Annotated in this window: 221 protein-coding genes, 3 tRNA genes and 2 pseudogenes (2 of these 226 cut by a window edge); 116 read left to right on the top strand and 110 right to left on the bottom strand. The window is 67.4% G+C overall.

The features are described from left to right. Positions 1 to 346: the 3' portion of a 3D domain-containing protein gene (locus AC3IPP_RS02285; protein ID WP_489150197.1), read on the top strand. 218 nt of this gene lie to the left of the window's left edge; the window shows 346 of its 564 coding nt (coding positions 219–564); its start codon lies off the left edge, out of view; it ends in the stop codon at positions 344 to 346. A gap of 227 nt (positions 347 to 573) precedes the next feature. Here AC3IPP_RS02285 and AC3IPP_RS02280 read toward each other — a convergent pair whose 3' ends face one another. Further along, positions 574 to 894, bottom strand: coding sequence for an Mpo1-like protein (locus AC3IPP_RS02280; RefSeq protein ID WP_087138785.1), 321 nt, complete (start codon positions 892 to 894; stop codon positions 574 to 576). 171 nt (positions 895 to 1,065) lie between these two features. Further along, on the bottom strand, positions 1,066 to 3,063 hold the full coding sequence (locus tag AC3IPP_RS02275; protein WP_489150196.1) for a DEAD/DEAH box helicase: 1,998 nt from the start codon (positions 3,061 to 3,063) through the stop codon (positions 1,066 to 1,068). A 168-nt stretch (positions 3,064 to 3,231) separates the two neighbouring features. Between AC3IPP_RS02275 and AC3IPP_RS02270 the strand changes: the two genes are divergently transcribed. Together AC3IPP_RS02270 and AC3IPP_RS02265 are read left to right on the top strand one after the other, a co-directional pair. Continuing rightward, positions 3,232 to 4,092 carry a restriction endonuclease gene (locus tag AC3IPP_RS02270; RefSeq protein WP_489151026.1) on the top strand — a complete coding sequence of 287 codons (861 nt, stop codon included), beginning with the start codon at positions 3,232 to 3,234 and terminating at the stop codon, positions 4,090 to 4,092. 98 nt (positions 4,093 to 4,190) lie between these two features. Beyond that, positions 4,191 to 4,403 carry a hypothetical protein gene (locus tag AC3IPP_RS02265; RefSeq protein WP_087139951.1) on the top strand — a complete coding sequence of 71 codons (213 nt, stop codon included), beginning with the start codon at positions 4,191 to 4,193 and terminating at the stop codon, positions 4,401 to 4,403. Positions 4,404 to 4,406: 3 nt separating this feature from the next. Here the strand turns inward: AC3IPP_RS02265 and AC3IPP_RS02260 are convergent, their stop codons facing one another. Beyond that, entirely contained in the window at positions 4,407 to 5,096 is a 690-nt protein-coding gene (locus AC3IPP_RS02260) for a winged helix-turn-helix transcriptional regulator (RefSeq protein ID WP_489150195.1), read from the bottom strand. Between the two features lie 93 nt (positions 5,097 to 5,189). Here AC3IPP_RS02260 and AC3IPP_RS02255 point away from each other — a divergent pair, with 93 nt between their 5' ends. The 4 genes from AC3IPP_RS02255 (at position 5,190) to AC3IPP_RS02240 (ending at position 7,090) form a co-directional block, all read left to right on the top strand. Next, positions 5,190 to 5,633 carry a VOC family protein gene (locus AC3IPP_RS02255; protein WP_489150194.1) on the top strand — a complete coding sequence of 148 codons (444 nt, stop codon included), beginning with the start codon at positions 5,190 to 5,192 and terminating at the stop codon, positions 5,631 to 5,633. A gap of 3 nt (positions 5,634 to 5,636) precedes the next feature. Further along, positions 5,637 to 6,113, top strand: coding sequence for an SRPBCC family protein (locus tag AC3IPP_RS02250; RefSeq protein ID WP_489150193.1), 477 nt, complete (start codon positions 5,637 to 5,639; stop codon positions 6,111 to 6,113). Continuing rightward, positions 6,110 to 6,607, top strand: coding sequence for a VOC family protein (locus AC3IPP_RS02245; protein ID WP_489150192.1), 498 nt, complete (start codon positions 6,110 to 6,112; stop codon positions 6,605 to 6,607). The genes AC3IPP_RS02250 and AC3IPP_RS02245 overlap by 4 nt, the downstream gene beginning before the upstream one ends. Before the next feature lie 129 nt (positions 6,608 to 6,736). After that, on the top strand, positions 6,737 to 7,090 hold the full coding sequence (locus AC3IPP_RS02240; RefSeq protein WP_087139946.1) for a DUF1428 domain-containing protein: 354 nt from the start codon (positions 6,737 to 6,739) through the stop codon (positions 7,088 to 7,090). 189 nt (positions 7,091 to 7,279) lie between these two features. Here AC3IPP_RS02240 and rpoD read toward each other — a convergent pair whose 3' ends face one another. Continuing rightward, the gene (rpoD, locus tag AC3IPP_RS02235; protein WP_087139945.1) at positions 7,280 to 9,202 is read right to left on the bottom strand and encodes an RNA polymerase sigma factor RpoD; all 1,923 of its coding nucleotides are present in this window, start codon (positions 9,200 to 9,202) and stop codon (positions 7,280 to 7,282) included. Between the two features lie 75 nt (positions 9,203 to 9,277). Continuing rightward, positions 9,278 to 11,158 carry a DNA primase gene (gene dnaG, locus AC3IPP_RS02230; RefSeq protein ID WP_087139944.1) on the bottom strand — a complete coding sequence of 627 codons (1,881 nt, stop codon included), beginning with the start codon at positions 11,156 to 11,158 and terminating at the stop codon, positions 9,278 to 9,280. 173 nt (positions 11,159 to 11,331) lie between these two features. Here dnaG and AC3IPP_RS02225 point away from each other — a divergent pair, with 173 nt between their 5' ends. Both AC3IPP_RS02225 and AC3IPP_RS02220 read left to right on the top strand, forming a co-directional pair. Further along, complete coding sequence (locus tag AC3IPP_RS02225) at positions 11,332 to 12,504, top strand: patatin-like phospholipase family protein (RefSeq protein WP_489150191.1); 1,173 nt, start codon at positions 11,332 to 11,334, stop codon at positions 12,502 to 12,504. Between the two features lie 186 nt (positions 12,505 to 12,690). After that, positions 12,691 to 12,954, top strand: a complete 264-nt coding sequence (locus AC3IPP_RS02220) for a hypothetical protein (RefSeq protein ID WP_087139942.1) — start codon at positions 12,691 to 12,693, stop codon at positions 12,952 to 12,954. Between the two features lie 6 nt (positions 12,955 to 12,960). Here AC3IPP_RS02220 and AC3IPP_RS02215 read toward each other — a convergent pair whose 3' ends face one another. The 3 genes from AC3IPP_RS02215 to AC3IPP_RS02205 all read right to left on the bottom strand — a co-directional run bounded on the left by AC3IPP_RS02215 (position 12,961) and on the right by AC3IPP_RS02205 (position 16,481). Next, the gene (locus AC3IPP_RS02215; RefSeq protein ID WP_087139941.1) at positions 12,961 to 13,926 is read right to left on the bottom strand and encodes a hypothetical protein; all 966 of its coding nucleotides are present in this window, start codon (positions 13,924 to 13,926) and stop codon (positions 12,961 to 12,963) included. Next, a complete protein-coding gene (gene carA / locus AC3IPP_RS02210) occupies positions 13,927 to 15,087 on the bottom strand; it encodes a glutamine-hydrolyzing carbamoyl-phosphate synthase small subunit (RefSeq protein WP_489150190.1) in 1,161 nt (386 codons plus the stop codon). 86 nt (positions 15,088 to 15,173) lie between these two features. Beyond that, positions 15,174 to 16,481 (bottom strand): amino acid permease, encoded by a 1,308-nt coding sequence (locus AC3IPP_RS02205; protein ID WP_489150189.1) that lies wholly within the window; start codon positions 16,479 to 16,481, stop codon positions 15,174 to 15,176. Positions 16,482 to 16,726: 245 nt separating this feature from the next. Between AC3IPP_RS02205 and AC3IPP_RS02200 the strand changes: the two genes are divergently transcribed. From AC3IPP_RS02200 to AC3IPP_RS02165, 8 genes are all read left to right on the top strand, one after another. After that, on the top strand, positions 16,727 to 17,428 hold the full coding sequence (locus tag AC3IPP_RS02200) for an HAD family hydrolase (protein WP_489150188.1): 702 nt from the start codon (positions 16,727 to 16,729) through the stop codon (positions 17,426 to 17,428). A gap of 145 nt (positions 17,429 to 17,573) precedes the next feature. Beyond that, complete coding sequence (locus AC3IPP_RS02195; protein WP_134582329.1) at positions 17,574 to 17,894, top strand: ribonuclease E inhibitor RraB; 321 nt, start codon at positions 17,574 to 17,576, stop codon at positions 17,892 to 17,894. 11 nt (positions 17,895 to 17,905) lie between these two features. Beyond that, the gene (gene carB / locus AC3IPP_RS02190) at positions 17,906 to 21,205 is read left to right on the top strand and encodes a carbamoyl-phosphate synthase large subunit (protein ID WP_489150187.1); all 3,300 of its coding nucleotides are present in this window, start codon (positions 17,906 to 17,908) and stop codon (positions 21,203 to 21,205) included. Positions 21,206 to 21,410: 205 nt separating this feature from the next. After that, positions 21,411 to 22,739, top strand: a complete 1,329-nt coding sequence (locus tag AC3IPP_RS02185) for an amidohydrolase (protein ID WP_489150186.1) — start codon at positions 21,411 to 21,413, stop codon at positions 22,737 to 22,739. A 73-nt stretch (positions 22,740 to 22,812) separates the two neighbouring features. Continuing rightward, positions 22,813 to 23,028: a cysteine protease gene (locus tag AC3IPP_RS02180; protein ID WP_087139935.1), complete on the top strand. Its 216-nt coding sequence runs from the start codon at positions 22,813 to 22,815 to the stop codon at positions 23,026 to 23,028. Positions 23,029 to 23,082: 54 nt separating this feature from the next. Next, positions 23,083 to 23,295: a hypothetical protein gene (locus AC3IPP_RS02175; protein ID WP_087139934.1), complete on the top strand. Its 213-nt coding sequence runs from the start codon at positions 23,083 to 23,085 to the stop codon at positions 23,293 to 23,295. 178 nt (positions 23,296 to 23,473) lie between these two features. Beyond that, the gene (greA, locus tag AC3IPP_RS02170) at positions 23,474 to 23,947 is read left to right on the top strand and encodes a transcription elongation factor GreA (RefSeq protein WP_087139933.1); all 474 of its coding nucleotides are present in this window, start codon (positions 23,474 to 23,476) and stop codon (positions 23,945 to 23,947) included. Beyond that, positions 23,938 to 24,966, top strand: a complete 1,029-nt coding sequence (locus AC3IPP_RS02165; RefSeq protein ID WP_489150185.1) for a mitochondrial fission ELM1 family protein — start codon at positions 23,938 to 23,940, stop codon at positions 24,964 to 24,966. Before greA ends, AC3IPP_RS02165 begins: the two co-directional genes overlap by 10 nt. Here the strand turns inward: AC3IPP_RS02165 and AC3IPP_RS02160 are convergent. After that, positions 24,963 to 25,229, bottom strand: coding sequence for a glycine zipper domain-containing protein (locus AC3IPP_RS02160; protein WP_489150184.1), 267 nt, complete (start codon positions 25,227 to 25,229; stop codon positions 24,963 to 24,965). The two genes, AC3IPP_RS02165 and AC3IPP_RS02160, sit on opposite strands and share 4 nt — an antisense overlap. A 27-nt stretch (positions 25,230 to 25,256) precedes the next feature. Then, positions 25,257 to 26,762 carry a TIGR00341 family protein gene (locus tag AC3IPP_RS02155; protein WP_489150183.1) on the bottom strand — a complete coding sequence of 502 codons (1,506 nt, stop codon included), beginning with the start codon at positions 26,760 to 26,762 and terminating at the stop codon, positions 25,257 to 25,259. 79 nt (positions 26,763 to 26,841) lie between these two features. Here AC3IPP_RS02155 and trxB point away from each other — a divergent pair, with 79 nt between their 5' ends. Continuing rightward, positions 26,842 to 27,861 carry a thioredoxin-disulfide reductase gene (gene trxB, locus AC3IPP_RS02150; RefSeq protein WP_489150182.1) on the top strand — a complete coding sequence of 340 codons (1,020 nt, stop codon included), beginning with the start codon at positions 26,842 to 26,844 and terminating at the stop codon, positions 27,859 to 27,861. Positions 27,862 to 27,889: 28 nt separating this feature from the next. Continuing rightward, positions 27,890 to 28,672 (top strand): hypothetical protein, encoded by a 783-nt coding sequence (locus AC3IPP_RS02145; protein WP_489150181.1) that lies wholly within the window; start codon positions 27,890 to 27,892, stop codon positions 28,670 to 28,672. Positions 28,673 to 28,678: 6 nt separating this feature from the next. Here AC3IPP_RS02145 and AC3IPP_RS02140 read toward each other — a convergent pair whose 3' ends face one another. Further along, complete coding sequence (locus AC3IPP_RS02140) at positions 28,679 to 29,635, bottom strand: MBL fold metallo-hydrolase (RefSeq protein WP_489150180.1); 957 nt, start codon at positions 29,633 to 29,635, stop codon at positions 28,679 to 28,681. An 81-nt stretch (positions 29,636 to 29,716) separates the two neighbouring features. Here AC3IPP_RS02140 and AC3IPP_RS02135 point away from each other — a divergent pair, with 81 nt between their 5' ends. Together AC3IPP_RS02135 and AC3IPP_RS02130 are read left to right on the top strand one after the other, a co-directional pair. Further along, positions 29,717 to 30,319, top strand: coding sequence for a DUF2975 domain-containing protein (locus AC3IPP_RS02135; RefSeq protein ID WP_489150179.1), 603 nt, complete (start codon positions 29,717 to 29,719; stop codon positions 30,317 to 30,319). After that, positions 30,319 to 30,570, top strand: coding sequence for a helix-turn-helix domain-containing protein (locus AC3IPP_RS02130; RefSeq protein ID WP_087139927.1), 252 nt, complete (start codon positions 30,319 to 30,321; stop codon positions 30,568 to 30,570). Before AC3IPP_RS02135 ends, AC3IPP_RS02130 begins: the two co-directional genes overlap by 1 nt. 11 nt (positions 30,571 to 30,581) lie before the next feature. Here AC3IPP_RS02130 and AC3IPP_RS02125 read toward each other — a convergent pair whose 3' ends face one another. The 4 genes from AC3IPP_RS02125 to AC3IPP_RS02110 all read right to left on the bottom strand — a co-directional run bounded on the left by AC3IPP_RS02125 (position 30,582) and on the right by AC3IPP_RS02110 (position 33,346). Then, positions 30,582 to 31,829: a cell wall hydrolase gene (locus tag AC3IPP_RS02125; RefSeq protein WP_489150178.1), complete on the bottom strand. Its 1,248-nt coding sequence runs from the start codon at positions 31,827 to 31,829 to the stop codon at positions 30,582 to 30,584. 73 nt (positions 31,830 to 31,902) lie between these two features. Then, the gene (locus tag AC3IPP_RS02120; RefSeq protein WP_313577247.1) at positions 31,903 to 32,379 is read right to left on the bottom strand and encodes a Dps family protein; all 477 of its coding nucleotides are present in this window, start codon (positions 32,377 to 32,379) and stop codon (positions 31,903 to 31,905) included. Positions 32,380 to 32,547: 168 nt separating this feature from the next. Continuing rightward, positions 32,548 to 32,910, bottom strand: coding sequence for a DUF6481 family protein (locus AC3IPP_RS02115; RefSeq protein ID WP_087139926.1), 363 nt, complete (start codon positions 32,908 to 32,910; stop codon positions 32,548 to 32,550). A 238-nt stretch (positions 32,911 to 33,148) separates the two neighbouring features. After that, positions 33,149 to 33,346 carry a hypothetical protein gene (locus AC3IPP_RS02110; RefSeq protein WP_125900540.1) on the bottom strand — a complete coding sequence of 66 codons (198 nt, stop codon included), beginning with the start codon at positions 33,344 to 33,346 and terminating at the stop codon, positions 33,149 to 33,151. A 456-nt stretch (positions 33,347 to 33,802) separates the two neighbouring features. Between AC3IPP_RS02110 and AC3IPP_RS02105 the strand changes: the two genes are divergently transcribed. After that, positions 33,803 to 34,891 (top strand): cell wall hydrolase, encoded by a 1,089-nt coding sequence (locus AC3IPP_RS02105; protein WP_087139923.1) that lies wholly within the window; start codon positions 33,803 to 33,805, stop codon positions 34,889 to 34,891. 60 nt (positions 34,892 to 34,951) lie between these two features. Here the strand turns inward: AC3IPP_RS02105 and nadC are convergent, their stop codons facing one another. The 8 genes from nadC to AC3IPP_RS02065 form a co-directional block, all read right to left on the bottom strand. Further along, entirely contained in the window at positions 34,952 to 35,827 is an 876-nt protein-coding gene (gene nadC, locus AC3IPP_RS02100; protein WP_087139921.1) for a carboxylating nicotinate-nucleotide diphosphorylase, read from the bottom strand. Next, positions 35,828 to 37,396, bottom strand: a complete 1,569-nt coding sequence (locus AC3IPP_RS02095; RefSeq protein ID WP_489150176.1) for an L-aspartate oxidase — start codon at positions 37,394 to 37,396, stop codon at positions 35,828 to 35,830. It lies immediately after the preceding gene. Between the two features lie 4 nt (positions 37,397 to 37,400). Then, entirely contained in the window at positions 37,401 to 38,243 is an 843-nt protein-coding gene (locus AC3IPP_RS02090; protein WP_489150175.1) for a metalloprotease, read from the bottom strand. Positions 38,244 to 38,403: 160 nt separating this feature from the next. Further along, a complete protein-coding gene (gene nadA / locus AC3IPP_RS02085) occupies positions 38,404 to 39,483 on the bottom strand; it encodes a quinolinate synthase NadA (protein WP_489150174.1) in 1,080 nt (359 codons plus the stop codon). A gap of 107 nt (positions 39,484 to 39,590) precedes the next feature. Then, positions 39,591 to 39,800 carry a helix-turn-helix transcriptional regulator gene (locus AC3IPP_RS02080; protein ID WP_489150173.1) on the bottom strand — a complete coding sequence of 70 codons (210 nt, stop codon included), beginning with the start codon at positions 39,798 to 39,800 and terminating at the stop codon, positions 39,591 to 39,593. Continuing rightward, a complete protein-coding gene (locus AC3IPP_RS02075) occupies positions 39,793 to 40,194 on the bottom strand; it encodes a hypothetical protein (RefSeq protein WP_489150172.1) in 402 nt (133 codons plus the stop codon). Before AC3IPP_RS02075 ends, AC3IPP_RS02080 begins: the two co-directional genes overlap by 8 nt. Next, positions 40,191 to 40,484 carry a hypothetical protein gene (locus tag AC3IPP_RS02070; RefSeq protein WP_489150171.1) on the bottom strand — a complete coding sequence of 98 codons (294 nt, stop codon included), beginning with the start codon at positions 40,482 to 40,484 and terminating at the stop codon, positions 40,191 to 40,193. The genes AC3IPP_RS02075 and AC3IPP_RS02070 overlap by 4 nt, the downstream gene beginning before the upstream one ends. Before the next feature lie 61 nt (positions 40,485 to 40,545). Then, positions 40,546 to 40,881, bottom strand: coding sequence for a GIY-YIG nuclease family protein (locus tag AC3IPP_RS02065; RefSeq protein ID WP_087139910.1), 336 nt, complete (start codon positions 40,879 to 40,881; stop codon positions 40,546 to 40,548). A 173-nt stretch (positions 40,882 to 41,054) separates the two neighbouring features. Here AC3IPP_RS02065 and ilvA point away from each other — a divergent pair, with 173 nt between their 5' ends. Further along, positions 41,055 to 42,572, top strand: a complete 1,518-nt coding sequence (gene ilvA, locus AC3IPP_RS02060; RefSeq protein WP_489150170.1) for a threonine ammonia-lyase, biosynthetic — start codon at positions 41,055 to 41,057, stop codon at positions 42,570 to 42,572. Here ilvA and AC3IPP_RS02055 read toward each other — a convergent pair. The 7 genes from AC3IPP_RS02055 to AC3IPP_RS02025 form a co-directional block, all read right to left on the bottom strand. Then, a complete protein-coding gene (locus tag AC3IPP_RS02055) occupies positions 42,569 to 42,874 on the bottom strand; it encodes a hypothetical protein (RefSeq protein ID WP_489150169.1) in 306 nt (101 codons plus the stop codon). The genes ilvA and AC3IPP_RS02055 overlap by 4 nt on opposite strands. 52 nt (positions 42,875 to 42,926) lie before the next feature. Beyond that, positions 42,927 to 43,328 carry a host attachment family protein gene (locus tag AC3IPP_RS02050; RefSeq protein WP_489150168.1) on the bottom strand — a complete coding sequence of 134 codons (402 nt, stop codon included), beginning with the start codon at positions 43,326 to 43,328 and terminating at the stop codon, positions 42,927 to 42,929. 40 nt (positions 43,329 to 43,368) lie between these two features. Continuing rightward, complete coding sequence (locus AC3IPP_RS02045) at positions 43,369 to 43,932, bottom strand: methylated-DNA--[protein]-cysteine S-methyltransferase (protein ID WP_489150167.1); 564 nt, start codon at positions 43,930 to 43,932, stop codon at positions 43,369 to 43,371. After that, positions 43,901 to 45,019, bottom strand: a complete 1,119-nt coding sequence (locus AC3IPP_RS02040; RefSeq protein WP_489150166.1) for a bifunctional transcriptional activator/DNA repair enzyme AdaA — start codon at positions 45,017 to 45,019, stop codon at positions 43,901 to 43,903. The genes AC3IPP_RS02045 and AC3IPP_RS02040 overlap by 32 nt, the downstream gene beginning before the upstream one ends. Before the next feature lie 72 nt (positions 45,020 to 45,091). Then, positions 45,092 to 46,219: a hypothetical protein gene (locus tag AC3IPP_RS02035; RefSeq protein ID WP_489150165.1), complete on the bottom strand. Its 1,128-nt coding sequence runs from the start codon at positions 46,217 to 46,219 to the stop codon at positions 45,092 to 45,094. 19 nt (positions 46,220 to 46,238) lie between these two features. Next, positions 46,239 to 46,538: a PadR family transcriptional regulator gene (locus tag AC3IPP_RS02030; RefSeq protein WP_489151025.1), complete on the bottom strand. Its 300-nt coding sequence runs from the start codon at positions 46,536 to 46,538 to the stop codon at positions 46,239 to 46,241. A 176-nt stretch (positions 46,539 to 46,714) separates the two neighbouring features. Then, positions 46,715 to 47,038: an ArsR/SmtB family transcription factor gene (locus AC3IPP_RS02025; RefSeq protein ID WP_489150164.1), complete on the bottom strand. Its 324-nt coding sequence runs from the start codon at positions 47,036 to 47,038 to the stop codon at positions 46,715 to 46,717. A 52-nt stretch (positions 47,039 to 47,090) separates the two neighbouring features. Between AC3IPP_RS02025 and AC3IPP_RS02020 the strand changes: the two genes are divergently transcribed. From AC3IPP_RS02020 to AC3IPP_RS02000, 5 genes are all read left to right on the top strand, one after another. Next, entirely contained in the window at positions 47,091 to 47,576 is a 486-nt protein-coding gene (locus tag AC3IPP_RS02020) for an SRPBCC domain-containing protein (protein WP_489150163.1), read from the top strand. A gap of 8 nt (positions 47,577 to 47,584) precedes the next feature. Next, positions 47,585 to 47,947: a hypothetical protein gene (locus tag AC3IPP_RS02015; RefSeq protein ID WP_489150162.1), complete on the top strand. Its 363-nt coding sequence runs from the start codon at positions 47,585 to 47,587 to the stop codon at positions 47,945 to 47,947. A gap of 234 nt (positions 47,948 to 48,181) precedes the next feature. After that, positions 48,182 to 50,812 carry a M14 family metallopeptidase gene (locus tag AC3IPP_RS02010; protein ID WP_489150161.1) on the top strand — a complete coding sequence of 877 codons (2,631 nt, stop codon included), beginning with the start codon at positions 48,182 to 48,184 and terminating at the stop codon, positions 50,810 to 50,812. A 166-nt stretch (positions 50,813 to 50,978) separates the two neighbouring features. Further along, positions 50,979 to 51,188 (top strand): hypothetical protein, encoded by a 210-nt coding sequence (locus AC3IPP_RS02005; protein ID WP_489150160.1) that lies wholly within the window; start codon positions 50,979 to 50,981, stop codon positions 51,186 to 51,188. Between the two features lie 241 nt (positions 51,189 to 51,429). Beyond that, positions 51,430 to 51,816 carry a hypothetical protein gene (locus AC3IPP_RS02000; protein WP_489150159.1) on the top strand — a complete coding sequence of 129 codons (387 nt, stop codon included), beginning with the start codon at positions 51,430 to 51,432 and terminating at the stop codon, positions 51,814 to 51,816. On the opposite strand, the gene AC3IPP_RS01995 is transcribed toward AC3IPP_RS02000, so the two are convergent. From AC3IPP_RS01995 to AC3IPP_RS01970, 6 genes are all read right to left on the bottom strand, one after another. After that, positions 51,813 to 53,081 carry a dicarboxylate/amino acid:cation symporter gene (locus tag AC3IPP_RS01995; protein ID WP_489150158.1) on the bottom strand — a complete coding sequence of 423 codons (1,269 nt, stop codon included), beginning with the start codon at positions 53,079 to 53,081 and terminating at the stop codon, positions 51,813 to 51,815. The two genes, AC3IPP_RS02000 and AC3IPP_RS01995, sit on opposite strands and share 4 nt — an antisense overlap. A 61-nt stretch (positions 53,082 to 53,142) precedes the next feature. Next, a complete protein-coding gene (locus tag AC3IPP_RS01990) occupies positions 53,143 to 54,072 on the bottom strand; it encodes a DUF6999 family protein (protein WP_489150157.1) in 930 nt (309 codons plus the stop codon). Further along, positions 54,069 to 54,809, bottom strand: a complete 741-nt coding sequence (locus AC3IPP_RS01985; protein WP_489150156.1) for an iron-containing redox enzyme family protein — start codon at positions 54,807 to 54,809, stop codon at positions 54,069 to 54,071. The genes AC3IPP_RS01990 and AC3IPP_RS01985 overlap by 4 nt, the downstream gene beginning before the upstream one ends. After that, positions 54,749 to 55,885 carry a beta-ketoacyl-ACP synthase III gene (locus tag AC3IPP_RS01980; protein WP_489150155.1) on the bottom strand — a complete coding sequence of 379 codons (1,137 nt, stop codon included), beginning with the start codon at positions 55,883 to 55,885 and terminating at the stop codon, positions 54,749 to 54,751. The genes AC3IPP_RS01985 and AC3IPP_RS01980 overlap by 61 nt, the downstream gene beginning before the upstream one ends. A 118-nt stretch (positions 55,886 to 56,003) precedes the next feature. Continuing rightward, positions 56,004 to 57,989, bottom strand: a complete 1,986-nt coding sequence (locus tag AC3IPP_RS01975) for a TonB-dependent receptor (protein ID WP_489150154.1) — start codon at positions 57,987 to 57,989, stop codon at positions 56,004 to 56,006. Further along, positions 57,941 to 59,017: a TonB-dependent receptor plug domain-containing protein gene (locus AC3IPP_RS01970; RefSeq protein WP_489150153.1), complete on the bottom strand. Its 1,077-nt coding sequence runs from the start codon at positions 59,015 to 59,017 to the stop codon at positions 57,941 to 57,943. Before AC3IPP_RS01970 ends, AC3IPP_RS01975 begins: the two co-directional genes overlap by 49 nt. A gap of 397 nt (positions 59,018 to 59,414) precedes the next feature. On the opposite strand from AC3IPP_RS01970, the gene uvrB reads away from it, so the two are divergent. Next, on the top strand, positions 59,415 to 61,730 hold the full coding sequence (gene uvrB / locus AC3IPP_RS01965) for an excinuclease ABC subunit UvrB (protein WP_489150152.1): 2,316 nt from the start codon (positions 59,415 to 59,417) through the stop codon (positions 61,728 to 61,730). A 153-nt stretch (positions 61,731 to 61,883) separates the two neighbouring features. Then, entirely contained in the window at positions 61,884 to 62,210 is a 327-nt protein-coding gene (locus tag AC3IPP_RS01960; RefSeq protein ID WP_087138999.1) for a hypothetical protein, read from the top strand. A 119-nt stretch (positions 62,211 to 62,329) separates the two neighbouring features. On the opposite strand, the gene AC3IPP_RS01955 is transcribed toward AC3IPP_RS01960, so the two are convergent. From AC3IPP_RS01955 to AC3IPP_RS01925, 7 genes are all read right to left on the bottom strand, one after another. Then, positions 62,330 to 62,620, bottom strand: a complete 291-nt coding sequence (locus AC3IPP_RS01955; RefSeq protein ID WP_489150151.1) for a GNAT family N-acetyltransferase — start codon at positions 62,618 to 62,620, stop codon at positions 62,330 to 62,332. A gap of 26 nt (positions 62,621 to 62,646) precedes the next feature. Further along, positions 62,647 to 63,021 (bottom strand): hypothetical protein, encoded by a 375-nt coding sequence (locus AC3IPP_RS01950; protein WP_489150150.1) that lies wholly within the window; start codon positions 63,019 to 63,021, stop codon positions 62,647 to 62,649. Positions 63,022 to 63,034: 13 nt separating this feature from the next. After that, on the bottom strand, positions 63,035 to 63,412 hold the full coding sequence (locus AC3IPP_RS01945) for a serine/threonine protein kinase (RefSeq protein WP_489150149.1): 378 nt from the start codon (positions 63,410 to 63,412) through the stop codon (positions 63,035 to 63,037). A 57-nt stretch (positions 63,413 to 63,469) separates the two neighbouring features. After that, positions 63,470 to 63,859: a dihydroneopterin aldolase gene (gene folB / locus AC3IPP_RS01940; protein ID WP_269298733.1), complete on the bottom strand. Its 390-nt coding sequence runs from the start codon at positions 63,857 to 63,859 to the stop codon at positions 63,470 to 63,472. Further along, on the bottom strand, positions 63,856 to 64,392 hold the full coding sequence (locus AC3IPP_RS01935) for a 6-pyruvoyl trahydropterin synthase family protein (protein WP_489150148.1): 537 nt from the start codon (positions 64,390 to 64,392) through the stop codon (positions 63,856 to 63,858). Before AC3IPP_RS01935 ends, folB begins: the two co-directional genes overlap by 4 nt. A gap of 76 nt (positions 64,393 to 64,468) precedes the next feature. Beyond that, complete coding sequence (locus AC3IPP_RS01930; RefSeq protein ID WP_489150147.1) at positions 64,469 to 65,206, bottom strand: SDR family NAD(P)-dependent oxidoreductase; 738 nt, start codon at positions 65,204 to 65,206, stop codon at positions 64,469 to 64,471. Between the two features lie 31 nt (positions 65,207 to 65,237). Then, positions 65,238 to 65,369 carry a hypothetical protein gene (locus AC3IPP_RS01925; protein ID WP_003166112.1) on the bottom strand — a complete coding sequence of 44 codons (132 nt, stop codon included), beginning with the start codon at positions 65,367 to 65,369 and terminating at the stop codon, positions 65,238 to 65,240. 29 nt (positions 65,370 to 65,398) lie between these two features. Here AC3IPP_RS01925 and AC3IPP_RS01920 point away from each other — a divergent pair, with 29 nt between their 5' ends. The 5 genes from AC3IPP_RS01920 to pgsA all read left to right on the top strand — a co-directional run bounded on the left by AC3IPP_RS01920 (position 65,399) and on the right by pgsA (position 69,624). After that, complete coding sequence (locus AC3IPP_RS01920; protein WP_489150146.1) at positions 65,399 to 65,872, top strand: NUDIX domain-containing protein; 474 nt, start codon at positions 65,399 to 65,401, stop codon at positions 65,870 to 65,872. An 8-nt stretch (positions 65,873 to 65,880) separates the two neighbouring features. After that, positions 65,881 to 66,327, top strand: coding sequence for a DMT family transporter (locus AC3IPP_RS01915; RefSeq protein ID WP_489150145.1), 447 nt, complete (start codon positions 65,881 to 65,883; stop codon positions 66,325 to 66,327). Positions 66,328 to 66,343: 16 nt separating this feature from the next. After that, complete coding sequence (uvrC, locus tag AC3IPP_RS01910; RefSeq protein ID WP_489150144.1) at positions 66,344 to 68,242, top strand: excinuclease ABC subunit UvrC; 1,899 nt, start codon at positions 66,344 to 66,346, stop codon at positions 68,240 to 68,242. A gap of 54 nt (positions 68,243 to 68,296) precedes the next feature. Beyond that, positions 68,297 to 68,911: a carbonic anhydrase gene (locus tag AC3IPP_RS01905; protein ID WP_087138988.1), complete on the top strand. Its 615-nt coding sequence runs from the start codon at positions 68,297 to 68,299 to the stop codon at positions 68,909 to 68,911. 86 nt (positions 68,912 to 68,997) lie between these two features. Further along, positions 68,998 to 69,624 (top strand): CDP-diacylglycerol--glycerol-3-phosphate 3-phosphatidyltransferase, encoded by a 627-nt coding sequence (gene pgsA / locus AC3IPP_RS01900; protein ID WP_489150143.1) that lies wholly within the window; start codon positions 68,998 to 69,000, stop codon positions 69,622 to 69,624. Positions 69,625 to 69,795: 171 nt separating this feature from the next. Here the strand turns inward: pgsA and AC3IPP_RS01895 are convergent, their stop codons facing one another. Both AC3IPP_RS01895 and AC3IPP_RS01890 read right to left on the bottom strand, forming a co-directional pair. Beyond that, positions 69,796 to 70,323, bottom strand: a complete 528-nt coding sequence (locus tag AC3IPP_RS01895; protein WP_489150142.1) for a GNAT family N-acetyltransferase — start codon at positions 70,321 to 70,323, stop codon at positions 69,796 to 69,798. Beyond that, entirely contained in the window at positions 70,320 to 72,416 is a 2,097-nt protein-coding gene (locus AC3IPP_RS01890) for a S46 family peptidase (RefSeq protein WP_489150141.1), read from the bottom strand. The genes AC3IPP_RS01895 and AC3IPP_RS01890 overlap by 4 nt, the downstream gene beginning before the upstream one ends. A gap of 187 nt (positions 72,417 to 72,603) precedes the next feature. Between AC3IPP_RS01890 and AC3IPP_RS01885 the strand changes: the two genes are divergently transcribed. Further along, positions 72,604 to 72,918 (top strand): YdeI/OmpD-associated family protein, encoded by a 315-nt coding sequence (locus AC3IPP_RS01885; protein WP_087138985.1) that lies wholly within the window; start codon positions 72,604 to 72,606, stop codon positions 72,916 to 72,918. A gap of 69 nt (positions 72,919 to 72,987) precedes the next feature. On the opposite strand, the gene AC3IPP_RS01880 is transcribed toward AC3IPP_RS01885, so the two are convergent. Next, a complete protein-coding gene (locus AC3IPP_RS01880) occupies positions 72,988 to 75,081 on the bottom strand; it encodes a S46 family peptidase (RefSeq protein WP_489150140.1) in 2,094 nt (697 codons plus the stop codon). A 183-nt stretch (positions 75,082 to 75,264) separates the two neighbouring features. Here AC3IPP_RS01880 and AC3IPP_RS01875 point away from each other — a divergent pair, with 183 nt between their 5' ends. From AC3IPP_RS01875 to AC3IPP_RS01865, 3 genes are read left to right on the top strand one after another with little or no spacing between them, the layout of a single operon-like run. Next, entirely contained in the window at positions 75,265 to 76,437 is a 1,173-nt protein-coding gene (locus AC3IPP_RS01875; RefSeq protein WP_489150139.1) for an ABC transporter permease, read from the top strand. Continuing rightward, complete coding sequence (locus tag AC3IPP_RS01870; protein ID WP_489150138.1) at positions 76,434 to 77,201, top strand: ABC transporter ATP-binding protein; 768 nt, start codon at positions 76,434 to 76,436, stop codon at positions 77,199 to 77,201. The genes AC3IPP_RS01875 and AC3IPP_RS01870 overlap by 4 nt, the downstream gene beginning before the upstream one ends. 22 nt (positions 77,202 to 77,223) lie before the next feature. Further along, the gene (locus AC3IPP_RS01865) at positions 77,224 to 78,240 is read left to right on the top strand and encodes an HlyD family secretion protein (protein ID WP_489150137.1); all 1,017 of its coding nucleotides are present in this window, start codon (positions 77,224 to 77,226) and stop codon (positions 78,238 to 78,240) included. An 80-nt stretch (positions 78,241 to 78,320) separates the two neighbouring features. Here the strand turns inward: AC3IPP_RS01865 and AC3IPP_RS01860 are convergent, their stop codons facing one another. Further along, a complete protein-coding gene (locus tag AC3IPP_RS01860) occupies positions 78,321 to 79,118 on the bottom strand; it encodes a crotonase/enoyl-CoA hydratase family protein (RefSeq protein ID WP_489150136.1) in 798 nt (265 codons plus the stop codon). A 126-nt stretch (positions 79,119 to 79,244) separates the two neighbouring features. Continuing rightward, on the bottom strand, positions 79,245 to 79,406 hold the full coding sequence (locus AC3IPP_RS01855; protein WP_162938831.1) for a hypothetical protein: 162 nt from the start codon (positions 79,404 to 79,406) through the stop codon (positions 79,245 to 79,247). Positions 79,407 to 79,571: 165 nt separating this feature from the next. On the opposite strand from AC3IPP_RS01855, the gene AC3IPP_RS01850 reads away from it, so the two are divergent. Beyond that, entirely contained in the window at positions 79,572 to 79,790 is a 219-nt protein-coding gene (locus AC3IPP_RS01850; RefSeq protein ID WP_087138979.1) for a DUF1289 domain-containing protein, read from the top strand. 90 nt (positions 79,791 to 79,880) lie between these two features. Next, positions 79,881 to 80,372, top strand: coding sequence for a retropepsin-like aspartic protease family protein (locus AC3IPP_RS01845; RefSeq protein ID WP_003166129.1), 492 nt, complete (start codon positions 79,881 to 79,883; stop codon positions 80,370 to 80,372). Positions 80,373 to 80,379: 7 nt separating this feature from the next. Here AC3IPP_RS01845 and AC3IPP_RS01840 read toward each other — a convergent pair whose 3' ends face one another. Then, positions 80,380 to 81,219: an LD-carboxypeptidase gene (locus AC3IPP_RS01840; protein WP_489150135.1), complete on the bottom strand. Its 840-nt coding sequence runs from the start codon at positions 81,217 to 81,219 to the stop codon at positions 80,380 to 80,382. A gap of 79 nt (positions 81,220 to 81,298) precedes the next feature. Between AC3IPP_RS01840 and AC3IPP_RS01835 the strand changes: the two genes are divergently transcribed. The 5 genes from AC3IPP_RS01835 to AC3IPP_RS01815 all read left to right on the top strand — a co-directional run bounded on the left by AC3IPP_RS01835 (position 81,299) and on the right by AC3IPP_RS01815 (position 86,801). Further along, positions 81,299 to 82,687 carry a UDP-N-acetylmuramate--L-alanine ligase gene (locus AC3IPP_RS01835; protein WP_489150134.1) on the top strand — a complete coding sequence of 463 codons (1,389 nt, stop codon included), beginning with the start codon at positions 81,299 to 81,301 and terminating at the stop codon, positions 82,685 to 82,687. A gap of 116 nt (positions 82,688 to 82,803) precedes the next feature. Continuing rightward, the gene (locus tag AC3IPP_RS01830) at positions 82,804 to 84,405 is read left to right on the top strand and encodes an ATP-binding protein (protein WP_489150133.1); all 1,602 of its coding nucleotides are present in this window, start codon (positions 82,804 to 82,806) and stop codon (positions 84,403 to 84,405) included. A 62-nt stretch (positions 84,406 to 84,467) separates the two neighbouring features. Beyond that, positions 84,468 to 85,139, top strand: coding sequence for a PepSY-associated TM helix domain-containing protein (locus tag AC3IPP_RS01825; protein ID WP_489150132.1), 672 nt, complete (start codon positions 84,468 to 84,470; stop codon positions 85,137 to 85,139). Between the two features lie 11 nt (positions 85,140 to 85,150). After that, positions 85,151 to 85,666, top strand: a complete 516-nt coding sequence (locus AC3IPP_RS01820) for a DUF2271 domain-containing protein (protein ID WP_489150131.1) — start codon at positions 85,151 to 85,153, stop codon at positions 85,664 to 85,666. A 55-nt stretch (positions 85,667 to 85,721) separates the two neighbouring features. Further along, entirely contained in the window at positions 85,722 to 86,801 is a 1,080-nt protein-coding gene (locus AC3IPP_RS01815; RefSeq protein WP_489150130.1) for an FAD:protein FMN transferase, read from the top strand. A gap of 7 nt (positions 86,802 to 86,808) precedes the next feature. On the opposite strand, the gene AC3IPP_RS01810 is transcribed toward AC3IPP_RS01815, so the two are convergent. The 4 genes and pseudogenes from AC3IPP_RS01810 to AC3IPP_RS01795 form a co-directional block, all read right to left on the bottom strand. After that, a complete protein-coding gene (locus AC3IPP_RS01810) occupies positions 86,809 to 87,486 on the bottom strand; it encodes a Fe2+-dependent dioxygenase (protein ID WP_489150129.1) in 678 nt (225 codons plus the stop codon). A gap of 83 nt (positions 87,487 to 87,569) precedes the next feature. Beyond that, complete coding sequence (locus tag AC3IPP_RS01805; RefSeq protein ID WP_489150128.1) at positions 87,570 to 89,855, bottom strand: TonB-dependent receptor; 2,286 nt, start codon at positions 89,853 to 89,855, stop codon at positions 87,570 to 87,572. 113 nt (positions 89,856 to 89,968) lie between these two features. After that, a complete protein-coding gene (locus tag AC3IPP_RS01800) occupies positions 89,969 to 91,183 on the bottom strand; it encodes an NAD(P)/FAD-dependent oxidoreductase (RefSeq protein WP_489150127.1) in 1,215 nt (404 codons plus the stop codon). A gap of 101 nt (positions 91,184 to 91,284) precedes the next feature. Then, a pseudogene (locus tag AC3IPP_RS01795) lies at positions 91,285 to 91,599 on the bottom strand (endonuclease domain-containing protein). Positions 91,600 to 91,734: 135 nt separating this feature from the next. Here AC3IPP_RS01795 and AC3IPP_RS01790 point away from each other — a divergent pair. The 13 genes from AC3IPP_RS01790 to AC3IPP_RS01730 all read left to right on the top strand — a co-directional run bounded on the left by AC3IPP_RS01790 (position 91,735) and on the right by AC3IPP_RS01730 (position 104,568). Further along, positions 91,735 to 92,031: a YerC/YecD family TrpR-related protein gene (locus tag AC3IPP_RS01790; RefSeq protein ID WP_087140463.1), complete on the top strand. Its 297-nt coding sequence runs from the start codon at positions 91,735 to 91,737 to the stop codon at positions 92,029 to 92,031. Between the two features lie 9 nt (positions 92,032 to 92,040). Continuing rightward, positions 92,041 to 92,922 (top strand): ATP phosphoribosyltransferase, encoded by an 882-nt coding sequence (gene hisG / locus AC3IPP_RS01785; protein WP_489150126.1) that lies wholly within the window; start codon positions 92,041 to 92,043, stop codon positions 92,920 to 92,922. Continuing rightward, complete coding sequence (hisD, locus tag AC3IPP_RS01780) at positions 92,922 to 94,229, top strand: histidinol dehydrogenase (protein WP_489150125.1); 1,308 nt, start codon at positions 92,922 to 92,924, stop codon at positions 94,227 to 94,229. The genes hisG and hisD overlap by 1 nt, the downstream gene beginning before the upstream one ends. Positions 94,230 to 94,389: 160 nt before the next feature. Next, positions 94,390 to 95,823 (top strand): imidazoleglycerol-phosphate dehydratase HisB, encoded by a 1,434-nt coding sequence (gene hisB / locus AC3IPP_RS01775; RefSeq protein ID WP_489150124.1) that lies wholly within the window; start codon positions 94,390 to 94,392, stop codon positions 95,821 to 95,823. A 166-nt stretch (positions 95,824 to 95,989) separates the two neighbouring features. Further along, positions 95,990 to 96,607 (top strand): imidazole glycerol phosphate synthase subunit HisH, encoded by a 618-nt coding sequence (gene hisH, locus AC3IPP_RS01770; RefSeq protein WP_489150123.1) that lies wholly within the window; start codon positions 95,990 to 95,992, stop codon positions 96,605 to 96,607. Then, a complete protein-coding gene (gene hisA / locus AC3IPP_RS01765) occupies positions 96,604 to 97,362 on the top strand; it encodes a 1-(5-phosphoribosyl)-5-[(5-phosphoribosylamino)methylideneamino]imidazole-4-carboxamide isomerase (RefSeq protein WP_489150122.1) in 759 nt (252 codons plus the stop codon). The genes hisH and hisA overlap by 4 nt, the downstream gene beginning before the upstream one ends. Beyond that, on the top strand, positions 97,352 to 98,134 hold the full coding sequence (gene hisF / locus AC3IPP_RS01760) for an imidazole glycerol phosphate synthase subunit HisF (protein ID WP_489150121.1): 783 nt from the start codon (positions 97,352 to 97,354) through the stop codon (positions 98,132 to 98,134). Before hisA ends, hisF begins: the two co-directional genes overlap by 11 nt. Before the next feature lie 160 nt (positions 98,135 to 98,294). Further along, entirely contained in the window at positions 98,295 to 98,921 is a 627-nt protein-coding gene (gene hisIE, locus AC3IPP_RS01755; protein WP_489150120.1) for a bifunctional phosphoribosyl-AMP cyclohydrolase/phosphoribosyl-ATP diphosphatase HisIE, read from the top strand. A gap of 46 nt (positions 98,922 to 98,967) precedes the next feature. Next, positions 98,968 to 100,422, top strand: a complete 1,455-nt coding sequence (zwf, locus tag AC3IPP_RS01750) for a glucose-6-phosphate dehydrogenase (protein WP_489150119.1) — start codon at positions 98,968 to 98,970, stop codon at positions 100,420 to 100,422. Between the two features lie 178 nt (positions 100,423 to 100,600). Beyond that, a complete protein-coding gene (pgl, locus tag AC3IPP_RS01745; protein ID WP_489150118.1) occupies positions 100,601 to 101,323 on the top strand; it encodes a 6-phosphogluconolactonase in 723 nt (240 codons plus the stop codon). Beyond that, on the top strand, positions 101,323 to 103,212 hold the full coding sequence (gene edd, locus AC3IPP_RS01740; protein WP_489150117.1) for a phosphogluconate dehydratase: 1,890 nt from the start codon (positions 101,323 to 101,325) through the stop codon (positions 103,210 to 103,212). Before pgl ends, edd begins: the two co-directional genes overlap by 1 nt. Positions 103,213 to 103,223: 11 nt before the next feature. Beyond that, positions 103,224 to 104,192 (top strand): glucokinase, encoded by a 969-nt coding sequence (gene glk, locus AC3IPP_RS01735; RefSeq protein ID WP_489150116.1) that lies wholly within the window; start codon positions 103,224 to 103,226, stop codon positions 104,190 to 104,192. Between the two features lie 73 nt (positions 104,193 to 104,265). After that, positions 104,266 to 104,568 carry a hypothetical protein gene (locus tag AC3IPP_RS01730; RefSeq protein WP_489150115.1) on the top strand — a complete coding sequence of 101 codons (303 nt, stop codon included), beginning with the start codon at positions 104,266 to 104,268 and terminating at the stop codon, positions 104,566 to 104,568. 74 nt (positions 104,569 to 104,642) lie between these two features. Here AC3IPP_RS01730 and hmgA read toward each other — a convergent pair whose 3' ends face one another. From hmgA to AC3IPP_RS01700, 6 genes are all read right to left on the bottom strand, one after another. Next, positions 104,643 to 105,935: a homogentisate 1,2-dioxygenase gene (gene hmgA, locus AC3IPP_RS01725; protein ID WP_489150114.1), complete on the bottom strand. Its 1,293-nt coding sequence runs from the start codon at positions 105,933 to 105,935 to the stop codon at positions 104,643 to 104,645. A 143-nt stretch (positions 105,936 to 106,078) separates the two neighbouring features. Next, positions 106,079 to 106,432, bottom strand: coding sequence for an endonuclease domain-containing protein (locus AC3IPP_RS01720; RefSeq protein ID WP_489150113.1), 354 nt, complete (start codon positions 106,430 to 106,432; stop codon positions 106,079 to 106,081). Between the two features lie 88 nt (positions 106,433 to 106,520). Then, positions 106,521 to 107,639, bottom strand: coding sequence for an acyl-CoA dehydrogenase family protein (locus AC3IPP_RS01715; RefSeq protein WP_489150112.1), 1,119 nt, complete (start codon positions 107,637 to 107,639; stop codon positions 106,521 to 106,523). Positions 107,640 to 107,643: 4 nt separating this feature from the next. After that, a complete protein-coding gene (locus AC3IPP_RS01710) occupies positions 107,644 to 107,910 on the bottom strand; it encodes a hypothetical protein (RefSeq protein ID WP_489177430.1) in 267 nt (88 codons plus the stop codon). Between the two features lie 38 nt (positions 107,911 to 107,948). Beyond that, positions 107,949 to 109,133 (bottom strand): acyl-CoA dehydrogenase family protein, encoded by a 1,185-nt coding sequence (locus AC3IPP_RS01705; protein WP_489150110.1) that lies wholly within the window; start codon positions 109,131 to 109,133, stop codon positions 107,949 to 107,951. A 63-nt stretch (positions 109,134 to 109,196) separates the two neighbouring features. After that, positions 109,197 to 109,454 carry an Lrp/AsnC ligand binding domain-containing protein gene (locus AC3IPP_RS01700; RefSeq protein ID WP_040347054.1) on the bottom strand — a complete coding sequence of 86 codons (258 nt, stop codon included), beginning with the start codon at positions 109,452 to 109,454 and terminating at the stop codon, positions 109,197 to 109,199. Between the two features lie 50 nt (positions 109,455 to 109,504). Between AC3IPP_RS01700 and AC3IPP_RS01695 the strand changes: the two genes are divergently transcribed. Together AC3IPP_RS01695 and AC3IPP_RS01690 are read left to right on the top strand one after the other, a co-directional pair. Next, positions 109,505 to 110,344, top strand: a complete 840-nt coding sequence (locus AC3IPP_RS01695; RefSeq protein WP_087140480.1) for an alpha/beta hydrolase — start codon at positions 109,505 to 109,507, stop codon at positions 110,342 to 110,344. An 89-nt stretch (positions 110,345 to 110,433) separates the two neighbouring features. Beyond that, on the top strand, positions 110,434 to 111,108 hold the full coding sequence (locus tag AC3IPP_RS01690; protein ID WP_489150109.1) for a bifunctional 4-hydroxy-2-oxoglutarate aldolase/2-dehydro-3-deoxy-phosphogluconate aldolase: 675 nt from the start codon (positions 110,434 to 110,436) through the stop codon (positions 111,106 to 111,108). Between the two features lie 224 nt (positions 111,109 to 111,332). Here the strand turns inward: AC3IPP_RS01690 and ppa are convergent, their stop codons facing one another. Beyond that, positions 111,333 to 111,890, bottom strand: coding sequence for an inorganic diphosphatase (ppa, locus tag AC3IPP_RS01685; RefSeq protein WP_087140482.1), 558 nt, complete (start codon positions 111,888 to 111,890; stop codon positions 111,333 to 111,335). Positions 111,891 to 112,015: 125 nt separating this feature from the next. Here ppa and AC3IPP_RS01680 point away from each other — a divergent pair, with 125 nt between their 5' ends. Next, positions 112,016 to 112,702: a DUF599 domain-containing protein gene (locus tag AC3IPP_RS01680; RefSeq protein ID WP_489150108.1), complete on the top strand. Its 687-nt coding sequence runs from the start codon at positions 112,016 to 112,018 to the stop codon at positions 112,700 to 112,702. A 243-nt stretch (positions 112,703 to 112,945) separates the two neighbouring features. Here AC3IPP_RS01680 and AC3IPP_RS01675 read toward each other — a convergent pair whose 3' ends face one another. Next, a complete protein-coding gene (locus tag AC3IPP_RS01675; protein WP_489150107.1) occupies positions 112,946 to 113,842 on the bottom strand; it encodes an N-formylglutamate amidohydrolase in 897 nt (298 codons plus the stop codon). Between the two features lie 61 nt (positions 113,843 to 113,903). Here AC3IPP_RS01675 and cpdR point away from each other — a divergent pair, with 61 nt between their 5' ends. Beyond that, complete coding sequence (cpdR, locus tag AC3IPP_RS01670) at positions 113,904 to 114,260, top strand: cell cycle two-component system response regulator CpdR (RefSeq protein WP_087140485.1); 357 nt, start codon at positions 113,904 to 113,906, stop codon at positions 114,258 to 114,260. 116 nt (positions 114,261 to 114,376) lie between these two features. Next, positions 114,377 to 114,451: transfer RNA gene (locus AC3IPP_RS01665), tRNA-Val, on the top strand. 143 nt (positions 114,452 to 114,594) lie between these two features. On the opposite strand, the gene AC3IPP_RS01660 is transcribed toward AC3IPP_RS01665, so the two are convergent. The 3 genes from AC3IPP_RS01660 to AC3IPP_RS01650 form a co-directional block, all read right to left on the bottom strand. Next, on the bottom strand, positions 114,595 to 116,766 hold the full coding sequence (locus tag AC3IPP_RS01660; protein ID WP_489150106.1) for a prolyl oligopeptidase family serine peptidase: 2,172 nt from the start codon (positions 116,764 to 116,766) through the stop codon (positions 114,595 to 114,597). 13 nt (positions 116,767 to 116,779) lie between these two features. Next, positions 116,780 to 118,579 (bottom strand): DUF885 domain-containing protein, encoded by a 1,800-nt coding sequence (locus AC3IPP_RS01655; RefSeq protein WP_489150105.1) that lies wholly within the window; start codon positions 118,577 to 118,579, stop codon positions 116,780 to 116,782. Between the two features lie 116 nt (positions 118,580 to 118,695). Further along, a complete protein-coding gene (locus AC3IPP_RS01650) occupies positions 118,696 to 121,587 on the bottom strand; it encodes a TonB-dependent receptor plug domain-containing protein (RefSeq protein WP_489150104.1) in 2,892 nt (963 codons plus the stop codon). 301 nt (positions 121,588 to 121,888) lie between these two features. Between AC3IPP_RS01650 and AC3IPP_RS01645 the strand changes: the two genes are divergently transcribed. From AC3IPP_RS01645 to AC3IPP_RS01635, 3 genes are all read left to right on the top strand, one after another. Next, on the top strand, positions 121,889 to 122,506 hold the full coding sequence (locus AC3IPP_RS01645) for a helix-turn-helix domain-containing protein (protein ID WP_087140490.1): 618 nt from the start codon (positions 121,889 to 121,891) through the stop codon (positions 122,504 to 122,506). Between the two features lie 110 nt (positions 122,507 to 122,616). Next, positions 122,617 to 123,408 (top strand): MerR family transcriptional regulator, encoded by a 792-nt coding sequence (locus AC3IPP_RS01640; protein WP_489150103.1) that lies wholly within the window; start codon positions 122,617 to 122,619, stop codon positions 123,406 to 123,408. 3 nt (positions 123,409 to 123,411) lie between these two features. Next, a complete protein-coding gene (locus AC3IPP_RS01635) occupies positions 123,412 to 124,842 on the top strand; it encodes an amidohydrolase family protein (RefSeq protein WP_489150102.1) in 1,431 nt (476 codons plus the stop codon). Positions 124,843 to 124,869: 27 nt separating this feature from the next. Here the strand turns inward: AC3IPP_RS01635 and AC3IPP_RS01630 are convergent. Then, positions 124,870 to 124,946 (bottom strand) — tRNA-Arg (locus AC3IPP_RS01630). Between the two features lie 286 nt (positions 124,947 to 125,232). Between AC3IPP_RS01630 and AC3IPP_RS01625 the strand changes: the two genes are divergently transcribed. After that, positions 125,233 to 127,767, top strand: coding sequence for a helicase-related protein (locus tag AC3IPP_RS01625; RefSeq protein WP_489150101.1), 2,535 nt, complete (start codon positions 125,233 to 125,235; stop codon positions 127,765 to 127,767). Beyond that, positions 127,764 to 128,048 (top strand): RNA-binding S4 domain-containing protein, encoded by a 285-nt coding sequence (locus tag AC3IPP_RS01620; protein WP_489150100.1) that lies wholly within the window; start codon positions 127,764 to 127,766, stop codon positions 128,046 to 128,048. The genes AC3IPP_RS01625 and AC3IPP_RS01620 overlap by 4 nt, the downstream gene beginning before the upstream one ends. Here AC3IPP_RS01620 and AC3IPP_RS01615 read toward each other — a convergent pair. Then, positions 128,045 to 128,695: a YceI family protein gene (locus tag AC3IPP_RS01615; protein ID WP_489150099.1), complete on the bottom strand. Its 651-nt coding sequence runs from the start codon at positions 128,693 to 128,695 to the stop codon at positions 128,045 to 128,047. The genes AC3IPP_RS01620 and AC3IPP_RS01615 overlap by 4 nt on opposite strands. Before the next feature lie 168 nt (positions 128,696 to 128,863). Here AC3IPP_RS01615 and fdxA point away from each other — a divergent pair, with 168 nt between their 5' ends. Together fdxA and AC3IPP_RS01605 are read left to right on the top strand one after the other, a co-directional pair. Then, a complete protein-coding gene (fdxA, locus tag AC3IPP_RS01610) occupies positions 128,864 to 129,205 on the top strand; it encodes a ferredoxin FdxA (RefSeq protein WP_003166185.1) in 342 nt (113 codons plus the stop codon). A 310-nt stretch (positions 129,206 to 129,515) separates the two neighbouring features. Beyond that, positions 129,516 to 130,061: a CarD family transcriptional regulator gene (locus AC3IPP_RS01605; protein ID WP_046652322.1), complete on the top strand. Its 546-nt coding sequence runs from the start codon at positions 129,516 to 129,518 to the stop codon at positions 130,059 to 130,061. A gap of 65 nt (positions 130,062 to 130,126) precedes the next feature. Here the strand turns inward: AC3IPP_RS01605 and AC3IPP_RS01600 are convergent, their stop codons facing one another. Together AC3IPP_RS01600 and AC3IPP_RS01595 are read right to left on the bottom strand one after the other, a co-directional pair. Continuing rightward, the gene (locus AC3IPP_RS01600; RefSeq protein ID WP_489150098.1) at positions 130,127 to 132,943 is read right to left on the bottom strand and encodes an ankyrin repeat domain-containing protein; all 2,817 of its coding nucleotides are present in this window, start codon (positions 132,941 to 132,943) and stop codon (positions 130,127 to 130,129) included. Positions 132,944 to 133,090: 147 nt separating this feature from the next. Then, the gene (locus AC3IPP_RS01595; RefSeq protein ID WP_256968158.1) at positions 133,091 to 133,576 is read right to left on the bottom strand and encodes a DUF3617 domain-containing protein; all 486 of its coding nucleotides are present in this window, start codon (positions 133,574 to 133,576) and stop codon (positions 133,091 to 133,093) included. 228 nt (positions 133,577 to 133,804) lie between these two features. On the opposite strand from AC3IPP_RS01595, the gene rpmB reads away from it, so the two are divergent. Together rpmB and AC3IPP_RS01585 are read left to right on the top strand one after the other, a co-directional pair. Then, entirely contained in the window at positions 133,805 to 134,101 is a 297-nt protein-coding gene (gene rpmB / locus AC3IPP_RS01590; RefSeq protein WP_087140498.1) for a 50S ribosomal protein L28, read from the top strand. 105 nt (positions 134,102 to 134,206) lie between these two features. Beyond that, positions 134,207 to 135,916, top strand: coding sequence for a M1 family metallopeptidase (locus AC3IPP_RS01585; RefSeq protein ID WP_489150097.1), 1,710 nt, complete (start codon positions 134,207 to 134,209; stop codon positions 135,914 to 135,916). A gap of 3 nt (positions 135,917 to 135,919) precedes the next feature. Here the strand turns inward: AC3IPP_RS01585 and hemA are convergent, their stop codons facing one another. Beyond that, the gene (hemA, locus tag AC3IPP_RS01580; protein WP_489150096.1) at positions 135,920 to 137,167 is read right to left on the bottom strand and encodes a 5-aminolevulinate synthase; all 1,248 of its coding nucleotides are present in this window, start codon (positions 137,165 to 137,167) and stop codon (positions 135,920 to 135,922) included. A 115-nt stretch (positions 137,168 to 137,282) separates the two neighbouring features. On the opposite strand from hemA, the gene pdxR (AC3IPP_RS01575) reads away from it, so the two are divergent. From pdxR (AC3IPP_RS01575) to AC3IPP_RS01560, 4 genes are all read left to right on the top strand, one after another. Beyond that, entirely contained in the window at positions 137,283 to 138,773 is a 1,491-nt protein-coding gene (gene pdxR / locus AC3IPP_RS01575) for a MocR-like pyridoxine biosynthesis transcription factor PdxR (RefSeq protein ID WP_489150095.1), read from the top strand. A gap of 116 nt (positions 138,774 to 138,889) precedes the next feature. Next, positions 138,890 to 140,026, top strand: a complete 1,137-nt coding sequence (alr, locus tag AC3IPP_RS01570; protein WP_489150094.1) for an alanine racemase — start codon at positions 138,890 to 138,892, stop codon at positions 140,024 to 140,026. Then, the gene (locus AC3IPP_RS01565) at positions 140,023 to 140,784 is read left to right on the top strand and encodes a YggS family pyridoxal phosphate-dependent enzyme (RefSeq protein ID WP_489150093.1); all 762 of its coding nucleotides are present in this window, start codon (positions 140,023 to 140,025) and stop codon (positions 140,782 to 140,784) included. The genes alr and AC3IPP_RS01565 overlap by 4 nt, the downstream gene beginning before the upstream one ends. 45 nt (positions 140,785 to 140,829) lie before the next feature. Then, positions 140,830 to 141,987 (top strand): DegT/DnrJ/EryC1/StrS family aminotransferase, encoded by a 1,158-nt coding sequence (locus AC3IPP_RS01560; protein WP_489150092.1) that lies wholly within the window; start codon positions 140,830 to 140,832, stop codon positions 141,985 to 141,987. A gap of 3 nt (positions 141,988 to 141,990) precedes the next feature. On the opposite strand, the gene pdxY is transcribed toward AC3IPP_RS01560, so the two are convergent. From pdxY to AC3IPP_RS01545, 3 genes are all read right to left on the bottom strand, one after another. After that, the gene (pdxY, locus tag AC3IPP_RS01555; protein WP_489150091.1) at positions 141,991 to 142,791 is read right to left on the bottom strand and encodes a pyridoxal kinase; all 801 of its coding nucleotides are present in this window, start codon (positions 142,789 to 142,791) and stop codon (positions 141,991 to 141,993) included. Between the two features lie 17 nt (positions 142,792 to 142,808). After that, on the bottom strand, positions 142,809 to 144,077 hold the full coding sequence (gene glyA / locus AC3IPP_RS01550; RefSeq protein ID WP_489150090.1) for a serine hydroxymethyltransferase: 1,269 nt from the start codon (positions 144,075 to 144,077) through the stop codon (positions 142,809 to 142,811). Between the two features lie 107 nt (positions 144,078 to 144,184). Further along, positions 144,185 to 144,421, bottom strand: coding sequence for a thioredoxin domain-containing protein (locus tag AC3IPP_RS01545; RefSeq protein WP_292058750.1), 237 nt, complete (start codon positions 144,419 to 144,421; stop codon positions 144,185 to 144,187). Between the two features lie 118 nt (positions 144,422 to 144,539). Here AC3IPP_RS01545 and pdxR (AC3IPP_RS01540) point away from each other — a divergent pair, with 118 nt between their 5' ends. From pdxR (AC3IPP_RS01540) to truA, 6 genes are all read left to right on the top strand, one after another. Beyond that, positions 144,540 to 145,994 carry a MocR-like pyridoxine biosynthesis transcription factor PdxR gene (gene pdxR, locus AC3IPP_RS01540; RefSeq protein WP_489150089.1) on the top strand — a complete coding sequence of 485 codons (1,455 nt, stop codon included), beginning with the start codon at positions 144,540 to 144,542 and terminating at the stop codon, positions 145,992 to 145,994. A 145-nt stretch (positions 145,995 to 146,139) separates the two neighbouring features. Beyond that, a complete protein-coding gene (locus AC3IPP_RS01535; protein WP_087140508.1) occupies positions 146,140 to 146,547 on the top strand; it encodes an acyl-CoA thioesterase in 408 nt (135 codons plus the stop codon). Between the two features lie 75 nt (positions 146,548 to 146,622). Beyond that, positions 146,623 to 147,195 (top strand): peptide deformylase, encoded by a 573-nt coding sequence (def, locus tag AC3IPP_RS01530; RefSeq protein WP_087140509.1) that lies wholly within the window; start codon positions 146,623 to 146,625, stop codon positions 147,193 to 147,195. Continuing rightward, the gene (locus AC3IPP_RS01525; protein ID WP_003166203.1) at positions 147,195 to 147,410 is read left to right on the top strand and encodes a hypothetical protein; all 216 of its coding nucleotides are present in this window, start codon (positions 147,195 to 147,197) and stop codon (positions 147,408 to 147,410) included. The genes def and AC3IPP_RS01525 overlap by 1 nt, the downstream gene beginning before the upstream one ends. A gap of 27 nt (positions 147,411 to 147,437) precedes the next feature. Continuing rightward, a complete protein-coding gene (gene fmt / locus AC3IPP_RS01520; RefSeq protein WP_489150088.1) occupies positions 147,438 to 148,361 on the top strand; it encodes a methionyl-tRNA formyltransferase in 924 nt (307 codons plus the stop codon). After that, positions 148,361 to 149,110 (top strand): tRNA pseudouridine(38-40) synthase TruA, encoded by a 750-nt coding sequence (gene truA, locus AC3IPP_RS01515; protein ID WP_489150087.1) that lies wholly within the window; start codon positions 148,361 to 148,363, stop codon positions 149,108 to 149,110. The genes fmt and truA overlap by 1 nt, the downstream gene beginning before the upstream one ends. A gap of 9 nt (positions 149,111 to 149,119) precedes the next feature. Here the strand turns inward: truA and AC3IPP_RS01510 are convergent, their stop codons facing one another. Together AC3IPP_RS01510 and AC3IPP_RS01505 are read right to left on the bottom strand one after the other, a co-directional pair. Then, complete coding sequence (locus tag AC3IPP_RS01510; protein ID WP_087140512.1) at positions 149,120 to 149,524, bottom strand: YidB family protein; 405 nt, start codon at positions 149,522 to 149,524, stop codon at positions 149,120 to 149,122. A 97-nt stretch (positions 149,525 to 149,621) separates the two neighbouring features. Then, positions 149,622 to 149,759 carry an entericidin A/B family lipoprotein gene (locus AC3IPP_RS01505; protein ID WP_087140513.1) on the bottom strand — a complete coding sequence of 46 codons (138 nt, stop codon included), beginning with the start codon at positions 149,757 to 149,759 and terminating at the stop codon, positions 149,622 to 149,624. A 96-nt stretch (positions 149,760 to 149,855) separates the two neighbouring features. Here AC3IPP_RS01505 and AC3IPP_RS01500 point away from each other — a divergent pair, with 96 nt between their 5' ends. The 4 genes from AC3IPP_RS01500 to rplS all read left to right on the top strand — a co-directional run bounded on the left by AC3IPP_RS01500 (position 149,856) and on the right by rplS (position 154,629). After that, positions 149,856 to 151,520: a thiamine pyrophosphate-binding protein gene (locus tag AC3IPP_RS01500; protein WP_087140514.1), complete on the top strand. Its 1,665-nt coding sequence runs from the start codon at positions 149,856 to 149,858 to the stop codon at positions 151,518 to 151,520. A gap of 85 nt (positions 151,521 to 151,605) precedes the next feature. Next, positions 151,606 to 153,447: a DUF885 domain-containing protein gene (locus tag AC3IPP_RS01495; RefSeq protein WP_489150086.1), complete on the top strand. Its 1,842-nt coding sequence runs from the start codon at positions 151,606 to 151,608 to the stop codon at positions 153,445 to 153,447. Positions 153,448 to 153,485: 38 nt separating this feature from the next. Further along, positions 153,486 to 154,196, top strand: coding sequence for a tRNA (guanosine(37)-N1)-methyltransferase TrmD (gene trmD, locus AC3IPP_RS01490; RefSeq protein WP_087140516.1), 711 nt, complete (start codon positions 153,486 to 153,488; stop codon positions 154,194 to 154,196). Between the two features lie 16 nt (positions 154,197 to 154,212). After that, positions 154,213 to 154,629, top strand: coding sequence for a 50S ribosomal protein L19 (gene rplS, locus AC3IPP_RS01485; protein WP_489150085.1), 417 nt, complete (start codon positions 154,213 to 154,215; stop codon positions 154,627 to 154,629). A 267-nt stretch (positions 154,630 to 154,896) separates the two neighbouring features. Here rplS and AC3IPP_RS01480 read toward each other — a convergent pair whose 3' ends face one another. From AC3IPP_RS01480 to AC3IPP_RS01460, 5 genes are all read right to left on the bottom strand, one after another. Next, positions 154,897 to 155,346 carry a PA2169 family four-helix-bundle protein gene (locus tag AC3IPP_RS01480; RefSeq protein WP_489150084.1) on the bottom strand — a complete coding sequence of 150 codons (450 nt, stop codon included), beginning with the start codon at positions 155,344 to 155,346 and terminating at the stop codon, positions 154,897 to 154,899. A gap of 58 nt (positions 155,347 to 155,404) precedes the next feature. Then, a complete protein-coding gene (locus tag AC3IPP_RS01475; RefSeq protein ID WP_489150083.1) occupies positions 155,405 to 156,247 on the bottom strand; it encodes a tryptophan 2,3-dioxygenase in 843 nt (280 codons plus the stop codon). A gap of 56 nt (positions 156,248 to 156,303) precedes the next feature. Beyond that, positions 156,304 to 156,834 (bottom strand): CHAP domain-containing protein, encoded by a 531-nt coding sequence (locus AC3IPP_RS01470; RefSeq protein ID WP_087140519.1) that lies wholly within the window; start codon positions 156,832 to 156,834, stop codon positions 156,304 to 156,306. Between the two features lie 32 nt (positions 156,835 to 156,866). After that, a complete protein-coding gene (locus AC3IPP_RS01465) occupies positions 156,867 to 158,000 on the bottom strand; it encodes an acyltransferase family protein (RefSeq protein WP_489150082.1) in 1,134 nt (377 codons plus the stop codon). 82 nt (positions 158,001 to 158,082) lie between these two features. Continuing rightward, positions 158,083 to 158,532: a COG3650 family protein gene (locus tag AC3IPP_RS01460; protein WP_489150081.1), complete on the bottom strand. Its 450-nt coding sequence runs from the start codon at positions 158,530 to 158,532 to the stop codon at positions 158,083 to 158,085. A gap of 97 nt (positions 158,533 to 158,629) precedes the next feature. Between AC3IPP_RS01460 and AC3IPP_RS01455 the strand changes: the two genes are divergently transcribed. Further along, positions 158,630 to 159,778 carry a DNA cytosine methyltransferase gene (locus AC3IPP_RS01455; protein ID WP_489150080.1) on the top strand — a complete coding sequence of 383 codons (1,149 nt, stop codon included), beginning with the start codon at positions 158,630 to 158,632 and terminating at the stop codon, positions 159,776 to 159,778. Between the two features lie 4 nt (positions 159,779 to 159,782). Here AC3IPP_RS01455 and AC3IPP_RS01450 read toward each other — a convergent pair whose 3' ends face one another. The 4 genes from AC3IPP_RS01450 to AC3IPP_RS01435 all read right to left on the bottom strand — a co-directional run bounded on the left by AC3IPP_RS01450 (position 159,783) and on the right by AC3IPP_RS01435 (position 163,882). Then, on the bottom strand, positions 159,783 to 160,091 hold the full coding sequence (locus tag AC3IPP_RS01450; RefSeq protein ID WP_087140523.1) for a hypothetical protein: 309 nt from the start codon (positions 160,089 to 160,091) through the stop codon (positions 159,783 to 159,785). A gap of 8 nt (positions 160,092 to 160,099) precedes the next feature. After that, positions 160,100 to 160,459, bottom strand: a complete 360-nt coding sequence (locus tag AC3IPP_RS01445; RefSeq protein ID WP_489150079.1) for a YdbL family probable chaperone protein — start codon at positions 160,457 to 160,459, stop codon at positions 160,100 to 160,102. Between the two features lie 20 nt (positions 160,460 to 160,479). Next, positions 160,480 to 160,668 carry a YnbE family lipoprotein gene (locus AC3IPP_RS01440; protein ID WP_040346241.1) on the bottom strand — a complete coding sequence of 63 codons (189 nt, stop codon included), beginning with the start codon at positions 160,666 to 160,668 and terminating at the stop codon, positions 160,480 to 160,482. 88 nt (positions 160,669 to 160,756) lie between these two features. Continuing rightward, on the bottom strand, positions 160,757 to 163,882 hold the full coding sequence (locus AC3IPP_RS01435; protein WP_489150078.1) for an intermembrane phospholipid transport protein YdbH family protein: 3,126 nt from the start codon (positions 163,880 to 163,882) through the stop codon (positions 160,757 to 160,759). A gap of 425 nt (positions 163,883 to 164,307) precedes the next feature. Between AC3IPP_RS01435 and AC3IPP_RS01430 the strand changes: the two genes are divergently transcribed. Continuing rightward, entirely contained in the window at positions 164,308 to 165,663 is a 1,356-nt protein-coding gene (locus tag AC3IPP_RS01430; RefSeq protein ID WP_087140525.1) for a M23 family metallopeptidase, read from the top strand. A gap of 22 nt (positions 165,664 to 165,685) precedes the next feature. Here AC3IPP_RS01430 and AC3IPP_RS01425 read toward each other — a convergent pair whose 3' ends face one another. The 10 genes and pseudogenes from AC3IPP_RS01425 to AC3IPP_RS01380 all read right to left on the bottom strand — a co-directional run bounded on the left by AC3IPP_RS01425 (position 165,686) and on the right by AC3IPP_RS01380 (position 175,371). Continuing rightward, a complete protein-coding gene (locus AC3IPP_RS01425; RefSeq protein WP_489150077.1) occupies positions 165,686 to 167,329 on the bottom strand; it encodes a TadG family pilus assembly protein in 1,644 nt (547 codons plus the stop codon). A 1-nt stretch (position 167,330) separates the two neighbouring features. Next, positions 167,331 to 167,750, bottom strand: coding sequence for a TadE/TadG family type IV pilus assembly protein (locus tag AC3IPP_RS01420; RefSeq protein ID WP_489150076.1), 420 nt, complete (start codon positions 167,748 to 167,750; stop codon positions 167,331 to 167,333). Between the two features lie 86 nt (positions 167,751 to 167,836). After that, complete coding sequence (locus tag AC3IPP_RS01415) at positions 167,837 to 168,184, bottom strand: hypothetical protein (protein ID WP_489150075.1); 348 nt, start codon at positions 168,182 to 168,184, stop codon at positions 167,837 to 167,839. Between the two features lie 113 nt (positions 168,185 to 168,297). Continuing rightward, positions 168,298 to 168,654 carry a hypothetical protein gene (locus AC3IPP_RS01410; protein ID WP_087140527.1) on the bottom strand — a complete coding sequence of 119 codons (357 nt, stop codon included), beginning with the start codon at positions 168,652 to 168,654 and terminating at the stop codon, positions 168,298 to 168,300. 99 nt (positions 168,655 to 168,753) lie between these two features. Further along, on the bottom strand, positions 168,754 to 168,978 hold the full coding sequence (locus AC3IPP_RS01405; RefSeq protein WP_489151085.1) for a hypothetical protein: 225 nt from the start codon (positions 168,976 to 168,978) through the stop codon (positions 168,754 to 168,756). Between the two features lie 226 nt (positions 168,979 to 169,204). Beyond that, positions 169,205 to 169,393, bottom strand: a pseudogene (locus AC3IPP_RS01400) (LuxR C-terminal-related transcriptional regulator); the annotation flags it as partial. A gap of 229 nt (positions 169,394 to 169,622) precedes the next feature. After that, positions 169,623 to 171,521, bottom strand: coding sequence for a hypothetical protein (locus tag AC3IPP_RS01395; protein WP_489150074.1), 1,899 nt, complete (start codon positions 171,519 to 171,521; stop codon positions 169,623 to 169,625). After that, positions 171,514 to 172,482: a TniB family NTP-binding protein gene (locus AC3IPP_RS01390; RefSeq protein ID WP_489150073.1), complete on the bottom strand. Its 969-nt coding sequence runs from the start codon at positions 172,480 to 172,482 to the stop codon at positions 171,514 to 171,516. The genes AC3IPP_RS01395 and AC3IPP_RS01390 overlap by 8 nt, the downstream gene beginning before the upstream one ends. Next, positions 172,479 to 174,644 carry a DDE-type integrase/transposase/recombinase gene (locus AC3IPP_RS01385; RefSeq protein WP_489150072.1) on the bottom strand — a complete coding sequence of 722 codons (2,166 nt, stop codon included), beginning with the start codon at positions 174,642 to 174,644 and terminating at the stop codon, positions 172,479 to 172,481. Before AC3IPP_RS01385 ends, AC3IPP_RS01390 begins: the two co-directional genes overlap by 4 nt. Before the next feature lie 4 nt (positions 174,645 to 174,648). Continuing rightward, on the bottom strand, positions 174,649 to 175,371 hold the full coding sequence (locus tag AC3IPP_RS01380) for a TnsA endonuclease N-terminal domain-containing protein (RefSeq protein ID WP_489150071.1): 723 nt from the start codon (positions 175,369 to 175,371) through the stop codon (positions 174,649 to 174,651). Between the two features lie 334 nt (positions 175,372 to 175,705). On the opposite strand from AC3IPP_RS01380, the gene AC3IPP_RS01375 reads away from it, so the two are divergent. Genes AC3IPP_RS01375 through arsH form a run of 5 tightly spaced genes read left to right on the top strand, consistent with a single transcriptional unit; the run spans position 175,706 to position 178,739 of the window. Next, a complete protein-coding gene (locus AC3IPP_RS01375) occupies positions 175,706 to 176,041 on the top strand; it encodes an ArsR/SmtB family transcription factor (protein ID WP_489150070.1) in 336 nt (111 codons plus the stop codon). A 7-nt stretch (positions 176,042 to 176,048) separates the two neighbouring features. Further along, complete coding sequence (gene arsC / locus AC3IPP_RS01370; RefSeq protein WP_489150069.1) at positions 176,049 to 176,471, top strand: arsenate reductase (glutaredoxin); 423 nt, start codon at positions 176,049 to 176,051, stop codon at positions 176,469 to 176,471. Then, entirely contained in the window at positions 176,471 to 177,556 is a 1,086-nt protein-coding gene (gene arsB, locus AC3IPP_RS01365; protein ID WP_489150068.1) for an ACR3 family arsenite efflux transporter, read from the top strand. The genes arsC and arsB overlap by 1 nt, the downstream gene beginning before the upstream one ends. Next, on the top strand, positions 177,556 to 177,996 hold the full coding sequence (arsN2, locus tag AC3IPP_RS01360) for an arsenic resistance N-acetyltransferase ArsN2 (RefSeq protein WP_489150067.1): 441 nt from the start codon (positions 177,556 to 177,558) through the stop codon (positions 177,994 to 177,996). Before arsB ends, arsN2 begins: the two co-directional genes overlap by 1 nt. Further along, positions 177,993 to 178,739, top strand: a complete 747-nt coding sequence (gene arsH / locus AC3IPP_RS01355) for an arsenical resistance protein ArsH (protein WP_489150066.1) — start codon at positions 177,993 to 177,995, stop codon at positions 178,737 to 178,739. Before arsN2 ends, arsH begins: the two co-directional genes overlap by 4 nt. 446 nt (positions 178,740 to 179,185) lie before the next feature. On the opposite strand, the gene AC3IPP_RS01350 is transcribed toward arsH, so the two are convergent. The 4 genes from AC3IPP_RS01350 to AC3IPP_RS01335 all read right to left on the bottom strand — a co-directional run bounded on the left by AC3IPP_RS01350 (position 179,186) and on the right by AC3IPP_RS01335 (position 186,838). Further along, positions 179,186 to 180,700 carry a CRTAC1 family protein gene (locus AC3IPP_RS01350; protein WP_489150065.1) on the bottom strand — a complete coding sequence of 505 codons (1,515 nt, stop codon included), beginning with the start codon at positions 180,698 to 180,700 and terminating at the stop codon, positions 179,186 to 179,188. An 11-nt stretch (positions 180,701 to 180,711) separates the two neighbouring features. Next, positions 180,712 to 182,874 (bottom strand): acylase, encoded by a 2,163-nt coding sequence (locus tag AC3IPP_RS01345; RefSeq protein WP_489150064.1) that lies wholly within the window; start codon positions 182,872 to 182,874, stop codon positions 180,712 to 180,714. A 66-nt stretch (positions 182,875 to 182,940) separates the two neighbouring features. Beyond that, positions 182,941 to 185,451 carry a TonB-dependent receptor plug domain-containing protein gene (locus AC3IPP_RS01340; protein ID WP_489150063.1) on the bottom strand — a complete coding sequence of 837 codons (2,511 nt, stop codon included), beginning with the start codon at positions 185,449 to 185,451 and terminating at the stop codon, positions 182,941 to 182,943. Positions 185,452 to 185,563: 112 nt separating this feature from the next. Beyond that, a complete protein-coding gene (locus AC3IPP_RS01335) occupies positions 185,564 to 186,838 on the bottom strand; it encodes an MFS transporter (RefSeq protein ID WP_489151024.1) in 1,275 nt (424 codons plus the stop codon). Between the two features lie 287 nt (positions 186,839 to 187,125). Between AC3IPP_RS01335 and AC3IPP_RS01330 the strand changes: the two genes are divergently transcribed. Continuing rightward, positions 187,126 to 188,913 (top strand): sensor histidine kinase, encoded by a 1,788-nt coding sequence (locus tag AC3IPP_RS01330; protein ID WP_489177429.1) that lies wholly within the window; start codon positions 187,126 to 187,128, stop codon positions 188,911 to 188,913. Continuing rightward, complete coding sequence (locus AC3IPP_RS01325) at positions 188,910 to 190,244, top strand: sigma-54-dependent transcriptional regulator (protein WP_489150061.1); 1,335 nt, start codon at positions 188,910 to 188,912, stop codon at positions 190,242 to 190,244. The genes AC3IPP_RS01330 and AC3IPP_RS01325 overlap by 4 nt, the downstream gene beginning before the upstream one ends. Before the next feature lie 219 nt (positions 190,245 to 190,463). Here the strand turns inward: AC3IPP_RS01325 and AC3IPP_RS01320 are convergent, their stop codons facing one another. The 3 genes from AC3IPP_RS01320 to AC3IPP_RS01310 all read right to left on the bottom strand — a co-directional run bounded on the left by AC3IPP_RS01320 (position 190,464) and on the right by AC3IPP_RS01310 (position 193,349). Further along, entirely contained in the window at positions 190,464 to 191,252 is a 789-nt protein-coding gene (locus AC3IPP_RS01320) for a hypothetical protein (RefSeq protein ID WP_489150060.1), read from the bottom strand. Then, on the bottom strand, positions 191,249 to 192,868 hold the full coding sequence (locus tag AC3IPP_RS01315) for a YecA family protein (RefSeq protein ID WP_489150059.1): 1,620 nt from the start codon (positions 192,866 to 192,868) through the stop codon (positions 191,249 to 191,251). The genes AC3IPP_RS01320 and AC3IPP_RS01315 overlap by 4 nt, the downstream gene beginning before the upstream one ends. A 196-nt stretch (positions 192,869 to 193,064) precedes the next feature. Then, positions 193,065 to 193,349 carry a helix-turn-helix domain-containing protein gene (locus AC3IPP_RS01310; RefSeq protein ID WP_256968050.1) on the bottom strand — a complete coding sequence of 95 codons (285 nt, stop codon included), beginning with the start codon at positions 193,347 to 193,349 and terminating at the stop codon, positions 193,065 to 193,067. 51 nt (positions 193,350 to 193,400) lie between these two features. On the opposite strand from AC3IPP_RS01310, the gene AC3IPP_RS01305 reads away from it, so the two are divergent. After that, positions 193,401 to 193,919, top strand: coding sequence for a hypothetical protein (locus AC3IPP_RS01305; protein ID WP_087139005.1), 519 nt, complete (start codon positions 193,401 to 193,403; stop codon positions 193,917 to 193,919). A gap of 108 nt (positions 193,920 to 194,027) precedes the next feature. Continuing rightward, the gene (locus AC3IPP_RS01300; RefSeq protein ID WP_489150058.1) at positions 194,028 to 194,777 is read left to right on the top strand and encodes a hypothetical protein; all 750 of its coding nucleotides are present in this window, start codon (positions 194,028 to 194,030) and stop codon (positions 194,775 to 194,777) included. Between the two features lie 74 nt (positions 194,778 to 194,851). Here the strand turns inward: AC3IPP_RS01300 and AC3IPP_RS01295 are convergent. Beyond that, positions 194,852 to 194,928 (bottom strand) — tRNA-Arg (locus AC3IPP_RS01295). A 137-nt stretch (positions 194,929 to 195,065) separates the two neighbouring features. Here AC3IPP_RS01295 and AC3IPP_RS01290 point away from each other — a divergent pair. Continuing rightward, the gene (locus tag AC3IPP_RS01290) at positions 195,066 to 196,352 is read left to right on the top strand and encodes a hypothetical protein (RefSeq protein ID WP_489150057.1); all 1,287 of its coding nucleotides are present in this window, start codon (positions 195,066 to 195,068) and stop codon (positions 196,350 to 196,352) included. A 70-nt stretch (positions 196,353 to 196,422) separates the two neighbouring features. After that, positions 196,423 to 196,728 (top strand): hypothetical protein, encoded by a 306-nt coding sequence (locus AC3IPP_RS01285; protein ID WP_087139008.1) that lies wholly within the window; start codon positions 196,423 to 196,425, stop codon positions 196,726 to 196,728. A 53-nt stretch (positions 196,729 to 196,781) separates the two neighbouring features. Here AC3IPP_RS01285 and AC3IPP_RS01280 read toward each other — a convergent pair whose 3' ends face one another. Further along, entirely contained in the window at positions 196,782 to 197,420 is a 639-nt protein-coding gene (locus tag AC3IPP_RS01280) for a TlpA family protein disulfide reductase (RefSeq protein WP_489150056.1), read from the bottom strand. On the opposite strand from AC3IPP_RS01280, the gene argH reads away from it, so the two are divergent. Genes argH through lysA form a run of 3 tightly spaced genes read left to right on the top strand, consistent with a single transcriptional unit; the run spans position 197,419 to position 200,420 of the window. Then, entirely contained in the window at positions 197,419 to 198,849 is a 1,431-nt protein-coding gene (gene argH / locus AC3IPP_RS01275) for an argininosuccinate lyase (protein ID WP_087139010.1), read from the top strand. The genes AC3IPP_RS01280 and argH overlap by 2 nt on opposite strands. Continuing rightward, positions 198,846 to 199,097, top strand: a complete 252-nt coding sequence (lptM, locus tag AC3IPP_RS01270) for an LPS translocon maturation chaperone LptM (protein ID WP_232464089.1) — start codon at positions 198,846 to 198,848, stop codon at positions 199,095 to 199,097. Before argH ends, lptM begins: the two co-directional genes overlap by 4 nt. Before the next feature lie 36 nt (positions 199,098 to 199,133). After that, positions 199,134 to 200,420, top strand: coding sequence for a diaminopimelate decarboxylase (gene lysA, locus AC3IPP_RS01265; RefSeq protein WP_489150055.1), 1,287 nt, complete (start codon positions 199,134 to 199,136; stop codon positions 200,418 to 200,420). Between the two features lie 3 nt (positions 200,421 to 200,423). Here lysA and AC3IPP_RS01260 read toward each other — a convergent pair whose 3' ends face one another. Together AC3IPP_RS01260 and AC3IPP_RS01255 are read right to left on the bottom strand one after the other, a co-directional pair. Then, positions 200,424 to 200,963 carry a phosphoribosyltransferase gene (locus AC3IPP_RS01260; protein WP_489150054.1) on the bottom strand — a complete coding sequence of 180 codons (540 nt, stop codon included), beginning with the start codon at positions 200,961 to 200,963 and terminating at the stop codon, positions 200,424 to 200,426. A gap of 49 nt (positions 200,964 to 201,012) precedes the next feature. Further along, positions 201,013 to 201,804, bottom strand: a complete 792-nt coding sequence (locus tag AC3IPP_RS01255) for an MJ0042-type zinc finger domain-containing protein (RefSeq protein ID WP_489150053.1) — start codon at positions 201,802 to 201,804, stop codon at positions 201,013 to 201,015. Positions 201,805 to 201,873: 69 nt separating this feature from the next. On the opposite strand from AC3IPP_RS01255, the gene AC3IPP_RS01250 reads away from it, so the two are divergent. Genes AC3IPP_RS01250 through AC3IPP_RS01230 form a run of 5 tightly spaced genes read left to right on the top strand, consistent with a single transcriptional unit; the run spans position 201,874 to position 205,709 of the window. Next, positions 201,874 to 202,617 carry a cell division ATP-binding protein FtsE gene (locus tag AC3IPP_RS01250; RefSeq protein WP_489150052.1) on the top strand — a complete coding sequence of 248 codons (744 nt, stop codon included), beginning with the start codon at positions 201,874 to 201,876 and terminating at the stop codon, positions 202,615 to 202,617. Next, positions 202,614 to 203,495, top strand: a complete 882-nt coding sequence (locus tag AC3IPP_RS01245; RefSeq protein WP_489150051.1) for a cell division protein FtsX — start codon at positions 202,614 to 202,616, stop codon at positions 203,493 to 203,495. Before AC3IPP_RS01250 ends, AC3IPP_RS01245 begins: the two co-directional genes overlap by 4 nt. 10 nt (positions 203,496 to 203,505) lie before the next feature. Then, positions 203,506 to 204,156 carry a YdcF family protein gene (locus AC3IPP_RS01240; RefSeq protein WP_087138855.1) on the top strand — a complete coding sequence of 217 codons (651 nt, stop codon included), beginning with the start codon at positions 203,506 to 203,508 and terminating at the stop codon, positions 204,154 to 204,156. Beyond that, on the top strand, positions 204,153 to 204,866 hold the full coding sequence (locus tag AC3IPP_RS01235) for a lysophospholipid acyltransferase family protein (protein ID WP_489150050.1): 714 nt from the start codon (positions 204,153 to 204,155) through the stop codon (positions 204,864 to 204,866). Before AC3IPP_RS01240 ends, AC3IPP_RS01235 begins: the two co-directional genes overlap by 4 nt. Before the next feature lie 51 nt (positions 204,867 to 204,917). Beyond that, complete coding sequence (locus AC3IPP_RS01230) at positions 204,918 to 205,709, top strand: MipA/OmpV family protein (protein WP_087138860.1); 792 nt, start codon at positions 204,918 to 204,920, stop codon at positions 205,707 to 205,709. 17 nt (positions 205,710 to 205,726) lie between these two features. Here AC3IPP_RS01230 and hisC read toward each other — a convergent pair whose 3' ends face one another. From hisC to AC3IPP_RS01215, 3 genes are read right to left on the bottom strand one after another with little or no spacing between them, the layout of a single operon-like run. Beyond that, entirely contained in the window at positions 205,727 to 206,836 is a 1,110-nt protein-coding gene (hisC, locus tag AC3IPP_RS01225) for a histidinol-phosphate transaminase (protein ID WP_489150049.1), read from the bottom strand. A 28-nt stretch (positions 206,837 to 206,864) separates the two neighbouring features. Next, positions 206,865 to 207,557, bottom strand: coding sequence for a hypothetical protein (locus tag AC3IPP_RS01220; protein WP_489150048.1), 693 nt, complete (start codon positions 207,555 to 207,557; stop codon positions 206,865 to 206,867). 13 nt (positions 207,558 to 207,570) lie between these two features. Beyond that, positions 207,571 to 208,638: a DUF2125 domain-containing protein gene (locus tag AC3IPP_RS01215; protein ID WP_489150047.1), complete on the bottom strand. Its 1,068-nt coding sequence runs from the start codon at positions 208,636 to 208,638 to the stop codon at positions 207,571 to 207,573. A 102-nt stretch (positions 208,639 to 208,740) separates the two neighbouring features. Between AC3IPP_RS01215 and AC3IPP_RS01210 the strand changes: the two genes are divergently transcribed. Continuing rightward, positions 208,741 to 209,175 (top strand): VOC family protein, encoded by a 435-nt coding sequence (locus AC3IPP_RS01210; protein ID WP_489150046.1) that lies wholly within the window; start codon positions 208,741 to 208,743, stop codon positions 209,173 to 209,175. 5 nt (positions 209,176 to 209,180) lie between these two features. Here AC3IPP_RS01210 and ybaK read toward each other — a convergent pair whose 3' ends face one another. Together ybaK and AC3IPP_RS01200 are read right to left on the bottom strand one after the other, a co-directional pair. Continuing rightward, on the bottom strand, positions 209,181 to 209,654 hold the full coding sequence (gene ybaK / locus AC3IPP_RS01205; protein ID WP_489150045.1) for a Cys-tRNA(Pro) deacylase: 474 nt from the start codon (positions 209,652 to 209,654) through the stop codon (positions 209,181 to 209,183). A 2-nt stretch (positions 209,655 to 209,656) separates the two neighbouring features. Next, on the bottom strand, positions 209,657 to 212,506 hold the full coding sequence (locus tag AC3IPP_RS01200) for an ATP-dependent DNA helicase (RefSeq protein WP_489150044.1): 2,850 nt from the start codon (positions 212,504 to 212,506) through the stop codon (positions 209,657 to 209,659). Between the two features lie 58 nt (positions 212,507 to 212,564). On the opposite strand from AC3IPP_RS01200, the gene AC3IPP_RS01195 reads away from it, so the two are divergent. Then, entirely contained in the window at positions 212,565 to 215,198 is a 2,634-nt protein-coding gene (locus AC3IPP_RS01195; protein WP_489150043.1) for a ligase-associated DNA damage response DEXH box helicase, read from the top strand. A gap of 166 nt (positions 215,199 to 215,364) precedes the next feature. Next, positions 215,365 to 216,108: a ligase-associated DNA damage response endonuclease PdeM gene (pdeM, locus tag AC3IPP_RS01190; RefSeq protein WP_489150042.1), complete on the top strand. Its 744-nt coding sequence runs from the start codon at positions 215,365 to 215,367 to the stop codon at positions 216,106 to 216,108. A 24-nt stretch (positions 216,109 to 216,132) separates the two neighbouring features. Here pdeM and AC3IPP_RS01185 read toward each other — a convergent pair whose 3' ends face one another. After that, entirely contained in the window at positions 216,133 to 216,621 is a 489-nt protein-coding gene (locus AC3IPP_RS01185; protein WP_003166242.1) for an Lrp/AsnC family transcriptional regulator, read from the bottom strand. A 148-nt stretch (positions 216,622 to 216,769) separates the two neighbouring features. On the opposite strand from AC3IPP_RS01185, the gene AC3IPP_RS01180 reads away from it, so the two are divergent. The 5 genes from AC3IPP_RS01180 to lpdA form a co-directional block, all read left to right on the top strand. After that, the gene (locus tag AC3IPP_RS01180) at positions 216,770 to 217,999 is read left to right on the top strand and encodes a 3-methyl-2-oxobutanoate dehydrogenase (2-methylpropanoyl-transferring) subunit alpha (RefSeq protein WP_087138845.1); all 1,230 of its coding nucleotides are present in this window, start codon (positions 216,770 to 216,772) and stop codon (positions 217,997 to 217,999) included. 3 nt (positions 218,000 to 218,002) lie between these two features. Further along, the gene (locus AC3IPP_RS01175) at positions 218,003 to 219,118 is read left to right on the top strand and encodes an alpha-ketoacid dehydrogenase subunit beta (protein WP_179204975.1); all 1,116 of its coding nucleotides are present in this window, start codon (positions 218,003 to 218,005) and stop codon (positions 219,116 to 219,118) included. A gap of 1 nt (position 219,119) precedes the next feature. After that, positions 219,120 to 220,769, top strand: a complete 1,650-nt coding sequence (locus AC3IPP_RS01170; RefSeq protein WP_489150041.1) for a dihydrolipoyl dehydrogenase family protein — start codon at positions 219,120 to 219,122, stop codon at positions 220,767 to 220,769. 70 nt (positions 220,770 to 220,839) lie between these two features. After that, positions 220,840 to 221,127 (top strand): GIY-YIG nuclease family protein, encoded by a 288-nt coding sequence (locus AC3IPP_RS01165; protein ID WP_489150040.1) that lies wholly within the window; start codon positions 220,840 to 220,842, stop codon positions 221,125 to 221,127. Between the two features lie 45 nt (positions 221,128 to 221,172). Next, positions 221,173 to 221,899, top strand: the 5' portion of a protein-coding gene (gene lpdA / locus AC3IPP_RS01160; RefSeq protein WP_489150039.1) for a dihydrolipoyl dehydrogenase. Its footprint extends 671 nt past the window's final position; the window shows 727 of its 1,398 coding nt (coding positions 1–727); it begins with the start codon at positions 221,173 to 221,175; the stop codon falls past the right edge of the window.

The following is a 221,899-nucleotide window of genomic DNA, read 5'->3' as shown; positions in this document are numbered from 1 at the left end:
CCTCTATCACGCAGGCGGCGGCGGAGCGACCGGCAACGATTCCCTGGGTTGCCGCCCGATTCCGATGCGCACGGTCGCGGTCGACCCGCGCGTCATCCCGCGTCGCACCAAGCTGTTCATCCGCGAGACGGTCGGCCTGCAGATGGCCGACGGCACGGTGCACGACGGCTACTGGTACGCCTCCGACACCGGCGGCGCGATCAAGGGCGCCAAGATCGACCTGTACACCGGCCACGGCCGCGCCTCGATGCGCCCGGCCATGAGCCTGAACATGAAGACCCTGACCATCGCCGACGCGGGCGATTTCGACGGCTGCCCCCCGGCGTGGGAAACGGCCTCGAACTAAGGCTTTTCAGCCTGACGACAAAAAGGGCGGCCGGATCGAACCGGCCGCCCTTTTTCGTTCTCCTCCCTACGTAGTGGGGAGGTGGATCGGCGGCGAAGCCGCCGAGACGGAGGGGCTGCTTGGTTCCGCGCCCTAAAGCCTAACCGCCGCCCCTCCACCGCTTGGCTGCTCCGCGCCGCCCTTCGGGTCGCGGTCCCCCTCCCCATTTCATGGGGAGGGAAACAGTGTCAGAACTTCCGCTTGCCGCGGACCGTCTCGAAGAACAGGCGGAAGTCGCCCATCAGGCTCCACAGCGGATATTTGAACGTCGCGGGCCGGTTCTTCTCGAAGAAGAAATGCCCCACCCAGGCGAAGCCGTAGCCGACCAGCGGCATGGCCAGCAGCCACCAGGCGTTCAAGGTGAAGCAGAAGGCCAGAAAGGCCGCGATCACCAGCCCCGTCCCGACCACATGAATGCGGCGGCACGTCCGGTTGGAGTGCTCATGGATGTAATAGGGGTAGAAGGCCTCGAACGAGGCATACCGCCCTTGGGGTTGCTCGATGCTCATGGCCCCAGCCTGCCCCCGGATCGCACCGGGGGCAAGTCGCTCGCCCCGACCACACCGCTCATCCCCGCGGAGGCGGGGACCCAGTGCTTTGGCCGGAAGCGCGCGGACACATGAGGATCATGAGCGTGAAGCCCTTACTGGGTCCCCGCCTCCGCAGGGATGAGCGGGTGTTTAAGCCCGCTTGCCCTTCGGCCCCTTGGCGAAAGGCTTGGCCCCCGCCTTGAAGTCGGGCTTGCCCTTGAAGCCGGCCTTGGGCGTGAAGGGCTTCTTGTCGCCTTTGTCCTTGAAGCCCGGCTTCTTGTTGAAGCCGCCTTCAGCCGGCGCCGCGTCAGCACGGGGCGCATAGGGCTTCTTCTTGAAGGGACGCTCGCCATCGGCGCTGCGGCTCGCATCGCCCTCGGGGCTCCACGGCTTCTTCTTGAACGGCGGGCGGCTCTGACCGTCCTCATCGCGGCGGAAGGGCTTCTTGGCGAAGGGGCGGGCCTCGCCGTCGCGCTCGAAGTTACGGTTGCGCGCACCCTTCATCGAGCCGGGCGTCGGCGCTTCGGACGGGGTGATGCGGGCCTCTTCCTTGCTCTGGGCGGCGGCGGCGCGGAAGGCGTCAGCGTGGCTCAGAGCGATCTCGAAGCGCGTCTCTTCGGGGAAGGTGCGGATCGAGCCGATCTGCTGCTTGGTCACGCCGCCGATGCGGCAGATCAGCGGGATCAGCCATTTGGGGTCGGCGTTGCGGTTGCGGCCGATGTCCAGACGGAACCAAGTGACTTCGTCCGGCTGCAGGCGGTCGCCCGGCCACGGTGCGGGAGCGTAGTCGTCGCCGCCCGCCGCATCGCGTTCGCGGCGCGGCTTGCGCTGCGGGCCTTCGCCCGGATCGCTCAGGTCTTCCGGCGCGGGCAGGTTCTTGCGCAGCAGCACCAGCAGGGCGCGGGCCAGATCATCCGGCGTGCGCTCCTTGACCAGCTTCTCGACCAGACCCGCATCCTCGTCAGCGCCTTCTTCGGCGAAGACCGGCGCGGCCAGCAGGCGCTGTTCGTCCTGGGCGCGGATTTCATCGGCGGTCGGGGCGCCGGACCAGACGGCCTCGACCCCGGCCGAGCCCAGCAGCATCTCGGCCTTGCGGCGGCGGCTGTGCGGGACCAGCAGGACCGAGACGCCCTTCTTGCCCGCGCGGCCGGTGCGGCCCGAACGGTGCAGCATGGTCGCCTTGTTGATCGGCAGTTCGGCGTGGATCACCAGACCCAGATCGGGCAGGTCCAGACCGCGCGCGGCCACGTCGGTGGCGACGCAGACGCGGGCGCGGCGATCACGCAGCGCCTGCAGCGCCTCATTACGCTCGCGCTGGCCCATCTCGCCCGACAGCGACACCGAGGCGAAGCCGCGCTCGACCAGCGAGGCCTGCAGGTGACGCACGGAATCCCGCGTCGAGCAGAAGACCAGCACGCCCGGCGCCTCGAAGTAGCGCAGGACGTTGACCACGGCGCGCTCGATCTCGTTCGGCGCGATGCGCATGGCGCGGTATTCGATGTCGTTGTGCGGCTGGCTGCGGTCGACGGTGTCGATACGCACCGCGTCCTTCTGATAGCGCTTGGCCATGATCGCGATGTCGCGGGCGATCGTGGCCGAGAACAGCAGGGTGCGGCGCTCTTCCGGCGCCTGGTCCAGAATGTATTCCAGGTCCTCGCGGAAGCCCATGTCCAGCATCTCGTCGGCTTCATCCAGCACGACGACGCGGGCGGCCGACAGGTCCAGCGCCCCGCGATCGATGTGGTCCTTCAGACGGCCCGGCGTGCCGACCACGACGTGGGTGCCGTGGTTCAGGGCGCGGGCTTCCTTGCGGGCGTCCATGCCGCCGACGCAGGTGACGATCTTGGCGCCCGCTTCGGCGTAGAGCCATTCCAGCTCTGCCGCGACCTGCAGCGCCAGTTCGCGCGTCGGGGCGATGGCCAGCATCAGCGGCGTATCCGCCTGGCCGAACCGCTCGTCCTCGCCCAGCAGGGTCGGCGCCGCCGCCAGACCGAACGCCACCGTCTTGCCCGAGCCGGTCTGGGCCGAAACCAGCAGGTCCGCCTCGCCATGGCCTTCCAGGACTGCGGCCTGAACCGGGGTGGGTTCAAGGTAGCCCTTGTTCAGCAGGGCGCGGTCAAGCGCGGGATGGATCGCGGGAAAGGGCATGAAAGGCCTGGAGTTCAAATGCGAGGCGACCGTCAAACGGCCGCGCCCGGCGAGGCGTCGCAGCCTGCCGGGCGTCGGGGAAGGCGCTCCCTATACACGAATAAGGGCCGGGGTGGGGCCGAATCGATCTAGGCGTTTCAAAAATCAACAATCGCCAAATACTTGAAGATGACGCCGTCGCTTTCGGATGCGCCTCCTTTTGAAGCCTTCATGCAGCCGATTATTGAACGGCTGAAGGCCCATGGGCGTTCGCTGACCAATGCCGAAATGCTTGAAGACATTTCCGAGCACATGGGCCTTTCCGACGAAATTCTAAATCTTCGGCACGGCAAATGGAACCAGTTGGTCGTCGACCAACGCCTTGGTTTCGCACGAAGCTGGCTTAAGCTTGGCGGGGCTGTAACCAATAGCCAAAGAGGCGTCTGGAGCCTTACGCCAGCAGGGGCCGCCATGACGGCGTCCGAAATCGCAGCCATCCCCAAACAGGTGCAGAAAGCCTACGCCGCGCAACGCGCCAACGCTGTCACGGAAAAGCTCGACCCGCCACAGGTTCTGCAGGAAGCCGCGCAGGAAGACTGGAAGGACCAGCTTCTTTCCGTTTTGCTCCAGCTTGACCCCTCCGCGTTCGAACGGCTTTGCCAACGCCTTTTGCGTGAATCCGGCTTCACCCGTGTCGAGGTGACCGGCAAAACCGGCGACGGCGGCATAGACGGGACCGGCGTCCTGCGCATGAACCTGCTGTCGTTTCAGGTGATCTTTCAGTGCAAACGCTGGCAGGGATCCGTCGGCGCATCGACGGTCCGCGACTTCAGAGGCGCCATGGTCGGGCGCGCAGACAAGGGCCTGATCATCACGACAGGCACATTCACAAGCGAAGCTCGAAGAGAGGCCACCCGAGACGGCGCTCCCGCAATCGATTTGGTAGACGGCGACACGCTTTGCGACTTGCTGAAGGAGCGCAGCCTTGGCGTCTCTGTCCGTATGGTCGAGGAAGTCACAGTGGACGCCTCGGCTTTCAGCGCCATCTAGAAGAATCGACCGCCGTTCACCACGTCCGTTGATCGGGCGTTGACCACGCAGAGGCGATGCTGGCCGGGTTCAGACCCCCGTCCGCCGAAGGATCATCCATGATCTCGCCGCTCAGCACCGCCGCCGCCGGGATGCAGGCCGCCTCGGCCCGGCTGGAAGACAGCGCCCGCCGCGTCGCCTCGGGCCGGATGGACGACTACGCCGTCGAGGCGGTCGAGCAGATCCGCGCCAAGAGCGACTTCTCGGCCAACGCCGCCGTGGCTCGTACGGCGGATCAGATGACGGGAACCCTGCTGGATATTCTGGTCTAGGCCCTACCCCGCCTTCTCCGGCAGGTGGAAGAAGTCGACGAACCGCTCGAACGTCGCCCGGTCGCCCTCGATGACCATCCCCCCCTCGCCTTCCAGCGCCTCCAGCGGAACCTTGCCGTAGACGGCGGCGGCCACGACCTGGGCCGCAGCGCGCACCACGACATCACAGCCCTCGACCTCGCCGCGCAGGGCGTCGATGACGCCGCCCCTCACGCTTACGACCATCCGGTCCTCATCCAATGCAAAGCCCAGCCGCATCGTCGCGCCCTGCGCGCGGCCTGCGTCGAACATGGTCTTGAACGACTGCATGATGGAGACGGCGCTGATCGGCAGCGTCGGGTCGTGCTGCGGCGAGCGCGCGGCCCAGCGGCCCAGCACCATGAAGACCGGCTCGATCTCATAGCCCCAGTCGGTCAGCTCATAGACCTGGACCGAGGCGGGCGGCGGCAGCTTGCGACGCTGGACGACGCCCGAGGCCTCCAGCCCCTCCAGCCGCTGCGTCAGCACATTGGCCGACAGGCCGCACAGGTCTTTTCGCAGGTCGCTGAAACGCCGCGGCCCCATCATGAGTTCTCTGATGACCAGCAAGGCCCACCGCTCGCCCACCAGGTCCAGCCCGTGCGCCGCCCCGCAGGCGTCGTGATAACGCCGGGATCGGGATTCGGACTTCTTAGTTACTTTTTCTAACTTCATAGTTGACTAACATAACATCAAGGCGCAGAACGACCAACATCATAGGGCAGGCCGTCCGGGGAGGGAGGGCCGCGCAAGGGAGGACCACCGCCGATGCCCAAGCTGATCTTCATCAACCTGCCGGTCGCCGACCTGCCGCGCTCCGTGGCCTTCTATGAGGCGATCGGGGCGAGCATGAACCCGATGTTCTCGGACGAGACGGCGGCCTGCATGGTCTTTTCCGACACCATCCACGCCATGCTGCTGACGCATGAGAAGTTCTCCAGCTTCACCGACCGCGCCATCCCCGACGCCAAGAAGACGGCCCAGGTGCTGATCTGCGTGTCGGAGGACAGCCGCGAGGGCGTCGACGCCGTGGTCGATCGCGCCGCCGCCGCCGGCGGCCAGGCCGATCCCAACGTCAAGCAGGACTACGGCTTCATGTACGGCCGCAGCTACGCCGATCCCGACGGTCACATCTGGGAGGTCATGTGGATGGACCCGGAAGCCGCCGCCCAGGGGCCGGAAGGCTTCGCCTCACAGGTCGGCGGAGGCTGAGCCATGAGCGCGCTGTACGAACTCAGCGTCAGCCGCTTCATCAAGGCCTCGCCCGAGACGGTGTGGCGGGCCTGGACCCGGCACGCGACCGAGTGGTTCACCCCGCGCCCGTGGAGCACGGTGTCGGTCGACCACGACCTGCGCCCCGGCGGGCGCGCCGATGTCGTCATGCAGTCGCCCGAAGGCGAGCGGCATGAGTATCGCGGCGTGGTGCTGGAGGTGGAGCCCGGCCGCCGCCTGGTGACGACCGGCGCCTTCACCGAAGGCTGGATCCCGCAGCCGGGCGAGATGAACTTCGTCCGCATCGACACCTTCGAGTCGGAGGGCGACGGCACGCGCTACACCGCCCGCGCCCGCCACTGGGACGAAAAGGCCATGCAGGCCCACCGCGACATGGGCTTCGAGCCGGGCTGGGGCGCCGCCGCCGACCAGCTGGCCCAGGTCGCCGAAAACCTCACCCCGCAGGAGAGCGCGTCATGAGCGACAAGATCATTCCCTGTATCTGGTACGATCTCGGCCAGGCGAAGAAGGCGGCCGAGTTCTACGTCTCCCTGGGCCTTCCCGACAGCCGCATCGACCGCGTCGTCGCCAGCCCCGCCGACAATCCGTCCAGCCCGGCCGGGTCCGAACTGGTGGTCGAGTTCACCCTGGCCGGGCGGCGCTACGTCGGCCTGAACGGCGGTCCGAACTTCCCCCAGACCGAAGCCGTGTCCTTCATGATCATGACCGACGACCAGGCCGAGACCGACCGTCTGTGGGACGCCATCGTCGGAAACGGCGGGGCCGAGAGCGCCTGCGGCTGGTGCAAGGACCGCTGGGGCGTGAACTGGCAGATCACGCCGCGCCGCCTGATGGCCTTCTACGACGACCCCAACCCGGCCCGCGCCAAGGCCGCCTTCGAGGCGATGATGACGATGCACAAGATCGACATCGCCGCCATCGAGGCCGCTGCTGACAGGATCGGGCAGGCCTAAAAGCTAAGCCGTCTCACCTGTCGCTTTCGACCAAGACGCCGACCAAGCCTGCCCCGACCATCCACCCCCCCGCCCCAGCGAGCCGCCGCGCGGCGAGCGATAGGGGCCAAACCCCGAGGAGAAACGAAAATGGCCTACATCACCGGCTTCCTGACCCCCGTGAAAAACGAGAACAAGGAGCGCTACATCGAGTCCGCGCGCCAATCCTGGCCCCTGTTCAAGGGCTACGGCGCCACCGCCCAGATCGAGAACTGGGGCGTGGACGTGCCCGACGGCAAGGTCACCAGCTTCCCCATGGCGGTGAAGCTGGAGGACGGCGAGGCCGTCGTCTTTTCCTGGCTGATCTGGCCCGACAAGAAGACCGCAGACGACGCCTGGGCCAAGATGCAGGACGACCCCGCCATGGCGAACATGGACATGCCCTTCGACGGCAAGCGCATGATGTGGGGCGGCTTCGAAACCGTCTTCAACGAGACGCAGTAAGCGAGGCTCTCCTCCCCACATCGTGGGGAGGGGGACCACGAAGTGGTGGAGGGGCTTTGCGACAGCGGAAGCCAGCGGCCCCTCCGTCTCGACGGCTACGCCGCCGATCCACCTCCCCATTTCATGGGGAGGAGAAACAAAAAAGGGCGGCCCCGTCGGAGCCGCCCTTTTTCAATCATCGTCGCCGGATCAGCTGTCCAGGAAGCTCCGCAGCTTCCGCGACCGCGAGGGGTGCTTCAGCTTGCGCAGGGCCTTGGCCTCGATCTGACGGATGCGTTCGCGCGTGACCGAGAACTGCTGGCCGACCTCTTCCAGGGTGTGGTCGGTGTTCATGCCGATGCCGAAGCGCATCCGCAGGACGCGCTCCTCACGCGGGGTCAGCGAGGCCAGCACGCGGGTCGTGGTTTCGCGCAGGTTCGACTGGATGGCGGCGTCGATCGGCAGGATCGCATTCTTGTCCTCGATGAAGTCGCCCAGGTGGCTGTCTTCCTCGTCGCCGATGGGCGTTTCCAGCGAGATCGGCTCCTTGGCGATCTTCAGGACCTTGCGGACCTTCTCCAGCGGCATGGCCAGACGTTCGGCCAGCTCTTCCGGGGTCGCCTCGCGGCCGATCTCGTGCAGCATCTGGCGCTGGGTGCGGACGATCTTGTTGATCGTCTCGATCATGTGCACCGGGATGCGGATGGTGCGGGCCTGGTCGGCGATCGAGCGGGTGATCGCCTGACGAATCCACCAGGTGGCGTAGGTCGAGAACTTGTAGCCGCGGCGATACTCGAACTTGTCGACCGCCTTCATCAGGCCGATGTTGCCCTCCTGGATCAGGTCCAGGAACTGCAGGCCGCGGTTGGTGTATTTCTTGGCGATGGAGATCACCAGGCGCAGGTTGGCCTCGACCATCTCCTTCTTCGCCTGACGGGCCTCGCGCTCGCCCTTCTGCACCATCTGGACGATGCGGCGATAGTCGTCGATCGGCACGCCCGCCTCGGTGGCGACGGCGGCGATATGGGTGCGGATCGCGTCGATCTGGACGGATTCGTTCTCGCTGAACTTGGTCCAGCGGACGCCCATCTCCTTGATGCGCTCAGCCCAGTTCGGGTCCATTTCCGAGCCGAAGTAGGCCTTGAGGAACTCGGGACGCGAAATGCCGTAGCCGTCGGCCAGACGCAGCAGTCGGCCTTCCTGGCCGATCAGGCGCTTGTTGATGGCGTACAACTGCTCGACCAGCGCCTCGATGCGGGCGTTGTTCAGCTTCATCGTCTTCAGGCGGTCCGAGATGGACGCCGTCAGGGATTCATAGGTCTTCTGATCCTTGGCCGTCAGGACGTCGCCCTTCAGGCGCGCCTCGACCAGCTTGTCCTGCAGCTTGCGGAACTCGCTGAAGTCGACGGCGATGGCGTCCAGCACCTCCATGACGCCGTCGCGCAGCTCGGCCTCCAGGGCCGAGATCGACATGGCGCCGCCGTCGTCGAAATCGTCCTCGTCATCTTCTTCGCCGTCGCCGTCCGGCTCGCCGGTCGGCTGGGCCGGGGCCGGCTGGTTATGCGGCAGGGACGAGGGGTTCAGGATGCCGTAGGTGGCGTCCAGGTCGATCACTTCGCGCAGCAGGATGCGGTTGTTGGCCAGCTCCTCGCGCCAGACCATGATGGCCTCAAAGGTCAGGGCGCTTTCGCAGAGCCCTGAGATCATGGCGTCGCGGCCGGCCTCGATGCGCTTGGCGATGGCGATTTCGCCCTCGCGGCTCAGCAGCTCGACCGTACCCATTTCGCGCAGATACATCCGCACGGGGTCATCGGTGCGGTCATAGGCGGCCTTGGCCGGGGCTTCGGCGACCGAGGTCTCGGCGGCGGCGGCCACGTCGGTGCCGGTCGCCTCGGCGGCGTCCTCTTCGGCTTCGACGACGTTGACGCCCATCTCCGACAGCATGGCCAGGATGTCTTCGATCTGGTCCGGCGTGACTTCTTCGGACGGCAGGACCTTGTTCAGCTCCTCCATCGTCACATAGCCGCGCGTCTTCGCCTGACGGATGAATTTCTTCACCCCGGCGTCGGTGAGATCGAGCAGGGGCCCGTCGGCGTTGGTTTCGGCGTCCTGCGTCTCGGTCTGCGCGCTCATTCAGTCTGTCTCCACGGCCGGCGGGGGGTGATCAGTCCCCTGCGGCGAAAATACAACGCCCGACGACTTCGTTGGTTACGAAGAAGCCGAGTCTTCCCAAATCGTTCCGGTCTTGATGGCTCGCCGCAGGGCATCGCGCTCGGCCTTCACCAAAGCGAAAGCCGAGTTATCGAAGGCCCGATGAGCCTCCGACTTTGCTGAAGCCAGCGCCTCGTCCAACGCCGCTGCGCGGGTCAGAGCGTCGAACGCTTGCGACCACCGGGTCCTCGCCTCGCCGAGGGGCTTGTCTGCAGCCAGGAATGGCGCGCCGGACTTCGCCGCCGCCTTCTCGACCTCGTGCATCAAGGCATCATGACCCGATTGGGCCAGATGGCGGCGCAGGGCGGCAGAGTCAAGGGTCCGGCCCGAGAAACGCAGTCGAACCAGTTCCTGGGCCAGTCCGTCCAGGGCCGGATCGCCGAAACCGTAGCGCGCCACCGCCTCCATATGATCGTCCAGCCGCTCCGGGTCGTCGATGGCGCCGTGGGCCAGGGCGGCGGCGATCGGCTCGACCGAGCGGAACAGCGCCTGCATGGCCTGGGCGCCCTCGGCCGTCTGCCCCTGCAAGGGCGGCGGACCACGCCAGCGCCCGCCCGGCCCCGGCCGTCCGCCCTGTTGCGGCGGCCGCTGCTGTTGCTGGCGCGGGAACAGGGCGTCGAAGCGGTCGAACAGGTCGCGCCGGTACTGTTCGGCCAGATCCTTGTCCTGCACGGCGTTGGCCGCCTGACGCAGCCGCCCCTTCAGCCCCGCCTTGCGCTCGGGCGTGTCCAGCGGCTCGGCCTCGACCTCGCGGCGGAACAGCACCTCGGCGAAGGGCCGCGTATCAGCCATGGCCTGACGCAGGGCCGGCGCCCCGCGATCACGCAGGATGTCGTCCGGGTCCTGCCCGCCTTCCAGCAGGGCGAAGCGGAAGGACTTGCCCGGCTTCAGCAGCGGCAGCGCCCGCTCGATCGAGCGATAGGCGGCGCGCAGGCCCGCCGCGTCGCCGTCGAAGCTCAGCACCGGCTCGGACGAGACCCGCCACAGCCGCTCCATTTGCTCTTCGGTCAGGGCCGTGCCCATCGGCGCGACCGCAGGCAGGCCCGCCCGATGGCAGGCGATCACGTCCATATAGCCTTCGACGACGATGATGCCCTGCTCGCCCCGGCTCTCGGCGCCCATGATCCGCCGCGCTTCCGGCAGGCCGTAAAGGGTCGCCCCCTTGTGAAACAGCGAGGTCTCCGGCCCGTTCAGATATTTGGCCCGGTCGTCCGGGTTCATCGCCCGGCCGCCGAAGCTGACGATACGCCCGCGCGCATCCAGGATCGGGAACATCAGCCGGTCGCGGAAGCGGTCATAGGGTTGCCCCCCGCCTTCCGGCGCGATCAGCATCCCCGCCTCGACCAGATCGCCCGGCCGCGCCCCGCGCTGGACCAGCGCCTGCTTCAGCCCCTCGCGGTCATTGGGCGCATAGCCCAGGCCGAAGCGCTCCCACTGATCCTCGGGCAGGCCGCGCTTTTCCAGATATTCACGCGCCGCCTTGCCGACGCTGCGGCGCAGATTGGCCGCGAACCATTTCTGGGACAGGTCCATCCAGTCGGCCAGACCCTGACGCTTCTGCTCGCGCTCAGCGGCCTGGGGGTCTTCGGCGGGCAGCTGCATCCCGGCCTCGCCCGCCAGTCGGCTAACCGCCTCGACGAAGCTGAGACGCTCCGTCTCCTGCAGGAAGCTGATGACGTCGCCGTGCTTGCCCGAGCTGAAGTCGTGGAAGAAGCCCTTGTCGTCATTGACGAAGAAGCTGGGCGACTTCTCCTTCGAGAAGGGGCTGAGGCCGACGAACTCGCGTCCCTGACGCTTGAGCTTCACCGTCCGCCCGATGATGTCGGACGGCCGAAGGCGGGCCTTCAGCTCCTCGATGAACCGTTCGTCAAATCGCACGCCTGACCTATGCCGTCCGTTGGGCCGCAAAGGCCAGCCCTCGCCCGCGCGCCGCCGCGACGGCCCCCGGCCAAAACGCCGCCTGGGGATAAGTCCGGGGACAACCGCCTGACTTCCTTCTGTCGCACGACTGGGCTTTAAGTCATCCCAGCCTTGCCGGAGCCTTTGCGACCATGCGCCAACTTCGTCTGCTCGTTCTGATGCTGCTGCCCGCCGCCTTCCTGGCGCTGGGCGCCTGCCAGACGATTCCGCGCCCGGCCTTCGACGCCGCCGACCTGGCCGCCGCCAGCCCGCCCTGGCGCTACGACTTCCAGACGGAGGAAGAGCGCGCCCGCTTCGTGCACGAGACGATCAATACGCAGAACGCCGCCAGGGACGGGACTTTCGACATCCTGGCCCTGTCAGGCGGCGGGGCCAACGGCGCCTATGGCGCTGGCGTCATGGTCGGCTGGAGTCAGGCCGGAAACCGGCCCCAGTTCGAGGTGGTCACCGGCGTCTCGACCGGCGCCCTGATCGCGCCCTTCGTCTTTGCGGGCCAGCGGTTCGACCCGGCGCTGGAGCACGCCTACACCAGCGGCCAGACCGACCAGCTGCTGAAATCGCGTGGTCTCTACGCCCTGATGCTGCCCGGCGTGTTCAAGCCCGAGCCCCTGACCAATCTGGTGCTGAACAACATCTCGCCCGAGCTGCTGGCGGCCATCGCCGAAGAGCACCGCAAGGGCCGTCGCCTCTATGTCTCGACCACCAGCCTGGACACCCAGACCCAGGTCGTCTGGGACATGGGCGCCATCGCCCAGCAGGACGATCCGGCCTCGCGCCTGCTGTTCGTCAATGTGCTGATCGCCTCGGCCAGCATCCCCGGCGCCTTCCCGCCCGTCCTGCTGGACGTCGAGCATCAGGGCCGCCGCATTCAGGAGCTGCACGTCGACGGCGGCACGGTGTCCAGCTTCCTGGTCGTGCCGCAGGCGCTGCTGCTCGACACCCCGTCAAACCGCCCCCTCAGCAACGCCCGCGTCTGGATCGTCGTCAACGGCCAGTGGGACCCGCGCTTCGAGGTGGCGCGCATCTCGGCGGTCAGCATCGCCGCGCGCAGCTTCGACACCATGATGAAGGCGTTACAGCGTTCGGACCTGACGGCCGTCACCCAGTTCGCGCACCGTCACAACATGACCCTGTCGGTCGCCGCCATTCCCGATGAGGTCGAGGCCAACACCCTGGACTTCACCCAGGCCCACATGACCAGCCTGTTCCAGGCCGGCGAAGCTCAGGCCCTGTCCGGCCGCGCCTTTGACACGCGCGTCGACCCCGCCGCGCCGCAGCCGCCGCGCGCCGTTTCGTCACCTTAAGGGTTGATTAACCATATGGGCCGCAATGCGGCGATAAGCATCTGAATATGAACAATATTTTCTCAGATAACGCCGGAACTATCCACAGACCTGTGGATTCTTCGATCGGCCCCTGAGAAGCAGGGACCGCCATGACGCCGCCGCCGCGGACCGCGTCCGGCGCCGTAGTTCAACGGTCCTCGTCCCATGTTCATCGCCATCGCCCGTCCGGCGGTGGAGCCCCAAGGCCCCGACGCCGTCGCCGTCCCCGGCTCTCCCGCTGTTCCCTTGCTCAAGCCCCGCGCCCTGCACGCCCGCCTGCTGGCCAACGCCGCCCTGCGGCGCCAACGCGGCTGGCTGCGTCGGCAGGAGAAGCGCAGCGAGGACGCCGACTACTGGCTGCACGCCGCCGTCATCGCCATCGGCAAGGCGGCCGCCTTGCGCCGCGCCGAGGCCGCACCCCTGCCCTGAGCAGGCTCAGCGCAGTTCGGGCAGACGCCGCGCCAGCGAGTCCTTCAGCTTGCGGCCGCGCTCGGACAGGCTCTTGCCCCGGCGCCGTTCGCGCACCTCGAAGCCCTGGCCCCAGCGTTCGTGCATGGCGGCCATCAGGGTCGGATGGCGGTCATACTGGTGCACGATCGCGCTGGTCCCGCCATCCGGGTTCACGATCCGACCGTCCGCCAGGGACAGGCCCTCGCTCGGCGTCAGGCCGACGGTGGCGATGCGACCATAGTTGGCCGCCGCCTCGCCCTCGACCAGCCCCAGATGCAGGGCGATGTTGCAGGCCGCCTGATCCGCTCCGAAGGCGCCGCCGATCTCGGAACGGGGAATGGCCGCCAGCATCAGCAGGGTGCGGCAGAAGCGGATCATGCTCTCGCGCGGCCCCATGACGGTGCCGACGCAGACGCACGGCTTGTCCGCCAGGGCGCGCGCCACGTCCTCGCCGCCGACGCCGCGCAGGTATTTCATGTTGAAGGCGTGGCCCTTCAGCCCGCCGTCATACTCGACGTAGAACTCGGGCTTGGCGGGCGGCGGGTCGAACGGCGGCGCCTGGAAGACCACGTCGCGCACATCCGTCAGCAGGACGCTGCGCGCCCAGGGCCGCTCGCTCATCAGAATGTCGAAGGCGGCGAAGCGCTGCATCACCGCATGCGGCCGCCAGGCGCCGTTGCACAGGCACGCGGGCGGCACGGACTCCACGTCGTGTTCGGCCAGGAAGGCCAGGAGCGCAGGTTCCTGATCCGTCACCAGCACCACGGGACCGGCATAGACCGCGCGCAACGAGCGCACGAAGACCGCCACGTCAGCGGCCTCATATCCTGTAGCGTAGCCCAGGATCAGATCATGCTCGGCCGCCGCAATAGCCGGAGAGGCCCCCCTCTCCCCTGCGATCGCAGCAGAAACCCAGCCGAGATAAGCGGACCTCGCTGCGGGAGCCCCCATTTACGCCCTCATGGAATCCACGAAACGCTTGAACAGATAGAGGCTGTCGGTCGGACCCGACGAGGCCTCCGGGTGATGCTGCACGCTGAACACGGGTTTATCCTTCAGCGCAATCCCGCAGTTGGTGCCGTCGAAAAGCGACACGTGGGTTTCAACCACAGCCTCGGGCAGGCTGTCGCGGTCGACCGAGAACTCGTGGTTCATCGACACGATCTCGACCTTGCCCGTGGTCAGGTCCTTGACCGGGTGGTTGGCGCCGTGGTGGCCCTGCTCCATCTTCAGCGTCTTGGCGCCGAGCGCGATGGCCAGCATCTGGTGGCCCAGGCAGATGCCCATCAGGGGCTTGCCGCTGTCCAACAGCTTCCTGATCTCGGGCACGGCGTATTCTCCCGTCGCCGCCGGATCCCCCGGACCGTTCGACAGGACCACGCCGTCGGGATTGCGGGCCAGGATATCCTCGGCCGTGGTCGAGGCGGGGACCACGGTGATCTTCACGCCGGTCGAGGCCAGGGCGCGCAGGATGTTGCGCTTCACGCCATAATCGATGACCACCACCGACTGGTCGCCAGCCTCGGGCTTGGCGTAGCCGATCGGCCATTCCCAGGCGCCCTCGGTCCATTCGAAGGCCTGGGTGGTCGAGGCGTCCTTGGCCAGGTCCAGGCCGACCAGGCCCTTCCAGTCGCGCGCCAGGGCCGTCAGGGCCTCCAGGTCGAACTTGCCTTCAGGATCATGGGCGATGACGGCGTGCGGGGCGCCCTTCTCGCGGATCAGCTGGGTCAGGGCGCGGGTGTCCACGCCGGCCAGGCCGATGACGCCGCGCGACTTCATCCAGGCGTCCAGCCCGCCCGTGGCGCGCCAGTTGGCCGGATCGGTCGGCACGTCGCGCAGGATGACGCCGCGCGCCGCGCGCTCGGGCGCCTCGCCGATCTGCTCCACGTCTTCCAGGTTCACGCCGACGTTGCCGATGTGCGGGAAGGTGAAGGCCAGGATCTGGCTCATGTACGACGGGTCGGTCAGGATCTCCTGATAGCCCGTCATCGAGGTGTTGAAGACCACCTCGCCGATGGCCGAGCCGGTCGCGCCGACGCCGATCCCCGACAGGACCGTTCCATCTGCGAGCACGAGGACGCCAGTGGCGCCGGACAGGATTTGAGTCGTCATGGCGCAGGGCTCCTAGCAGTGAATACGGGCGGACAAACGGCGGGGTCGCTAAAGAGATGAAGGGGCCGTGTCAACACGGCCTCTGATTATGCCGCCTGGAAGCGTCCCTGTCGCTTGCGAACCCACAGCCAGGCCAGGCTGGTCACGGCGAAGAATCCAACGCTGGGCCAGATGTAGCCGCCCGCCGCCGCCGCCACGGCGAAGGCCGAGAACACCGCCCCGCCCACGGCCAACAAGCGCCAGCCCGGCTTGGTCGTCAGCTTCCACAGCGTCACCGAGCACAGGGCGTACAGGCACAACGTCAGCACCGACGTCACGCCGATCAGCACGCCGAACTGCTGGCCCAGGGTCGGCTGGGCGCTGGCGATCACCATGGCGCTCATGATGACGCCGTTGATCAGCGGGTTGGACAGGGGCGTCTTGCCCTTCTGCGCCCCGCCGAACCAGCGCGGCAGCCAACCCGCCTCGGCCGAGGCGCGGGCCGTCTCGCCGCCCATCATGGTCCAGCCCGCGATGGTGCCGGTCGCCTTGATGACGGCGCAGGCCGCCACCAGACCGGCCACCGAGGCCCCCATCACCCGCGCCACCAGATCGGCATAGGGGCTGGTGGAGTGGGCCAGGACGTCGGCCGGGATGACGCCGAACACCGCCACGCTGGCCGCCACATAGACGACGAAGGCCAGCAACACCCCGCCGAGCGAGGCGCGGCCCACGTCGGTCACCGGGTTCTTGACCTGGCTGGACAGGGCCGCCGCGCTCTCGACGCCCAGGAAGGCCCAGAAGATGACGGCCAGCGAGGCCGGAACCGTCTTCATCAGCGGCTCGCCCGCCGGGCTCCACGAGGCGGCGAAGGTGTCGCCGCTGAAGGCGATGACCCCGGCGATGATGGCCAGGCCGATCGGGATCAGTCCCAGCACCAGGGTGATCGCCCCGAACCGCGCCGCTGTCTTCGACCCGGCCGCATAGGCCGCCGTGGTCAGCCAGATCAGCGCCAGATTGCTGAGCGCGCCCCACATCGGCTCCTTCAGCGCCGGGAAGAAGAAGGCCAGATAGCCGGTCCCGGCCACCGCCACGGCGACGTTGCCGGTCAGGCAGGCGGCCCAATAGGCCAGCCCCGTCTGATAGCCCAGGAACCGCCCCAGACCACGCCGGGCGAAGTCTGACAGGCCGTCCGCCTCCGGCTGCATCCGCCCCAGACCGCCGAACACCAGCGCCAGGGTCACCGCCCCGATCCCGCAGACCAGCCAGCCGATGATGCTGGAACTGCCCGTCGGCGCCAGCGTCGCCGGCAACAGATAGACGCCCGATCCGATCATATTGCCCGCCACCACCAGGGCGGCCAGGCCCCAGCCGATGCGGTGCGAGGGTTCAGGCAGGATGTCGACTTGGCTCATGCCCGCCGCATAGACCGAAATGTCGCAGCCGTCGCCCTCAAGATTCTTCCTACACCGCCCACTCCCCCCGCTCATCCCGGCGGACGCCGGGATCCAGTGAGAGCCTCGCCCGCGACGGCTGCACACAGAAACCGGGCGGCGATCCGAGGGAGCGTTTGAAGCCAAAGGACTGGATCCCGGCGTCCGCCGGGATGAGCGGGACAGGGAAGCGTGCTAAAGCCCCGCCGAAGTTCTGGAGTTCGCCCATGCCCGTCACCACGGTCGGCCTCGATGCCGACGACACCCTCTGGCACAATGAGACCATCTTCCGCCTGAGCCAGAAGCGGTTCGCCGAACTACTGGCCGACCATGCCGAAGAACCGGTGATGATGGACCGCCTGGCCGCGGTCGAGCGACGCAACCTGCGGCTCTATGGCTATGGGGTGAAGGGCTTCACCCTGTCGATGCTGGAGACGGCGATGGAGCTGTGCGACGGCTCTGCCCCGCCCCACATCGTGCGCGAGATCCTGGCCGCGGGGCGCGAGATGCTGGTTCACCCCGTCGAGACCCTGCCCGGCGTCGACGAAACCCTGGCTGAACTGGCCGAAAACTACCGTCTGGTTCTGGTGACCAAGGGCGACCTGATGGACCAGGAGCGAAAGCTGGCGGCCTCGGGCCTGGGCGAGCTGTTCGCTGCCGTCGAGATCGTCTCCGAGAAGGACCGCTCGACCTATGACCGCGTCTTCGCCCGCCACGGTTCGGGCGCGGCCGAGGCGGTGATGGCCGGCAATTCCATGAAGTCCGACGTCCTGCCCGCCATCGAGGCCGGGGCCTGGGCGGCGCATATCCCCTACCACATCACCTGGGCCCACGAACTGGCCGACGCGCCGGAGGGCAACGCCCGCTACGTCAGCCTCAGCCGCATCGGCGAACTGCCCGACTGGATCGCCGCGATCGACGATAAATAGGAGCCGGCGGGGCGGGCTCCCCAAGAAATCGCGCCCGCCCCATTCTGGCCCTTGCCCCCCGGCCCCTCCCTCTCTAAACGGGCCGCTTAACCGACAACCTGAACGGATCGGCCGCGACAACGCTCGCGCCCGTCCGTCTGCGCGCGTGGAGACCGCCGCCCTGACCAGCCACGAAGAAAAGGACGCCATGGTGCGCGCCGCGCTCGCAGAGCAGGGCGACAGCGGGATCACTCCGCGCCATACGCTGTTCTACTTCTACGGCGAGGAAGAGGCGCACGGCGACCTGTGCGAGGTGGCCCGCCGTGCGGGCTTCCTGACGCGGGGCCAGGGCGACATGACCGTCCTGGAGACCACCATGCCGGTCGACGAGGCGTCGTTTGCGCCTGTGTCGGCCATGATGCAAACCTGGGCCGCGGCCTTCCAGCTCGACTACGACGGCTGGGAGTGCGCGGTCGTGACGAACTGAGACGAACGCCGATGCCCAAGCGCACAGACATCCAGTCCATCCTGATCATCGGCGCCGGCCCGATCGTCATCGGCCAGGCGTGTGAGTTCGACTATTCCGGCGTTCAGGCCTGCAAGGCGCTGAAGGCCGAGGGTTACCGGGTCATCCTGGTCAACTCGAACCCCGCAACCATCATGACCGACCCGGAGGTGGCCGACGCCACCTATATCGAGCCGATCACGCCCGAGATGGTCGAGAAGATCATCGCCAAGGAAAAGCCGGACGCCCTGCTGCCCACCATGGGCGGCCAGACAGCGCTGAACACGGCCCTGGCCTTGAACGCCTCGGGCGCCCTGGCCCGTCACGGCGTCGAGATGATCGGCGCCAAGGCCGAGGTCATCGACAAGGCCGAGGACCGTCAGAAGTTCCGCGACGCGATGGACAAGCTGGGTCTGGAATCGCCCCGCTCGCGCGCCATCCACCATATTGAAGAAGCCGACGAGGCCCTGGCCTTCGTGGGCCTGCCCGCCATCATCCGTCCGTCGTTCACGCTCGCGGGCACCGGCGGCGGCATCGCCTACAACGTCGAGGAATTCCACGAGATCGTGGAGCGCGGCCTCGACCTGTCGCCGACCACCGAAGTGCTGATCGAAGAGTCGGTTCTGGGCTGGAAGGAATATGAGATGGAGGTCGTCCGCGATCATGCGGACAACTGCATCATCATCTGCTCGATCGAGAACATCGATCCGATGGGCGTCCACACCGGCGACAGCATCACCGTCGCCCCGGCCATGACCCTGACGGACAAGGAATACCAGATGATGCGCGCGGCCTCGATCGCCGTGCTGCGCGAGATCGGGGTCGAGACGGGCGGCTCGAACGTCCAGTTCGCGGTCAACCCCAAGGACGGCCGTCTGGTCGTCATCGAGATGAACCCGCGCGTGTCGCGCTCCTCGGCGCTGGCGTCCAAGGCCACCGGCTTCCCGATCGCCAAGATCGCCGCCAAGCTGGCCGTCGGCTACACGCTGGACGAGCTGAAGAACGACATCACCATGGTGACCCCGGCCAGCTTCGAGCCGGCCATTGATTACGTGGTCACCAAGATCCCGCGCTTCGCCTTCGAGAAATATCCGGGCTCCGAGCCGTCGCTGACCACGGCGATGAAGTCGGTCGGCGAGGTCATGGCCATCGGCCGCACCTTCCAGGAATCCATGCAGAAGGCCCTGCGCGGTCTGGAAACGGGCCTGAACGGCTTCGACGACATCGAGATCGACGGCGTGACCGGCGCCGAGGACGACGCTGCGATCAAGGCCGCCGTCATCCGCGCCCTGGGCCTGCCGACGCCCGACCGTATCCGCGTCATCGCCCAGGCCTTCCGTCACGGCCTGACGGTCGAGGAAGTGCAGGCCGCCTGTTCGTATGAGCCGTGGTTCCTGCGCCAGATCGCCGACCTGATCCGCACCGAAGGCCACGTCCGCGTTCAGGGCCTGCCCACCGACGCGACCGACTTCCGCAAGCTGAAGGCCAAGGGCTTCTCCGACGCCCGCCTGGGCGCCCTGACCGGCAAGACCGAGGGCGAGGTCCGCAAGGCCCGCCGCGCGCTGGACGTGCGCCCGGTGTTCAAGCGCATCGACACCTGCGCCGCCGAGTTCGCCTCGGCCACCGCCTATATGTATTCGACCTATGAGACCGGCGCCCTGGGCCAGGTCCCGGCCTGCGAGGCCGCGCCGTCGGACAAGAAGAAGGCCGTCATCCTGGGCGGCGGTCCGAACCGCATCGGCCAGGGCATCGAGTTCGACTACTGCTGCTGCCACGCGGCCTTCGCCTTCGACGACATCGGCGTCGAGAGCATCATGGTCAACTGCAACCCCGAGACGGTCTCGACCGACTACGACACCTCCGACCGCCTCTATTTCGAGCCGCTGACGGCCGAAGACGTGCTGGAGCTGATCGACGTCGAACGCTCCAAGGGCGAACTGATCGGCGTGGTCGTCCAGTTCGGCGGCCAGACCCCGCTGAAGCTGGCCCATGCGCTTCAGGAAGACGGCGTGCCGATCCTGGGCACCAGCGTCGACAGCATCGACCTGGCCGAGGACCGCGAGCGCTTCCAGCAGATGCTGAACGAGATCGGCCTGATCCAGCCGCCGAACGGCCTGGCCCGCTCGGCCGAGGAAGCCGCCCAGAAGGCCGAGGAAGTCGGCTATCCGGTCGTTCTGCGCCCCTCCTACGTCCTGGGCGGCCGCGGCATGATGATCGTCCACGACCGCGAGCAGCTGGACCGCTACGTCCATGAAGCCATGCGCGTCTCGGGCGACGATCCCGTCCTGATCGACCACTATCTGAACCGCGCCACCGAAGTGGACGTCGACGCCCTGTGCGACGACGAGACCGTCTTCGTCGCCGGCGTGCTGGAGCACATCGAGGAAGCCGGCGTCCACTCGGGCGACAGCGCCTGCTCCATGCCGCCCTTCTCCCTGCGCCCCGAAACCGTGGCCGAGCTGAAGCGCCAGACCACCGCCATGGCCAAGGCCCTGAAGGTGCGCGGCCTGATGAACGTGCAGTTCGCCATCGAAGAGCCGCACAGCGACAACCCGCGCATCTTCGTGCTGGAAGTGAACCCGCGCGCCAGCCGCACGGCGCCCTTCGTCGCCAAGACCATCGGCCAGCCGGTCGCCGCCATCGCCGCCAAGGTCATGGCCGGGGTTCCGCTGGCCTCCTTCGGTCTGGTCGATCGCGACCTGGACCACATCGCGGTCAAGGAAGCGGTCTTCCCCTTCGCCCGCTTCGCCGGGGTCGACACCATCCTGGGCCCGGAAATGCGTTCGACCGGCGAGGTCATGGGCCTGGACTGGAAGCGTGAGGGCGAGGCCGACCTGGCCCCCGCCTTCGCCCGCGCCTTCGCCAAGTCCCAGACCGGCGGCGGCACCATCCTGCCGACCGAGGGCACGGCCTTCGTCTCGGTGCGCGACGCCGACAAGCCCTTCATCGTCGAGGCGGTGAAGACCCTGCTGGCGCAGGGCTTCGCCGTCATCGCCACCGGCGGCACCCATGCCTATCTGACCGAACAGGGCCTGGACGTCGGCCTGGTCAAGAAGGTGCTGGAAGGCCGTCCGAACATCGTCGACGCCATGAAGAACGGCGAGGTCCAGCTGGTCTTCAACACCACGGACGGCAAGCAGGCCCTGGCCGACAGCTTCTCCATCCGCCGCACGGCGCTGATGATGAAGATCCCCTACTACACCACGGCGTCCGGCTCCCTGGCCGCCGCCCAGGCCATCGCCGCCGTCCGCCACGGCGAAATGGATGTCCGCCCGATCCAGAGCTACAACTGAGATCAGGCCCCGACCTGAAGGAAAGCCCCCGCCGAGCGATCGTCGGGGGCTTTTTCGTGGGCCGGCCTATTGGCGCCATCACCCTATAGTCGCCGTCATCCTCGGGCTTGACCCGAAGATGACGGCAAGAAGAGGCTCGCCTTCCCCGGTTGCCCCCTTCCCTCCAGCGGCTAAGGTCGTGCGTGACATTGGAGGGGACGCCATCATGAAGAAGACCACGCTCACCGCTATCCTGGCCGCCGTGCTGGCGGCCGGTTCCGCGCCCGCCATCGCCCAAACCGCAGGCGACGCCGCCGCGCTCAAGGCGGCGGTCAAGGCGGACTACGACGCCAACCTCGTCGCCCTGTTCGACCACTTCCACCGCAACCCGGAGCTGTCCGGCCTCGAGGTCCAGACCGCCGCCCGCATGGCGCAGGAACTGCGCACGCTCGGCTATGACGTGACCACCGGCGTCGGCGGCACGGGCGTGGTCGCCGTCCTGCGCAACGGCCCCGGCCCCACGGTCATGATCCGCGCCGACATGGACGGCTTGCCGGTCGAGGAGAAGTCGGGCCTCGCCAACGCCTCCACCGCCCGTCAGGTCGACAGCGACGGGGTGGAGAAGCCCGTCATGCACGCCTGCGGCCACGATGTGCATATCACCGCCCTGGTCGGCACGGCGCGCCAGATGCAGGCGCGCAAGGCCAACTGGTCCGGCACGCTCGTCCTGATCGCCCAACCGGCCGAGGAGCGCATCTTCGGCGCCCGCGCCATGGTCGAGGACGGCCTCTATTCCCGCTTCCCGAAACCTGACTACGCCCTGGCCTTCCATGTCTCGGCCGACACCCCGACCGGCAGGATCGAGGCGCCGCTGGGCATCACCTCTTCCAGCTCGGACAGCGTGGACATCGCCGTCCATGGCGTCGGCACGCACGGCGCCTCGCCGCACCTGGGGGTCGATCCCATCCTGGTCGCCTCGCACATCGTGGTGGCGCTGCAGTCCCTGCGCAGTCGCGAGACCAATCCGCTGGACGGCGCCGTGGTCACGGTCGGCGCCATTCGCGGCGGCATCAAGCACAACATCATCTCCGACCGCGTGGACCTGCAGCTGACCGTCCGCGCCGACAGCCCCGAGGTGCGCGCCCAGCTGCTGGACGGCATCGACCGCATCGCCCGGAACACGGCCCTGGCCCTGGGCGTGCCGGACGACAAGCTGCCGACCGTGGTGCGCTCCAAGCTGGAAAACACCCCGCCGACCATCAACGACGCCGAGACCGCCGCCCGCGTGCGCGCCGCCCTGACGGCGGGCCTGGGCGACGACATCCTGATCGACAAGCCGCGCGGCGGCATGGGCGCCGAGGACTTCGCCTATTTCGTCACCCCCGAGAGTGGCGTGAAGGGCGTCTATTTCAGCGTCGGCGGCACCCCTCCCGCACAGGTGGACGACGCCGCCGGCCACCATTCGCCCCTGTTCCGCATCACGCCCGAACCCGCCGTCACCCTGGGCGTCGAAGGCTCGGTCCTGGCCGCCGAGGCCCTGATGCCCAAACGCTAGGCAAGGGGCGCTGAACCCGGCGGCGTCCCGACCGTTCCTCAGGCAGGTTCCGCTTCCAGAGGAGACGCCGTCCATGCCCCTGTCTCGCCTTTCCACCTTGCTGGGCGGCCTGCTGCTGTCGCGCCGAGGACGCAGCCTGGCCGCCCGCCATGCAGGCAAGATCGCCCTGGCGACCCTGGCCTGGCGGTTGTGGAAGAGCCGCCGCGCGCCGATCCAGGGCGCACAGCGCGCCCGGACGGCTTCAGCCGCGCCGCACCGCCGTCAGCGCTGGAGCGGACGGCGCCGCTGACCGCACTGTATCCGGACGACGAAACCCCGACCGGCCGTCGGCGTTAACACCTTCATGCGTCTGTCCGTTCTTCAGGTCATCGCCGCCCTGTTCGCGGCCGTCTGTCTCGTCATCGCCTTCATCGCCGCGGGCGTCGCGGTGGTATCGGGCGTCTTCATGCTTCTGGCCGTCGCCGCCCTGGGCTTCATCGCCTGGACCGCCCTGCGGCGTGCATTCAGCAAGGATCGCGGGCCGTCGTCCCCGCCCGCGCCGCCCTCCGGGCCGTAAGAAAGCGCTGAAACACGGCTGCGCGCTTGCGTCGCGCGAGATGGCGCCGTTTCGCCATCTTGAGTTTGGGCGTCGGGCGCCCTACCTTCCTTGGCCGGTCACGCAACGCCCCCGTGGCCGCAGCGGTACCGGAACGTCTCTCACCTGTCTTCGGGCGTAGCAAGAAACTCACGACACAATGGAAAAAGTGCCGATGACGGCCGAGGGATATCGCTCCCTCGACGATCAACTCAAGCAATTGAAATCGGTGGAACGACCCAGCGTGATCGCCGCCATCGCGGAAGCCCGCGAACATGGCGATCTGTCTGAAAACGCCGAATACCACGCAGCCAAGGAACGCCAGGGCTGGATCGAAGGCTCGATCGCCGAGATCGAGGACAAGCTGTCGCGCGCCCAGGTGATCGACGTGTCCAAGCTGTCGGGCAACCAGGTCAAGTTCGGCGCCACCGTCACCTTCGTAGACGAGGACACCGAGGAAGAGGGCGTCTATCAGATCGTCGGCGAACACGAAGCCGACGTGAAGCTGGGCAAGATCTCCATCGCCTCGCCGATCGCCCGCGCCCTGATCTCGAAAGAGGTCGGCGACGTGGTCGAGGTCAACACGCCCGGCGGCGTGAAGGCCTATGAGATCCTCAAGGTCGAGTGGAAGTAAGCTCCGCCGACATCGAGGCTGAAGGCAGGGCGCGCGGCACAACCGCGCGCCCTCTTTCCATCTGGGTCGTGTCCGACGGCCGCACCGGCATCCAGAACCAGGCCCTGGGCCTGGCCGAGGCCGTCGCCCGCCTGACGCCGGCCGAGATCGCCGTAAAGACGGTCCGCTGGCGCCCCGCCTTCGACCGCTGGCCGTCGGCGCTGAAGACCCCCGCCATGCTGGCGCCGGGGTCGTTCGATCCGCGCAGCATCGCCGAATGGCCCGACCTGTGGGTCGCCACCGGCCGCGCCAGCCTGCCGTTGTCGGCGCGCGTGCGCGACTGGAGCTGCGGCAAGACCTTCGTGGTCCAGACCCAGGACCCGCGCTGGCGCAACGACCGTTACGACCTGATCGTCGCCCCCGCCCATGACGGCCTCCGCGGCCCCAACGTCCTGTCGATCACCGGCAGCCCGCACCGCATCACCCGTGAAAAACTGGCCGCGGCCGCGCCCGCCTTCGCCGCGCGCATCGCCCCCCTGCCCCATCCGCGCGTGGCGGTGATGGTCGGCGGCGCGTCCGCCGCCTTCGACCTGCCGCCCGCCCACGCCGCCGACCTGGCCCAGCGGATCGCCGAGGCCGTATCGGCTGCGGACGGCTCCCTGCTGCTGACCTATTCGCGCCGCACGCCCGAGGCGGCCAAGGCGGCGATGACCGAGCGCCTGTCGGCCCTGCCCGGCTGGATCTGGGACGGCGAGGGCGACAACCCCCTGTTCGCCATGCTGGACGGCGCCGACCACATCCTCGTCACCGAGGACAGCGCCAACATGGCCGCCGAAGCCGCCTCGACCGGTACGCCCGTCCACATCCTGCCGATGGTGGCGAAGAAGGCGCCGGGCAAGTTCGCGCGCCTGCACGCCGACCTTCAGGCCCGCGGCGCCGCCCGCCCCTTCGACGGGACGCTGGCGCCCTGGACCTATGAGCCGCTGAACGAGACCGAACGCGCCGCCCGCGCCGTGCTGGCCGCGATGCGTCGAGCCTAGTCGCCGCCGCCGTCAGACGCGTCGCTGTGGTGGCTGTTCACGCAGGGAACGCTGTCCGTCAGCGGCGCAGCCTCTTCAGTCTTCTTGTCCGCTCGCTTGACGCCGCTCAGCCCCATCAGGGCCACGCCCAGACCCGAACCGATGGCCACGCCCAGCGCCAGCCACATCGCCAGATTGTCGGTCGCCGCACCGATCCCGGCGCCGATCGCGATGCCCGCGCCGATGCCGACCGGCATCCAGACCGCATTGTTCACCTGTTTCATCTCGTCTCCCCTCATTGAAATCCCGACCTAACCCAGTGACAGCCGGGCCAGATTCTGATCGCCGCGCTGACAAGCCGGCCCGTTCTCGGCGCGGATCGACACCCCCGCCGCCGCCAGTTCAGACAAGAAGACCTGTCCGGCGTCCGGCTGGGCCTCGCGCCCCTCGGCCGCCGGGACGCCCGGCGCAGGTCGGCACAGGCTCACCGCCGGCGCGGCCCGCCAGCGCGCCAGCGCCCAGACCATGCGGACGCGCGCCTCGGCGTCGCCCAGATCGACTGCCTTCGGCTCCTGCACCGGCGGCGTCACCCACACGTCCACCCCGTCGAACCGCGCCCGCAGGGCGGCTTCCAGAGCATAGGCGCTGTCCAGGTCCAGCCCGGCGTCGGGCCGCAACAGGACGATGGCGCGCCGCCCCTCGGCGTCCGTCATCACCGCGTCGGTGGCGAAGGGCACGGCCTCGGCCAGGCGGTTGCGCAGGGCCGCCGCCGGATCGGGAGCCGCCGTCTGGCTGGTCTGGACGGCGCGGGCCGCCGCCTGAGGATCGGCCACGACGATCTGGTCCAGCGTCGCCGATACCGGCACATGCAGCGCCGCCGTCAGCCGCTCCTGCAGGCGCGCCTGGGCGTCGGCCACCAGCTTGCGCGTGCTGACCAGGGTCGAGACGGTCACGCCGCGCCCCTCGCTGCGGGCGTCCAGCAGGGTGATGCGCGACTCGGCGCCGGCGAAGATGTCCTCGACCGCAACACGGGTCTCGGCCGTGGCCCGGCTCTCCAGCGCGATGCTGCGCAGCGACAGGGCCAGCGGCACGGCCAGCAGGACAAAGACCACCATGACCGCCACCCCGCGCCACGGCTTGGGCCGCTCCAGCAGGCGCGGCCGGAAGCCGTAGAAGCCCGCCGTCACCGTCGCCGCCAGGGCGATCGCCACCAGGTTGGTCATGAACAGGAAGAAGGCGCCCCCCGCGATACTCAGGTCGCCGGTCCCCAGGCCGAAGCCCACCGTCGCGACCGGCGGCATCAGGGCGGTGGCGATGGCCACGCCGATGATGGTCTCGCCGCGCTGCCGGATCACCGCATAGGCGCCCGCGACGCCGGAAAAAACCGCGATCAGCAGGTCGAAGAAGTTGGGCCGGGTGCGGGCCAGGATCTCGGCCGTCGGCTCCTTCAGCGGCGACAGCAGAGTCAGCAGGATCGCCACGAACAAGGCCAGCCCCACCCCGACGCCCAGCGCCGTCAGCGACTGCTTCAGCTCGTTCCAGTCCAGCAGGGCCAGGGAGAAGCCCAGGGCCACGATCGGCCCCATCATCGGCGACACCAGCATGGCCCCGATCACCACCGCCGGCGACGACAGCATCAGGCCCAGGGCCGCGATGGCCGCCGAGATCACCGTCATCATCAGATAGCGGCCGCTGAGCCCGCCGTTCTCATAGACGGCCTGTGCGGCCTCGGCGTGATCCACGCCACGTCGAGCGCTGACCAGCAGGCGGCGCAGCAGGTTTCGGGTCTGGGCGGCGGCAGGCGTTTCGGCGGTCATCCCCGTTTCATATCGCTCCATGAAACGTGACGGAACGACAGGCGTCGCGAAATCGGGAATCAGCGCCTAAATAGGAGCCATGACCCAAGCCAAAGTCCCAGCCCGTACTGTCCGTGTCGCCATCATCGGTTCCGGCCCCGCCGGCTGGACCGCCGCCATCTACGCCGCCCGCGCCTCGCTGAACCCCGTGATCATCGCCGGCCTGCAGCCCGGCGGCCAGCTGACCATCACCACGGACGTCGAGAACTATCCCGGCTTCGCCGAGACCATCCAGGGCCCCTGGCTGATGCAGCAGATGCAGGCCCAGGCCGAGCACGTCGGCACAGAGGTCATCCACGACATCGTCACCCAGGCCGACCTGTCCCAACGCCCCTTCCGCCTGACGCTGGACTCGGGCGCTGAAATCCTGGCCGAGACCGTCATCATCTCCACCGGCGCCCAGGCCAAGTGGCTGGGCCTGGACTCAGAGGCTGAGTATCAAGGCTTCGGCGTCTCGGCTTGCGCCACCTGCGACGGCTTCTTCTATCGCGGCAAGCAGGTCGTGGTGGTCGGCGGCGGCAACACCGCCGTCGAGGAAGCCCTGTTCCTGACCAACTTCGCCGAGACCGTCACCGTGGTTCACCGCCGCGACGAGTTCCGCGCCGAGAAGATCCTGCAGGACCGCCTGTTCGCCCATCCCAAGATCAAGGTCGTCTGGGACGTGGCCGTCGAGGAAGTCGTCGGCGTCGTCGACGGCGTGGCCCGCAACGTCACCGGCGTGCGCCTGAAGAACGTCAAGACCGGCGAGATCCGCGAAATCCCCGCCGACGGCGTCTTCATCGCCATCGGCCACGCACCCTCGTCCGAGCTGTTCAAGGGCCAGTTGGAGACCAACTCCGGCGGCTACCTGCGGGTCAAGCCGGGCACGGCCGCGACCGCCATCGAGGGCGTCTGGGCCGCCGGCGACGTCACCGACGACGTCTACCGCCAGGCTGTCACGGCGGCGGGCATGGGCTGCATGGCCGCGCTGGAAGCCGCCCGCTTCCTCGCCGAAGAAGACCACAAGACCGCCCAGAACCCCATCAGCCACAAGGAAGCCGAGAAGATCGGCGCCTGGTGAGGGAAAACGCGCAAGAAAGAGAGCGAGCATGCGAGGGGGAACAGCTTGGATCATCGCTCTTTTTCTGGCGCTGTCGTCGCCTGCGACCGCGCAAAACCCGGAAGCAGAACCGTCCCGCTGGTCGGGCGTCCTGATCTTCCCGGTCGCCATACATCCCATCCGCGCGTCCGGTGCGGACCAGCCCGGGCATCTGTTCGACTTCACCCTGTCCAGGGTCGCAGCACGAACCGTCGCGCGCGATATCCCTTCGACTGGTCCAGGCGAGACAACAATCACCCCTGACCAGCCGCTCTGGCTCGCCGCTTTGACCGGCACGGGCAAGGTCGTTTTCTGCACCGACCAGAACCACTTCATCCGCTGCCTTCGTGATGCGGACGACGACGGGCGGTTCGAGCAGATGTGGTTCGCCCTGCGCGGCGGGTGCACCCTTTTGCGCGAGGCCGCCTGTCGCGAACCCACCCCACTCGCCTACCAGGGGCGCGCCCCTATTGCCGGCGAACCTGTCGCCTATTCGACGCCTGCCCCCTCAGCCTTGCGCGACCCTCGCGCCATGTCAGGACAGGCTCGCGTGATCTGGAACCGACGCGCCGGCGTGTATGAAGTCATGCTGGAAACAGGCGCAGGACGACGCAAGAACCTCCTGCCTGGCGCGTTCGCACCAGTCCGTCCTGAAATTCCGGCGGGTCCGGCCCTACTTGATCAAGGCGGCGTAAGGGTTCTGATCGAAGGCGTTGAGGCGAACGGCGACGTCCGCATCGGGCAAATCGATCTGCCCGCCGAGTTCGGCGCCTACTTCCCCCCAGCACGCTAGCCGTCTTCAGCGCGCCTCCGCCTGCCCTGTTCGGGACTGGTGGCCCAGGAAGACCGTCACGGTCGGATGCGCGGCCGCGAAGCTGCGTAACCGCTCGGCGGACGCTTCAGCGTCGGCGCGGGCGGCGGCTGCGACCGGCTGCGGCATCTGCTGCTCCCAACCCAGGCGGGTGCTGACCGCATCGCCGACCACCAGCTTCGGCCCGTCCACTGCATTGACCAGATAGGCGGTCGATCCCGCCGAATGCCCCGGCGTGCTGATGGCCCAGATCGAACCGTCGCCGAAAACGTCCAGCACCCCAGCGAACCGGCCGTCGGGGTCCGGCTGGAATCGCCACTCGCGCAGAGGGCCGTAGCCGCGCAGGGCGGCGTCCGCCGGGCGGCCCAGCACCAGGTTCACGCGACTGCGTTCCTGAGCCTCGCCTGCGCCCACATAGACCGGCGTCGTGACCGGCAGGTCGACCAGCCCGCCCACATGGTCGAAATGCAGATGGGTCAGGAAGACGGCGCGCGGCGGCGTCTGGCCGTCCAGCCACTGGGCCGTGGTGCGCGCGATGCGGACATCAAGGTCGGACACCGCCCGGCGCATCAGGCCGTTCAGTCGATCCCCCAGTTCAGCCGACACCCCGCTGTCGATCATCACCCGGCCGAAACGGGGATGATCGACGACATAGGCGTAGATCGTCGCCTCCTCATCGCCCTTGGGAACGGCCGCCGTACGTGGATCCTTGCGGTCGATGAAGACCCCTCGTCCCGCCGTCCACTGGGCGAAACGAACGCGCTCGAAGGTCACGACGCCGGGCCGCGCCAGGCTCGCCTCCAGCGCCGAAGCACGCGACGCCGCGCCCAGATCGGAGGCCGTCAACGGGTGACGGCTGGCCGGGGTGGCGCAACCGGCCAGCAGGGCCGCCAGAGCCAGACTCGCGATCACGGGCGCCCCGCGCCCTTGGCCTTGATGCGACATGTCGTATCCTTGGTTGAGTTGTTGTTCATATCGAAATACATAAAAATATAGCCGTCAATCGAATTGGAACAGCGTTATCCCATGGCGGTCGTCGTCGCCCTGCCCCCGCCGGTTCCGCTGGAGCCTGACGCCTTCGTCCGCATCCGGCGGCTCAGCCGCCCGCTGGAGTGGCTGTTCACGGTGCTGTTCGCGCTGGGCGCCGCCCTCTTGGCGATCGCCGTCGTGGCCGTGCTGACCTATGTCGGAACCCGGCTTCAGGTCCGCCCCGGCGGGATGCAGATCTATATCGAGGCGACGGTCCCGCCCGTGCCGCCCGGCTGGACCACCGTCGGCGCCCTGCCCTGGGTTCAGAAGATCGCCCTGGCTCTGTCGGCCAGCGTGATGATGGTCCCCGCCCTGGCGGTGCTGTGGGGGTTGCGACGACTATTCCGCCTCTATGGCTCAGGCGTCGTCCTGACCCAGGAGAACGCCCGCTGCATGGGCGGCATCGCCCTGTGGCTGATGGCCTACGCCGTGGCTCCGACGCTCGGCCATGTCCTGGTGACGCTGGCGGGTTTCGACGACGAGGGCTGGCTGAGGATCGATAGCGCCAAGGCCCTGGCGCTGGGACTGATCCTGTTCGTGGTGGCGCGGGTCATGGCCTGGGGCGCCGAGGTGCACGACGACGCCTCGCGGTTCGTCTGATGCCCATCATCGTGCGGCTGGACGTGATGATGGCGCGGCGCAAGGTGCGCTCGAACGTGCTGGCGCGCGCCATCGGCATTTCCGAGACCAACCTGTCGCTGTTGAAGTCGGGCAAGGTGCGCGGCCTGCGCTTCGCCACCCTGGACGCCATCTGCCGCTATCTGGACTGCAGCCCGGCCGACATTCTGGAATACGCGCCCGACGCCTCAGAAACGGACGACGACGCGGTTCGCAAGACCGGCACGGGCTGATCGCCCGCCCTTCACCCCTGCGGCTTGCCGACCTCTTCGACGGCCATCGGCGTAACGCCCGCAGGCGGCGGCGCGGTCACGGTCACGCTGGGGACTGCGCCGGTCTCGAAAGCCTTCAACCGTTCGTTGATGGCGGCGATCTCGTCCTTGCCGGCCTGACGACGGCCGCCCAGGCTGGCGATGCCGACGACACGGGTCTGGCCGTCGATCTCGACCGTGCGCAGTTCGCCCGATTTGGCGCCGTCCAGGGCCGCTTCCACGCTGTCAGCGGCCGTGGCCAGCAAGACGCGCGACTGGGCGAAGCGGGCCTCGTCGATCGACGGCTCGCGGCCGGAATAGGCGGTGACGAAGGCGGCCGTCTCTCCGGCCGCGCCCTTCCAGCGATAGAAGATGTGCGCCCCGACCTGGGTGATCTTGGCCAGGCTGGGCGACCACCATGGATGGACGTAGTCGGCGTGGTAGTGGGTGGCCGTGCCGACGCGCTCGGACACATAGCCGTTCAGGGCGCGCGCCGCGACCCGTTCGGCCCGGTCCCAGGCCCAGCGCACCGACCCGCGCGCCAGCGAGCCGTCGCAGGTGAAGCTGAACTGACAGCCCGTGGTCCGCTCAGCGCCCTGATAGACGACGCCGCAGACGCTGGCGGGATAGTTGGGATCGCGCACCCGGTTCAGCACGACCTGAGCTACGCCCTCCTGGCCCTCGGTCGGCTCCAGCGCCGCCTCGTAATAGACCGCCTGGGTCAGGCAGCGCAGGGCGCGCTTGCGCGACGCCTCGTCCGCCGGACGGAAGACGAAGGGCCGCGCGGGCTGAAGCGCGCCCAAGGCGTTGGGCATGGCGGCGTTCAATTGCTGGGCGGCGACGCCGACCGCGCCCTGATCCAGGCTGGGCTTGCCGCCCAGGGTCAGGCTCTCCCATCCGGGGGTCAGGCCGTAAAGCTCAGGCAGGCCCAGCACCGGATCGTGCCGCCGGGCGATCGCCAGCTGTCCCGCATCCATTCGCGCCGTCACCGCCGCCAGACCATCCGGGCCCAGGTCCCCGCCAGTGGCGCGCGCCACCGCCTCGGCGGTGCGGTCGATGTCGGGCCGGGGGGTCGAACTGGCCGACATGGCCACGCCCATGACCGCCACGGTGACAGCCATGGCGGCGGGCGCCGCAGCCATGGCCCGGCGTCCGGTCGTCTTCAGCGGCGTGAGGCGGCCGAGGTTCATGCGATGTCCGTATAGCGGCGTCTGACGGCGCCGGAAATCAGCGATCTGCATGACCGCCCAATCCGGCGCTTTTCAGACGCGAAGATTACCGTTCCGTGAGGCAGGAACGGCCATTCCCTTCGCCTTAACGGTCGCCCAGGCTGGAGCGCAGCATCCAGGCGGCCTTTTCGTGGGCGGCCAGGCGTTGCGTCATCAGGTCGACCGAGGCTTCGTCCCCGACCTCGTCGGCGGCGTCCAGGGCGGCGCGGGCGGTGGCGATGACCACGCCGTGGTCCTTGATCAGCTCCTTGAGCATCTCCGACGAATCCTTCTCGGGATCGCCGTCCTTGATCGAGGTCAGGTTGGCGAAGGCCGAGCCGCTCTGCGGGGCCAGTTCGCCCAGGGCGCGGATACGCTCTGCGATATCGTCCAGCGCGGCCCAGATTTCGCGGTACTGCTCTTCCAGCAGGTTGTGCAGGCTGAAGAACTCCGGCCCGCGCACGTTCCAGTGATAGCCGTGCGTCTTCAGATAGAGGGCGTAGCTGTCGGCCAGAGCCTTGGACAGTTCGCGCGCGACGTCGGCGCGTTCCTTGGGCTTAAGACCGGTGTCGATGGCGTTCATGACGGCTCCCATTGGCAGTGCTGAGTGAAGATCAGCCTTGCAGTTAGGTCGTCGCGCCCGCGATCCAAGGGGCGGGCGGCGAGCCGCTGCAGGAATCTTCGTCCCTGTAACGCTACAGCCGCATGAGCGTTGCCCCTCCCCGACCGGGAAGGGGCGCATGACGCCTGCTTAGCGCTGGCGCGCCTTGCGGGCGGCGTAACGCGCGTCGCGGGCCGCCTTCTGCTCTTCCTTGGTCAGCTGCTTGCGCTCCTTGCGGGCGGCGCGCTTGGCGGCGTCGACTTCGTCCTGAGCGGCCATTTCGGCGGCCAGACGGATCGCGTCCTGCTCGGCCTTCTCGCGGCGCACCTCGGCCTTGGCCAGTTCGTGCTGCTGGCGGATCGCCTCCTTCTCGGCGGCGCGCTTTTCGGCCAGTTTCTCGAACTCGGGATCCTGAACCGTCGGCTTCGGCTTGAACCGGGCCAGCAGGGCTTGTTTGGCGTCTTTCTGGGCGGACAGGCGGTCGTTGAAGCCGGTGTTCTTGAGGTCGCGCATGCTGAGAGGCGGGTGTCCTTGATAGGGAATGGAGACGGCGAAAAAGACCGATCGCCGAAGCGACGGCCGCAGATCAGGTCGGAAGGCGCATCTCGGCGCACTCGACCCGGCGCGAGGCCAAAGCCGAATTTCGCGCCGAAATCAAGCTCTACGGCCCGTTTTCATGGGATTTAGCGGCAATGGGGCCGCCAGGACGCAGAATGCGGCCGCTCGACGCGGCCGCATCCATGCCGATGGATCAGTGCGGCTTCTGGGCGTGGCCGACCGCCGCACCGGCGGCGCCGCCGACCGCCGCGCCGACCGGACCGGCCACCACGGCCCCGGCGACCGCGCCGGTGGCCGCCTTCTGTTCAATGCTGTGGCCGCAGGCCGACAGGGCCAGGGCTCCGGCGCCGGCCAGCGCCAGGACGGCCAGGCGGGAAGCGATGCGGGTCATGGGGTCAACTCCTTGAAATAGCACAGCTTGCAACGCGAGAGTCGCAAGCAGGTTCCCATCTATGGCGCGACTCTGACATCCAAGATGTCGCACCCCACTCAATAGCTTATTCACCCACACTCCGCTCCACTCTCAATCTTCGCACAACATACAAATACAGTCTTCGCAAGAAACTCTAAGGCGCAATTTCGTCACGATTAAAAACACGAGAAACAACGACTGAAAGTCATTTCATCTATGCTGCGAAAATTACAATTCTAGCGAATCAGTCACATTGAGGCCATGATCGGGTGGATAAAGGCCCGCCTTCGAGGGCCGGCGTTCAGTCGGCGTTCGCCCGACCCGCTTAAGCGCGACGCGTCCTTGTCGCCGGGGTTCGGGATCTACGGGGGCGGCATCCTCGCCCTGTTGTACAGGACTACGCCTTTGTTTCTCTCCTCGCAGACGCGTGCGCTGATGCACGCCGCCCGCTCATTCCGCCTGCGCCCCACGACGGCAGCGGCGGCGTTCGGCGGCGTCGTCGGCCTCGCAGTCGGAGGGGCCTATCTGGGCGGCCTGGCCGCCCAGGCCTCGACCGTGCGCGCCCAGGCGGAACGCCTGCAAGGCGCCGGCGCCGGCGGCTATACCCAGGAAGCCCTGGCCGAAGCGGCCGGCGGCCTGGACGCCAGCGCCCTGACCATCGCCCACCGCCACGACCCCTATTCCGTCGCCGGATCGGCCCAGCGCGATCGCCAGTCCGAACTGTTGACCGCCCGCCTGGAGCAGCTTCAGGGTCAGGACGGCCTGCGTCGCGCCAGCCTGCAGGGGAACGGCGCGACCAAGGTCTCCGCCGCCCGTCCTTTCCGCCTCGACGGCGCTCTGGATCAGTCGCGCGACCTCGATTGCCTGACGCAGGCCGTCTATTATGAAGCGCGCGGCGAAGGCCGCGACGGCATGAAGGCCGTGGCCCAGGTGGTGCTGAACCGCGCCCGCCACCCCGCCTTCCCCAACACCGTCTGCAGCGTCGTCTATCAGGGCGCCAACCGCAGCACGGGCTGCCAGTTCAGCTTCACCTGCAACGGCGCCATGCGCGGCGCCGTCAATCGCAGCGCCTGGAACCGCGCCCGCGAAGTGGCGACCAAGGCCCTGTCGGGCCAGGTGTTCGCCGCCGTCGGCAACGCCACCCACTTCCACACCACCGCCGTCTCGCCGTCATGGCGCAACAGCCTGGTGCGTGTGAACCAGGTCGGCGACCACCTGTTCTACCGCTTCGGCGGCCGTTCGGGCGCCAACCAGGCCTTCGCCTACAACCCGCGCCCGTCGGGTCCGGCCGAGCAGGCCCCGCGCCTGATCCAGGCCAGCCTCGATCCGGTCGAGACCGCCCGCAGCGCCTCGGGCGCCGTGGCCTACACCGCCGTCCTGGCGCGCGAGGCCCTGACGTCCGGCGGCAAGACGGAGGAGCGCCCGGCCGCGCCCCGCGCCGCGACGACGCCCGCAGCGGTCGCCGCAACGCCGGCTTCGGCCAAGCCTGCCGCCGCGACCGCCACGGTCAACGCCGAAGCCTGATCGTCCGACAGACCGTCACGCTCGGGACCAGCCCAAGGACGGCGGCGGTCGGCGTCAGGCTCAGCGCGCGTCCAGTCCGATGTCCAGCTGGGCGACCGAATGGGTCAGGGCGCCCACGGAGATCACGTCGACGCCGGTCGCGGCGATGCCGGCAAGCGTGCTCAGGTTCACACCGCCCGACGCCTCCAGCACCACCGGCCCGAAGGTGCTGTTGCGCACGCGCCGCACCGCCTCGGCCATGTCGTCCAGGCTGAAGTTGTCCAGCATGATGACGTCCGGCCGCTCGGGCAGAACCTCGTCCAGCTGATCCAGCCCGTCGACCTCGACCTCGACCTTCATCAGATGCGGGGCGAAGGCCTTGGCGCGGCGCACCGCCTCGCCCGCGCCGCCGCAGACGGCGACGTGGTTGTCCTTGATCAGGATGGCGTCATCCAGACCGAAGCGATGGTTCAGCCCGCCGCCGCAGGCGACTGCGTGCTTCTCCAGCGCCCGTAGCCCCGGCGTGGTCTTGCGGGTGTCGGCGATGCGCGCCTTCGTCCCCTCGACCGCCTGCACATAGGTCCGCGTCAGGGTCGCGATCCCGCACATCCGGCCCAAAAGGTTCAACGCCGTCCGTTCCGCCGCCAGCAGGGCGCGGGCGTTCGCCTCGACCGCCACCAGCACGGTTTCAGCCTCGAACGCCTCGCCGTCGGCGACTTGGATCGTCACCCTCGCCTGAGGGTCAAGCGCATGGACGGCGATCCGCACCACCGCCCCGCCCGCCATCACCCCGGCCTGACGCGCCGAGAAGACGGCGCTGAAGCGGGCGTCCTCAGGAATGCAGGCCTGCGCCGTCACATCGCCCGTGCGCCCCAGATCCTCGGCCAGCGCCATGCGCACCACGGGCTCGATCAGCAGGTCCGGCAGGGTTCGGGTCACGGATACGTCCTTCGTCATTCAGATCACGGCCGCCAGGGCGGCGAGCGTCGCCGCCTCGGCCTCTTCGTCGCGTGCAGGTTCAACCGTCCGGCGCATCCGCGTGTGCTCCGCCTTGTGCAGGCTGTCGGGGAAGTCGCGGCGATAGTGGCCGCCCCGGCTCTCGCGTCGGTTCAGCGCCCCCTCGGCGACCAGCCTCGCCGCCGTCAGGCACGCTGCCGCTGGATGCGCCTTCGCCAGATCGTCGATCAGGGCCAGCAGCGCCGTCAGCCCCGCCTCGTCCCGCACCACGCCCGCATGGCGCGTCATGGCGGCGCGCAAGGCGGCCAGCGCCTCGGGCGGCAAATCCGTCATCGCCTGCACCGCCGCCAGCGGCCGCCGCTCGGGCTGGACCTCGGCCGCCGCCGCCCGCCCCGCGCGCCGCCCGAAGGCGCCCGCTTCCAACAGGGAGTTGGACGCCAGCCGGTTGGCCCCATGCACCCCCGTCGCCGCGCATTCGCCGATGGCGAACAGGCCGGGGACGGTCGTGCGCCCCTCATCGTCCGCAACGATCCCGCCCATGTGATAGTGGGCCGCCGCCGCTACCGGAATCGGGCTCACGCGCGGGTCCAGACCCGCCCTCATGCAGGCGGCGAAGACGGCCGGAAACTCATGCGGAAAGGCCTCGCCCACCGCCTTGGTCGCATCGAGGAAGGCCCCGCGCCCCTCGATACGCGCCGCGTGCACCGCCCGCGCCACGATGTCCCGCGGCGCCAGATCGGCGTCAGGATGGTCGCCCAGCAGGAAGGCGCCGTTTCCATCGACCAGCCGCGCCCCCTCGCCGCGCAGGGCCTCGGTCGCCAGCGGCGCCGGGTCCAGCCCCACGTCGATGGCTGTCGGGTGAAATTGCACGAACTCGGGGTCCAGAATCTCAGCCCCGGCCTGATACGCCAGCGCCAGCCCCTCGCCGCGCAGAGCCGACGGATTGGTCGTCGCCTCAAACAGGCCGCCGATCCCCCCGGTCGCCAGCACCACGGCGGGCGCGAACACCTCGTCCAGACGACCGCCGCGCCGCTCGATCACCGCGCCGCGCACCCGGCCGTCGACGTCGCGGATCAGGCCGCGCAGCCGCCCGTCTTCCCAGATCTCAATGGCCTTCGTCGCCCGCGCGGCGGCGACCACGGCCGACAGGATGGCCCGGCCCGCGCCGTCGCCGCCCACCCGCGCCACGCGCGGCAGGCTGTGCGCCGCCTCCAGACTGACGGAGAAGCCGCCGTCGTCGTCGCGGTCGAAGGGCGCGCCCAGCGCCGCCAGCCACTCGACCGTCTCGCGCCCCCGCTCAGTCAGCGCGCGCGCCGCCTCAGCCTCGACCAGACCCGTGCCCGCGCCTTCGGTGTCCTTCGCGTGCAGGGCCGCGCTGTCCTGCGGCGACAGGGCCGCCGCCATGCCGCCCTGCGCCCACGCCGAGGAACAGGCGCTCAACAGCGGCTCAGGCGTCACCACCAGCACCCTGCCCTCCGCGCCGAGCGCCCCGGCCGCCTCCAGCGCCGCCGACAGGCCCGCCAGCCCGCCGCCGATGATCAGAGGCCCGTCATGCCAGATGCGCGCCATTCGCCTAACGGCCTCCCACGCCGAAGAAGCGCAGACCCATCTCCAGCGCCGGCTCGACCGCCCCGCCCGTCAGCGGCAGCAGGGCGCCGATCGCCGCCGCCGCGCAGACCACCGCCGTCAGCAGATACAGGGCCAGGCTGCGTCCCGCCTCGGGCCAGCTCAACTGTCCCCACGCCGCGCGCCAGACGCCCCGCTTCAGATGACCGAACACCGCCAGCCCCAGGAAGACCGCGAGGATGAACCGCCCCGTCGACACGCCCCACCACACGGCCAGACCGCCGATGAGCAGCAGCACGACCTGCTCCAGCCGCGGATGCACCCGCGTCAGCACCGGCCCCAGCGCCTTGGACCCGTCCAGCGGCGGCGCAGGCAGCAGGTTCAGCAGATTGATCATGGCGATGAAGAAAGCGCCCATCAGCCATTCCTGCGACTGCATCGCCAGTCCGACCCCCACGAAGGGGATCATGGCCAGAAGCCCGAACGCGGGCCCCGCCAGCGACACCAGCACCCCGTGCCATTCGCTCTTCGGTTCGCGCTGGCCCTTCGCCAGCCCGCCCAGGAAGGGGATGATGTAGATGCGCGCCGGGCCCATGCCGACACGGTTCATCGCCAGCACATGGCCGTACTCATGCACGAACAGGCCGAACAGCACCGCCCCCGCCACAACCCAACTGCCGGTCAGGAACCACAGGAACCCCGCCATCAGCAGGGTCGAGACCACCGCCCAGACCGGGTGCTGCCCCTTGTCCTCCTGCAGCGCTTCATGGCGCGCGCTGTAGCGGGGCGCCTCACGCTCAGGCGCAGGCGCCGAGCCGTCGCGAGACCCCCAAGGCCCCTCGACGCTCATCCTTCTCCCCTCGGGGGAGAAGGTGGACGGCGGAGCCGGACGGATGAGGGGGACGCCAGCCACACCCTCGCCGTCTCGCCCGTATCCGACAGCCCCCTCATCCGAGGCGCTGCACGCCCCACCTTCTCCCCCAAGGGGAGAAGGATTGCGGACAGGGCCATCAGATCAGCTCCACATCGACATGATGCCGCGCCTTGACCAGGTCATAACGCGCCGGCTTCGACGGCGGCGGCAGGTCGATCATCCGCTGCACCGCCAGGCGCGCCTTCTCCAGCATGTCTTCGGGGACCGTCACCTCGAACTGCATGTGCAGCAGGCAGTCGCGGATGTTCTCCAGCGTGATGCGCTTCATGTGCGGGCACAGGTTGCACGGGCCGACGAACTCCACCTCGGGCACGTCGCCCTTGATGTTCGAGGCCATCGAGCATTCGGTAATCAGCACCACCCGCTTGGGCCGGCGCTGTTCGACATATTCGGTCATGGCGGCGGTCGAACCGGCGAAGTCGGCGGCGCGCAAGATCTCTTCAGGGCATTCGGGGTGGGCCAGAACCTCGGCGTCCGGCCAGGCGTCGCGCATATCGGCGATGTCCTGCGTGGTGAAGCGCTTGTGCACCTCGCAGTGGCCCGCCCAGGCGATGATGCCCACCGTCGTCTGGGCCGCCACGTTGCGCGCCAGATATTCGTCGGGGATCAGGATGACCTTGTCGACGCCCCACTCCTTCGCCGCCCATTCGACGACCTGAACGGCGTTGGCGCTGGTGCAGCAGATGTCGGTCTCGGCCTTCACATCGGCCGTGGTGTTCACATAGGTGACGACCGGCAGGCCCGGATGCCGCTCCTTGATCAGCCGCACGTCCGCCCCGGTGATCGAGGACGCCAGCGAACAGCCCGCGCGCAGGTCGGGGATCAGCACCGTCTTGTCCGGCGACAGGATCTTGGACGTCTCGGCCATGAAGTGAACGCCCGCCTGGACGATCACCTTGGCGCTGGACCGCGCGGCCTCCTTGGCCAGCCCCAGGCTGTCGCCGACATAGTCGCCCACGCCGTGAAAGATCTCGGGCGTCATATAGTTGTGGGCCAGGATGACCGCGTCGCGCTCGCGCTTCAGCCGGTTGATCTCGCTGATCAGCCGCGCCTGTTCGGGCCATTCCAGCGGCGTGACGTGGTCCTTGACCTTGTCCCACACCGGGGCGGTTTCCTCCGCCAGTTCCTTCGACAGACCGAAAGCGCCGTCCGCCATCGTCCCTACTCCCTCAACGACCGTCTGCGCGGCCCCGACTTATGCTCAAACTTAGCATAAGCAGGCGCAATGTAGGCCGTTCCGCACACGGCGCAAGGGAAATCGCCTCAGTCCTCGAGGGTGAACAGGGCGTCCAGCGGCACGCCCAGCGCCTGCGCCAGCATCAGGGCCACAAGGACGGACGGGGTGAAGACCTCGTTCTCCACCGTGTTCACCGTCTTGCGCGACAGCCCGGCCCGGTCGGCCAGTTCCTGCTGCGTCAGGACCGCCGCCGTGCGCACGGCCTTCAGCTTCACGACCAGACGCGGATCAGCCACCGGAGGCCCGCCGATCCAGTTGCCAGTAACGCAGCCCCGCCGCCGAGGCGGTGACGAACATCAGCCCCGGCATGGCCGCCACCGCCGCCTGCGGCTTCCACAGGCCGAGGGCGAAGACGAGCAAAAGGCCAATCATGGCGATGCCGAGGGCTGCGTTCAGAGCGCTACGCCGGAACGACAGCGTCAGTTCGTCCTCCAGCAACCGCTTCATCTTCTTGTCGCCGGGATTGTCCAGACCGGCGACCATCATCAGCAGCACCGCTGAAACCATCGGCGACAGCCCTACCATAACCCAGTGCTGTGTGTTCACCTGACCTCCAGCAATCGCCCACGCCGAGATCGTGCCCTGAAGGACAAGATAGAGCGACGTGAGCGGCATAATCGCCATCGTCACAGCCCGCTTCTTTTGAACGCTATCGCGGTATCCGCCTCTGGCGTTCTCGACACGGATGGTGTCGCCGTCGGGCAAAAAACGACCCGCCAGAGGAAAGGAGGCATGACGACGCCCAGGCCCACAAAGGCCAGCACAACTCCGACGACCGCCATCCAGCCTTCGCTGTTCTTCGCAATGCCAACGCCCAGCACGCCCGCGGTCACACCCAGTCCGCCCAGCGCCGCAACCATCTGCAACCGGCTTACCCGCCGCCGCTCGTTCGCCTTCGCCCGCTGCAGATCGTCGTCCATCGGAGTCTCCCGTGATACCTACAGGTTACATATCACCTACGGGTTACATCGCAAGCGCGATCTACAGCGCCTCAGCCCCTAGCCGCGCCGTCCACAGCGCCGCGCGTTTCTTCAGCTCGTCCTTGCGGGCCATGTCCGACAGATCGGGCGACAGGCGGTCCAGTTGCTCGAAGCGGAAGCAGTCGGAGCCGTGCGCCTTCCATTCCGCCTGCAGCGAGGCGAACGGGCTGCCGCCGGTCTTCAGCGAGAACCACATGCCGTTCTGCTGGGTGTCGATATGGCGGCTCTGCCCCACCCAGGTGCGGCCCGTAGCGGAACAGATGACGGCAAACACCCCGGCGATGACGGGGCGCTCCTTATAGGCGGCGACCAGCGCCTTTCGTTCGGTCAGATGCATGAGAGGACTCCATATTTACCCGGATGATATAGGCTATTATTTTATCCGGGTAAATAAACAACACGCGACGCACGCCGCTGCACCGCAACAGGCAATCTGTTGCTCTTCATGCGCAATCCGACCTAGACGATAGGTCATTCGATCCCGGCTATAGGTCGACCAGAGATATAATCGTGCAAGACACCGTCCGCCGCATCCTGACCGCGCGCGTCTATGACGTGGCCGAGGAGACCCCGCTCGACCCGCTGCAACGGCTGTCGGCGCGGATCGGGCGGCCCGCCCTGCTGAAGCGCGAGGATCTGCAGCCGGTCTTCTCGTTCAAGATCCGCGGCGCCTACAACAAGATCGCGGCCCTCAGCCAGGCCGAGCTGGCGCGCGGCGTCATCTGCGCCTCGGCGGGCAATCACGCGCAGGGGGTGGCGCTGGCGGCGGCCAAGCGCGGGGCGGCGGCGACCATCGTCATGCCGACCACCACGCCGGGCATCAAGGTGGCGGCGGTTCGGGGGCTGGGCGGTCAGGTCGTGCTGCACGGCGAGAGCTTCGACGACGCCTACGCCCACGCCCGCGCGCTGGAGAAGGAAACCGGCGCCGCCTTCGTCCATCCGTTCGACGACCCCGACGTCATCGCCGGGCAAGGCACGGTCGGGCTGGAGATCCTGCGCCAGCACCCCGATCCGATCGACGCCATCTTCATCCCCATCGGCGGCGGCGGGTTGGCGGCGGGCGTAGCGGCCATCATCCGCTTCCTGCGGCCCGAGACGCGCCTGATCGGCGTCGAGCCCGCCGAGGCCCCGACGATGAAGAGCGCCATCGACGCCGGGCGCGTGGTCGACCTGGATCAGGTCGGCCTGTTCGCCGACGGTGTGGCCGTGCGTCGCGCGGGCGACGAGACCTTCCGCCTGTGCCGCGACCTGCTGAACGAGATCGTGCTGGTCGACGCCGACGCCATCTGCGCCGCGGTGAAGGACATCTTCGACGACGTGCGCGCCGTGGCCGAACCGTCAGGCGCCGTCGCCCTGGCCGGGCTGAAAGCCTGGGCCGCGCGCAATCCGGGATCGGGGGCGCTGGTCGCGATCAACTCGGGCGCCAACGTCAATTTCGATCGCCTGCGCCACGTCGCCGAACGGGCCGAGATCGGCGAGGGCGCCGAGGCCCTGTTCGCCGTCTCCATGCCCGACCGGCGCGACGACTATCACCGCTTCCTGCGCAGCCTGGACGGCCGCTCGATCACGGAATTCAACTACCGCTGGTCCGGCGACGGCACGGCACAGATCTTCGTCGGCGTGGCCCTGCGCGACGGCGCCGCCGAGCGCGAAAATCTCATCAGCCGCCTGACCGCCGACGGCTATTCCGTCGTGGACATGAGCGACAATGAAACGGCCAAGCTGCACGTCCGCCACATGGTCGGCGGGCGCACCATCGGCCTGCCGCACGAGCGGCTGCTGCGCTTTGAGTTCCCTGAGCGGCCCGGCGCCTTCCTGCGCTTCCTCAACAGCCTTCAGCCCGCCTGGGCGCTGACGCTGTTCCATTACCGCAACCACGGCGACGATGCGGGCCGGGTGCTGGCGGGCGTCAGCGTCCCGCCGCATCAGCAGGCGGCTTTGGCCTCAGCGCTGGACGAACTGGGCTACCCCTACGTCGACGAGACCGACAACCCGGCTTGCCGCCTGTTCCTGGACGGATCGACCTAGCCTCGCCGCCGGGCGAAACAGCGCCAGACGAACACGACGGCGATCACCGCCAGCGTCACGAGGGCCACCGCCCCGTGCGACATCTCCAGAAAGCCGGTCTGCCATGGATGCTGGGCGCGTGTGGCGGCGTCGAACGTCCACCAGGTGTCCGATCCTCGAACGCTGGCGCCCCGCCGGATCATCTCGCCGCCGAGGCGCTCCGCCATGATCGGCCGCACCACGCCGTTCAGCAGGACGCCGATCGCCAGCGGGACCACATACCAGAGGGAATCGATCAGGGCCTTGCGCCGCAGCGTCGTCATGGCCGGAACCAGAGAAGCCCCGTTGGCCAATGTCAACGCCGCCGCGCGGGCTTTACGCCCGGCTGATCGCTTCGGCGATCTCTTCGACCGAACGCGCCGTCAGATCCTTGGGAATCTCGCCGACCAGACGTTCCTCCAACGCCTTGTGCCAATGCTTGCGCAACTGGCCCAGGGTCTTGGGCGCGGCGACCACGGCCAGGGCCTCGATCTTGTTGGTCAGGGCCATGTGGTTCAGCGCCTCGGCCACCCCCATGGCGAAGCCGTCCTCGGCCTGGGTGTCGTTGTCGGGGTTGGCGTCGCTGGATCGGCGGCCCGGCGCGCCGGACAGGCGTTCGGGGATCTCGGGCGTCGCCATCGGCTTGAGCTGGATGTCGAGGTTGTGGCCGGTGTTGCGGAACAGGCTCAGCTTCTCGCCGTCGGCGACGGCGACCAGGGCCCCGTTGGGCAGGTTCATCATCAGACTCCAGAAATGAGCGCCGAAAGGGAGGGCGCTGTCAGTCTAGCGCAAACGCCCCTTGCACCGTTCCCTCCTGCGACGCTTCGTGCGCCAGCAGCCACCGTTTGCGCTCCAGCCCGCCCGCATAGCCGGTCAGGGTTCCATTGGCGCCGACGACGCGGTGACAGGGCACGATGACGCCGATCGGATTGGCCCCATTGGCCAAACCCACGGCGCGCACGGCAGCGGGCTTGCCGATGGCGTGGGCCAGTTGGCCATAGCTCCACGTCCGGCCCGCCGGAATGGTCCGCAGCGCCGCCCAGACGGCGCGCTGGAAGTCCGTGCCGCCGGTCTTCACCGGAATGCCGTCCAGCGCCGCCAGGTCGCCGTCGAAATAGGCGGCGATGGCGTTCCGCACGACCTCCGGCGCGCGTCCCAGCGTCAGCCGAACCTCTCCATAGTGGCGGGCCAGCAGCTTCATCATCCGCGCCTCATAGTCGGTGAAGTCGAAGGCGCGCACGGCGCCGGCCGCGTCCACGACCAGCAGCACCTCGCCCACCGGCGTGGCGATACGGTCCAGGGTGAAGGCCTCAGGCTGCGTTTTTGGCTGCGTCTTTTTCATCGTCGTTCTCCATGATTTGCGCGCTGTCGATCCCCGCCTCGCGCAGGTGCAGCACGCCATAGGCCCGCCAGGGCCTCCATCGTTCGGCCCGCCCCGCCAGCCGTTCGTCCTCAAGCCGGTCGCTGGCCATGTCGGCCGCCTCATCCGTCCAGACGCCCGGCAGACGCAGACCTGGCCGCGCCTTCACCAGCGGCGCCAGCATGGGGTCTGCGGACAGATCACGCCGGATCGCCTCAGGGTCGGCCGACAGGTCGAACAGTCGCCGCACCCGCGCCAGCACCCCCGGCAGGGCCTTCAGATCATCCAGCGCCGCCGTGACCGCCAGCCGACCTCCCGCCTCGAACCGGGCCGAGACCTCGCCCGTCGCCCCGTCCGTCGCGGGGATCAAAACACGACGCCAAACCCCGCCCTCGACCGCCTCGCCGTTCGCCTTCAAGGCGGCCAGCATGGCCTCGGCCTCATAGGGCGGACGATAGGGCAGACTCAGCCGCACCCCGCCGTCCCACGGCCGCTCCGCCCGCGCCCTCAGCGCCGACGGCGGTCGCCCGTATAGCGCCTGAAACGTCTCGTTGAAGCGGCGTACGCTGCCGAAGCCGGACGCCATGGCGACCTCGGCCATCGGTAGATCGGTCTGGTGGATCAGGGCCTTGGCCAGCAGGACGCGGCGCGTCTGGGCCACGCTGACCGGGGCGGCGCCCAGATGCTGGCGGAACAGGCGGCGCAGATGCCGCTCGCCCACCCCCAGCCGCGCGGCCAGGGCGTCGACGTCGCCCTCATCCAGCGCCCCCGCCTCGATCAGGTTCAGCGCCCGGCTGACGGTGTTGGAGGTGCCGCGCCACGCCCCCATGTCGGGCGCTGTTTCCGGCCGACAGCGCAGGCAGGCGCGGAAGCCGCCCTCCTCAGCCGCCGCCGCGCTGGCGACGAAGCGCATGTTCTCACGCTTGGGCGTCCGCGCCGGACAGACCGGGCGGCAATAGATTCCGGTGGACTTCACACAGGTGAAGAAGCGCCCGTCGAAGCGCGGGTCGCGCGTCAGGACGGCCCGGTAGCAGGCCTCCTGATCCAGCATGTCGCGGGCGTTTTCCATGCCCGCAACATGCGCCCGCCGCGCCGCCCTGTCTCGCGGTTTTCGGACATGACGGCGCCGCAGCCCGGCAGATCACCCCTCGCGCGTCGTCGCGATCCGCCAGACATAGGTCGCGATATTGACGACGAAGCTGATCGCCATCACCGCGAACACCCAGGTCAGCACCGTACCCAGAGTCAGGGCCGTGCCGTCCAGGTCGCGGCTCGCCTCATTCACCGCGCGCAGGGCGTCCAGATTGATGTTCGTCGCCCCGCCCTCGACGCGGGCGCTCGCCGCGCCCTGGGTCAGGGTGAACCACCAGCCCGCATCGAACAGCCGCCACAGCACCCACAGCGCCGCCCCCGCCAACGGGATCTTCAGCAGCCAGGTCAGCCGCCCCTCGCGTCCTCGGATCAGGCTGACCGCATCCACCGCCATGCCGCCGACGGCCAGGGCCAGGATGGGGCCGTAGAGAGCCGCCCACACCGGCGCCGCCTCGATCCCCACCGCGCCGCTCCTCAAGGAGAACTCGCCCAGGCCTGGAAAGCGGATCACCCCGATCCACCACATCACGAAAACGCCGCCGACGATCAGCGAGGCCAGCGCCTCCAGTCCCGGCTTGTCGTTGACTGTCACGCCCCAGACGCGCGCGCCTTTCGGCAGCCATTCGGCCTTGGCCTTGTCGGTTCCGGCCATCGACGCGCCCCACTTGGCCGGGTCGGCTAGGCCAAAGGCCGACAGGTCGCGCACCCGCCACGTCGTCAGCCAGGTCGGCTTGATGTCGTAATGCTCCATGATCGCCCCGGCCAGGGTCAGCGCCCCCAGCAAGGTCAGAGACCCGGAGAAGAAGCCGTGGAAGGCCTGACTGATCGCCCGCCCGAAATCGGCCGGAGCGCCCAGCACGCTGATCAGCAGCCCCAGCACCTGCACCGCCGCAATAACGATCAGCCCCGCCTTGGCCCCGAACAGCCAATAGGGAAACAGCTCCGGCCCGATCAGGCTGTCCGGCCCCTTGCGATAGCGGGCGGCGACGATCAGGGGATGGCCGATCTCGTGCAGGATCGCCTCCTTCTCCTCGTCCGTCAGCGCCCGGCCCAGCTCCTCCTCGCGCGCCTCGACCCGGCTCAGGATCAGGTCGCGCAGTTCGGCGACGATGTCCTCGCGGTCCTCGGTCGGCAGTTGCGCCGCCACGGCCTCCAGATAGCGTTCGATGATGTCCATCGCGCCCTCTCCCGTCCCTTCAAAGCAGTCGTTCCAGCGAGGCGTTGATGCCGCGCCATTCCTCGGTCAGGGCGGCCAGCATGGCCTCGCCCCCCGGCGACAGGACATAGAAACGCTTCTTGCGCTTCTCCTCCTCGCGCCATTCGCTGGTCAGCAGCCCCTGCCCCTCCAGCCGCCGCAGCAGGGGGTAAAGGGTGGATTCCTCCATCTCCAGCCCGTCCGCCGCCAGCGCCTGCCGCAGGGTGTAGCCGTAGCGTTCGGTCCGCAGACAGGCGAGCACCGCCAGGACCAGCGTCCCGCGCCGCAGCTCCAGCCGCATCGTCTCGAACAGTTCCCGGTCCACGTCGCCGCCTCACTCGTCGCCACATAGTGTATGGTACACAGTATATGCGACATACTGTACGACACTGTCAACGATCTTCGCTCGCCTGGTGGGCGGCGGCGCTGGGCGCAGCGCGGGCGCAGGTCGCCGGTTAAGGCAGATCGTCTCAGGCCCTAGCTTTCCAGGTCGTGCTTCAGTCGGTCGATCAAGGACAGGGCGTGACCGGCGTATTCGCTGATCCAGCGGTCATGGATGCGCTTGATCGGCAGGGCGTCGAGGTGGTTCCACCGCTCGCGCCCTTCCCTTCGCGCCACCACCAGACCTGCGCCTTCCAGCACCTTCAGATGCTGCATCACGGTGCAGCGGTCCATGTCGTCGAAACGCTCGCACAGCCCGCCGGTGGTGACTGGACCTTCCTTCAGGCAGTCCAGCATCTGCCGACGGCGAGCATGGGCCAATGCCTTGAAAACACGGTCGTCTTCGGTCTCGTTTGACATGTTATTTTTTTATAACATAAAATAGGCTCCCGCAAGCACGAAGGGGTCGGACATGTCCTTGGGTTTCACCGTTTCAGGACGCATCGCCAAGCCGCCTCCCGAGGTCTTCGACGCCGTCGTCAATCCGACCAAGCTGAGCCGCTATTTCACCATCTTGGGCGGCGCCAGCGCGCCGCTGACGCCCGGCGCCGTCGTCACCTGGTGGGGTTCTGTCCCCGTGGAAGTCGATGAGGTCACGCCCGATCAGCGCATCGTGCTGCGCTGGGATGCGGAAACGGCTGACGGACACCCCGCCTTCAAGACCCGCATCGTCATGGATTTCGAGCCGCTGGACGACGGCTCCACCTTCGTCACGATCGCCGAGTCAGGCTGGGCCGACGACGCCGCCGGGAAGAAGGCCTCATTCGCCAACTGCGAGGGCTGGGCGGCCATGCTGTCGGCGATGAAGGCCTGGCTCGAATATGGGATCAACCTGCGCGAGGGCTTCTATCCCTCCGAGATGCGCGGCGCCCTTCCCACCAGCGACAACCGGAAGTGAGGCTCCCCATGACCATCAAGATTGAAGGCGGAGTCAACATCGCCATGAAGGTGCCGAGCCACCAGCATCAGGCCGTCGTCGCCTTCTATCGCGACGTCGTCGGGCTTGAGAGCATCCCCGAAAAGGCGCCGGCGGTCGGCTTCAAGCTCGGCCCGAACCAGCTCTGGATCGACGCGTCGGAGACCCTGACCCAGGCCGAGGTCTGGCTCGAACTGTTCAGCCCGGACCACAGCGCCGCCCTGCGGCGGCTAGAGGACGGCGGCGCCGTCCGCTGTGACCCGATCGAGCCGCTGGGCGAGGCGTTTCGCGGCGGCTGGATCATGAACCCCGCAAACATCGTTCACATGGTTCGCGAACCCGACGCCTGGTGATCTCCGCAAGACATCGACCCGTTCGCCATAAGGCCGCACCCGCTATCGCCGGTGAAAGGGCCTCGCGGCGATTGCGCCGCGCGTGCGTTTTCCATCCAGCCCTTGCTGACCCAAGCCCCCAACCTGATCTCCGTCGCGTTCCGGCGCAAAACCCAAAGAAATGACGGCGCGACGCCGCTTCCCTTCGCCTCGGCTCCACGGTTAAGGTCGGCGCTCCGTAGGGGGAGTATTCTCATGCCGTATCGTCGCCGCGCCGCCTGTTCTCTGCTGGCGCTCAGCCTGGCCCTGGGCGCCGCGCCCGCGCTGGCGCAACAGAATCCGCCCGAACTTCTGGCCGTCGTCGGCCACGACAGCGGCGAGCGCATCACCCGCTCGGCCGACGTGCGCCGCTATTTCGAGGCGCTACGGACCGCCAATCCCGACCGCATGGTCATGGGCGACTACGCCCAGTCGTGGGAAGGCCGCCCCCTGTTCTGGGCCGCCGTCGGATCGCCGCGCAACATCGCCCGGCTGGACGCCGTCAAGGCCGCGACCAACGCCCTGGCCGACCCGCGCAAGACCTCGCCCGAACAGGCCCGCGCCCTGATCAACGACACCCCCGCCGTCGTCTGGATGGCCTATTCCGTCCACGGCAATGAGATCAGCCCCGCCGACGCCGCCCTGATCGCCGCGCGCCGCCTGACCGACGGCCTCGACGCCGAGGCGCAGGGCTGGCTGGAGAACGTCGTGGTCGTCTTCGTCCCGACCCAGAACCCCGACGGACGCGAACGCTTCATCAACAGCTTCGAAGCCGGTCTGGGCGCCCAGCCCAACGGCGATCCCCTATCGGCCGAGCGGGCCGAGCCGTGGCCGTCCGGCCGCTTCAACCACAATCTGTTCGACCTGAACCGCGACTGGTTCATCCAGTCCCAGCCGGAGACGCAAGGCCACTCAGCCCTGATCCGCGAATGGCGCCCGCAAGTGGTGGTCGATTCCCACGAGATGGGCACCGACTCCAGCTTCTTCTTCCCGCCCGAAGCCCAGCCGCTGAACCCGTGGATCTATCCGCCGATCCTGGACGCGCGCGAACGGTTCGGCCGCAACACCGCCGAGCGCTTCGACCAGGCCGGGCTGGACTATTTCACGCGCGAGACGTTCGACGCCTTCTATCCCGGCTACGGCGACGGCTGGCCCGCCTATTTCGGCGCCGTCTCCATGACCTATGAGCAGGGCTCGTCGCGCGGCCTTCTGGCGCGTCGCTCATCGGGCGAGATGCTGACCTACGCCGACACGGTTCAAGGCCACCTGACCGCCACCCTGTCGACCATCGAGACCGCCGCCCGCGACCGCGAAAAGCTGCTCAGCGACTTCTACGCCTTCCACCGCGACGGCATTGCGGGCGGGCGCGGCGCCTATGTCCTGTCGCGCTCCGCCGCCGCCGACCCGGCCGCCGCCGACAAGCTGGCGGGCCTGCTGGTCCGTTCGGGGCTGGAGGTCGGGCGCGCGACCGCATCCTTCTCCGCCTGCGGCCAGAGCTATCAGGCGGGTGACTACGTGGTGAACCTGGCCCAGCCCCAGCGCCGCATGGCCGAGACCCTGCTGGCCAAGGACGTGCCGCTGGACCCCAAATTCCTCGCCGAACAGGAAGCTCGCCGCGCGCGTGGTCTGGGCGATGAGATCTACGATCTGACCGGCTGGTCCCTGCCGCTTCTGTTCAATGTGCCGAGCCAGCGCTGCACCGGCGCTCCGTCGGTCCAGACGGCCGCCGTCGGCCCCGAACTGATCCGCCCCGCCGCCGTGGCCTCGGGCGACGCGGCCTATGGCTACGCCATCCATCCGGGCACGGCGGGGATGCGTTTCCTGACCGCCGCCCTGACCGACAAGCTACCGGTCCGCTCGGTCGAGGAGCCCTTCACCCTGGACGGCCGCGCCTATCCCGGCGGGACCTTCATCGTGCCGCGCGCCGGGTCGCCCGCCGATCTGGACGAGCGCGTCCGTCGTCTGGCCGCCGGCAGCGGCGCCCAGGTGACGCCGCTGGCCACCTCGTGGGTCTCCAGCGGCCCCAGCGTCGGCTCGGACAAGGCCACCGTCATCGCCGCCCCGCGCGTCGCCATGGCCTGGGACGACCCGACCGAGCCGGAATCGGCCGGCTCCATCCGCCATGTGCTGGAGCGCGAATACGGCTGGCCGGTCACGGCCGTCCGCACCCGTCGCCTGGCGAACGCCGACCTGTCCCGCTACCAGGTGCTGATCCTGCCGTCGGGCGGAAACTATGAGCAAATCCTGGGCGAGAGCGGCGTCGCCAACCTGCGCGCCTGGGTCCAGGCGGGGGGCGTCCTGATCGGCGTCGGCTCGGCCAGCCGCCTGCTGACCGACCCCGACTCCAAGCTGCTGGAAAGCCGCCGCGAGAGCGCCGCCTCCGGCGACGGCGACAAGGATGAGAAGGATGGCGGCAGCGAAATCTCCACCGACGCCGAATACCTGGCCCTGACCGGCCACCACGGCGGCGCCCCCGATCCGGTCGCCGGCGTCCTGGCCAGCGCCGTGGTCGACAACGAGCACTGGCTGGGCGCGGGCGTCGCCCCGACGCTCAGCGTCATGGTGCGCGGCTCGGACATCTACACCCCGCTGGCCCGCGACCAGGGGACCAACGTCGTGCGCCTGGCCGGGCCGGATCAGGTGCTCGCGTCCGGCCAGCTTTGGGCCGAGAACCGTCGTCAGCTGGCCTACAAGCCCGTCGCCATGGCCTCTGAAGTCGGTCGCGGCCAGGTCGTCGCCTTCACCCAGGACGTGACGATGCGCGCCTTCCTGGAAGGGCTGAAGCCGCTGTTCCTGAACGCCGTCTTCCGCGGGCCGGCGCATACGTCAGGGACGAAGGGGAACTGACCTAGCGCCTCCCTTTAAAGAGAAGCCGAACAGATAAGGGCTGCGGGACGCCAGGTCTCGCAGCTCTTTTTCATAGGCCGCCCGCCGTCGCCGAAAGCCTCAAGGGGCTTTGACACCCGCGCCCGCACAGGCTTTGCTGCCTCCACCAGCAGGGAGCCGACCACGCATGCCCATCCAGACGCCGCGACCGCCTGCCGATGACGGCGATTGGACCCTGCTGCAAAGCCGGATCGACCGCAGCTTCTGGCAGTGGGATCGCCGCCGCGAGCCAAGCGCGCCCGTCACCAGCCGCTTCGTCATCCTGCGCCCGCCCGAACGTCTCGACTACGACACCTTCGACGAGGCCGAAGCCATGTTCGAAGCGATGGAGGAGTAAACCCATTCGCCGCTCATCCCTGCTTGCCGCGCCCCTTCTTTTGCTCGGCGCCTGCGCCTCCAGCATCGGAGGTCTTCCTGCGCAATGGCAGGGCAGCGGACCGCCTGTCGTCACGGCCTCCGCTGGGCCCTGCCCTTCGCTCGAAGGCGCATATTGGTCGGATGGACATGAACTGACGGCCGCGGCGGGCCCGGCGATCCTTCAGCATGTTCTCGGACATGACCTGGGCCTGACGGAACTCTTGCCCAGAGACGGCTCGCTGGACACGACCACGGCCTTTTCACGCGAGGGCGACGACTGGCGGGTGTGGGATCTTCATGGCGAAGCCCGGCTCGCGATCGACGGGCGGCCGTCGTTGCTGGATCGCAACTGGTCGGCGCACGGCTCACGCATCGCCGGATGTGCGGACGGGCGCCTGTGGATCGGTCTCAGCAGCGCCCGTACTCAGTATGAAAGCATGACCCAAACCCGCGCTCTGGGCGTCCCGTCGCTCGCTCCGGACGGCAATCTGCTGGTCGAGGTGCGTACGGAGCGTCGCCATTACGGCCTGCTGCCCTGGCCGTCCGTCCAGCGGCGCTCCGCGCGCTACAGCTTCGCTCCTGCCACCGCCCCTACCTCCGTCTCCTAGACGTCTTCACGCTGGACGTCTCCGCCCTGAACGATGCGGACCACGGCCAGGTCGGCGGTGACGTTGCCCAGGGTGCGGAAGATGTCGGGCACGACCTCGACCGCCAGCAACAAGGGCAGCAGCTCCAGCGGCACGCCCATGGCGATGCAGATCGGGGCGATGGAGGCGAAGAAGCTGGCCTGACCGGGCAGGCCCACCGTACCGATCGAGATCAGCACCGCCGTCAGCATGGCGGCCAGCAGCTGCCCCGCCGAAGGCTCCAGCCCGAACAGATGGGCGCAATAGATGGCGACGCCCAGATTGGCGACCGGGCTGGTGATGCGGAACACCGCCACCGCCAGCGGCAGAACCAGCCCCGCCGTCGACCGCTTGACGCCCAGTTCATCGACCGCCCGCTCGACCATGACCGGCAGGCTGGCCAGCGACGACTGGGTGGAGAAGGCCACCACCTGCGCCGGGGCCGCCGCCCGCGCGAACCGACCCAGGCTCACCCGGCCGAAGATCACCGCCAGCGGATAGAAGATCAGGCCGATGCCGATGCAGGCGATGGAGATCAGCGCCACATAGTGCAGCAGCACGCCCGCCGCGCTGGCCCCCGCCGTCAGCCCCACGCCAATCGACAGGGCGAAGACGCCCAGCGGCGCCGCCTTCAGCACCCAGCGGACGATGACGATCATCGTCTCGCCGACCGCCTCGAAGAAGGTGATCAGCGGAACCCGCAGGCGATCCGGCAGCCCCGAGGCCGCAAAGCCGAAGAAGACCGCGAACACCACCATGCCCAGGATGGCGTCCTCGGCCGCCGCCCGGATCGGGTTGGCGGGGGCGATGGTCTTCAGGAACTCGCTGAACGGCGCGCCCGCGCCCAATCCTTCGGCGCCTTCGGGCTTGATCGCCAGCAGCAGGCGCGCGCCTTCCGGCTCGATCGGCCAAAGGGCGTGCAGGCCATAGGCCGCCGCCACGGCGTAAATCGTTGCGAAGACGATCAGCCCCCCGAACCACGACACCGCCTTCAGCGCCAGCCGCCCTGTCCGCGCCGCATCGGCGATGGAGGCGATGCCCGTCACCAGCAGGCTGAACACCAGCGGGATGATCGTCATCCGCAGCGCATTCAGCCACAGCTGGCCCAGCGCCTGGATGAAATCCGCCGTGACATGGCCGCCCGGCAGGCCCCACTTCTGCGCCGCCGCCCCGGCCAGCAGGCCCAGCACAAGCGACAGCAGCACCAAGGTGCTGAGAGAGGTCAGAAGAGAACGCGCCGATTTCATATTGGCCACGCTAGCAGCCGCCGCGCCGCGCGCCAGCGGAAATCAGCGCACGCCTCACGCCCTACTTCGGCGCGCCCGAGTTGGCCGGGTCCAGCGGCAGGCCCGCCGCCTGGCGCGCCTTCATCACCCGCAGCCAGCCGTGCATGGCCTCTGAATCCAGCCCGTGCATCATCAGCCGATAACCCGCCTGCAGCGTCGACAGCGCCACCAGCGGATGGCCGTTCTTGACGAAGGCCATGTGGTAGCTCGTGCCCAGAATGCGGGCGATGTAGATGGCCATCACCTCATCCAGCTGCAGCGAACTGGACGCCCGCACGAAGTCGTCGCGCGGCAGCATCAGGGCGTAGATCGGCGTGTAGAACTCCACCGCCGTCTGCACGTCGACGAAGTTGTGCCATTTGCGCGGAAACTCCTCGAACGGCGGGAATTCGTCAGAGATCATGGAGAAGTCGATGCGCTCGGGGGGCGTCAACTCGCGCCCCTCGGCGCGCAGCACGGCGTTCATCTCGATGACGAAGTTGAAGATGTTCAGGTCGTGCTGAAGGAACAGGTCCGGCTCGATGTCCTTCAACCGCGTCGGCGTCAGCGGCCACTTGGTCACCTTGTCGCCCACGCCCGCGTTCTCGCGCACGAAGGCCGTCAGCTCAGACCCGACATGAAAGTGGCGCAGGATCACCCGATTGCCCTCGGGCGTCACAAAGGTCCGCAGCCCCCAGTGGATGGTCTTGTGCAGCAGGCCGTTCAGGTTTGGATATTTGGGCGAAATAACCCGCAGCACCTTCACCAGACAGAAGAACAGAAACACCAACGGCCGCGCCACCGGGAACAGCCAGCGCCGCGAGCGCGACCGCGCATCCAGCAACAGGTCGCGCTTGGCCGCGTCGTCGATCGGCAGGCTGTGATCCAGATACAGCGCCATCCACGGATCGGGATCCTTGGGGTCGAACCGCGCGGGGTCGAATGGATCCTCGTGCGGCTTGTAGTATCTCACGCCGCGATCTCCTCGATCTGCAGGGCGTAGAGGCGGGCCGTCACCTTGGCCGTGGTGACGATGCGTTCGGCGATGAAGGGATCGGGCAGGACCATGCCCAACATCTCCTCGAACTCCTTCATGTGCTCGGCGTCGTTGTCGCCGTGATACAGCAGGAAGCGCACCGCCACGTCGGGCAGCTCCAGCCGCTCCTGCACCTTCAGGCCCCACGGCTTGGCCTTGATCGAGCCCAGCCCCTCAATGACGAACATGGCGCCCAGCAGGCCGAAGGGATCGGGCTTTGACGCCTCATGGAACATCCAGGCCGACAGGGCCTCGGACCCGACGTTCTTCGGCGCCGACTGAATGTCCTCCAGCGCCCCGCCCGCCGCCACGAAGTCGGCCTCCAGCAGGCGGAAGTCGCGATGCTCCGTCACCGCATGGCGCATCAGGGTCGAGCGCAGTTCCAGATGATCCTCGCCGATGTTCGACGCCGCCCGGCTCATCCACAGCGCCCCGTCCTTCACCTGCTGGCGCAGGTTGATCAGGAAGGCGTGGTAGTCGGCGACCTCGAACCGTCCGCGCGTCAGCTTGCGGATCAGCGGCGTCGCTTCCAGCCGCTGCTCGAAATCGGCGAAGACCACCGCCAGCTTCCGTAGGGTATCGGCCACCGCCGCCTCGGCCAATTGTTCCGCCATCACACAATCTCCAGCATCATGAAGCCGATCATCGCCCGCCCGCTCTCGGGCACGATGCACAGCACCTTGTCTCCACGCTTTCCGCGTCCCGACTTCAGGAAGGCGTCCAGCATGACCCAGATCGAGGCCGAGCCGACATTGCCGCTGTCGGGCAAGGTCGTGAACCACTTCTCCTCCGGGATCATGGCCGCCGTGCTTTCCAGCAGGCCGACGATCTCCTGACGCAGCGACCGCGCGGAGTAGTGGCACAGCAGATGGTCGACCTCATCCGGGACGATCCGCCCGGCGTCCACCTTCTCCAGCCAGACGCCGATCCAGGCGCGAATGACGATCTTCAGCAGTTCGAAGTCCTGCAACAAGGCCACCGCCCCCGCCGCGTGGGCCGCCGCCGGTCCGGCGTGGCTCCAGGCGCTGGTCATGTCGGCGCGCGCTTCGGGCGTCGATCCGGCCCACATGCAGGGATCGAAACGCCCGGCCAGCGAGGTCATGTCGATCCACTCGACCTTCAGGCTCAGACCGTCGGGCTTCGGCCTCGGCTCCATCACCACGGCGCCCGCCCCGTCCGACAGGGTGAAGCGCAGGAAGTCCGCCTCGATCCGCGCCCGCCCCTTCTCATCCACCAGCGCCGTGCCCTCATAGAAGTGGGGCCGGAACCAGCGTGAGGAAAACTCGCCTGCACAGGCGGCGGCCACATCCGCCTCGCCCGCGCGCACGCTCAACCACGCCCCCTTGGCCGCCATCAGGGCGCTGGCGCAGACGGACTGGTAGCTGAACGCCTCCAGCGGCCCCGCGCCCAGTTCGGCCTGAACCGCGCTGGCGTGGCCGGGCACCAGATAGTCGCCCTGCGTGGCCGCCGCGCCCAGATGCTGCAGATCGCCGAGGCTCAGCCCCGCCTCATCCAGCGCCGTCCGCACCGCCTCGGCGCACATGGAGGCGTTGGAGTGCAGCGGAGCGCCGTCGGCGTTCAGGGCGTAATGCCGCCCCTCGATCCCGTTCCAGCGCAGGGCGCGTCGCCCGACGGCGGACGGCCGCCCGCCGATGCGGCCGATGAAGTCCTCCATCCGATCGTTGCCGATCCGTTCGCCGGGCAGGATAGCGCCGGTCCCGGTGATGAAGACGTCGCGAAGCTCACTCATGGCGCGGAGCTTGGCGACCCGCCCCGCTTCGCACAACCCAGAAACTGCCGTTTCAAAAGCAGAAAGGGCGGCGGACCGAAGCCCGCCGCCCTCTCCTCAACCTGAAATCAGGTCAGGCTTAGAAGGACTTCGTGAGGTTCACGAAGGCCGTCCGGCCCAGGTAGTCGTAGCCCGAGTACAGCGGGGCGTTGCCGACCCGGTTGTTCACGCCGGCCGAGATCGTGGGCGGATCTTCGTTCAGCAGGTTGCGGACGCCGGCCGTGACGGTCCAGCCGTCAGCCGTGTACTGAACTGAAGCGTTGTGCTGCCAGTAGTCGCCGACTTCCAGGTCGTAGATGCTCGTGGCCGGATCTTCCTCGTAGTAGGTGTAGGATTCCATGCCCTTGACCCACTCGACGCCGTAGCGCACGCGCCACTTGTCCCACGCATAGGACAGATCAGCCGTGCCGGTGAACTCCGGATTGTCGATCATGCCGAGGTAGTCTTCCAGCGGGTCATCCTCGAACAGCTTGTTCGAGATTTCCGTGTACTGGGTGACGCCCAGGTTGAACAGCGCCGTGCCGGGACCGACATCCTTGCGGTAACGCAGGGTGTAATCTAGGCCCTTCACCGTGTCCGTCGCCAGGTTGACGTAGCTGTCATGGACCGTCAGCTGGCCATTGGCGGCGTCACGCTCGACCAGACGGCAGAAACCGACATCGTTTTTGAAGTCTTCCGGGCGCGAGTCGTAGCAGCGCGTCAGAATCTGGGTGGTGCCCGTACGGGAGACACCGTTCTTCACTTCGATCTCATAGTAGTCGACGGCGAAAGCCAGATCGCCCCAAGCCTCAGGTAGACGCGGCTGGAGAACGACGCCGACCGTCATGTTCGTCGAAGTTTCCGCCGCTAGGCCAGCTTCGGCTCCGCCGGCAGTAATGACTTCAACGCTGGTGGTCGACTGCCAGGTGGTCGGCAAGCCCTCAGCCACGCAGTTCAGGTAGCGGTTCGAAGCCTCATCCTGGGAACCGTAGTTGTTGCAGCGGTCGAGCGTGTTCGACTGATAGCCGGTCGTAGCGCCGACGAACTGCTCGAACAGCGCAGGAGCGCGGTAGGAGGTGCCGTAGGAACCGCGGAAGGTCACTCCGTCAACAGGTTGGTAAACCAGGCCGACCTTATAGGTCGTGTCATCGCCATAGGAATCGTAGTCCGTATAACGGAACGATCCGTTCAGCGTCAGTTCCTTGGCGAAGGGCTGATCACGCAGCAGCGGGACTTCGACTTCACCAAAGACTTCCCAAACCGAGTCGCTGCCGCGCGTGATGGCGGAGGTCGAGTAGTTATAGGTGTTGCCGATCTGCGAATCGAGAGCGGGGGTGTCGTCAATTTCCGACTCGCGCCATTCCGCGCCGAAGAAAGCCATAACCTGACCAGCCGGCAGGCTGAACAGAGGACCATCGATGCCCAGGCTGACAATCTTCTCTTCGTACTCGGTCACACCCGTCACCGGACGGAACACATAGTCGACCCAGTCCTTCGGCAGGACGCCGCCGATGGTTTGAGTGCTCAGAGCCGGAGCCGCGACACAGCCCGGGTTCGATGCCAGTTCACGGCATTGGAAGCCACCGGCGCCATTGCTGACAACGTCCAGGCTCTCCGACAGACGGTCCGTCAGGAATTGCTGGCTGGTGTATTCCGAACGCGACTTGGAATAGCTGGCCGACAGGTCATAGCGCCATTCCGAGATGAAGAAGTCACCCTTGATGCCGCCCACGTAGCGGTTGAAGGACTGTTCCTGATGGGAGCGGTCATTGCCGAAACCGATGAAGGCGCGGACACCCACGTCCTTATCCTTGCTCAGGCCCTGATCAGCGAAAGCCGTGCTCCAGGCGAGGCTCGACGGAATCAGCGGCGATCCCTTGGCGTAATCCAGCGCCAGTTGGCGGTAGCCCGTCTGCGAAGACTCCCGCTTATTGTAAAGGAATTCGCCGTAAACCTCGGCGTTGCCGAGGGCATTAAGCTGATAACCGCCTTCACCATAGATGGTCGTGATCTCGACCGGCGAAATCAGCGACTCGTTCAGCATCCGATCGTCGAAAGTGTCGCGGATGTTGCTGTCCAGAGCCACGCGCTTGCTCGGATCATCAGGAAAAACGGGTTCTGATAGGAACCACCCACACCTTCAAAACCGACCAGCCCGCTGGTCACGCCCGCGTTCGGACGCCAACGGTTGTAGGTGACGCCGTTAGCCAGAGCGATGTCCGGCACGCCCGCGGCGCCGACGCCGGCCATTGTGCCGGTGCCGATCGAATTGATAGCCGAGCCGTTCGAACCCGTCGTGGTGATCGGGTAGCACTTCGACTTGCCGGTCAGCGGATCGATGAAATCATTGCCGAAGCGGAAGCCGTCGGTCTGGCAGCGCGTGAACTCGCGGTCGCGCAGGGTCAGCTCGTCGCGCTCATAGCGTTCGATCGAGCCGGCGGCGCGCCAGCGGTCGCCACGGGCGCCGGCCGTCAGCGACAAACGGGTCGAACCGCCGTTGCCGTTGGCTTCCAGCGGCTCGTTGCGCTGGGCTTCGAAGATCAGGCCTTCGAAATTCTTGCGGGTCTGGATGTTGACCACGCCGGCCACGGCGTCCGAGCCGTACACCGACGAGGCGCCGTCGCGCAGGACTTCGACGCGGTCGATCATGGCGGTCGGCAGCACGTTCAGGTCGGCCGAGCCGACCGAGCCGCGCGAACCGGCGGGCGAGACGCGACGGCCGTTCAGCAGCACCAGGGTGCGGCTCGGGCCCATGCCGCGCAGGCCGATGGTGTTGGCGCCGGGACCGCCGTTGGTGACGTAGCCGCCGTAAGAGCTGTTGATCTGCGAGGTGCCGCCCGTGACGGCCGTGCTCTGCAGCGCCTCCGTGGTCGAAGCGAAGCCTTGCAGCGTCGCTTCTTCGCGCGTCACGACCTGAGTGGGCGAAGGCGCGTTATAGTTGTCGCGACGGATGCGCGAGCCGACGACGACGATTTCGTCGACTTGGGTCGCTTCCTGGTCAGTATTCGAAGCGCTTTGAGCGAGCGCCGTCCCCGGAATAAGCATGGCCATCGACAGTGCAGCAGCGCCAGCCGCCATCGTCGTGCCCAGCAGGTAGTCTTTACGAGTGCGCATAAGCCTCTGTGTACCTGTTAATTGTTACTGAACATCACGTCGTTCTATGAACGACGCTGAAAACCAATGTTCGTCATTACGCTTCTTGGCTGGTTCAATGGCTATGGCTGGCTCGTCACAGCATCAACCTATTTCTTTCAAAAAATCATTGTTAGGGCAAATTATGAGGCATTTTTGACGCGCAAACGCCGAGTTCGGACCGTTATTCCGTCCCTTTTTACCACATTTTGCCCAATTATGTTTCAAATAAGCCGAATTTGCCTCACTTAAGGCGAAGCTCGAGCCAAAGCATGGCGGAGTGAAGATCAACCTGTGGTGGCAAGAAGACGGATTTAGGCGCCCTCCCCGCCTCACCACGCCCTAGCGCCTTGCGCGCGCGCACATTACCTTAATGTTCATGGCCCGTTCTCCCGCGAAACAGAGCAAACCCGTCCACACGCCCAATCCGGGCCTGAGTGAAGCGCCCGTCGCCTTCGACCACGGCCGCGCGCCGATGTTCGCGCCTGTGAGCGGCCCGCGCCTGACGCCGGAGGAGGCGCCCGCCGCCCCCGCCGACTGGGTTCCCCACCGCCCTGACCGGCCGACCAACAAGAAGCGCGTCCCCTTCCGGTTGGAGACCCGCTACCAGCCCGCTGGGGACCAGCCCGCCGCTATCACCGAACTGGTCGCCCAGGCGGCCGAAGGCGACCGCGAACAGGTGCTGCTGGGCGTCACCGGCTCGGGCAAGACCTTCACCATGGCCAAGGTGATCGAACAGACCCAGCGCCCGGCCCTGATCCTGGCCCACAACAAGACGCTGGCGGCCCAGCTCTATTCCGAGTTCAAGGCCTTCTTCCCCGACAATGCGGTCGAGTATTTCGTCAGTTACTACGACTACTACCAGCCCGAAGCCTACGTCCCGCGCACCGACACCTACATCGAGAAGGACTCGTCGATTAACGAGCAGATCGACCGGATGCGCCACTCGGCCACCCGCGCGATTCTGGAGCGCGACGACGTCATCGTGGTCGCCTCGGTCAGTTGCATCTACGGCATCGGCTCGGTCGAGACCTACACCGCCATGACCTTCTCGCTAAAGGTCGGCGACACCATCGATGAGGCCAAGCTGCGCGCCGACCTCATCGCCCTGCAGTACAAGCGCAACGACCTGAATTTCGAGCGCGGCATGTTCCGCAAGCGCGGCGACGTGCTGGAGATCTTCCCCGTCCACATGGAAGACCGCGCCTGGCGCATCCAGTTGTTCGGCGACGAGCTGGAATCCATCCAGGAGTTCGACCCCCTGACCGGCAAGAAGACCGCCGAGCTGGAGGAGGTCACCGTCTACGCCGCCAGCCACTACGTCACCCCGCGCCCGTCGCTGAACCAGGCCATCACCGGCATCAAGGCCGAGCTGAAGGAGACGCTCGACTGGATGGTCGAGAACGGCAAGCTGCTGGAGGCCCAGCGCCTGGAACAGCGCGTCCGCTTCGATTTGGAGATGATGGAGGCCACCGGCTCCTGCGCCGGCATCGAGAACTACAGCCGCTGGCTGACCGGCCGCGCGCCGGGCGAACCGCCGCCGACCTTCTTCGAATACATCCCCGACAACGCCCTGCTGTTCGTGGACGAGAGCCACGTCACCGTGGGTCAGATCGGCGCCATGTTCCGCGGCGACTACCGCCGCAAATCGACCCTGGCCGAATACGGCTTCCGCCTCCCCTCCGCCATCGACAACCGCCCGCTGAAGTTCGAGGAATGGGACGCCATGCGGCCCCAGACCGTCTTCGTCTCGGCCACCCCCGGCGCCTGGGAGCTGGACAAGACCGGCGGCGTCTTCACCGAACAGGTCATCCGCCCCACCGGCCTGATCGACCCCCCGGTCGAGATCCGCCCCGTCTCCGGCGCCACCCGCAACCAGGTCGACGACGTCATCGACGAGGTGAAGGCGACCAGCCGCGCCGGCTACCGCTCCCTGGTCACCACCCTGACCAAGAAGATGGCCGAAGATCTTACCGAATACATGCACGAGCAAGGGGTGCGCGTCCGCTACATGCACTCCGACGTCGACACGCTGGAACGCATCGAGATCCTGCGCGACCTGCGCCTCGGTTCGTTCGACGTGCTGATCGGCATCAACCTGCTGCGCGAGGGCCTCGACATCCCCGAGTGCGGCCTTGTCGCCATCCTCGACGCGGACAAGGAGGGCTTCCTGCGCTCGGAGACCTCCCTGATCCAGACCATCGGGCGCGCGGCGCGTAACGTCGACGGCCGCGTCATCCTCTACGCCGACCGCATGACCGGCTCGATGGAGCGCGCCATCGCCGAGACCGACCGCCGCCGCGAGAAGCAGCAGGCCTACAACCTCGAACACGGCATCACGCCCGCGACGGTCAAGCGCGACATCAAGGAGATCCTCGACAGCCCCTATGAGTCCCGCGACCTGGACCGCCTGACCCGCCCCGGCGTCGCCGAGGAGGCCAAGCCCTTCATCGGCTCCAACTTCCAGGCCGCGCTCAAGGATCTGGAAGGCAAGATGCGCGACGCCGCCGCCAACCTCGAGTTCGAGGAAGCCGCCCGCCTGCGCGACGAGATCAAGAAGATGAAGCTCCTCGATCTCGAATTCGCCAACGAAGCGCTAACGGGCGCGGGCGAGGACGTGGACAAGTCTGCCCCGAAGCGTTGGCGGAAAGAGGCCGCGGCTGAGAAGGCGGAGGCGTTCAGGAAAGGGCGGTAGCAGCTCGCGCTTGAGACCGCCTTCATCCCCGATTCATGAGGCCCGGTTCATGAGGCTTACGAGCAACATGGCCGCGCGGCTTCGAGCTTGGCCGCAAAATCGGATGCGACCTTGCGGCGAAAATGCGGCATGGTGCGTTCAGGAGAGACGCCGATGACCAAGTCCAGCAATGAATCCGACGCCCGCGCCGCCCTGCGCGTGGTCTCCTCGCCGGAAGCCGAGGTCTATGACCTGATGCGCGCGCCCGAAACCACCGCCGAACGGGTCAAGCGCCTGCAGGCTGAAGCCCGCGCCCTGGCGCTCGAACAGGTCGAGGCCCTCGAGGTCGCCCTGTGTAAGGCCGCCGACATGGCCAAGGAGATCGCCGACGGCGGCGACGCCTATCCCGTCGGCGCCCGCGAACTGGCCGCGCGGCTGGTCCAGGATCTGCCCGCCAAGGCAGAGACCATGAAGGCCATCGTCGCCAAGAGTCATCCCTAGTCGGCCGCGGTCAGAAGGCTCCGCCTTCTCGACCCGACGCGGCCTGGGGCGCTTCGCGCCGCGCCTACCTTCAACGCCGTCATCCTCGGGCTTGACCCGAGGATCCAGCAAGCGCGCCGCTAGGCCCCCACCACATCCTCGTACTCGGGATGGCGCTTCAGCCAGGCCACAGCGTAGCTGCAGTGCGGGATCAGGGTCAGCTTCTCGGCGCGGGCGTGCTCGGCCAGAGCCTGCATGAAGCGGCCCGCCGCGCCCGTGCCGCGCAGGGCCGGGTGCGCCTCGACGTGCAGGATGACGCGGGCGTGGCCGCGCACCGCATACTCGGCCCAGACGGGATGCTCGGTTCCATCTGCGTCGGCGAACAACTGCTGGAAACGGCGGTCGGCGGCGTGGTCTTTGAAGGCGGGCACGGCGGCTCCTCCCGAGTGCGGTTAGATCAGGCCGGCCGATCGTTCAGCAGGGCCATCAGACCCAGAACGCTTTTCACCGTGAACCAGATCGACACCAGCAACAAAAGAAGTCCGGAGACCAGGAGAACCGGGAGGCCGATCAAGAAAGGCGATGTGACGATGCCGATGATGAACAACACCCACAGGACGGCGCTGATCCAAAACACCGACCAGAACAGCCTGATCTGCGCCTCGACGTGCTGGGCCGCCAGCCCGGTCGCCGAGCCCCGGTTCATATAGGCCAGCACCAGGCCGACCAGCACCAGCAGGTTCGCGCTGGGGATCGACAGAATGTACAGAATCCACGCCACCACGGCGCCGTCTCGGCCCGCGACCGGCGCGGCGGGATTCTGATCGCTCATGACGGCGGGCCTTTCAGTAGAAGAGACGACGCGGCTCGGCGATGGCCTGGCCCGTCAGCAAGTCCTTCAGTCCCAGGGCGCCGCGCACGATGGTCCACACCGCCATGACGAACAGGACGAAGACCCCGACGTTGACCAGGATCAACACCGCCCCGGCGATGATGGCGACCACCGCCGCCAGCAAGGTCCGCTGCTGGAAGACGAAATGGCTGCGCAACACCGGATCGACCGGCGCAGGCCGACGCCACACGCGCAACAGGCCGATCGCCGCCGCCACGCCGAAGGTCGGCGCCGCCAACAGGATCAGCGCATAACCGGCGTAAAGCCCCGCCAGATCGGCGGGCGCCGCTTCGGCGTTCGTGCTGCTGCTGTAATCGCCGGACTGGACCATCGGAACCTCTTGTCAGGCCGGGATGATGGCGGGACGGACGGCCCCGCGCAACCGGCCTCAGCGCGAATAGGCGACTTCGCAGGCGGCGGCCGCCGCATCGGGAATGGCGCCCGGCTTCTCGACACGCACGACGACGCTCAGCACGCGCGGATCGGCCAGGCAGGCGACGGCGGTGCGCTCGGCGAAGGTCTCGATCAGGGCGATGTGCGGCCCCGCCGCCAGCTCGCGCACGATGCGGGCCACGCCGTCGTAATCCAGCGTATCGGCCAGCCGCTCGACCGGAGCGGCGCCCAGGTCCAGCTCGACATCCACCACCAGCGGCTGCAACCGCCCATGCTCATGGTCGTAGAAGCCGATCGAGGCCTCGACCTTCAGGGCGCGGACCATGACCTTCAGGCCCAGGCGGCGCGGCTCGACGGACGGCAGGGGGGTGACGACGGCGCTCAAGACCAGGTCTCCGGCGGCAGAAGATCATTGATGCTGAAATCGGCCCGGTCGCACCAGGCGCCCAGCTCCCAGGCCCGCTCCGCCTCAGTCAGATCGCGCGTCAGAACGGTATTGGTCGGCGTCTCCTCGATGGCCAGTTCGGCCAGGCGGAAGGGCAGGCTCTCGGCCGACAGGATGGCCTCCAGCTTGCGCCACAGGGCAATGACCAGGGCCTCGGTCGTCGGGTCGCCGTCCACGGTCAGCACCTGGTTCAGGCGATGCGGTTCGTGCTGCTGGAACCAGGCCAGCAGGGGGTCGGCGCGGTTCAGCTGGAAGGCATGATCCAGGCTGCGATCGACGAAACCGTGCCAGCGCGCCTTCAGCCGCTCGAACGAAGCCGCATGGTTGGCGGCGCCGAAGGCGATCTCGGCCATCGGCTCCAACGTCACCGTCACGAACTCATTGTGCCCATGCGGCACGGCGCATTTCGACCCCGCATCGGCGATCAGCCGGTGCGCCATCGAGAAGCGGCGAGTGAAACGGACAGCGGGCATGAAGGTCTCAGGATGAACGGCGGCAGCTAAAGCACCAACCTATCGGCAAATAAAGGTCATGTGGCGGCGAACGCCCTCAGGCGAACTCCAGATCGCGGTCGCGGCGGGTCAGGCCGGCCCCGGCGTCCACCACCAGATTCTGGCCGGTCAGGCTGCGCGCCGTGAGGATGAAGGTCAGGGCCGCCGCCAAATCCTCGACCGCCACCGGCCGCTTCAGCGGCGTGGCCTCGGCCCCGGCCAGATAATCGGCCTCGGGCCAGCCGGCCGAGGGCAGGGTCAGGCCCGGCGCGATGCCGCAGACCCGGATGCGCGGCGCCAAGGCCAGAGCCAGGGCTCCGGTCATATGGGCGATGCCCACACGGCTGACGGTATAGGAGAAGAAGTCGGGGTTCGGCGCCGTGACCTTATAGTCCAGCATATTGACCACCACGCCCTCGTCCCCGTCAGGCAGGCGCGCGGCGAAGTCGCGGATCAGGGCCAGGGGCGCCAGGACATTGACCTCGTGATGAAGGCGCAGGTCCGCCTCCTGGAAGGTCTCCAGTTGGTCATAAACAAACAGGGAGGCGTTGTTGATCAGCACCCGCAACGGCCCGAAGGCGGCGGCCTGATCCATCAGGGCGGCGCGCGCCCCGGCGTCCGTCAGCTCGGCCTGAACGGCGACGGCGCGACGCCCCAGACCCTCGATGGCCCGGACCACGGCCTCGGCCCCCTGTGCGTCCGAACGGTAGTGGACGACGACGTCATAGCCCGCCTGGGCCGCCGCCTTCGCCAGCACCGCCCCGATCCGGCGCGAGGCGGCCGTGACCAGCGCCACGCCCCTCGAAGGGGCGTCAGCCGACCTGGAGTCAGTCAACCCGGCCGAACTCGAAGTAGTTGAAGGCGGCGACGACGGCGATGAAGGCGAAGATGGTGGCGATGGCCAGCATGATGGGTCTCCTGTTCCGCCCCCGAATAGGGGCAAGAGCGCCCCTGTTCAAGCCGCCCGGCAACAGCCTATCGTTCCGGCATGGCAAACTGGCGCACCCGCATCGAACCCTTTACCCGGCCGCTGTTCTTCATCTGGTCGCGGATGAGCCGGGGCATGACGCTGGGCGTGCGCGGCGCAGCGGTCGACGGCGAGGGCCGGGTGCTGCTGGTCAAGCACACCTATCTGGAGGGCTGGTGGCTGCCCGGCGGCGGAGTGGACAAGGGCGAGACGACGCAAGACGCCGTCATCCGCGAACTGCGCGAAGAGGCCGGGTTGATCGTCAGGGGCGAGCCGCGCCTGCTGTCGGTCCATTCCAACGAACGCTTCTTTCCGGGCGATCACGTCCTGGTCTACCGCATCGACGTCTTCGACATGACCGAGCGGACCAGCCATGGCGAAATCGCCGAGATCGGCTGGTTTCATCCGGACGCCCTGCCCGAGGACACGACCCGCGCCACCCGCGACCGCCTGGCCGAGATCTTCGGCGGCGCCGCGCCCGATCCGAACTGGTGAGACCGCCGATGCAGCTTCCCGTCCTCGCCCTGCTGGCCATGATCCTGGGCGGCGCCGCCACCGCCCTGCAGGGACCGACCAATGCGCGGCTGGCCAGCGCGGTCGGGTCGCCGGTCAATGCGGCCTTCATCTCCTTCTTCGTCGGGACGGTGGCGCTGGGCGTGCTGGCGATGACTTTGCAGGCGCGGCCGGACGTGCAGGCGATGAAGGCCCTGCCCGCCTGGGCGTGGCTGGGCGGACTCTACGGCTGCGTCTTCGTGGTGGCCGCCGCCTGGGGCGTGCCCAAGATCGGCGTGGCGCTGACCATCACTCTGATGGTGGCGGGCCAGCTGGCGTTGAGCCTGATCCTCGACCATTTCGGCGTCATGGGCGTGCCGCAGCAGCCGATCAGCCTGACCCGCATCGCCGGAGTGCTGCTGGTGATCGGCGGGGTGCTTCTGGTCCGGCGCGGCTGAGCCTATATCCCGCCTGATGACCGACCCGACGCCCGACATTCCGGAGACGCCCGACTCGCAGGCGAACGCCCTTCCGCTTCAGGCCGCCGAACTGATCGCGGACGAGGCCCGGCGCGCGCCCGACAAGCCCGGCGTCTATCGCATGTACGGCGAGGACGGCGCCTGCCTCTATGTCGGCAAGGCCAAGTCGTTGAAGAAGCGGGTGGTGCAATATGCGCAAGGCCGCTTCCACACCCAGCGCATCGGCCTGATGGTGTCGCTGACCCGCTCGATGGAGCTGGTGGTCACCGCGTCCGAGACCGAGGCCCTGCTGCTCGAATCCAACTTCATCAAGAAGCTGAAGCCGCGCTTCAACGTCCTGCTGCGCGACGACAAGTCCTTCGCTGAACTGATGATCCGTCGCGACCACCGCGCGCCTCAGGTCCGCAAGCATCGCGGCGCCCACACCATTCCCGGCGACTATTTCGGCCCCTTCGCCTCGACCTGGGCGGTCAACCACACGCTGAACACGCTGCAGAAGGCCTTCCTGCTGCGGTCCTGTTCGGACAGCGTCTATGAGACGCGCACCCGGCCCTGCATGCTGCACCAGATCAAGCGCTGTTCGGCGCCCTGCACCGGCCTGATCTCGCTTGAGGACTACGGCGATCTGGTCACGGAGGCGGAGCAGTTCCTGCGCGGCAAGTCGCGCGCCGTCATCGGCCGCCTGTCGCAGGAGATGCAGGCCGCCTCCGACGACCTCGACTTCGAGACCGCCGCCCGCGTGCGCGACCGCATCCGCGCCCTGTCGGCCATCGCCATGGAGAACAGCGTCAACGCCGAGGGCGTGGCCGAGGCCGACGTCTTCGCCCTGCACGCCGAGGGCGGTCAGGCCTGCGTCCAGGTCTTCTTCTATCGCGCGGGCCAGAACTGGGGCGGACGGGCCTATTTCCCGCGCGTGGACAAGAGCGACAGCGACCCGGAAATCCTCGCCGCCTTCCTGGGCCAGTTCTATGAAGACAAGCCGGTTCCGCGCCTGATCCTGTCCAACGTCCGCCCGCATGAACTGGAGCTGCTGGAGGAAGCCTTCAGCATGAAGGCCGAACACCGCGTCGAGATCGCCCGCCCCCAGCGCGGCGGCAAGGCCAGTCTGGTCGACCACGCCCTGACCAACGCCCGCGAGGCGCTGGGCCGCAAGCTGGCCGAGAACTCGGCGCAGTCCAAGATTCTGGACGAGGTGTGCGAGGCTTTCGGTCTGGACGCCCGGCCCGAGCGGATCGAGGTCTATGACAACGCCCACATTCAGGGGACGAACGCCGTCGGCGGCATGATCGTCGCAGGGCCGGAGGGCTTCCGCAAGAACCAGTACCGCAAGTTCAACATCAAGGGCGAAGACCTGGCCCCCGGCGACGACTACGGCATGATGCGCGAGGTCATGCGCCGCCGCTTCGGCAAGCTGGTCAAGGACGAGGAGGCCGGCGAGGCGGTCGAGCGCCCCGATCTGCTGCTGATCGACGGCGGGGCGGGCCAGCTGGCCGAAGTGCTGGCCGTTATGGCCGATCTGGGCGTCGACGACATCGCCGTGGTCGGCGTGGCCAAGGGACCGGATCGCGACGCGGGGCTGGAGAAGTTCTTCATGCCCGGCAAGGCGCCTTTCATGCTGCCGCTGAAAAGCCCCGCCCTCTATTACCTGCAACGGCTGCGGGACGAGGCGCACCGCTTCGCCAACGGCGCCCACGCCAAGCGTCGATCCATGGACATCAAGAAGAACCCGCTGGACGAGATCGAGGGCGTCGGGCCGGGACGCAAGAAGGCCCTGCTGCACGCCTTCGGCTCCGCCAAGGGCGTCAGCCGCGCCTCGGTCGCCGACCTGATCAAGGTCACCGGCGTCAATCAGTCGCTGGCTGAACGCATCCACGGCTTCTTTCACAAGTCCTGACAGACGAAGATTTCGGGTTGAGCGACCAACCGTCGCGGGTCTAGGAAACGCTTCATGACCAACGAATTGACCAAGGGCTATCACCGCTTCCGCCAGAATCGGTGGCCATCCGAACGCGCCGAATACGAAGCCCTGGCCGCCAACGGTCAAAAGCCGCACACTTTGGTCGTGGCCTGCTCCGACAGCCGCGCCGATCCGGCCCTGATCTTCGACACCGCGCCGGGCGAGCTGTTCGTCGTGCGCAACGTCGCCAATCTGGTCCCCCCCTATCAGCCCGACGGCAAGCTGCACGGCGTCTCGGCGGCGCTGGAGTTCGGCGTCAATGTGCTGAAGGTCAAACACGTCGTCGTCATGGGCCACGCCTCATGCGGCGGGGTGAATGCCATGCTGAACGGCGCGCCCGCCAACTGTCAGGACTTCGTCGCCCCCTGGGTCGAACAAGCCGCCCCGAGCGTGCGCCGCGCGGTCGAGGCCCTGCCCGCCGAACAGGTCGAGTGCGCCGCCGAGGAGGCCGTCGTGCGCCTGTCGCTGGACAACCTGCGCACCTTCCCCTGGATCGCGGAGAAGGAGGCGGCGGGCGAGCTCAAGCTCAGCGGCCTGCACTTCGGCATCGCCCTGGGCATCCTGTCCAAGCTGACGGGACCGGGACGGTTCGAGCGGCTGGACTAAGCGGCGCCCACGCCGCGGCTCACGCCTCTGGCCTCGCCACTGGCCACGAACCGTGGCACACCCGGCGCGTTGCAACGGAAGACGTCATGGCCCCTGCCTACAAAGCCATCCCCAACATCCTGACCAGCCTGCGCCTGGCGGCGGGGATCGTCATGTTCCTGCTGCTGGCGGGCGCGACCAGCGGCTTCCCCTTCGTTTCGGCCTGGCTAAGCCCTGACGATCAGTTCGCCATGTACCGCACGGGGTTCTGGATCTTCGTCATCGCCGCCTCGACGGACTGGATCGACGGCTATCTGGCCCGTCGCTGGAAGGCGGAGACCCGCTGGGGCGCCATCTTGGACCCGATCGCCGACAAGATCCTGGTGACCGGCGCCGTGCTGGGCGTTCTGACAAGCGGTTCGGTGCAGCAGATCATCATTCCCTGCGGCCTGATCCTGTTCCGCGAGTTCGCGGTCTCGGCCCTGCGCGAGACCATGGCCGGGCGCATCAACCTGCCCGTCACCCTGGCCGCCAAGTGGAAGACGACCCTGCAGATGGTCGCCCTGGGTTGCCAGCTGTTCGCCCGCAACTGGGACGGCTGGGGTCTGCCGTTCGACTATCTGCCCGCCTTCCAGCTGTTCTCCGACGCCCTGATCTGGCTGGCCGCCCTCGTCACCCTGTGGACCGGCTGGCAGTATTTCAGCGCCGCCCAGAAGCAGATGCGGGATCTGTAAGCCCTTCTCCCTTGAGGGAGAAGGTGGCAGGCGGAGCCTGACGGATGAGGGGTGTCGGCGGCGCGGGTTGAAATTCAGCCTCCGCAGCCTGCGCCCCTTTTTCATGCCGTCGCGCTCACACCCCTCATCCGGTCCTGACGGACCACCTTCTCCCACAAGGGGAGAAGGACGTCAGAGCGTCTTTTCGAGCACCACGAACTCCAGCTCGCGTGTGCGCGGCAGGCCGAAACGTTCGTCATCCATCGGGAAGGGCCGCGTCTCGCCGGTCAGGCGATAGCCGCGCCGCTCGTACCAGGCGATCAGCTCGGCGCGCTGACGGATGACGGTCATCTCCATGCGCGTCGCGCCGAAACGGGCGGCGGCTTCGGCCTCGGCGGCGTCGATCAGCAAGCGGCCCAGACCGCCAGCCTGGCGCGCCGGATCGACCGTCAGCAGGCCGAGATAGGCCAGGCCCTCGCCCTGATCCGCCACCTGGACGCAGCCGGTCAGGACGCCCTCGACCTCAGCCAGCAGGATGACCCGCGACGCATCGGTCAGGATATCGCGCAGTTCCGCTTCATCCGTGCGCTGGCCGCCCAGAAGATCGGCTTCATGGGTCCAGCCGGCCTTGGCGCTATCGCCGCGATAGGCGCTCTCAATCAGGCGGTGCAGCGCCGGAACATCGTCCGGCGCGGCGGGACGGAAGCTCGCTTCGCTCACTGGACGCCCAGCTCCCGGATCAGGTGATCCATGCCGTAGACGTCGCGCAGGGCCGTGGTCACGGCCTGGGTGGTGACGATGACACTGCGGTTGACGTTGCGATCATAGCCATAGGCGTTGCGCTGGGTCAGGACAGTGGAGTCGAAGTTGGCGCCGATGATCTCGCCCTTGGCGTTGACGGCGGGCGAGCCCGACGAGCCGCCGATGGTGTCGGACGACACCGCCATGTTCATCACCGCGTTCGGGTCGATGCGGTCCTTGGCGGCCAGCAGCTTGGGCGCAACGTTGAATGGTTCAGCGCCCGTCGCACGGTCCCACAGGCCGGCGAAGGTGGTGAAGGCGCCGATGCGCTGGCCCGGAACGTCGGTGCCTTCGACCCGGCCATAGGTCAGGCGCAGGGTGCCGGTGGCGTCCGGATAGACCGCATCGCCGAAGACGGCGAAGCGGGCGGCGGCCAGTTGCTCGGACGCGCGGTCGGTCGGGGCCTTGACCTTGTTGTCCCACTCGGTGCGAACAGCGCGGGCGTCGGCGTCGATAGCCAGGACATACTGGATCAGCGGATCGGTCGAGGCCTGCACGGCGGGCAATCCGCCTTCCCACAGGGCGCGGCGCACGGCGGGATCGGCCAGCGTCGTGCCTTCGATCAGGCGCGCCGACAGGGCCTCGGGGCTGTCCTTGCCCAGCAGGGTGCGGGCGTAGGGGCTGTCGACGGTCAGCCATTCACGGGTCTTGGACAGCCACCACTCCAGACGGATCTGCTCCAGTTCGGAATAGGTCGGGCGCTCGGCGAACAGGCCGGACTGTACGCCCGGCAGGCGGCTGTCGGCGAACTCGGGCAGGCGCTGATCGGACGGCTTGGCGCGCTCCTGCGCCCCGCGCACGATGGCCCGCGCCCAGCTGAACAACGGCGAACCGCCCGCGACCGAGGTCGTGCCCATGCCCGTGCCGCCTTCCAGCAGAGCCATCGGGGCATAGAGTTCGCGAGCAATCGGCTGAACTTCAGCGAGGGCGGCCCAGGGATCGCCGACCTGGGCCGACAGGGCCTCGCTCTCGGCGACGCGGCGCCGGAAGACCGTTTCCTGACCGGCCAACTGATCCATGAAGGCCGGGTCGATCAGGGCCGCCATGCGGCCCCGCCCGCGCTTGTAGGTGTTTTCGACGCCGACGATGGGGTCCATGGCGATGAAGGCCTGCTCCTCGCCTTCCTCGGCATAGCGGATCAGACGACCGCGCAGCTCCGAGGCGATCAGCTGATCCAGCGGCAGGACCACGTCGCGAATGGTCATCAGCTGAGCCTGGGTCAGCAGGCGCTGGGTCGAGCCGGGGTTGCCGGTGACGAAGACGGGTTCGTGCTCAGTCGGCCTGTCCGGGTTCCAGGTGAAGTGGGTCGGCGTCGCGGCGGGCTTGCCGTCCTCATACAGACGGATGAAAGCCGCATCGATGGCGAAGCGCGGGAAGGAGAAGTTGTCCAGGTCGCCGCCGAAGGTCGCGGCGCGGTCTTCCGGCGCCCAGGCCAGGCGCACGTCGGAGTATTTGCGGAACTTGTAGAGCTTGAACTGGCCGCCGCGATACAGGCTGACGACCTGGCAGCGGATCTTGGGGTCATCGCCGCAGTTTTCGGTCTCGATGCGACCGGCCTCGGCCTCGCGCGCCTGGGTGTAGGCCTGACCGTCCAGACCCTCGCCCGCCTTCTGCACGCGCTCGGTGACGTCGGAGATGTCGGTCAGGATTTCGGCCGAACCGCCGGGGCATTTCAGCTCTTCCTCACGGCTCTTCGGCGTGAAGCCGGTCTCGGCGTATTGCAGCTGGGGCGTGGACAGGTTGGCGACGCAGGTGGCGACGCAGTGGTTGTTGGTCATCACCAGCCCCTCGGCCGAGATGACGCCCGCCGAGCAGCCGCCGAACTTCACCGAGGACTGGCGGACGCGATCCAACCAGGCCTGGTCAATGCTCGTGCCCAGGGTCTGATTGGCGCGGGCGATGGGGAAGTTGTCGTAGGTCCACATCCCCTCCTCCGCCTTGGCCGAAGAAGCGGCGGCGAAGGCCAGGACGGCGGCCGAGGCGAAGAGTATCGGGGTGTAGGTGGTGCGCATGAGACATCCTCGACGTCGCGGCTCGACTGTCGCCGAGGCCCTGTTTCAGCCCCCTGGAAACCGAGGCCGTCTTGCGGTCAGTCTGAACAGAACCTGGACGGAAACCGCAACCCCTGGCGGGCGCATTCACAGCGCGCGTTCGCGGGTCTAGATTCGGCGAATGACGAAACGGGACGGGATTGACGCCATGTCTGACGACTTCCCCCAGGGCGTAGTGCACGTCGCCGGAAAAGACATGCAGGCGCGGCTGTCCTCCGACGCCGAGATCCTGGCCCTGTGGCGAGGGCTGACGCCGCTGGGCCGCAATGAATTCATCTGTTGGGTCGAAGACGCCAAACAGGCCGCCACCCGCGAGAAACGGATCGAGCGCGCGGTCGAGGAACTGCGCGAGGGCAAGCGACGGCCCTGCTGCTGGGCCGGCTGCATCCACCGCACAGACAAGACGCCCAGTCGCTGGCAGCAGGCGGTGCTCGTCGAGAAGAGCCGGGGCAAGCCGCAGTAACTCTGAGCGGACAAAGAAAAAGGGGACGCCCGACGGCGCCCCCCAATCCCGGACCTAAATCCGACAGGCTTAGCGACGCACGCCCAGTTCGCGCAGCAGGCGCGGCTGGTTGTAGACGGTGCGCAGGGCCTCGGTGACGGCGGCGGTCGAGACCGACACCGTGCGGTTCAGCTCGCCGTCGTAGCCGAACGAGCCGCCCAGCGAGTGGATGTTGCCGTCAAAGGCGGCGCCGATCACTTCACCCTTGGCGTTGATCACCGGCGAGCCGGAGTTGCCGCCGATGATGTCGTTGGTCGAGACGAAGTCGTAGACGACGTCCTTGTTGATCCGGTCCTGCGCCGCCACGAAACGCTCTGAGGCGTTGAACGGCTCGGCGCCGGTGGCGCGCTCATACAGGCCGCCCATGTGGGTGAAGGACGGCACGGTGACGCCGCGATAGGTCCAGCCCTTCACCTGACCGTAGGACAGGCGCAAGGAGAAGGTCGCGTCGGGGTAGAGGTTGTCGCCATAGACGGCGAAGCGGGCCTGGGCGACCTTTTCGGCGGCGCGGGCGGTCGGGGCGTTGACCCCGGCGTCCCACTGGGTGCGGATCGCTTGCGCCGCATTGTCGTTGGCCAGGACGAAGGCGATCATCGGGTCGCCCGAGGCGGCCAGCTGCTCCGGCGTCATGGCCAGGGCCTCGGCGCGGAAGGCCGGGTCGATGAGGCGGCTCTGCACCAGGCGAGCGGCGATGACTTCCGGGCTTTCGGCGCCCAGCATGGTCTTCACGTCAGCGCTGTCGACCGTCAGATATTCGCGGGTCTTCAGCATCCAGTGCGACAGCTGGATCTCTTCGACGCCGACCGGGATCGGCGCTTCCGAGGCCAGGCGACGGCCCAGGGCGGCGATGTCGCTGTCGGCGTAGCCGGCGCGGCGTTCAGCCGCCGGCTTGGCGCGCTCCTTCGACGCGCGGACGATCGACCGGGCATAGGAGTAGAGGGTCGAGCCGCCGCCCGCGTTCGCCTCAAGCTGGCGGTAGGGCAGATAGAGATCGCGGGCCGTGACCTGCACCTTCTCCAGATCGCCCCACGGGTCGCCGATGCGCTCAGCCACGGCCGGGTCGGCGGCGACGCGTTGACGCAGTTCAGCCTCTTCCTGACGCTTCTTGCCCATGAAGGTCGGGTCCGTCAGGGCGCCCTGCTGGCCGTAATAGACCTTGAAGCTGTTCTCCAGGCCGAAGATCGGGTCCAGGGCGACGCGCTTCTCTTCCTCGCCGGTCGTCGAATATTCGACCAGACGGCCGCGCAGTTCGGCGCTCTGGATCAGGGTGATCGGGATCTGCTGGTCGCGCAGACGCTCCAATTGGCTGATCGTCAGCAGGCGCGAGGTCGAACCGGGGTTGCCCGCCACGAAGGTGACTTCGCCGTCGACCGGGGCGTTGGGGTTCCACTTCAGGTGGTTCGGGCTGGAGACCGGCTTGCCGTCCTCATAGGCGCGCAGGAAGGCGGCATCGAGGGCGTAGCGCGGGAAGTTGAAGTTGTCCGGGTCGCCGCCGAAGAAGGCCGCCTGGAACTCCGGCGCGAAGGCCAGACGCACGTCTTCGTACTTGCGGAACTGATAGAGGGCGTATTTGCCGCCGCGATAGAAGCTGATGACCTGGCAGGTCAGCTTGCGGTCGTCGCCGCAGGCTTCCTTCTGGATCGCATCGATCTCGGCCGAGCGGGCGGCGACGAAGGCCGCGCCTTCCAGGCCCGAACCGGCGCCCAAGACGCGCTCGGTCACGTCGGTGATGTCGGTCAGGACTTCGGCCGTCTGGCCGGGGCAGGTCTTCTCTTCCTCACGCGTGGCGGGCATCCAGCCGTTCTTGACGTAGTCGTTCTGGGCCGTGGACAGGTCCTGCACGCAGGAGATGACGCAGTGGTGGTTGGTCAGGATCAGGCCTTCGCCCGACACGAATGACGCCGAGCAGCCCTGCAGACGCACGGCGGCGTTGCGCACGCGATCCAGCCACGACTGGTCGATGCGGGTGCCGTACGTGTCGTTCACCGTCTGGATCGGGAAGTTGTCGAAGGTCCACATGCCCTCGTCGGCGCGCGCGGCCGAAGCGGGGGCGTTGATCACCACTGCGGCCATGCCGAGGGCGGCCAGGGAAGCCGTGAACGAAAGAGTGCGACGAAGCGACATGGGCGTCTCCGAATAGGCGGGACACCACGCCACGCCTTGCTGTTGCGCGTCACTAGCCTTGCCGGGGCCGCTTCCTCAACCCCCGTAACAAATCCGGCTGCGCCAGCCTTACCCCGATTTAACTTGGCCCCAGGCCGGGGCGCGGTCAGATAACAGCGCAAGTCAGGGGAATAGATACGCGTCATGTCGCTCGCGCTGTCCACGCTGCTCTTTGAGTGGCGCCGCTATATGGCCGCCGTCATGGCGCTGGCCCTTTCGGGTCTGCTCGTGCTGGCCATGACCGGGGTTTTCATCGGCATCGGCAAGGGCTTCACCGCCCAGATCGAACGCTCGAGCGCCGATATCATGATCCTTCAGCCGGGCGCCAAGAGCTTGATCAATGGACCGTCCGGCGTGCCGCGCCGCTTCATCCCCCTGGCCTATAATCATCCCGAAGTGATCGAGGTGCAGCCTCTGGACGGCGCCGGCGGCACCTTCCAGTCGGTCAAGGAGGTCGACCCGACCCGCAGCCAGGCCGACAACGCCAAACAAGGCGCTCCGCGCCTGAAATTCGTCCAGTCCAGCATCATCGACACCACGCCCGGCTCTGTCACCATTCCGACCGACTATTCGCAGGAACTGGTCGACGCCCTGCGCCAGCCCTTTACCGTCGCAGTCGATGAAACGGCCTTGACGCCGCTGGGCGTCAAGCTGGGCGACAAGGCCCTGTACAATGGTCAGACCGTCACGGTCGTCGGCGTCACCCGCGGCTATCCCAATATGATGCAGCCCGGCGTGGTCATGTCGCGCGACACCCTGCGCATGCTGGGTCAGGCCGACACCGGCCCGCGCGTCGGCCCTCTGATGATCAAGATCAAGGATCCGGCCCGCGCCCCTATCGTGGTCGCCCAGCTGAACGCCATGGGCAACGGCCAGTGGAAGGCCTGGACCCGTCAGGACCTGGCCGACGCCAACGCCGGCGCCATGTTCGAGGAAGGCATCCTGGTCATCATCATCGGCGGTTGCGTGGTGCTGGGGATCATCATCGGCGTGGCCATCACCTGGCAGACCCTGCGCGGCGCCATCATGGCCAACATCAAGGAGTTCGCCTCCCTGCGCGCCCTGGGCGTCGGCATGGGATCCCTGCGCCGCATCGTCATGGAGCTGAGCTTCTGGGTCGGCGTGGTCGGCGTGGCCGCCGCCATCGGCCTGACCTGGCTGCTGTCCCTGTTCGCCATGTCCAAGGCGGTCATCATCGCCCTGCCCCTGCCGCTGCTGATCGTGGTGGGCGGCGGACTGATCGCCATCGCCATGGTGTCCGGCCTGCTGTCGATGGGCATCCTGAAGAAGAGCCAACCTGCGGATCTGCTGCGATGAACACTATGGCTTTTGGGCACACGAAAGTGCACGGCAAGCATGGCGAATTCGCCATAGAGGCCAAGGGACTGGTCAAGCGGTTCAAGTCCGGCAAGAACTACGTCGAGGTTCTGAAGGGCGTGAACTTCGACGCCCGGCACGGCGACCTGACCATGGTCATGGGGCCGTCGGGCTCGGGCAAATCGACGCTGATCGCGGCGCTATCCGGGCTGCTGCGTCCCGAGGAAGGCCGCGTCGACGCCTTGGACGTAGACGACATGTGGAAGCTGTCGTCAGGCCGGATCGACAAGTTCCGCCTGGATCACTGCGGCTTCATCTTCCAGGGCTTCAACCTGTTCCCGGCGCTCAGCGCCCTGCAGCAGGTGACGACGGTTCTGAAGTTCCAGGGACTGACGCCCGATCAGGCGAAGAAACGCGCCACCCTCGCGCTGGAGGAAGTCGGCCTCGGCCATCGTCTGCATCAACGCCCGGCGGCTCTGTCCGGCGGTGAGAAGCAGCGCGTCGCCATCGCCCGCGCCCTTGCCAAGGATCCGCAGATCCTGTTCGCCGACGAGCCGACCTCGGCGCTGGACGGCGAAAACGGCCAGGTGGTCATTCGCCTGCTGCGACGCGCCGCCACCGAACACGGCGCCGCCGTCATCTGTGTGACGCACGACCCGCGCCTGGAAGCCTGGGCTGACCGCGTCATCCACATCGAAGATGGCGTGATCATCGACGATCAGCGCCGCATCCCCAATCCCGACGCCGTCCTGGCCTCGCACTGACACCGATCCTTTGAGGACTCACATGCCCGCATTTCTGAAAAACAAATGGCTCTGGATCGGCCTGGCGCTGCTGGTCGTTCTGATCATCGCCTTCAGCATGTTCCAGCAAGCCGGAGCCGCGAAGAAGGCCGAACTGGCCCAAGCCGCCGAGAAGAAGGTCGAAAGCCCCTACTCCGCCATCGCCAACGGCAAGGTCGATATCGAGGGCGGCATCATCCAGATCGCAGCCCGTCGCGGCGGCGTGGTGCGCGAAGTCCTGGTGCAGGAAGGCGACCGCGTCACCTCCGGCCAGATCCTGGCGCGCCAGGAGGACGACGAGCCGCGCCTGGCGTTGCAAACCGCCGCCGCCAACCTGTCGGAAGCCGAAAGCCAGCTGCGTTTGATCAACGTCGATATCGCCACGGCCCAGCGCGAATACGATCGCCTGCAGAAGCTGGTCTCGACCAACTTCGTCGCCGCCCAGCGCCTGGATCAGGCCCGCGACGCCATTGCGCAGGCTCAGGCCCGCCTCGGCTCGCAGCAGTCGGCCGTTCAGACCGCTCGCGCCCGCCGCGACGAGGCCGCCTATAATGTCGAGATGACCGTCATCCGCGCACCTTCGGACGGCCGCATCGTGCGCCGCTACGCCAACCCCGGCGCCGGCGCCTCGACCCTGAACGTGTCGAACATGTTTGACCTGGAGCCCGACGCCCCGCGCATCGCCCGCGCCGAGATCGTCGAGGCCGACATTCCGAACATCACGCCCGATCAGGCCGTCGAGATCACCCCGGAAGGCGATCCGTCGAAGGTGTATGTCGGCAAGGTGCTGCGCCGCGCCGCCGTCTTCGGCGCCCGCAAGCTGGCCTCGGACGACCCCTCGCAGCGCACCGACGAGCGCGTGGTCGAGGTGGTGGTCGCCGTCAACGACGCGCCGCTGCTGATCGGCCAGCGCGTTCTGGTCAAGTTCATGAAGCCGGGCGAGACGGCCGGCGCCAAGCGCGACACCAACGTCGCCGGCGTGCCCGCCACCCGCTCGATGCAGACCCCGGCTCGCCGCTAAGCTGGAAACGCCATCGCAAATGGAAAGGGGCGCCGCGAGGCGCCCCCTTTTTATTGGCGGGTTTCTCAGGACCGAAAGGGTCAGTTCCCCGTGAACGCCCCTGGCCGCTTCTCCAGCACCGCCGTCACGCCCTCGATGTGGTCGTCGGTCAGGTGGGCCAGGGCCTGCATGGCGGCGGACAGTTCCAGCATCTGATCGAAATTCATGTCGCGGCCCTGGCGCAGCAGGCTTTTCGCCATGCGCAGGGCCTGGGGCGGTTGGGCCGCGATCTGGCCGGCTGTCTCCATCGCCTCGTCCATCAGCGTCTCATGCGGGACGACGCGGTTGACCAGCCCCCATTTCTCAGCTGTCTCGGCGTCGATGGAGCGGGCGGTGAACAGCAGTTCAGCGGCGCGGTTGTAACCGATGTTGCGCGGCAACAGCCACGAACCCCCGTCGCCGGGAATGATGCCCAGCTTCATGAAGGGCACGCCGAAGCTGGCGCGATCCGAGGCGATGCGGATGTCGCCCAACCCAGCGATGTCGCAGCCCAGCCCCATGGCCGGGCCGTTGATGGCGCTGACCAGCGGAACCTCCAGCCCGTAGAGGGCGCGCACGATGCGGTGGACGACACGACGATAGCGTTCGCGGATGGCGGCGCCGGAGCCTTCGAACAGGTCGCGTCGGTCCTTCATCGCCTTCAGGTCGCCGCCCGCCGAAAAGGCGCGCCCGGCCCCCGTCATCACTACGCAGCGGATCGACGGGTCGGCGTTGACGGCGTCGCAGGCGGCGGCGAAAGCCTCGCCGTCCTCCAGGTCCGGCAGGGCGTTCAGACGGTCGGGCCGATCCAGGGTCCAGACCATGACCGCGCCTTTGCGCTCTTCGACGATCAGACCCATGCCGCGCTTCCTCTTCACCAATGAAGCCTCGGGTGTCGGCCACCGGGCGGCGCGATGGCAAGGGCGGAATTGAAAAACCCCGGTCGTTCTGACCGGGGCTTCTGGTTGGATCATCCAGTCTCGCGACTACGCGCGCGGCCGTTTGATCGTTATGGGCACGAAGTTGGACGGATGGCTGACCACGCGGTCGCCTGCGCCGTTCATCTGCTTCGTGTTCACCAGCATCCCGCCGAATAGGGCGAAGGACAGCATGGCGTGCTGGAGATTGCGCTCTTTGTTTTCGTTCATTTTTGGCGTCTCCTTTCGCTGAACGATGAAAGAAGACACGTCGTGCTTATTGGGACTCTCACCCTGTCAGTCGTTTCGCGTCGACGATGAAGATAGCGAAGCTGTGGAAAAAGTCAAGAATTATAGTCCGTTCTCGGACGCAATGTAGCGATAGCGTCACGAATCATGCCCGAAGCCTCCGCCCCTCGCCCGCCCCGACCCGTCGCCAGTCCGTGCGTCATGGTCTGCACCGTCGACGGCGCGTCGGGTCTGTGCCTGGGCTGTTTCCGCACGCTTCAGGAAATCGCGACCTGGAGCCGGATGACGGACGAGGCCCGCGCCGCTGTCATGATCGACCTGCCGGGCCGCAAGGGGCGGATCGATCCCCGCCTGCTGGGCGAATGAAGGCCGTCTTGCGAAGGGCGGGCTTCGTCAACCTTTCGTTCGCCACGTCGCTTCACCGCATGGGAAGACCAAGGCGGCATAGTCCGTCTCATGATCCGCTTTGACCCGCGCTCCGCTGTTGTTTTCGCCGCCGCCCTGGCGTCGGCGTCAGCGTGCATCGGCGCCCTGATGTGGTGGGAAGGCCCGGCCCAGGCCTACGCCGCCGTCGCCCTGAAGGAAGCGCCGTCGGTGACGCGTGCAGCCGACGGCCACTATTGGGCCGAAGCGACGGTCGAGGGGCGGCCCATGCGGATGCTGGTCGACACCGGCGCCAGCGTGGTGACGCTGAGCCGCGCCGACGCCGAACGGCTGGGCGTGCGGCTGAAACCGCATGACTTCAACCAGACGCTGAACACCGCCTCGGGCCAGGTGCCCGCTGCGCGGGTGCTGCTGACCTCCCTGTCGGTGGCGGGGGTGGAGATGACCTCGGTCGAGGCCCTGGTGGTCGATCGCGACATGCCCGCGGCCCTGCTGGGCATGAGCTTCCTGGGCCGACTCTCGGCCTTCGAGGCGCGGCCCGACGGCCTGATCCTCAGGGGCTGAGCGCGTCTCAGCCGCGCCGGCCGAAGGGCACCACCTTATTGTCCCGGTCATGGCCGATATCGGCGCCGCCCAGATAGGGTATCCCCGACCGCACGCACCAGTACCGCACGATCTCCTCCGCCGTCTGGCCGAAATCGGGATCATTGACGGTGACGTCCGACACCCGGCCCAGACGGATGCCCGCAACGCGGCGGATCGAGGCCTGGCCGGTCAGGTGGAACATCATCCGATCGACGCGATAGAGGGCCTCGGACACCTCTTCCAGCATCAGGACGTGGCCGGTCAGGTCCGGCTCGATCGCCGTGCCGACCAGTTCGTTGAGGATGGTCAGGTTGAAGCCGACGGCGGGTCGAGCGTCGGTCAGCAGGGAGGGCTCCAGCGAGGCCGCATCGCCGCTTCGCAGCCAGTTCACCGCCCGAAGGCCCGTGGCGTCATGACGCGATCCGTCCGAGGCCATCGGCCCGTGCGCGACGTGGGGGAAGCCCGCGCGATAGAGCGCCGCCAGCAGGCTGCCCGCGTCGGAGTAGCCGAGATAGCGCTTGGCGTAGGCGTGGGCGTTCAGTTCGGGGATCACCGCCTCGGCGATGCGGCAGGCGCCGTAGCCGCCCCGCGCGAACCAGACGGCGTCGATGCCGGGATCGTTGGCGGTCTCGACGAAGGCGCGGGCGCGGGTGGCGTCATCGCCGCCGAAATGGCCGTGAGTGTCGAACAGGGCCGGATGCAGCACTATTTCGACCTCGCCGTCCGGCCAGGCCCTCGCCGCCCAGGCCCGGATCGCCTCGCCCCGCGCGGGGTCCAGGCGGGAGCTGGCGTTGACGACGCCGATTCGGAACGGTCTGGTCTGCATGGACAGGGTGGCCTCGGGCGTCTTGCGTGCTAGTCAGGCCGCCGGACATTCCCCGGTTTCGAGCCCTGAAATCAAGCCGATGAACAAAGACTATTTCTTCTGCGGCGTCGGCGGCTCCGGCATGCTGCCCCTGGCGATGATCGTTCAGGCGCAAGGCCACCGCATCGCCGGCTCCGACCGCGCCCTGGATCAGGGCCGCACGCCCGAGAAGTTCGACTGGCTGCGCGCGCACGGCGTGACCCTGCACCCGCAGGACGGTTCGGGCGTGGTCAGCAAGGATCAGGTGGTCGTCGCCACCGGCGCGGTCGAAGACACCGTGCCCGACATCGGCGCGGCCAAGCGCGTCGGCGCCCTCATCAAGACCCGGCCTCAGTTGCTGAGCGAACTGTTCAACGCGGCTCCGACCTCGATCGGCGTGGCGGGCACCAGCGGCAAGTCCACCATCACCGGCATGATCGCCTGGCTTCTGGATCAGGCCGGGCGTGAGCCGACCGTGGTCAACGGCGCCGTGATGAAGAACTTCGCCGACGCCGACCACCCCTTCGCCAGCGCCCTGGTCGGCGGACCGGACCTGTTCGTCGCCGAGGTGGACGAGTCGGACGGCTCCATCGCCCGCTATGACCCGACGGTGGCCGTGGTCTCCAACATCTCGCTGGACCACAAGTCGATGGAGGAGTTGCGCGACCTGTTCGGCGGCTTCGTCGGCCGGGCGACGACGGCGGTGCTGAACCTCGACAATCCCGAGACGGCGGCGCTGGCTCAGACCCTGGCGCCCGGCAAGGCGATCACCTTCGCGCTGGGCGAGGAAGAGGCCGACCTGTCGGCGCACGACCTGCAACCGCTGCCGACCGGCATGACGTTTGAACTGCGCGTGCGCGGCGAGGCGGCGCGGGCGGCGAGGCTGAACGTGCCGGGCGCGCACAACGTCGCCAATGCGCTGGCGGCGCTGGGGGCGGTCAGGGCGCTGGGCGTCGGCATGGAGCAGGCCGTCGCGGCGCTGGAGACGTTCAGCGGCATCCGGCGACGGCTGGAGGTGGTCGGGACACAGGGCGGGGTCACCGTCATCGACGACTTCGCCCACAACCCGGACAAGATCGCCGCCACCCTGAAGACCCTGCACGCCTTTGACGGGCGGCTTCTGATCCTGTTCCAGCCGCACGGCTTCGGCCCGCTGAAGCTGATGAAGCACGAGTTCATCGAAGGATTCGCCGGGCTGATGCGGCCGAACGACGTGTTGCTGATGCCCGAGCCGGTCTATTACGGCGGCACCACCGACCGCAGCGTCGGCTCGGAGGACATCGCAGCGGGCGTGCGCGCGGCGGGGCGTCAGGCGCAGGCGCTGGAGACGCGCGCCGACTGCGGCGACCGCATCGTCGAGATCGCCCACCCCGGCGACCGAGTCGTGGTCATGGGCGCACGCGACGACAGCCTGTCGACCTTCGCGGCCGAGCTGCTGGCGCGCCTCTGATAATCCGCTTCCGGATCATATGTCAGATTAGCCTTGCAAAACATTCACTTCCGGCAAATCGCCTGTTAAGCGCCCTGGCCTAACCCTGCTCGCGCAAAACGCAGGGGACGGCTGGAATGGCCAGGATCGGAGACTTTGTGGACGCCTCGGCGCCCATAGCGCCGGACGCGCCGGGGGCCGACGCCCTGGCCCGTTTCGAGGCCGAGCCCGAGACCTTGGTCATCGCCGTAGCCGACGCCGACGGGCGGCCCGTCGGCCTGATCGAGCGCAACGCCTTCACCCTGAAGCTGGCGGCCGAGTTCGGTCGCGCCCTTTACGCCCGACGCCCGGTCTCGGCCCTGATGGACCCCGACCCCATGGTGGTCGAGGCCGACGCCTCGGCCGACGTGCTGTTCGCCTCAATGGACACGGCGGGTCTGGGCGCCCTGCTGAAGGGGTTCATCGTCGTCTCGCGCGGCCGCTATGTCGGGGTCGGCGCCGGGCTGCATGTCCTTCAGGCCGGGGTGGCGATCCACAAGCGTCGCGCCGAGGCCATGGCCGAGCTAGCCCAGAACCTGGTCCGCGCCGAGGCCGAGGCCCGCGCTTCCAGCCGGGCCAAGTCCGAATTCCTGGCCGTGATGAGTCATGAGATCCGCACGCCCCTGAACGGCGTGCTGGGGGTGGCCGCCCTGATGGAACGCCAGCTGACGCAGGAAGACCTGCGCCCCCACGTCCGCACCATTCTGGACTCCGGAAACAGCCTGCTGCGCCTGCTGACCGATGCGCTGGACATGTCGCGGGCCGAGGCGGGGATGCTGACGCTGGAGCCCGCCCCGCTGGACCTTCAGGTGGTGACGACGGACCTGTCGGCCCTGTGGAGCCCCCGCGCCGAGGAGAAGGCGCTGGACCTGCGCGTCCACGGCGATCTGCGCGCCGCGCGCTGGATCGTCGGCGACGAGATGCGGTTGAAGCAGTTGCTGAACAATCTGATCGGCAACGCCCTGAAGTTCACGGAAGGAGGCGCCGTCGAGGTTCGCCTGGATACGGCCTTGGAGGACGGACAGGTGCGCCTGTCGGCCACGGTCGACGACAGCGGCCCCGGCGTCAGCGACGAAGCCGCACGCGCCATCTTCGAGCCGTTCAACACCGGCGAGGCGGGCCGTCAGGGCGCGGGCGCGGGGCTGGGCCTGGCCATCTGCCGCCAGATCATCGACCGCATGGACGGCCGCCTGAGCGTCGAGCGCTCGCCGCAAGGCGGAGCGCGCTTCCGCTTCGATCTGCGCCTGCCCCTGGCCGAAGCGGACGGACGCCGCGATGACGGCGCCATGGCCGACCCGACCGCCCATGCGACCCTGCATGTGCTGGTGGTGGACGACAACGCCGCCAACCGCTTCGTGGCGGGCAAGGTGCTGGAGCTATTCGGCTGCACCCATGAAACGGCCGAAAACGGCCGGCAGGCGGTGGAGCACGCAATGGCGGGCCGCTTCGACCTGATCCTGATGGATGTGAAGATGCCGGTGATGGACGGGGTCGCCGCCACCCGCGCCATCCGCGCCCTGCCCGGCCCCGCCGCCGCCCTGCCGATCCTGGCCCTGACCGCCAACGCCGACCCGCGCGACGAGGCCGATTATCTGGCGGCGGGCATGGACGGGGTGGCGCAAAAGCCGATCCAGCCCGAAGCCCTGCTGAACGCCATCCGCCTGGTCCTGTCGCGCGAACAGGCCGCTCAAGCCGCCTGATCGGGTCCGGCGCCGACAGTCGCGGTTGCAAGTCATTTGCATTTCATGGCAAGGCCGTCGGCGTGACCGACGCCGCAGCCTCTTCTGCAAAGCCCCCCGCCCGTCCGAAGGCCAAGGCCGCACGGTCGCCCGCGCGCGCCTTCTGGTTGAAGCAACTGCAAAGCTGGCACTGGATTTCGGCGGCGGTCAGCATGATCGGCCTGCTGCTGTTCGCCGTGACCGGGATCACCCTGAACCACGCGGCCCAGATTCCCGCCGAGCCGGTCGTGCGCGAACAGACCGCCGTCCTGCCCGCCCCCCTGCTGGCGCGGCTGAACGACTTTCCGCAGGAGACGACCGATCCCGCGCCCGACGCCGTGGCGCGTTGGGCCGACGCGGCCTTCGACGTCCGTATCGCTGGAAAGCCGACCGAGACGACGGCCGAGGAAATCTATGTCGCCCTGCCCATGCCCGGCGGGGACGGCTGGCTGACCATCGACCGGGCGACGGGCGAGGCGCTGCATGAAAAGACCACGCGCGGCTGGATCGCCTGGCTCAACGACCTGCACAAGGGCCGCAACACCGGCCGGGCCTGGTTCTGGTTCATCGACGTCTTCGCCGTCGCCTGCGTCGTCTTCACCCTGACGGGGCTGGGCCTGTTGTGGCTGCACGCCTGGCGGCGGCCCTCGACCTGGCCGCTGGTCGGGCTGGGGCTGCTGATTCCCGCCGTGCTCGCCCTGTTCTTCATCCATTGAGGAGCCGCTTCATGCGTCCGCTTCCCCTCATTCTGACAACGGCGAGCCTGACGGCGGCGGCCGCGCCTGCCCTGGCCGCCGATCTGTCGGTGTCGATCGAACTGCCGCGCATCAACAGCGCCGCCTATCATCGCCCCTATGTCGCCGTCTGGATTGAGAAGCCGGACCAGAGCGCCGTCCAGACCCTGGCCGTCTGGTATCACCCCGGCAGCCGCAACAGTCAGGGCGACGGCACCGACTGGCTGCGGGATCTGCGCGCCTGGTGGCGCAAGGGCGGCCGGGCGATGGCCATGCCCGCCGACGGAATCTCCGGCCCGACCAAGGCCCCCGGCCGTCATGCCTTCACCGTGCCTGGCGCGCGTCTGCGGAACCTGCCCGCCGGGCAGTACACGCTGGTCGTCGAGGCCGCGCGCGAGATGGGCGGGCGCGAGTCCGTGCGCGTGCCCTTCCACTGGGGCGCGGCCAATACGGCCGCCGGGACGGGGTCGTCCGAACTACGCGCAGTGCGTGTCGCCGTGACCCGCTGAACGATCCCGGTCATAAGGGGGGCTTCGTCCTCTCAGCCAGACCGTTGTGCGTCCCATGAAACGTTCCGCCTCCACCCCGTCGCCGATCCTCATCGGAAGTGCGGACGACAGCCGACGCGACGACCGCGTCCTGATTCCGCCGATGACCGGCGCGCCCGAACGACCGCCCAGCGATCTGATCTGGTCGCTGTCGGGCGAGACCATGGGCACGACCTGGTCGGTGCGGCTGGTCCCGCCGCCGGGCGCCGCCCAGGGCGACTTCGCGACGGCGATCGAGGAAGAACTGGCCCGCGTCGTCGCCGTCTTCAGCCCGTGGGAGATCGACAGCGAGATCAGCCGCTTTAACGCCGCTCCGGCCGGAACCTGGGCCCTGTCGGACGACTTCTGGACCCTGCTGACCCAAGTGCTGGACCTGGCCGACGACGTCAACGGCGCGGTCGATCCGAGCCTGGGCGCCCTGGTCGACCTGTGGGGCTTCGGCCCGCCGGGGCCGCGCTCGGTCCTGCTGCCCCTGCCGTCCGACGAAGAGGTCGAGGCGGCGCGAGCGGTCTCGGGCTGGCAGAAGCTGCGATTGCACCGCGAGGCTAAGGCGGCGATCCAGATCGGGGGCCCAAACGGAGGCATGAAGCTGGACTTCTCGGGCATCGCCAAGGGTCATGCGGTCGACCGCGTCTCGGACCGGCTGAGCGCCCTGGGCGCGACCTCGCACCTGGTCGAGATCGGCGGCGAACTGAAAGGGCGCGGCGTCAAGCCCGACGCCCAGCCCTGGTGGGTCGAGATCGAGGCGGTCCCCGGCTCGCCCGCCCCGCGCACGGTGGCCGCCCTGTTCGACCTGGCCATGGCGACCTCGGGCGACGGGCGGCGCGCCTTCACCCATGAAGGGCGGCTCTATTCGCACACCCTGGACGGTGCGACGGGGCGGCCGGTCGACAACGGCCTGGCCCAGGTCACGGTCTTCGACGCCTCGGCCATGCGCGCCGACGCCCTGGCCACGGCGCTGACCGTGCTGGGGCCGATCGAGGGGCCTGAACTGGCCGAGGCCCTGGGCCTGGCCGCCCATTTCACGGCACGCACGTCCGACGGCCTGACCGAACGCATGACCCCCGCCTTCGCCGCCATGCTGGACGACGGCTGAGAGAGCGTCAGACCTCGGACCAGCGCCGCAGCAGGTTGTGATAGACGCCGGTCAGTTCGATCACCGCCGCGTCCTTAGGCCCCTTGTCCAGGTTGACGCGCTGAATCGCCACGTCGAGGCGGAACAGGGTCTCACGGTCGGCGTCGTCCCGGATCAGGCTCTGCAGCCACATGAAGCTGGAGACGCGCGCGCCGCGCGTGACCGGCGTCACCCGGTGCAGGCTCTTGGACGGATAGAGGACCAGATCGCCCGCCGGCAGCTTGACCGACTGGGCGCCGTACATCTCCTCGATGACCAGTTCGCCGCCGTCATAGTCCTCAGGCTCGGACAGGAAGAGGGTGGCCGACAGGTCGCTGCGGATGCGATGCCCGTCCCGCTGGCGGATGGCGTTGTCGACGTGGGTCCCGAACTCGCCGCCGCCCTCATAGCGGTTGAACAGGGGCGGGAAGATCGTGTGCGGCAAGGCCGCCGAGACGAACATCGGATTGGCGTTCAGCGCCTGGACCACCAGGGCCGACACCTCGCGCGCCTGGGCGCTGTCCTCGGGCAGTTGCTGATTGCGCTTGGCCGTCGCCGACTGATGGCCCGAGGTCATGTTTCCGTCGGCCCAGGGCCCGGCGTCCAAGGTCTGGCGCAGGGCCTTCACCTCGGCCTTGGTGAAGACTTCGGGGATGTGCAACAGCATGGCTTTCTCACCGTCTGGAAACGCATCGGCCCCGCCGCTCCAGCGAACGACGGGGCCGACATGATGACGCGAAACGCGGCCTCTTAGTAGCGGACGTTCAGCGTCAGGATGGCCTGGCGCGCCGGGGCGACATCGGCGTGGTGCACGCCGTTGGTGCGGATGATGTATTCCTCATCCCCGGCGTTCTGGACGTTCAGCTGCAGCGAGGCGCGGTCGCTGATGTCGTAGGAGGCGAACAGGTCGACGCGGGTGTATTCCGGCGCATAGACGCGGTTTGCGCCGCCGCCGGCCCCGCCCTGGTTCCCGCCCCAAGACTTGGAGACGTAGTAGACGCCGCCGCCCAGGCTGAGCTTGGGCATGAGACGGTAGGTGGTGAACAGGCTGGCGCTGTGCTCCGGCGTATTGGCCAGTTGCGCGCCCTTGTTGACCGCGCCGTTGACCAGTTCGGAATCCATCCAGGTGTAGCCGCCGAAGACCTGCCACTTGTCGGTGACGTTGCCCGACACGCCCAGCTCCAGACCCTGGACCTTGGCTTCGCCGACCTGCTCATAGTCGGAGCCGGAGATCAGGATGGCCGCGTTCTTGCGCGTCAGGTGGAACAGGGCGCCGCTGAGCGCCAAACGATCGCCAAACAGATTGGCCTTGGCGCCGATCTCGAAGTTTTCGGTCTCTTCCGGGTCCAGCACGACACTGCCCAGATCGCCCGGTCCCGTCCCCGTGCCGCCGTTCTGGTCGCCGGCCGAAATGGTCGGCGGCGTCGAGGCCGTGGAATAGGAGGCGTAGATGCTGCTGTTCGCCGTCGGCTTGTAGACTAGGCCGACCTGGTAGTTGACGAAGTCCCAGCCGCTGCTGACCGGCTTGTAGACCGGAGCCGCCACCGTGCCCGATGCGTTGACCGCATCGACCGAGTAATCGTCCCAGCGCAGGCTCAGGTTCACGATCAGCTTGTCGCTCAGGTGAATGGCGTCGAAGGCGTAGACCCCCAAGGAATCCGTGTCCGTCGTGCTGACCAGACCGCGCGTGATCGTGCCCGTCCACGGGTCGTTCGGGTTGGGCGCATAGACCTGGGTGCAATCCAGGCCCGTCAGCGGCGCTGGGCAGGCCGTGCCGGTCAGGGTCGTGACCGTATAGGAGGCGTTGCGGTTCTTCTCGCGCGACAGCTCCAGGCCGACGTCGAAGTCATGCTTGATCGAGCCGGTCAGGAAGGAGCCGTGCAGATCGGTGACGTTGGCCAGGGTCTCGGCCGGATTCCAGCGCGACTTCAGGCCCCGCTTCATCCACCAGACGCCATTGATCTGCTGCGCCGCGCCGCCGTCGCCGGGGTTGGTGACGACATAGTCGTTCAGCGTCTGCGAGTAGCGGGTGACGTTGCGCAGGGCCAGGTTGTCGCTGAAGCGGTGCTCGACCTCCAGCGTCAGGCTGTCGACCGTATTGTTCAGATAGTCGCGCGCCTTCAGGCCGTAGAAGCTGTCATAGGGCACGTCCAGAATGCCCGAAGCGTCCGGGCGCGGTGCGTTCGCCCCGCCCGGCTTGGTGTAGAGCGGGATGCCGTAGTCAGGCATCTGGTTGCTGTCGAGGTGGTAGTAGCTGGCCGTCAGCATCGTCGGCGTGCCCAGGCCCACGGCGACCGCAGCCCCGACGCCCCACTTGTCGAAGTCGACGCCGTTGCGACCCGGCACGTCGCCCTGCGAAGCCATGACGTTCAGGCGCATGGCGGCCGTCGGACCGACCTGCCAGTTGGCGTCCACCGTGCCGCGCAGATAGTCGTCCGTGCCGACGCCGGCCGAGCCATGGACGAAGTTGGTCAGACGCGGCGACTTGGAGCCCAGGTTGATGCTGCCGCCGCCCGAGCCGCGACCCGAATAGACGGAATCGGCGCCCTTGATGACTTCGACCTGCTCCAGGTTGAAGACCTCGCGCTGCTGGCCGCCGGTGTCGCGGATGCCGTCCACGAAGATGTTGTTGCCCGAAGCCTGGCCCCGGATGAAGGGGCGGTCGGCCAGGGGCTGGCCGCCTTCGCCCGCGCCGAAGGTGATGCCCGGCGAGGTGCGTAGAATGTCCTGCAGCGAGGTGGCGGCGGTCTGTTCGATGATCTGCTGCGGGATCACCGTCACGGTGCGCGGCGTATCGACCAGAGGCGTGACGAACTGCGGATCCTTCGGTTCGCGCTTCACGCGATGGCCGTTCACATCGACCGTGCCCAGATTGGTGGCGTCCTGGCTGATCACGCCGTCCGCGGGCGCAGCCTCGTCGGCAGTCCCAACCGGCGCAGCCATCGCGGGTGCAGCGCACAGCATCCCGGCCGCGCTGGACGCGAACAGGAGCGCCTTGAGGGCGGCGGAGCGAGTGTCGGAGCGGGCGTCGGACATGGGGGGAGGAACCGGTCAATGAATGAGACCGGCTCGCATTAGCACCATTTCAGGGTGCGACAATCTGACTCCTGCGACTAAATCGCACTTGCGGATCAGGTGTCACACGCAGGTCACACCTGGGGCTTGGCGACCGCCTTGATCGACACCGTCGGGTCGGCCAGCAGGGCGTCGTCCACCGGCGTCTCCTTGCCGATCAGCATCCGCCCGCCCATGAAGTCGGCCGGGGCGTTGACCGCCTCGACCGATACGATCTGCTCGCCGCTGAGGTGGAAGACCGAGAAGGCGCCGCTGGCCGGATCGCCGCGCACCAGTTGGCGGTCGGCGTCGAAGGGCACGCCCGCGATCTGCAGCTTGACGTCATACTGGTCGGACCAGAACCACGGCACCTCCGGCGCCGGAGCCGCGCGGCCGACGATGGCCGAGGCCGCCTGCTTGGCCTGCTCCAGCGCGTTGGGCACGCTCTCCAGCCGGTGCATGACGCCGCCGTGCACCGGAATGGGCCGCCGCGTCACATCGCCGATGGCGTAGATGCTGGGGTCGCTGGTGCGGGCCGCCTCATCGACCACCACGCCGTTTTCACAAGCCAGTCCGGCCGTGCGCGCCAGAGCCTCGCAGGCGAAGGCGCCGACGCCGACCAGCACCGCATCCGCCGCGATCAATTCGCCGTCCGCCAGACGCACGCCCGCGTCCTCGAACCCCGCGACCTCGACGCCGGTCAGGATCTCGACGCCGTGTTTCTGATGCAGGTCGGTGAAGAAGGCCGACAGGGGCAGAGAGGCCACGCGGGCCAGCACCCGGTCCATGCGCTCGATCACCACCGCCTCGGCGCCCAGGGCGCGGGCCGAGGCCGCCGCCTCCAGCCCGACATAGCCGCCGCCGACCACCGCCAGCCGCTTGCCCGGCGCCAGAACCGCCTTCAGCCGTTCGGCGTCATCGAGGGTGCGCAGCTCCAGCAGGTCAGGCCGATCCGCACCGGGGATGGCCAGTTTGCGTGCCGTCGAGCCGGTGGCCAGGATCAGCACATCGTAAGCCTCGACCGTGCCGTCGGCGAAGGTGACGGTTTTCGCACCCGCGTCGATGGCGGTCGCCGTGACGCCGGTGCGCAGCGCGATATTCTGCTCGGCGTAGAAGCTTTCGGGGCGCAGCAGCAGGTCTTCCAAGCCCGCCTCCCCCTTCAGCCAGGCTTTCGACAGCGGCGGCCGCTGATAGGGCGGCGTGCTCTCCTGCCCCGCCAGGACGATCTCGCCCTCGAACCCATACTGCCTCAGCAGCGCCGCCGCCGAGCCCCCCGCGTGTCCCGCGCCGATGATCACTACCTTGCTCATGGCGGACAGATAGAGTGGCCAAGCGCGACTAGCGAGTGGCCGTCAGCATTTTCCTCCCCATGCCAATGGGGAGGGGGACCACGAAGTGGTGGAGGGGCTCTTTACCGCCCCGTCGCGTGAAGCAGGATCACGGCCAGAACTCCGTCGAGATGATCCCGAACATCCGTGGCCCGGATGCGCAGAACCTCAATCCCCTGCGTTTTCAACCATGCGGTTCGTCGCGAGTCGTGAGCGATTTGGTCCCGGTCGTCGTGCGTTGCGCCGTCGACCTCCACAGCGAGGCGCGCGGCAGGGCAGTAGAAGTCGAGGATGTAGGGGCCGACCGAATGCTAGCGGCGGAATTTCAGTCCTTCGAGGCCGCCGCCTTTGATCTGAGTCCATAGCCGCGCCTCGGGCGGCGTCAGGGCGCGACGCATCTTGGACGCGCGACGATAGATTTCGACGGTCGGCGGCATAGCCCCTCCACCACTACGTGGTCCCCCTCCCCACACGTGGGGAGGAAAAAGAGGTGACGTCAACTCACCTCTTGACCGTTCCATTGTTACAGCATAATGGAACGCGCCATGAGCACCGACGCCGCCAAGATCGCCCTGCTGGACGCCCTGCTCTCGCTGAAAACGCGGGAGGAGGCGGACGCCTTTCTGGCCGACCTATGCACCCCGGCCGAGCTGCGCGCCATGGCCGAGCGGTGGCAGGTCGCGCGGATGCTGGATGCCGGGGACAAGACCTATCGCGAGATCGCCGCCGAGGCCCCGGCCAGCCCGACCACCGTGGTGCGCGTCGCGCGCTCCCTGAAGGACATGCCGCACCAGGGCTATCGACTGGTGCTGGACAGACTGAAAGCCTGAGTTGACATCATGAGTACGGTTCAGGGGCGGCTGCGTATCGCCGTCCAGAAATCCGGCCGCCTGGCCGAACGCAGCCTCGATCTGGTCCGCGATGCGGGCCTGCGCGTGGTCAAGGGAAACAACGACCTGCTGTATCGGATCGAGAACTATCCGATCGACCTGCTGCGGGTGCGCGACGACGACATTCCGACCTTCGTGGCGGACGGGGTCTGCGATCTGGGCATCGTCGGCGAGAATGTGCTGGAGGAAGTGAAGAACGGCGGGCCGAACGCCGAGGTGGTCATGCCGCTGGGCTTCGGTCGCTGCACGCTGAAGATCGCGACGCCGCCGGCGCTGGACTACGCCGGGCCTTCGTCGTTGCAGGGCCTGCGGATCGCCACTTCCTATCCCAAGGTTCTGCGCCGCTTTCTGGATGAGGCGGGCGTGGATGCGGACATCGTCACCATGCGCGGCGCGGTCGAAGTGGCCCCTCGGCTGAAGCTGGCCACCGCCATCTGCGATCTGGTCTCTACGGGCGCGACGCTGGAAGCCAACGGTCTGAGCGCGCGCGACACCGTGCTGGACAGCCAGGCCGTGCTGATCAAGTCGCCGACCCCGCCCGAGGCCGGGCTTCAGCACCTGCTGGACTCCATCGTCGAGCGGATGGCGGGCGTGGTGTCCTCGCAAGGGGCCAAATACGTGATGCTGAACGCGCCCCGCACGGCGCTGGACCGGATCACCGCCCTGCTGCCCGGCGCCGGATCGCCGACCGTCATGCCCCTGTCGGGCCGTGACGACGCCGTGGCCGTCCACGCCGTCTGCCAGGAGGCGGTCTTCTGGGAGACGCTGGAGAAACTCAAGGCTGAAGGGGCGTCGGCCATACTGGTCCTGCCCATCGAGAAGATGATGTGATGAAGCGTATCGACTGGAACCAACTGGACGCCGAGGGCCGCAAAGCCGCCCTGGCCCGCCCGCAACGCCGCACCGAAGGCTTCGTCTCCAGCGTAGTGCGCGAGATCTTCGACGACGTACGGGCGCGCGGCGGCGAGGCCGTAACCGACTGGGCGACCCGGCTGGACGGCGCCCCGCCGCGCCGCATCGCCATCACCGAGGCCGCCGCGACCAAGGCCCGCCGCGACCTGCCGCCCGCCGCCGCACGCGCCCTGCGCGTCGCCGCCGACAATGTGCGCGTCTTCCATCAGGCCACGAGGCCCGAGGACACCGCCTTCATCGAGACCACGCCGGGCGTGAAGTCCAAACTGGTCTGGCGGCCGATCCGCTCGGCCGGGCTCTATGTTCCAGGCGGGACGGCGCCCTTGTTCTCGTCGCTGCTGATGCTGGCCATACCGGCGAGCGTGGCCGGGGTGGGGCGGCGCGTCGCCGTGACGCCGCCGTCGAAGGACGGCTCGGTCCACCCGGCCATGATCGCCGCCGCCGCCGAGGCGAGGCTGGACGAGCTGTGGCTGCTGGGCGGGGCGCAGGCCGTCGCCGCCCTGACCTTCGGCGCGAAGCTAGAAGACGGCGTCATCGCGCCCGTCGACAAGCTGTTCGGCCCCGGCAACGCCTATGTGGCCGAGGCCAAGCGATACGCCTCCTCCTTGCCCGGCGGCCCGGCCTGCGACCTGCCTGCGGGTCCGTCGGAGCTGCTGGTCATCGCCGACCGCGACGCCGATTTCGAGATCGTCGCAGCCGACCTGTTGAGCCAGGCCGAGCATGACGCGGACGCGCAGGTCATCCTTGTCTCCGACAGCGGCACGGCCCTGAGCGAGATCATCGCCGAGGTCGAGCGTCAGGTGGAGCGCCTGCCGCGCGCCGCCATCGCCCGCGCGTCGCTGACCGAGGCCCGCGCCATCCGCGTGCGCGACATGACCGAGGCGTGCGAGGTCGCCAACCTCTATGGCCCCGAACACCTGTCGATCCAGACGGAAGAAGCCGAGAAACTGGTCGAGCGGATCAGCGCGGCGGGCGCGGTCTTCGTCGGGCGCTGGGCGGCCGAAACGCTGGGCGACTACGCCGCCGGGCCGAGCCACGTCCTGCCCACCGACGGCGCGGCGCGGACGCTGGGCGGCGTGACCACCGCCAGCTTCATGACCACCATGTCGGTCCAGACCGTCAGCGAACAGGGCGCCGCCGCCCTGGCCCCCGTCGCCGCCGCCCTGGCCCGGTTGGAGGGGCTGGAGGCCCACGCCAGAGCCGCCGACCTGAGGACCGCGGGATGATGAACGATCGCTTCCTTCTCCCCTTGAGGGAGAAGGTGGGCGCCAGAGGCGCTCGGATGAGGGGTGTGCTGGCTTCGCCCTCCTCCGTCGCGTGTGTGGACACTGCCCCCTCATCCGTCTCGCTGCGCGAGCCACCTTCTCCCCCGAGGGGAGAAGGGTCATGACGCTGCCCACGCCCTATCCGCCGCTCGTCTCCGGCGGCGACGGGCTGGATCGCTATCCGGTCGAGCCTGCCGCGCTGGCGGCCCGCATGGCCGCCCTTTACGGCGTCGGCGCCGATCAGGTGCTGCCGACGCGCGGGCTGACGCACGGGCTGGAGCTGGTCTGGCGCATGGCCGCACGCGACGGGCTGAAAGTGCAGGCGCCGGACGCCGAGCCTTATCAGGGGCTGGCCGCCCTTTACGCCCGCCCGCCCGCCGCAGCCGACACCGCAGCCGTGGTCATCCGCGCCCTCGGCTCGCCCGTGGCCGTGGCCGAGATGGCCGAGCGCGTCGCTCCCGCCCTGCTGGTCGTGGACGAAGGACTGGTCGAGTTCGCCGAGGCGCCGTCCGCCGCCGCCGTGGTGAAGGACCACGCCAATCTGATCGTCCTGCGCAGCCTGTCGCTGGCCTATGGGCTGGCCGGAGCGCGGGTCGGGGCCGCGGTCGCGCAGGCGCAGACGCTGGCGCGGCTGGCGGATGTGCTGGAGCCCTACGCCCTGCCCGAGGTCTCGGTGCGGCTGGCCATGCAGGCGCTGGACCCGTCGCGGATGATCGAAACGGCGTCGCGCATCGACGCCGTGCGCCGCGAACGCGTCCGTGTCGCCGAGGCCCTGTCGCGCATCATGGCGCTGGAGGCCGGGGTCGGGCCGGTGATCATCGCCAAACCCTCCGATCCGGCGGGCGTGGTCGAAGCCCTGCGCCGCTATGGTCTGGTCGCCGATCTGGCGGGCGAACGCGTGCGCCTGCCTGTCTCGCTGAAGCCCGAGGTCAACGACCGGCTGCTGGCCGCGCTGGGCGCCGCCAGCCCGGCCGCGCGGCGCAACCGCACGGGTCAAGCCATTCGCGACACTAAGGAGACGCGCATCGTCTGCGCCGTGGATCTGGACAGCGCCGGGCCGGTGAAAATCGAAACCGGCGTCGGCTTCTTCGATCACATGCTCGAACAGGTGGCGGCGCACGGGGGATTCTCCATCCGCCTGTCGTGCGAGGGCGACCTGCACATCGACCCGCACCACACGATCGAGGACTGCGCCATCGCCCTGGGGCAGGCGCTGAAACAGGCGCTAGGCGAGCGGCGCGGCATCGGCCGCTACGGCTTCGTCCTACCGATGGACGAGGCTGAGGCCAGCGTCTCCATCGACCTGTCGGGGCGACCCTATCCGGTGTTCGAGGGGACGTTCGCCACGCCGATGCTGGGCGATTACCGCACAGATCTGACGGCGCACGTCGTGCGATCGCTGGCTGAGAATCTGGGCGCGGCGATCCACGTCCGCGTCACCGGCGACGACGACCACCACAAGACCGAGGCCGTGTTCAAGGCGCTGGGCCGCGCCCTGCGTCAGGCGATCCGGGTCGAGGGCGATGTGGTCCCAAGCACCAAGGGCCTGCTGTGATGGCCGCGTCCGCCTTCCTTCTCCCCTCGGGGGAGAAGGTGGCCTGCGGAGCAGGTCGGATGAGGGGGCTGCCCGCCTCATCCTCAACGTCAGCCATCCTGCCTGCGGACACAGCCCCCTCATCCGAGCGCCTTCGGCGCCCACCTTCTCCCCCGAGGGGAGAAGGATGAGCGAGATCACCCTGATCGGTTACGGCTCGGGCAATGTGGCTTCGGTGCGGTTCGCGCTGGAGCGGCTGGGCGCGCGGGTGCGGATCACCGACGACCCTGCCGATGTGGCAGAGGCCGAGCGGATCATCCTGCCCGGCGTCGGTGCGGCTGGCTACGCCATGCAGCGGCTGAAAACGCTGGGCCTGATCGAGCCGCTGCGGCGCTTCCCGCGTCCCTTGCTGGGCGTCTGCCTGGGCCAGCAGTTGCTGTTCGACGCCAGCGCAGAGGACGAGGATGCCGAAAATGGGGGCGCCGACCTGCTGGGTCTGATCCCCGGCCGGGTCGAGGCCATCCTTCCCGCGCCGTCGCGCCCTTCGCCGCACATGGGGTGGAGTCGCCTGACGATCTGTCGCGACGACCCGCTGTTGGACAGTGTGAAAGACGGCGACTGGGCCTACTTCGTCCATGGCTTCGTCTGCCCCGACGGCCCGGCGACCCTCGCCGCCGCCAACTACGGCATCGCTGTCCCCGCCGTGGTCAACATCGGCAACCGCTGGGGCTGCCAGTTTCACCCGGAACGGTCCGCCGCCGCCGGCGCGCGTATCTTGAAGAATTTTCTGGAGTTGCCCGCGTGATCATCTATCCCGCCATTGACCTGATCGACGGCCATGCGGTTCGCCTTCTGCACGGCGATTTCAGTCACGTGACCCGTTATGACGCCCATCCCGCCAACCGGCTGGCGGCCTTTGCCGCCGAGGGCGCCGAGTGGATCCACGTCATCGACCTGGACGGCGCCAAAGCGGGCGAGGCGCGTCAGTATGAACTGATCGGCGACATGGCCCGGGCCGTGCACATCAAGGTCCAATCCGGCGGCGGCGTCCGCTCGGCAAAGGATATCGAGCACCTGTTGGGCGCCGGCATCAGCCGTGTCGTCATCGGATCTCTGGCCGTCACCGATACGGATCAGGTGCTGAAATGGCTGGAACAGTTCGGCCCCGAGGCCATCACCCTGGCCCTCGACGTCAAGTATGAGGACGGTCAGCCCGTGCCCGCCCTGAAGGGCTGGACCCAGTCATCGGGTGTGGATCTGTGGAGCGTGTTGGATCGCTACCCAGTCGGAATGCTGCGCCATATCCTGATCACGGACGTCGGTCGTGACGGCGCCATGACCGGCCTGAATCAAGGACTGCTTTCCGAGGCTATCAACCGTCGGCCTGAGCTGGAGATTCAAGCTTCAGGCGGGGCAGCCGACCTCGACGACCTGATCGCAGCCAAGGCGATCGGCTGCGCCGGAGCCATTATCGGCCGCGCCCTCTATGCCGGCCGCTTTACCGTGGCCGAGGCCATCAAGGCCGTGAACAGGGTCCCGGTTTCGGCCAATGACCGCTAGGCGCATCATCCCCTGCCTCGACGTGAAGGACGGCCGCGTGGTCAAGGGCGTGCGGTTCGAGGGGCACGTCGACATGGGCGACGCAGCCGAACTGGCCGCGCGCTATCGCGATCAGGGCGCCGACGAACTGGTCTTCTACGACATCACCGCCAGCCCGGAAGGGCGAACGCTGGACTATGGCTGGGTGCAGGATATCGCCCGGCTGCTGGACATCCCCTTCTGCGTGGCGGGCGGCGTCCGCACGGTGGAGCAGGCGGCGCGCTGTCTCGACCACGGGGCGGACAAGGTGTCGATCAACTCGCCCGCGCTGGAGCGGCCCGAACTGATCGGCGAGATGGCCGCGCGGCTGGGGCGTCAGTGCGTCGTCGTCGGCGTCGACAGCGCCTTTCAGGACGGCGAATGGCGGGTGCATCAATACACCGGCGATCCGAACGCGCGGCGCGGCGCCGGACGGCTGACGATGGACTGGATCGTCGAGGCGCAGAGGCTGGGCGCGGGCGAGATCGTGCTGAACTGCATCGAGCAGGACGGGGTGCGGCGCGGCTATGACGTGGCTCAGTTGGCCGAGGCGCGGCGGCGGCTGACCATTCCGCTGGTGGCGTCCGGCGGGGCGGGAGCGGTCGAGCATTTCCGCGATGTTTTCGGCTCTCTGGAGCAAGGCGGGGCCGACGTATCGGGCGCGCTGGCGGCCAGCGTGTTCCACTCGGGCGCGATCTCCGTGCCTGACTTGAAGCGATATCTGGATCAGCAGGGCGTGGAGGTAAGGATATGACGGCCATTGGTTCCCTTCTCCTCTCGTGGGAGAAGGTGGGCGCCGGAGGCGCTCGGATGAGGGGGTTGTGTCAGCACGCGCGACGGCGGGAGATGAGGCAGGCAGCCCCCTCATCCGTCTCGCTCCGCGAGCCACCTTCTCCCACGAGGGGAGAAGGAAGATGACATTCGACATTTCCTCCATCGACTTCGCCAAAGGGAACGGCCTGATCCCCGCCGTGGTTCAGGACGCCGACACCCTTCAAGTGCTGACGCTGGCCTATATGGACGAGGCGGCGCTGCGCGAAACGCTGGACAGCGGACAGGCGACCTTCTTCTCACGCTCGCGCGGGGGACGGTGGCGCAAGGGCGAGACGTCGGGCGATTTCCTCAACGTCGTCTCGGTGACGCCCGATTGCGACGGCGACGCCGTGGTGGTGAAGGTGCGCCCGGTCGGCAACGCCTGCCATCTGAACCGCATCAGTTGCTTCGGCGACGAGGACGCGCCGGGGCTGGGCCGCATCGGGCGGCTGGAGCGCACCATCCATGTCCGGGCCCAGGCCGATCCCGACGACAGCTGGACCGCGCGCCTGATCGCCGAGGGGCCGAAACGCGCTGCGCAAAAGGTGGGCGAAGAGGGCGTCGAGACGGCTCTGGCCGGGGCGGCGGGAGATAATGCGGAACTCGCCAGCGAGGCGGCGGATTTGATCTATCACCTGCTGGTGCTCCTGCACGCGCGTCACATGGTGTTTCAGGACGTGCTGGACGTCTTGGCCCAGCGGGCGGAACCGGCCAATCACTCTGGCTGACTACGGTCTCGCTTGTCGGGCCGATCTTCTGCGAGGGAGGCCCTAAATGGCGGCTTTGATCCTGTTCGGCGGCGGCGGCGACCTGGCCATGCGGATGCTGTTGCCGTCGCTCTACTTTCTGGATCACGATGGGCTCCTGCCGTCGGAGCTGAAGATCATCGGCGCCGCCCGGTCGCAAGAAACGGCCGAAGAGTACATCGCCAAGGTGCGTCAGGCGGTGCAGCCCCGCGCCGAGGCCGACGGCGCCTGGGACGAGTCCAGTTGGGCGCGCCTGGCCTCCCGGCTCGACTATCTGGCGGTGGACGCCACCGACGCCGAGAGCCTGCGCGCGTTGAAAGCGCGGTCTGGCGAGGGGGAGACGACCTCCTTCCTGGCGGTGTCGCCTTCACTCTACGGCCGTATCGTCACGGCCATGAAGGCGGCCGGCCTGGCCGAGAAAAACGACCGCATCGTGCTGGAGAAGCCGGTGGGCCGCGACCTGGAGAGCTTCCGCCAAATCGACGACGCCGTGGCCGACGCCTTTGACGAGCGGCAGGTGTTCCGCATCGACCACTACCTCGGCAAGGAGACGGTGCAGAACCTGATCGCCCTGCGCTTCGGCAACGCCATCTTCGAACCGTTGTGGAACAATCTGACCGTCGACCATGTGCAGATCACGATCGGAGAGACGGTCGGCGTCGGCGATCGCTGGCCCTATTACGACGAATACGGCGCCCTGCGGGACATGGTGCAGAACCATATGCTGCAGCTGCTGTGCCTGGTGGCGATGGAACCGCCCAGCGATCTGGACCCGGACTCAGTGCGCAATGAAAAGGTGAAGGTGCTGCGCTCGCTTCGCCCCGTCATGGCCGAGGACGCCGAACGCGTCACCGTGCGCGGCCAGTATACGGCGGGAATGGTCGAAGGGCGCCCGGTCGAGAGCTACCGGACCGAGCGCGGCCAACCGTCGGACACCGAAACCTTCGTGGCCATCCGCGCCGATATCGACAACTGGCGCTGGGCGGGGGTGCCCTTCTTCATGCGGACCGGCAAGCGGCTGGCCGAAAAGCGCACCGAGATCGTCATCCAGTTCAAGCCGGTGCCCCACTCCATCTTCGGCCACGGAGAGCGCGGAGACATCTATGACAACCGGCTGGTGATCGAGCTGCAGCCGGACGAGGATATCGCCCTGTCGGTGATGACCAAGAAGCCGGGGCTGGAGCAGCGGATGCAGCTTCAGCCGATCCGGATGAGCCTGTCGTGGGGGCAGGACGGCAAGGATGGCGCGCCGCCGCGTCGCCGCGTGGCCTATGAACGGCTGCTGCTGGACGCCCTGCACGGCGACTCCACCCTGTTCGTGCGCCGCGATGAGGCGGAGCAGGCGTGGAAATGGGTCGATGAGGTGGCGGACGCATGGGCTTGCCGCGAGTGTCGGCCGCTGGACTATGCGGCGGGCAGTTGGGGGCCCGAGGCGGCCGACGTGCTGCTGTCGCGCACGGGGCGGAAGTGGAACGTGAGATGAAAAAGCTCAACTTCTTTCCTTCTCCCCTCGAGGGAGAAGGTGGCCTGCGGAGCAGGACGGATGAGGGGGCTGTGTCCGCCCGCTCGCCCTTTGACGTCGCGTCCATATCCGGCCGCCCCCTCATCCGAGCCGCGCTGCGGCCCACCTTCTCCCCCGAGGGGAGAAGGAAGGTGGCAGTATGATCCAGAGCTTTCACACCCTCGACGTATGGGCCGATGCCGCCGCGCACCGACTAGCGGCAGCGCTTGAAGAAGGCTTGCGCGACCCGGCGCAAAACGGCTGGGCGGTATTCGCCGGCGCCGGAGGCTCTACACCGGAGCCGATCTATCAGCGCCTGTCCAACCTGCGCTCCTATCCCGCCTGGCAACACACCTTCATCACCCTGGTGGACGAGCGCTTCGTGCCGGAAACCTCTCCGGACTCGAACGCCGCGCTACTCAAGCGCTCCCTGCTGAAAAAACAGGCCAAGGGCGCGGAGTTCCTGCCGTTGTACCACCCTGCCGTGACGGTGGATCGCGCTGCCGCACTCGCGACCCACGACCTGAATATTGAACTGGAAAACAGTCGTCTGGACGCCGTCCTGCTGGGCATGGGCGAGGATGGGCATATCTGTTCGATGTTCCCCAGCAGTCCGACACTGACCACCCTGCTGACGCCGAGCCTGAAGCCCGCCGTCTATGGCGTGCCCGCCGGGCGCGACGGCGCGGCGCCGCCGCAGGAGCGGCTGTCGCTCAACCTGCCGTGGCTGGCTGGGGCTCGATGTGTGGTGCTGGCCCTGACCGGGGCGAAGAAGCGCGCCGTGTTCGAGCGCGAGACGGCGGGCGATCCCGCCGTCAGCCCTGTCGCCGCCCTGATCGCGGCGAAAGCCCCCCTTGAAGTGTTGTGGACGGAGGCCGGATGATGGCGCTCAATCCTGTGGTGGCGGAAGTCACCGCCCGCATCGTCGAACGCAGCCGCAAGACCCGCGCCGACTATCTGCGCCGCATGGACGCGGCGACGGGGTCGGGGTCCGGGCGGGCCAAACTGTCCTGCGCCAACTGGGCCCACGCCTTCGCCGGTCAAACCGTGGCCGACAAGCTGACGGCCATGACCGGCGCCCAGCCCAATCTCGGCGTCGTCACCGCCTATAACGACATGCTATCGGCGCATCAGCCGTTCGAGCGCTTTCCCGATATCATCAGACACGCCGCACGCGAGGTCGACGCCACGGCGCAGGTGGCGGGCGGAACCCCGGCCATGTGCGACGGCGTCACCCAAGGGCGCCCCGGCATGGAGCTGAGCCTGTTCAGCCGCGACGTCATCGCCATGTCGACGGGAGTGGCCCTGACCCACGACGCCTTCGACGCCGCCCTGATGCTGGGGGTGTGCGACAAGATCGTGCCGGGCCTGTTCATGGGGGCGCTGGCGTTCGGCCATCTGCCCGTCGTCTTCGCCCCAGCCGGCCCCATGTCCAGCGGCCTTCCCAACGCCGAGAAGGCCCGCGTCCGCGCCGAATACGCCCAAGGTCTGATCGGCCGCGCCGAACTGCTGAAAAGCGAAATCGCCTCCTATCATTCGCCCGGCACCTGCACCTTCTACGGCACGGCCAACTCCAACCAGATGATGATGGAGATCGCCGGGCTGCATATGCCCTCGACCGCTTTCGTTCACCCAGATACAGGGCTGCGCGACGCCCTGACGGCGGCGGCGGCCAAGCGCGCGATCGAACTGGCGCGCGAAGGCAAAGGTCGCATGGCCGACGTCGTGTCGGAAAAGACCATCGTCAACATGATCGTCGCCCTGCTGGCCACGGGCGGCTCGACCAACCACGCCATCCATCTGGTCGCCATGGCGCGGGCGGCTGGGGTGCTGATCGACTGGACCGACATGGACCAGCTGTCCTCGGTCACGCCGCTGCTGGCGCGGGTCTATCCGAACGGTTCAGCCGATGTGAACGCCTTCCAGGCGGCGGGCGGGGTCGCCTTCGTCACCCGAGAACTGATCGAGGCGGGCAACCTGCACCCCGATGTGACGACCATCATGGGCCGAGGACTGGAGGCTTATTTCAAGGAGCCGCGGCTGGAGGACGGCGAACTGGTCTGGCGCGACACGGTGAAGCAGAGTCTGGACCTGTCCATCCTGCGCCCCGCCTCCGATCCGTTCGACCGCGAGGGCGGCCTGCGGCTGGTGCAGGGCGATCTGGGGCGGGCGGTCATCAAGATCTCGGCAGTGAAGCCTGAGAACCGCATCGTCGAAGCTCCCGCCGCCGTGTTCGAGATGCAGGAAGACGCGCTTCAGGCCTTCAAGGACGGCAAGCTGAATCGCGACGTGGTGGTGGTGCTGCGCTTTCAGGGACCGCGCGCCAATGGAATGCCGGAACTGCACAGCCTGTCGCCCGCGCTGGGCGTGCTGCAGGACAAGGGCTTCAAGGTCGCCTTCGTCACCGATGGCCGGATGTCGGGCGCCAGCGGCAAGACGCCCGCCGCCATCCACGTCAGCCCCGAGGCGCTGGCGGGCGGGCCGCTGGCCCATGTCCGCGACGGCGACGTCATTCGTCTGGACCCCGAGGCCGGGGTGCTGACCACCGTCGGCGTCGGCGACCTGTCCGCCCGTCCGGCGGCGACACGCTCGCGCGCCCATGCCGAGGGCTCGTCCTGGGGCTATGGCCGCGAGCTGTTCGGCGCCTTCCGCCAGGCGGTGTCGGCGGCGGAAGCAGGGGCCAGCGTCTGCTTCGCCTCCACCATCGGCGCCGATGGCCATGACGACGGCCCGCCCGACCCCAATCTCGTCGACCGGACGGTCGACGCCTGAAGGAGAGCCGCATGACCGATCCCCTGCTTCTGGTCGGCGACGTCGGCGGCACCAACGCCCGCTTCGCCCTGGCCCGCATGGTCGACGGTCGCCCTCGACTGGAGCATTTCGAGAGCTTTCCCGCCGAGACCCACCCGACCTTTCTGGAGGGAGTGAAGGCCTATCTCGACGGCTGCCCCGTCAAGCCGACGGGCGGCGTCATCGCCGTGGCGGGGCCGGTCACGGGCGGCGCCATCGACTTGACCAACTCGCCTTGGCGCGTATCGGAGGGCGAGCTTCAGACGCTGGGGCTGAACCCGATCCGGCTGATCAACGACTTCGAGGCCCTGGCCTGGGGCGCGCCGGTCGTGCCCGAAGACGAACTGGCGTCCCTGGGCGGCCCGGCCCAGGGCGACCCGCACGCCGCCATCGCCCTGGTCGGACCGGGAACGGGCTTCGGCGTCTCCGCCCTAGCGCGTGATGCTCACGGCCGCGAGATGGCCCTGCCCAGCGAGGGCGGCCACGCCTGTTTCGCGCCCGGCGATCCTGTCGAGGACGAAGTGCTGCGCATCCTGCGCCGCCGGTATGACCGCGTCTCGATCGAACGGCTGATCTGCGGGCCGGGCCTGCTGAACCTGCACCGCGCACTGGCCGAAATCGACGGCCGCGAGACCCATATCGACGCCCCCGCCCAGATCACGGCCCAGGCGCTGGACGATCCGAACAGCCCCTGCGGCGCCACCCTGGCCCGTTTCTGCGCCATGCTGGGCGCGGCGGCTGGGGACATCGCCCTGACCACCGGGGCGCGCGGCGGGGTCTATATCGCCGGCGGGATCGTGCCGCGCATCCTGCCCTTCATCCAGGCCAGCCCCTTCCGTCGACGGTTCGAGCGCAAGGGTCGGTTCCAGGACTATATGGCCGCCATACCGACCAAGGTGATCCTGCATAAACACGCCGCCCTTCTGGGCGCCGCGCGCGTGGCCTTCGCCGAGGCGGGCTGAAAATGTGATCACGGGCGCGTGAACCGAATGTGATCCAGCGAGTTTCCAAGGTTCAACCATCTGGAGCATCACCATGCGCAAACTTGTTCTCGCCGCCGTCTCCATCGCCGCCCTGACCGGCCTGGCCGCCTGCCAGAACCCGGCCGAAAAGGAAGCGGACGCCCGCGCCGACGCCGTCGAGGCTCAGGCCGATGTGACGGCGACCCAGCTTGAGAACCAGGCCGACGCCGCCCCGACCGCAGCCCAGGCCGACGCCCTGAACGCCCAGGCAGACGCCGTGGAGAAAAAGGCCGATGAGAAGGCCGACGCCATCAAGGCCGAGGCCGGCAACGTCGACGGCGGCATGACCACCTCGAACACGCCGCCGAAGTCCTAAGCGGACCTCACACAGAAGAAGGGCCCCGTCGCGATCGCGGCGGGGCCCTTTTCATATCGGATCAGGGAAAGGCTTCAGACCTTGCCCTTTTCAAAGCCGGTCCAGCAGTCGTCGTAGTCGAGCTGCATCAACGGCGTCTGTTCGGCCCAGGCCGTGGTGCGGATCGGCATCCGCGTCTCGAACATGAAGGCCAGGGTGTTCTCGATCTTGTGCGGCTTGAGATCCGCCTTCGTCGCGCCGTCCCAGCTGGCCTGGTCCGGGCCATGGCCGCTCATGCGGTTGTGCAGCGAGGCGCCGCCCGGAGCGAAGCCGCCCGCCTTGGCGTCGTATTCGCCGAAGATCAGCCCCATGAACTCGCTCATGACGTTGCGGTGGAACCACGGCGGGCGGAAGGTGTCCTCGGCCACCATCCAGCGCGGCGGGAAGATGACGAAGTCGCAATTGGCCGTGCCGGGCGTGTCGCTGGGCGAGGTCAGGACGGTGAAGATCGACGGGTCCGGGTGGTCGAAGCTGACCGTGCCGATAGTGTTGAACCGCGCCGTGTCATAGCGATAGGGGGCGTAGTTGCCATGCCACGCCGCCACGTCCAGCGGGCTGTGATCGAAGGTCGTGGCCCACAGCTTGCCGCCGTATTTCTGAACGCACTGCGTCGGGCGGTCCACGTCCTCAAAGGCGGCGACCGGCGTCTCGAAATCGCGCGGATTGGCCAGGCCGTTGGAGCCGATGGGGCCGAGATCCGGCAGGCGGAAGGGCGCGCCGTAGTTCTCGCAGACATAGCCGCGAACTTCGCCATCCAGCTCGACGCGGAAGCGGACGCCGCGCGGGATGACGACGATATGGCCCGGCGCAGCCTCGATCACGCCCATCTCGGTGACGAAGCGCAACGCCCCCTGTTGCGGCACGATCAGCAGTTCGCCGTCGGCCGAATAGAAGACGCGGTCGATCATCGAACGGTTGGCGACATAGAGGTGGACGCCCACGCCCGTCCCGGAATCAGCGTCGCCGTTGCCGCCATAGGTGGTCAGCCCCTCGACCCAGTCGGTCGGCTGGTCCGGCATGGTCAGCGGATCCCAGCGCATCCGGTTGGGATTGGGCGGCGTCTCGGTGAAGGGGCCGGAGCGCACGCGGCCCTGCGCGAACGGCTGATACGGCCCGTGCTGGGCCGAGGGCCGCAGGCGATACAGCCAGCTGCGCAGGTTGTGGTCGCGCGGGGCGGTGAAGGCCGCGCCCGACAGCTGTTCGGCATAGAGGCCCAGCGCCGGGCGCTGCGGCGAGTTGCGGCCGACCGGCAGGGCGCCGTCCACCGCCTCGGTGGCGAAGTGGTTGGCGAAGCCTGTCTGATAGGCGGGCGCGTTGGATCGCGTCATGTCGTTTCTCCCTTACCGGGAGGTTTAGCCGGGCGAGACCGATGCGTCACCCCGGCACGGTCCAGCTTTGCCCTGGATCAAACGCATCATCCTTCTCCCCTTGAGGGAGAAGGTGGCTTGCGGAGCAAGACGGATGAGGGGTGTTAGCGCCGCCCTTCAACGTGTCGGCGCTCTGCGTCGAACACCAAGTTCGGGTTGTGCAGTATCGCGGAGTTGTTGAAGCGCAGTACCGTATAGCCAGCCTCAGCCAGCCAGGCGTCCCGGTCGGCGTCGCGCGCTTCGGTCAGGCGATGGATCCCGCCGTCAGCCTCAATGACCAGCTTGAGGGCATGGCAGGCGAAGTCTGCGACATAGGAACCGATTGGAACCTGCCTGCGGAATTTGAATCCATGCAGCCGCCGATCTTTCAGGAGCAGCCAGAGCGCGGTTTCGGCGTCAGTCGGCGCGCTGCGCGACCGGCGAGCGAATGTGCGGCTTCTGTCGGAGGACTTCTCCATAGCGCAAAGCTTAACCAGATCAGGACGCGCTGACACCCCTCATCCGACCTGCTCCGCAGGCCACCTTCTCCCTCAAGGGGAGAAGGGGTTAAAAGCCCTGGGCGCGGGCCAGACGTTCGGCGTGGAAATGGGCGTCGCCGAGCAACTCGTTCAGGACGCGGACGCGCTTCATGAACAGGCCGACGTCGAACTCGTCCGTCATGCCGACGCCGCCGTGCATCTGGACCGCCTCCTGCACCGCCAGTTCGGCGACGCGGCCGGCCTTGGCCTTGGCGATCCCGGCGGCCTGTTCGGCGTCGGGGCGGCCCGCGTCGATGGCCTGAAGCGCAGCCAGCGTCGCCGCCTTGGCCAGCTCCAACTCGGTGAACAGGTGGGCGGCGCGGTGCTGCAGGGCCTGAAACTCGCCGATCAGCTTGCCGAACTGCTTGCGGGTTTTCAGGTAATCCAGCGTCACCCTGAACGCCTGATCCCCCGCCCCGACCAGCGACGAAGCAGCGCAGGCTCGGCCCAGCGTCAGGGCGGCGTCCAGCGGTCCCTGCCCCTCGCCCACCGGGCCGATGACGGCGTCGGCGTCGACCTGAACCGCGCTCAGGGTCACACGGGCGGCGTTGTGGGCGTCGACCATAACGGTGCGCTCAACCGATACGCCCGACGTCGCCGGATCGATCAGAAACAGGGTCAGGCCGTCATCACTCTGCGCCGCGACGATCAGGGCGTCGGCGATGTGGCCGTCCAGCACGAAGCCCTTGGCGCCGTTCAGCTTGAAGCCATTGCCGGAGCGTTCGGCGCGCGCAGCGATCTTCGCCGGCGCGTGTTTGGGCCCTTCGTCGACGGCGAGGCTGAGGATGGCCTCGCCCGCCGCGATCCGGCCCAACCATTGTTTCTGCGCCTCTGATCCCGCTGCCTTCAACACCGTCGCCGCCAGCACGGACGAGCCCATGAAGGGCGACGGCGTCAGGGTGCGGCCCAGACTCTCGGCGATGACGCCCGCCTCGACGGCGCCGAGGCCCGAGCCGCCGTCTTCCTCGGGGATGACAACGCCGGAAAAGCCCATCTCGCCGAACGCCCGCCACAGGTCGCGTGAGACGCCATCCGGGTCACGGCTGTCGCGCAGTTGGCGCAGATGGGCGATGGGCGCGTTTTCGTTCAGGAAGCCGTCGGCGGCGTCCTGAAGCATGATCTGCTCTTCGGTCAGGATCAGGGGCATGGACTCAGGCTCCCGGCTTCACGGTGAAATAGGAGAAGGCGAAAAAGATCGTCTGATAGAACGGCGCCGCCAGCAGGACGATTTCCTGAAGGGGAGACGGTCGTTGCGAGAACTTCAGCATCCCCGCAGCGATCAGAGCGATGAGCGGCGCAAAGAAGAACGCTTTCGCTCCCCAACTCGGCGCTATGTCCTGCCTGGACATTCCCCATCCCGCAGGCGTCAGCATGACGAAACTGAGCAAGCCGCTCAGTACAATCCCGATCACAGCCATAGCCAGCAGCTTCGGGCGTGGCACCACATGGCTAACCATCACGCCCCCGGCAGTTGCAGCAGGTGTTTGGCGATGATGTTCAGCTGGACTTCGCTGGTGCCGCCTTCGATGGAGTTGGCCTTGGTGCGCAGCCAGTCGCGGGCGGCCTGACCGTCTTTCGAGCGTTCGCCCTCCCATTCCAGGGCGTCCGACCCGCCCGCGGCCATGGCCAGTTCGTGGCGGCGCTTGTTCAGTTCCGAGCCGTAGTACTTCAGCATGGAGGCGATGGCCGGATGGGCCTGTTTCGCCTTCATCTGATCGCCCGCCCGCTCCATCGCCAGACGGAAGGCGGCGGCGTCGATGTCGTAGTCGGCAATGCGGGCGCGCAATAGCGGCTCATCTAGCCGCCCGGCCTCGTCCAGCCCGAGGTTGTCGGCCGCGACCTGCCCCAGAGGACGGCCGACGCCGGTGTCGCCCATGGCGCCGATCATGGTCCGCTCATGCGCCAGCAGGGCCTTGGCCACGTCCCAGCCGCGGTTCAGCATTCCGATCAGGTTCTCCTTCTCGACCCGCACGTCGTCGAAGAAGGTCTCGCAGAAGGGCGACTTGCCGCTGATTAGGGTGATGGGCCGCGTCGTCACGCCCGGCGTCGCCATGTCGAACAGGACGAAGCTGATGCCCAGATGCTTGGGCGCCTCCGGGTCGGTGCGGACCAGGCAGAAGATCCAGTCGGCCTTGTCGGCGTAGGAGGTCCAGATCTTCTGGCCGTTGACGATCCAGTGGTCGCCCTGATCCACGGCGCGGGTCTGGACCGAGGCGAGGTCGGACCCGGCGCCCGGCTCGGAATAGCCCTGACACCAGCGGATCTCGCCGCGCACGATGGGCGGCAGAAAGCGCTGCTTCTGTTCCTCGGTCCCGAAGGCCAGCAGGGCCGGGCCCAGCATCCAGACGCCGAAGCTGAACAGGGGCGGCCGCGCCTTGATACGGCGTATTTCGGCGGCCAGCACCTTCGCCTCTTCGCGGTTCAGCCCGCCGCCGCCGTATTCGCACGGCCATTCCGGCGCGGTCCAGCCGCGCGCGGCCATGCGGTCCAGCCAGACCTTGTGCGCAGGGGTGGGGAAGACGGCGTTGCGCCCGCCCCAGACCATGTCGGCCTCGCCCGCCCCGGCGCCGCGGCATTCGGGTGGGCAGTTCGCCTCCAGCCAGTCGCGCGTCTCAGCGCGGAACGTCTCCAGATCGGCCATGGCCGCCCTCCCTCGCGTTCTTGCTTGGGAGAGACGCTAGCCGGTCCTTTTTAAAAACGGAACCTACTTCTTCGAGGGCAGGAAGGGCGAGAAGGTGATGACGGTGAAGGTGTCGCGGATGTGCGGACGCGTCTGCACCTGCTTCGTCACGAAGGTCCCGATGTCGGCGTCCTTGGGCAGTTGGAACTTGGCCAGCAGGTCGTGCTGGCCCGAAGTCGAATAGACCTCGCTCACATTCTCGACATTGTCGACCAGATCGGCCGCAACATCGTTAGCGTAGCCCAACTCGCATTTGATGAAGACGAAAATGGCGGTCATCATGGCCTTCAAGCCTCCCGTTCAAGCGGAGGTCTCTAGCGGATGGAGACGACATGGGTAAGGCTTTGTCGCCCGAGGCGACGCAGATGGAACGGGCCGCGGCCTATGAGGCGGCCTATAACAACCGCGCCCGCGTGCCGGGCCACCCCGCCATTCTGGATCGCTGGCGCAAGGAATCGCTGCGGGTGATCGACGCCCGCCGTCCCGAGACGATCGAATACGGCCCGTCCGAACGGCAGAAGATGGAATGGTTCGACGCCGGCCCCGGCGCGCCGGTCGCCGTCTTCATGCACGGCGGCTATTGGCAGGCGCTGGACCGGGGCTGGTTCGCCTGGGTGGCGCCCGCCCTGCTGGAGCATGGGATCAGCGTCGTCGTGCCGGGCTATGACCTCGCCCCCGGCGTCGCGGTCGGCAAGATCATCGGCCAGATGCGCCAGGCGACCGAGGCCGTGCGCGCCCGCACCGGCAAGCGCCCACTGGTGTTCGGCCATTCGGTCGGGGGGCATATGGCCGCGGGGATGCTGTCCGAAGGTCGGGCGCGGGCGGCGCTGGCGATCTCGGGCGTGTTCGATCTGGAGCCGCTGATCCACACCTCGCTGAACGAGGCTCTGGGCCTGGATGCGCCGGTCGCGCGCGCCCTGTCGCCGATCCACTGGCCCGCGCCGAACGGGGCGACGCCCGGCGGCACCGCCCTGGACTGCTGGGTGGGCGGAAACGAAAGCAATGAGTTCGTCCGCCAGAGCCGCGAGATGGCCGCCGCCTGGGGCGGCAAGGGCGCCGACACCCATGTCGAGATCGTAGAGGGCGCCGACCACTTCACCATACTGGACCCGTTGGCCGATCCCGACAGCGCCATGGTGAAGCGACTGGTGGAGCTGGCGACCGCCGAATAGCGACGCTTACCAGGATTGATCCCGGCCGCCCTTGACGCCAAGGGCGGCGACCGTCGATCTGCGGGCGTCAGGCTTGAGAAGGAGACCCCATGCGCCACGACCGCCTCAGCGTGCTCACCGCCCTTGAAACCCAGGGCGTGGTGCCGGTCTTCTATCACCCCGACGTCGAGGTCTGCGCCGAGGTGATCCGGGCCTGCGCGCGCGGCGGCGCCAAAGCGATCGAGTTCACCAATCGCGGCGATTTCGCCTGGGAGACATTCACCGCCCTGTCGAAGGAATTCGCGCGGACCGACCCCGACATCATCATGGGCGTGGGCTCGATCCTGGATGCGCCGACGGCGGCCCTCTACCTGGCGTCGGGCGCGCGTTTCGTCATCAGCCCCTGTCTGGTTCCCGAAGTCGCCAAGGTTTGCAACCGTCGCCAGACAGCCTATTCGCCCGGCTGCGGCTCGGTTCGCGACATCTCCGAGGCGCAGGAGCTGGGCTGCGAGATCGTCAAACTGTTCCCCGGCGCCTCGGTGGGCGGGCCGGACTTCGTCAAGGCCGTGCTGGGGCCGATGCCCTGGACCAAGATCATGCCGACCGGCGGCGTCGACCCGGACGAAGCCTCCATCGCCAAATGGTTCGGCTCGGGCATCGTGGCGGCGGGCATGGGCTCCAAGCTGATCACCGACGCGGCGATCCAGGCGCAGGACTGGGCCGGGATCGAGACCAAGGTGCGCCAGACAGTCGAGACGATCGCGGCGTTCCGCAACAAAGGCTGACCCTCTTTCCTCCCCACTTTGTGGGGAGGGGGACCGCGTAGCGGTGGAGGGGCTTGCGACGACGGAACCAAGCAGCTCCTCCGTCACGGCGCATATCTGCGCCGCGCCACCCTCCCCATGAAATGGGGAGGAGAAAGCCGCACTCACACGGCGAGCGATGGCGCCCAAGAAAAAGGCCCCGCCGTTTCCAGCGGGGCCTCTATTGATTCAGACGCAAGCGCCGATCAGGCGGCGACATCGCCCTTGGCGGCCAGCTTGGCCTGGTGGGCGGCCATGCCGGCGGCGATCAGTTCAGCGGCTTCGCCAGCGTCGCCCCAACCGTTGACCGTGACCGACTTGCCCTTCTCCAGATCCTTGTAGCGGGTGAAGAAGTGCTCGATCTGCTCGATCAGGATGGCGGGCAGCTGACGGTAGCTGGAGACCTCGGTGTAGTAAGGGTTCAGCTTGTCGACCGGCACGGCCAGGATCTTCTCGTCGCCGCCGGCCTCGTCGACCATCTTCAGCACGCCGATCGGGCGCGAGCGGATGACGCAGCCCGGCACCACCGGCGTCGGGTTCAGCACGATGACGTCGCAGGGGTCGCCGTCGTCCGACAAAGTGTGCGGCACGAAGCCGTAGTTGCCCGGATAGTACATGGCGGTGTGCAGGAAGCGGTCGACGAACAGGGCGCCGGATTCCTTGTCCATCTCATACTTCACCGGCAGGCCGCCTTGCGGGATCTCGATGATGACGTTGATGTCCCACGGCGCGTTGGGGCCGACCGGGATGGCGTCGATGTTCATGATGCGCTCTTGTTGCAGGTGCGAACGGGGAGATTTGACGCGCGTGATAAGCTTTGCGCGCCTTTACGGCAAGCGTCGCGGCGATCAAGCTTGCCTTGCGCGGTCCGACGTGGCGTCAATCAGGCATGAGTCTGTTCGATTGGATCGCCCTGTTCGTCTTTGTCGTCGCCTGGCTGGGCTACGGCCCGCTGATCCGCCTTGTGGCGCGACGCAGCGGCTCCCTCAACATGGACATGCTGTCGGTGCGCGACGCCTGGATGCGCGCCATGACCCATCGCGAGATGCGACTGATCGACAGCCAGCTGATGGGCCATTCGATCAACTCCGCCTCCTTCTTCGCCTCGACCAACCTGCTGCTGATCGCCGCCGTGGCGGGCGTGCTGTTCGGAGGCGAGGCGGCCATGCGCGGCTTCGCCTCCGTCGGCGCCGAGCCCGTCGCCCCGCGCCTGATGGAGGCCAAGCTGGCCGTGGTGCTGCTATGTCTGGCGCGCGGCTTCCTCGACTTCATCTGGGCGCTGCGTCAGTTGAACTACACCGTCGCCCTGATCGGCGCCGCGCCGGAAATCCATGAAGAGGCCGACCGCGTCGCCTATGGCCGCGCCGTGGCCCGCGTGCTGAACCCCGCCCTGACCAGCTTCAACCAGGGCGTTCGCGGTTATTATTTCGCCCTGGCGGCCGCCGCCTGGCTGTTCGGGCCGCTGTGGCTGATGCTCGGAGCGGTGTCGGTGTTCGCCCTTCTGGCCTGGCGCCAGCTGGCCTCGCCCGCCGCCAGCGCGATCCGGCAGGCCCGCCGCCTGCTGGAACGGGGCTGATCATCTCGCATCTGCGAAATCGGCCAAACCCGCCCACGTTTCAGGATCATGGGATTGAGCGCCAAACTCCGTAACATCCCGTGATTGTATAAGATTGAATCCAGGCTTGTGTTTTTGTGCGCTGCAAACTAGCTTGGTTTTCGACGCTTTCGAGCGTCTTGCCCTTCCTGGGCGTTTCCTCCCTATAGACTTTCCAAAGCCGCGCCGTTTGGCGCGGCTCTTTTTTTGCCTCGATCGCCGCCCTCAAGCGCGCTGGTCGGCGCAAAGCTCGGCGATCACCCGACGCAGGGCCGAGCGGCAGCGCTTCCAGCCCGGCGACGGCGCCCAGGCCGCCTCATCCCAGTACAATCCGCGGCTCAGCTCCACCTGAACCGCCTGAAAGCCCTCATCCGGCCGCCCCCAGGTCTGGGTCGCATAACCGCCCGCATAAGGCCGGTTCAGCCCGACCGTCAGCCCCTGCGCCTCGAACAGCCGCCGCAGCCGTCGCGTCAGCAAGGCCTCGCAACTCGTCCCGTGCCGGTCCCCCAGCACCACGTCCACGACCCCGTTCGTCGCCCGCGCAGGCATGGAGTGCCAGTCAATCAGCACCGCCCGCCCGAACCGCGTCCGCGTCGCTTGCATCATCTCCGCCAGCGCCGCGTGATAGGGGGCGTGCACCCGCGCCACCCGCGCCTCCGCCTCGGCCCGCGTCAGCCGACGCCCATAAAGCGGCGTCCCATCCCCCGCCAGCCGCGCCACCACGCCATAGCCGGCCTGAGCCTTGGCGCTGGCACTGGCGCGCGGCGCGACCGCATCGACGATCAGGGCCGGATCCCACTCGTCCGGCGCCCGGTTCAGATCGACATAGGCCCGGCCAACGCGCGCCGCGATCAGGCTCGCCCCCTCCCCGGGCCCGCAGTCGATCAACTGATCCACCGCCGCGTCTTCGGCGCTGCGGACCGCGCGCGTCGAGGCCGTCGTCCCCATGTCCTCAGGGTAGAGATCGCCCGAGTGCGGCGAGGCGAACACCAGAGGCGTCGCCCGCCCGGCGTCCGCCGGAACGATCCAGAAGGGCGGCTGAGGCGCATCCATGCCTTCGCCATAACCTGCTTCGCAGTGGAAGGCGCGCCCCGATGCCGCCGCGCCCCCGTTCGTCTTCATCGCCGGTTTACTCCGCAGGGCCTAGGCTGGCCGCCAATTCCCCAACGGTTTCGATACGATCATGGCGCGCATTCTTCTGGCCGAAGACGACAACTCTCTTCGCGGCTTCCTGACCCGCGCCCTGGAACGGGCCGAGCATGAGGTCGTGGCCTGCGAAAACGGCGACGACGCCATCGACGCCCTGGACCAAGGGCCCTACGACCTGCTGCTGACCGACATCGTCATGCCGGGCGCCGACGGCATCGAGGTCGCCCGCGTCGCCGCCGCCCGCCAGCCGGGCCTGCGCATCATGTTCATCACCGGCTTCGCCGCCGTGGCCCTCAGCGCCGCCCAGGCCTCGCCCCAGGCCAAGGTTCTGTCCAAACCCGTCCACCTGCGCGACCTGGTGAACGAGGTCGAACGCATGATCGCGGCCTAACCAAAAGAAAAGTCGAAGAAAGGCGTCAAAGCCCCTTGCAGCCCCCGCAAACTGCGGGTTATAGACGCCGCCTTCCCGCCCACCGACACATCAGTCGGACGGGCCGCAGAACAGGCGGACGCGTAGCTCAGCGGGAGAGCACTACGTTGACATCGTAGGGGTCACAGGTTCAATCCCTGTCGCGTCCACCATTCTTTTCAAGCAGTTAGGGCTTTCCCCGCTGCTTAGCCCCCCCCCCAGCAATCCTCGCAATAACTTCTGAAGACGGGGGAAGGACTCATTGAAAGCCTGTCGGCGACGGCAGTGCGCAGACGTTCTTGTGCTCGCTTAGTCGTCACTCACGGGCGACGAACGTCAGCCCCAAGTGACGCGCCGCGAAGACCAGACGGTCGACGGCGCTCTTGGCGGTCTTGAATCGACTGTTGCCTGCGCCGTGGCCGGAATCCTTGTCGACCGTCAATAGAACCGGTCGTGAAGGATCGGCCAGCGCCTGCAGGCGGGCGGCGTATTTGAAGCTGTGCATCGGCGCGACGCGGTCATCCGTGTCTCCCGTGCCGATCAGCAAGGCTGGATAACGTCGCCCCCGCACGGCGGCATGGTAGGGCGAGTAACCGTGCAGGATGGGGAACAGGGCGGCGTCCTGAGGATCGCCGTATTCGCGAATCCACAACCGGCCGTTCGTGAACTGGGTGAAGCGCAGCATGTCCAGAACGCCCACGGTCGGCATGGCCGCCGCATAGAGCTCCGGACGACGGGCGACGGCGCCCCCGACCAGCAGACCGCCGTTGCTGTAGCCGAAGGCCGCAAGCCGTTCGGGCCGCGTATGGCCGGACGCGATCAGGTGAACCGCGCAGTCGTTGAAGGCGTCGAACACCGCCGGCTTGTTCGCCAGCATCCCGGCCCTGTGAGAGACCTCGCCATAGACGCCGTCGCCAGGAAGGGCGGCGATGGCGAACACCCCGCCCATATCCATCCACGTCACCTGCTCCGGCCTGAAGTCAGGCGGATAGGAGGCGCCGAAACCGCCGTAACCGTACAGGATGGTCGGGGCGTCGCCGCGTCGCGCCAGGCCCTTGCGGGACGCGATGAACAGGGGAACGCGGTTGCCGTCGCGCGCCGTCACGACCACGCGTTCAACCTGATAGGCGGAGGGATCGATCGGGCCTTGCGGCTTGTCGACGACCACGGAGCGTCGGCGCGCGACATCGTACCGATAGGTGGTCAGCGGCTGAGCGAAGCCGGAATACTGATAATAGATCTGGCCAGGCTGCGCCGCGCGCGACAGCCCCTGGACCACGCCGAAGCCCGGCAGCGAGATGGCGCGCTCACGACCATTGCGCAACGAACGACTGACGAGGGTGTCGCTGCCGTCCGTCAGATACTTCAGAATGAGGGCGTCGCCGGCCAACAGCGCGCCTCGCAGCGGAAACCCCCGCTCGGGCACGACCTCCTTGTTTTCTCCAGGATGCTCGGCGTCCACGGAAACCAGGCGCCAATTGGCGGCGCCCACGCTGGTCAGCACATAAAGCGTCGCGCCTCGCGAGCCGATGAAATAGTTGCCCGCGAGCGGCTCGGCGGGGCCGAGGTCGATCGGCATGAAGTCCGAACCGGCCTGGCTCAAATCCTTGTAAAGAAGGGTGAGCCCGCCGCCTGCATAGCCGGTGTTGATGAGCAGGTAGCGGCCATCGGCGGACAGTTGGCCGATGAACATATAGTCCGGGTTGGCCTTGTCCTCGTAGATCAGGACGTCAGCGTCCTGAGGCTCGCCGAGCCGGTGGAAATAGAGCTGCTGCCCGCTGTTGCCCGACAGGAACATCGCATCAGGCTGGGGGAAGCGCGCGTAGTAGAAGCCCGAACCGTCTGCGGCCCAAAAGGCGTTGGAGTATTTGTTCCAGTGAATGGCGTCAGCCAGAGTCTGACCGCTGTTGCGATCCAGCACGCGCCAGACGCGCCAGTCGGAACCGGCGTCCTGCCGGGCATAGGCGACATAGCGGCCGTCAGGCGACACCGCATAGCCCGCCAGCGCCGCCGTACCGGCGGCGGACCATTGCGCGGGGTCCAGCAACCTGCGCGCCTCGCCCGTCTCGCCCTGGCGCACCCATAGAGAGGATTGTTCCTCGCCTCTGGCGCGGCGCGTGAAGAACTGAGCCTCTCCGGCCGTAACGATCGGGCCGATGGTTTCAATGTCGAACAGGGCGTCCAGGCGGGCGCGGATTTGCTCGCGCCCGTCCAGGCCCTCCAGATAGGCGTCGGAGACGGCGTTCTGCGCCGCGGTCCAGGCCTGCACCCGCTCGGACGTGCGGATGTCCGCTTCCAGCCAGCGATAGGGGTCCTCGACCGCGACCTCGCCATAGAGGTCGATCACGGGCTCCATGGGCGTCGGCGGATAGAGGCCCCACGCCGGCTCCGGCCGGGCCGCCGCAACGGCCGGACAAAGCAGGCCCGCCCCCGTCGCGACGCCCAGAAACAAGGCGCGGCGCCGGTTGAGCATGCTGATGTCCGACATGAGCTTTCCGCTTCTAGGACTGGGGCGGAGCGACGACGCCTTGCGCCGCTTCAGTAGGCTTGCCGCCACGAGCGATATAGGCCCGCATATGCTCTTCCAGCGTGGTCAGGGGCACGGATCCCAGAGCCAGGATTTCATCGTGGAAGGGGCGAGGGTCGAAGTTCTCGCCCAGAGCGGCTTCGGCTTCGGTGCGCAGGCGGCGGATGGTCAGTTCGCCCAGCTTGTAGGACAGGGCCTGGCCCGGCCAGCTGATGTAGCGATCGACCTCGGTCTCGACCTCGTGGCGCGACAGGGCCGTATGACCCGCCAGATAGTCAATGGCCTGTTCGCGCGACCAACCCTTGAGATGAACCCCCGTGTCGATCACCAGACGCGCGGCGCGCCACATCTCATAGCTGAGGCGGCCGAAGTTCTCATAGGGCGTGCGATAAATGCCCATCTCGACGCCCAGCCATTCGGTGTAGAGTCCCCAGCCCTCGCCATAGCCCGAGAAATAGGTGTGGCGACGGAAGGCGGGCCCATCGGCCTGCTCCTCAGCCAGGGCCATCTGGAAGCTGTGGCCCGGCGCGCACTCGTGCAGGGTCAGGGCCGGGATATTGTACAGCGGCCGGCTGGGCAGGTCGTAGGTGTTCATCTGGCAGGATTCCAGCCCGCCGCGCCCCGCCGTGTAGAAGGGCGCCAACGCATCGGGCACCGGAATGATGGTGAAGCGGCGGCGCGGCAAGGCGCCGATCAGCTTGCCGATCTGGCCGTCGGCGCGCTTGGCCACCCAGGCCGAAACCATCATCAATTCGTCCGGCGTCTTGGCGTAGAATTGCGGGTCTGTGCGCAGGAAGTGCAGGAATTCGTCGAACGACCCCTGGAAGCCTGCGTCCGCCATCGTCTGGCGCATCTCGGCCTGGATGCGGGCGACCTCGGACAGACCGATCTGATGGATCTCTTCGCCGCTCAACTCCAGCGTCGTGTATTTGCGCACCTGGGCTTCGTAGTAGGCGGCGCCGTCGGGCATGTCGCGGGCCGCCAGTCCGGTGCGGGCGCGGGGCTGATACTCATCCAGATAGAAGGCCAGCAGGGCCTTATAGGCCGGGATCACCGCCTCATTGACGGCCGCCGCCGCCTCGGCGCGCAGGCGGGTCTGCTCTTCAGCCGGAATGGTCGCCGGCATCTGGCGGAAGGCCGCATAGAAGGCGTTGGCTTCAGCCGTGTCGGTGATGAAGTTGGTGATCGAGGCTTCGCGCCCCTCCAGCGTCACGCGCGGCACGCTGAACCCGCGCGCCAGACCGTCGCGCATGTTGGACAGGTGCTGGTCGAAGTAGCGCGGCGTGTCGCGCATCCGCGAGATATAGGCGCGATACTCCTCGGCCGTGCGCAGAGCGCCGGGCTGGTCCAGATAGGTCCAGAAGGAGCTGTCGCTGTTGAACGGCATCTCCCATTGACGGAACTGGCCGTCGATCAGGGCGTGCTCCAGATTGGTGCGGAAGACGGCGGCGTTGATGCGATCCTCGGCCGACAAATCGTCCAGCGGAATGGCGTCCAGCTGGCGCAGCAGCCCCCAAACATAGGTCAGGCGCTCCTGTTGCGAAGCGGGATCGACGTTCTCATGGCGAACAGCCGGGCTGTACTCGCCGTCCGCCCGCTTGACGATGCCGTAGCGGGCCATGCCGGCGTCGGTTTCCGCCTCATAAAGAGCCTTCAGGCGCGTCCCCGCCTCCTGCATCCGGGCCGCAGGCGGCGAAACGTCGGCTGCAAGGGCCGGGGCGGCGCCGACCAGGATGGACGAGACGGCGCACGCCGTCAGGAGCAAAGTTCTCATGGCGGGGTCCCTGTGCTTTCCCTGAAAGACATCAGGCGGCTCCGGTTAAGCCGACGCCGCCTGATTGAAGAGCAGTCGAAGAGGCCGATCAGCGCCCTTCATAGTTTGAGTTCGGCCTATCGACGCAGGGTCACGCCGATATAGAAGGTGCGCCCGATCACGTCATAGGTGCCGGCCTGATAGCCGTACTCGAAGTTGGCGCCGCCAGCCTCCGCGCCCGGAATACGCGGCGGGGCCTCATCGAAGGCGTTGCGCAGACCGCCATAAAGCGAGACGCGCTCGTTCACCTCATAAGAGGCCGACAGGTCGCTGTAGAAGACGTGGTCGGTTTCCGTCACGTCGTACAGGTCGGGCGTGACATGGCTGCCGGGTCGCATCGGGCTGAAGTGGCGCAGGGTCCAGTTGGCCGTCCACGGTCCGGCGTTCCAGGTGGTGCGGATGGCGCCCTTCCATTCAGGCGCACCGAACAGGCCCACCGTCTCGTCGATGGTCGAGGCGTCGCTGGCGTCCAGAATGAAGCTGCGTTCCAGCAGCTTGGTGTAGACGGCGTTGATCGAAATCGAACCGGCTTCCTCGCCCATGCCGACCGAGCTCAGATCGAAGCGGTAGTTGGCCTCGAAATCGATGCCGCGAGTCTTGAACATCGACATGTTCAGCTCCTGCACGTTCACGGCGACCAGATTGTTGGTCGTCGGACCGCGCTCGACCAGGCCGCAGAACATGTTGTTCATGGACTGCAGGTCCACGCATTTGTTCAGAATGGCCTGCGCGCCGAACGAACCGATGGCGTCTTCCAGTTCAATGTCGAAATAGTCGACCGTCAGCGAGAAGTTCGAAATCCAGCGCGGCTGGATCACGACCCCGGCGGTATAGGTCTGGGCCGTTTCGACGCCCAGGCCTTCATTGCCCGACTGAATCACATCCAGCCACTGCCAGTAGGTGTTCACATTCTGCGGCTTGATCGCCGCGCAGTTGGCGGCCGTGAAATCGGTCCGGTCCACGCGGTTGACGACATCATGGTAGTTGCAGGGGTCGGCCAGCCATGCGCCGCCCACCTGTCCGGCCGTGAACAGCTCGCTGATGTTGGGCGCGCGCACCGATTGACCATAGGTGCCGCGGAAACGGATGTCGCTGACCGGGGTCCAGTTCAGCGAGGCCTTGTAGGCCGTGGTTTCACCGGCGGTGCTGTAGTCCGACTGACGCACGGCGCCTTCGAACGACAGATCCTCGATGCCGGTGACGTTGCTGATCAGGGGCACGCGCACTTCGGCGAACACTTCGGCGACGTCATAGTCGCCCACCAGAGACGTGGCGGTCGTGCCGATGCTCTCATCGAATTTCGGGTTCAGCGGGTCGTATTCCGGGGTCGCGCCGATGTCGTTGCTTTCGGTGCGATACTCGGCCCCGAACACCACCTGAACCGGACCGGCCGGCAGGTCGAAGGCGGACCCGGTCACATAAGCCGACACGACTTCCTGCTTCAGGGTCTGAACCGAGGGGCTGGTGTCGTACTGGATGAAGTCGATGACGTCCTGCGTCAGCGGCTTGAACGGGTTCAGCGGCACGCAGCCGTTGGACGGATCGGCGCAGACAACCGAGCCGTTGGGGCCGGCGACCGCATTCAGCGCCTGGGTATAACGGCCGTTGGCGGTGGCGTTCCGGGTGCGCACTTCCTGGCGCGTGCGGCCGTTCGAATAGTGCGCGACCCATTCCCAGTCGTTGCGGCCCAGCAGGTTGAACCTGCCCTCGGCGCCGACGGTCAGCTGGTACATGTTGCGGTCGTATTCGGTTTCCTGGCGGCCCAGTTCCGAGAAGCGCCGCGCGAAGCCGATGCCCGTCGCCACGCCGCCATTGGCCGCGATCATTTCCGACGTGATGAACGGATTGCTGGCCGAGAGAACGTCCGTGCCATAGGCCGAATAGGCGCGATAAAGGCCCTTGGAGTCGGTCTGGGCGTAGGTCAGGTCGCCGAACAGCTTGATGTTCTCGGTGATCTGATAGTTGCTCGAAACGGCGACCGAATATCGCTCGCTCGGCACCGCCAGCGCCCAATCGTCATAGCGTCCGCCGAACTCGCCCCCATCGGTGCGGAAGCTGATCAGAGAAGGATTGCCCGTGGTGGCGCCCAGCAGGCCGCTGGGGCCATACACGGGACGACGCAGGCTGCCGTCCGGGTTGAACGTATAGAGGTTGCCCGGCCCGCCCAGCTGAACGACGGCGCTGTCGAGATCGTACACTTGGCGGTTGCCGTCGGTCAGCGTGTACTTGCCGTCTTCGCCTCGAATATAGAAAGGCGCGCCGCCCGCGGTCCAAGGCCGGTCCTGGCCGAAGACAGCGTCGTTGTGCTGGTTGTAGCTGCCGAACAGGGTGACGTTGCCCCGGTTGTCGTGGAAATTCCGACCCACCAGAACGCTGGCGTCGTAGCCCTGCAGGTCGCCGCGCGTCGAACCGGAATAGGTGCCGGTGAACTCCAGCCCTTCATAGTCCTGCTTCAGGATGAAGTTGGCCACGCCGGCCACGGCGTCCGCGCCGTACAGCGCCGAGGCGCCGCCAGTGATCACGTCGACCCGCTCGACCAGGGCCGAAGGAATGGCGCTGATATCGACGGCCGAGGAGCCCGGCATGGCGGGCACGCGACGACGGCCGTTGACCAGAACCAGCGTACGCTCGGTGCCGAGGCCGCGCAGATCCAGCGCGTTCAGGCCCGCGTTGCCCTGCTGGTTCGAGGTCTGGTTGTTCTGCGAGACGAACAGGCTCGGAATCTCGTTCACGAGGTCGGCGATTTCGCTAACGCCCGACCGGCGGATCGTTTCGGCGTTGATGATGGTGGTCGGGGTCGGCGTCTGGACGCCGCTGCGTCGAATGCGGCTGCCGGTGACGACGATCTCTTCAACAGCCGTCGCCGCATTGTCGTCCTGCGGGGCCTCAATCTGAGCCGACGCCGGGAAGGCCGCCATGCCAAGCGCCGCCGCTGCAGCGCCGACATATAGTTTTGATGCGAATTTCATTGGCGCCCACCCCTCACAAAAGCATCACATTCTTGCCTCACATCCTTAAAGGCCGCAATAAATTTGGAGCTTCAAAAATTTTGATATGCACGCGCTTTTCATGAAATTCTTCGGAACGCGCGATCATCATCGTGTCGAAGGTTTGTTTGGATTGCGGCGACCCTGGCCCGCTGTCACTGTGCTCAGGCGCACGGAACGAAGGCGGCGACCGCTGCATTCGGCGCAAGGGCTGACTCGCCGCCGTATCTGGCGAGAAAGCGCTTCGACCATGTGACCACGAACGGGCGTTGCAGAATAAAGAATGACGACTCATCGCGACAAGAGCAGCGCGTTTCTGAAGTTCGAGACGCGATCCCAGACACGGAAGCTGCCGATCGGGGATCGCATCAAGGCGCGTCGCAAGGCTCTGGGGTTGACGCTTCAGGAGTTGGCGACCCGCAGCGGCCTGTCCGCTCCGTTCATTTCACAGGCCGAACGCAACCTCACCACGCCGTCGGTCTGGTCCCTGATGAGTCTGGCCAAGGGACTGGAGGTGGAGGTGTCCCACTTCATGGAATGGCCCCAGACCAACCAGATCGTGTTCCGCGCCTCGGCGCCCAAGACCGTCGATATCGATTCCGTCGTGGGATACGTCGACCTTTCGTCCGAACTGCCGGACCGCAAGATGGATGCGGTTCTCGTTCGCATTCCGCCGGGGTTCGCCTTTCCGCCGGACTCCCACAACGGCGAGATTTTCCGATACGTCATCAAGGGAACCCTGACCGCAGTCGCCGGCGACGTTGAAGCGCGGCTCGGTCCTGGCGACGGGATGCATTTCGACGGACGCGTCATCCATTTCGTCCGCAATGATTCCGACGAAGAAGTCCTGCTGCTCTACGTCGGCACCCCGGCCTTCCTGAGAGAAGACTCAGCCCCTTGAGGCCGCCGCACGCACAGCTCTGAGGCGCAACGTCACAGGGCGCATCCGTCTCGACAAAGACGCTGATTGGACCTTGCACCGACCCCAGGGTCCGGTCCCAAGATCGCCTCATGTCGAACAGCATTTCATCTCCGACGAGGCCGCGCTGGCTGGGGCCAGGCGAGCTGGCGCGCCAGGTCAACACGTCGATCAAGGCGTTGCGGGTCTATGAGAAGGCGGGCCTGCTGACGCCTGACCGGCGCGAAGGCGGGTGGCGTCTGTATGGGCCCCAGCACGTCGCGCGCCTGCATCAGGTCTTGGCGCTCAAGGCGCTGGGCCTGTCGCTCAAACAGATCAAAGACGCGCTTGATCAGGACGACATGGCGATCGGCCGGATCATGGAGCTTCAGGCCCAGCATCTGGCGACGACCATACGCGCCGCACGGGATCGGCTGAAACGGGTTCAGCGGGCGCGGGACCAACTGGCGAGCGAGGGGCAGGTGTCGGATGCTCTGTTGCTGGAGTTGGCGCGCGACCTAGCGCCCGCGCCGGCCCTGGAATTGGCTGACGTGCGGGCCGCCATCCAGACGGCGACGCTGGACGGGAGCGAGCAGGCTGCGGTCGATGCCGTCATCGATGGACGCGGGGCCGACCCTGCCACTGAGGCAAGCATCCGCGACCTTCTGGCGGAAGCGGTCATCGCCGCAGCGGAAGGCGAGCCGGGATCTCGTCGAGCCCAGGCGCTGGCCGAACGTTGGCTCGGCCTGGCCGAGGCGCTCGACCTGCCTGCCGCAAATACTGACCAGGCTGACGCCCTTCGCCGTGTCGCCGCTCGCATGATGGCCGATCCGGCCCTGAAAGACGCCCTGACATTCCTGCGCGACGCCGTTGAGCGACGGAACGCGCCCTCACAGAAGGCCTGACCCTTGCGCACAAAGTCTCTGCTTCTCGCCGCCCTGATGTTCGGCGCGGCGTCGTCCGCCCTTGCCGACGACACGACCGTCTATACCGGCGTCACCATCCTTGACCCTCTGACGCAGCGTCGCCTGCCGGGTCATTACCTCGTCGTGCGCGGCGAACGCATCGAAGCGATGGGCGAAGGTCGCGCGCCCGAGCGCTACGCCAAGGTTGCTCACACGGACATGAGCGGTCGTTTCGCCATGCCGGGCCTTTTCGACACCCACGCTCACATCACCTTGGGTCCGGTGGCGCCACAGGTCGATGCGGAGGGCGAAGTCAGTCTGGTGGTGGCCGGGAACGACGCCATCACCCGTCATGACGCCCTGATGCTGCTGGCGGCCGGGGTGACGACGATCCGGGATACGGGCGGGGATACGGCGCGCATGATCGCCTATCGCCAAGCCGTCGCCGAGGAACGACTGACGGGCCCCGAAGCACAGATTGCAGGTGCGGTGATCGACCGCTCCGCCTTCCCGGTGGTCGGCCTGGTCGATCGTGTCGACGAGACGCACGGCGTGGCCGAACGGGTGAAGGCGCAGGCCGCAGCCGGCGTGGACTACGTCAAACTGTACGAAGCCCTGACTCCTGAGGACCTGGCGGCGGGGATCGCCGCCGCGCGCGCCGCCGACGTGCCGGTCATCGCCCACCTGGGCGATGTGAGCTGGACCGAAGCCGTGCGGCTAGGGGTGAATTCCCTGGTCCACGCCATGCCGATTTCACCGGACCTGCTGCCGCCGGACAGGCGCGCCGACTATCTGGCCGAGCGGCGGCCCGGCGCCTTTGCCTTCTTCGAATGGTATGAACAGGCCGATCTCGACAGTCCCGAAATCCAGGCCCTGATCCGCGCGCTGGCGGACCAGGGCGTTTCAGTAGATGCAACGTTGATCGCCTTCAGCCTCGCCTTCAATGGTGATGACTTCGCCTATCGCGAGAAGGACGTGGATTGGGCCCACCCCAGCATGGCGGAGAACTGGCGCACGGCCTTCCGCTTCGATCTGGGTTGGGAGCCGGAAGACTACGCCCGCGCGAAAGCGATCTGGCCCAAGGTGCAGCGCTTCGTTCGCATGTTGCACGAAGCGGGCGTGCCTCTGACCCTCGGCACCGACATGAACAACCCCTTCGTAGCGCCAGGCGTCAGTCTCGCTCGCGAGGCGGAGCTGCACGTTGAAGCCGGCATTCCGGCCTGGGACGTCCTGGCGATAGCGACCAGCAACGCGGCGCGCTCGCTGAAGATGGACGATCGCACAGGACGCATCGCCGTCGGCATGGAAGCCGACATCCTGTTCCTGGAGGCCGATCCGTCGCTCGACATCCGTGCTCTGGCGCGCGTCGCGGCCGTGGTGGAGAACGGCCGCCTGCATCGACCCGAAGAGCTGAAACGTGCGGCGGCGCAATGACCCGGCCGACTGTTCGGATTGAGGTGATGGCGACCCCGGGAGGACTCCAACCTCCGACCTCGGCTTTAGGAAAGCCTTGCTCTATGCAGCTGAGCTACGGGGCCACGGCGTCACTGCCTAAAGGAGGTTGCGGCGTCAGGGAAGCCCCTGCGGTTTCCCTTCGCGTCACCAGCCGCGCGCGGCGGTCCCGCCTTGTGGTTAAGAGCCGTTAAGCTACAATCCCTAGTATGGAACAAAGCCTGAATCGGCAGACGTCGCCGATTCGGTCATGATTCGTTTCGCCCGTGTTCCAGAGGCCGGTAAGGTTCCGCTTACCATTCCTTCTTCGCCCGCATCCAAACCGCCGCGCCGCTTGTGAAAGTCGGCGGGGTTCGCCACCTTGGGCCGGTCATGAGCGACCGTTCCGCAGGCATGGCTCCATCGCGCGTCACGGCGATCCTGGGCCCCACCAACACCGGCAAGACCCATCTGGCGGTCGAGCGCATGCTGGGCCACGCGTCCGGCATGATCGGCCTGCCGCTGCGTCTGCTGGCGCGCGAGATCTATGAGCGGATCGTCAAGCGGCGCGGAGCGGCCTCGGTCGCCCTGATCACCGGCGAGGAGAAGATCGTCCCGCCGCGCCCCGCCTATTTCGTCTGCACGGTCGAGGCCATGCCGCTGGAGCGGTCGGTCGACTTCCTGGCGGTGGACGAGATCCAGCTGGTCGCCGATCCGGAGCGCGGCCACGTCTTCACGCAGAGGCTGCTGCACGCGCGTGGACGGTTCGAGACCATGTTCCTGGGCGCAGGGACGATGGCGCCGCTGATGCGGTCGCTGGTTCCGGATGCGGAGATCGTGACGCGCGACCGGCTGTCGACGCTGAGCTACGCCGGATCGAAGAAGCTGACCCGCCTGCCTCGGCGCAGCGCCGTGGTCGCCTTTTCGACCGAGCAGGTCTACGCTATCGCCGAACTTCTGCGCCGTCAGAGAGGCGGGGCGGCCGTGGTCATGGGCTCGCTCAGCCCGCGCACCCGCAACGCCCAGGTCGAGCTGTTCCAGTCGGGCGAGGTGGATTTCCTGGTCGCCACCGACGCCATCGGCATGGGGCTGAACATGGACGTGGACCATGTGGCCTTCGCCGGTTTGAGGAAGTTCGACGGACGGCGCACGCGCTGGCTGCACGCCGCCGAGATCGGCCAGATCGCCGGGCGCGCGGGACGGCACCTGCGCGACGGCACCTTCGGCGTCACTGGTGAGGCGGAAGAGCTGGACGAGGATCTGGTCGAACAGGTGGTCGAGCATCGCTTCGATCCGGTGGAGGCGGCCGAGTGGCGCAGCGGGCGGCTGGACTTCGATACGCTGCCCGACCTGTTGCGATCGCTGACGGTGACGCCGGATCGCCATGGGCTGCGGCTGACCGCACAGGCGCTGGACGAGACCCTGCTGCGGCGCTTTGCGGCCGATGAAGACGTCAAGAAGATCGCCCGCTCGCGCGGCGCCCTGATGCGTCTGTGGGAGGCCTGCCAGCTGCCGGATTTCCAGAAGACGACGCTGGACGAACACGCCCGCCTGTCGAAGGAAATCTTCACCGCCCTGACCAGCCGTCGCGGGCGGTTGACCGAGGACTGGGTGGCGCCGCGCTTCAATGATCTGGATCGCGACGACGGCCAGATCGACCAGCTTTCGGCGCGGCTGTCTGGGGTGCGAACGCTGAGCTACATCGCCAACCGGCCCGACTGGATGGCGGGGGCGCAGGAGTGGCGCGATCGGACCAAGGCGCTGGAGGAACGGCTCAGCGACGTGCTGCACGAGCGGCTGACGGCGCGGTTTGTCGACCGGCGCACGGCGGCCCTGATGCGGGCGCTGAACGTGCGGTCGGACGTGCTGGCGGGCGTGGCGGACGACGGCGAGGTCACGGTCGAGGGCGAGGTGGTCGGCCATCTGGACGGCGTCTGCTTCACCGTCGACGCGGGCGGATCGGCGCTGGCCGACCGGGCGCTGCGGCAGGCGGCGACGCGCGCCGTAGGGCCGGAGGTGGCGCGGCGTCTGGGGCGGCTGGCGGCGGACGAAGACGCGGCCTTTTCCGTCATGCCCGACGGCGGGGTGCTGTGGAACGGCGCGCTGACCGGGCGCATCGTCAATGAAGATCCCTTCTCGCCGCGCGTGCGGCTGCTGGGCGAACTGGGGCCGGTCCCGGCGCGCGAGCGGGCCGAGCGGCGCATGGAGGCCTGGCTGGCGGGCGAGGCCGGGCGGGCGCTGAAGCCGCTGAAACGCCTGCGCCACGCCATCGAGAGCGGCGCCCTGACCGGCCTGCCGCGCGGGCTGGCGTTCCGGTTGATCGAGGCGGGGGGCCTGATCCCCCGGCGCGAGGTCGAGCGCGATCTGGCGGCCCTGAGTCAGCATGAGCGGCGCACGCTGAAAACCTTCGCCATCCGGGTCGGCGCCCATTCGGTGTGGCTGCCCGGCGTGATGAAGCCGCGCGGCGCGGCCCTGGCCCAGGCCTTCCTGCCGCGCGAGGCGACGAAGGGGCTGTCGGGCGACGGCCTGCTGGCCCTGTCTGAACCGCCGCCGCCGGCGCGCGCACTGTCGGCCTTCGGGCGGCGCGCGATCGGGCGATGGACCGCGCCGGTCGAGGCGCTGGAAGCCTTCGCCGAGGCCCAGCGGGCGGCAGGCAAGGCGCCGCTGTCGGATGAGGCGCTGAACGCTCTGGGCTGGACGGCGGATCAGGCGAAGGCGATCCAGGCCGCCCTGCGCACGCCGCGCGCCGAACAGGCGCCGCGCTCCGGCAAGCCCGCGCCGCCGCCCAAGGATTCGCCTTTCGCCGCTCTGGCCCAGTTGACGCAGCCGCCGCGACCCGCGGCGCCGGCCAAGCCGAAGGCCGTTCGCCGGCCTCGCCGTCGGCCTCGGCGGCCCGGCGCCCAAACGGCCGCCCAACCGACCGAATGAGCGCCGAGAGCTGCCGCATCGATGTCTGGCTGTGGCGCGCGCGCTTCGCCAAGACCCGCAGCCTGGCCGCCGCCATGGTCGAACAGGGCGCGATCCGCCTGACGCACCACGGCGCCCAGACCCGGCTCGACAAGCCCAGCCGCAGCGTCCACCCCGGCGACGAGGTTCTGTTCGCCCAAGGCGGCCGGCTGATCGCCGTGCGCGTGGTGCAGATAGGCGAAAGGCGCGGCCCGCCCGAGGAGGCCCGCGCCCTTTATGACGTGCTGGACGGCCCGATCTAGCCCGCCGCCTTCACGAACTCGCCTTCGATGTGCAGCTTCACCTCATCGCCCAGTGCGGGCAGGCCGAAGTTGATGCCGAAGTCGGACCGCTTGATGGTCGCCTCGCCGTCGAAGCCGGCCTTGTAGCCGCCGCGCGTCGGGCCGGCTTGATTGAACTCGACCTCCATGACCACCGGACGGGTCACGCCGCGCAGGGTCAGCTCGCCGTGGACCGTCGCCTCGTCGCGATCATCGGCGTCGATCACGATCCGGGTCGAGCGGAAAGTCGCGACCGGATGGTTGGCGGTGTCGAAGAAGTCCGGCGTCTGCAGATGGCGGTTCAGCCCGTCGGAGTTCGACGCCACATCCGTCAGGGGAATGGTCGCGGTCAGGGTGCTGGCGGACGGATCAGCCGGGTCCAGCTTCAGCTCGGCCTGAACGTTCACGAACTGGCCGACATAGGTCGAGAAGCCCAGGTGATCGACCGACCAGGTGATCTTGCCGTGCGCCGGGTCCAGTTTGTAGTCGCCGGACTGGACCTCGGACGGAACCTTGGTCAGGGCGGATTGGGCGACGACCGCGCCGCCGGCCAGCAGGCTGAGCGCCAGGCTCGCGGCGCCGATGCGGCCGATGGCGGAATGAGCGATGGAACGGGGGATGAAACGCATGGCGGGGCCTCCTGCTGGACGATGATCGGGCGTCATGAATGTAGAGCAGGACCCGACGACATCGGGCCTGAACAGCTTTGCAACAGCGCCCTCGGTTGACAGTTGGTTCCGTCGGGGCCATGTGCCCGCCCTCGACATCCCTCGCTGCCACAGGCCCGCCCGAACGCCATGACCTACATCGTCACCGACGCCTGCGTGAAGTGTAAGTTCATGGACTGCGTCGAGGTGTGTCCAGTGGACTGCTTCTATGAGGGCGAGAACTTCCTGGTCATCGCACCGGACGAATGCATCGACTGCGGCGTGTGCGAGCCGGAATGCCCCGTCGACGCCATCGTCCCCGACACCGAGGACGAGCCCGACGGCAAGTGGCTGCAGGTCAACGCCGAATACGCCAAGGTCTGGCCCAACATCACGGTCAAGGGCGTGCCCCCGGCGGATCGCGAACAGTATGAGCGCGAAACCGGCAAGTTCGAGAAGTACTTCAGCCCCAAGCCGGGCAAGGGCTCCTAAGAATTCGCCACAATGCAGTCACAATGCGCCGGTCTTCGCCGCTCGCCCTGTGGATGTTTTGAGATTTCCTAATTTTATGATAGGTTCCTCCCTATTCGAAACGGGCGGTTCCGCAACTCTGCGCGCCGCCCGCATTTACGACAGAACCTCGCCGCTAGAGACGAGGTCGGCCAGGGGTTTGGTGATCCGTTTTCGCGTCTGACAGTGCGATCCTCCGCCTCAACCGCCGGGCCCAGCGCTCGGCGGAGGGGCGGTTTTTCACTATCTGCGCGGCGACGCTCTCATCCCTACGGTTCGGGAAAGGAATGACATGACGAGCAAGACCGGTCTGGAATTCAAGGTTGGCGATGCGGTGGTCTATCCCGCACACGGCGTCGGCAAGGTCGCCGCGATCGAGACTCAGGAAGTCGCCGGCATGGCGCTGGAAGTCTATGTCGTGACCTTCGAACACGAGAAGATGACCCTGCGCGTCCCGACCAAGAAGGCCAAGACCGCCGGTCTGCGCACCCTGGCCGCCGACGACACCGTCTCCAAGGCCCTGACGACGCTGAAGGGCCGCGCCCGCGTCAAGCGCACCATGTGGTCGCGCCGCGCCCAGGAGTATGAAGCCAAGATCAACTCGGGCGACCTGATCTCCATCGCCGAAGTGGTCCGCGACCTGCACCGCGCCGAGACCCAGCCGGAACAGTCCTATTCCGAGCGCCAGCTCTATGAATCGGCCCTGGACCGCATGGCCCGCGAAGTCGCCGCCGCCAACAAGATCGACAAGGACGCGGCCATGGCCCTGCTGGGCAAGTCGCTCAGCGCCAAGAAGCCGGTCGCTCCGGCCGCCGAGGCTGAAGCCGAGGCCGCCTGACCTCAGGCGATCCGCAAACGACGCGAAAGGCCCGGCGGCGACGCCGGGCCTTTTCATATGCGCACTTAGAAGTCTTCGCTCTGCTCCAAGTCGAGATCATCCTGCGCGCGCCGTTCGGCCTTTCGCGCCCGATCCGCGTCCGGCGCCATAACGGCGGCGGTCAAACCGCCCAGGCGCTTGAGGGCATCAACGTTGGCCTGGCGATTGTAGGCCATCGCCACATCCAGCGCGGCGTTGCCGTCGATCCCAACCTCATTGACGTCCATCCCGCCTTCACGGACCAGGACGTCAGCGACGCGCGCATCCGCGCAGCCGGCGGCGAAACTCTGAACCGGCGACCAGTGCGTATAGTCATTGGGCGCATAGGTCTGCGTTAGCCGGTTGGCGACCAGCAACCGCGCGGTAGACGGCTTGCAGGGCGTGCCCAGCACCGTCAGACTGCTCCATATGCGCTCCGGCGCCTTGACCTTCGACAGGTCCAGACCGTTGTCCAGCATCACCTGCAGGGCGTCGTTGTAGCCGCTGTAAACGCCGCTCGAGAAGGCGTCTTCCAGGCTTTGGGGCCCCTCCACGCGCGCCGCCTCGGTGATCAGCAGGCGATAGACATCAAAGTTCCGATCCACGGCGCGGTTCGGCAAATCTTCATGATCCGCTGAGCTTTCCCGCGCCTGAAAGACACTATTCAGACCCGCAGGCGGATTGCCTAGATTTCCCGCCCATTTCGCCAGATTGGCCGCGCCGCGCGCGCCGGCGTTCGACAGGGCGCGCATCATGGCGACGTCGCCGCGTTCGGCTGCGCGCTGCAGCGACGGCTGATCATGCCGCAGCGACTGCGCATAGCCGCTGGCCGCCGCAACGGCTTCGGCCCTCGCCTTCAGGCCGCCCCCATAGGCTGTGCGCTCGCGCTCCGGCGCATAGGTCGGCGTCAGGTTCGCCCCGCGCTTCAGCAGGGCCTGCACCATCTCCAGGCTTCCGGCGTCGACGGCCACGGCCAGTTGGCTGCCCTTGCCGCGCTCACGCATATCCGCCGCTTCGGCAACCAGGCGTTCAAACTCAGGCTCGTCTCCACCGCGTATCGCGGCGTGAAGCGCCTGCCGTCTGCGTCCCGCCTCTTCGACGCACCCCAGCAGAGCCTCGATATCGCCGACTCGCGCCCTGTCGGCGCAGCCTGCCAGCGTATCGACAGGCAGCAGATTGAGGTCTGCCCCATAATCCCAGAGGAAGGTCACAGCCTCCATCTGGCCGCCCTCGGCCGCCGCTCGCCAGACGCCTGCTTCGGCCTCGGATCGCGCCGCCTCTGCGCCGTGATGCAGCACATAAGGCAAAACCAGATCAGGCCTCAGGGTTAGCAGTCGCTTCAGCACCTCGCTGCCGCCCCCGGCGCCCTCATAGCCGACATGAGGCAACAGCCGCCCGACAACAGCATCATCCCGCGCCGCAGCCGCCGTCAGGAAGGCGCCCGCCAGGTCGCCCGTGCCGTCGATCGCGGCAAGCCTTCCCTCAGCCGCCTGCTGGTCCAGAAGATCAAAGGCCCCCGCCTTGATCAGCAGCCCGGCCCAAGAGCAGCCCGAATTGGTGAAGGGCTCGGGCGGCGGCTCATAAAACCCGATACGGCACGCACCTGTCGAACCGTCCATCGCAGCGCCCGCCGCGATAAGGCGATGCGCCAGTTCGAAACGCTTCTGCTTCAGCGCCTGAGCCAACGGCGGCGCTTCATCACGGCCGGCGGAAGGACCGGGGCGCGGGTCCGCCCCCGCAGCCAGCAGCGCCATGGCCATGGGCTCATCCCTACGGCGCATCGCCCAGCCCAGCGCTGTGGCGCCCAGTGCATCCGGCGCATTCACGTCCTGACCGGTCGGAACCTCGGACAGGCGCGCCGGATCGCCGCTGCGCGCCGCCTGGGCCCAGGTCGTCACGTCGCCCTCGTAACGGTCCGCCGGACTGACCATGGTTTCAGCACAGACATCGGCGTACGCAAAAGCCGGATCCGTCACCATGGCGCGATTATAGGCGGCGATGAAGCCGACGGCCGCGCTGGTGTGCTGGCCATCGCCGGGCATGATCACGTCCTGGTTGACGTGCCATTTGCCGATCATGTCGCGTGACCAAAGCGTGCAGGACACGCCCGGCAGGCTCCACCCTCTCGGCATGGGGCCGATATGGTTGAAACCGCCCAGGCGGAAATCACTCCTCGCCGCAGCCTCTTTCGCCTCTCGCGCAGGATCACGGCCGTTCAGCCGCGCGATCTTCTGGGCCAGAACCTGGCAGCGCGCATCCTCGTCGCAATCCGGCAGGGGACGCGTTCCCCAAGGCCGCGCCTCGTCCCACATTTCGCGGAGAATGGCGTATCGCTCTTCGCCGCCGCAGGTCGCCTCAGCCTCTCGATGCGCCTGCTCATAAGCCTCGAGGTTCCCATCCTCGTCATAGAGGACAGCCAGAAACGTCTCCACCCCCCGATCCTGCTCGCGTTTCAGCACACTGACGCATTCATCGGCCCGGCGTATGGCGCCTTGCAGGGAAGCGTCGCCGGGAACGTGGATCAGGGCAGTCCGGCCGGGCGCGCCGTTAACGCCGGGGATATATTGAGTGATCGTGGTCGACGCCGTACGCGACAGCGCCTGCTTCTTCAGGGTTTCGGCTTCAGCGAGGTCAACAGCAACGCCGCGCAACCCCTCTGCCTTGACGACCGACAACGCAGCCTGGGCGCCGGCGTCCCCGCTGGACGCCTGGCGCTCCAGGTCATCCATGCGCGTGGAAAAGGCCCGCATCAGCGGATCACCCGCCACCGCCGCCTCGAAAGGCGTCAACGCAGCTCCTCCGCCACACCCCGCCATCGCCAGCGCCGATGACGTCGCCAGAGCCCGCAAGAACAGTCGCACCATGTCACTCCCCGAACATGACGGCGTTCTACCACTGTTTCACGCACAGAACATGAGACAGCTCGATCTCAGCGTGCGTTTTAACCTGCGGACGACAAGGGATGCGATGCTGAGGCCATCGCCTCGACAGCGCCAGGCGTTGCCGCGCCTTTAGAAATATTCCGCCCCGGCCGGGCACTGGGCGGCCAGGCGGCGCGCGGTGATGCTGGCCGGAATATAGGGCGTGCCGCGCGCCAGCTGGGCGCCGCCGTTGAAACGGAAAGCCTGCTCTTCATAGGTGCCGTTCAGGCGCACGTTGATGCGGCGGCCCTTGCGGTCCTGACAGCTGCCTTCAAAGCGCGCGCGGCCGTCGCCGACCTGGCGGGTCGGATAGGTGCACCGCCATTTGCGCGTCGACAGGCCGCCGAAGAATCGGTTGATCTCGCTGGGCCGCACGCACTTCTGTTCAGTGTCGCGCGCGCCCATGACGCTGGTTGTGTATTCCCAGTATCCAGGCAGGACTTCGGTCTGCGCCGCCGACTGCGCCTGGGGCGCGGACGCGGGCGCGGCCAGCATCACGGCGCCGGCGACCACGGGGGCGGCCACGGCCATCAGCCGGGCGAAGGGGATCAAGGTCTTCATGGATTTGCCGTTCATGGGACTCATCATGGGTCTGCTCTATATAGTCACGCCTTGAACGACTGCTGAACGAAGGCGATCCCTCGCCTTCAGAATGTCTCTGTCGCGCCGGACGACGACTCCAGCCTTGACGCCCGGCGAGTCCTTCCTCTATACGGCCCCCTCTCGCGCGGGCCTCCTTGCTCGCCGCGTCCCTGTTTCATGCGTCCGCACCGGTATCGCGGATGTGACCTTGAGGATCTTCAGATGTCGCGTCGCTGCGAACTCACCGGAATCGGCCCCATGGTCGGCCATCACGTGAGCCACTCCAACATCAAGACCAAGCGCCGTTTCCTGCCGTCGCTGAAGACGGTCAAGGTTCAGTCGGAAGCTCTGGGCCAGACCTTCTCGCTGCGTATCTCGAACGCCGCCCTGCGCACCCTGGACTTCAAGGGCGGCCTGGACGCCTTCATCGTCAAGGCTCGCGACGAGCAGCTGTCGATCGCCGCCCTGCGCATCAAGCGTCAGGTCCGCGCCAAGCTGGCCGAGCAAGCCGCCGCCTGATCGGCGACGACTGACGGATTTTGAAGAGGCCGGTGGAGACACCGGCCTTTTTCTTTTGCGCGCCGACCCGTTACCCTCGCGGCTTGCCCAGCCGGAGCCATCGCCTTGCGCCCTCTCGCCGTCCTCTGCCTGACCACAGCCCTGCTGACGTCGCCCGCCCTGACATCAAGGGCTCTGGCGCAGGAGACCGCGCGGGAAACCTCCGCCTTCACCCTGTCCAGCGGCACGCCGCGCACGATGGAGCAGCTGGCCCTGCGCTTCGACAAGGCGGACCTGTCCTTCAGACTTCTGCCAGACACCCAGTCGATCGAGGGCGTCGCCGTCCTCGACTTCACCGCCACAGCGCCGACGGCGGCCGTGGTGGTCGAACTGGATGCGGTCTTCGCCATCGCGTCCATCACGGTCGATGGTCTGGCGGTCGCCGACTGGTCCAATCCCGAGGGGCGGCTGACCATCCCCCTGCCCCGCCCGCTGTCGGCGGGTGAAAGCGCCTCCGTCCGCATCGCCTACTCGGGCCGCCCGCATCAGGCCAAGCGCGCGCCGTGGGACGGCGGCTTCGTCTGGACCACAACGCCCGACGGCCAGCCATGGATCGCCAGTGCGGTTCAGGGCGAGGGCTGCGACCTGTTCTGGCCCTGCATCGACCATCCGCAGGGCGAGCCGGAGCGGGTGGATCTGCACATCACCGTCCCCTCAAGCCTCAGCGCCCCCGCCAACGGCCGCTTCCTCGGCAAGAGCGACAACGGCGACGGCACGACCACCTGGAACTGGACCGCGCGCCAGCCCGACACCTACGCCATCAGCTTGAACGTCGGCCCCTATGTGGAGATGGCCGCCGACTATCGCAGCCGGTTCGGCAATGAGATCCCCTTGCGTTTCTGGCGTCTGGCCTCGGCCGATCCGGCCAAGGCGCAGGCGCTGTTCGACGAGTTCCCGCAGATGCTCGACTTCTATGAGGCAAGCATCGGCCCCTTCCCCTTCGGCGACGAGAAGATGGGCGTGGTCGAGACCCCGCACCTGGGCATGGAGCACCAGACCATCAACGCCTACGGCAACGGCTACAAGCTGGACGGCAAGGGCTACGACTGGCTGCTGCAGCACGAACTGGCGCACGAATGGTTCGGCAACCAACTGACCAACGCCGACTGGGACGACATGTGGCTGCACGAGGGTTTCGGCACATACATGCAGCCCCTCTACGCCCGCTGGCTGAACGGCGAGCGGGCCATGCAGGCCGAGCTTCAGACCATGCGGCTGACGCTGGCCAATCGCTTTCCGGTCGTGTCGGGCAAGCCGCAGGACGCGGGGACCGTCTATGACGACAAGACCGGCCCGGCGCTGGATCTCTATTACAAGGGCGCGCTGATCGCCCATACCCTGCGCCTGCACATCGGCGACGACGCCTTCTATGAGAGCCTGCGCCGTCTGGTCTATGGCCGTCCCGATCCGCAGCCGGGGAACTTCCGGCCGCGCTACGCCACGACGCCGGACTATGTGGCCATCGTCAATGAGGTGACGGGGCGCGACATGGGCTGGTTCTTCGACGCCTACCTCTATCAGGCCGCCCTGCCCGATCTGGTCATGACGCGGCAGGGCGAGCGGGTGACGCTGGAGTGGAAGACCGGAAACGGCCGCCCCTTCCCCCTGCCGGTCGAGATCGAGGTGGACGGCGTCCTGCACACCCTGCCCATGACCGACGGGCGCGCGACATTCGAGGCGCCGCCGGGCGCGCACATCCTGCTGGACCCCGGCTCAAAGGTGCTGAGGCGGCTGGAGTATCTGGAGCGGTGGAAGGCGGCCGCGACCGCCGACTGAGGCTCAGGCCGGTTCCAGCGTCCGCAAGGCCTCAGCCGAGAACCGGCGCCAGTCGGCGTTGTCGGCCCAGACGGCGGCCAGAGCTTCCAGCAGATGATCCTCGTCATCGTCGTTGTGCAGCGGCGTCGGCGTGACGCGCAGCCGCTCGGTCCCGCGCGGCACGGTGGGGAAGTTGACCGGCTGGATATAGACGCCGTGCTCATCCATCAGGGCGTCCGTCACCGCCCGCGCCGTGGCCGCATCGCCGATCATCACCGGCAGGATGTGGCTGGGGCTGGGCAGGACCGGCAGGCCCAGTCGCTGCATCCCCGCCTTGATCGAGGCGGCGCGCGCGGCCAGCGCCCGACGCGGCGCGCCGTCGGCCTTCAGATGGCGCAGGGCCGCCCGCACCCCTGCCACCACCGAGGGCGGCAGGGCGGTGCTGAAGATGAAACCCGGCGCGTGGCTGCGCACAAAGTCCACCGCCGCCGCATCACCCGCCACATAGCCGCCCATGGCGCCGAACCCCTTGCTGAGGGTGCCCTGGAACATGCTGATGCGGTGCGACTGGCCGTCGCGCTCGGCCACGCCCGCGCCGCGCGCGCCGTACAGGCCCACGGCGTGCACCTCGTCCAGATAGGTGAAGGCGCCGTGATTTTCGGCCACGTCGCAGATCGCGGCGATGGGGGCGAAGTCGCCGTCCATCGAATAGCAGCTCTCGAAACAGACCAGCTTGGGCCGATAGCGACAGACCCCGCTCATCAGCCGGTCCAGATCTCGCCAGTCGTTGTGGGCGAAGATGTGCTTCTCCACGCCCGAGCGGCGCATTCCCTCGATCATGGAGGCGTGGTTCAGGGCGTCGGAAAAGATCACCGCCCCCGGCAGGCGCGAGGCCAGCGTCGACAGCGCCGCGTCATTGGCCGCATAGCCCGAGGTGAACAGCAGCGCCGCCTCCTTGCCGTGCAGATCGGCCAGATCGCGCTCCAGCAAGACATGTTCGTGGCTGGTGCCCGAGATGTTGCGGGTGCCGCCCGCGCCCGCGCCATAGGTGCGGATCGCGCTTTGCGCCGCCTCGACCACCTCGGGGTGGACGCCCATCGACAGATAGTCGTTCGAGCACCAGATGGTGATGGTCCGCCCGCGTCGGTGATCGCGGGCATAGGGGGTGTCGGGGGCCAGCCGCTCCAGATCGGCGAAGACGCGATAGCGGCCTTCCTGCTTCAGATCGTCCAGATCGCGACTGAAGAAGTCGGCGAAATCGAAAGCGCCCATGACATCACATCCCATCACAGGACGGGCAGCGACATTGCCATCCCGCCGGGGGCGTGACACCTAACGCTGCATTGGCCGGATCATTCCGGCCACTTTGGAAAGAAACTGCAGACCATTGCTGAAGCGCGCCCAGCTGGAATCCGTTCAGGCCTTCATGGACCACCCGGCCCAGTCCGGCCTGCCCCTGCACGCCCGCATCCAGCGCGCCGTGCGCCAGTTGATCGTCGAGCGGTCGCTGACGGCGGGGCGGCCCCTGCCCTCGTCGCGGACGCTGGCCCGGTCGCTGGGCGTTTCGCGCGATACGGTCGAGACGGCCTATGCCCAGCTTCATGCCGAGGGCTTCATCGAGCGGCGCGTCGGCAGCGGCAGCTTCGTCTGCGAACTGACCGAACTGGGCCTGAAGCGCGGGGTGCTGCGCCCGGCGGGCCGCCGCCCGGTCCTACAACCGGCGACGGCGCCGACGCTCAGCAAGCGCGGGCAGGCGATGGCCGACAGCGGAGGTCTGCGCGACCCTTACGCCCCGCTGGCCTTCTCGCCCGGCGTGCCGGAGACGCGGCTGTTTCCCTTCGCCCAGTGGGACCGACTGCACCGCCTAACCTTGCGCGAGGAAGGCGCGGCGGCCCTGCACCACGGCGACCCGCAGGGCCATCCGCGCCTGCGCCGCGCCATCGCCGGCTATGTGAACCTGGAACGCGGGGCGCGGGCCGATCCCGACCAGATCCTGATCCTGACCAGTTCGCAGCAGGCCCTGTCGCTATGCGCGCGGGTGCTGGCCGATCCCGGCGACGGCGTCTTCATCGAAGACCCCGCCTATCAGGGCGCCGCCAAGGCGCTGGACGCGGCGGGTCTGAAGCGGTTGCCCGTGGCGGTCGACGCGCAGGGGCTGCGCACCGACGACCTGCTGGCGCGACGCGAGGACGGACGAGCGGTCTTCATCACCCCCTCGCACCAGTTTCCGACCGGACGCACCCTGTCGCTGGACCGTCGGCTGGCTCTGATCCAGTGGGCGGCCGAGCATGACGCCTGGATTCTGGAAGACGACTACGACAGCGAGTTCCACTACGCCGGACGGCCCACCGCCTGCGTTCAGGGTTTGGATCCGCACGACCGGACCCTGTATCTGGGCACCTTCACCAAGTCGCTGTTTCCGGGGCTGAGACTGGCCTATCTGATCCTGCCTCGCCCGCTGGTCGAGCCGATGGTCGCGGCGCGCAGCCTGATGGACGGCTTCACCGCCTCGGTGGCGCAACTGACGCTGGCCCGCTTCATCGAGGACGGCCGGTTCGGCGCCTATGTCCGCACCATGCGCGGCGTCTATGCGGAACGGCTGGACGCGCTGGAGGCGGCGGTGAAGGCGCGCCTGTCCCATGTCGTCACGCCCGACCGCCCCGCCGGAGGGTTGCAGATGCCCTGCTTCCTGAAGGACGGCTTCGACGAGGCCGAGACGGTGCGCGCGGCCCGGCGCGTCGGCGTTCACCTGACCGGCCTGACGCCCCTGCACGACGCGGGCGCGGGCCGCCCCGGCTGGCTGATGGGCTTCGCCGCCTCGACCCCGGACGAGATCGACGCCGCCGTCGATCGGCTGGCGAAAATCTTCCCCGCGTGATCGACGCTTACAAAGCGGTCTGACGATCTGCGCCGACGTGGCGGGGAATGGCCGGGACGGCTCCGTCTAGGGTGCGGAGGTCGGCAGTCAGCCGACGCCGTGAAAGCTACCGTCCCTTGCCTGCCCTCGCCCTGTTTCCGACCGACCAGCCGGGCCGCCGATCCGACCACGGCGGCGGCCGGATTCGCGTCTCCCTGAGCGCCGTCGCCGCCAACTACCGCGCCATGTGCGATCAGGTCGCGCCCGCCGCCTGCGCCGCCGTGGTCAAGGCCGACGCCTATGGTCTGGGCGCGGCCCGCATCGCGCCCGCCCTCTATGACGCCGGATGCCGCGCCTTCTTCGTCGCCCATCTGTTCGAGGCGGTGGATCTGCGCCGCGTCCTGCCCGCCGACGCCGAACTGTTCGTGCTGAACGGTCTGGCGCCAGGCGCCGAATACGCCGCCCTCGCCGCCGGGGCGATCCCGGTGCTGAACAGCCGCGAACAGATGGAGGGCTGGGCGCGTCTGGGCCGGGCCGTCGGGCGGCCGCTGGCGGCGGCGATCCAGTTCGACACTGGTATGTCGCGGCTGGGCCTGCCGCCGGAAGACGCCGCATGGGCCTTTGACACGGACGGTCCGATCCGCTGGATCGAACCGCGCCTGATCCTTAGCCATCTGGCCGTCGCCGATACGCCCGGCCACGCGGGCAATGCGCGCCAGCGTCAGGCCTTCGAGCGCATTCTGGCCCACGCACCGCAGGGCGCCCCCCGTTCGCTGGCCAACTCGGCCGGGTGCTGGCTGGGGCCGGACTATCACTATGACCTGTGCCGGGTCGGGGCCGCCCTGTTCGGTCTGGACGCCTCGCCCTCGGCGCGGCCCATGCAGCCAGTGGTCGAGGTGACGGGCCGCGTCATCCAGACCCGCACCGTGCCTGCGGGCGCGGGCGTCGGCTACGGCTGGGCGGTCACGGCGGCGAAGGGAATGCGGCTGGCGACCATCGGCGTGGGCTATGCCGACGGCTGGCCGCGCCAGTTGTCGGCGAGCGGCGCCGCTGCATTCGAGGGCCGGTTGCTGCCCTTCGTTGGGCGCATCTCGATGGACAGTCTGGTCGTGGACATCAGCGCCCTGCCGCCCGACGCGCTGAAGGCGGGCGATCAGGTGGAGTTGCTGGGGCCAAACCGCACGCCGGAACAACTGGCGCTGGACGGCGCCACCATCGACTATGAAGTCATCGCGCGGCTGGGCCGCCGCCTGTGTCGGGAGTATGTTTCGTGACCCTTTCGCCTGAAAACCTCGAACGTTTCGGTCCTGATCCGCGCGAGCGGTTCGCCGCCAATCTGGCGCTGGTCCATCGTCGCATCGCCGCCGCCTGCGAGCAGGTCGGGCGGCCTATCGACAGCGTGCGCCTGTTGCCGATCACCAAGACGGTTCCGGCCGAGATCCTGCGTCTGGCCTGGGCGGCGGGCGTCACCGACTTCGGCGAGAACAAGCTGCAGGAGGCCCGCGACAAGGCCGAGGCCATGGCCGACCTGTCGATGCGCTGGCACGTCGTCGGCCACCTGCAATCGAACAAGGTCAAATACCTGACCCGTCTGGCGGACGAGTTTCATGCGCTGGACAGCCTCAAGCTGGCCGAGGTGCTGGACAAGCGGCTGGAGACCGACGGGCGCGACATGAACGTCTATGTCCAGGTCAACACCTCGGGCGAGGAGAGCAAGTTCGGCCTGCATCCCGACGACGCGCTGGACTTCATCGAGCGGCTGGAAGCCTTTCCCCGGCTGAAGCCGCAGGGGCTGATGACGCTGGCCATATTCAGCGACGACGCGGATCGTGTGCGGCCCTGCTTCACCCTGCTGCGGTCCCTGCGTGACAAGGCCGAGCGCATCGATGCGCGCATCACCGGCCTGTCGATGGGCATGACCGGCGACTACGAACTGGCCGTGCACGAAGGCGCGACCGTGGTGCGCGTCGGACAGGCCATCTTCGGCCCGCGCCCGACGCCGAACGCCCACTACTGGCCCGGTCTGGCGTGATCTCACCGGCCTGAATTTCCTCCCCCTCCCCGGAGTAAACGACGCGTGACCATTCCCTTCATCGATCTTCTCAGCCAGCGCCGCCGCATCGGCGCGACCATCGACGCCGCCCTGATGGAGGTCGCGTCCAGCGGCCAGTACATCATGGGCCCGGCGGTCGGCGCCTTTGAACAGGCCCTGTGCGACTTCGGCCAGGCGCCCCACGCCCTGTCCTGCTCCAACGGGACGGATGCGCTGGTGCTGCTGATGATGGCTTGGGGCGTGGGGCCGGGCGACGCTGTCTTCTGCCCCGCCTTCACCTTCGCCGCCACGGCCGAGGTGGTGGCGCTGGCGGGCGCCACGCCTGTCTTCATCGACATCCGCCCCGACACTTGGACGATGGACCCCGACCACCTGCGCGCCGCCGTCGAAGCAGTCGAGCGCGAGGGCGTGCTGAAGCCCCGCGCCGTCATCGCCGTGGACCTGTTCGGCCAGCCCGCCGACTATCCCGCCCTGTCGCAGATCGCACAAAAACACGGGCTGAAGCTGATCGCGGATTCGGCGCAGGGCTTCGGCTGTACCCTGGACGGACAGCACCCGATCCACTGGGCCGACGTGACGACGCTGAGCTTCTTCCCGGCCAAGCCGCTGGGCGCCTATGGCGACGGCGGGGCGGTACTGGTGAAGGACGAGGCGTTGATGGATCACCTCATTTCCCTGCGTGTCCACGGACAGGCGACGGCGGCGGATGCGGCGGCGCAGGGCTTCACCCACGACCCCAAATACCTGAACCCGCGTCTGGGCATGAACGGGCGGCTGGACACCCTGCAGGCCGCCGTCCTGCTGGAGAAGCTGAAGATCTTCCCGGACGAGATCGAGCGCCGCAACCGCATCGCCGAACGCTATGTGCAGGGGCTGGCCGGTCATGTGGCGGCGACGCCGGTGGTCATTCCCGGCGGCCGCTCGGTCTGGGCGCAATTCACCGTCGAGCATGACGACCGCGACGCCCTGGCCGCCCATCTGAAGACGCAGGGCGTACCGACCGCCGTCTATTATCCGATCCCGCTGCACCGCCAGCCCGCCTATCGCCAGCACCCGGTCGGCCCCGGCGGCCTGACCGTGACCGAGGCCAAGGCCGAGCGCGTCATCAGTCTGCCGATGAGCGCCTATCTGGACGAGGCCGTGCAGGACCGGGTGATCGCCGCCGTCGCCGGCTTCGGCTGAAGCTCAACTCTCAGTCAGGCGCATTTCGAAGGCGCCCGCCGCCTGGGTCCGCAGCAGAACGGTCTGGACCCCGGCGGTGGCGCGCGCGGCCGCCTGCGGCAGGCTTTCGCCGCGCATCAGCCAGCCGGTCAGGTATGCGGTGAACAGGTCGCCGGTGCCGCTGGGGCGGATCGGGATGCGGGGGATGGAGGTGCGATGGGCGACGTCGCCCTCGACAGCCACCGTCTCGACTTCGCCCGGCGCAGTGTCGGTCAGGACGCAGCCCGTGACCACCGTCCGCCCCGTGCCGCGCGCGTTCAGGATGCGCGCCGCCTCGATCACGCCCTCGACGGTATCAGGCCGTTCGCCGACCAGTCGGCCCAGCTCGAACTGGTTGGGGGTGATGATGTCGGCCATCGGCGTCAGCTCATCGCGAAACTGTTCGATCAGGCCCTCGGCGACGAAGACGCCCAGATCATCATCGCCGATCACCGGGTCGCAGATGTGCAGCAGGGCGGGGTTCTTCGCCTTCCAGCGACGCAAAAAAACCGCCGTCGCCGCCGCATTGGCGGCCGAGCCCATATAGCCCGTCACCACCGCTCCGGATGTCATGGGCAGGTCGCGCTCCTCGACCCCCAGCAGCAGGTCGGCGACCAGTTCCGTCTCCAGAATCCGGCCGCGCATGGTGGGATAGTGCGGGTGATTGGACAAAAGGGTGGTCGGCACCGCCGCCACCTCCAGCCCCATGGCCTGCATCGGCTGGACCGCCGCGCTGTTGCCGACGTGGCCGTAGACGACCTGACTTTGTATCGAGATGACCCGCACGCGCGTTCGGAACCTCCTTAAGCGGGCGTCAGCGCCGGTCCGGCGATCGGCCAGGCCCGCGTCAGTTCTCTTCCCTGCGCCTTCACCGCCGCGCTGTCGAGGTCGCCGTCGCGCAGGCCCTTGAGGATGGTCAGGATCATGCCGCCGACCGTACGGAACGCCTCGGCGTCGAACCCGCGCGAGGTCGAGGACGGCGAGCCCAGCCGCAGCCCCGACGTCACCATGGGCGAGGCCGTGTCATAGGGGACCGAGTTCTTGTTGGCGATCAGGCCGTGATCCTCCAGCGCCTCGACCGCCGCCTTGCCGGTCAGGCCGAAGGGGCGCAGATCGACCAGCACCAGATGGCAGTCCGTCCCGCCCGACACGAGGCGCAAGCCTCCGTCCGCCAGCGTCTGGCCCAGCGCGCGGGCGTTCTCGATCACCGCCTTGGAGTATTCGACGAAGTCCGGTTGCAGCGCCTCGTGGAAGGCCGCCGCCTTGCCGGCGATGACGTGCATCAGCGGCCCGCCCTGGGTGCCGGGGAAGACCGCCTTGTCGATGCGCCGCGCCAGCTCCGGATCATTGCACAGGATCAGGCCGCCGCGCGGACCGCGCAGGGTCTTGTGCGTGGTCGAGGTGGTGACATGGGCGTGCGGCGTCGGATTGGGATAGAGGCCCGCCGCGATCAGCCCGGCGTAGTGGGCCACGTCGGCCACCAGATAGGCGCCGACCTTGTCCGCGATCTGTCGCATCCGGGCGAAGTCGATGCGGCGCGGATAGGCCGAACCGCCCGCATAGATCAGACGCGGCCGGTCCTGCAGGACGCGCTGCTCCATGTTGTCATAGTCGATCAGGTCGTCGTCCTCGCGCACCCGATAGGCGCTAACCTCGAACCACTGGCCCGACAGGCTGACGGGCGAGCCATGCGTCAGGTGGCCGCCGCAGGCCAGGTCCAGCCCCATGATGCGGTCGCCGGGCTTGATGAGGGCGAACAGCACGGCCAGGTTGGCGTTGACGCCCGAGTGCGGCTGGACGTTGGCGTAGGCCGTGTCGAACAGGGTGCAGGCGCGCTCGATGGCCAGCTTCTCGGCGATGTCGACCGCCTCGCACCCGCCGTAATAGCGGCGGCCCGGATAGCCCTCGGCGTATTTATTGGTCAGGACGGAGCCCTGCGCCTGGCGCACGGCGGCGCTGACGATGTTCTCGGAGGCGATCAGCTCAATACTGTCCTGCTGACGTTTCTGCTCCAGAGCCAGAGCATGAGCCAGTTCCGGGTCCAGAGCCCGTGTCGCCAGATCGAAAACCATGTCGTCTCCGTCATTCCAGTGAAAGACGGCGGGTCGGCCGGTGAGGAGGAGGGTCGCCGACCCGCCGAGCGGCTGGCTTCGGGGGACTGAAGCCAGGCCGAAGAGCGTCAACGCAGGGCCGAAAGGTCCGCGCCGTGATTGATGTGATAGACGGCGCCGCCCATGACGATGGCCGGAACCGACTGCACGCCGGCGGCCTCGGCTTCGGCCAGGCGCTGCGGCGTCTCGCCCAGGTGAACCACCTCGACGTCATAGGCCGCCGGGTTCAGCGCGCCGACGAAGCGCTGCTCGGCGTCGACGCAGACCGTGCAGCCTGCGTGATAGAAAACGGCTTTCTCGGCCATGACCCTATCCCTTGTTTCTGATCCCGCAGCGGTGTTGCTGCCTGGGAGTGCGCGTGGGATACCCGGCCTATCGGCACCGTCAGAAGAGCCGCTTTCCTGAAACTTGATAGGCCGGATCATGGGGCGCAGCGCCGTCGTCATTGAACTGATCGAAGACCCCGCCCGGCCCCTGTTCATCAATCTGGCGGGGTCGGTCATCCGCGAGATCGAGCGCGGGCGGCTGAAGCCCGGCGACCGCCTGCCCGGCACCCGCGCCCTTGCCGGCGCCCTGGGCATCCATCGCAACACCGTGGACGCCGCCTATCAAGAACTGGTGCTGCAAGGCTGGCTGACGGCCGAGGCGTCGCGCGGCACCTTCGTCGCCCGCGATCTGCCCGATCTGGGCACGCAGAACTGGGGCGTGCGTCCCGCCGCCACGCGCCTCGCCTCACCCCTGCCGCAGACCCGGCCCGCGCCGGCGCCGATGCAGTTTTCGGACGGGGCGCCCGATGCGCGCCTGATGCCGGGGCTGGAGTTGGCCAGGGCCTTCCGGCGATCGATGACCGCCGCCGAGCTGAAGTCCCTGCCCGGATACGGCGATCCGCGCGGCGCGCCGTCGCTGCGGACGGCGCTGGCCCGCTATCTGTCGACCGAGCGCGGCCTGACGATCGGCGCCGACGACATCCTGGTCACGCGCGGCAGCCAGATGGCCCTGTTTCTGGCCGCCGCCGTCCTGAACCCCGGCGACGCCATCGCGGTCGAGGACCCCGGCTATCCGCTGGCGTGGAAGGCGTTTCGCGCGGCGGGCGCCCGAGTGGTCGGCGCCCCGGTCGATGCGCAGGGGCTGGACGTAGAACAGCTGGAGGCCCTGCTGGCGCGCGACCCGACGATCCGCGCCGTCTATGTCACGCCCCACCATCAGTTCCCGACCACGGTGACGCTGGGCGCCGGGCGGCGTCTACGCCTGCTGGAGCTGGCGCGTCGCCATGGCCTGATCCTGATCGAGGACGACTATGACCATGAATACCGTTTCGAGGGCCGCCCGGTCCTGCCGCTGGCCGCCCGCGCCCTGAGCCAGGGGCGCGATCAGGATCGCATCATCCATATCGGCTCGGTGTCCAAGCTGCTGTCGCCCGTAGTCCGCATCGGCTATGCGACGGGCGCGCCGGACCTGATCCAGGCCATGACCGCGCGGCGCGAGGCCATCGACCGCCAGGGCGACTTGCCGCTGGAACGGGCGCTGGCCCGGCTGATCGATGACGGCGACCTGGGCCGCCACGCCCGCAAGGCGCGCAAGATCTATGAGCAACGCCGCGACCTGCTATGCGCCGAAATCGCCGCCCGGCTGGGCGACGCCGTCGCCTTCGACAAACCGGCAGGCGGGCTGGCCCTTTGGCTGCGCGTGAACCCGGACATCGACGCCGCCGCCTGGGCCGCCGAGGCCGAGCGGTCAGGCCTGATCCTGACGCACGGCGGCCAGCTTCAACTCCAGCCCGGCCACCACGCCAACGCCTTCCGCATCGGTTTCGCCAGCCTGGACGAGACCGAATTGGCCCGCGCCGTGACGAGGCTGAAAGCGGCGCAACCCCGCTGACGTCCTGCGGCTATCCGGTGCTACGTCTGAAACGAACTGGCGTCGACGATGCTCCGGAGCGACTTCGACGAAAACGAGAACGACTTGCACCCGATCGCGCACAAGCGCATGAACCGCCCCCGATAAAGCCGCTCGAGAGGTCATTGTGTCTGACGTCGACAAAACCGCCGCCACCCTGCCCGAGGGCCAGCCCGTCGGCCGCGTCATCGCCATGCCCGCCGACACCAATCCCGAGGGCGACATCTTCGGCGGCTGGCTGCTGGCGCAGATGGACCTGGCCGGGGCGACCCCGGCGTTCGAGCGCGCAGGCGGCCGCTGCGCCACCGTGGCCCTGGACGGCATGGTCTTCCACCAACCGGTCTCGGTCGGCGACGAAGTATCCACCTACGCCAAGATCATCCGCGTCGGCCGCACCTCGATCCGCGTCCACGTCGAAGCGTGGAAACGCGCGCGGGGCCAGGCCGAGGCCCTGTCGGTCCGCGTGACCGAGGGCGTCTTCACCTATGTGGCCATCGACCAGGAGCGCAAGCCGCGCGAAGTGCCGCCGGCCTGAAGGGCGGTTTGAGAAGTCCGAGCGCTGCAGTCGGTAATTCTTGACGTTCGGGGGCGGCCGCCCTACCTCCCCCGCATGGCCATTCGTCGTATCCTGACTATCGATAACGCCGCCGACCTGGCGATCCTGAAGACCGTCGCCGCGCCCGTCGAGGGCGGCGTCACCGACGCCGTGCGTGCCCTCATGGATGACATGCTGGAGACGATGTACGACGCGCCGGGCATCGGCCTGGCCGCGCCGCAGATCGGCGAGCTGACCCGCGTGGTCGTCATGGACCTGGGCGACAAGCCGGTCGAGGGCGCGTCTGACGAACCGCAGACCGAGGAAGAGGCGCTGGAGCGCCGCAACCCGCGCTTCTTCGTCAACCCCGAGATCCTGTGGTCGTCGGAGGAGATGTTCTCCTACGAGGAGGGCTGCCTGTCGGTGCCGACCTATTACGACGCCGTCGAGCGTCCGGCCCGCGTGCGCGTCCGCTACATGAACTATCAAGGCGAGACGATCGAAGAAGAGATCGAGGGCCTCTACGCCGTCTGCTTCCAGCACGAGTTGGACCATCTGAACGGCGTCCTGTTCATCGACCACCTGTCGCGCCTGCGCCGCGACCGCGCGGTCGCCAAGGTCAAGAAACAAGCGAGGATGGCCGCCTGATGGCTCGCAAGACCCGCATCATCGACCAGCGCGGCCGCCGCCGCCTGACCCGCAATGAAAAGGTCGGCGTCGCCAGCGTCGCGACCCTGCTGGCCGTCGCCGCCGTCGGCGTGGTGGCCGGTCTGGTCATCGACCGCCTGCTCGATTTCGACGACGCGCTGGATGCGGGCGGCGAGTGGGACGAAGGCGGCGGCGTCTATACGCGCTGGATGTAATCGGCCTCACGGTCTAAAGGCGTGCCCATGCGCCTAGCCTTCATGGGAACCCCCGACTTCGCCGTGCCGTCGCTGGCCGAGCTGATCGCCTCGGGGCACGAGATCGTCGCCGTCTATTCGCAACCGCCGCGCCCCAAGGGCCGGGGCCAGAAGCTGACGCCGTCGCCGGTTCACGCCTTCGCCGAGGCCATGGGCCTGCCGGTCTTCACGCCCGAGAGCATGAAGGCGGCCGAGGCCGTCGACGTCTTCCAGAGCCTTGATCTCGACGCCGCCTGCGTCGTCGCCTACGGCCAGATCCTGAAGCCTGAAGTGTTGGCGGCGCCGCGCCTGGGCTGCTTCAACCTGCATGGGTCGCTGCTGCCGCGCTGGCGGGGGGCCGCCCCGATCCAACGCGCCATCATGGCCGGGGACCGCCAGACCGGCGCCCAGATCATGCGGATGAGCGAGGGGCTGGACGAAGGCGCCATCATCCTGTCCGAGCTGATGGACATCCACCCCGACGACACGGCCGCCTCGCTGGGCGACCGCATGGCCCACGTCGGCGCCGCCCTGTGGCCCCGCGCCCTGGCCGCCATCGAGCGCGGCGCCTTCACCGAGACAGAACAGGTCGGCGAGTCGACCTACGCCAAGAAGATCACCCCGGCCGAAGCCCGCATCGACTGGACCCGCCCCGCCGCCGACGTAGACGCCCACATCCGCGGCCTGTCGCCCTTCCCCGGCGCCTGGTTCGAGGTCGAGGCCGACGGCGAGCCGGTGCGCATCAAGGCCCTAATGTCGGTTCGGGCCGAAGGCGAAGGTCCGGCCGGTCAGGTGCTGGACGACGCCTTGACGGTCGCCTGCGGAACCGGCGCCGTGCGCCTGACCCGCGTGCAGCGTCCCGGCAAGGCGGCGCAGCCAGCCGACGAGATGCTGAGAGGCTTTCCCATCGCCGCCGGGGTGGTTCTGGGCTGATGCCCCGCTATCGTTTCACGGTCGAATACGACGGCTCGGCCTATAACGGCTTTCAGGCCCAGCTCGGCCAGCCGACCGTGCAGGGCGCCATCGAGACGGCGATCACAGCCTTCAGCGGCCAGAGCGTGCGCATCGCCGCCGCCGGGCGCACCGACACGGGCGTCCACGCCACGGGCCAGACCTGCCATGTCGATCTGGAGCGCGACTGGCCCGCGCGCACGGTGATGAACGCGCTGAACGCCCATCTGATGAAGGAGGCGGTGGCGGTGCTGGACTGCACGCCGGTCAGCGACGACTGGCACGCTCGCTTCACCGCCAATGGGCGCAAATACCTGTATCGGATCCTGAACCGGCCCGGCCGTCCCGCGCTCGACCGGGGCCGGGTCTGGCACGTCAAGAAGCCGCTGGACGCCGAGGCCATGCACGCGGCGGCGCAAGCCCTGATCGGCCTGCACGACTTCACCACCTTCCGCGACGCCGCCTGTCAGGCGGCCAGCCCGATGAGGACGCTGGACGTGGCCCGCGTCGCTCGTGTCGGGGAAGAGGTGCATCTGGTGTTCGAGGCGCGCAGCTTCCTGCATCGCCAGGTGCGTTCGATGACCGGCAGCATTGCCGAGGTCGGCCTGGGCCGCTGGAGCCCCGCCGACCTGGCCGATGCGCTCGAAGCCAGGGACCGCGCGCGATGCGGCCCGGTGGCGCCGTCAGACGGGCTTTATCTGACCGGCGTCACCTATGAGGCCGAAGCCTAGCGCCAGGCCTTAGCGCTTGAACAGACCGCCCAGCGCGCCGCCGAGGCCGCCCGGCAGATTGTCCAGCAAACCGCCCAGCATGTCGTCGGCGCCGTCGGCATTGCCGCCCGGCGTCAGACGGTCGACCGCTTCCGGCAGCAGGCCCGCCAGAGTTTCGCTGGCCTGTTCCGGCGAGATGCCCAGCTTCTGGGCGAAGTCGGCGATCGGACCCGAGCCGATGACGGCGGCGATCTGCTCCGGCGAGATCGCGGCGTTGCCGCCCTTGCCGATCCACGAGGCCGCCACGTCGCCCAGACCGTTCTGACCGAACTTTTCGGCCAAGCCCGCCACGCCGCCCTGACCCTTCAGCAGGTCGGCCAGGCCGCCGGCGGCGTCGTCGCCGAGGCCGCCCAGGATATTGTCCAGAAGTCCCATCTCATTCCTCCGATTGCGCCGTCAGAATGACGGACTTCGTCTGCGGATTTGTGGCGAAAACGCAAAACAAGGCAACGCCGCCGCGTCGCCGTCAGTTTCAGCTCTTGGCGCGTTCCGAGCCCGAGGTGACAGCCTGGCCGACCGCCGAGACGTCGCGGCCCACGCCAGCGACGGTGTTGCAGGCGGCGGTGGTCAGGGCGGCGGCGATGACGCCGAGAACGATGAGCTTGCGCATGATGGAATCCCCGTGGATCGATTTGACGCTTCAACGTGAAGCTTGACCATAAGGTTGCATGGCCAATTCATCCTTCAATCTGCTAACGGCGAAAGCATGACGCAAGCTTCCGGAACCGCCGCCCGCCGTTTGGTCGAAACCCTGGTGATGAACGGGGTCGACAAGGTCTTCTGCGTGCCCGGCGAGAGTTATCTCGCCGTGCTCGACGCCCTGGCTGACGTCCAGGACAAGATCGAGGTCATCGTCTGTCGCCACGAGGCGGGCGCCGCCAACATGGCCGAGGCCTACGGCAAGCTGACCGGCAAGCCAGGCGTCTGCATGGTCACGCGCGGGCCCGGCGCGACCCACGCCTCGATCGGCGTGCACACGGCGCACCAGGATTCCACGCCGATGATCCTGTTCGTCGGCCAGATCGCCCTGACCGACCGCGGCCGCGGCGCCTTCCAGGAAGTCGACTACCGCGAAGTGTTCGGCGGCCTGGCCAAGTGGGCGACCGAGATCGAGAGCCCCGAACGCACGGTGGAAGTGGTCGAGCGCGCCTTCGCCGCCGCCCAGCAGGGTCGCATGGGTCCGGTCGTCGTCGCCCTGCCCGAGAACATCCTGCACGAGGACGGCGGCCCCTCGCCGATCCGTCCCGTGACGCCCGCCAAGGCCGCCCTGGACCCGGCCTTCGTCGAACAGGTGCGCGAGCGCCTGTCGCGCGCCGAACGCCCCATGCTGATCCTGGGCGGCTCCGGCTGGAGCGACGAAGCGACCGACGCGATTTCCGGCTGGGCCGAGCGTCTGGGCCTGCCGGTCGCCCTGTCCTTCCGCCGCAAGGATCTGATCCGCAACGACCACCCCGGCTATGCGGGCGACCTCGGCCTGGGCCCCAACCCCAAGCTGGTGGCGCGGGTCAAGGGCGCCGATCTGCTGCTGGTGATCGGCGCGCGCATGGGCGAGAATCCGACCCAGGGCTACACCCTGCTGGACCGCACCAAGACGGCGCAGACCCTGGTCCACATCCATCCGGGGCCGGAAGAGCTGGGCCGCGTCTGGGCGCCCGCCTTGTCGGCGGCGGCGGATAATTCGCTGGCGGCGCTGGCCCTGTCGGCCATCGAGCCGGGCCGCGTCTGGACCGAACAGGGTGCGACGGCCCATGCCGACTTCCTCGCCTTCTCCTCCCCCATCGAGGTCAAGAGCGCAGTCAACATGAGCGAAGTCATCGCCCATCTGGCCCAAGCGCTGCCAGAAGACGCCATCCTGACCAACGGCGCGGGCAATTTCGCCGCCTGGCTACACCGTTTCCATCGCCATCAGGCGCGCCGCACCCAGTTGGCCCCGACCTCGGGCGCCATGGGCTACGGCTATCCGGCGGCGCTGGGGGCCAAGGCGGTCCATCCGTCGCGCGAAGTGGTCTGCATCGCCGGCGACGGCGACTTCATGATGAGCGCCAATGAGATGGCGACCGCCGCCCAATACGGCCTCGGCGTCGTCGTCGTCGTCGTGGACAACGGAACCTTCGGCACCATCCGCATGCACCAGGAGCGGGAATACCCGACCCGCGTCATCGCCACCGAGCTGAAGAACCCCGACTTCGTGAAGTTCGCCGAGGCCTTCGGCGCCTTCGCCGTGCGCTGCGAGACGACCGACGACTTCCCGGCGGCCCTGACGGCGGCGCGCGAGGCGGCGGCGAGCGGCCGCCCCGCCCTAGTTCACCTGATCACCGACGCCGAACAGATCGCGCCGGGCCGCACGATCACCGACCTGCGCGGCGCCTGACGCAGAACCTTAGCCGCCGCAGCTTGCCTGCGGCGGCGCTTCGGGGAACAGTGCCGCCCTTATTGTACCGAGGGGGGTCTTTCTCATGCGTCGTCTTCTGATTTCATCCGCCGCCGTCCTGGCGCTCTGCGCCGCCGCGCCCGCCGCCATGGCCGAGGGGGCCGCGCCGGCCACTGCCGCTGTTCAGGTCCAGAGCGAGGACGCCCGACTCAACGCCTTCTTCGAACAGGCCTTCGAAGCGCGCGTGGCGCTGAGCCCCCAGCGCATGACCTCGCTGGGCCGCAAGACGGATTATGACAAGCTGGACGACGTCTCCGACGCCGCCGCCGAACGCTCGCTGGCCCTGCAGGAAGCCCAACTGGCCCAGATGAAGGCCCAGTTCGACCCGACCAAGCTGAGCGAGCAGAGCCGCCTGTCCTGGCGCCTGTTCGAACACGGCGTGCAGCAGGCGCGCCTGTCGAACCAGTGGCGCGACTGGGGCTTCCAGTTCGCCGCCAACGGCAACCCGACGACCAGCTTGCCGGTCTTCCTGATCAACAACCACCGCATCGGCAGCGTCTCGGACGCCGAGGCCTATGTCGCCCGCCTGAACGCCGCCGAGCGCTACATGGATCAGGTCGCCGACACCCTGACGGCGCGCGCCGGCAAGGGCGTGGTCTCGCCGCGCTTCGTCTTCGAGCCCTCGATCGACAACACCCGCGCGGTGATCGCCGGCGCCCCGTTCGACACCGGCGCCGACAACCCGGTCTGGGCCGACTTCCAGAAGAAGATCGCCGCCCTGGACGCCGATCAGGCGACCAAGGACCGCCTGCTGGCCTCGGCCCGCACGGCCCTGACCGGCCCCTACAAGCGCGGCTTCGACACGGTTCTGGCGGCGCTCGGCCAGGTGCAAACCCAGGCCGACAGCGACGCGGGCGTCTGGCGCATGCCGCAGGGCGAGGCCTATTACAACGCCCGCCTGCAGCTCTCGACCACCACCGACCTGACCGCCGATCAGATCCACCAGATCGGCCTGGACGAGGTCGCCCGCATTCAGCGCGACATGGAGACGATCAAGACCCAGGTCGGCTTCACCGGCACGCTGCAGGACTTCTTCGCCTTCCTGAAGACCGACCCGCAGTTCCAGTATCCGAACACGCCCGAGGGCAAGGAAGCCTATCTGACCGACGCCCGCGCCTTCGTGGCCCAGGTCATGACCGTGGCGCCGCAGTGGTTCTCCAACCTGCCCAAGGCCCCGCTGGAGGTCCGCGCGGTCGAGCCGTTCCGTGAAGCGACGGCCTCCATCGCCTTCTACAACTCGCCTGCGCCGGACGGCTCGCGCCCCGGCATCTACTACGTCAACCTGTCGGACATGACCCAGGTGCTGAAGCCGCAGATCGAGGGCATCAGCTATCATGAGGGCGCGCCGGGCCACCATTTCCAGATCGCCTATGCGCAAGAGATGGAACACCTGCCCAGCTTCCGCCGCTTCGGCGGCTACGGCGCCTATTCCGAAGGCTGGGGCCTGTATTCCGAACGCCTGGGCAAGGAGATGGGCTTCTATCAGGATCCCTATTCCGACTTCGGCCGTCTCTCGACCGAGCTGTGGCGCGCGGTGCGTCTGGTGACCGACACCGGCCTGCACGCCAAGCGCTGGAGCCGTGAACAGGCGATGGATTACTTCCGCCACAACTCCCTGCTGTCCGAGCGCGACATCCAGAAGGAGGTCGAGCGCTACATCACCAACCCCGGCCAGGCGACCAGCTACAAGATCGGCGAGCTGAAGATCGAGGAACTGCGCGCCAAGGCCGAAGCGGCGCTGGGTAACCGCTTCGACATCAAGGACTTCCACACCGTGGTCCTGGGCTCGGGCGCCGTGCCGCTGGACGTTCTGGGCGACCTGGTCGACGCCTGGATCGCCAAGGGCGGCGGCGCCCCCGCCGCCTGAGGCTCGCGTTTAGAGCAGTAGAGCGGTAAAGGGCCGCCATGCCCTTTACCGCCACCGTCCTGACCATGTTTCCCGAGGCCTTTCCCGGACCGCTGGGGGTGTCGCTGATCGGCACCGCCTGGCGCGAGAAGGGGCTATGGGACCTGCAGACGCTGGACATTCGCGCGTTTTCCGAAGATAAGCGCGGCTTCCTGGACGACACCCCTGCGGGTGGCGGTCCCGGTCAGGTGCTTAAAGCGGACGTGGTGGCCAGGGCTCTCGACAGCCTGGAAGGCCCGCCTAGGCCGCTTTTGTACATGAGCGCACGCGGTCGACCCCTGACGCAGGCGCGAGTGACGGAATGGGCCAAGGCCGACGGCATCGTCGTCCTGTGCGGCCGTTTCGAGGGGGTGGACCAGCGGGTGCTCGACGCCCGGGGGTTCGAGGAGGTCTCCGTCGGGGACGCGGTGCTCGCCGGCGGCGAGGCGGCGGCCATGGTGGCGATCGAGGCGTGCGTCCGGTTGGTTCCGGGGGTTCTGGGTGCGGCGGAAAGCCTGTCCACCGAGAGCTTCGAGGACGACCTGCTTGAGCATCCGCAGTACACGCGACCGCGGACGTTCGAGGGCCACGACATCCCGGAGATCCTGCTGTCAGGCGATCACAAGAAGATCGCCAAATGGCGTCAGGAACAAAGGGAAACGACCACGCGGGAGCGGCGCCCGGATCTCTGGGAGCGGCATCTCGCCAACTTACAGCTAAAGAGCAAATAAGCTCCGGAGAGACACTATGAACATCGTCCAGCAACTCGCTGCCGAAGAAAAAGCCCGCCTGCTCGAAGGCAAGAGCATCCCCGAATTCCAGCCAGGCGACACCCTGCGCGTCAACGTGCGCATCAAGGAAGGCGAGCGCGAACGCATCCAGGCGTTCGAAGGCGTCTGCATCGCCCGTGACGGCGGCGGCATCAACGAGACCTTCACGGTCCGCAAGATTTCGTTCGGTGAAGGCGTGGAGCGTCGCTTCCCGATCCTGTCGCCGAACGTCGACTCCATCGAAGTGAAGCGTCGCGGCGTCGTCCGTCGCGCCAAGCTGTACTACCTGCGCGACCGTCGCGGTAAGTCGGCCCGTATCGCCGAGCGCCAGACGGCCCGCAAGGTCGCCGTCCCGGCCACCGGCACGACCGAGAAGGCCGGCGACGAGGCCTGATTTCAGGCTTCGGCTTCGCGCTGAAGATCAAAAGCCCCGGCGGAAACGCCGGGGCTTTTTTAGTGCGCTAACGCTCGCCGCGCGGCGGCTCGCTGCTTGAGCGCGCTTCTCTCCCTCCCCTTCATGGGGAGGGTGGTCGCGCAGCGACCGGGTCGGGAGGGCCTGGCGACATAGAAGACGACGCTTGAATAGCGAAGTCGCCCCCACCCGGCCTCGACTTCGTCTCAGCCACCCTCCCCATGAAGGGGAGGGAGAGGCGTTGCGTCTCTAGCCCGCTAGTCCGCCCTTCAGAACGCTGAGCTGCTCGCGCCCCTGCTGCACCTCGGCATAGGCGCGGCGGATGGTCTCCTTGGTCGTGGCGGACAGCCCTTCGTCAGCCAACGCCCGCCCGAAGCGCGCGGTCAACTGTTCCTCGCCGGTCTCCACCGTCCCCAGCACCGAGGCGTCGTTGCGTAGCAGGGCGTGCTTCACGTCCATGAAGGCGCGCTGGGCCTTGGCCAGGATAGAGGCGTCCTCCTCGGGCGAGCCGCCGCGATCGCGCACCGCCGCCTTGAACGTTTCAGCCAGACGACGCCGCTCGGCCGCCCGCGCCTCGAACCATGTGCGATAGGGTCCATCCGCCGTCTCCACGGCGGCTTGATGGTAGCCGTCGGCGCTGTCGACCAGCCCCTCGACCAAACCGTTGAGGACCTTGATGTCGTGGCTGTTGCCGCTCATCGGAAACCTCCGTTGCTGTCCATAGGGAAACCCCTGCCAGCGGCGAAGGTTTCCAGCGTCACAGCTTGGTGCGCAGCGACCACAGTTCAGGGAAGCAGCGGCGCTTCAGCGTCTCGACCAGATAGCCGACGCCGTCGGTGCCGCCCGTCCCCTGACGACGGCCGATGATGCGTTCGACCGTCACCACGTGCTTATGCCGCCACGTCAGCAGGGCGTCGTCCAGATCGACCAGCTTCTCGGCCAGTTGATACAGGGGCCACCAGCGTTCGGTGTCGCGATAGACCTCCAGCCAGGCCGCCTCGACGCCCCCGTTCGCTTCATAGGACTGGCTGACGTCGCGGTTGAGCACGGCCTCCGGCACCGGCAGACCCGCCTTGGCCAGTTGGCGCAGGGCGTCGTCGTAGAGGCTGGGCGATTCCAGCGCGGCCTGCAACGCCGCATGGGCGTCCGGGCGTTCGGCGTGGAAACGCAGGAAGCGCGGGTCTTTCAGGCCCAGCATGGTCTCCAGGCGACGGAATTGGTCGCTCTGGAAGCCCGAGCTGGCGCCCAGGTCGCCGCGGAACTTCAGGTAGTCGGCGGGCGTCATGGTGGCCAGGATGTCCCAGCTCTGGGTCATCACCGACTGGATGCGGCTGACGCGGGCCAGGCTCTTGTAGGCGGGCACCAGATCGCCCGCGCGCACCAGCGTCTGCGCCAGGGCCACCTCGTGCAGGATCTGCTTGAGCCACAGTTCCTTGGTCTGGTGGATGATGACGAACAGCATCTCGTCATGCTGGTCGGAGCGCGGCTTCTGGGCGGACAGGATGTCGTCGAGGGCCAGATAGCCGGCGTAGGTCACGCCCTGCGGCTCATGCTTGGCCGTCTCGATAGCGTGTCCGCGGATGTCGTTTGCTTCGGTCATACGCCAGCTATCGCCCGATCAGCCGGGCGGGGCCAGACCCTTTTTCACTCGAAAAACTAGTTGGCGGCGCGACCGTCAGCGACGGCGTTGGCGGCCATCTGGCGGCCGTTGGCGAAGGCGTCGCGGGCGCCGTTATAGATGAAGCCATAGGTCGGATAGACAGTGGTGCCCAGATCGTTGATCGGGTTGTACCAGACTTTCACCCGGCTCCAGTCGCCCGAGGACGAGACGTCCACGACGGTGACGTTTTCCTCGACCTTGCCGCGGCTGCCGCCCCAGTTGGCGTGGGTGACGCGGATCACGCGGTCGGTCAGGACGTCGGAGACGACGGCGACGTGACCGGCGCTCATGCGGCCGTGGGGCTGGAACACCAGCACCGAGCCGGTCTCAGGCGCGTCGCCCGTGCGGAACTTGCTGACGGCCTGACGCCACCAGGTCCAGGCGTCGCCGAAGATCTGAATGCCCGAGAACATGCGCGCGAAGGTCACGCACTGCCAGTAGGGATCACCGGCCTGGGCCGGGGTCGTGGTGAAGGCGAAAAAGCCTAGGCTTGCCGCAAGGGCGGCGGCTGTGAGCCGTTTCATCATCTGGCGTGCTCCCGACTGAACGCGGACAAGCCTTAGACGATAGGATCAGAAGGTTGAAGAACTGTTTCCGACTGTTTCCCCTGTTGATCCACAGATGATCGACGCTTCTGCGCCCATCCGCGCAGGAAACGGCGGGCCGGGCGCTCGATCAGTTGATGAACAATCGCAGCCGCGACAATCAAGCCCGCGATGATCGCCAGCCACAACACGAGGGGAAGCTGCTTGTCTTCCGCCCCGGTCAGGCGCGCCGCGACATTGACCGCCAGGATCTGCCACGGGGCGCACAGCATATAGACCGCATAGCTGATCTCGCCGAGATAGACTGCGGGCGCCGCTCCCAGGACGCCCGCCTTGCTCGCAGGAATGCTGGCCAGAGCCAGGATCAGCAGGCCGCCGGACAGGACGGTGATCCCGTCCCAGCTCATCAACGAGGCGCTGAGCGCCGTCACGACCGCCGCCGCCAAAGCCAGCAGGCCCGCGTGCGGCAAGGGCGCCCGGCGATAGACCAGGTAGAGGGCGCAGCCGTAGGCGAAGCACGGCACGATCCGCAGCGCGCCCCATTTGAACGTCGCCTCGGTCAGACGATAGCCGGCGACGCGCTCGAACCCGACATAGAGGGCGACCAAAAACAAGGCCGACGCCCCCGTCGCCAGCCACGGCCGGTTCCGCAGCTTCCACGCTGCGGCGGCGAAGACGGGGAAGGTCAGATAGGCGAACCACTCGGCCGAGATCGACCAGGACGGGTGGTTCCAGCCCGCCTCGCCCGCAAAGCCCCAGGCGTGGACCATCAGCAGGTTGGGGAGCAGCGTCTTCCAGCTGAGGATGCTGGCGTCGATCGCCATGCCCGCCGCCGTCGCCGCCAGCCCCAGGGCCATGACGCCCAACAGGGTGAACAGGTGCAGCGGATAGACCCGCGCGATGCGCGCCCACAGGAAGCTCTTGTAGCCGAACCGCTTCTCGCCGAACGCCTGGAGATAGACGTGGCTGAGGATGAAGCCCGACAGGACGAAGAAGAGCTCGACGCCCAGATAGCCCTTGGCCGCCAGCGCAGGCATGCCGCCGACCGCCAGATTGGGCCACATCAGATAGACCACGACCCACAGGGCCGCGAGGAACCTGAGCGAGGTCAGGGGACGGATGTCGATCGGCGTCGCTACGGGCGTCATGGGACCATCCTGGCCGGTGAACCGACCGGAGACAGCCCGGCCGCGTAACAGCGCTCAATGCAAGCCGGGCGCCAGCTTCGCCTTACTCTACGCGGCCGCTCTCCCCGGCCCTCTCGATGGCGGCCGTTGCGGCGGCGCAGCCGGTCAGGGTCTCGTCGCCGATCTCGACCTTGGCGGTCAGGGGATAGGTGCGGTCGCTCATGCCGTCCGAGCAGTCCGTCGCCGTCAAGGTGACAGTCAGATCCGTCCCGGCCTCGGTCTTAGTCGCCCAGCTGGCCAGCGTGCCCTGCAGGGTCGGACCGGGGTTTGCGGCCTTCTGCTCGGCCCGGTCGACGCCGGAATAGGTCAGGCCGTCTGGCTTGATCTCCACCGCCCAGAACGGCTCGGTCCCCAGCACCCGCACCGGCTGGTCCAGATCGACGCCCGCGAGAGCGCGCGGCTCGGCCTTGGCGGCGTCCGGCGCCTTTTCAGCAGGCTGGGAACAGGCGACCAAAGACAGGGCGGCGGCGGCGGAGAGGAGGGCGACGCGCATGGCGGTCCTTTCTGAAACGTTCGCGGCCAGAGTCCCGGTTTGCCTTCGCCCCGTCAAGGCAGGCGCCAAAGCGGCTCGCCTGAGTTAATGTGCCCTCATGTCGATTCGCCCCGTCCCAGCCGCAAACGCAGGCGTCGCCTTCACGGCCTGCGAGTTCTTCGCGGGCGGCGGGCTGGCGGGATCAGGGCTGGCAGGCTTCCGCACCGTCCTGGCCAACGACATCGACGCGGCCAAGGCCCGCGCCTTTCGCGCCAACCACCCCGAAACGCCGCTGGTCCACGCCGATGTCTGGACGGTGACGCCGGATCAGGTTCCGGGCGCGCCCGACCTGTGCTGGGCGTCGTCGCCGTGTCAGGACGTCAGCCTGGCGGGCGCGCGCGGCGGGCTGAAGGCCCAGCGCTCAGGCGCCTTCTGGGGCTTCTGGAAGCTGATGCAGGGACTGGACGCCGAGGGCCGCGCGCCGCCGATCATCGTGCTGGAGAACGTCGTCGGCCTGCTGACCTCGGGCGAGGGCCAGGACTTCGCCGCCGTCTGCGGGGCCATGGCCGAGGCGGGCTATACGGTCGGCGCCCTGGAGATCGACGCCGGTCTGTGGCTGCCGCAGTCGCGCCCGCGCCTGTTCATCATCGCCATGCGCGGCGTCGAGGGACCGCGCCTGTCCGCCCCCGCCCAGCCCTTCCATTCCTCGCGCCTGATCGCCGCCTGGGAGCGGCTGCCCGAGCCGGTGAAGACGGCCTGGGCCTGGTGGCGTCTGGCCGCTCCGCCGCGTCGCAACCACGACCTGGCGACCGTGCTGGAGACCGACGCCCCCTGCTTCGACGAGGCGGAGACCCAAACCCTGCTGGCCATGCTGTCGCCGCTACACCGCGCGCGGCTGGAGACGCTCAAGGCCTCGGGCGAGCGGCGCGTCGGCGCGGCCTTCCGCCGGGTGCGGGTCAAGAACGGCGAAAAGCTGCAACGACTGGAGATGCGCTTCGACGGCCTGGCCGGGTGCCTGCGCACGCCGTCGGGCGGCTCATCGCGCCAGTATGTGGTGATCGTCGAGGGGGACCGCGTCGCCATGCGCCGCCTGACCGGCCGCGAAGCTGCGCGGCTGATGGGGGTCGCCGACGCCTATCGCCTGCCCGCCAGCGAAAGCGCGTCGCTGAAGCTGATGGGCGACGCCGTGGCGGTGCCGGTGGTGGACGCCCTGGCGCGCGGCCTGTTCCTGCCCGCCCTCTCCGGCCAGGCGGACGTCGCCGCCTGAAGCCTCAATAGTAGAGGTCGTCGTCCTTGCGATCCTCGGCGCCCTCGATGCCGGGATCCAGGTGATTATCGACCCGATCATCCCAGCCGTCGCGATCAGATCGGAAAGCCAGAGCCATCAGGCCCCAGGCCAGGCCGACCGTGCCCAGCACGCCCAGCCCCATGGCGATCCAGCCATGCAGGCTCATCTCGCCGCCGCCGATCAGACGCCAATAGGCCGCCAGCCCAAGCGTGCTGACCGCCGATATGGCGACGGCGAGGATCAACGACCTCAGAAGCCGGACCAGTCGGCCGCCTCTGAAGGTCGATGTCATGGCTCAGCTCAGCGCTGGACCCACTGGCCCTGGGCGTTCTTGTACCACTGGCCCGAGCTGATGCGCGGCAGCAGCTGGGTCTCGAACATCCGAGCGCCCGCCACTTCGGCGGAGGTGCCGGCGTCGGCGGCGCTGCGGGCGTAGGCCTGACGGCGACCGGCGTTGGTCGCGCTGATGGCGGCCTGGGTGTCGGCGTTCACCGAGGTGCGCACGCCGACGTAGCCGTCAGCCTGCTCGCCCGCCGTGCCGGCGGCCTTGGCCTGATCGACCAGGGCCTTCTGCGAGGCGGTCTGAGCCACGGCGGCGCCGGCGGCGACGCCCAGAGCAGCGACAGCGGCCACAGCCACGAAGAGTTTGCGGTAAGTCATGTCAAAGCCCCCTTTCACATTCAGAACAGGTTGGGGTTTTCGCGGAGCAGGTTCTGCAGTTCCTGGTCCAGCTTGATGCGGATGTCGGCGTCGAGCTTGGCATAGATCTGCAGCGGCTCGCTGAACTTGATGTTCACCGTAGGCGCGCATGCGGCCAGGCTGACGGCGCCGAGGCCGAGCATGGCGACGATCTGACGCTTGCTGATCATGAGGCCGATCTCCGAAGGCGGCGTTGGAAGTCACCGCCATTAAACGCTGCGGCGTGTGAATGGGTTCTGAACAAAGCGCGACCGTGACTCAAGGCGTTTCATCCGTCGTCAGCACAGGCGTCTCGCCACGACGCGCATATTCCAGCAGATCCGAGATGATCTGGTTGGCGTTCCAGGTCGTGTCCAGCGTCAGGTCGATCGGCGTATCCGACGGCAGATTCAGCTTCTTGTTCAGGAAGTCACGGCGGATCAGCTCCATGAAGGTCAGGCGAAGCTGCTCGCGCTCGGGCGGATCGTGGCGGCCGTTGATGCGGAACCGGACGCCCAGGCGGCCCTGATCCAGGCTGTTGACCTCGGCGGTCAGATCGCTGATCGCCAGATCCTGCATGGCCTGATAGGCCAGATCCTGCATGGTGTTGGGCGGAACGCCCGCCTCGCCCCCGCCGCCGGCGGCTAGGTCGTCGAACACCTGAGGCTGGATCGACAGACGACCGGGCCGCACCCCGTTCAGCACGCCGCCGACGATGCGCCAGCCGTCCTTGGGATCATAGGTGAAGGGCAGCCGCCCCGACACCACGGCGTCGAACTCGGCCTTGTCCTGAAGATTGGCGCTCTTCAGCAGTTCGTTCAGCTGCACGCCTTCGACCACGACCACCCCGCCCCAGCCCTCGCCCGGCGTCAGCGGCAGGGACAGAGGCTCGACGCTGATGCGCCCGCCCGCCGCCTGGATCTGGCCGCCGCCGATGGTCAGGGCCTTTTCGTCCAGACCAAAGGACAGCTGAAGATCGGTCAGCGGCGTCACCGTCTGCACCCGATCGGCGGTCAGCGTCTGGTTCGGGGCGGTGATCAGCGGCGTCAGGCTGGTGAACTCCACCCGCCCCTTCAGCCCCTGGACCTTGCCCGCCGGGCTGGTGAAGTCCAGCTCCGGCACAGTCAGGACGCCCGAACTGGTCGCGCCCTCGGCCGCCCAATCGAAACGCCCCTCGAACCCGGCCGAACCTTCGACCGGCGACTTCACATAGTCGGCGACGAGCGGGCTGAGGTCGTCTGGCTGAAGCCCATGCTCGGTGAAGGCCAGGCTGGGCGCCGAGATCACCGCCCCGCCCGCTTCGGCCTGAACGTCATGGCGCACCTCGACGCGGCCGACGGCGTGATCCAGTCGGCTGAGATCGAAGCCGGCCGTCCAGACGTCGGCCGCCAGCCGCGCCGCGCCCTTGGCCTGAAGCGGCAGGAAGCGGACCGGATCGGCCGTGTCCGCGACCTGGGCCTGACTGACGCCCACCCGCATCGACAGCCCCTTTGCCGCGCCGTCGATGACCAGATCGCCCTCGGCGCCCGTGAAACCGACCTCGAAGACGGGCGCCGTCGCCGCCACATCGACCAGCCGCGCCTGTGCGCGCCAGGCGCCGTTCTGAACAACGAACAAGGGCGCCGACGTCGGGCACACGCGGCCGGACACGGCCTCGACCGAGTTCTCGCCCAGGTCGAGCTTGTTCATCGTCACCGGGATGCAGTCGCTCGCCGTATAGGACAGACGTCCGCCCGCCGAGGCCAGGTCGCCCTGAGTGCTGAAGGCGACGCCGCGCGCCGGACCGAAGTCCAGCGCCGCCTGCCCCTTCAGCCTCGCCGCGAATCCGCCCGGCGTCAGACGCCATTGCACGTCGTCGAAGCGCGCCTCGGGCAGGCCGCCGCCGCGCATCGACGCCACGCTGAAGGCCCCGCGCGTCGCTCCGTCCGCCGTCAGGGACAGAACAGGTCCCGTCGCCGCCGACAGCCTCAGTTCGCCGCCGTTAGCCGGGCGGGCGGTGATCGGCCGCAGCAGGGCCAATTCAACCCCAGCGTTGTCGCTGACCAGCCGCACCTGGGGCGCGTCCAGGGCGAAGGCCCCCAGCGCCCGCTTCAACTCGGCCAGTTCCGGAAGATCGTCGACCAGCGGCGCGCCCAGCACCGGCGCCGAAACCCGATCCGCCCCCAATGCGCCGGTCGCGCTGATCCGCGTGATGGAGTCCCGCACCAGATCGAAGTCCAGACGACCGCGCGCGCCGTCCAGGGTCACGTCGCCGGTCGCCAGCCGTCTCGCGGTCAGGGTCGCCGGCCCCTGCACCTCGAAGGCGCCGCCCTTGCCGCCCGCCTCGATCGCGGTCGAGGCGACGACCGCCTGGGTCAGGCGGGCCTCGCCGAACCGGCCCGACGTCGCCGTCAACCGCAGGGGCGAGGCCGCGCGCCACTTCATCTCCTGCCCCTCGGTCCCGCCCGACGTCGACAGGGTCAGGCGATTGAGGTCCAGCGTCGCCTGGCGGACATCCACCCCTTCGCCCTGGAGCCGGTCGGCCGAGGCCGCCGCCTTCGCCTCGCCCTTGAGGCTATAGGCGTTGAGCCAGCCTTCGACCGCCCCGGCGAATGCCATCGTCGCGACTGCCTGACGCGCCGCCGTCCCGGCGCCCGCCAGTTCGTCCGCCGTCAGCCGCGCGGTCAGACCCACCCGGCCGTCGCCGCGCCGGGTCTTCATGTCCGGGTAGGGCAGGTCGCCGCTGAGACTCAAGGCCGCGTCCTGACCGCCGACGCCCGCCGCAGCGAAGCGCTCGACCTGAGCGTCCAGCTTCACCGCCATGCGGTCGCCCACGGTCGTCACCTCGATGACGCCGGCCAGGCCTCGCGCCTCGGTCTCGCCGCTCTTGAGCGAGGCGGCAGGCATCCGTCCCGACAGCCGCATCAGCTTGCCGTCGTCGAGCCGCGCGTCCGCCAGCAGGCGCAGCGGGCCGTATTCGGTGTCGAGCCGCGCCTGGCCGCCTTCGACGATGACCAGGGGCGCGCGCGAATCCGGCTTGGGCGGCTTGCCGGTGAATTCCTCGACCAGGGGATCGAGGCTGCCCAGCGACAGCTTGCCGTCCTTCCACGCCGCGCGCACGATCGGACGGACCAGACGGACGCGGCTGGGCGTCACGCCCAGGCCGGCCTTCGACCACGGCAGGCCCACGGCGTAATCGACCTCGACCCGCTCGACCTTGAAGTCGGGGTTCTTGGGATCGCCGATGGAGACCTTGCCGACGAAGCCGTTCAGCTCCAACCGTTCGACCTCGACGTCGGCGTCTATGCCCTTGCGGTCCAGCCAGCCGACCAGCAGCTCCCGCGCCGCCGCGCGCCGGTTCAGATACAGCGTCGCCGCCAGCACCAGCAGAAGCGCCAGCAGGATCAGCAGCGTCCGGACCGCCAATCGCAGCCGCGGACGCGGCCTGCCCTTTCCGGACGGCGCGCCAGAGGAATGAGCGGATCCGGCGTCGGACCCTGAGGAGGCGATGTCGTCGGTCAAGGGCGTTGGGTGTTCAACTTAACAGGAAAGGGAACAACGCCACAGAATGCGTTACGACAACAGTCGTTGCAGAATGAGCACTGCGGCGTGACCCCCCAGCCACTACCAGTCGACCTCGACTACAAGAAGGCGAAGTTTGGCGCGAGACTCACGCAGAACGCTAAATTACTGCACCTCATCGCCGCCACGTTAACCAATCGTAACATTCCATCTTCCCAAGATGGGACGTGCGGGCTATACGGCTCGCTTCGCGTTCGCTGGGCGACCGGCAGACGCGTCGAGATTCGACTGTTTTGGCGCGGAACGCGTCGCCGACTTGCCGGGGACCCATGGCTCAGTTCGATCCTCGCCGCCAGCCCGTCCGGCTCGCGCCGCACCTGCTGACGACTTGCGCCGCCGTGGGCATCGCCCTGCTGGCCGGTCGTGGATATGAACAGGTGAAGGCCGAGGAAGTTCCGGCCCTGACTGCGGCGCAGATCGAATCGCTGGAAGCTCAGGCCTACGCCGCCGCCGCCGCCCCGGCCGGCATGACCGCCCCGGAAGCCATTCCCGTCCAGATTCGCCGCGGCGAGACCTTCGAACAGGCCGTGCGTCGCACCGGCATCGGCGCCGACGAGGCCAAGGCCGTGGCCGCCACCGTCGCCAGCGCCTTTGACCTGAACGACATGCGCGCGGGCCTGCGCTTCGAGACCGCCGTATCCAAGCCGCGCGGCGGCCTGGGCGACGCCCGCCTGATCGGCCTGACCATGCGCACCGGCCCGGCCAGCCAGCTGACCGTGTCGCGCAGCTTCGACGGCGCCCTGCGCCTGCGCTCGCTGGACGAGAAGGTCACCGAAGAAACCGTCGTCGCCAACGACAAGGTGCAGCGCTCTCTGTCAGCCAGCGCCCGCGAACTGGGCGCCACCTCGGCCGTGGTGCGCCGCGCCAGCCAGTTGTTCGCCCACAAGTTCGACATGCAGCGCGACGTGCGCGCCTCGGACGAGTTCACCCTGGTCTTCGACCGCATGGTCACGGAATCGGGCCGCACGGTGGAAACCGGCGAACTGCTCTACGCCGAACTGAAGGGCCACGCCTTCTACCGCTTCCAGCCCGCCGGCTCGAAGACGGCTCAATATTTCGACGCCACGGGCAAGAACACGCGCACCGCCATGATGCGCACCCCGCTGCAGAACTTCCGCCGCGTCAGCTCCAACTTCGGCGTCCGCACCCACCCCATCTCGGGCTATCGCAAGATGCACCAGGGGATGGACTTCGCCGCCTCCACCGGCACGCCGGTCGTGGCCCCCGCCGACGGCGTGGTGGTCGAGGCCCGTCGCTGGGGCGGTTACGGCAACTGGCTGCGCATCCGCCACTCGAACGGCCTGGAAAGCGGCTACGGCCACCTGTCGCGCTTCGCCTCGGGCATGCGCGCCGGCCAACGCGTGACCCAGGGCCAGGTCGTGGCCTACGTCGGTTCGACCGGCGCCTCGACCGGCCCGCACCTGCACTATGAAATCTGGCGCAACGGCCAGCGGATCAATCCGGCCGGCATCAAGACCCAGGAAGGCACCGTCCTGGCGGGCGCCGATCTGGCCGCCTTCCGCGCCGAAAAAGCCCGCATCGACCGCGTCATCGCCGCCGGCGGCCAGCGCCGTCCGGCCGCCGTCCAGCAAGCGTCGACGGGCCTGCGTCCGGCCGAGAGCTGAACGCCTCTCCCGAGCGCTGATCTCAGCCGACCAGTTGCGGAATCCCGCCCTGGTTCGGACAGCGCACGCCATGCACCCAGACGTCGGCCTCGCCTAGCCGGACGCCAAGCAACTCCAGCAGGGGCTGCACCACGCCGTCCAGCACCGGCCCCAGCGGCGTCAGGATCGCCGCCAGCAGCTGGGTGATGAGGTGCAGCGGTATACCCAGGGCCGTCAGCTTGGTGTCCCTCAGCAGAGTCGTCAGCAGGCCGTTCACAAACCCCTTGGCCTTGACGCTCTTGGGCGCGCTCGAACCGATCTCCGAGCCGGTGAAGCTCAGCTCGCTCCACTCCAGATCCGCGATCTGGATGTCGGCGCTGCCCTCGATGGTGATGAGCAGAAGCGACACCAGCTTGGCCGGACTGACCCTGAGTTCGGACTTGAAGTCGCGCAGGCGCTTCTCGTCGATCTCTCCCAGGCGCACCCGCGCCACGCCCGGTCGCGCTTCGATCAACACGCGCGGCGCCCCCTCGCACTGCACCGCCTTCAGACGCGCCTCGGCGCTGGCCGCCTCGATCAGGATGGGAATTTTGACCTGCGCCAACAGGCCGACCAGAGGCAGCTTGTCCAACGCCGTCGCCTTCAGATAGAGGCGCGTCTGCACCGTGCGGATGATCGGCTCGCCGGTGCTGGTCACCGTCAGCCAGGGCGCGCGGTTGGGCCGCTCGCCGATGGCCAGCATGACATCGAGATCCGCCAGCCCCGTGCGGGCGCCCACATCTAGAGCCAGCTGGCGCTCCTGATTGGCGGTCTGCAGCGTCGCCATCAGCAGGTCCATCGCCGAGACCTCCGCGTCCAGCCCACGCCGCAAGCCCTCGCGCGCATCCGCCTCGACGCCGATCAGCTCATTCAGCTTCACCGTGGCGCTCGTCGGCAGGCGGCTCAGCTTGCCCAGCACGCTCTGCGTATCGGACCCGGCCACGGCCTCCAACGCCTTCAGCACCTGGCCGGTCTGGGCCTCGTGCGCCAGAAGGGCGTCATAGTCGCCTGCCGTGACGCCCAGCTCCGCCGCCAGGGCGTCCGAGAATTGCAGCAGATTGACCCGCGCGTCGGCCAGGGCGCGATAGTCCATGACCGTCAGCGACACTTGGCTTCCCAACAGGCTGGACAACAGGGCGTTGGCCAGCCCACCGTCCAGCCCGGCCAGTCGAGAGCCGATGGAGAACATGGCGCTAGGCGGCCCGCCCGGCAGGGCCGCCGTCGCCGACTTGGACACCGTCACGCTGTCTCGCCCCATGATCCAACGGCCGAAATAGAGCGGCGCCGGCGCGCTCAGGACCACACGGGCGGCGTTCGGCTGGGCGCCGCCGGGTGTGAAGCGTTCGGCCGGTTTCAAGCGACGATCCGGGGCATAGCCGCCCACCTGAACCTGCACCTCCGTCAGATCCGTCAGGTTGGCGTGAGCGGTGTCGGCGGCGGCGGCCTCGCTCCGCACCAGGGGCTGCGACAGGGTCTGGGCGGCGGCCAGGGCCGACAGGTCCGCCGCGCCCTGCACCTCACGCCCCTTCAGCATCATGGAGCCGACATCGACGGCGAGCGCCGCTGAAACGCAGATCAGGGCACCGAACACAGCGGCCATGACGGCCACGCCGCCCCGGTCATCGCCCAGACGTCGGGACCAGCGCATCTCAGCTCTCCTCGATGCGGATGACGGCGGAGCGACGAATAATGCGAGGCGGCGGCACGGTCAGGGGCGACAGGGCCATCAGCGGATGGCCGCCCGCGTTATAGGCCACCTCCACCCGGAACCGCCCCGGCTCGGCGCGCACATCCACAACGGCGTCGCCGGCCTCAAGGCCCAGATCTTTCAGCTGCGCCTCGACCACCTCGCGCGCCAGGTGTCCGCGCTCGGCTGCATCCAGTCCCGCGATCGCCGCCCGCGCGCCCTCGGATACGGCCGACTGGACGGAATGGGCCATCCAGAACCAGGCGCCGTAGACGATCATCCCGACCAGCAGCAGGATGAACACCGGCCCGACAATGGCGAACTCCACCGCCGCGGCGCCCTCGCGCCTTCCGCCCTCGATACGCGCATTGCTTCGCATCATCGCACCTCATGACGCGATGATCGTCATACATACAACTTAAAGGAGAATGTAGGCGCGTGATGAACGGGCGCGACGCCCAAAGACGCTCAGCCCGCGTCCGGGCGCGCCTCGGATTGGAGAGGCGGACGGCTTCGCCTTCTTGCAAGGCTGCCTATGATGAGAGACCCGATCACACCGATGCTCCAGACGTAATAGGCCGAGATATAGGCCCACTGCTCCAAACGCAGATTGGAGACGAAGGCGTAATGGGTGGCCAGCACCAGGAATTGGAAACCTGCCGCCGCGATCAACCAGCGACGGCCGCTTCTGACGACGCCGTACAAAAGAAGCAGGAACACGCCTGCGTCCGCGCCGATCGCAAACCAGGGCGGCGACCGATGGTCAAACGGGGCGACGGCGGAGATCACGCCCCCGACGATGATGGCGAACGCCACTGCGCGCTCCCAAGACCCGCCGCGAACAATCGCGAGTCCCGTCGCCACGGCCAGCAGTATCAGGGTGAACAGAAAGATGGGTGACATGACGAACCATGCCACCCTCGAGCGATTCAGCCCACCCGTTCAATAAGCGAGAGGCGAACGTTGCGGGGAACCGGCTGGTCCTGCTTGTCCAGGCCGACCAGTTGCACGCCGCGGAAACGCGTCGTCTCCTTCACATCGGCCAAGGCCTCATGCAGTTCGACCATCGCGGCCTGCGCGGCGACCTGGGCCGCCATCGCCCTGGCCAGGGCGTCAAAGGCCGGCTGGCCGACGGTGGCGGACAGGCCCGCGTCTTTTCGACCCCGGGTCAGAGCCTGGGCGAGACCGCCAAGACGTTCGATCGATTGATCCTGACCGTCTTCGGCCCTTTTGAGCGCGCGTTGTATGCGCGAGGCGATCAGAATCGCCTGCTCGGTTCTCTTCATCAGTTCAGTGTCTTCCGGTGTTGTAGCCGGCGAACCTTCAGGAGCCGTACCGCAGCTTCTGCAGCACGAAGGCGAACTGTTCGGCGCCGGCTGCGGCTGTCAGGATCCACGCGGCTGCGGCGGCGACGCCGAAGACGACGAGGATGCTTCCCAGACGCCCGAGTCTGACTGGGTTGGCGCGAAGTTCGCGTCCAACATGGCCGCTGCGATATAGGCCAGCTCCTTCATCACGCCGGTCGGCGTCAGGAACGGCGCCTGCTTGCGCGCGCCCTCCATGAGATGAGGGAGCATCCGGCGTTTGGCGGCGCTCGTCGCCATCTTCATGAAGAGGGCTTCGGCTTCGCCCCAACGCAGGGTGGGGATAGGATCGTTGCTCGAAAACATAGGGCGTCCTTTCGGCGCCCCCAATCGATGCGATCAGCCCCTCGGCGAGTATTGGGAATGAGCCCGATTGGGAGCCGCCCCCAACCCCTTCGCGGGCCGCGAGCGCAAGCGCGGCCGCGATGCGGTTCTCGACCTGCAGCTTCCTGGTCGCGTTCTCGCAGTGTCGATCCACCGTGCCCGGGCGGATGCCCAGCTCCCGCGCGATCTGCTTCGAATTGAAGTGTGCATGGACAAGCCGGAGGCACTGGCGCTCTCGCTCGGTCAGCAACGCTACGAATTCAGTCACGCCTTCCACCTGCGACGTTCGTTCGACGATGAAGTGTCGCTCGCCGTCCTGGACGACACAAGCCAGCATACCCGTCGCGCACTTTTGCCGCCGAGGTCGAACCGATGGAACAGGCGAACCCGTCCGCTCACCCGCAACGATCCGAACGAGTCTGGGAAATTGGAGATCATTGTCGAATTTCACCGAGATCGACTCTCGCCGCTTCAGAAAACTCATTAATTACATAGCGCTACAAAGGGTCGCGGGAACGCCCTTACGACTCCAATTCCACTATCGCTGACTCAAAGGGGCGGCTGTTTCAGGAACACTGACTCGACAGAGCGAGTTCAGCCTCGGCCCTGCGCCAGAACAGCGTGTTGTAGACATCGCCCGCCGGCTTGAAGCCCCGCGCTTTCATCAACGCTGAAAAGCGCTGGGCAGAAAGGCCAGCCCTCCTCTTAACCTCCTGAGCGCCGATGAAGTCCCGACGATATCGACGCACTTCTGAAAGCGGCACCTGCACGCTGGTCTTAGTGGGCGTCCCCTGGATCAATCCGATCTTGACCGCGCCGCTGACCAGGGTGTTGCTTACATTGAGCAGTTCGGCCGCCTCAGACGCCGAAACACTCAGGTCAGGCGGATCACGTCGATCATCACCAATGCGCAGATGTTCGAAATCGTCGTCGTAGACGTATAGGCGATCAGCCAGGCAGGCATCCGTTTCAGCATATTTCGCCAATCTCAGCGCGCCAGACAAAAGGCCTTCAAAGCCCTGCACCCACAGATCGGGAGCGAGAACGTCTCGCATAGCTTCGCGAAAGGAAACGATCTGCGATCCCCCGTCACTCAGGGGCACATGCGCGAAGCGGAGCATAAAGCGGTCTGCAGATTCCTTTGTGATCAAAGCCTCCTGCGCAAGGAGGGCGGCATCGACATTGGCCGGCGCCTCGATCAAACCGGCATCCAGCAGGGACTGCACGCAGTAGGTTTGCAAACCCAGAACGGCAGCAACCTGCCTGAAGGCAATCGAAGCGCGCCAAGCCTGAAAAGCCTGCTCCACCGCAGATCGTTTATAGAGGCTCGCGCCCGCCTTCTTCGCTATGCAGCACCGAGATGATCCGGCCAATCTGGCGACCATCTTCTTATCAGAGAGCACATGCGCTGCGGCTTCAGTCGCTGTGACCTGATCTGCAGATCGTTGAACATTCTCCGTCTGGAACTGATTGGATCGAAGAGGGATCGGCAGTTGGCGCATGACGTCAGGGACGGTCTGCTGCACCAAACGCTGAATCGGCGTCTGCGAGCAGGCCTTGTCGAAATACTTCCCTAATCGCCCCATGAGAATCCTGATCGGACCAGATCGCTTCTCAGTGATTTCTTTCAGGTGATCCTTCAAGCTATCGGGCCAGTGGCGAACAAAACGGATACCTGCAACCAGGTCTTCGGTTGAGTAGGCGTCGAAGTTGCCCCTGTTCATCGACTTCCATCGCTTGCAACCGTCAGGCGCGATAGGGCTACGCGCGACCAGTCCCAATTCCACAACCGCCTGAAACACATCCCCGGCTTCCCATGACCGGAAAGGAAGAGGCAATTCTTCGAGTGCACCGCGCCGTACTGCCGGGTCAGGATCAACCATGCGCGCGGCGAGTCGTGCATCCACTCCCAACTCGACAGGGACCATCTCGCCCAGATCGGACGCCATCGACCGTTTACAGCCATCACAGAACGACAACGATGACATCGTCGCCCAACTGATCGCGCGGTCACACTCGCCGCAGCGATCAACCAGCACTTCCAGGCTATCGGGACAGAACGAGAGCGGTTTCAAAGACCAGATTGCCAAGTCATGGCCCAGCGCATTCAGGGACGCGGGAGAAAACCGCCTCTGGCGCGTCTCAATATATCGTCGATGCAGTGGCGTTCCGTACCAATCCACGTATTCGTCAGCACTTGAGTGATGCACCGTTGGATGCATCCGCCTCCGAACATCATCGGCGCATACCGACAAAACAGACGCAAGTGCAGTTGCGTCCTCGCCCCTGGTGAACGGGATACTGTCGACGCGGCTATCTTCCAATTTAGCAAAGTGCGCCATGCGATGCAGGCGACCAAGCACGTTCTTTTCAGCTGTCCGAACCAACATGGACAGCAGGCCCTCGCCAGGCCTCACATCCGCCGGAATGAACAGCGGCAACAGGACAGAGCCGCTGCTAGACATCGGCGTATTCCCGCATAGCTTCGAGACCGGAAACAAAGGGGTTCCGATGGTGCACCCCGGAGCGCACGAACGCGGAATCCGTCGCTTCGATCAGATCATCCAGGGTAAGACGATCTCTCCCTTGCATGGTCATCAACACGACCGCTTCTTTAAGCAGGCGGCACGCGACGCCGAGAACACCCCGAGAAACCTCCAGAATGCAGGCGGGGTTTTGCCCTTCCAGCAGCAGGCTGGCATTCGAAACGATACCTTCGTCCTCGAGGCGAACGACGTACGCGGCGAGGAATTCGATGAAGAGGCGCAGATCAGCCTGATTGAAGGGCGAAAATCTCCGCAGGTCGATGGAAGGGATCGCCCTTAGTTGCAGTTGTTCGTTGGCTTTAAACGGCAGCTCGGCCGAATAGATACCCGCCAGCACGATCGGACAGGGGCCTTTCAGAAGCGCGTGCTTGATGCACTCCCCGACCGACCGCGCCATTTCGGGCGAGGACGATTTGACGTGGTGAATCTCATCCAAGACAAGCAGCTTCACCGCCCCAGCTTCCAAATAGCGATAGACGCGCTGCCAGAGTTCCGTCTCATTCCCTTTGAGCGCGCCGGTCTGAAGTTCAGGACCACCGTGCCGATGCATCTCATCCTGCAAGGCCAGGAGGATGTTCTGAGCCAATCCCTTGCGCGTGACTTCCGCCTGCAGTTCCACATGCAGCACCGGAATCTGGCGCTTCGCCAAGATATCCGGGGCATTCATCTCCTCCGCGAATGTCTGGATCAATCGCGTCTTTCCTGACTGAGAAGGCGCGACAAGCAGAACGCACAGCTTGCTGGTGGACGTCTCCGCCGCATGCGCCATCAGAAAATGGAACTGATCATGCGCTTCGCGGGTGCGGGGCGAAGCGATGAAGATGGCGTCCATCCGCGCGCGGCGGTTCGCTGCGAGGCGTCGCAAGTCGTGATCGCTCATCCTCGCTCTCCTTGACGAAAGCGGGCCAAGAGCGCCTGACGATCCGTGCCTGCAAACGGATCGACCACCTGACCAGATTTCCCCTGCGACGACCGGACCGTGATGGAAGGTGCGGGAACATCGGCAGTTTTGCGGGCTGCCGACTTACGCGCGTTCTTTCGCCGGTGCGGTCCCTTCTGAATCTCGTCACCGCGTTTCCGATTAACAAGCGTCCCGATTTCCAGACCACTGACCAATTGGAGGTCGTCGGAGAGATCGCGTCGTTCAGGGGCCTGCGCCAAGCGCTGCCCCCTCTTTCGTCCCAGCAGGCGTCGGTCCTGGACGAACGTCTTCGCCTTTTCCTGCAAGGCGGCCCGAGCGGCCGCCCGTTCGGCATTAGAGCTAAACGCCAGCCCTTTTTCCTCGGCGTAGCGCATCAGGACTTCATGATGATGTTCGCTAAGACCCGACGCATACTCCTGGTCGACGCAAGGCAGGGAAACATATTCATTCGTGACGATGTTCCACACGGCGACTTGTGACAGGTCGTCAGGCCAGTATTTAATTTTCACCTTCAGTGAGTGCGCAGCACGTCCTCGGCGAGCCGCCTTCGGAAGCATGGTGTTCAGCAGATCGAACACAGCGTCCGAATTATAGGTCAGGCGTTTGAACTCTATCCCCTTCCGGTTCAGCGTCCTCTCGGCGACTCGAGAGAGGGCATGATCGAGACCACGCAAGTTCTTGGCATATTCGATACCGTCAATCGACTCACGCTCCTTCCAGACTTGCTCGGGAATGGCTTTCAGGCCGGAATGATAATTTCGTCCGTACACCTCCACCACGAACTGATGGATGAGCTCATCTAGTTCAGACAGGAGCAGGACAGCGTCGGCAGTAGGATCGATGCCATATTCCGCCAAAAGCTGGGGCTTAAAAGGCACGCCCCCGCGCATCTTGTGGAACAGCTGCTTATTCAGCGTACCAAAGAACCGCTCGACAATGCCCTTGTATTCGGGCGTCTTCACGGGCACCCATTCCACCGAAATGCCAGCGTCCTCACAAGCGTCCTTGAACGACCGCCCGATGAACTCCCATCCGTTGTCGACAAGAAGGGTGCGCGGCACGCCGAAGACCTGCCAAGGTCGAACATCGGGATGGCGATTGTTCAGGTCGGCCTTCGGGCGCACGACCTGACGAAGACACGCCATCGCGGACTCAATGCTCGGGGGCGTGAAGCCGACATGATAGCCGAGCGGATAGCGTGACCGCACATCAATCGCGACGGTGAGGTATGGGCGCCCCACCGGAATGTGATGCTCGTCATCCACCACGAAACAGTCGATCACGGTGTGGTCCATGACGGCAACATCAAGAATCCGCTGCGCAGTCACATGGCGCTTCAACGGCACAAAGGTCCGCTGGGCCACCCGCGCACCATGGCGGGCGCGAGTTTTATCGTAGTCCATATGCTCGGTCAGACGCCGCCAGACAGTGACGCGACTGGGAATGCTGATCGGCGCCAAGCCGCTTGTCGCTCTTTCCTGGTTCTTGGCTCGAAGCGCCACATCCAACGCCGCATGGACGTCATCAGAGCTGACCCGACGATCCGAAAAATAGGCGTCTGCCTTTTCCCACAGCATGCTTTCAGCCGCTGGGTGAAGACGCGACTTCCTGTGACCTGAAGGCGCACGAGAGCGGCCAATGTAGCTCAGGCGGCGATCCCCCGGCTCTCCCCATTCCCTCAGCATCCGACGGAACACCGCCGCGCGAGGATAGCGCCCTGCAATAGCCGGCCAATCCTGTTCGCGCTGATCCAGGAACTGCTGAAGGGCCACATCCGTCTTCGATACCGGATCATCGTCAAACGCCTTCAACAACCCCTGCATCGAACGGCGGCGCGCCAATTCACTACAGTTATTGCAGCCCAGACAGGTGTCGCCATTCTGGCACGGATCGGTGGGGCCATCGTCATAGGGCCGTTCAAAGGCATTCCACCAACGGACCTCTCCAGCAACATAGAGGTCGTCAAACTCGACCTGGCTGATTGCGCGGACCCTATGGTCGTGAACGTCACGGAACTGCAGGTCATGAGCGTCAGCGTTTTCATCCTGAGCCGGAACCGCGTTCAGGAATTCATAGTCTCGGCCCTGCAACCGGATTTTCTGCCCATGCGCGATAGCCATCCGCCTAGACATTGATCGGCTCCTTCGAGCGGATCAGGCGAACCATGCTGTCAGCCCTGAGACCCTTGCTCAGATCGATATCGACGATCCGACGCACCATCATCGCGCACAGCTTGGCGCGATCGACGATCCCATTACCAGAGCCAAGAGAAATGCAGCCCAACGGCAACTGATCCTCGGTACGGAAAAGTTCAGCGATCGCGATCGTGTCCCCCGGCGTGATGACAACGCGGCGGTAGGCCTGCACCTCATCGACGGCCTTGGATTGCGCGTCTCGACACTGGTCGTATTCGGTCACGCGGAACTTGTAGCCGGTGATCGCATAGACCTTCCGGGCAGCATTCAGTTTTTCAGAGTACTGCGGGTCCGCCTCTTCAATGAAGCGTCCTTTGACCTCAATGATCTCGATCGTTCCGTCGGTCAGCTGGAGTTCGAGATCAGGCGTGTATTGACGCACGCCCTTGCCGTTTCCAAGATGAAGGGTGTGAGGTTGAGCGCGATAGCGCACCACGTCCGTACGCACTTCTGCATCGTAGATAGCGCGCAATTCATTTCCCGACTCCCATGGAACGGCATAGCCGCATTTCACACTGAAGTAGGCGCCGGTCCGGCGATTACGTCGCCCTGTCACAATCGCGCGGACAGGCAACCCTCCTTCTTTTTCCGAGAAGTATGCAAATTCTCCTTCTGGAAGTCCGTGAACACTGGAAGCAACAAACATGTCCATGCATTTCGCCCTTCTGTTTCGAAGGACTATCGAATAGACACAGGAATTTTTTGAGCGAAACAACTTTTTCACTTGCTAGGCGTAGTCACGCTATTCTATATTTCGTGACTATAGATTTTAATATTGAAATTATTGAAGATTTTACTGAGTGTCAAAAATGCTGACACTTAACATGCCGCGTATAGTTTTCTATCTGAAGCTATTGTTGCTTAATTACATCACTCTTGGCGAGCGAAGTCCCACCACAACCGAACCGCCTCGTAGCCACCGCCCACCCAGCGTCATTGGCAGGAGCCCCTTTTGACTTACCCAATAATTCCATTATCTTGGAATTATGGAATCAGAAGCCACCATCCTCGCCCTAGCCGCCCTGGCGCAACCCACGCGGCTTGAAACGTTCCGCCTGCTGGTCCGGCATGAGCCCGAGGGCCTGCCCGCCGGCGAGATCGCGGACGCCCTCGCCGTGCCGGCCAACACCATGTCGGCGCACCTCGGGGTTCTGTCCCGCGCCGGTCTGATCAGTTCGGAGCGGCGCAGCCGGTCGATCATCTACCGCGCCGATCTGGATCGCCTTCAGGCCTTGGTCCTGTTTCTGCTCAAGGACTGCTGCCAGGGCCGCGCCGAGTTGTGCGAGCCGCTGCTGGCTGAACTCAACTCCTGCCGCACCTGAGGCTCCCATGGACGTCGTCATCTATCATAACCCCGCCTGCGGGACGTCGCGCAACACCCTGGCCCTGATCCGCCACGTCGGCATCGAGCCCCACGTCATCGAATATCTGAAGACGCCGCCCAGCCGCGCCATGACCCTGGGTCTGGCCGAACGCATGGGCGCGCCGCTGCACAGCCTGCTGCGCGAGAAGGGCACGCCCTTCGCCGAACTGGGCCTCGGCGATCCCGCCCTGTCCGACGATCAACTGCTGGACGCCATCGAGGCGCACCCAATCCTGCTGAATCGCCCCATCGTCGTGTCGCCGCTGGGCGTGAAGCTGTGTCGGCCGTCTGAGGCGGTTCTGGACCTCCTGCCATCCGAAGGCCTGAAACCCTTCACCAAGGAGGACGGCGAGGTCGTCATCGACGCCGAGGGCCGGAGGGTCCGCTGATGGTCGACGCCGTGATCACTGAGCAGCCGAAGCGCCGCCTCTCCTTCCTGGATCGCTGGCTGACGCTGTGGATTTTCGCCGCCATGGCGCTGGGTGTGCTGTTGGGCACGGTCGTGCCGGGGCTGCCCGTATGGATCGACCGCCTGTCGGTCGGGACGACCAACGTACCGATCGCCATCGGCCTGATCCTGATGATGTATCCGCCGCTAGCGCGGGTGAAATACGAGGAACTGCCGCGCGTCTTCGCCGACAGGCGCGTGCTGCTGCTGTCCCTGTTCCAGAACTGGGTGCTGGGGCCGGTGTTGATGTTCGCCCTGGCGGTCATCTTCCTGCGCGACCAGCCGGAATACATGACCGGCGTCATCCTGATCGGCCTGGCCCGCTGCATCGCCATGGTGCTGGTCTGGAACCAGTTGGCGCGTGGCGACAACCAGTATGTGGCGGGTCTGGTCGCCTTCAACTCGATCTTCCAGATCGCCTTCTTCAGCCTCTACGCCTGGCTGTTCCTGACCGTGCTGCCGCCCCTGTTCGGGCTGGAGAGCAGCGTGGTCGAAGTGAGCGTCTGGACCATCGCCGGCGCCGTCCTGGTCTATCTGGGCCTACCCTTCCTGGGCGGATTCCTGACCCGGCGCGCGCTGGTCGAGAGGAAGGGGAACGACTGGTACGAGACGCGTTTCCTGCCGCGCATCGCGCCGATCACCCTGATCGCCCTGCTGTTCACCATCGTCGCCATGTTCAGCCTCAAAGGCGGCGAGGTGGTCGCCCTGCCGCTGGACGCCCTGCGCATCGCCATTCCGTTGACGATCTACTTCTTCGTCATGTTCGTGGTCAGCTTCCTGATGGGACGGCTGATCGAGGCGGACTATCCGCGCACCACGGCCCTGGCTTTCACCGCCGCCTCCAACAACTTTGAATTGGCGATTGCCGTCGCCATCGCAGCCTTCGGGCTGGCCTCGCCGGTCGCCTTCGCCGCCGTCATCGGCCCGCTGGTCGAGGTGCCGGTGCTGATCTTGCTGGTCTCAGTGGCCCTGTGGCTGGGCCGCCGCTATTTCCCCGCGACCGCCCCGAAGAAGGACGCTTGCTGATGGCCTTCAACGTCGTGGAGTTGCCCGAGCCCACTCCCGACCTCATCGCCGCGCTGGAGGCCGCCGGCCTGCCGACGGATGATCTCCATGAGCCCGGTCGGCGCTTCTACCGCTTCGAGGACGACGCCGGCCTGATCGGCTACGGCGGGCTGGAGCAGATCGGTTCCGACGCCCTGATCCGCTCCATGGTCGTCGTCGATGAGCGTCGTGGCGCCGGTCTGGGCGCCGCGATCCTCTCGTCGCTGGAAGCCAGGGCAGCCGAACAACGGGTGTCCAGCCTCTACCTGCTCACGACTTCGGCGACGGCCTTCTTCCAGGGGCACGGTTACGTCGCTCTGCCGCGTTCCGCTGCGCCGCCCGCCGTCGCCGCCTCCAGGCAGTTCAGCGCTCTGTGCCCGGCCTCGGCGGCTTTCATGTTCAAGGAGTTGCGTACCCAATGACCCGTCTTCGCGTCCTGCCCGATCCCGACCACCTGCCCGCGCTCGACCCGGCTTACCTGTCCAGCCAGCCCGCGCTGGGCCTCGGCCCGAACGATCATCCGCCGCGCATCCTGCTGCTCTACGGTTCGCTGCGGGATCGGTCCTTTTCCCGCCTGTGCGTCGAAGAGGCCGCGCGCCTTCTGCGCTTCATGGGCTGCGAGACGCGCATCTTCGATCCATCCGACCTGCCGTTGACCGATCAGGTCGACTACGACGATCATCCCGCCGTCCACGAACTGCGCGAACACGCCCTGTGGTCGGAGGGCATGGTCTGGAGCAGTCCCGAGCGCCACGGCCAGATTTCCGGGATCATGAAGCTCCAGATCGACCACTTGCCGCTCAGTATGGGCGGCATGCGCCCGACCCAGGGCCGTACCCTGGCCGTCATGCAGGTCTCAGGCGGCTCGCAGAGTTTCAATGCAGTCAACACCCTGCGCCTGCTGGGTCGTTGGATGCGGATGATCACCATCCCCAACCAGTCCAGCGTCGCCAAGGCCTTCATGGAGTTCGACGACAACGGCCGCATGAAGCCGTCCAGCTACTACGACCGCATCGTCGACGTGATGGAGGAACTGGTGCGCTTCACCATCCTGACCCGCGCCCATGCCGGTCAGTTAGTGGACCGCTATTCCGAGCGGAAGGCCTCAGGCGTACCGATCAATGCGGCCAATGACCTGTCTGCTATCGCGATTAGGTCAGCTTAGCGCCAGAAGCGGACACTGGCGCCGGCGCGGGAACCAGACCTTCAGAGGGCGCTCCGCTGAAGGTCAGCTTGCGACCGATACCGTTGGAAGTCGCTTGACTGGAGCTGTCCGCAGAGTGCCGTGGCCAGATTCTGATGGGGTTAGCGAAGCTGCAGGTGTCTCAGGCAGGCGCAGGGGCTGTCTGTAGGGGCCGGTCAGGAAGCGGACTCATTAAAGTTCAGAAACGATACAGCTTATCGTTCGACCGCAGCGTCTAGATACCATCCACACAGCTCGTTGCTGTTGCCGTTCCCTCACCCGTCGGTCGCGCGTGAGAGGACTGCCGTCGCGAGAAGAGCCGGCAGCATGCACTGCAACGCACCATCACCAGCTGCGGCATCTAAACTCCAGAACCTTGCTGGACCGGAGAGCCTGGTGTCGACCTACACGCCAGAGAACGTTTCCCCCTACCGTTGCCCCAGAGGTCCAGCCGGCGTCACGGCCAATCGCCGGCCGGTGAAAGCTTGAGGATCAACATCTTCAATGACGACCCGCTTGCCGCCCATATAGCTGACCTCAACCCGAACCGGCTGCATCCTGGCCAGGCCGAAATGCACGGGACCGGCGCTTTGGGCGTTATAGCCGCCCCCCGTCGAGACCTGCCGGGTTCCCAGAATTTGGCCCTCCCGGTCAAACAGCCGCACTTCCGCGCCTGGCGGAATACGCTTTCCGCCCTCGTCCAAGACCAGAACGCTGAGGCTGCGTGAGCGCGCCGGCTCAGCCAGATCGTTATGGAATAGGAAGTGGCCGCCCTCGTCGCCGTATCCGTCAGTCAGCGACAGGTCCAACGCGCCGTCGTTGTCGTAGTCGATCCATTCGACGCCGTGATCGCCGGCGTTCAACAGGCTCTCGCGGGTCAGAACCTGTTCAAACCGGCCGTCGCCGAGATTGCGGTAGAGCAGATTGACGGGAATCTGCTTGCCCGGCTCGCCTTCATAATGGGTGACGAAGAGGTCCAGCCAGCCGTCATTGTCGTAGTCGCCCCAGGCCGCCGCCACGGCGTGGCCGCCGTGATCCAGCCCGGCCTGGGCCGCGACTTCGGAAAACGTCCCGTCGCCGTTATTGCGGTACAGCAGGTCCGCGCCATAGACGGCGACGAAGAGGTCGAGGTTCCCGTCGTTGTCATAGTCGCCGACCGCGCAACCGACGCCGCCCGTGCTGCGATCCCGCCTGGCTTGATCCATGCCCAGGGCCGGAGCCACGTCGACGAAGCTGCCCCCGTCATTGCGCCACAAGGCGTCAGTGGAGCCGGACTGGTTGGCCAGGAACAGGTCCAGGTCGCCGTCGCGGTCATAGTCCAGCCAACAGGCCCCGACGGTAGCGCGAACGTCGTTGACGCCGCCCTCCCCCATCACCGGAATGAAACGGCCGTCCTGATTGCGAAAGAGCTGGTTTGGCCCGGCGCGGTCCGCCGCATAGAAGTCCAGCGCGCCGTCGTTGTCGTAGTCGATCCAGTTGGCCTGGCGGCTCATCCGCCCCGGCACGAGAAGGCCCAACGTCTCGGCCTGCTCCACAAAACGCAGACTGCCTTCGTTGCGCCAGACGAAGGAGCGATTGGCCGCGCGATCGCCCATGACATTCGATCCGCCCATCAAGTCGACGAACCCGTCACCGTCGAAGTCGCCCCAGCTCACCCCCCGAATCTCGATGCCCGAGGTCGGCAGGCCCATCTCCGGACCGATGTTGACGAAAGCGCCGCCGTCGTTGCGATAGAGGCGAACTTCGCCGCTCTTCCAGGAAACGGCCAGGTCCAGGTCGCCGTCGTTGTCGAAGTCGGCCCAGGCGTTCGACAGAGCGCCCGGTACCGAAAAGCCCTCGACCTGAACCGAAGTGAAGGCCGGCTCGCCCGCCGCCGCTCCAGAGGCGGCGACCATCAGCGCCAGCGACGCTGCGCCCGCCGAATATCTGATCCGTCGTGTCATGGTCAGGCCTTTCATGGCTTGAAGTTGAAGGGCGTGCGTTCCTGGACGGCGGCCTCGACCTGCTCTCGCCGCAGCAACAGCTCGCGGAAGTCGGCGCGCGACACGCGTTCGATCTGATCGCTGTAGTGCGTCGTGCCCGGCTGGCGAGAGTTGCCGTAGCTCATCAGGCCATAGGCCCGCACCGGCGTGGAGAACTCGATCATCGCCACCCACGTCTCGCCGTGGACGGGCGTGCGAATCCCGTTTTCGTCAGGATCGGACCAGGTGAAGACCCGGAAGGAACCCAGGTTGCCGTAGCCGGCGGCGCCCGGAACATTCACGTCGTTCAGGATCATGCGCGAGGCGTCGCCGAACGGCCGGTCGATCGCGCCGTATTTGCGCTTGGTGTTGGCGATAGCGGTCCGCAGTTGATCGACGGCGGCCTTGGGGTCGCGGACGCCGTAGGGGGTGCTGACCGGCTTATCCAGCGACCAGGGCGTGGCGAAGCCGGCCTGGCCGGCGAAATTCTGGCCAGCGAACAGACGCGCCCATTCCTCGAACAGCAGGGCGGCGCGGCTGTCGCTGGTGAACTCGCGATCCCACGCCGCCAGCAGGCGCGCCGCCGCCTGGACCTCGGGATCGGGGTCTATCAGGGCCGCTGGGATCAGATCCGGCAAGGTGCGGTCGGCCATGACGGCGCGATGGCTAAACTGTAGCGCCATGAAGCGCTCCAGCGTCAGGTCGTCGTTCTCGGACATCAGACGCACGCTTTGTTGTGCGCGCAGGGAGTGCGGCGTCTGGGGCGCCAGATAGGAGGGGAAGTCCCTGGGCGTGTAGGTGACGGGCCAGGTCGGCGTCCACGGCGGATCATTGGAGTTCTGCACGAAGCCGCCCGGCGGATTGGTGACGCGCGGCAGATCGTCCAGCGGGTGGGTCTCGGTCCACAGGTAACGCGAGGAATCGCCCGGCACGAGCCCCTGCCAGAAGGCGATGTCGCCCTCGGCCCGTTTGGGCGCCACTCCGTTGAAGCTGTAGTTGATGGTCCCTTCGCGGTCGGCGTAGACGATGTTGAAGGTCGGCACCTGCATCCGCGCCATGGCGGCTTCGTAGTCGTCGAAGCTGTCCGCCGTGATCATGTCGAAATACTGCTCGAGCATGCCCGGCCGATCCAGACCGGCGACCCGAACGGCGACGGCCGTGCCGTCCGCGCGCTCGAAGACCGGGCCATGGACGCTGGAGCGAATCTCCAACGGCTTGTCGACCGTCGACCCGTCCGCCTGACGCAGGCGATACGAGGCCTGACGCCGCTCGAACGGCCGCACCTGACCGTCATACAGATAGCCGCCGTCCTGAAGCGTCAGCCGATAGTTGGTGGCCCCCACCATGCCGTTGACGGTATTGGTGATGCCCATCCGCTGATTGAAGGCGAAGCGGATGACCGGCAGGCCGATCTGGGTCGCGCCATAGATTTCGAAGTCCGGCGTGACGAGATGCGCCTCGTAGTAGGTGAAGTAGTCCGTCGTCCAGGACAGGTGCGGGTTCTGCAACAGCAGGGCGTTCCCGTTCGCCGTCTTGCCCGGCGCCACAGCCCAGGAGTTGGATCCCTGATCGGCCAGGTCCGGCGGGTCGCCCTCGCCCAGGGTGCGGCCGGGCGACGCGACATAGAGGAAGTTCATCAGGCGATGGGCGTGAGCCACCACGTCGGCGCCGGAGACCGGCAGCACCTGCCGCACCTCAGGCGAGATATCGTCGGGGTTCTGCTGCGCATAGGCGTTGATGCCCGCGGCGAAGGCGTCGAGGTTGGCGCGGAAATCAGGCGACTGCTGCGCATACCACTGCTGGGCGCGCTCCGGCACGCCGTTGGTCAGCAGCCAGACGGTCGTCTGTTCGTAATCCGGGCCCCAGTATTCGGCCCCTTTGCCCCGCGCTTCTCCATACAGGCGCAGGATGTTGTCGCCGTGGCTGCGCGCCTGGGCCCAGCCGTAGCCGTAGAAGGCTGAGGGCGCGTCGACGCCGTAGATGTGCGGGACGCCGTAGCCGTCCCACAGGATCTCATTGCTTCTCGGTTTATAGGCCGCAATCGGCGCCTGCGGCGTCGAGGTCGGCTCGGCCAGCGCAAAGGCGACGCCGGGCGCAAGGCCGATCACAGTCGCCATAACCAGAGCGGACGCCGCCCGGTGCAGAACTCTCAGCATGGATTTCCCCTCTCACCCAGATCCGGAGACGCCGTTGCAGCGACGCCCCCGGAACGTTCTCCTAGATCACCACTTGTAGGCGGCGCGTACGAACCAGGATCCGCCGGTGAAGCCGAACGGCGCAAGCCCGCTGTACATCCCATTGCCCAGGTCGGCCGAAGGCTCCTGAATCTTGGTCGGGTAGACGTTGAAGATGTTGTTGGCGCCCAGCGTCAGGCGAACGGCGTCCGTCACGTCGTAGTTGACCTGAAGATCGGTGATCCAGGCGGCTTCGATCTCGCGGTCCAATGCCGGATTGGACGAGTGTCGCGTGGTGTATTCGCCGAACCGCGTCAAACGCAGGTTGGCGCTGAGCCGATCCAGCGTCCAGCCGCCGTTGAGCGAGATCTTGGATTTCGGCAAGGATTCCGTCAGCGCCGCCTGCTTGCTGCGGTCGAAGATGACGATATCGCCCAGCGCCGCCAGCTCCGGCGGATTGTCGATGATGCCGGTGATCTCGGTTTCGTTCTGATTGTAGCCGAAGCTGAAATCGAAATCGCCGAAACCGACCGTGCCGTACTTGTAGGTCGCGACGACGTCGAAGCCGCGCGTCCGCGTGTCGATGGCGTTGGTGTAGTACTGACCGCTGACATCCGGCGACAGGCCGTTGGCCACCATGATGGCCTGAAGCTGTTCGCCGATGGTTGTCACCCCGTCCGCCGACAGACGCGTATCGATCGGCGAGAAGGTCGTGGTGACGGCGATGCGATCGGCGACGTCGATCTGATAGGCGTCAAACGTCAGGACGAAGTTCGAGAAGGGCGTCAGGGTGAAGCCCACGCTCAGGTTCTCCGACATTTCCGGCGTCAGCGGCTTCGCGCCCAGGGCGATCGCCTCCGGCGAATTGACCTGGAAGTTCTTCAACCGCAGGGACTCGGCCACCCCGGTGCCCCGGATGTCGCGCAACTGGCTGGTGGTGGCGGAATAGGCCTGCTGCGCCAGGCTGGGAGCGCGGAAGCCCGTGTTGAACGAAGCCCGCAGAGCGGCCCAGTCGTTCAACTCATACCGGCTGCTGATCTTGTAGATGGTGGTGTCGCCGGCGGAGTCGTCGAAATTCTCGTAGCGCACGGCCCCGCCGAGATAGAACCGCTCGGTCGGATTCCAGCCCAGTTCGCCGTAGACGCTGTAGTTGTTGCGGCTGACGTCGGCCTCGTCTTCAGGCCGGAAGCCCGGTGTGGACTGCGTGCCGGGAGGCAGGGGCTGGCCCGCGAACGGCTGGCCCGGCGGACGGACGTAATCGCCCTGAATCCAGCTCGCTTCGTCCCCCTGCTCGATCGTGTAGTTCTCCCAGCGGTGTTGCAGGCCGAAGGACGCCTGCAACTCGCCGGCGTTCTCGAGCGTGAAGCCGCGCGTCACATCCAGCGCATTGACCCACTCGGCCGACGCCAATTGTCCGATGTAGAAATGACGCGGACTGCTCGGCCCGAGGCTGGCGTTCAGGCTGTAGTTCTCCCAGTCCGAAACGTTCGAGCCGTAGCCCGTCGACAGGTCCCAATCCCAGCCGGCCAGAGCCCCACGGGCGCCGACGACCGCCTCATAGTCCTTGTCCTTGATGACGGTCAGGGTGCGCAGGCCGTCCGGCGCGATCTCGGGCAGGACGGTGATATTGGTGGGCGGCCGCCACGTCCAGCTCAGGTCGGACTTGCGCTGACCGTAGGTGCCGAAGGCGTAGAGTTCGAGATCGTTGCTGACCGTATAGGCCGCGTTCGCCCCGAAGACGTTGGAGACCTGAGGCATGGTGCCGTAGTTGGTCGTCACCATCCGGTCGATGATCGCTTCGCGCGGGTCGAGCGAACCGTCGGGCAACAGCGGATACAGGCGCACGGAATCGGCGATGCGCTCCGCCCGGTTCGACGCGCCGCGATCCATGAAGCTGTACGACAGGTTCAGGAAGCCGTCCTCGCCCAGCGCCAGACCGAGGTTGGCGTCCAGGTTCACATAGCGGCCGTCATTGCGGTCGAAGTTTCGACCATGGGCGACCGAGACGCTGCCGCCCTGGGCGCTGGAGTTCAGCATCACGTTGATGACGCCCGCCACGGCGTCCGAGCCGTACTGGGCGGCCGCCCCGTCGCGGAGCACCTCGACCCGGGCGATGGCGCTGGACGGGATCATGTTCAGGTCGACCCCGACCGAGCCGTTGTAGAGCGTCGAAACCGAGTTGATCAGCGCCGTCCGGTGACGACGCTTCCCATTGACCAGCACCAGCGTCTGGTCCGGGTTCAGGCCTCGCAGTGCCCCGGTGGCGATGACGGTGGAGCTGCCGCCGCCTGATCGCGCCGGCAGGTTGAAGGACGGCACCAGATAACGCACCGACTCGAACACGCCGGTCTGAGCCCCCTGCTGCAACTGTTCGGCGTTGAACACGTCGATGGGCGTCGGGCTCTCGATCGCCGTGCGCGGCGCTCCGCGCACGCCGGTGACGATGATGTCGTCCACCCGCGCGGCCTCGGCGGTTTCAGGCTGCGCTCGTTCCTGAGCGAACGCCGTCCCCGCCGTCAGGCTGAGCAGACTGGCTGACGCCAGGCTCGCCGCTTTCAAGCCAACTTCACTGAAATCCCTAATCATCGCTCAGTCCCTCCCACTCCAGACTTGCGTTACAGCCCCTCGCTGCGCAGCCGGGTTTTTGTGATTACGCTCGCTAATACTGATTTCAATCGTGAGTAATCATGCTCTTATGTTTAGTATCTCTCATGAAAACAAAAACGATGAGCGATATGCCGATCATGACCGTCACGTACCAAAAGTAGGCGCTCTCGTTATTCTGTGACTTGAACCACAGAGCGGCATACTCGGCCGTGCCTCCGAACAGGGCGTTGGCGATGGCGTAAGGCAGGGCCACGCCCAGGGCCCGCACATGCGCCGGGAACAGTTCGGCCTTCACCACGGCGTTGATGGCGGTGTAACCGGACACGATCACGAGGGCCGCAAGAGCCAGGGCGAAGGCCGCCGGTGCGCTGTTCACCGCGGCCAGGGTCGACATGATCGGCACGGTGAAGAGCACGCCCAGCACGCCGAAGGTGATCATCACCGGCCGCCGCCCGATCCGGTCCGACAGGGCTCCAACCACGGGCTGCAGCAGCATGAAGACCAGGAGGGCCGCAGCACTGATCTGGGTCGCCGCGTCCTTGGAAAAGCCCGACGTGTTGACCAGGAATTTCTGCAGATAGGTGGTGTAGGTATAGAAGGCGAGCGTGCCGCCGGCCGTCAGCCCCATCACCAGAAGCGCTTCCTTCGGATGCTTGAGGATCAGCAGCATGGCGCTGGATTTCGGCGCGGCGCGGGTGTCTTCCGCCTTGAAGGCGTTGGTCTCATCCAGACCCCGGCGCAGCCAGAACACCACCACGGCCAGGCCTGCCCCGACGAAAAAGGGAATGCGCCAGCCCCAGGCGCTCAGCGCCTCATCCGTCATCACCGCCTGCAGGACGATGAGCAACAGCAGAGCCAGAAGCTGGCCCGAGATCAGGGTCACATACTGGAAACTGGACCAGAAGCCGCGGTTCTTGGCCGACGCCATCTCGGACAGGTAGGTGGCCGAAGAACCGTATTCTCCGCCGACGCTGATGCCCTGCAACAGTCGGGCGACCAGCAGCAGGGCCGGCGCGGCGATGCCGATCTGGGCGTACCCCGGCGTGCAGCCGATCAGCAGGGAGCCGGCGCACATCAGGGTGACCGACAAGGTCAGGCCGGCCTTGCGGCCTCGTCTGTCGGCGTAGACGCCCATGATCCAGGCGCCGATGGGCCGCATCAGGAAACCGACCGCAAAAACGGCCGCGGCGCCCAGAAGTTGGGCCGTTCCATCATCACTCGGGAAAAAGATCGGCGCAAAATAAAGTGCGAACGCAGCATAGGCATACCAGTCAAACCACTCGACTAGATTGCCCGTTGATCCACCTATGATGTTCTTGAGGCGGCGCGCGTTAGTCATTGAAGACATATCACCGACTCCGGAAGAATCTATTCTTGCAATCGAAGTGATCCCGGCCCATCAAATCTGACATACTCGCGCCCCAATCCCTTAAACCGCTCTGCGACGGCTCGATGAAGAATGATAGTCATGGGGATGATCGGAGCGGCAACGCAGTCGCGCGAAAACTTTACAACACGATGTTTTTCTTCACTTTAACGCCTGCCTCGTTACGATCCCGCGCCGCGCCGGCGTGCCGAAAACCGCCCATGTGAGACCGCCTTTTGTCCCGCAAACCACACAGTTCCGTGCGAAACGCCCTGCAGCCGCGACACCGCATGCTGATGCTGGTGGCGATCAGCCTCATCCTGGGCTGCGGACTGGCGATCTGGAGCGGCGCCTACTGGGCTGCGCGCCAGGCCCGGCTGGCGACGGACGCCGCCGCCGCGGAGCAGGCGGACAAGCGCGCGCGTCAACTGGCCGGCGCCCTCCAGAAGTTCCGCCTTCTTCCCCTGGTGCTGAGCGAATACCCCGACGTCCACGCCGTGCTCAGCGACGCCCGTCCCGATTCCGTGGCGCGCCTGAACGGCAAGCTGGAGCTGCTGGCGGAGCGGACCGACGCGGCCGCCATCTATGTCATCGCGCCGAACGGCCTGACGCTGGCGGCGAACAACTGGAACGAGCCCGGCAGCTTCGTTGGACAGAATTTCAGCTATCGTCCCTACTTCCTCAACGCCATGACCAATGGGGAGGCCGAGCTGTTTGCAGTCGGCTCAGTCACCGGGCGTCCAGGCTTCTTCATCGCCCGCAGGATCGACGACGGCGCTCGAACCCTGGGCGTCATCGTCGTCAAAATCGATTTCGCCGACCTGGAAGCGCAATGGAGCGGAACGGCCGAGCACACCCTGGTCGTCGATCCTCGCGGCGTCGTCATCATCACCGACCACGACCCCTGGCGATTTCGCGCCACACGCCCGCTGACGCCTGAAGATCATCAAGGCATCCGCAGCGCCCTTCAGTTCGCCTCCCTGCCGCTGTCGCCACTCCGGCTCATGCAGAATAGAGGTGGGGATCTCAGCATGGCCGATGCGGAAGGCCGCTTTCGTTCGTCGAGAACGGCTGCCGCCATCGAAGGCGCATCCCTGCTGCACGTGGCTTCGCTGGAGCCGGCCTACAGGGGCGCCAACACCCAGGCCCGCCTAGTCGTCTTCGCCGTCCTGGCCGCCGCCGTCATGGCCTTCGCCGCCTATTGGCGCATCCACATGGGCCGCTTGGCCCAGGTTCGCGCCCGTCAGGCCCTGGAGGAAGAAGTCGATGCGCGCACCAGCGAATTGCGCGACGCCAATCGCCGTCTGCGCGAGGAATCACAAGGGCGCCTGGCGGCCGACCGTCGGTGGCGCGCCGCCAGCGAAGAACTGGCCCAGGCCAACCGCCTCGGCCTGATCGGCCAGGTCACGGCCGGCGTCGCCCACGAGATCAACCAGCCGATCGCCGCGATCCGCGCCTTCGCCGAAAACGGCGCGCGCTATCTGCAGCGCGGCAGCATCGCCAAGGTTCAGGACGATCTGGCGTCCATTGTCGACCTGACCGACCGCGTCGCGCGGATCACGACGGAGTTGCGCTCCTTTTCACGCAAGCGGACCCCGCTGGTGGACGAAGTCAGCCTGAACGAGGCGCTGGACGGCGCCTTGCTGCTGATCGGCGACCGTTTACGCACGGCCGGCGTTCGCTTGGACTGGACCCCGCCTGTGGAGACTCTGCGCGTCTGCGCCGACAAGATGCGGCTGGAGCAGATCTTCATCAACCTGATCCAGAATGCGACCGACGCCTTGCAGGGTCGGCCCGACCCGACCATCGCCGTCGTCATGGAGATCGGCGAAGAGGATGTTTCGATTGTCATCGCCGACAACGGTCCAGGCGTCTCTCCCGAGCTGGCGGGGTCCCTCTTCACGCCTTTCGTCACCAGCAAGCCGACTGGATTGGGCCTCGGCCTCGGCATCGCCCGAGACATCGCCCGTGAGTTCGGCGGCTCCCTTTCCCTGGCGGCTTCGCCCTTGGGCGGCGCTGCGTTTCGTGTTCGATTGATACGCGCATGACGACTCCGGAAACTCCCCCCTCGGTTCTGTTCATCGAGGATGACGCCGAGTTGCGGCGCGCGATCGTCGACGCGCTGGATCTTGAATCCATCGCCGTTCAGGCCCTGCCTGACGCCGCCCAGGCCCTGGCCGCCCTGACGCCTCAGTTCCGCGGCGTGGTGGTGTCCGACATCCGCATGCCTGGCATGGACGGACTGGAGCTGTTCTCACGCATTCGCGAACTGGATTCGCAGATTCCCGTCATTCTGATCAGCGGGCACGCCGATGTTCCGATGGCGGTTCAAGCGCTGCAGGACGGCGCCTTCGATTTCCTGACCAAACCCTTCGCCATGGACCGGCTGATCAACGCCGTACATCAGGCGCAGGACTATCGGGCCCGCACCCTGGCCCATCGCGCGCTGCGCGCCGCGACGGAAGCCGCGGCCCATGCCAACGCCCTACTGATCGGCGAAAGCGCCGCCATGGTCACCCTGCGCGAGGCCATCGCCCGCATCGCCGCATCGGATCTGGACGTCCTGGTCGAAGGGGAAACCGGCACCGGCAAGGAGCTGGCAGCCCTAACCCTGCACCGCCTCAGCAAGCGACGCGGCAAGAGCTTCATACCGGTTAACTGCGGCGCCATCCCCGATCACTTCGCCGAGGTCGAGCTGTTCGGCCAGACGCTGGACGGCTCCGGCTATCGTCGCACCGCCCAGGTCGGTCGGATCGAGGCGGCCGACAAGGGCACGCTGTTCCTTGACGAGATCGACAGCATGAGCCCCGGCGTCCAGGTCAAGCTGTTGCGCGTCCTCGAGGAACGCACCCTGACGCCTGGCGGCGAGCCCTATCCTGTCGATATCCGGGTCATCGCCGCTTCTAAACGCGATCTGGAAGGCGCGGCTCGAGAGGGCGCGTTCCGATCCGACCTGTTCTATCGCCTGAACGTCGTGCGTTTGCGGATGCCCCCGCTGCGCGAAAGACGAGAGGATATCCTCCCGCTGTTCGCGCATTTCCTGGCGGACCGAAGACAGGCGCCGGAGATGGACGCCTACGCAGTATCCGACCCCATTCGCCGCCACCTTCTGGAGCATAGCTGGCCCGGCAATGTGCGGGAGTTGCGCAATTTCGCCCTCAGCACCCTGGTCAACGCCCCGGATGTCGAACCTGCCGCGACGCCATCGCCTCAAAGCCTCACAGATCGGGTGGATGCCTTCGAGGCGGCTCTGATCCGCGAAGCCTTGCAGGCTGCCAGGGGCAACGTCTCCGAAGTCATCGCCCGCCTGGCGACGCCTAGGAAGACGCTTTACGGCAAGTTCAAGCGTCTCGACATCAACCCAGCGGACTATCGCTAAGCCCCATGTGGCATGGTCGGGCAACCTCCATTGAGGTCGCCCCACTGTATGGATTCAATTAAGTTTCTTGATAGCCGTTCCGCGCCAGGAGCGGTCATTGTCGCTAGTCCGAGAAGGCGACATTCGTCAGCAGAACGCGATGGCGCAAATCTTCCGAGCCTACATCTCTGCCGAGCGACGCTCCGGAAGGTCGAGCTTCAGACAACAGCCGCGGCCCAATCAGTCGCCTTCAAGGCGACTGATTGGGCCCAGAATTCGTCGCACGATCCGGTAACCCGACGCCTCGTAGGTCTGCTCCGCAAGGTCAGCTACCGGATTGACCTTCCCTAGGACTGGGCTTTTGCCGGCGGTGTCGTCCCAGTAGGTTTTCAGCCACACAGCCTTATCTCTCACCGCGCCCGGCGGCCCCGCCAGTCTCTTCGCGATGTAATGACGGATGAGCTTCGCAGGCTTGTCGAGCAGGACCTTTCCAGCAACCGGCGTCGGGTCGTAGTCGTCAAAGCGGCGCAGATAGTGAACGAACTGGCGTTCCGGTTGTTCGCTGTCATGGACGAGGAAAACGCCCCCCCACGAGTACCTGTCACAATCCGCCTTGACGCTCTCACTCACCAGAATCGTAGGGAAAATGGTCTCCCTACACTCCATCCCGTAGGCTTTCAGCATAGCCGGGCCGAACATGAATTGACCGTCGTGGTGTATGTTTCCGAGGGTCAAACCACCTCGAACCAAAATGTCGATCTGCAAGAGATTTTCAGCGATCGTCGTAAGGCTTTCGAGAATCTCGTACAGCCCAGCCTCAGTCCGATCTGTCGAGATGACGATGCAGTCTGAGAAGTAAGTTATATTCATACCTAGCGCGGGGTTTTCGCAGGTACTCACACTCAGTCGATCCATGGCAGCAACGATTTTCGCGCGTTTTTTCGGATCATCGGCTGTCGACTGCACGAGGGCGCTGAAGCCAAGCATGTCAACGAATGCGACGTATTTCTCGCGGTAGGGATCGGTCATGGCACTACCGTCTCAGCGGGTCTTCTCGCGAGCAACGTGCGTAGAAAGCCATCGCTTATGTACTCGCGCAACTCGTTGTCATCCAGATGCGCTAGAGACGGGTCGTCGAGCGCTTTGCCAATCTGCGTTGCGAGACCCTTCCGGTCGAAATCCGCAAACATGTCCATGAACCGCTCATACATTTCGTAAGGCGTTTGGGCATTTGCGGGCACGTCCTGAATCTCACCGAAATAGGCGGCCTTGTTGGCCTGCCAATCCTCGAAAGATGCGTCGTCCATCTTCTCGCTAAGGATATGATTGCCCTTCGCAGTTTCGGCCACGATGTAGCACTCACGGGTGTTCTCAAGGACTGTGGCGCTTCTCACGATGCCCACAAACGGCTCATCGGGCCCGCCAAAATCGTAGGCTTGGCCGATCTTGATCCGCGGTTTTCCACCAAGCAGCGTTTCGCTGGGGAGAGAGCCGTCGAAGGTGATCGGAAACTCGTGAAGGCTGGCTAGACTGCGGGCGACCTCAAGCGCGTCACTGTGTTTGAGATTGCGCCGATACTGCTCAATGACGGTGATTTCGCCCGTCTTGATGAAATCATCGATGCGGAAGCCGAGGGGTGCCAACGCCAGAACGGCGTCGGCCTCTAAGGCGCGGTGGAAGGCCATGTTGACGACGAAGACATAGGCGCTCTCCTTTGGGGCGTCCGGATGCCCCTCATACTGCTCAAGTATTTGAACCGCTCGGAGCACCAGGGCGCCGTTGGGCAAATCCCCCTCAGGTCCCAGAGGGGCGTTGATGTCGATAAACACCAGTCGTTCGTGGTCGCTGGGCTTGTCCAATGCGTCGTGCAGATGGGTCTTCAGCTTGCTCAACGGTCGGTTGTCCCTGCCGCCGTCATTGTCTGTTCGACCAAGCAGGCCAGACACCGCCCGGCTCTTGGCTTCGACCGTGTAACGCTTGCCTGAGCCGGTTTTTACGGCGGCGAACTCGCAGTGCCGCTGCCTGCGGCTATCCTCGTCTTCCAACAACAGTTCATAGCCAGCACGGATGAGCGCACTGGCTATCATCATTTCAAAGAAAGCCCCCTGAAACTGAGCAGGATCCCGTAGCCGCGCGAGCATCTTGGCTTGCAGGTCCGAATTGTGATCCATGAGGTAGAGGCTGTAGGCCAAGCCCAGATAGCAGACGACGACGCCAGTGACCGGGGCGCTGTTGATCTGCCCAGCCTCGGCCTTGAACCGCTTTTGATACTCGATGAACGCGGCATGCCACTGCATGATGGGATGGCGGTCTGCGAGAGCCTTCTCGTTCTCCCGCGCACCCCATTCAAGCGTCAGCTTGTCCTTGATGTAGTCGAGCAGGAAATCAGGGAACGTCCGCCATTTCTTGCTCCACATGATCCGGTTGTTGACGGCGACGATTTGATGATCGCCGTGCTGAACCGCGATGATGGGCTTCCCAAAGCCCTGCTGTCGCCGGCGGATCGCCTCGTCAGCCAAATGAGCCTCGTAGGCGCGCTGCATTTCTGGCGGGGCTGTCCGCTCCATCTCAAAGCCAAGGCAGCAGTGCTTGAACTTACGCCCGCTACCACAATGGCATTTTTGATTTCGGCCGAGCTTGGACATGGAGCCAATACTCTAGCTTACAAGCCGCGCCACGGCCAGAAATCGGTGATCAGGTTTCTAGACAGGCCCCCTTAGAAGCCCGCCTTGAGCGAATGCCAGCCAACCACCTCCGGGGCCTAATCGTACCCCTACTTAAGCCGCCGACGAGCCCTTTGAGCGGACCTTCCGACGGTCAGCTTGGAGTCAGGAGCAGTCCTTAGGATTTAGGGTGGCGGCCACTCGGTAGAGATCGCGGCTCAGCCTCCCCCTGCTCAGGCAGAACGAAAAACGCCGAAACGGACACCCCCAGTACGCCCGCGAGTCGATCCAGCAGATCGACCGACGCATTGCCCAACTGGCGCTCGATCTCGCTCAGATAGGCACGATCAATGCCCGCGTCAGCGGCCAATCGCTCCTGTGAGATGCCGCGCTCGGTTCGCAGCTTCTTGAGATTCCACGCCACCAGCGCCCGTCCGTTCATGGCGGCAGGCGACAGCTTCACCGCTCGTTAAACCACGGGATATATCCTACAGATTAAATCTGGAGGGTTCTGATGAGGAAGATCGTCTTCGCCATTTCGGTTCTGACTGCGGTCGTTGCGTTCGGAGGCGCCGCATCTGCACAATCCGACGCCTGCTCGACGAATGGCGGCTACCCGCCCGGCAGCCCCAATGCGGTGATGGCGCGGATGCGGAACATCGCCAGCGGCGCCTATGCGGCCTGCGTCGAAGCCCAGCGCGCCCGTACGCCGCCCGTGAACTGGACGCCGACGCGTATTCGCGCCGCCGCGCGTCAGGCGGTCACGGACAAACTCCGTGATCCGTCGTCAGCCCAATTCCGAAATGTGCGCCGCATCGAGCACTCCAACGGCTCGACCATGTTCTGCGGCGAAGTGAACGGACGGAACGCCTATGGCGGCATGTCGGGCTTTCAGCGGTTCGAGGCCGGCGTTGGGACGACAGGGAACGCCACAGCCATGATCGACGGCGGCGAGGAACTGAACTCCGCCTACTTCGAAGGCGCCTGGAACCAGTTCTGCGGCCGCATCGCCGGCACGCCGGTTCAGTTCTGACGGAGGGGGACGGTCGTGGGAATGAAGTCGATGTTTTCTAAGGCTACGGTCGTCGCTACCATGGCTGCACTGGCCGGTTGCGCCACCCCGCCGCCGCCGGAGGTACGGATGATCCCCACCGCCGACCACGGCGTGGGCGTGCGCTTCTCGCGCGGCAACGCCCTGATGGTGTCGAACGGGCCGTCCGGCGCGATCATGCTGCTGCCGGTCCGCTACAACGACACCCAGAAGTTCTACTTCTCGATCGCCGCCTTCAACACCTCCGGCTATCCGATCAACATCGGCTCGGAGGACGTGCGCCTCTATCTGGATGGGCAGCCCTACAGCGTCCAGGACTTCGACTACCTGCGCCACACCGCGCGCACGACCGCCCAGCGCGAGATGAACCTGGCCTGGGCCGACGCGGCGGTGGAGTACTTCCTCACCCTCCAGGAGATGGAAGACCACCCGCGCCGCCACGACATCGCCTACCGCAGCGCTTCGGGGCAACTTCAGGCGTCACACGACCACATTCAGCGACGCCTGCGCCAGACTATCTCCACCCTGGGACGCACCATGCTGGAGACGACGACCATCGACCCCGGCACGGCCCACGGCGGCGCCATCCTCGCGGAGCAGATCGTCATCCCCGACGGCACGGTGCGTGACATGGTCATAGAGGTGCGCTTCGGGGGCTTCCCGCACCGGTTCCGATTGAACCTAGCGCCGTCAGGCACCTATGCCCCGACGCCGATCGACATCCCGGCTGTCCCCGCCCAAGTCACGCAGGAGCTGATGCGCACCGGCCAGACCTGGCACTGGACCGACGGCCCGCCGCCATCGCCGGCGATCTTCAAGGGCATGCCGGTAATCGAATAGGCAGAAGCGCGACCCGAGTCAGTTGGGCGAAACAGGAGTCGAATTTCATGAAATTCGACAATCATAGGGAAAAGTGGCGCACCCGACAGGATTCGAACCTGTGACCTCTGCCTTCGGAGGGCAGCACTCTATCCAGCTGAGCTACGGGTGCGTGCGCGGCGCCAAGGCCGGACGGCGGTGCTTACAGCATGGGCTGGATCGCCTCAATCCCTGAATCTCGGCACGACGTCCCTTCTTGGCGCATGGCGCGCGACGGCCTAGCGTGTCGGTTGGAGAGAGGGAGCATCCATGCGCGTCACCACCATCGCCGCCCTGGCGGGCGCCGCCGTCCTGCTGGCCGCCTGCGCGGCGTCATCAAAGTCGGGCGGCGATAGCCTGGACGCGGTGGCGCGCGACTATGTCGCCCTGACGCTGGAGATCGGCGAGCGTGAGCCGGGCTATGTCGACGCCTATTACGGCCCTGCCGAATGGGCTGAGGCAGCCAAGGCCAATCCGCGCGCCCTGCCCCAACTGACCGAAGGCGCGGCGGCTCTGAGCCGGCGCCTGGAGGCTCTGCCGGAGCGGCGTCTGGACGCCCAGAGTCGCCAGCGCCGCGCCTATCTGCTGGCTCATGTCTCGGCGGCCTCGGCGCGGCTGCGGATGCTGCAGGGCGAGAAGCTGGGCTTCGCCGACGAGGCCGAGGCCCTGTTCGGGGTGCGGCCGGAGTTGCGGCCGCTGTCGTCCTATGACCCTGTGCTGGCGCGCATCGACGCCCTGGTCCCCGGCGAAGGGCCGCTGGCCGAGCGGGTGGCCGCGTTCCGCGCCCGCTACGTCATCCCCAAGGACCGGCTGGATACGGTGATGCGCGCCGCCATCGCCGAGTGCAAGACGCGCACCCAGCAACACATCACTCTGCCCGCCGGCGAAACCTTCACGCTGGAGTTCGTCAACGACAAGCCGTGGTCCGGCTATAACTGGTTCAAGGGCGGCGCCTTCAGCCTGATCCAGGTCAACACCGACCTGCCCATCTACATCGACCGGGCCGTCGATCTGGGCTGTCACGAAGGCTACCCCGGCCACCACGTCTACAACACGCTGCTGGAGCAGACCTTCGTCAAGGACAAGAGCTGGGTCGAGATGAGCGTCTATCCCTTATTCAGCCCCATGTCCTTCATCGCCGAGGGCAGCGCCAACTACGGCATCGACCTGGCCTTCCCCGGCCATGAGCGCACCGAGTTCGAGGCGCGCGTCCTCTATCCGCTGGCGGGGCTGGACCCGGCGACGGCCGAGGCGCAAACGCAGCTTCTGGCCCTGACGCGCGAACTGGCGCGGGCGGAATATACGGTGGCCGACGACTATCTGGTCGGGCGCATCGACCGCGAGACGGCGCTGGACCAGTTGCAGAAGTACAACCTCGTCGCGCGTGACCGGGCGGCGCAGCGACTGAGCTTCATCGAGACCTATCGCTCCTACGTCATCAACTACGGCCTGGGCCGCGACATGGTGCAGGCCTGGGTCGAGCGACAGGGGCCTAACCACTGGAAGACGACGGAACAGCTGCTGGCCAGCCAGACCCTTCCGATCGACCTCGACTGAGGCGGCGCGCAACCCACAGCGGGCCAGCAGCGTTAACGCCAAGGTTCAAATCTCAGAGGGGCTTTCACCCATGCGTATTCGTATCCTGACCATCGCCGCCGCCTCGGTCCTGGCGCTCGGCGCCGCCGCCTGCACCCAGGCTGAACAGCAGAAGGCCGAAGCCAACGCCGAAGCCGCCGGCGACAAGGCCGCAGACGTCGCCGCCCAGACGGGCGAGGTCGTCGAATCGGGCGCCATGAAGGCCGCTCAGGCAGTCGAGGAAGGCGCGGGCAAGGTCGCCGACAAGCTGGAAGACAAACAGGCGCAGGCCGCCGCTGAAGGCCGCCCCGGCGCCGTCGACCCGGCCACGGACACGCGGGTTCCCGCGAAGAACTAAGAGATCAACCTGACGCCCTCCCTTCTCCTGCAGGAGGGAGGGCCTTCGTCGGCTTACGCCTCCGCCAGCAGGTGATCGACCAGGGCCTTGGCCTCGGCGCTGGCCCAATCGGCCTCGCCGGTCAGGACAGCGCGCACCCGGCCCTGGCGATCCAGCAGAATGGTCTGGGGCATGGCGCCCTTGCCCGGAAACTCGAAGGCCAGCTGGAATTTCGGGTCGATGTAGAATTCCAGCGGCGCGTTCTCGGCGATGAAGGCCCGCGCCTCGCCCGCCGTCTTCTCGACATCCATGCTTACGGTGACGACGACGAAGTCCTCGCGCGTCTTATAATGGTCGGCCAGGGCCGCCAGGGTCGGCATCTCAATCTTGCAGGGCGCGCACCAGGTGGCCCACAGATTCACTACCGTCACCTTGCCCGCGAAATCGGCCAGGCGGACGTCGCCGCCCTCGGCGTTCTTGAACACATAGCCGGACACGGCCTGAAACGCGTCTTGCGACACAGGCGTCTGAAGCGCGGTCAGCGATCCCTTGGCGAAGACCGCCAGTTGCGGATCAAGGGCCTCGGCGGCCACAGACGCGGACTCTTTGCCTCCGCCCTTCTGATTGACGTATAGCAGCGCCGCGCCCACGCCGATTACGCCAACAAGGGCGAACGTCGCCACGCCCGCCCAAGTCCGCCCAGAGCCGCTCATGTCCGATACGCCTTCCAAACCAAAATCTGACGTTCCTCCGCAGGGAGGATCTGAGGGGCAGTCTCTATGGGGTGGACGCTTCAGCGCCAAGCCCGCCGACATCATGCAGGCCATCAACGTCTCGATCGGCGTCGATAAACGCCTGTGGGCGCAGGATCTGGCCGGTTCGCGGGCCCATTGTCGCATGCTGGCCCAGCAGGGCATTATCGCGCCGACCGACGCCGAGGCCATCCTGGGCGGGCTGGACGTCATCGAGGGCGAGATCCGGGACGGGACCTTCCCCTTCCGCGACGCCTATGAAGACATCCACATGAACGTCGAAGCCCGCCTGTCGGAGCTGATCGGCGAGCCGTCGGGACGTCTGCATACGGCGCGCAGCCGCAACGATCAGGTGGCGACAGACTTCCGCCTGTGGGTGCGCGACGCCTGCGACCGCACCGTGGCGCAACTGAAGGATCTGCAGGCGGCCCTGCTGGACCGGGCGGAACAGCACGCGGGCGACCTGATGCCCGGTTTCACTCACCTGCAGACGGCCCAGCCGGTGACGTTCGGCCACCATCTGATGGCCTATGTCGAGATGTTCGGCCGCGACGCCGGTCGCTTCGCCGACGCGCGCGCCCGCATGAACGAGAACCCGCTGGGCGCAGCGGCGCTGGCCGGGTCGCCCTTCCCCATCGACCGCCACATGACGGCGCAGGCGCTGGGCTTCGACCGCCCGATGGCCAACTCGCTGGACGCCGTGTCGGATCGCGACTTCGCGCTGGAAAGCCTGGCCGCCGCCTCGATCGCGGCGGGCCACCTGTCGCGTCTGGCCGAAGAAATCGTGGTGTGGATGACGCCGATGTTCGGCTTCGCCACCCTGCCCGACGACCTGACCACCGGCTCGTCCATCATGCCGCAGAAGCGCAACCCCGACGCGGCTGAACTGGTGCGGGCCAAGACGGGCCGCATCAACGGCGCCCTGATCGCCCTGACCACCGTCATGAAGGGCCTGCCGCTGGCCTATTCCAAGGACATGCAGGAGGACAAGCCGCCGGTGTTCGAGGCCTTCGACGCGCTGGATCTGGCGCTGACCGCCATGACCGCCATGGTCGCCGTGATCCGCCCCAACACCGAGAAGATGGCCGCCGCCGCGGGCGCGGGCTTCTCGACCGCCACCGATCTGGCCGACTGGCTGGTGCGCGAACTGAACCTGCCCTTCCGCCAGGCGCACCACGTCACCGGCGCCGCCGTGAAGCGCGCCGAGGCGTTGGGTCTGGGCCTGGGCGAACTGCCGCTGACGGAATTGCAGGCTCTGGATGGCCGGATCACCGAAGGCGTGTATGAAGTGCTGACGCCCGAAGCCTCCTGCGCCAGCCGCCAGAGCTTCGGCGGCACGGCGCCGGAACAGGTCCGCGCGCGCATCGCCGACTGGAGAAGCCGCCTGTGACGAAGACGTCTGTGAAGAAGACCCTGATCCTGGCGGGCGCCGCCGCCCTGCTGTTGTCCGCTTGCGGCCGCATGGCCGATCTGGAGCCGCCGCAGGGCGCAACGCCGAAGAAGCAGACCGAGCGCGCCATCCGCGACAAGTCGGCCGACCACCTGCCCGAACCGGCCATGCAGAACCTGCCGCCGCGCCAGATGCCTATCGACAACGGCACGTCCGACCCGTTCGGCAAGCCGCCGCCGATGAACTGAGCCTTCGCTCCGCCCCTCTGACTGGACTCCCCGCCGGTGCACCATTTCGATCTCAAGGACGGCGTCCTGCACGCCGAGGGCGTCTCGCTGGAGGCGCTGGCGGAGGCGGTCGGCACGCCGACCTACGTCTACTCCTCGGCCACGTTGCGCCGTCACTACGGCCTGCTGCGCGAGGCGTGCGACGCGCATAAAGGCGCGCTAGGCGGAGATGGCGGCGACGCCCTGATCGCCTTCGCGGTCAAGGCCAACTCCAACCTGTCGGTGCTGGCGACCCTGGCGCAGTTGGGCTGCGGCGCAGACACCGTGTCCGAGGGCGAGATCCGTCGCGCCTTGGCGGCCGGCGTTCCCGCCGAACGCATCATCTTCTCGGGCGTGGGCAAGACCGACGCCGAACTGGCCTTCGCCATCGACGTCGGCGTGCGCCAGATCAACGTGGAATCCTCGGCCGAACTGGACCGGCTGATCGCTGTCGCTTCGACCAAGAACGCCGCTCCAGCCATCGCCATCCGCGTGAACCCCAAGATCGGCGCGGGCGGCCACGCCAAGATCACCACCGGCGGCGCAGGCGACAAGTTCGGCGTGCCGGTCGAGGAAGCGATGGCTCTCTACGCCCGCGCATCACGTTCGCCCCACGTCACGCCCGTCGGCCTGGCCTGCCACATCGGCAGCCAGATCACCGACCTGGCCCCGCTGGAAGCCGCCTTCCGCGTACTGCGCCAGATGACGGAAAGCCTGCGCGCCGACGGACACAGCGTCACCCGGCTCGACCTCGGCGGCGGCCTGGGCGTGCCCTATTACGGCGATGCGGCGACGCCCTCCCCGGCCGACTATGTGGCCATGGCCGCCCGCGTGCTGGACGGGCTGAACGTCGAGGCCGCCTTCGAGCCCGGCCGCCTGATGGCCGCCAATGCGGGCGTGCTGCTCAGCCGCGTCATCCAGGTCAATGAGCGGACGGATGGGCGCCGCTTCCTGGTGCTGGACGCGGCGATGAACGATCTGATGCGCCCAGCCCTCTACGACGCCTTCCACGACCTGAAGCCGGTGCGGCCTGTAGCGGGAGAGGTGCTGCCGCACGACGTCGTCGGCCCCGTCTGCGAGACCGGCGACACCTTCGCCCGCGACCGCGACCTGCCGCCGCTGAAGGCGGACGACCTGGTCGTCTTCATGAGCGCCGGAGCCTATGGCGCGGTCATGAGCGGCGAATACAACACCCGCCCCCTGGCCGCCGAGGTGCTAGTCGACGGTGATCGATACGCCGTCATCCGCCCGCGCCCGACCTATGACGAGATGTTCGCCCGCGAACCGATGGCGGACTGGCTCTAAGCCTCAGTCCAGCGCGCAGATGTCGGGCAGACCGCGCATGCCGCCCGCGTGGTCCAGGCCGTAGCCGACCAGGAAGCGGTTCGGCGCCTCCCAGCCGACGAAGTCGGGTTCCGGCGCGCGAGGCTTGGGCCAGGGCTTGCGGGCGAAGACGCAGGTCAGCACCTCGGCGGCGCCCGCCTCCTTGGTGATCCGCACCGCCTCGGCCAGCGACAGGCCGGTGTCGAACACGTCGTCCAGGATCAGCACCTTCCGCCCGTCGAGCGAGCGCTGATAGGGGGCGCGGACCTCGATCCGGCCCCGGCTGGTCTGCTCATCGCCGTAGGAGGCCAGCCACAGGGCGTCGAAGCGGACGTTGCGCCCCTCGCGCGCCAGGGCGCGGGTCAGATCGGCGGCGAACCACAGCCCGCCGGTCAGCAGGACAGCGGCCACCGTCTCATCATCGACATGGGGGGCGATGCGACGCGCCAGATCGGTCACGACGGCCTCGATCTCGGCCTGGGACAGAAGAACCGTGGGGGCGGGGGTTGCTTGGGTGTCAGCCATGCCCCGGCGATACCGCCTGGACGGGGGCGGAGTCGAGAGGCGAACACGCTCAGCGGCGCAGGCCGCCGTCCTCGCGCACGGCGCTGTCCTCAGCGCGCGGCGTCGCTGAACCGGCCTTGGAGCGCGCCTGAGCGGCAGGCCTGGGCGCGTCCTCGAGCAGATAGTCGACGTCCAGCCCGGCCACGCGGCCCTGCGGATCAGGAATCACGACGGCAAAGCCCTGAACCTGCCCCGGCAGAATGGGCGGCCCGTCCAGACGCACGATGCGCCGGATCACCGTCGCGCCCTTGGCGTCCTTGAGGACCACGACCAGCGGGGGCGGGACGACTTCGATGTCGCGAATATTGCGCAGCGCGCCCGAAACCAGGGTGCGGCCGGGATCGTGCGGCGTGGTGCGGCCTCGCAGCGCCTCGACCTCCAGGCCGACCGTGTTCACCTCCAGCCCCAGCCACTTGTAGACTCCCGCCGCCGGCGGGAAGGCGCGGGCGATCTCCTCGCGGAACAGGACGCCGCCCGTCAGCAGGCCCAGCACCACGGCGGCCGCCGCCGCCCAGGCCGCCCCGGCCGCCGCCGCCTGACGCACGCGGCGCTTGCGTTCGGCCTTGGCGCGGAAGGCGCGGGGCAGTTCCGGCGCAGGGGTCTCGGCGAAGGTATCGTAGTGCGGCGCGGCCTCGGCCTCAGCGACCGGAGCGGCTTGCGGCTCCAGTTCCAGAGGGGCGTCTTCCAGGGTCGCGCGCCAGTCGTGGCCGCACGCCTTGCAGCGCACGCGACGGCCGTTCGGGCCGATCGCCTCGTCGGAAACGAAATAGCTAGTGGCGCAGGCGGGGCAGGTCAGTATCATGTCAGCTGACTGCGAGGCTTATCGCCCCCTCCTGTCGCGGCGTAACGCCCCGGTCCAATACGAAACTCGATGCCCGATCCGATCCGCCGCGCCGCCGACCCAGACTCCGCGCCTGACGCCGTCCGCCTCAGGGGCGTGGGCTTCGGTTATGCGGGCAGGCCCGCCGTGCTGCGGGACGTTAACCTTACACTGCCAAACGGCTCTTTCCACTTCCTTACCGGACCATCCGGAGCGGGCAAGTCCTCGCTGCTGCGGCTGCTGACGCTGGCGGCGCGGCCGCAGGCGGGGCGAATCAGTCTGTTCGGCCAGGATGTGACCCATCTGCCCCGGCGCGAGGTTCCGGCGCTTCGCCGCCGCATGGGCGTCATCTTCCAGGATTTCCGCCTGCTGGACCATCTGTCGGCCTTCGACAACGCGGCCCTGCCGCTGCGTCTGGCGGGCGAGCGTCCCGGCGATTACGCCGCCGACGTTCAGGAAATGCTGCGCTGGGTCGGTCTGGGCGCGCGGCTGGACGCCCTGCCGCCCACCCTGTCGGGCGGCGAGAAACAGCGGCTGGCCATCGCCCGCGCCGTGGTCGCACGCCCGCGCCTGATTCTGGCTGACGAACCGACCGGCAGCGTCGATCGGCCGATGGGCGAGAAGCTGATGCGTCTGTTCCAGTCACTGAACAAACTGGGCGCCACCGTGCTGATCGCCAGCCACGACGAGGCCCTGGCCGAGCGCAGCGGCGCGGCCGCGCTGCGGCTGGAAGGCGGCCGGTTGGAGCAGATCGCGCCCAGCCCGGCGCCCGCCGAGCCGGAGGGCCTCGCATGATCGGCCGCTTCCGCAGCGCCCAACCCGAACTGCTGCCGCGCGAGGCGGGCGGCGAGCGCTGGCTGGTCGTCGTCATCGCCGTGCTGTGTTTCCTGGCCTCGATCGCCGCCGTCGGCGCCCTAGCCGCTGATCGGGCCGCGCACGGCTGGGCGCGGCAGTTGCGGGCCGAAGCGACCGTGCAGGTGCGACCGCGCGTGGACGAGACCGGCCCGGCCGCCGCCGCCCGCGCCGCCGAGACCCTGGCCGGGGTCAACGGCGTGGCCGAGGCCCAGGCGATGGACCGCAAGGCCGCCGAGGCCCTGCTGCGTCCGTGGGTGGGCGAGGCGGCCCTGCCCGACCTGCCCCTGCCCTATCTGGTCATCGTCCATCTGGACCCGATAGCGCCCGCCAGCGCCCCCAGCCTGAGCCGCGCCCTGGCCGAGGCCGGGCTGGACGCCACCGTCGATGACCACAGTCTGTGGCGCGGCGAGGTCGAGCGGTCTGCGGGCCTGATCACGGCCCTGGCCGGGGCGGCCTTCCTGCTGATCGCGGCGGCGACGGCGGCGGCCATCGCCTACGCCACCCGCGCGGGCATGGCGGCCCAGGCGGCGGTGATCGAGACGCTGAGCCTGAATGGCGCATCGGACGGCGCCATCGCCACCCTGTTCCAGAAACGCTTCGGCCTGTTGGCGGCGACGGCGGGCGCGGCGGGGGCGGGCCTGGCGGCGCTGATGCTGGCCGTCCTGCGCCTGATCGGCGGCGCAGGCGGGCTGACCCCGGCCCTGCCGCTGGCCTGGGTTGATCTGTCAGTGCTGATCGCCTGTCCCTTGCTGGCGGGCGCCGTCGCCGTCCTGGCCGCCCGCCTCACGGCGCTGGCGAAGCTCGGCCAGCGTAGCTAGTTAGACTCCTATGAAGTTCCTGACGCTGATCGCCGTGGTGGCGCTGATGTGGCTGACGGGCCTGTTCGTCTTCGCCGAGCGGGTGCGCGGCTTCACGCCCGCGCCTGAACCGGCGCGGGCCGACGCCATCGTCTCCCTGACCGGGCCGTCGGCCGAGCGCGTCAACGCCGCCATCCGCCTGCTGGAGCAGGACAAGGGCGACCGACTGCTGATCTCGGGCGTCAACCGCGAGGTTCGTCGCCAGGAGCTGCGCGCCCTGACGCCGGGCTCCAGCAAGCTGTTCAACTGCTGCGTCGACCTGGGCTTCGAGGCTGAGAACACCGTCGGCAACGCCCAGGAGATCGCCGCCTGGGCGCGGTCCAAGGGTTATGACGACCTGATCGTCGTCACCTCCGACTATCATATGCCCCGCAGCCTGCTGGAGATTCGCGGCGCTGCGCCGGGCGTGCGGCTGACGCCCTACGCCGTCTCCACCCCGTCGCTGGACAACGCCGGATGGTGGCGCGCGACCGAGACCGCCCGGCGCATGACGCTGGAATACATGAAATACCTGGCCGTTCTGGGTCGCGAGGGGATGCACCGCCTGACCGGCCGCCACCCCGAACGCCCCGGCCCGACCGCTGAGGCCGACGCCTCCGAACCGAGCAAGGCCGCCGCATGACGACCGTCCGATCCCTGATCTTCACCCTGTGGCTCTATCTGTCGATGCCGCTGTTCGCCGTCGGCCTGTCCCCGGCGCTGCTGATGCCGCACGGGGTCGCCATGGGGGTGATCAAGCTATGGGCGCGTTTCGTCCTGTTCGGCCTGCGCTGGATCGCCGGGATCAAGGTCGAGGTGCGCGGGCTGGAGCATCGCCCGACCGGCCCCGCCTTGATCGCCGCCAAGCACCAGGGGATGCTGGACGTCATCGCCCCCTTCGCCTTCCTGGACGACGCCTGTTTCGTGATGAAGAAGGAGCTGATGCCCCTGCCGTTCTTCGGCTGGTTCGCCTGGAAGACGAAGATGATCGCCGTCGACCGCGCCGCCCACGCCAAGGCGCTGAAGGACATGGTGCGCCAGACCCGCGCCCGTCTGGCCGAGGGCCGTCAGATCCTGATCTTCCCCGAAGGCACCCGCACGACGCCGGGCGAGCCGGCCGACTACAAGCCCGGCGTCGCCGCCATCTATCGCGACGTCGAGGCGCCCTGCTGGCCCATCGCCACCAACTCGGGCGTCCACTGGCCCGCCCACGGCTTCAAACGCTATCCGGGCACGGTTGTTTTCGAGTTCCTGCCGCCGATCCCGGCCGGTCTGAAACGCGCCGCCTTCATGGCTGAACTGGAAAGCCGGATCGAAGGAGCCTCGACCGCCTTGTTGCCGCCCAAAACCTAGGCTTTGGAGAGCGGGCCCCTATATCATCAGTTGTTGACCTGGGACCCGTTCATGACTTCACGCACCACCCTCCGCCTCGCGCTGCTGACCGCCGCCCTCGCGGGCCTGCCCGCCGCCGCCCTGGCGCAGGCGCAGCCGTTCCAGCCGGTCGAGGCCCCGCAGACGTGGAAGGTCGATATCGGCGGCGGCGTGGTGCGCGGCTTCAGCGCCACCGGCAACAACAGCGACGAGGCCAGCTTCACCGCCTGGGGTTCGGCCTCCTATCGCGACATCGTCTACGCCAACGGCCTTGATGGTCTCGGCTGGAATGCGATCAAGCGCGACGGCTTCCACGCCGGCGTGCAGTTGCGCCCCCGTTTCGCGGCCGGCGACATCGACGGCATGGACCGACCGGAGTTGGGCGCGGATGCAGCGCTCTACGCCTACAAGCGTCTGCCGGGGAATATCGTCGTAGGCGGCCGTATCCAGCATGACGCCACCGGCGACGACGCCGGGATGGAATACTACGGCACCGTCAGCCATCAGCGCGTGACCCCCATCGGCCTGTTGCAGACCATGGCCTATATGCGCGCCGCCGACGACGAACGGGTCCAGCGCTACTACGGCGTCAGCGCCGCCGAGGCCGCGAGCAGCGGCTTCACCGCCTTCGAGCCTTCGGGCGGTTTGTCGGCGGCGGGAGCGGCGGCCCTGTTGGCCATTCCGATCGGCGATCGCTACGGCATGGGCGCCTTCGTCAACTACGAACAGCGCCTGGGCGACATCAAGGACAGCCCCCTGATCGAGGACGACTACATCTGGCGCGCCGGAGTGATCGGCGTAGTGCGCTTCAACAGCGGCGACTAGGCCATTGACCTGCCGCCTCAGCGCGCTGCGAACTCGCTGAGGGCGTCGATGACGGCGCGGTTCTGGTCCGCCGTTCCGACCGTCACCCGCAGGCAGTCCGGCAGGCCGTAGCTCGCCACGCCGCGCACGATGATCCCCTGGGACTGCAGATAGTCCTGCGCCGCCGAAGCCGGACGTTTCGCGTCCGGGAAGCGGATCAGGATGAAGTTGCCCGAGGCGGGCAGCACCTCGAACCCGAAGCCGCGCACGGCCTGGATCAGGCGCGGCCGCCACTCGGCCACCAGATCGCGCGAGGCCTTCTGGTGCGCCTCGTCGCCCAGGGCCGCGATGGCCGCATCGATCCCCGGCACAGAGACGTTGAACGGCAGGCGGATGCGGTCGATGGCCTGCTCCACCGACAGCGGCGCATAGCCGAAGCCGACCCGCAGGCCGCCCAGGCCGTGCAGCTTGGAGAAGGTGCGGGTGACGACGATGTTGGACGCCGTGCGCGCCAGATCGAAGGCGCTCTCCCAGTCCGGCTCGGTCACGAACTCGGCGTAGGCTTCGTCGATCACCAGGATGACGTGGGCGGGCAGGCCCGCGTGCAGGCGGCGGATCTCCTCGCCCGTGGCGAAGCTGCCGGTCGGATTGGCCGGGTTCGACAGATAGACCAGCTTGGTCCGCTCATCGACCAGGGCCAGCATGGCGTCGACGTCGGCGCGGTAGTCCGGCTCTGCCGCCAGCCGGACCTCAGCCTGACAGGCGCGAGCGGAAATCTGATAGGCGACGAAGGCGTACTGGCTGGTGACGATATTGTCCCCGGCCTCCAGATAGGTCTGGTTCAGCAGGGCGAAGACCTCGTCCGACCCATTGCCGAAGATCAGCCGTTCCGGCTCCAGACCATGCGTTTCGGCCACGGCGGCGCGCAGCCGATCGGCCCGGCCGTCGGGATAGAGGTGGATCGAGACGACGGCGGCGGCGTAAGCCTCGCGCGCCTTTTCGCCCGCGCCGAGCGCGTTCTCGTTGGAGGACAGCTTGATCGGCTTGGCCACCCCGGCGATAGCGCTCTTGCCGCCGACATAGGGGGCGATGTCCAGGACGCCGCTCTTGGGTTGAGGCGATCCCTCGGGGACGTTCGCTTCGGTCATGCGCGGGTCATCCTGTCGGCCGCCGTGTTCAGAAGACGGGAGCGGCGCCGATGACGCCGGTCAGGCCGCCGGGCGCGCCGTCCAGCCTGATGTCTTCCGCCTGCACATAGCCCGTCAGGACGAACAGCTTCAACCCGCCTCCGCCCGACAGAAATTCGGCCGCTAGCCCCGCCTGGCCCAGGGCCTCCACGATGCGGGCGTCGGGCCAGGCGCTGTCCGTCACCCAGAAGGTGCGGTCGTCGCCCGTCGGCCCCGGCGCCTCGGTCCCGACCAGCAGGGCGCGCGGCGCTCCGGCGGCGTCATCCGGCAGGGCGGCGATCACCTTCAGCATGGGCAGGGCCAGCAGCCGCCCCCACCACGGCCGCGCTGACAGGTCGATCAGGGCGCGGGTCTTCTGCGCTGCGCCATCGCGCACGGCGATCAGGGCCTGATCCGCTTCCGCCATGGGCCGCGCCGCCAGACCCCAGCGATCGGCCGCCAGCACCGACGACAGCGCTCCGCAGGCGATCAAGGGCCGCCCGTCCGCCGCCTCCAACCGCCCCAGTACGGCGCGCACCGCCGCCTTTTCCGACAGGCTCATTCCTGACAGGACGGCGCGCAGGGCGATGGCGTCGCCGTCGACCGAGCCGCGCGCCCCCGCCGCCAGCCGCGCGCGCACGGCCTCGGCCACGGCCCGCTCCAGCGACAGACGCGCTTCGTCGGCGGGCGGCTCGATCAGCATGACAAGGGCAGCATCAGAACAGCTGCGGCGCGGGCGCCAGGGCGAACGGCCCCAGATAGGTGCGGCCGCCGCGGAACAGGATGGCCAGCTCCACGCCCTGGCCTGCATCGCCGGTTCCGCCCTGCGGCGTGGCGGCGGCGGCCCTGGCGGCGGCGGCGCGGTCCAGCGCCCCGCCCTGCTGGGCGCCCGCCAGGCCGACGATGGCCGCCAGGGGCTTCTCGGCGCGCACGAAGACCTCGCCTTCCAGTTGCCCCTTGGCGTCCGCCGACAGGGCGTCGCTGGAGACGAAGGCCTTGCTCTCGCCCGCCTGAAGCTGGCCCTTCACGTCGATGAAGCGGCCGCCCGCCGCCGTCCAGGCGGTCAGCAGCCCCTTGGCGTCCGCCCCCTTGCGCAGGGCCGAAGCCTTTTCGATCACCGCCTCGACCTGAGCGTTCAGCATCCCCGACTGGGTAAAGCCTTCGACCGGACCGTTCGGACGGCCCTCGCCGTCGACCAGGCGGAACAACACGTCCACGTCATCGGTCGGGATGTCGGAGCCCACCATGTGCGGCCGCATGTAGAACTGCACCAGCCCCGCCTGTTTCAGCGGGAAGGGCTCGGCGTCCGGCAGGGCGGTGAAGACCGGCTTCTCCAGCTCCAGCGCCACATTGGGCCAGCGCTGCGTCAGGCCGTGCAGGCTCATGCGGATGCCCTCGGCGCGGATGGCCGTCTTGCCCTTCTCGCCGCGCGTGACGGTCAGGCCGTCCGGCGCCGCCAGCACCCAGCGCGTGGGATTATAGGCGTTGGCCTGGGCGATCATCGCGGGCGCCTCAACGGCGTGGCCGGACGGAGCGATGACATCCAGATGCTTGATCGTCACCCGCGCGTGCATGGGCCAGCCGGTCGTGGAGATTCCCGCGTGCTTGATGGTCCAGCCGCTCTCTTGCAGCCCGGCGATCTTCGCCTCCATCCGGCGCTCGATCTGCTGGGTCAGGAAAAACCACCAGCCGGTCCACAGGACCAGGCCCACGGCGACGATGACGAAGGGGATGATCAGTCCCTTGCGGCTGTGGTGCGGAGCGGCGGCGGTCGTGTCGGTCATGAGCGCGCTTTAGCAGGACGCGAGGCTGCTGACACGCCCTGTCAGCAGGAACAGGCCAGGCTGCCGCCCGTTCGAATCGCAATCTGACAGGAGACGAGGACCATGGAGACGCAGCAGCTTCATCGCGGTCGGCTGATCGACCATCTGCAACTGGTGACGCCCGATCTTGAGGCCAGCCGCCGTTTCTACGGCGCCGTGCTCGAGGCCCTGGGCGTGCCGATCGCCGGCGAAGCCGAACGCTTCTTCTGGGCCGACGAACTGTTCGTCTCGGCGGTGGACAGCATCGCGGCGGCGGGCCGGCCGACGGGCCGCTGCCACCTGGCGTTTCAGGCCAAGGATCATGCCATGGTCGAGGCCTTCCACAAGGCGGGTCTGGCGGCGGGCGGAACCGACAACGGCGCGCCGGGCGAGCGGCCCTATCACCCCGGCTACTACGCCGCCTTCCTGCTGGACCCGGACGGCAACAACATCGAAGCGGTGTTTCACGGCGAAGCCGAGCGTTCCGCCGAAAGCGTGGTCGTGACGTTCGAGGGCTAGGCCGATCAGGCCGTCAGATCCGCCCACGCCGCGGCGCAGGCGCGCGCCGCTTCATCAGGCGCCAGTTCGAGCAGCAGGCCGCGCTGGCCGCCGTTGATCAGCACCCGGTCGAACAGGATCGCCGTCTCGTCGATGAAGGTCGGGACGGCTTTCCGTTGGCCGAAAGGGCTGACGCCGCCGACCTTGAAACCGGTCAAGCGCTCGGCGTCGGCGGGCTTCATCATCTGGGCCGACTTGCCCCCCGCGGCGGCGGCCAGCTTCTTCATGCTGACCTCGCAGTCGGACGGCAGGATGACGCAGACAGGCTTGGCGTCCACCAGCGTCATCAGCGTCTTGAACACCTGCTCCGGCGCGACGCCCAGCGCCTCGGCCGCCTGCAACCCCACGCGCGCCGCGTCGGGATCATAGTCATAGGGACGCAGTTCAAAAGCGACGCCGGCCTTGGTCAGGGCGACGGTGGCGGGGGTGGTGCGTGACATGGTCAGCCGGTCTGCTCCGCCAGGAAGCTCTTGGTCAACTCCACCGTCTCGGCCAGGCCCAGACGCAGCACCTCTGTTCCCGGCGGCAGGGCGGCGAACAGGCGCGTCGGGCAGGCGGCGTCCAGCATGACGAAGACGCCCCGATCATCGGCCCGACGGATCAGGCGGCCAAACGCCTGAGCGATGCGACCGCGCGCCAGGGCGTCGTCGTAGGAACGCCCGCCCGAGCCCGTGCCGAACCGTTCGCGCCGCGCCTTGTGCAGCAGGTCCGGGCGCGGCCAGGGCACGCGGTCGAAGGCCAGAACGCGCAAGGACCGTCCCGGCACGTCCACGCCATCCCTGACCGCATCGGTGCCCAGCAGGCAGCTGTCACGCTCGGCCCTGAAGACATCGACCAGCGCCCCGACCTCCAGCGGATCGACGTGCTGGGCGTAGAGCGGCAGACCCGCCCGCGCCAGCTCCGGCCCCAGCCGCTCATAGACCGCCTTCAGCCGCCGGATGGCGGTGAACAGGCCCAGCCCTCCGCCGCCCGCCGCCAGAAACAGTTCGCGCATGGCCGCCGCGATCTGGCGCGGGTCGTCCTTGACCAGATCATTGATGACGATAACCCGGCTGTTGGTCGCATAGTCGAAGGGGCTGTCGACCTTCAGCGTCCGCGCCGGTTCGATCAGGCGCGCGGCGCCGGTGCGCAGGCGGGCCAGATCGAAGGGGTCTTCCGCCGCCGGATCGGACAGGGTTGCGGATGTCACCAGCACCCCGTGCGACGGCATGACCACCGCCGCTTCCAGCGGCACGGTCGGGTCGATCCAGTGACGGCGCAGGGCCACGTCGTGGATGCGGCCGAAGGCGGCCTCGGCGCTCAACCAGTCGACGTAATCAGGATCGGGTTCGTCCCCGCCTTCCTCCAACGCCGCCAGCATAGAGCGCCAGCCGGGCAGGGTCATGCGGCCGCGCCGGTCCAGCCCGCGAAGGGAGCCCTCGATGCGGGCGCGGGCGGCGCCGTCCAGCTCGGCCGCCTCCTCGTCCAGAATGTCTTCGAGATGGCGCGACAGGGCCAGCAGGGGCGCCTCGACGGCGGCGATGGCGCGGGCGGCTTCGCGCGCGGCCTCCAGCACCGGCTCGGTGACGGGCCGCAGGGCGCATTCCAGCCCGAACTCGGCGCCGCCGTTCTCGGCCGCGCGGGCGCGCAGCTGCTCCAGCGCCGCGACCAGAAACCGCTCGATCGGCCCGATGGGGTTCACTTCGCCAGACGCCGGGGCGATGCGGCCCGACACCCCCTCGCCCGGCAGTTGGGCGGCGGCCTGAAGCGCGTCCTTCAGGGCCTTGGCGGCGGCTTCGTTGTCGGCGGTCAGGTCGCCCAGACGCTGTTCCAGCCCGCGTCCGCGACGGCCGCGCCCCTCCGGCCCCCTGATCCAGCGGCGCAGTTCGGCCGCCTCCTGCCCCGACAGGCAGGCGGAGAAGGCGCTGTCGGCGGCGTCGAACAGATGGTGGCCCTCGTCGAAGACGATGCGTTTCAGCGCCGCCGTCTCGCCGTCCTGCTTCAGGCCGCGCGCCGTGCGGGCGCCGTCAAAGGCCGCCTGCGTCATCACCAGCGCATGATTGGCCACCACCAGATCGGCCCGGCGGCTGGCGCGGATGGTCTTTTCAACGAAGCACAGGCGATAGTGGGGGCAGGCGGCGTGGACGCATTCGCCGCGCCGATCGACCAGATTGGCCGGTCCCGCCTGATGCATGGGCGCCGTCGCATAGAGGCCGGGCAGCCAGCCGGGATAGTCGCCCCCGGTCATGTCGCCGTCGCGGGTATGGGCGGCCCAGCGCGCGGCCAGGGCCATGCCGATCAGGTCGCCGTTCCCCAGTTGCGCCGCCTGCACCATGTCCTGAAGGTTCAGCAGGCAGAGGTAGTTCTCGCGCCCCTTGCGCACCACCGTCTTGCGGCGACGCTCGGCCTCGTCAGGCCACAGGGCGCGGCTCTCGCGATCGATCTGGCGTTGCAGGGCGCGGGTGTAGGTGGATATCCACGCCGCCCCCGCGTTGCGTTCGGCCCACAGGCTGGCGGGCGCCAGATAGCCCAGGGTCTTGCCCGTGCCGGTACCCGCCTCGGCCAGCAGGACGCGCGGGCGGCCTTCTTCATTGCGCGGCGAGAAGGCGTAGGCAGCTTCGGCCGCATAGTCGGACTGAGCAGGCCGCGTCTCGTCCAGACCCGAGGCTTGAAGCAGCTTGTCCAGACGGATGCGGGCGCTTTCGGAATCGACCGGGGCAGACCCGGCCTCGCCGCGCGGCGCCTCGTCCTCCCACTCCTGAAGCCGCGCCCAGACGTCGAGGCCCGAGCCGCGCTGTTGCCGATCTCGCAACGGCCCGGCGCGCAAGGCCTGAAGCACGCGCGGCGCCCAGCCCCAGCCCGCCCGCTCCAGCGTCAGGGCCAGCGTGTAGGCCTCCTCACGCCCCGGATAGGCGGGCGCGGCCAGCTCGGCCAACAGGTCGGCGGCGGCGGCGCGCAGGGCGGCGGCCTGCGCCTCGGCGCCCCTCGGCTCCTGACCGCCCAGGGCCAGGGCCAGTCCGGTCGGCGACGGGGCGCAGAACCGGGCGGGGCGCACGAAGGCGAACAGCTCCAGCGCGTCCAGCATCTCTGTCGAGCGCGGCGGCGGCGCCAGACCCAGCCGCCGCGCGGTCAGCCCGGCGTGGGCGACGATGACGTCGCCGCCGGTGAACAGGCCCTCGGCGGCGCCGCGTCCGATCTTCCTCGCGCCCTGATCGTCGCACACGGCTCCGGCCCCCGGCGGCGTGGCCAGCGCGGGCGGCAGGTCGAACGTCAGGGACGACGCGGTGCTGATCTCGGCGGATTCGACAGTCACCCTCGCTAGATAGCGTCGAAGGTGACGAAACGGAACGGGAACATGTTATAGGCTTGGCGTGACGACGCCGATCACTGCAACGCTTCCGCCTCTGTTCGCCGACTGGTTCGCCGGTCGGGGCTGGTCGCCGCGCCGACATCAGCTGGACATGGTCGCGGCGGCGAAGGCCGGGCAGCACGCCCTGCTGGTGGCGCCGACGGGCGGGGGCAAGACGCTGGCGGGCTTCCTGCCCAGCCTGATCGATCTGGCCGAGCGGGGGCCGAGACCCGAGGCAGGGCCGGGTTCGGGCGTTCACACCCTCTATCTGTCGCCGCTGAAGGCGTTGACCACCGACGTCGAGCGCAACCTGATGACGCCCATCCGCGAGATCGGGCTGAACATCCACGTCGAGAGCCGCACCGGCGACACCAAACAGTCCAAGAAGCAGCGCCAGCGCGACTTCCCGCCCGACATCCTTTTGACCACGCCGGAACAGTTGGCCCTGTTCTGCGCCTGGGAAGGGGCGAGGGACTATTTCGCCGATCTGAAATGCGTCGTGTTGGACGAGGTCCACGCCATCTGGAGCGGCAAGCGCGGCGACCTGCTCGCGCTGGGGCTGGCGCGGTTGCAACAGTTCGCGCCTGAGATGCGGCGGGTGGCGCTGTCGGCGACTGTGGATGATCCGGGCAGGATCGCAGACTGGCTCTCCCCTTCTCCCCTCGGGGGAGAAGGTGGGCGGCGGAGCCGCTCGGATGAGGGGGACGCCAGGAACAAGCCCGACGCCGCCAGTATAGATCCGCCCGCCCCCTCATCCGTCTCGCTCCGCGAGCCACCTTCTCCCCCGAGGGGAGAAGGGATTCGGATCGTCCTCGGCGACCCCGGCGCGCCGCCGGTGGTGGATGTGCTGGTCAGCGAAGGCCGCGTGCCCTGGGCGGGCCACACCGGCGTCCACGCCATCCCCGAGGTCTATGACGCCATCAAACAGGCAGGCCTCAGCCTGATCTTCGTCAACACTCGCTGGCAGGCCGAGTTCGTGTTCCAGTCGCTGTGGGCGATCAATGAGGACGATCTGCCGATCGCCCTGCACCACGGCTCGCTGGCCGCCGAGCAGAGGCGCAAGGTCGAGGCGGCGATGGCGCGCGGCGATCTGAAGGCCGTGGTCTGCACCTCGACGCTGGATCTGGGCATCGACTGGGGCGACGTCGATCTGGTGATCCAGTTGGCCGCGCCCAAGGGGGCCAGCCGTCTGGTCCAGCGCATCGGCCGGGCCAACCACCGACTGGACGAGCCCTCGCGCGCCCTGATGGTCCCCGCCAGCCGTTTCGAGATGCTGGAGTGTCAGGCGGCGCGTGAGGCCGTGGCCGAGAACGCCTTCGACTGGGAGCCGGAGCATACCGGCACGCTGGACACGCTGGCCCAGCACGTCATGGGATGCGCCTGTTCGGAACCGTTCGACCTGAGTGAACTGTTCACCGAGGTGGCGACGGCGGGCCCCTATCGCGGCCTGACCTATGAGGCGTTCGAGGAGGTGGTCGATCTGGTCGCGGTCGGCGGTTATGCGCTGCGGACCTATGACCGCTTCGCCCGCATCGTGCGCACCCGCGACGGCAAGTGGACGGTCCGCAACGCCCAGATGGCCCAGCGCCACCGGATGAACGTCGGGGCCATCGTCTCGGCCGCCAACCTGAATGTGCGCGTCGCCGGGCGGCGTGCGGGCGGCAAGCACCTGGTCGCAGGCCGCAAGATCGGCGAGGCCGAGGAGTGGTATTTCGAACAGATGACGCCGGGCGACACCTTCGTCTTCGCCGGTCAGGTCTGGGCCTTTCAGGGCATCGTGAAGACAGACGCCCTCGTCTCGCCCGCTGTCGATAAAGACCCGAAGATCCCCTCCTACGGCGGCTCGAAATTTCCGCTGGGCACATCATTGGCCGAGCGGGTACGGCGCATGGTGCAGGACCGCGATCACTGGCGCGTCCTGCCGCCCGACGTGCAGGAATGGCTGGAGTTGCAGGCCGTGCGCAGCGCCATCCCGGAAGCGCAGACCCTGCTGATCGAAACCTTTCCGCGCGGGACGCGGCATTTCATGGTCGCCTATCCGTTCGAGGGGCGGCTGGCGCACACGACCCTGGCCATGCTGCTGACGCGGCGGCTGGACCGGATGGGCGTCGGGCCGCTGGGCTTTGTGGTGACGGACTATTCGCTGGCCATCTGGTCGATCCGGCCGATGGACGGCCTCGACCTGGACGCCCTGTTCGAGCCGGACATGCTGGGCGACGATCTGGAAGCCTGGCTGGAGGAGAGCTTCATGATGAAGCGCTCCTTCCGCAACTGCGCCCTGATCTCCGGCCTGATCGAGCAGCGCCAGCCGGGGGCGGAGAAGACCGGGCGGCAGGTGACGTTTTCGACCGACCTGATCTACGACGTGCTGCGACGGCATCAGCCGGACCATCTGCTGCTGAGGACGGCGCGGGCGGATGCGGCGACGGGCCTGCTGGACGTGGCGCGGCTGGGCCAACTTCTGAGCCGCATCCACGGCCGGATCGTGCATAGGCGGCTGGACCGACCCTCGCCCTTCAGCGTGCCGGTGCTGGTGCAGATCGGGCGCGAGCGCGTCGGCGGCGACGCCGCCGAAATGATCCTGGATGAATCCGCCGAGGCCCTGATCGCCGAAGTCATGGAAGACGCGCCACAGGCGCTGAAAGGGGCGGCGTGACGATATCGTGCATCCTTCTCCCCGCGAGGGAGAAGGTGGCTTGCGGAGCAAGACGGATGAGGGGGACGCCCGCCGCGCGCTCCCGGTCTGACGGCTTGCCTGCGGATACAGCCCCCTCATCCGAGCGGCTCCGCCGCCCACCTTCTCCCCCGAGGGGAGAAGGGCGATGAACGCGGCCTTGCGCGAAATCCTGTCGCCCCATCGCCATCCCTGCGGCGGGCTGAAGCTCACGGTCAATGGCGAAGCCTGCGTGCTGCGCTGTTCAGGCGCGTTGTGGCTGCCGAAGCGTCAGACCCTGATCGCCTCGGACCTGCATCTGGAGAAGGGCTCGGCCTTCGCGGCGCGCGGGCAGATGCTGCCGCCCTATGACAGCCCCGCCACCCTGGCCCGACTGGAGGCCGAGATCGAGGCGCTGGACCCGCGCGCGGTCGTCCTGTTGGGCGACAGCTTCCACGATTCAAAGGCGGTGTCGCGCATGGGCGGCGATCAACTGGCGCGGCTGGAAAGCCTGGCCGCCGGGCGCGACTGGATTTGGTTGGAGGGCAATCATGATTTGGACGCCCTGGCCGGCGCGCTGGCCAATCCCTACAAGCGCCTGCCCGGACGGGTGGTTGAAACCCTGTCGCTGGGCGGCCTGTTCCTGATCCACGAGCCGCAGGCTGAACCCGCACCGGGCGAGGTCGCGGGCCATCTGCATCCCGCCGCGCGCGTCGCCGCCTATGGCCGAGGCGTGCGGCGCCCCTGCTTCGTCACCGACGGGCGGCGGCTGATCCTGCCCGCCTTCGGCGCCTTCACCGGCGGGCTGGACGTGCGCGACCAGGCGATCATGGGCCTGTTTCCCGTCCCGCCGCTGGCCGCCCTGCTGGGGCGGGACAAGGTCCACGCCGTCGCCTTCGACCGCCTGAGCTGACGAAAGGCGACGGCGCGCTCAGCCTCAGCCGACGTGCGGCGTGATGATGCCCAGCGGCAGGGTGGTGACGTTCTTCACCCCGCGCGTGACGATGTGGCTCTCGCAGTTGGAGACGATGCCGAGCGTCAGCAGCTTGTCGCGCAGGAACTGATCGAAGGCGTGCATGTCGGTGGTGATGATGCGCAGGACGTAATCCTCGCGCCCCGTGATGGTGGCGCACTGCACCACTTCGGGCCAGCTTTCGACGGCCTGTTCGAAGATCTGCAGGTTGTCGCGGGTCGGCAGGCTCAGCTTGACGATGGCGTAGACTTCGAAGTCCAGGCCCAGAAGACCGGCGTCCAATAGCGTGACACGCTTGCGTATCAGGCCAGAGTCCTCCAGTCTCTTGATCCGGCGCCAGCACGGCGAGGCCGACAGGCCGACGCGATCGGCGACCTCGGCGACAGACAGGCCTGCGTCCTGCTGAAGGATGTCGAGGATGCGTGCGTCGATAGGGTCGAGGTCGTCGGCCAAAGGCTTTCTCCGAATTAGCTTTCTGCGCAATAAAATACCCCAAATCGCCATTTGGCAAGGGTGTTTTTAGGAGAGCCAACAATCATACGCCATGCTATGCCCTCATCCATAAGGAAACGCGGCCGGTTCAACCGGACGGGAGGCATTGATGAAGAACACCCCGACGCTGTCGCTGCGCGTGCCGGAGCCTTCGGGCCGGCCGGGCGACACGCCTGATTTCAGCCACCTGAAGCTCGACGCGCCCGGCGCCGTCGACCGCCCGGACGTCAGCACGGCGCCTGCCGAAATGCGCGATCACGCCTTCCGCCTGATCCGCGTGCTGGACGATGAAGGCCAGGCCGTCGGGCCGTGGGACCCCAAGCTGGACCCTGAGACGATGCGTCGCGGCCTGAAGGCCATGATCCTGACGCGCGCCTTCGACGACCGGATGCACCGCGCCCACCGTCAGGGCAAGACCAGCTTCTATATGAAGTGCACGGGCGAAGAGGCCATCGCGGTCGCCCAGGGCATGATCCTGAGCCGCGAGGACATGGGCTTCCCCACCTATCGCCAGCAGGGCCTTCTGATCGCGCGCGACTATCCGCTCGCGACCATGATGAACCAGATCTATTCGAACGCCGAAGACCCCATCAAGGGCCGCCAGCTGCCGATCATGTACTCGGCCAAGGACTACGGCTTCTTCACCATCTCGGGCAATCTGGGCACGCAATATATCCAGGCCGTGGGCTGGGGCATGGCCTCGGCCATCCGCGGCGACGACAAGATCGCCATCACCTGGATCGGCGACGGCTCGACGGCCGAGAGCGACTTCCACTCGGCCCTGACCTTCGCCGCCGTCTATCGCGCGCCGGTCATCCTGAACATCGTCAACAACCAGTGGGCCATCTCGTCCTTCCAGGGCATCGCCGGCGGACTTGAGACCACCTTCGCGTCCAAGGGCATCGGCTATGGCCTGCCCGCCCTGCGCGTCGACGGCAACGACTTCCTGGCCGTCTGGGCCGCGACCCAGTGGGCCGAGGAGCGCGCCCGCACCAACCAGGGCGCGACGATCATCGAGCTGTTCACCTATCGCGGCGCCCCGCACTCGACCTCGGACGACCCCAGCCGCTACCGCCCCGGCGACGAGCATGAAAAGTGGCCGCTGGGCGACCCGATCGCTCGCCTGAAGCAGCACCTGATCGGTCTGGGCGAATGGTCCGACGAACAGCAGGAAGAAGCCGAGAAGGAAGCGGTCGAAAAGGTCCGCGCCGCCGCCAAGGAATCCGAGGCCATCGGCACGCTTGGCCAATCGCGCCCCAGCGTGAAGACCATGTTCGAGGAGGTCTATGCGACCGAGGACTGGCGTCTGGTCGAACAGCGCCGCGAAGTAGGAGTCTGAGTGATGGCCGAGATCAACGACAAGATTGAAGCCGACATGGTCGACCAGAAGAACGCCCCGGCGTCGGTCGCCCCAGAAGCCTCTGCAGCCGCCCCCGCCGTCGCCTCGATGAACATGATCCAGGCCCTGAACTCGGCCCTGGACGTCAAGATGGCCGAAGACCCGACCGTCGTCTCCTACGGCGAGGACGCGGGCTATTTCGGCGGCGTCTTCCGCGTCACCGACCATCTGCAGAAGAAGCACGGCATGAACCGCAGCTTCGACGCCCCCATCTCGGAAACCGGCATCGTCGGCGCCGCCATCGGCATGGCCGCCTATGGCCTGCGCCCGGTCGTCGAGATCCAGTTCGCCGACTACATCTATCCGGCCTACGACCAGATCGTCTCCGAAGCGGCCAAGATGCGCTATCGCTCGGGCGGCCAGTTCACCACGCCGATGGTGGTGCGCAGCCCCTACGGCGGCGGCATTTTCGGCGGCCAGACGCACAGCCAGTCGCCGGAAAGCCTGTTCACCCACATCGCCGGTCTGAAGGTGGTGATCCCGTCCAACCCCTATGACGCCAAGGGTCTGCTGACCGCAGCGATCGAGGACGACGATCCGGTCATCTTCTTCGAGCCCAAGCGCCTCTACAACGGCCCCTTCGACGGCTGGCACGAAAAGCCGGTCAGCCCCTGGAAGGCCCAGGAACTGGCCCAGGTCCCGACCGGCAAATACGTCGAGCCGATCGGCAAGGCCCGCGTGATGAAGGAAGGCTCCGACGTCACCATCCTGGCCTATGGCACCATGGTCTGGGTCGCGCTGGCGGGCGCCGAACATGCGGGCGTGGACGCCGAGGTCATCGACCTTCGCACCCTGGTTCCGCTGGACATCGAAGCCATCGAGGCCTCGGTCAAGAAAACCGGCCGCTGCGTCATCGTGCACGAGGCGCCGAAAACCTCGGGCTTCGGCGGCGAACTGAGCGCGCTGGTGCAGGAGCGCTGCTTCTATCACCTTGAGGCGCCGGTGGCGCGCGTGACCGGTTGGGACACGCCCTATCCGCACGCCTTTGAATGGGAATATTTCCCCGGACCGCAGCGGGTCGCCGACGCGCTGAAAGCCGTCATGTCGGGAGGCCGTTAAGATGGGTCGTTTCGTCTTCAAGCTGCCCGACGTGGGCGAAGGCACCGCCGAAGCCGAGCTCGTCGGCTGGCACGTCAAGGTCGGCGACACGGTCGCCGAGGATCAGATCGTCGCCGACGTCATGACCGACAAGGCCACGGTCGAACTGACCAGCCCGGTCGCGGGCGTCGTCACCGCCCTGCACGGCGAGCCCGGTCAGATGATGGCCGTGCGCGGCCCGCTGGCCGAGTTCGAGATCGAGGGCGAAGGCAACGCCGCCGCCGATGAACCGGCCCCCGCGCCCGTCGCCGCCGCGCCGGAACCTGCTGCTGCTCCGGTCGACGCGCCGAAGGTCGAGGCCGCCCCGGCCCCGGCCGCCGCCGCCGGCGCCAACCACGTCTTCAAACTGCCCGACGTCGGCGAAGGCACGGCCGAGGCCGAGTTGGTCGGCTGGCACGTCAAGGTCGGCGACGCGGTTCAGGAAGACCAGATCCTGGCCGAGGTCATGACCGACAAGGCCACGGTCGAACTGACCAGTCCGGTCTCCGGCGTCGTCGTCGCCCTGCACGGCGAAGCCGGTCAACAGATCGCCGTCGGCGGCCCGCTGGTCAGCTTCAAGGTCGAGGGCAAGGGCAATGTCGCCGAGGCCCCCTCCGCTGCCCCGGCGCCTGTCGCCAGGGCTGAGAAGGCCGCACCGGCTCCTGTCGCCGCACCAGCCGCCAAGCCTGCTGCTGCGCCCAAGGCCGACGCCAAGCCCGTTCCGGCCCTGACCGGCCGCCAGCCGGGCGAGCGCCCGCTGGCCTCGCCCGCCGTGCGCAACCGCGCGCGTGATCTGGGCATCGACCTTGTCTTCGTGCCGGGCAGCGGCCCCGCAGGCCGCATCGAGCACGCCGATCTGGACGCCTTCGTCGCGCGCGGCGGCACCATCGCCCCGGCTACGGCCTCGGGCGGCTCGCTCTACGCCAAGGCCGAGGGCGCCAACGAAGTCCGTATCATCGGCCTGCGCCGCAAGATCGCGGAGAAGATGGCCGAGAGCGTCCGTCGCATCCCGCACATCACCTATGTCGAGGACATCGACATGACGGCGGTGGAAGAGCTGCGCGCCCACCTGAACGCCCAGAACAAGGGCACGGGGAAGGCTAAGCTGAACGTCCTGCCCTTCATCGCCCGCGCCATCGTCGTGGCCCTGAAGGACCAGCCGAACATCAACGCCACCTATGACGACGAGGCGGGCGTGCTGACCCAGCACAACGCCGTCCACCTGGGCATCGCCGCCCAGACGCCGAACGGCCTGATGGTCCCGGTCGTCCGCCATGCCGAGGCGCGCGACGCCTATGACACGGCCGAGGAGATCGCCCGCGTCTCGGGCGCCGCCAAGGACGGCAGCGCCAAGCGCGAGGAGTTGTCCGGCTCGACCATCACCATCACCTCGCTGGGCACGCTCGGCGGCGTGGTGCACACGCCCATCATCAACCACCCCGAAGTCGCCATCGTCGGTCCGAACAAGATCGAGGAGCGTGTCGTGGTGCGCAACGGCCAGATGGTCGTGCGCAAGATGATGAACCTGTCCTCCAGCTTCGATCACCGCATCGTCGACGGCCATGACGCGGCGGTCTTCGTGCAGAAGATCAAGAACCTGCTGGAGAACCCGGCCACGCTCTGGATGAGCTAAGAACCCAGCCTCTTCCTTCCGCTCATCCCCGCGGAGGCGGGGACCCAGGCTTTAGCTTCGGACCCCGCCCTTGGCCTTCTTCACCTACATCATGGCCAGCCGACGGAATGGGACGCTCTACACAGGCTCGACGGACGACATCGGTCTGCGAGCCTGGCAGCACAAGGAAGGGGCGGGCTCCAAGTTCACCGCCCGCTATGAGGTCGAAAGACTGGTCTGGTTCGAGGCCCACGAAACCCGCGAGGCGGCGTTTCAGCGGGAGCGGCAGATCAAGAAGTGGAACCGCCAGTGGAAGCTGCGGCTGATTGAAGACATGAACCCCGGCTGGCGCGATCTGACCGAGACGTTGAGCGCGTAGCCGAAACCTGGGTCCCCGCCTCCGCGGGGATGAGCGGAGAGTTTGATGCAGACCCTCAAGACCAAAGTCCTGATCATCGGCGCCGGAACCGGCGGCTATGTGGCGGGCATCCGTTGCGGCCAGCTGGGGCTGGAGACCGTGCTGGTGGATGCGTCGCCCGGTCTCGGCGGCACCTGCCTGAACGTCGGCTGCATCCCGTCCAAGGCCATCATCCACGCGGCGGGCAAGTTTGAGACGGTGGCCAAGGCCGCGTCTGACGCGGGCACGCTGGGCATCACCGCCTCGACCCCGGCCATCGACCTGTCCAAGACGGTCGAGTGGAAGGACGGTGTGGTCAAGAAGCTGAACGCTGGCGTCGCCGCCCTGCTGAAGAAGGCCAAGGTCAAGGTCATCAAGGGCTGGGCCGAGTTCACCGACGCCAAGACCTGCACCGTGAAGACCGACGACGGCGACATCCGCATCACCGCCGAACACGTCATCCTGGCTACGGGGTCGGAGCCGGTCGAACTGCCCTTCCTGCCCTTCGGCGGAGATGTGATCTCGTCCACCGAGGCCCTGAGCCTGCCGGAAGTGCCGAAGAAGCTGGTCGTCGTCGGCGGCGGCTATATCGGCCTGGAGTTGGGCATCGCCTTCCGCAAGCTGGGCGCCGAAGTCGCCATCGTCGAGATGGCCGAGCGCATCCTACCGCTCTACGACAAAGCCCTGACCGACCCCGTCGCCAAATGGCTGGAAAAGCATGGCGTGCAGCTGCTGCTGGGCGCCCGCGCGGGCG

This window comes from Brevundimonas sp. KH_060 (assembly GCF_057838275.1).
The sequence above is the reverse complement of the archived record's forward strand: the minus strand, read 5'-3'. Positions and strand labels throughout refer to the sequence as shown.

Coding starts and splice junctions, on each gene's coding strand:
- AC3IPP_RS01505 (WP_087140513.1), bottom strand. CDS start 149,759: ATGCGCAAGCTCATCGTTCTCGGCGTCATCGCCGCCGCCCTGACCACC.
- pdxR (WP_489150089.1), top strand. CDS start 144,540: ATGGGGCGCAGCGCCGTCGTCATTGAACTGATCGAAGACCCCGCCCGG.
- AC3IPP_RS02185 (WP_489150186.1), top strand. CDS start 21,411: ATGAAGAAGACCACGCTCACCGCTATCCTGGCCGCCGTGCTGGCGGCC.
- AC3IPP_RS02175 (WP_087139934.1), top strand. CDS start 23,083: ATGCGTCTGTCCGTTCTTCAGGTCATCGCCGCCCTGTTCGCGGCCGTC.
- trxB (WP_489150182.1), top strand. CDS start 26,842: ATGACCCAAGCCAAAGTCCCAGCCCGTACTGTCCGTGTCGCCATCATC.
- AC3IPP_RS01790 (WP_087140463.1), top strand. CDS start 91,735: ATGGAACGCGCCATGAGCACCGACGCCGCCAAGATCGCCCTGCTGGAC.
- AC3IPP_RS01915 (WP_489150145.1), top strand. CDS start 65,881: ATGCAGCTTCCCGTCCTCGCCCTGCTGGCCATGATCCTGGGCGGCGCC.
- AC3IPP_RS01810 (WP_489150129.1), bottom strand. CDS start 87,486: ATGCTGTTGCACATCCCCGAAGTCTTCACCAAGGCCGAGGTGAAGGCC.
- AC3IPP_RS02200 (WP_489150188.1), top strand. CDS start 16,727: ATGCCCGTCACCACGGTCGGCCTCGATGCCGACGACACCCTCTGGCAC.
- AC3IPP_RS01970 (WP_489150153.1), bottom strand. CDS start 59,017: ATGCGCACTCGTAAAGACTACCTGCTGGGCACGACGATGGCGGCTGGC.
- zwf (WP_489150119.1), top strand. CDS start 98,968: ATGGCGGCTTTGATCCTGTTCGGCGGCGGCGGCGACCTGGCCATGCGG.
- AC3IPP_RS02215 (WP_087139941.1), bottom strand. CDS start 13,926: ATGGGGGCTCCCGCAGCGAGGTCCGCTTATCTCGGCTGGGTTTCTGCT.
- AC3IPP_RS01480 (WP_489150084.1), bottom strand. CDS start 155,346: ATGAGCGGCAACAGCCACGACATCAAGGTCCTCAACGGTTTGGTCGAG.
- AC3IPP_RS01880 (WP_489150140.1), bottom strand. CDS start 75,081: ATGTCGCTTCGTCGCACTCTTTCGTTCACGGCTTCCCTGGCCGCCCTC.
- AC3IPP_RS02280 (WP_087138785.1), bottom strand. CDS start 894: ATGAGCATCGAGCAACCCCAAGGGCGGTATGCCTCGTTCGAGGCCTTC.
- AC3IPP_RS02020 (WP_489150163.1), top strand. CDS start 47,091: ATGTCCTTGGGTTTCACCGTTTCAGGACGCATCGCCAAGCCGCCTCCC.
- AC3IPP_RS01525 (WP_003166203.1), top strand. CDS start 147,195: ATGGCTCGCAAGACCCGCATCATCGACCAGCGCGGCCGCCGCCGCCTG.
- hisG (WP_489150126.1), top strand. CDS start 92,041: ATGAGTACGGTTCAGGGGCGGCTGCGTATCGCCGTCCAGAAATCCGGC.
- AC3IPP_RS01230 (WP_087138860.1), top strand. CDS start 204,918: ATGACTTCACGCACCACCCTCCGCCTCGCGCTGCTGACCGCCGCCCTC.
- AC3IPP_RS01885 (WP_087138985.1), top strand. CDS start 72,604: ATGTCTGACGACTTCCCCCAGGGCGTAGTGCACGTCGCCGGAAAAGAC.
- cpdR (WP_087140485.1), top strand. CDS start 113,904: ATGGCGCGCATTCTTCTGGCCGAAGACGACAACTCTCTTCGCGGCTTC.
- AC3IPP_RS01375 (WP_489150070.1), top strand. CDS start 175,706: ATGGAATCAGAAGCCACCATCCTCGCCCTAGCCGCCCTGGCGCAACCC.
- AC3IPP_RS01870 (WP_489150138.1), top strand. CDS start 76,434: ATGAACACTATGGCTTTTGGGCACACGAAAGTGCACGGCAAGCATGGC.
- AC3IPP_RS02040 (WP_489150166.1), bottom strand. CDS start 45,019: ATGGAAAACGCCCGCGACATGCTGGATCAGGAGGCCTGCTACCGGGCC.
- AC3IPP_RS01380 (WP_489150071.1), bottom strand. CDS start 175,371: ATGGACATGTTTGTTGCTTCCAGTGTTCACGGACTTCCAGAAGGAGAA.
- hisH (WP_489150123.1), top strand. CDS start 95,990: ATGAGCGAGATCACCCTGATCGGTTACGGCTCGGGCAATGTGGCTTCG.
- AC3IPP_RS01180 (WP_087138845.1), top strand. CDS start 216,770: ATGAAGAACACCCCGACGCTGTCGCTGCGCGTGCCGGAGCCTTCGGGC.
- AC3IPP_RS01425 (WP_489150077.1), bottom strand. CDS start 167,329: ATGCGCTGGTCCCGACGTCTGGGCGATGACCGGGGCGGCGTGGCCGTC.
- AC3IPP_RS01705 (WP_489150110.1), bottom strand. CDS start 109,133: ATGGCCGATCTGGAGACGTTCCGCGCTGAGACGCGCGACTGGCTGGAG.
- AC3IPP_RS01840 (WP_489150135.1), bottom strand. CDS start 81,219: ATGCAGACCAGACCGTTCCGAATCGGCGTCGTCAACGCCAGCTCCCGC.
- AC3IPP_RS01650 (WP_489150104.1), bottom strand. CDS start 121,587: ATGAAATTCGCATCAAAACTATATGTCGGCGCTGCAGCGGCGGCGCTT.
- AC3IPP_RS01345 (WP_489150064.1), bottom strand. CDS start 182,874: ATGCTGAGAGTTCTGCACCGGGCGGCGTCCGCTCTGGTTATGGCGACT.
- pgsA (WP_489150143.1), top strand. CDS start 68,998: ATGGCCCCTGCCTACAAAGCCATCCCCAACATCCTGACCAGCCTGCGC.
- AC3IPP_RS01865 (WP_489150137.1), top strand. CDS start 77,224: ATGCCCGCATTTCTGAAAAACAAATGGCTCTGGATCGGCCTGGCGCTG.
- truA (WP_489150087.1), top strand. CDS start 148,361: ATGCCCCGCTATCGTTTCACGGTCGAATACGACGGCTCGGCCTATAAC.
- AC3IPP_RS01675 (WP_489150107.1), bottom strand. CDS start 113,842: ATGAAGACGAACGGGGGCGCGGCGGCATCGGGGCGCGCCTTCCACTGC.
- AC3IPP_RS01905 (WP_087138988.1), top strand. CDS start 68,297: ATGACCAACGAATTGACCAAGGGCTATCACCGCTTCCGCCAGAATCGG.
- AC3IPP_RS01350 (WP_489150065.1), bottom strand. CDS start 180,700: ATGACACGACGGATCAGATATTCGGCGGGCGCAGCGTCGCTGGCGCTG.
- AC3IPP_RS01455 (WP_489150080.1), top strand. CDS start 158,630: ATGTCGATTCGCCCCGTCCCAGCCGCAAACGCAGGCGTCGCCTTCACG.
- AC3IPP_RS01855 (WP_162938831.1), bottom strand. CDS start 79,406: ATGAACGAAAACAAAGAGCGCAATCTCCAGCACGCCATGCTGTCCTTC.
- AC3IPP_RS02265 (WP_087139951.1), top strand. CDS start 4,191: ATGATCTCGCCGCTCAGCACCGCCGCCGCCGGGATGCAGGCCGCCTCG.
- hisIE (WP_489150120.1), top strand. CDS start 98,295: ATGACATTCGACATTTCCTCCATCGACTTCGCCAAAGGGAACGGCCTG.
- AC3IPP_RS02125 (WP_489150178.1), bottom strand. CDS start 31,829: ATGCAGATCGCTGATTTCCGGCGCCGTCAGACGCCGCTATACGGACAT.
- AC3IPP_RS02140 (WP_489150180.1), bottom strand. CDS start 29,635: ATGTCGCATCAAGGCCAAGGGCGCGGGGCGCCCGTGATCGCGAGTCTG.
- AC3IPP_RS01495 (WP_489150086.1), top strand. CDS start 151,606: ATGCGTCGTCTTCTGATTTCATCCGCCGCCGTCCTGGCGCTCTGCGCC.
- arsB (WP_489150068.1), top strand. CDS start 176,471: ATGGTCGACGCCGTGATCACTGAGCAGCCGAAGCGCCGCCTCTCCTTC.
- AC3IPP_RS01690 (WP_489150109.1), top strand. CDS start 110,434: ATGCGCCACGACCGCCTCAGCGTGCTCACCGCCCTTGAAACCCAGGGC.
- hisF (WP_489150121.1), top strand. CDS start 97,352: ATGACCGCTAGGCGCATCATCCCCTGCCTCGACGTGAAGGACGGCCGC.
- AC3IPP_RS01920 (WP_489150146.1), top strand. CDS start 65,399: ATGGCAAACTGGCGCACCCGCATCGAACCCTTTACCCGGCCGCTGTTC.
- fdxA (WP_003166185.1), top strand. CDS start 128,864: ATGACCTACATCGTCACCGACGCCTGCGTGAAGTGTAAGTTCATGGAC.
- AC3IPP_RS01215 (WP_489150047.1), bottom strand. CDS start 208,638: ATGACCGACACGACCGCCGCCGCTCCGCACCACAGCCGCAAGGGACTG.
- AC3IPP_RS02270 (WP_489151026.1), top strand. CDS start 3,232: ATGACGCCGTCGCTTTCGGATGCGCCTCCTTTTGAAGCCTTCATGCAG.
- AC3IPP_RS01235 (WP_489150050.1), top strand. CDS start 204,153: ATGACGACCGTCCGATCCCTGATCTTCACCCTGTGGCTCTATCTGTCG.
- nadA (WP_489150174.1), bottom strand. CDS start 39,483: ATGGCGGACGGCGCTTTCGGTCTGTCGAAGGAACTGGCGGAGGAAACC.
- AC3IPP_RS02095 (WP_489150176.1), bottom strand. CDS start 37,396: ATGGCGCGCATCTGGCATGACGGGCCTCTGATCATCGGCGGCGGGCTG.
- AC3IPP_RS02045 (WP_489150167.1), bottom strand. CDS start 43,932: ATGAAAAAGACGCAGCCAAAAACGCAGCCTGAGGCCTTCACCCTGGAC.
- AC3IPP_RS01640 (WP_489150103.1), top strand. CDS start 122,617: ATGTCGAACAGCATTTCATCTCCGACGAGGCCGCGCTGGCTGGGGCCA.
- AC3IPP_RS01300 (WP_489150058.1), top strand. CDS start 194,028: ATGATCCCCACCGCCGACCACGGCGTGGGCGTGCGCTTCTCGCGCGGC.
- AC3IPP_RS01450 (WP_087140523.1), bottom strand. CDS start 160,091: ATGACATCGACCTTCAGAGGCGGCCGACTGGTCCGGCTTCTGAGGTCG.
- AC3IPP_RS01595 (WP_256968158.1), bottom strand. CDS start 133,576: ATGAACGGCAAATCCATGAAGACCTTGATCCCCTTCGCCCGGCTGATG.
- AC3IPP_RS01645 (WP_087140490.1), top strand. CDS start 121,889: ATGACGACTCATCGCGACAAGAGCAGCGCGTTTCTGAAGTTCGAGACG.
- AC3IPP_RS01255 (WP_489150053.1), bottom strand. CDS start 201,804: ATGATACTGACCTGCCCCGCCTGCGCCACTAGCTATTTCGTTTCCGAC.
- AC3IPP_RS02130 (WP_087139927.1), top strand. CDS start 30,319: ATGCCCATCATCGTGCGGCTGGACGTGATGATGGCGCGGCGCAAGGTG.
- AC3IPP_RS02145 (WP_489150181.1), top strand. CDS start 27,890: ATGCGAGGGGGAACAGCTTGGATCATCGCTCTTTTTCTGGCGCTGTCG.
- AC3IPP_RS01835 (WP_489150134.1), top strand. CDS start 81,299: ATGAACAAAGACTATTTCTTCTGCGGCGTCGGCGGCTCCGGCATGCTG.
- AC3IPP_RS01405 (WP_489151085.1), bottom strand. CDS start 168,978: ATGAAGATGGCGACGAGCGCCGCCAAACGCCGGATGCTCCCTCATCTC.
- uvrC (WP_489150144.1), top strand. CDS start 66,344: ATGACCGACCCGACGCCCGACATTCCGGAGACGCCCGACTCGCAGGCG.
- AC3IPP_RS01245 (WP_489150051.1), top strand. CDS start 202,614: ATGATCGGCCGCTTCCGCAGCGCCCAACCCGAACTGCTGCCGCGCGAG.
- AC3IPP_RS02105 (WP_087139923.1), top strand. CDS start 33,803: ATGCACGCCGCCCGCTCATTCCGCCTGCGCCCCACGACGGCAGCGGCG.
- AC3IPP_RS02135 (WP_489150179.1), top strand. CDS start 29,717: ATGGCGGTCGTCGTCGCCCTGCCCCCGCCGGTTCCGCTGGAGCCTGAC.
- AC3IPP_RS01980 (WP_489150155.1), bottom strand. CDS start 55,885: ATGAGTGAGCTTCGCGACGTCTTCATCACCGGGACCGGCGCTATCCTG.
- AC3IPP_RS01805 (WP_489150128.1), bottom strand. CDS start 89,855: ATGTCCGACGCCCGCTCCGACACTCGCTCCGCCGCCCTCAAGGCGCTC.
- AC3IPP_RS01620 (WP_489150100.1), top strand. CDS start 127,764: ATGAGCGCCGAGAGCTGCCGCATCGATGTCTGGCTGTGGCGCGCGCGC.
- AC3IPP_RS01700 (WP_040347054.1), bottom strand. CDS start 109,454: ATGATGACCGCCATTTTCGTCTTCATCAAATGCGAGTTGGGCTACGCT.
- carA (WP_489150190.1), bottom strand. CDS start 15,087: ATGACGACTCAAATCCTGTCCGGCGCCACTGGCGTCCTCGTGCTCGCA.
- AC3IPP_RS01890 (WP_489150141.1), bottom strand. CDS start 72,416: ATGCGCACCACCTACACCCCGATACTCTTCGCCTCGGCCGCCGTCCTG.
- AC3IPP_RS01710 (WP_489177430.1), bottom strand. CDS start 107,910: ATGGCTGTGATCGGGATTGTACTGAGCGGCTTGCTCAGTTTCGTCATG.
- AC3IPP_RS01850 (WP_087138979.1), top strand. CDS start 79,572: ATGCCCGAAGCCTCCGCCCCTCGCCCGCCCCGACCCGTCGCCAGTCCG.
- AC3IPP_RS01875 (WP_489150139.1), top strand. CDS start 75,265: ATGTCGCTCGCGCTGTCCACGCTGCTCTTTGAGTGGCGCCGCTATATG.
- AC3IPP_RS01730 (WP_489150115.1), top strand. CDS start 104,266: ATGCGCAAACTTGTTCTCGCCGCCGTCTCCATCGCCGCCCTGACCGGC.
- AC3IPP_RS02225 (WP_489150191.1), top strand. CDS start 11,332: ATGCGCCAACTTCGTCTGCTCGTTCTGATGCTGCTGCCCGCCGCCTTC.
- def (WP_087140509.1), top strand. CDS start 146,623: ATGGCCATTCGTCGTATCCTGACTATCGATAACGCCGCCGACCTGGCG.
- AC3IPP_RS02205 (WP_489150189.1), bottom strand. CDS start 16,481: ATGAGCCAAGTCGACATCCTGCCTGAACCCTCGCACCGCATCGGCTGG.
- AC3IPP_RS01695 (WP_087140480.1), top strand. CDS start 109,505: ATGGGTAAGGCTTTGTCGCCCGAGGCGACGCAGATGGAACGGGCCGCG.
- hmgA (WP_489150114.1), bottom strand. CDS start 105,935: ATGACGCGATCCAACGCGCCCGCCTATCAGACAGGCTTCGCCAACCAC.
- AC3IPP_RS01390 (WP_489150073.1), bottom strand. CDS start 172,482: ATGAGCGATCACGACTTGCGACGCCTCGCAGCGAACCGCCGCGCGCGG.
- AC3IPP_RS02255 (WP_489150194.1), top strand. CDS start 5,190: ATGCCCAAGCTGATCTTCATCAACCTGCCGGTCGCCGACCTGCCGCGC.
- trmD (WP_087140516.1), top strand. CDS start 153,486: ATGCCCTTTACCGCCACCGTCCTGACCATGTTTCCCGAGGCCTTTCCC.
- AC3IPP_RS01385 (WP_489150072.1), bottom strand. CDS start 174,644: ATGGCTATCGCGCATGGGCAGAAAATCCGGTTGCAGGGCCGAGACTAT.
- rpoD (WP_087139945.1), bottom strand. CDS start 9,202: ATGAGCGCGCAGACCGAGACGCAGGACGCCGAAACCAACGCCGACGGG.
- hisD (WP_489150125.1), top strand. CDS start 92,922: ATGAAGCGTATCGACTGGAACCAACTGGACGCCGAGGGCCGCAAAGCC.
- AC3IPP_RS01465 (WP_489150082.1), bottom strand. CDS start 158,000: ATGACGCCCGTAGCGACGCCGATCGACATCCGTCCCCTGACCTCGCTC.
- AC3IPP_RS01830 (WP_489150133.1), top strand. CDS start 82,804: ATGGCCAGGATCGGAGACTTTGTGGACGCCTCGGCGCCCATAGCGCCG.
- AC3IPP_RS01820 (WP_489150131.1), top strand. CDS start 85,151: ATGCGTCCGCTTCCCCTCATTCTGACAACGGCGAGCCTGACGGCGGCG.
- argH (WP_087139010.1), top strand. CDS start 197,419: ATGTCCGATACGCCTTCCAAACCAAAATCTGACGTTCCTCCGCAGGGA.
- AC3IPP_RS01250 (WP_489150052.1), top strand. CDS start 201,874: ATGCCCGATCCGATCCGCCGCGCCGCCGACCCAGACTCCGCGCCTGAC.
- AC3IPP_RS02030 (WP_489151025.1), bottom strand. CDS start 46,538: ATGCGGCTGGAGCTGCGGCGCGGGACGCTGGTCCTGGCGGTGCTCGCC.
- glyA (WP_489150090.1), bottom strand. CDS start 144,077: ATGGTTTTCGATCTGGCGACACGGGCTCTGGACCCGGAACTGGCTCAT.
- AC3IPP_RS02240 (WP_087139946.1), top strand. CDS start 6,737: ATGGCCTACATCACCGGCTTCCTGACCCCCGTGAAAAACGAGAACAAG.
- AC3IPP_RS02050 (WP_489150168.1), bottom strand. CDS start 43,328: ATGAACCTGCCCAACGGGGCCCTGGTCGCCGTCGCCGACGGCGAGAAG.
- AC3IPP_RS01960 (WP_087138999.1), top strand. CDS start 61,884: ATGACCAAGTCCAGCAATGAATCCGACGCCCGCGCCGCCCTGCGCGTG.
- AC3IPP_RS01420 (WP_489150076.1), bottom strand. CDS start 167,750: ATGATGCGAAGCAATGCGCGTATCGAGGGCGGAAGGCGCGAGGGCGCC.
- AC3IPP_RS01500 (WP_087140514.1), top strand. CDS start 149,856: ATGACGCAAGCTTCCGGAACCGCCGCCCGCCGTTTGGTCGAAACCCTG.
- arsC (WP_489150069.1), top strand. CDS start 176,049: ATGGACGTCGTCATCTATCATAACCCCGCCTGCGGGACGTCGCGCAAC.
- AC3IPP_RS01220 (WP_489150048.1), bottom strand. CDS start 207,557: ATGCTGATCGAGCCGCCCGCCGACGAAGCGCGTCTGTCGCTGGAGCGG.
- AC3IPP_RS02120 (WP_313577247.1), bottom strand. CDS start 32,379: ATGAACGCCATCGACACCGGTCTTAAGCCCAAGGAACGCGCCGACGTC.
- AC3IPP_RS01655 (WP_489150105.1), bottom strand. CDS start 118,579: ATGAGAACTTTGCTCCTGACGGCGTGCGCCGTCTCGTCCATCCTGGTC.
- glk (WP_489150116.1), top strand. CDS start 103,224: ATGACCGATCCCCTGCTTCTGGTCGGCGACGTCGGCGGCACCAACGCC.
- carB (WP_489150187.1), top strand. CDS start 17,906: ATGCCCAAGCGCACAGACATCCAGTCCATCCTGATCATCGGCGCCGGC.
- AC3IPP_RS02010 (WP_489150161.1), top strand. CDS start 48,182: ATGCCGTATCGTCGCCGCGCCGCCTGTTCTCTGCTGGCGCTCAGCCTG.
- rplS (WP_489150085.1), top strand. CDS start 154,213: ATGAACATCGTCCAGCAACTCGCTGCCGAAGAAAAAGCCCGCCTGCTC.
- AC3IPP_RS01210 (WP_489150046.1), top strand. CDS start 208,741: ATGGAGACGCAGCAGCTTCATCGCGGTCGGCTGATCGACCATCTGCAA.
- AC3IPP_RS02090 (WP_489150175.1), bottom strand. CDS start 38,243: ATGAGCGTCGAGGGGCCTTGGGGGTCTCGCGACGGCTCGGCGCCTGCG.
- AC3IPP_RS02245 (WP_489150192.1), top strand. CDS start 6,110: ATGAGCGACAAGATCATTCCCTGTATCTGGTACGATCTCGGCCAGGCG.
- AC3IPP_RS02275 (WP_489150196.1), bottom strand. CDS start 3,063: ATGCCCTTTCCCGCGATCCATCCCGCGCTTGACCGCGCCCTGCTGAAC.
- AC3IPP_RS02220 (WP_087139942.1), top strand. CDS start 12,691: ATGTTCATCGCCATCGCCCGTCCGGCGGTGGAGCCCCAAGGCCCCGAC.
- AC3IPP_RS01260 (WP_489150054.1), bottom strand. CDS start 200,963: ATGGCTGACACCCAAGCAACCCCCGCCCCCACGGTTCTTCTGTCCCAG.
- AC3IPP_RS01720 (WP_489150113.1), bottom strand. CDS start 106,432: ATGGAGAAGTCCTCCGACAGAAGCCGCACATTCGCTCGCCGGTCGCGC.
- AC3IPP_RS01950 (WP_489150150.1), bottom strand. CDS start 63,021: ATGAGCGATCAGAATCCCGCCGCGCCGGTCGCGGGCCGAGACGGCGCC.
- AC3IPP_RS01410 (WP_087140527.1), bottom strand. CDS start 168,654: ATGAAGAGAACCGAGCAGGCGATTCTGATCGCCTCGCGCATACAACGC.
- AC3IPP_RS02180 (WP_087139935.1), top strand. CDS start 22,813: ATGCCCCTGTCTCGCCTTTCCACCTTGCTGGGCGGCCTGCTGCTGTCG.
- AC3IPP_RS02115 (WP_087139926.1), bottom strand. CDS start 32,910: ATGCGCGACCTCAAGAACACCGGCTTCAACGACCGCCTGTCCGCCCAG.
- AC3IPP_RS01545 (WP_292058750.1), bottom strand. CDS start 144,421: ATGGCCGAGAAAGCCGTTTTCTATCACGCAGGCTGCACGGTCTGCGTC.
- AC3IPP_RS01305 (WP_087139005.1), top strand. CDS start 193,401: ATGAGGAAGATCGTCTTCGCCATTTCGGTTCTGACTGCGGTCGTTGCG.
- AC3IPP_RS02035 (WP_489150165.1), bottom strand. CDS start 46,219: ATGGACATCATCGAACGCTATCTGGAGGCCGTGGCGGCGCAACTGCCG.
- AC3IPP_RS01845 (WP_003166129.1), top strand. CDS start 79,881: ATGATCCGCTTTGACCCGCGCTCCGCTGTTGTTTTCGCCGCCGCCCTG.
- AC3IPP_RS02070 (WP_489150171.1), bottom strand. CDS start 40,484: ATGGACGACGATCTGCAGCGGGCGAAGGCGAACGAGCGGCGGCGGGTA.
- AC3IPP_RS01315 (WP_489150059.1), bottom strand. CDS start 192,868: ATGTCCAAGCTCGGCCGAAATCAAAAATGCCATTGTGGTAGCGGGCGT.
- AC3IPP_RS01280 (WP_489150056.1), bottom strand. CDS start 197,420: ATGAGCGGCTCTGGGCGGACTTGGGCGGGCGTGGCGACGTTCGCCCTT.
- AC3IPP_RS01995 (WP_489150158.1), bottom strand. CDS start 53,081: ATGAAATCGGCGCGTTCTCTTCTGACCTCTCTCAGCACCTTGGTGCTG.
- AC3IPP_RS02005 (WP_489150160.1), top strand. CDS start 50,979: ATGCCCATCCAGACGCCGCGACCGCCTGCCGATGACGGCGATTGGACC.
- AC3IPP_RS01815 (WP_489150130.1), top strand. CDS start 85,722: ATGAAACGTTCCGCCTCCACCCCGTCGCCGATCCTCATCGGAAGTGCG.
- hisB (WP_489150124.1), top strand. CDS start 94,390: ATGACGCTGCCCACGCCCTATCCGCCGCTCGTCTCCGGCGGCGACGGG.
- nadC (WP_087139921.1), bottom strand. CDS start 35,827: ATGACGAAGGACGTATCCGTGACCCGAACCCTGCCGGACCTGCTGATC.
- AC3IPP_RS01320 (WP_489150060.1), bottom strand. CDS start 191,252: ATGACCGATCCCTACCGCGAGAAATACGTCGCATTCGTTGACATGCTT.
- uvrB (WP_489150152.1), top strand. CDS start 59,415: ATGGCCCGTTCTCCCGCGAAACAGAGCAAACCCGTCCACACGCCCAAT.
- ppa (WP_087140482.1), bottom strand. CDS start 111,890: ATGAACATCGACGCCATCCCGGTCGGCCCCAACGCGCCGTGGGACATC.
- AC3IPP_RS02260 (WP_489150195.1), bottom strand. CDS start 5,096: ATGAAGTTAGAAAAAGTAACTAAGAAGTCCGAATCCCGATCCCGGCGT.
- AC3IPP_RS01325 (WP_489150061.1), top strand. CDS start 188,910: ATGACGACTCCGGAAACTCCCCCCTCGGTTCTGTTCATCGAGGATGAC.
- AC3IPP_RS01470 (WP_087140519.1), bottom strand. CDS start 156,834: ATGATGAAACGGCTCACAGCCGCCGCCCTTGCGGCAAGCCTAGGCTTT.
- AC3IPP_RS02110 (WP_125900540.1), bottom strand. CDS start 33,346: ATGACCCGCATCGCTTCCCGCCTGGCCGTCCTGGCGCTGGCCGGCGCC.
- ybaK (WP_489150045.1), bottom strand. CDS start 209,654: ATGTCACGCACCACCCCCGCCACCGTCGCCCTGACCAAGGCCGGCGTC.
- edd (WP_489150117.1), top strand. CDS start 101,323: ATGGCGCTCAATCCTGTGGTGGCGGAAGTCACCGCCCGCATCGTCGAA.
- AC3IPP_RS01715 (WP_489150112.1), bottom strand. CDS start 107,639: ATGCCCCTGATCCTGACCGAAGAGCAGATCATGCTTCAGGACGCCGCC.
- AC3IPP_RS01935 (WP_489150148.1), bottom strand. CDS start 64,392: ATGCCCGCTGTCCGTTTCACTCGCCGCTTCTCGATGGCGCACCGGCTG.
- greA (WP_087139933.1), top strand. CDS start 23,474: ATGGAAAAAGTGCCGATGACGGCCGAGGGATATCGCTCCCTCGACGAT.
- arsH (WP_489150066.1), top strand. CDS start 177,993: ATGACCCGTCTTCGCGTCCTGCCCGATCCCGACCACCTGCCCGCGCTC.
- AC3IPP_RS01615 (WP_489150099.1), bottom strand. CDS start 128,695: ATGCGTTTCATCCCCCGTTCCATCGCTCATTCCGCCATCGGCCGCATC.
- AC3IPP_RS01290 (WP_489150057.1), top strand. CDS start 195,066: ATGCGCGTCACCACCATCGCCGCCCTGGCGGGCGCCGCCGTCCTGCTG.
- pdeM (WP_489150042.1), top strand. CDS start 215,365: ATGAACGCGGCCTTGCGCGAAATCCTGTCGCCCCATCGCCATCCCTGC.
- AC3IPP_RS01510 (WP_087140512.1), bottom strand. CDS start 149,524: ATGGGACTTCTGGACAATATCCTGGGCGGCCTCGGCGACGACGCCGCC.
- hemA (WP_489150096.1), bottom strand. CDS start 137,167: ATGGGCGCTTTCGATTTCGCCGACTTCTTCAGTCGCGATCTGGACGAT.
- arsN2 (WP_489150067.1), top strand. CDS start 177,556: ATGGCCTTCAACGTCGTGGAGTTGCCCGAGCCCACTCCCGACCTCATC.
- AC3IPP_RS01945 (WP_489150149.1), bottom strand. CDS start 63,412: ATGGTCCAGTCCGGCGATTACAGCAGCAGCACGAACGCCGAAGCGGCG.
- AC3IPP_RS02155 (WP_489150183.1), bottom strand. CDS start 26,762: ATGACCGCCGAAACGCCTGCCGCCGCCCAGACCCGAAACCTGCTGCGC.
- AC3IPP_RS01680 (WP_489150108.1), top strand. CDS start 112,016: ATGAGTCTGTTCGATTGGATCGCCCTGTTCGTCTTTGTCGTCGCCTGG.
- AC3IPP_RS01240 (WP_087138855.1), top strand. CDS start 203,506: ATGAAGTTCCTGACGCTGATCGCCGTGGTGGCGCTGATGTGGCTGACG.
- hisC (WP_489150049.1), bottom strand. CDS start 206,836: ATGACCGAAGCGAACGTCCCCGAGGGATCGCCTCAACCCAAGAGCGGC.
- AC3IPP_RS01625 (WP_489150101.1), top strand. CDS start 125,233: ATGAGCGACCGTTCCGCAGGCATGGCTCCATCGCGCGTCACGGCGATC.
- AC3IPP_RS01860 (WP_489150136.1), bottom strand. CDS start 79,118: ATGGGTCTGATCGTCGAAGAGCGCAAAGGCGCGGTCATGGTCTGGACC.
- AC3IPP_RS02250 (WP_489150193.1), top strand. CDS start 5,637: ATGAGCGCGCTGTACGAACTCAGCGTCAGCCGCTTCATCAAGGCCTCG.
- AC3IPP_RS01285 (WP_087139008.1), top strand. CDS start 196,423: ATGCGTATTCGTATCCTGACCATCGCCGCCGCCTCGGTCCTGGCGCTC.
- AC3IPP_RS01460 (WP_489150081.1), bottom strand. CDS start 158,532: ATGCGCGTCGCCCTCCTCTCCGCCGCCGCCGCCCTGTCTTTGGTCGCC.
- AC3IPP_RS02025 (WP_489150164.1), bottom strand. CDS start 47,038: ATGTCAAACGAGACCGAAGACGACCGTGTTTTCAAGGCATTGGCCCAT.
- fmt (WP_489150088.1), top strand. CDS start 147,438: ATGCGCCTAGCCTTCATGGGAACCCCCGACTTCGCCGTGCCGTCGCTG.
- AC3IPP_RS01600 (WP_489150098.1), bottom strand. CDS start 132,943: ATGGTGCGACTGTTCTTGCGGGCTCTGGCGACGTCATCGGCGCTGGCG.
- AC3IPP_RS02160 (WP_489150184.1), bottom strand. CDS start 25,229: ATGAAACAGGTGAACAATGCGGTCTGGATGCCGGTCGGCATCGGCGCG.
- AC3IPP_RS01395 (WP_489150074.1), bottom strand. CDS start 171,521: ATGTCTAGCAGCGGCTCTGTCCTGTTGCCGCTGTTCATTCCGGCGGAT.
- AC3IPP_RS01430 (WP_087140525.1), top strand. CDS start 164,308: ATGGCTCAGTTCGATCCTCGCCGCCAGCCCGTCCGGCTCGCGCCGCAC.
- AC3IPP_RS02065 (WP_087139910.1), bottom strand. CDS start 40,881: ATGCATCTGACCGAACGAAAGGCGCTGGTCGCCGCCTATAAGGAGCGC.
- pgl (WP_489150118.1), top strand. CDS start 100,601: ATGATCCAGAGCTTTCACACCCTCGACGTATGGGCCGATGCCGCCGCG.
- AC3IPP_RS01660 (WP_489150106.1), bottom strand. CDS start 116,766: ATGTCGGACATCAGCATGCTCAACCGGCGCCGCGCCTTGTTTCTGGGC.
- AC3IPP_RS01605 (WP_046652322.1), top strand. CDS start 129,516: ATGACGAGCAAGACCGGTCTGGAATTCAAGGTTGGCGATGCGGTGGTC.
- AC3IPP_RS01475 (WP_489150083.1), bottom strand. CDS start 156,247: ATGACCGAAGCAAACGACATCCGCGGACACGCTATCGAGACGGCCAAG.
- AC3IPP_RS01440 (WP_040346241.1), bottom strand. CDS start 160,668: ATGATCAGCAAGCGTCAGATCGTCGCCATGCTCGGCCTCGGCGCCGTC.
- AC3IPP_RS01335 (WP_489151024.1), bottom strand. CDS start 186,838: ATGACTAACGCGCGCCGCCTCAAGAACATCATAGGTGGATCAACGGGC.
- AC3IPP_RS02055 (WP_489150169.1), bottom strand. CDS start 42,874: ATGACGACGCTGCGGCGCAAGGCCCTGATCGATTCCCTCTGGTATGTG.
- AC3IPP_RS01445 (WP_489150079.1), bottom strand. CDS start 160,459: ATGACTTACCGCAAACTCTTCGTGGCTGTGGCCGCTGTCGCTGCTCTG.
- AC3IPP_RS01800 (WP_489150127.1), bottom strand. CDS start 91,183: ATGAGCAAGGTAGTGATCATCGGCGCGGGACACGCGGGGGGCTCGGCG.
- AC3IPP_RS01175 (WP_179204975.1), top strand. CDS start 218,003: ATGGCCGAGATCAACGACAAGATTGAAGCCGACATGGTCGACCAGAAG.
- AC3IPP_RS02015 (WP_489150162.1), top strand. CDS start 47,585: ATGACCATCAAGATTGAAGGCGGAGTCAACATCGCCATGAAGGTGCCG.
- AC3IPP_RS01170 (WP_489150041.1), top strand. CDS start 219,120: ATGGGTCGTTTCGTCTTCAAGCTGCCCGACGTGGGCGAAGGCACCGCC.
- rpmB (WP_087140498.1), top strand. CDS start 133,805: ATGTCGCGTCGCTGCGAACTCACCGGAATCGGCCCCATGGTCGGCCAT.